This window comes from Haloarcula japonica DSM 6131, assembly GCF_000336635.1.
Classification (GTDB): Archaea; Halobacteriota; Halobacteria; order Halobacteriales; family Haloarculaceae; genus Haloarcula; species Haloarcula japonica.
The window spans coordinates 108,143-332,852 of record NZ_AOLY01000009.1; the positions used below are offsets into that span (position 1 = coordinate 108,143).

A 224,710-nucleotide genomic window follows, 5' to 3' on the forward strand; every position below is an offset into this window, starting at 1 on the left:
TGGTTGGTTCGATCGTCGCCGCCGCTGTGTTGGCGGTGTATGCCCCGGTAATCTCAAATCTCACAATAGATAGGCCGGAGTTCATCGGTGTTTTGCGCTTATTTGCGATCATCACCGTCTTTGACACGCTCGCACGAATAATACACAGCAGCTTTCGGGGGCTTGAACGACTGGAGTACGAGGTACTGTCCAGCAAGATATCTCGTCCGATTCTCCGACTTATTGGGGTTGTCGGAGCACTTTCGCTTGGCTATTCTCTTACTGGTGTGATGGTTGCACTCGTCGTTGCGAGTGGCCTCGTGCTTGGGATCGCCTCATACCTTCTACTTAGTCGGTTCGAATTGCGGCCGTGGATATCTTCAGACCAAGTCACAAGAAGTAGCGTCTTCGAGTACTACAATTTCTCGATTCCGCTTACGATGAAGAATGCTGCGGATATTCTGATCCGACGAGTCGATATTTTCATGGTGGGATTGTTTTTTTCGTCTACAGTTGTCGGCTATTACAATATCTCATTACTCATTGCTGGATTCCTGACGATTCCTCTGATGGGATTTAATCAACTCTTTCCGCCGATTGCGTCACGACTCTACATGAACGGCGAAATCCCCAAGCTCAATTCGCTGTATAATACTGTCACTCGATGGGTTTTCACGATCTCTTTTCTGATGGCTATCGGTGCGTTCGTGTACCGTGCAGAGATTCTGTCCCTATTCGGTGAGGATTTCACAGCTGGGACACCCGTTCTGGCATTGTTTGTCGTTGGCCAGTTGTTCAACTGTCTCGGTGGTCCAAATGGATATCTCCTGATGATGACTGAACGCCAGTACGTGTTGGTCGTGAACCAGTGGGTCTTCGGTATCGTGAACGTCGTTCTCAACTACGTGATGATCACTACGTTCGGGGTTCTCGGGGCCGCTGTTGCGACAGCTGGGGTCTTTGCCATGCTGAACATAGTCCAGACGATCGAACTATGGTACTTTGAGCGTCTGTTTCCCTACTCTCTGAATTTCTTGAAACCACTGTTTGCGGGTGTCATCACGACGATTGTGATGGTTTCCATACGCTACGTCATGAGCGATACCGTTCTGTTGATCATCGGAGGGCTCACTGGTGTAGTGACGTATGGAATTGTGTTACTGGCTATCGGTATTGAGGAAGATGATAAGGAATTCTTCGGGAAAGTCACAGACGGAGTCAAATAATATCACATGTACCCAAGATCCTGTAGTTGGCTTTTGATGTCTTCGGACATTGTGTTATCTGGCATCTCTTGGACATCTATTTCCGTGATATCCATGGCTTCTATTAAATTCTCAATCTTTGATTGAGGAACTGTCTTTTCTGGTTCGCCTTGTTCGATAAACTCTCCTTGTGGAGTCTCGTACCCATAGTAATTCTCTGGCATCGCAATTCCGCGTAGCGGTTGATCGATCATTTCTAAAAATTCAGGATCGATATCGGACTGTTTGAGCGTCTGTAGTTGTGATGTTCTGAGGCCGTGCGATTCGGTAAGGTACTCTCTGCTGGTGGGGTTCTCTATAAGATTCTGTCCGCGAGAGGGTGCGTCTATACCCGCTAAATCAAGGATTGTTTTGTGGACATCTAAAAGACTCACAGTTGCGTCAATTGATTCTGTATCGAGGTCGTCGTGGTAGATGTTTACCGGCACGTGGGTGAGTTCGGGATAGACGCCGTAGTGATGTTTACTTGTGTTGTGTTCTCCAAAGAGCTCTCCATGATCGGAAACTGTAATCACATAATCAAAATTCTGCTGAAGTATTTCGAAGATCAATTTATATATGTCTGATAGATAGTTTACAGCGTTTTTGTATGCTTGTTTCTGGTTTACAAGATTGGATTGTTTGACGTGTATTCCGTCGTCGATTCTTCTCTGAGTGTACTCCGTCGTTCGGTATTTTTCCGGAGGATAGTAAGGTGCATGAGCGTTCATTATATTTATGAATACGAATTCTTCATCACCGAAATTAGTAGCTGAAAGTATATCTAACGTTTCATTGGCTGAGTCAAATCGATTTCCGAACTTTAGCTTCCACCCAATTTTTATCGATTGAATAAATGATGAATCTGACAGAGCACATTGCCCAATCATGTACAATTCTCTAATAGTCTTGGGTAAATTTGAGTTTTGAGCTCGATTTTTCCAAGAAAATACGTTGTCATCGCGTAATTTTGCCCGCCCTGTATGATGAAACTCTTCAAATCCTCTATCAAACGCGTTCATCGGGGAAGCTAGGAGATTCCCACTAATTGCTTGTGTTTTGTAACCGTTGGCATAGAGTGTTTCAGCTAGGGTGGCTTCATTACAGGTCAACTGCTCAGATTTAGCGTGAACGCCGATTTCTGAGGCATACTTTCCAGTAAACATTGATGCATGTGCTGGTACCGTGTAATGTGCAGGTGACCAAGCATTTACATAGTGCACGCCAGGAAGCCAGTCAAAGTAGCTCTCGAAAATATCTTGTCGCACAGTATCGAGAACGACAAGTGCGATATTTGGAGCAGACATATTGTGATGATACCCCCTATTCAGATATATGATTTGTGGAGCAAGTTCGAAGAAGTTATACCTGAGATAATACCATACTTAATAAGCTGATGTACTCGCTTGAGCAGATTACTAAAGGTATTAAAGATCCGCACAAGATCGCCTATGAATTAAATAAAATAGGATACACTCGGGGCGGATATCGTCAGCAGAACCCAAAAGGTGTGAACTTTTTGAAGGAAGATTGGGATAATCTGATAATACTCGACGCCTGTAGATATGACTATTTCAAACGATGCACTGATTTCTCTGGTCATCTTGAGTATCGCCACTCACTTGGAAGTGCAACAAGACAGTTCGTAAGAGAGAATTTTAAAAATAAAACACTGCATGATACGGTATATATCGGAGCAAACACTTGGTTTCTGAAACTTCAAGAGGAGATCAATGCTGAAGTCATTCGTCTTTAGCTAACACCAGTAGTAATTCTTGGAAATGAAATTATAACTGTGGATGTTAGGAGAACCAATTCCGTCGGTCGAGGTGNTTTCGTCGTTTTGGTGTGGTGTATGGGCGAAATTCGACCGAAAATCACGGTCTAACAGTATTACTGTGAGTATTAGCTAAAGACGAATGATGCTGAAGTGCATCACTTTGTTGATCTTCAGAATGGAGATTATGACGTCGAATGGGTTAACGAGGATCTAAAAGTAGTAACGCCGGAAACGGTTACTCGTCATGCGAAGCGTATAATTAACGAATTCCCGCATAAACGACTCATAATTCACTATCTTCAGCCACACCATCCCTTTATTGGTCCGACAGGTAGTGAACACCTCTCTCACCAATCGAACTCGCTTCGAGAAGTGGTCAAGTTGAGTGAGAAAGATGTTAACCGCAAGCTAGTACGAGAGGCCTACGCCGAAAACGTTGAGCAAGTGGCTGCTGCAGTCGATAATCTCTTACCGGAGTTGACTGGCAAGACTGTTATTACAGCAGACCATGGTGAAATGCTGGGAGAGCGCTTCCGGTATGTGCCGATCCGTGGATACGGGCACCCGTTTGGGGTCTACAATGAGTACACGACAAAAGTACCGTGGAACGTTATCGAGACTGGTGAACGAAAAGATATCATCGACGAAAAGCCGACTCAAGATATAAATGTAGATCTGGATGCTGTTGATGATCAACTCCGAAATCTTGGTTATGTTCTGTGAGATATCTGGATTAAGGATGCAATGCTACATTAGTGCTTACGTGCGTAACCATACGTCGTCAACGATATTATGACCGATTTAGAGATTTCTCCCAGTACAGTCAACGAGATCGATGTTTGCATTCCAACTTGGAATAGTGAACAGGTCTTGAGAACATCATTGGATCATCTCGCACAGAGTGAAGATAAGTCTCTTGTCGATATATCTTGCCTATATATCATTGATAATAATAGTGAAGATGGAACGGTAAAAATTGCACAAGAGGCTGCGGAAGAATATGGGTGGGAGATATCCATATTCTGTGAAAAAACTAACCTTTCCGAGGCCCGCAAACTTGCGGTCTCAAAAGCCAGTGCAGACTGGATTCTATTTCTTGACGACGATGTTCGAATTGAGCCAGCATATCTCTCCAATCTTGCTGCCGCTGCTGCCCCCCTTGTTGGAGGGGTACAAGGAATAAAGAAGACAAATACATCAAAACACAACTCTAACTGGGTTAGATGGCGATCTCACCGGTCTGGTACTCATGCCACACTTCTTCGCCGGAAAACAGTAGACGGAATTAATATTCCGAAGGAAATCACGGTATTGGAGGATGAGTATATCCGGAAGTATGTTGAAGAGAATGGGTGGCTATGGGTATACAATCATCAATCTATCTATAGACATGATAATATGGGCCGTCACCCACCGAGCTGGGAACAGGGTTATCTGGCAGGGAAATACGATCTGATGTCCTTTTGTTTAGTTCTCAGATCATCATTAGCAACTGTCAAAAGCGGGAAATATATATTAGAAGGTTTAAAACAAATTTGCGGTTGGCTGGCTGGTAGAATTAAGAGGGAACGGGATAATTAATGAGAAGTGGCAAGCCGTCTGAGCGATCAAAGAGGGAGATAAATGATAACAAGAATATTCCAAATGTTGCCGTGTTTTTCCCACTCGTATTCATTCTTACATATGGAATATTCACTATTATAACCGGGTTGGAAATGTGGATTGGTGCTATTGTGGTTCTTTTTTCAGCGATCGCGCTCCATTTTATAACATACACCAGTTTTACCATCCCAATAGTCTTGTCGGTTATTGTTCTTTCGCTTACTGCCCCGTTTTTTTTGATTTTTCCAAAAGCTGCCATTGTAGCCACTTCCGGCGTGATAGCATACTACATATATAGATTCTACTATACTTCTTCCCCACTGTTTGTTGGTTCGGCTGTTGTATATCTTGTAGGTACCCTCCTGAATTTAGTATTTAATTCTACTCCACTACCTTCTCCCGATGCGGCTCAATATTATGGGCGAGTGAGAAACTTTGGGACAATTAGTGAATATTTAGTGCACCTTATCCAGTTGGCTCAGGAGGATATCTCATTATTAAAGAGTTCTATGCAAACGTTCCCTGCATTTTACCTTCCTCTGTACAAATCGTATGGGTTTGAATCACCAGCCGTATTTGTGGTCATAAATATGGTCTTATGGGTCACTACAGTTCTTCTATTTAAAGAACTCATTAAATATTATCTTACAGAATCTGCTAATGTGTCCCCGGGCATAGTATCGGCTATGTTACTATTAAGTCCAACTGCAATGTACTGGTCAAGTACATTCTTGAAGGATATAACGAGTGTTTTTCTTTGTATGTTAGCTACGTACCTTTTCTTTCGCAAACGAGCTATAATGTTTCTTATCGTAGTGTTAGTTGCTACATCGATACGTCTTTATTCAATAGCAATTATCAGCATCTACATTGCAACGATTATGTGGAGTCCATTACTACTTGGAATCGGACTCTTTGGAAGCGCTATATTTACGCTGATATATACTGGTAATATAGTCACACTATTCAACTCAATTCTAGTCTTTGGATACTTTTTTGTGAGTCCACATCCTGTCCAGATTGAAAATTGGTTGACTCCAAGATTAATTCCGCGATTGATAGAAGCAGTTCTGTATGCAGGTGGCCTATTTATATCAGGGCGATTTGCGGTAACAAGTCGAAAACTCCGAAATCATTATCTTATATTGACCGCTGGAATTTTGATTTATTCATTGGTAATTGTATCTGTTGCATACCGCTATACCGTCTTCCAGCGCGGTTTACCATATGGATTTGGCACAGCTGGAGAGAATATCCTCCGGAAAATGTTGCCAATACTTCCGCTAATAGCAGTTTGGATGAGTATCACCGTTTCAAATATGAAGTATCCGAGGCTGTCTATTTCCTCAAGAAATCAATCTAATGAATCATCATACCGGGAATGAATATTAGAGAGAAATCTCTCATAATCCTCAACATATGCCTTGAGAGAGAACTTATCTTGGATACGTTTATATCCTCTCTCGCTCATCTGCTGTGCAGTCCTCTCGTCAGAGAGAATCTGTATGATACGATCAGCAATCGCTTGCGAATCTTTAGGAGGTATAAGATATCCAGTCTCACCATCGATCACGATATCAGCCGTTCCACCGACATTTGTTGCAATGACTGGAACTTTCATTGCCATTGCCTCCCGGACTGCTCCCGGAATACCCTCGTTCAATGACGGCAACACGAAAACATCAAGAGCGCTTAAGAATTGAGGCATATCGTCGACCCATCCCATAAATTCTACGCATTCTTCGATTCCCAATTCATGTACTTTAGATCGCAGTTCCTGCTTGTGAGCTTTGTGCCCGTCCGGAGCTTCCCCCGCAATCCGAAGTACTACATTTCGTTGTCTTTCAAGTACTGCAGGCAGTGCCTCAATAAGATATCTCAAGCCTTTGCGCGGCGTTAGTGAGGCAGCAGTCCCGATCCGTATTATATCATTCGGAGGCTGGAACCGCGTCGGGTCAAATTTATTAGTGTCAATACCTTTATGGAATATTGTGAATTTGTCTTTGTGGTGTTTGAACCGATTTTCACCAAAGACATGCTTTGCTTGTTCCTTGGATTCAATGAATACGTGATCGACTGTCCGCAATGATATCCACTGAAGCTTTTTTACTATCCCATCGTCTTCTATTCCGAGTCCGATATTCCATATTGCAGGCGTTCGGCTCAAGTTAAGGTATGGGAATAGTGTCAGCACTGCACGCATATTCTGGCACCATATGACATCTGCTCTGTCGAGACAAGGTTTTGCGTCTCGATTAAATTGAGCGATCCGAAATAGTGCTGGGAACTGAAGCAAGGGATTAGATAGCAAAGTGCGATTATATGTATCGAGACTCCCGCGAAATGGGACTACTGCAACCTCAATGTCTCGTTCCCTAGCGCGCTCACACAGTTCGTTTTCGGTCTGTGTGAGTATGGTGGGTTTAAATCGATGTTTGTCGATTGAATCTAACAGACGTAGCAACATTTTTTCACCGCCACCCAACTTTCCACTACCTATATGAAAAAACACAACTCGTATCTGGGAGTCCATCGTTGTGATGTCGGACATAGCCTGTGAAAAGTAAAGTATATTCTGTTCCAATGGATTGGGCCTAACACGACATCCCATATAGCCACAAGTATGCCTGAACACAATATTGTCATATTGATTGCTGATACGCTCCGATATCATGACTTTCCGGTCTCTTCGCATTTTAACGACCATATATTGGGAACACGTGCTACTCAGGCCTTCACATCTGCCCCCTGGACTCTCCCTTCCCACGCGTCTATCTTCACTGGAACCACCCCATCGAAACATGGCGCACACGCAGGTCACAAGCACCTTGACAACAATCTCATCACACTCCCTGAAATTCTCCAAACTCACGACTATGAGACCGTTGCCGTCTCAAACAACACCTGGATCAGCGAGGAATTCGGTTTCGGTCGTGGCTTTGATACCTTCTATAAGAACTGGCAGTATGTCCAAACCACTACCGACCTCGGGAAAATCGCTCAGATGGAAAACGGGCTTGATATGTTCAAAAAAGCAACGAAAGCTGTTTTGGATGGAAATCCGATAGCAAATATATTAAACGCAGTCTATGGCCAGTTCTTCCGTCGTGCAAACGACGATGGCGCTGCTCGCACCAACAAATGGATCAAAGATTGGCTCACGAGTAGAGACGATTCACGTCCGTTCTTTCTATTCGTCAATTATCTCGAACCACATCTTGAGTACCGGCCGCCAGAAGCACATGCAAAACAGTACCTGCCCGAAGGCATTACTTACGAAGACGCAATGGAGACCCCACAGGACGCTTGGGGATACATTGCTGGTACCGTTGAGATGACCGACGAAAACTTCGAGATTCTTCGGGCACTGTACCAAGCCGAGATTTCCTATCTCGAAGAGAAAATCGAAGCGACTATTAATCTGCTTAAAGCTGAGGGAGAGTGGGACGACACACTGTTCATTGTTACGAGCGACCACGGTGAAAACATTGGCGAACACGGTCTGATGGACCACCAATATGCACTTTATGATACACTGTTGCATGTCCCGCTGTACGTGCACGGTGGCCCCTTCGAGGATAATGTCCGGAAAGATCTCGTCCAATTAATCGATATTGCTCCGACGATTCTTGATACAATCAATATCGACGCCCCAGAAGCGCACGACCAATTCCAGGGCATCTCGTTTCATCCCGACACCAACCAATCCCGCGAGTACGTCACTGCCGAGTACATAGCACCACAGCCATCCATGGACGCCTTGGAAACTAAAATCGGCGATCTACCGGAACACATCTATGAATACGATCGCGCTCTCAGAGCGATCCGCACACATCAGTACAAGTACATCCGTGGTTCTGACGGCACCCACGAACTATATGACATCCGGGACGATCCCGACGAGCAGACCAATCTTGTGGACACCAAGCCAGACGTTGTTGAGAAGCTCGATACGACATTAGACGAGTGGCTCAACTCGTTCGAAAAAACAGAACGATCGGAAGACGTTTTGATGGACGATGACACAAGATCTCGGCTGGAAGACCTCGGATACCTCCAATGATGGTCTTTATATATTGGACCATACAAATCTGACTCATCTCAATGTGTGGAATTTCTGGCCTCTATTCGACGAGTAACTCCCCGGACACACGGATTCTAGAACAGATGAACGACTGCCTCAACTATCGGGGCCCGGACGAGTCAGGCTACTTTTTCGATGGGCCGGTTGGACTTGCACATCGCCGCTTGAGCATCGTGGGTCTCGGTACCGGTCGTCAACCGATCTTCAACGAGGACGAAACTATCAGCGTCATCTTCAACGGCGAGATATATAATTATCCTGAGTTGCGAAACAATCTCGAACCGCGACACACCTTTGACACCGACACCGATACTGAGGTTCTGGTCCACCTCTACGAAGAACATGGACTATCGTTCGTCAAATACTTGCGCGGGATGTTTGCCTTTGCCATCTGGGATACCGACAAAGACCGGCTCCTCCTCGCTCGGGACCGCATGGGTATCAAACCGCTCTTGCTTGCTGACGATGGCGATACGACCGCCTTTGCCTCAGAACTCCCGGCGCTCCTCGAATCCAGCATCGATCATGGCGGCCTCAACCAACAAGCTATCTCAGAGTATTTTGCGTTCGGCCAGATTCCCGCACCGCGAACGATATTCAACAACGTCCGGAAGGTCGAGCCCGGCGAACTCGTCATCATCGACGATGGTGATCGGACTCACGAACAGTTCTATACGCCATCTATCGAACGGCGGGAGCCGTCTTTCGAGGACGCTGTCGACACACTCCGAAGTCGAATCGACGACGCCGTCGAACGACGGCTGATGAGTGACGTTCCACTGGGCGCATTTTTGAGTGGCGGTATCGACTCAAGCATCATCGTTGGGACGATGGCCGAGCTGATCGACGAGCAAGTTCGGACGTTCACAGTCGGTTTCGATCAGTCGCTCTTTGATGAGTCGTGGGCCGCCCGTGAAGTCGCTGATTTCCACGGCACCGACCACACTAAGTTCACCGTGACCCCGGACGATGTTCGGGACACGATCCCGACCGTGCTAGACAGGCTTGGAGAACCATTCGCGGATCCGTCGCTCATCCCGACTTACATCGTCTCGCGCGAAACCAGCCAGAACGTCAAAGTCGCACTTTCGGGAGACGGTGCTGATGAACTCTTTGCCGGGTACAGCAAGTACCGCGGGGAGTACTACTCCAAGTATTATCGCAGTCTTCCGAGGTCTCTCCGGGCAAATCTGATTACGCCTGCTATCAACGGGCTGGAAGCCTCTCGATCCGGCCACCGTGGAGAACTCGTTCGCAAAGCGCAGAAATTCATCCGTGGTGATGAGGAGATCGTGTCCGATCGCCACTTCGAGTGGAATCGAATTTGCTCCGAGGACACTGAACGGACGCTGACTACCGGTAGCCCGGTCGTAGCCGGAGAGGAACGCATGCGGGAGGAACACCGACATCATGTAACAACCCTTCCAGAGAACAGGCGCGACGATATGTCCCGGATTCTGGCGGTTGATACGCGGTTCGGGCTCCCGAACCAGATCCTCCAGAAGACCGACCTTGCGAGTATGTATAATTCTCTCGAAGTCCGTGTACCGTTCCTTGATCGAGCTATCGTTGAGTATGCTCTGTCGCTCCCAAGTGAGTACAAGATCACTCGAACTAAACAAAAGCGCGTGCTAAAGCGTGCTTTCGAGGATCGTTTACCGGACTCGATCCTAGAACGAAACAAGCAAGGATTCGATATGCCAATTGGCGAGTGGTTTAAGAACGAGCTTGCCGGGGAGTTTCGTGATACGATCACAGGAATGGATAGCAAACTATTCAACCACAGAGAAGTGCTGGATGTCTGTGACGAACATGTGGATGGCAACCACGACCATAGCAAATTCCTTTGGAGTGCCTATGTCTTCGCCAGATGGCACAATCGGATGGTCGATTCTGGTGTACTCTCATCCTCATCCTGAGGTCTCCCTGAACACTACCTCTCGCCCAGAACGATCCGCACGGACCGTTACAAGTACATTTGCGACGCGGACGGCACGACGGAACTCTACAGCGGTCCGGTCGATTACGACGAAACAACTGACCTATCAGACACACGAAGACATTGTCGCCGAACTCGGCATAACATTAGACGAGTGCCCCGACTCCTTCGAACAGGCCGACCCAGCCGGGATGACGACAATGTCTGCGAATGCGAAGGACAGCTTGGAGGACCTTGGATATCTGCAGGAGTATTCGTCATGTGGGCACCCACTCGACGATCCTCACAGTTCACCACCGTTTCGACGGCACCCGCCATCGCTACACAACCCTTCCAGAACCATCGTCGTCCGCTCGACGGTTTCCGCCCAGTCGAACTGTCCCTCAACCTGCACCCGCGGATCGGCCACACCACCGTCGATTACCGTCTCGAGTCCCTCAACGAACCCAGGGACGTCGCCGACAGGTACGATCACGCCGCCGTCGCCGATAACGGACGCAACCTGCTCCAGATCGCTGACCACGACCGGAACGCCCGAGGCCATCGCCTCCAGCACTGTCCGGGGCAACCCCTCGGCACGACTGGGCAAGATCAGCGCGTCCGCGGCCCGGTACACCGCCGGCATTTCCTCGTAGGGAAGCTGTCCGAGGAACTCGGCATGGTCCTCGTCCCTCCCGGACCGCAGCGGTCCCTCGCCGGCCACGTACAGTTTCGCGTTCCGCTCTTCAGATAGTTGCGAGACCGCCGCCACCGCGTCGCCGGGCCGTTTGCCCTCAACCAACCGCCCGACGAACAGTACTACGGGCCCATCGTGATCGATCCGGTCGCTCTCGGGACCATTGGGCCGGAACCGCTCGGTGTCGATCCCGTTGTGGACGACCTCTATCCGGGAATTGACACCGAACTCCCGCACCCGGTCACGATCCTCGTCAGTGTAACAGAAAACCACATCAGCTCGGTTGAAGGTCCAGCGCCCTATGCTCCGCAGGTACAGGTCGAACAGCCACTTGGGTGCGTTCTGCGAGTAGAGTCCGTGATTCGTAATTGCCAGTGGAATATCGCCCAGTCGTCGCTTCAATGCCGCCAGATTCGTCGAGAAATACAGGTGCGAGTGAGCATGTATCACGTCGAAATCGAAAGTCTCACGAAGGAACCGTGCCACGTTCAGTGAGATAGAATTGCCTATTAATTCGACCGACGGTGATCGACGCACCACCGTGTATCCGTCCCTCTCTTCATACCGTGGCAAACTCTCGTCGTCCGAGACTGTCAGCACCGTTACGTCGTGCCCCATCGCTGCCTGATCGCGACTCATTGCGTGGACATGGTAGGTCCCACCGCCGGGTACCTCGGGATACAGGTTTTGTGCCACGCGAAGAATACGCATTGTCAACCCTCCAGAATCCACGGCTCGTACCACTCTCGATTCAATCGGTACCACTCGACGGATTCCGCGACGCCCTCCCGGATCGCTTGACGTAGCTTGTAGCCGATCAACTCTGAGGGCTTTGAGCTGTCGGCGTCTCGGACGTCGCCTTCAGCGAGGCGATAAGAGCTGTCGCCCTTGCCGGCGCGGTTTTGGCAGAGTTCGACGGTGTATTTTCTCTCTGGTGTACCGTAGAAGGGACCGAAATTGTTCAAGACGACGACGTCGTGATCATCAATGACGAAGAGCCTTGCAGGATGGCCGCCGATGAACCCGGCACCGCTGGTGACAGGAATTTGCATTATCCAATCCGAACTGGGCTATCGTAAAAGGTGTACTGTATTCACGTTATTCGATAGAAGCATCTGCCTCGGCAATACAGACCTCACTAATTCCTTAGCCTCATTCTAATACGGTCTATAATGGACAGAGCAGAGAACGCGAATAAATGTTTATTTTCGCAGCAACGACAAACTTGGGTAGTTTATTGACTTTCCCTCCAGAATGATATTTGATTTTAACAGTCGGCTGGCCTAAAGAAATTGTAGGGCGTGATGAGGAGCTACAGCAGTATATTGCCGCGTTGCAGCCGGTAATCAACGGCGACCAACCATCGAACATTTTTATACGGAAAAGCTGGTGTTGGCAAGACCGCATGCACACGCTATCTTCTTGCCGAACAGAAGTCGGATGCGGCCGAGTACGATATCGACGTGACAACGATTCGGACGAACTGTGAGGACCTGAGCACAAGCTATCAGGTTGCAATCCAGCTGGTGAATGAGCTCCGTACACCTACGAATCAAATAAAGCCGACCGGGTACCCGCGACGACAGGTAAACGAGTGGCTCTGGGACGAACTCGATTCCATCGGTGGGACGATTGTCATCGTTTTTGACGAAGTCGAACATATTGAAGATGACTCAATCTTGTACCAGATCCCCCGTGCGCGAGCGAATGGAAACCTTAGCCAATGCAGAGTTGGCATCATTGGCATTTCAAACGATTTTAAGTACCGCGAACGACTCAGTTCGAAGGTCCAATCGAGCCTCTGTGAAAAGGAACTTCAGTTTCCAGCGTACGACGCGAGTGAACTTCGCGATATCCTTCGCCAGCGTGCTGAGATCGCTTTTTATGATAGCGTCGTCCCACAGGAGGTAATTGCAAAATGTACTGCCTTCGGTGCAAAAGACGCTGGCGACGCCCGCTAGAGCCTTGACCTCTTGATGGAAGCGGGTGACATTGCGGTTGAGGAAAACGCCACGAACCTCACTGAAGCCCATGTGGATGCTGCACGAACCGCGCTTGAACGAAGTCGTATCGCTGAGGGCGTTGCTGGACTTACACAACATGGCCATCTGGTACTGTATGCACTTCTGATGCTCCACGAGGAGGGCGACACGCCAGTTCGGGCGCGAACGATTCAGGATCGATACGAAGTCATCTGTGACCGGGCAGCAACAAATGCACTCGTTCCCCGGCGGATGCGCGACCACCTGAACGAACTCGCCATGCTGGGGATCGCCGATCGCGTTGAGCGGAATAAGGGTGAAGTTGGAGGGCGATATTATGAGTACGCACTTGATGTGAATCCTGATCTCCTTGTTGAGGCGCTTAGCGAAACGATGGATATCGTTGGAGTTACCGATCAAATACAGCAACGTCTTGACCGGAGCTACTGAGTCTTGCTTGAGGCGAGATCGCCTGACTGCCACCGGAGACACTGGACACAGTGGGGTGGGTGGGATAATCTCCCTCCATGATCAGAACACACAGCCGAAGCCATCTCCTCTTCAGAGACACTGGACACAATGGGGTGAGTGCCCACTACACGATGACTGGACCCGGCTTCATTCGGGACAGAGGTGTGGTTCAAATATGTACTCTCTATCCGTTTTGGTGAGGCGCTGTCTGACTCACTCAAACTCCGTCAAATGGCGCCATCATATGCGAATCCAGCCGATTGATTACCCGGTCAGCGCACCTCAGGCAGTCCCCACACGCGAAACACTCGACACGGTTAGGTATTGAGCGCTCACCTCCTCTTGCTCTATTGATCCGCTGGCTCATCTATTATATCCTCGTACTTTTCTGAGGAAGAGGAGGAAAGCATACTAAATGTACTCTCTCTTCAGCGTGTTGGCCTCCGTGCTCGCCTCTGAGCCGACCAGAATGACACCCGGGACTGATTGTCTGACGACAATGTACCGATGGCTCGTTCCACTCTCGAATCCCCTGATATCACTCGACAGACTCTCCAACGCCTGTGGACTGTAGCAGCGGCATCACTGGAAGGTCAGTGCGTCCGGAACAAGTCAGGGGGTGATTCCGTCAAAGCCGCTGTCGAAACTCAACACTCTGTCTCGGGGCATTCGACCGTCGTGACGGTCATTGCGTCGGTGAAACTGAGTTCATGATCAGCTGGGTCTATTAGGTGGACACGGCACAACCGAAGAGAGTTGGAGACGAGTGGAGTAGTTCGATAGCCGAAGGGTACCCTGATCCGCGGATGCGCCGCCCTACTTCGAGACCAGCTTCAACAACTCGTCCACATCTGCGTCAGCGCGACTGTTCCGTCGTGGATGTAGTCACTTGTCACCACCTGACTGTATTCAGCAGACGAAAAGACGGCACTCAGGGTGTCAGTACGACCGTGTGTCGACTGGCGTCGGTGCCGCGATGGGCGTGGAACACGCCAGTGGTGAGAAGACGCTCAGCGGTACAGGATATGATCAATGTCGTCTTTTGTTGTTCCGACATCGGAGAGAATCATTCTTTGGTGGAATTCCTTAATCTCCGCTTCGTTCAGGGTCGTTGTTCCATTTCGGAACGAATCAACGAACTCCGAGCGGGAGTCAACTGCTGACTGAATCAGTGTTGAGAGGATTTCTTGTTGAGTGACTTTGTTGTTTTAAGCCGAATCTCTACTTGTAGCTCTTCGAGCTTGGATTTTTGTCCTCATCTATCTTGACTGCTGTTGATATACATTCGAGTTGTAGGTGTAACCTGGTTAAGATTTTTTACCGAAATCAGAACTGGTCAATCGGAATCACAGATCGAAATACTGGGTTCCAGCGGGGACGTAATTGTCATGTGATTCAGTCAACTGACGTCGATCACGGCTCATATACCATCTCGATTTGGCTTATCAAACTCACTAGATTTTTTATCTCCCTTCAGATCATCTCTGTCGATTGTGTCACTGTCCACCCGCGCTGGTTTGCCACCACAGGTCGTCACCCGTTCGCGACCGACTAGGCGCCAGTGACAGCCAGTCCACGTTTCTTCATACCGATCCCATCCGAGACGATCCGGGCACGGCTCAAACCGCACCCGTCGCTGCGTGCCACTGTAGTCTCTGTACCGAATTTCGAGAGACTTGCCTGTCGGTGGTTGATCAGTTGCTGTACCGTCAGTGCCCGGCTCCGAACAGACATTCGTGTCCAGACATGTTTTGTGGCGCACCGAGAATGCGTTCTATGCGCCACTCCGCCACGCAACTGAATACTTCTCGCATGTACAATGAGCCTGCTGGAAAATCTCATAGCGAGACTCCCTCGCGTCCACGCAGAAGAGGTCAATTCTCAGTCTTTGGTTGGCCTCCCCCATAGACTCATTTTGATGGAATAGATACCGTAGAATGAGGAATGGCGTTTGAGCACATTGAGAACATCGAAGACAGGACAGGCGAGACGATTGTCTGGCGGAGCACCTACCAGACTGACGACCCACGTACCCAAGCGGGTACCGATACGCCCTTGACTACGGCTTTCTTAATGGATGGGGGCCATTCTCCATTACGACAACGAGAATCAGGCTCCCGAGCATCACAAACGTGCCTGATGGCATCGAAAAAATCGAATTCCCTGAAATAGTCGAGATCCGTGGACGATTGTTGAACGAAATTCAGGACCGTCCATGACCACGAACAGACTCAAAATCACGTATGGACAGCGCGAGAAGACCCAGCGAGCGGTTCGCGAACGACTTCGGCGGGCAGACGCTGGAGAAGAATTCGACGAACAGGAGCCAGCGTTTATTCTCAACTTTGAGGAGCTTGACGACGTTGAACGACTTATGCGTCGGTTGAATCTACAGCTCTTGGACGTCACCGCCAGTGAACGCCCCGAAATATTCGTGAGACGGCTCGACTCGTCGAACGCGATTATAAAGAGGTTCACCGGAATCTCAAGGAACTCGAAGCGATCGGTGTCATTGAGTTCGCAACAGACGGCAATAGCAAACGCCCGATCCTCCGTGAGGGGGCCCGAGGCAATCGACCTCTCGATACCTCTCCAATCGACTCCGACACACCAGACTCTACTTCTCCAAGGGACGTCAGCGTGAGAACGAACCAGTGTGGGAGCGATCACAGGTCCGGTGACTCTTGACTTCTTGTAATCTACACATAGTTTGTGACATCAGGTACGTGTGTCAGGTGTTACTGCCGGTGCGCCCGCTATGTGGCCGTCCTGCTCATTCACTGCCTGTGTTTTCTCTCTGATGCACATTTTCAGTGGACACGCAAATGATTTACCGGGTAAGTATGCCCGCTGAATATCTGTTCGCACTCATACCGATATAGACTTGAGGTGAAACCAAGCCTAACTTATGTGCCCGATTGAATTTTCCCACGATTAAATTATCAAGACTGATTTTGGTGACCGAACAGTTAACAAGCGCCTCGCTTGATACTGTTTTGATATCAACTCCGAATGACATCACAGGGAATTACTTTCTCGTTGAACCCTCTGATGATCGTATAGATCCACAAACTGGCGTTGAGGCATGTCGAACACTGAGCCAACTCCAACCAGATAGTGGGTGGCGAAGTCAACTCCCGCTGGCGGCTGAGCCATAGCCTTACACATACGAATGGACGGTGACGGCACATCCACAGGAAAGTGGGACAGCGTTGCAGTATTACGTCGGTACAGACGAAGTGCTTGGCACCGAAACGCTCAAAACACACCTCCGGACGATGTTTCCGAACAGCTACGAACTCAAGCAACAATCAAACTGTGCGCCGTTGTCGCAGTTCCGCTCGCCGGACTGGGCCTACGCCGCGGAGGCAGTCGGCGCGCTACAGTGCTACAGCGATTGGTTCACGCAGCTCCAATCATTTGGCTCACACGACGACACAAGTAGTCGACATCCGATGACAGCCATGCTCGAGGCACTACAAGACAGCGAGACACCTTGTCCGCTACAGATTTGCGCTCAACCCACTGACAAGCTCTCGGCTATACAAAACAGGATATTAAATTCCATCTCGAACGAGACTGCAAGCGGGCAAATGCACCGCTTGTTAGGTCTGTTATATGGTCCCCTCCAGAAAAGAAACCGAGGGAGGAGCTAGATTATGAATCCCGCAACCGACTGTCTCATCTTGAGGCGAAAGAGTCAGATGCGTTTGCGGTGTCGATTCGGGTGCTGATCGGTGACGGTAGTAACGCCCTCTGACCGCCGACAGACTGGCTTCGGTTATGGGGACGATAAGCGGCGAATACTACAAAATCAACGGAAAGTGTCATGAAGAGACCGAACGTGTCCGTGAGGCGATCCAACAACGTCGTATTGTTACCCCGACATACAAGTACGTCCCGGGGCCGATTCCAAGCAACCGAGACATGTCACGTGGGCTCGTTGTTGACTACAAAGAATTGGGGAGCATTATATTCCCTGACAGTGATGACCTGACCGATCCAACTCGACGCGCCCTCAACACTAAATCTGATACGACGGGGTTTACAACGCCACCAGCGCCGGAGATGCTTGATTCGTACCAGCACGGACCGTCGCTTGGATGCGTCCGCAACAGCGAGGGAATCGTCGAAACACAACCGTTTGCCTCCCGCCAAAGCTCCAGCAACTACACACGCTACTCGTCGGCAGCACCGGCAGCGGGAAGGCTGGTATCGCGGAAAACGCCATATTGGACAACAGCGAATCGACTAATGGTGCGGATATCGCTCTCATCCCAAAAGGTGATGAGATGGCTACAGAGTTGCTCCGATCACACTATGCCCGTCATGGCTCCTTAGATAACGTGTACTATTTCGAGTGCTCGGAAACGCTACCAGCACTCTCTGTACTTGATATCCGACCGGAACTCGAGGCCGGCATTCCGCGTTCCAGTGCGGTCGCAAACACCATTGACCAGTACATCAGCCTACTGCGGGCACCCATGCCTGAGAACAGCTATGATGCAGCCGTCCGTTCGCCGGATGTAATCCGGTTCTTGTTGCAAGCGCAGTTCGATGTACGGCATGGCAGCGATGCCTTCACACATGCTGATCTGAAGGCTGCGGCGATGCGACTCCAAAATGACCGGACAATGCCGACCGTCGACGATGAGACACTCGAGCGAAATCTCACGACTCTCCTCAACACCAGTGACCGGACGTTTCAGAAGCTCATGGGCGGGGTGATGACACGACTAGATACGGTCTCCCAAGACGCCCGACTCCGTGCACCATTCAATCATCTCCCTGAGGATGAAGCCGAGCGGTTTGATCTCGTGGACCTGCTCGACGAAGGCGCCCTGATAATCTTGGATATGGGTGAGTTCGATTCACAGGAGACGAAACAGGCAATTACGCAGGTGGTGCTGTCGAACCTCTGGAGCGCGCTCAAGCGTCGAGTCAGATATACCAATGATACCGAAACCGACCTGCCGCTGGTCAACCTGTATCTCGAGGAAGCTGCTACCTTCGAGGAGCTCGACCTCCTCGGGGAGTTGCTTGATCAAAGCCGGAGTTTCGGCATCGATCTCACCCTGATCACTCAGTTCCCTGCGCAATTCAAGCATACATCTCCCGGCACGTACGAGCGGCTGCTCAACAACGTTGGCACGGTCGTTGCCTCTCAGGTTGAGTGCGATCGGCCACTGGCAGAGGCGCTTGCAACTGAGAAGTATACTGCCGACGAAATCGAGAACAAACTGGGATCAGTCCCGCGAGGGGAGTGGCTAGTGTCTCTTCCCGGCGCATATGGTGCCTCAAAGCCTGACCCGTTCCAGATAACCGCTCCATCACTGCCCGCTGGCCATCCGGAGTCTGAGACCTTCGATGACCTCCCACATGTGGAGGTTACGACCGCTATCGCTGACTGGGTCGACACCGTTAGCTCTCGGTATATGGAGCACGCATACGTCAACGACCTCGAGTCACCAGTTGTTGAGGTGGTTCGCTACTATGAACCCGGGCAGGGCAAGTCACCACACATCCCAGTCGAGACGGCCATGGACGGGACGGACGATCCAGAGCAGGCTGCCGACCGGACCGATCAGCGTCGATTCGATGTCGTTGGGCTTGACGCTGAGGGTGAGATTGTCATTGTCGGGGAAGCCGAGCATCTGAACAACGATGTCGCCGAGGCAGTCGCCGCGGATTTCGATAAGATGACTGCCTGTGGCCCTGTGGAGGTAATTTGGGTTGTCCCGTCACGCTCTGCTGTGACTCTCATTGTCGAGGCGCTCAACGATCCTCCCGAAGGATCCTCTCGAGTCGAAAAAAAAAACGTACAGTTCTGGAACACCCCCCAAGCAGTATTGTATTGACGAATCGGGGCTATCACAGATGATGACATTCAGCACGCTCCGCGATCGGCTGCCCGAGCGATCACAATCCGAATCACCCTCATCATAGCCACATACCGGCTATTGTCGGCTATCTATCTAGTTCACACTCCGCAGATACTCCACAATAAAGAGAGTGATATTGGAAGTGTGAGTGAATGATATAGGCTTCGCCAGTTGAGAGATATCCCATCACAGAAGTGGGTGGTCGGACATGCCAGTAGTGCGAATGGGCCAAGCGCGCCCGTAACCGTGCTTGCTAGTTAGGGGGTAATCAGCAGTACTATTGGTAAATTGTGCTATAGAGTTGCCAGACTATCATTTGATGAAGTGTCCACATTCCCAGATATATGTGTATTAACGGTCGTTTTTCGAAGTATGAAAACCGAATAGATAGCTTGAGTCATTCACACTATCACGACTTTGACGGTAGCAGAAGTGTGAAGCGACGTCAGGACGAGTTGTCTTTGGTAGACTCCGACTCATCATCCCCAGTGCGCGTTTCTTCTGGTGGCTCCGGCGGTGTCAACACAGCGACTGCGAGTTCATAGCCCTGCGTCTCCGAAAGTGGGTCGAACACGTCCGATGCAACCCGCTCGAATACACGTCTTGTGACCGGCCCCACTTTCGAGTGGCGCCACGCGTCCTTGATATGTGGAATGAGTCTGTCCATCAGTGCGATAAAGGGCCCAACAGCATACGTCTCTCGAAGGTCGATGATGATGACTTCCGGGTCAGGTTCCTTCGTGAGCCAGCGATAGCAATACGACTTCCGAACAAACTCACCTGTACGTGCACTGACCGCCCGCCCGGCACTGATGACCTTTGACCCGTCACTAATCGCACTGACTTTCTTCCCGACCGCTTCAATAGGGCTCAATGACCCGGATTCCCCTGACATCCGATATACACTGGTTTGGGTGATCCAACATACCGTTTGTGATGTGGTTCAGAGCCCGATACTCACGACCGTCGCTTCGATAGTGATCGTCCCCAAATTGATGACCACTGTCGAGCCCTGCTGAATGGATTCGCCTTTGAACTGGACACCGCTTGTCGTTTCACGGACTCGGAGTTCGGTCGTGATGGTAATATCGCGTAGGTACGGGTGGTCGGCAACGGTGACGGAGCCGTTTTCGCCCGTTGTGATGATAACGGACGGTTCAGTACTGACGCGACTCACGCGAGCGACCGTCTGGCCGCCACTGGTTTCGGTCATCCCGGGCCTAATCGCATCGGCCATGTCCGCGCGCATGTCGGTCATCCGCAGGGTGACCGTCCGATTGGTGAGCGTCCCGCGCGGTTCGAGTGTACCGACGCGGTCGATGGTGCCGGAGAGGTCGTAGCTCTCAGTCGAGACAGTGATGTTGTTCCCGCGCTGGACTATGGCGTTCCCGAACTGCTGGCGACCGTTGCTTTCGATGGTTGCCAGCGAGAGACCGACGAGCGCGCGCTTGCGGTCGGGATTCCGTGTTGCATACGTAGTAACGGTCTGTACTTCGGCTGCCTCATACCCGGCAACGGTGGCGACGTCGCCCGTAGCGATACGATCAGCTGTCTCGGCATCGACAGTCGTCTCAAATAGCACGTCAGTAGTCGCCGGCTGGAGACCGCTTCCGACCTGTTTTATACGGCCATCAAGCGTGTAGTCCTCGGCCGGGAGTGTGACTGTCTGGCCACGTCGGACCTGGGTACCGCCGAACCGGCGGTCGGATTGCTGCGTGTGGGTGTCGAGATCAGCTTCGACAAAGACGGTCTGTTCAGTTGTGTTTCCAGCTGTGTATGCAGCCACGTCTTCGATGGTTGCAACGGTGCGGCCAGCGAGTCGGATCTCGTCACCGGGGGTAACGTCCTGGGCTTCGGCGGTGGCCATGGTGTCCCTGAGAACCACAGTCGTGTCCTCTTGGGCGAGGCTATTGTCACCACCCACAGCACGAATCTGGCCGCTTACTTCGTACCGACTTGTCGCGATAGTCAGTGCCCGGCCGAGGCGAGGGGGCGCATCCGTGTATGTGAGGCTGTCACCATCGGGTGACCCCTGCAGTGTGGCTCGCAGGATGACGCGTGTTTGATCGTCCTGCGGTGTCAGGTGAACGTCTGTAATCGTAAGTTCCGAATCGCCGCCGGGACTGTACGTATCACCTTCAGTGATCTCAGAAACGATGTACGACGGTTGTGTCCCGAGATCGAGGGTGACATTGGTTGTATTCGGTTCCGGTGACTCTGACTCCGGCTGGAGAACGAGCGCAACGCCTGCCGTGACGACCGCAACGACGAGCAGGACGGCTAGCGCATCGACGACGTTGACGAGGCCGAAAAGGTTCCCATTCTCGTCAAGGAGGGTCGACGAACGACTATCTGCCATGCTGTAGGGATTTCTTCCGAGTGGTTTGGGTGTTTCGTTGTCTTCCTCCCTGTTTGAGTGTGACTGTTCTCGATTCCGGACTGCACCCAACCACCCACGCTCAGAAAGTGGAAATGTACCATACCGATATAATCTAAGCAGTGATACAGCTGCTTGTGCGGGACTATCGACGTTCTCTGAGCCATACTACCGGTAGAGCCTCCCAAAATTGGTCTGTGGAGATTTTTTATCAAAAGAAATCAGTCTATATCGACAGGTGAGTAAGCAAGCGATTCCACCAAGTGACTATTAATATAGCCTCTCGATTTTTAGACACTATCTGTATAGTGGCAATGTCCTTGTGCCCGATTCGTCTGGTGTCCACATGCGCAACACCGGCGACCAGGGGTCGGCAACCGAGGCAAACCAGCCAGTCGATGGGGCTGGATACGGGCCGGCAAGCCCATCGGAGACGGATGGGACACCACGGGAGAAAAGTCTCTGCGTCGACCTGTGCCTGAGTCACCCGGAACTGATTTTGGCGGATGCAATCGAGAGCAGTCCGGACGTGACAGTCCGTCCGGAGCAGATGGTTAGCGACGGCACGTCGAGTTTTCTGGTGATAGAGGTAACGGGTGAACACCTAGACCAGTTCGAAACAGAACTGGCGAGGGATAGCACGGTATGCGATCCCGTCGTGTTAGACTGGACGGAAACGAACCGCGTCTATCGTGTCGAGGTGGCCGACAGCGCCATCCGGGTCACGCCTTCACTCGTCCGTGCTGGTGGGCGTGCGCTTGACATCGAAGGGACAGGTGGACAGTGGCTGGTACACGCACAGTTTCGGTCGCGGGCAGCACTGTCGCAGTTCCGATCCGAGTGCTCTGAACGGGATATCTCATTTAGACTTGACCGACTGTACTGGACCTCCGAAGAGGCAAACGCCGGTGCATGCGGGCTGACCGCAGATCAGCAAGTCGCACTGGAGACGGCACACAGAGAGGGGTACTTCGACGTGCCCCGTGGCATCTCACAGGCAGAACTGGCGGACAAACTCGACATTTCGCCATCGGCGATGTCACAGCGGATTCGGCGCGGGATGGATCAGGTCGTTGGCTCGGAGCTCGGACTATCCGATGAGTAAGCAGTCGGGACATAGCAACAACTATCACTGAATCATCAAGTGTGTCTAGAAGTGACAAGGAGGCTATGTGCCAAAAAGGATATTGCCCCGCTGTGACACTCGTACTGTATGAGACACCGGATCGTGAGCGGGATCTGCGCTTTACTCCTCCTCTTGACAGTCGCGTCTGTCTCCGTAGGTGTCGCTGCCGCAACGGACGCCGGGCAGTATGCTGAATACACAGCGACGGGCAACGAAACAGTGCCAGCGATACAGTCGGCCGAGCCCACACAGGCTGTTGCGGACGGGCCGAACGGAACCGCGTTCGTCTGGGAGCAGATAGACAGCGAGCAGGTCAGCGAGTATCGGATTGCAGTGACCGTTAGTTCGCCGCAAGAAAACCTCTCGGTCTGTGCGCGTGCGAACGGGTCGTTGAACTGTACGTCGGTCGGCCCGAACGGAACTGCGACCCTCACGACTCCTGGGGCGGCGGGACTCGATGATCTCTCTATCGCTCTTTACAATACGAGCGCTGACACCACGCTAGATCGGCAGTCGGTGTCTCTGCAGCCGATTCAGCGAGCCGGTGATATTGACGACGACGGGCTCAACAACAGCAACGAGGTGGTCCAAGAGACGAATCTCACTGATGCTGACACTGACGACGACGGGCTGACGGATGGTGCGGAGGTCCACCAGCACGGGACAGTCCCAACAGCCGCAGATACTGACGAAGACGGTGTCGGTGACAGGGCTGAGATTCAACAGGGAACCGACCCGCGACAGGGCGACACGGACGGCGACGGGCTGTCGGACGAACGCGAACTGTCACTCGGGACGAATCCGACCGTCGCCGATACTGACGGCGATGGACTGTCCGACCAGCGAGAGGCGTCCGGAAAGACCGACCCGACCGACGCAGACACGGACGACGACGGCGTCGCCGACGGCCGGGAGCTGGAGATCGGCACGAACCCGGTACAGGCTGACACGGACGATGACGAAGTCGCCGATGGGCGAGAGCTAGCCATAGGCACGGACCCGACAGTCGCAGACACCGACGGAGATGGGGTAACAGACGGGGCAGAACTCGAAGCGGGAACTGCACCGACCAAGAGCGATACGGACGGTGACGGCCTCAACGACGGAAAGGAACTGGCGGCTGGCACGTCCCCGACCACCGTCGATACGGACGGCGATGGTCTCAGCGACGGACGCGAGATTTCAGGCCTTGGAACGGACCCGCTCGCAGCCGACTCGGACGGTGACTTCCTGACCGACCAGCAGGAAATCGTCTGGGGAACGAACCCGAACAGCGTGCTGACGCCGGCCTGGGTGACGAGTTCGCTTCTTGGGTTCCTCATTGGAATCGGGCTGACAGTCGTATCAATCAGGCGTGGCTGGGTCACGGAGCTGTCCGTGGCAGCCAGACTGTTCATCTATCGCCACCTCGAACTGGACCGGGAGATAATCGCGGTCAACCGTGAAATCGAAGCGACGGACAGGGTTGCCGAAGCTGACCGTCCAGATGTCGACGCGGACACCGCGGCTGAAGCCTTCGAGCAAGCCGACCGGGAACTCACCCCCGACGCGCGGCTCGTGAAACTGATGCTGCAAGTCGAGAACGGCCGTCTGCACCAGACTGATATCGTCGAGGCGACGGACTGGTCGAAAGCGAAGGTCAGCCGCCTCCTGTCGCGGATGGTCGACGACGACGAGGTCGTAAAGATCCGTCTCGGCAGGGAGAACCTCATCTGTCTGGAACGGGCAAAGCCTGCAGCGGCGAACTCGCCACACGCGGGCGATATCAAGCCACCGACGCCCGGCGGATAAACCGGTTCACGTCCCGGATAGCCGGTCGGTAGTGGCATCACTGTTCACTACCGGCGTTTTTCGGATGTGTCTCCGTCATCTGCAACTGTCACAACAGTTGTCACTGAAGCCACACCGATAGCCGGTAGACGCATGGAAACGATAATTTCCGTCTGTTGGCCCTTCTATAACCAACAAACGGCGGAATCCGTCCGAGATACAATGCCTACCGCAACTGCCCGTATGCCCATTTGTAGATCTTATTTGCCGCTGTAGTGGTGAAACAATTTAGTATGCTGTGTGAAACAGCGGTGGAACGGAGCTCTTAACCCGAAACCCCCGGAAAATAGGTTTATAGCCTTCAGAACGCTGTTTTATCGTGCGCTGGTCCCTGGTAAGTCGGCCATTATCGACCCGTTAAATCGGTGAAACAGTCGCAATCGGCGGAACAGTCGACCCGGTATATGTCGATTGCTGAAAAAGCAGAGGGCACATGTCCATAGCTGAAACGACTTCCGAACCCACGACAACTGAGGCCGAGGAGTCCGCGACGGAGGAATCGTCATCTGCGGAGTCCACATCGGACGACGAGCTCACCCGCGACGACCTTTTCCACGTCCTCCAGTGTCGTCGCCGCCGTCTGGTCCTCAAATACCTCCACGAACACCCCGGTGGTGAGCCGGCCGATATGAGCGACATCGCAGAACACATCGCAGCGCTGGAACACGACACGACGGTCGACTCGCTCCGCTCGAAACAGCGCCAGCGCGTCTACATCGCGCTGTACCAGTCTCATCTCCCAAAGATGGACGATGCGGGCGTCATCAACTACAACCAGGACCGGGGACTCGTCGAAGCGACCGCACTCGCGAACTCCTTCCACAAATATCTCGACGAGGAACCATCACTTCTGTCGACGTCGGCTGCGGAGTCGACGCCGTCGACCCAGCCCATCACCGAGCATGATCGGATAGATGCTCGCGCGTCGGCCGACAAGCGATGGTCAAGTCGGTATCTCGGGACTGCGTGTGCGACACTGATTACGGTCGGTGGACTCGCACTTAGCGGGATCACAGTGCCGGGCGTCGCAGTCGCACTCGTCGTGAGCGTAGTGTTCGTAGCGCTGGCGGTGAGTCATCGACTCTCACTGTCGGCACCACAGTCGCTTGCTGACCGTCTACGGGCCGGTTTCGATACGGAGAGCTGAGCTACGTACAGATGTGTGCACACAGCGCGACATCTGGGAGGTAAGAAACAGATGCGACTGACAGCGGGACTTGACGCCGTCCGTGATGCCGGAAAAACGACTGAGCCTCCAGATCAGCCCGGCCTTGTTGACGCGACGATATTCGATATTCTCGGTAACGAGCGCCGTCGCGCCTGCTTGCACTGCCTTGCTGAACACGAGGGAGCGCTATCTGTTAGTGCGCTGGGAAAACAGGTGGCGCGCGCCGTCGCCGATGCAGAGGCCGATAGTGACGAGCTTTACGACAGTGTGTACATTTCACTCTGTCAGACACACCTGCCAAAGCTTGACGCTGTCGGGCTGGTAGAATACGAGCAAAACCGAAAACGAGTCCGTCAGGGTCCCAGATTCGATGCTATCAGAGACCAGTTCGAAGCGGCCCGCACAACAGAGAAACAGTCAAGCGATGGTATTCGAGCCGAGATCATCGTGCCTATTCTGACGGTGGCGATAGGCGCAGCCGCAATCCTGAGTCCACCGGCAGCCAGAACCGTACTGCTTTTCGGACTCGTTGCGATTCACGTTCTCGTCCTCATATTTGCGTCCACGTCTCCGTTCACAATCAGTCATTGAGCCCGTCCGCATGTTCAGAAGTGAGACATTCACTGACCAGCGATGGGAAAGTAGTCACCTGCTACTATAGTGAACGTTCAGCCAGACGGTTGCTGCGTGTTAGACAGGGCCTCGATCAGAGACCTGTGGATATACTGTGGCACAGCTTTTGAGAGCGGTCCCCTGAACTGACCAGTAGAAGTACGCGTCTACCGGGGAGGCAGCGGGCGTAAAGAAGCATATAATCAAACGGTGGGGAGACAGAGACAGCGTGTATGACCGACTACGCAAATATGCGAAAGGCGATTGAAGAGACGAAAGAGTCGTTTGATGCGGTCGAACGGTTCCAACGTCGGTCAGCCCTCTGTCCTTGGTTGAATGTGCCGCTTCGGGATGAGTCGTAAGCAGGCCGTAGGCTACGTCTTGATCGATACATCGGATCTCGTACACGGCCGGTGGTGATAGCTCGTCCGTTCCGGGAACGGTGGCTCGCCGGCCGGATGAAAATACACTTCACCCATCGGTGGAAAGCTGGTGCATATGTATCAGGCGGAGGCACAGTCGTGTATATCGTAATCGTCGGCGCGGGCGAGGTCGGCTCGAATATCGCTGAGAGCCTCGCAGAAAGCCACGAGGTTGCCGTCGTAGATATTGATCCTGATCGTGTGGAGAGCCTGATGTACGAAGCCGATGTGCTCGGTGTCGAAGGGGATGGTGCGGAACTCGACACCCTCTCGGAGGCCGGTATCGAGAAAGCCGACGTTCTCATCGCCAGTACCGACGATGACGAGACGAACATCGTCACCTGTGGGACGGCGGTAACGGCAGCTGACCCGTTCACCATTTCCCGCGTCAAAAGCGCGAAATTCCTCCGGACGTGGGAGAAGTCCGGGGGCGCTTTCGGCGTGGACCACATGGTCGCGACGAACCTGCTCACTGCGGAGAACATCGCCCGCGTCATCGGGCTTCCCGGCGCGCGTGACGTGGAAACGTTCGTCGACGGGCAGGTCCAGATGGGGGAGTTTGGAGTTCGCGAGTCCAGTCCAATCGCGGACCAAACCGTCGCGGAGGCTGACCGCTACGAATCCCTGACCTTCGCCGCCGTATTGCGCGACGACGAGGTTATCATCCCGCGCGGGGAGACGGTAATCAAAGCAGGCGACGACATCGTCGTCATCGGAAGTCGTGAGAGCGTTCGCCAGTTCGCGACCGAAATCGCGCCGGAGTCAGAGGCGACCCAGAACGTCCTCATCGTCGGGGGAAGTGATGTCGGGTATCACACTGCACGACTGCTCCAGGATCGTGGCATCAAGCCACGGCTCATCGAACAAGACCACGACAGGGCGCGCGAACTCGCGGAGGACCTGCAGGGAACCACCGTGCTGGAGAGTGATGCAACGGATAGCGAATTCCTCGAACGCGAACACGTCTCAGACGCCGATGCCGTGGTTGCGACGCTCGACAGCGACGAAAAGAACCTCCTAGTGACGCTGCTGGCCAAGCGACTTGGTGCGGAGCGAACCGTTGCCGTCGTCAACTCCGGCGAGTACGTCGACCTGTTCGAAGCCGTCGGCGTCGACGTGGCTGTCAATCCCCGAGAGACGACCGCCGAAGAGATCACGCGGTTCACCCGGGAATACGACGCGACGAAGGTGGCTATCATCGAATCCGACCGCGCCGAGGTGCTGGAAATCGAGGTATCCGCCGACAGCGTCCTCGCTGGGCGGCCGATTCAAGAGTCTGTACAGGAACTGCCGACTGGCGTGGTCATCGGGGCTATCAGCCGCGGCGGCGAACTGGTCATTCCCCGCGGTGACACCGTCATCGAACCCGGCGATCACGTCGTAGTGTTCGTCGACGCCGACTGCCTGAAAGCGGTCAACGACAAATTGTAGCCGCGCTGAGGGAGTCGCTCCCAAGGGACTAAACCCATCTCCCGCCTCAGCTAGTGTATGTCTCCCGTTGCGGACCGTATCGTGCTCTCATTTGCCCCCAGCACCGCCGATGGAGACCCGTGGTCCGGCATCGATACCGAGTGGATCGCCGACGAACTCCGCGGGGACACCTATCGACAGTACCTCCGACGCGCCCGCGGCGGGCCGGTGGCCGTCGGCGAGGAGTGGGACGAATTCGTGAGCTGTGGCTGTGCAACGCCACAGGACGTGGTGTTGCGCGTCGAGCGCGTCGAGGGCGGAACGGTACTCGGCGACGCGACGACGCTGGACGTTCATCCCCGTGACGACGCCGAGGCAGTGTCACAGTAGTCGGTTCTCGCTGTCGAGCATGCCTGTCCCTGCATAGCACGCCCGTTGCCACGGTCATCCCGGACGGTATCGGGAGATATTGGGAGAAGGGAAAGGCTGATGCATGCCACCAGCACATTCCGGACTATGCCACGCGATTCCTATCAGGAGGGACTGAACTCGCTCCGCGAGGATGTCCTTTATATGTCAGAGATCGTCCTCGAGCGGCTCCGGCTCGGTCTGGACGCACTCGAACAAAAAGACGAGGAGATGGCTCGGGAAGTCATCGAGGGTGACCACGAGATCAATCAGCTGTATCTCGACCTCGAACAGGACTGTATCGACCTGCTGGCGCTGCAACAGCCGGTCGCGTCCGACCTCCGCTTTATCGCCGCGTCGTTCAAGATCATCACCGACCTCGAACGGATCGGTGACCTCGCAACGAACCTCGGCGAGTACTCGCTCACTGCTGAACGCGACGTGTTCCCCGAGGTCGACATTCAGGATGTCGCCGACGTCACCATCGAGATGGTCGAAAACGCCATGGAAGCCTACAGCGATCAGGATGCCGACCAGTGCTATACCATCGCTGACATCGACGACGAGGTCGACGAACGGTGTGAGGCGGCCTCCGAGACGGTCGTGCGCGACCTCATCGAGCGCGAGATCGACGCCGACTCCAGTGAAGCCGAGATCGAGCAACTGATGGCCGACGTGTCGCGGCTCCTGCTGACGATTCGTGACATCGAGCGCGTTGGGGACCACGCTGTCAACATCGCCGCGCGGACGTTGTACATGGTCGAGAACGACGACGACCTCATCTACTGAACCTTTTTCCTCGTTGGGTTCGCGCTACGCGCGAACCGCGCCTCGAAAAACGTTCATGAAAAAGGCCGAGCACGGCACGCCGTGCTCGGTGAAACCGCGCTCGCTCCGCTTGCGCGGTATGCATCAACTGCGAACCATAGCAGCACAAAACCGCGACAACCACTCGCCTCCCCAGCCGACTGCGTTGCTCGGCTCGTTTCGCTCGCCTGTGCGACTCGTCCCTCGCGCTTGCGACGCGGCCGTCGCCGCGACGGCGCGCGCCCAACAGCGGACCCTCTCAACCAAAATCTTACTGCGGCGTTTCGGGCGTGTCGTCGCCCACAAGGCCCGAGTCGGTGATGCGGAACTGGGCCGTATCACCGGCCGGTTTGGCGCGGTGTTTCTCCAAGGTCGCGCGCCGGTTGCCGCCGCGGAACCGGTCCAACCGGACGATAGCGCCCGACCAGTGGTTCAGGGTGTGGCCGCCAAGCGCCGTCGAGCGGTCGCTGTCCGGGTCGGTAAACACCTGATTCGTGTATAGGACGGCGATGTCGTGTTTGCGGGCCAGCGAGAGCAGGTGGGTTATCTGGCGGGCCACGTCCCGCAGCGTCTCGCCGCCGTCCTCGTCGTCCCGGCGGAGCCGGTAGAACCCGGTTGCACTGTCGAGGACGATGAGTTCGACCTCGGCGGCGAACTCGGCGGCGTCCTGAACGGCCTCGGCCTGCTCATCGTAGTCAAGTGCCTCGGTGATGATGAGCCGGCCGGCGAGGTCGTCCACGGTCTGGGCGGTCCCGCGTGCACGGCCGCTGGCGACTTGTTCCATGCGGTCGGCCGAGAGGCCCTCGGTGTCGATGTACAGCGCCGCGTCGCCGGCAGCGGCGACTTCCATCACTGCCGACAGCGCGAAATTGGTCTTCCCGGCCGCTGGCGGGCCGTACACCTGCGTGACCGCGCCGCGTTCCAGCCCACCACCCAGAAGATCGTCGATTGCGTCACACCCGGTCGGGACGTACTCGCTCACGACGGGGGGTTAGTCAGGTTCGGATAAAAACGCTCGCACCTACGCCGCCGAGAGATAGCGGGCCAGAGCGGCCGCAACCACGTCGGGGTCGTCCAAGTCGTCGAGCGCGAACCGATCATCGAACCACCATGACCGGTGGACGACCAGCGCGTCCGTAGTGCGGGTATAGCCCGTATATCGCTCCCACGGGAGCAGGCGTCTGGCGACGGGCAGTCGCTGTTCTAGCCCCTCGGCGGTGACGGCGTACTCTCTGGGCTGGGTCTGCATGAATATCCCTATCCCTACCGGAAACAGTATCTGTGCGAACGTCAGTGGCCAGAGCTCCGGTGTGACGTACACCGAGGCGAACCCGGCGACACCGACCGCCCACAGCGGCAGTACCAGGGCCAACAGGCGGTTCCGTGCCGCCTCGGGCCAGCCGGCGGTGAACACACAGTGGCGCTCGCTATCCGCGAGGTGGGTGTCGGTGTATCGCGTACGAGCCATCACACCTAACACGCTCCCGAGAGCCATCGCGCCCATCCCCGAGAACATGGCGAGTACGCCGACAACACCGGCCCAGTCGAGTGAGAGCAGGCCTGTGAAGGCATACCCCAGACTGACAAGTCCCGGAACCCAGCGAGTCCGTGTCGCTCCAAGACGACGAGGGAGGCTCCCGAACCGCTCAGTCGTCCACCAGCCGACCCCAGTTGCGACAGCGACCATCGCGATCACCGTTCCGTATAATACGGCTGCGTCCCCGGAGACGAGACGGGCGACGGCGAAGACAGTCGGCGCTATCGCCAGCAGCGCGACGTAGAGACCGATGACGAGAGCGAAAAGCGGTCCCCCGATGGCTCCGCGGTGGTCTCGACGGTGGAGGGCGGCATATCGCCACAATGTCCACGCTCGGACAAAACTCTCCGGGGCCGGAGGCCACAACGGTAAGTAGACACCGGACCAAGCGCCGGCCAGTGATAGTCGTCGCTACCGAGGACTTCGAAGTGTACCACGGCGTCGTCAACGAGCTACGCGACCGTGGCGTGGCGTTCACGACTATCGAACCGGGCGACGAATGGCCCGAGGAGGCGGATGTCGCGGTCATCGCGGCCGGGGAATCGGTCGAAATCCCCGATGGCGTAGATCTCGTGCAGGCGGACCCGGACGCGCCGCGTCGAGCCGTCGAAACTGTCATCTCGACACTCCGGGGTGGTGACGGTCGCACCGTCATCGGTATCGACCCCGGTGAGCGACCGGGCGTCGCGATTCTCCACGGCGACATGGTTGTCGCGGCGTTTCAGGTGCCCGCGGCGGAAATCACCGAAATCGTCCGCGAGGAAGTCGAGGACGCTGTCGACCCGGTCGTTCGCATCGGCGACGGCGCGCGACTCGTCGGCGCGCGCATCATCGACGAGATCCAGTCTGTGCCGGTAGAACTGGTCGACGAAACGGGGACGACGCCGTACCTCGGCTCCGGCGCGCGCGGGATGGGTGACGTACTGGCCGCGGTCAACATTGCCCGGCTCGACGGCGAGGAAATCGAGAGCCGAACCATCGAGCCCACGGCCGGCGAACTCCAGAAAATCAAGGACCGCTCGCGGGAGGCAAGCGAGACGAACCGGGCGATCAGCGAGGATCTCGCCCGACAAGTCGCGACCGGTGCGCTCACCGTCGAGGAAGCGCTGGCGGAACACGACAGGGACAGTCCGACCGACGACGAGGGCGAACCCGACACCGGATAGCGCTACTCTCGGACCATCCGTTCGGCCCGCCGCTGGATTTCGCGAACGGGGAGATCAGTGGCGTCCGCGACCGCCGCGGCGTCGTCGTACTCCGTGCTCACGTCGAACACCGTGCCGTCGGTGTCGCTTGCAATCTTGACCGTTACCTCGAACTGTTCGCCGTCAACGGAGAGCACAACTGTCTCGTACTCCCGGTCGGCAACCCAGCGGTGGCCGGCCCCGGACTCGCGCACGCCGAGTGTGCCGGTCGCTTCGGCGAGGCGGCGCGCGACCCGCTCAGCCTCTTCCGGCTTACAGATGACCTTCACGATGTGGCCGGGCCGGGACTTCTTCATCGTCGTCGGCACTATCGATACGTCGCGAGCGCCGACGTCCGGGAGCGTGCGCTGGAGGTCGCCCAGCACCTCCGGCGAAACGTCGTCGACGTTCGTTTCGAGGACCGTGATTTCGTCGCGGCGGAGCTGCCCCGCGCCGTCGCCGACCAGCGCCCGCAGGACGTTAGGGCGGTCGTCGAGATCCCAGCCGCCAGCACCGTAGCCCGACGCCTCGACATCGAGCGACGGCAGCGATTCGGTCCCCTCCGCGATGTGGGCGAGAATCGCCGCACCGGTCGGCGTCACCAGTTCCCTGTCGATGGGACCGCCCTGCAGAGACCAGTCGGCTTGCTCCGCGATTTCGACCACTGCGGGGGTCGGGACCGGATAGGTGCCGTGGCTCATCTCGACGGTGCCGCCACCGGTCGACAGCGGCGTCGTCACGACCCGGTCGACGTCGAGGTCGTCCAGCAGGAGGCAGGCCCCGACGATGTCAGCGATGGCGTCGTCGGCCCCGACCTCGTGGAAGTGCGTGCCGTCGAGGTCCGTCCCGTGGACCGACGCCTCGGCCTCGCCGAGTATCTCAAAGATCGCCAGTGCGTCCGCGCTGACGGCCTTCGGGAGGTCCATCCCTTCAACGAGCTCGACGACCTCGGCGTATGTTCGGCTCGGCCCGTGGCCCTCGGCGTGGGTGTGGTCATGGTCGCCGTGGGCGTGGGAATGTGCGTCGTCGTCCTTGGTGTGGCCGTGCCCCTCGTCATGGTCGTGGGAGTGAGAACCCGAGTGATCGTCGTGAGCGTGGTCGTGAGATCCATCGGCGTCGCTAGCAGCGTCGGTCAGCAGTACGTCGACGCGTGTTGCAGCAATCCCGCAGCGGTCAACCTCGGAAGCGGCGTACTCGATGTCCAGCGCGTCCTCGACCGGCGACAGGGCCTCGCGGTCGGCCCCGGCGGCCAGTAGTGCCCCCAACAGCATGTCGCCGGCGGCACCCATCCGGCCGTCAAAAGCGAGTGTTCGCATACACGGGGCGTCGCGCCCCGCGAGTAAAAGCCCTCATACTACGGTTCCATCCGGGCGTCGCGACGACCGACGGATCAGGTCTGGCGGACGATATGGATATCGTAGGACTCGCCGTCCGTGACTTCGCCGATGGGGACCACGATGTCTTCGGTGTCGTCGCTGCCGAGGAACACGACGCTGGCGTCAACATCGCGGGCGGTCTGTCTGATCGTCGTCGACAGTTCGCTGGTGGAGTGGGCGCTCACGTCGTCGTAGCGGAGTTCGGAGTCGTCGGTCGCCTCCTCGATCTTGCGTCGGAGGTCGTCCGCGGCGGTTTCGGCGGCGAAGTCTTCGGTCGGGTCGACGCGGCGGCGGCGCTCGGCGTAGTCGGCCCCGGTCGGGATGAACGCGACGGCGACGACATCCTCGTCGAGGGCCGCGGCGTAGGAAACGGCACGGTCGAGCGCGGCGTCCGCGAGCGGTGATCCGTCGAAGGGAACGAGAAATACCATATCGGCGCTATCGCGTCCAGCCTTATGAAACGCGGCGATGGCGGCAGCCTGTGTTACCGCCACCCCGGCCGGAGGATATTAGCCCCTGATATGCGGTGTGTTATTAGGTGTCATATAAACCCGTCGCCGTGCGTCTTGCCCGCCGGTAGCATAAAGCATATCTCCGGGGCTACCCGAGTTCGTTGTAAGCAGGCTCTACTATGAACGAAGTCCAATTGGAAGTGGCGAAAGCGTACCCGAACGACTCGGGGCGCGGTATCGCCAGACTCGATCCCGACACGTTGTTGCACCTCAAGCTCTCTCCCGGCGACATCATCGAGATCGAAGGGAGCGACACGACCGCGGCCAAGGTGTGGCGGGCCGACCGGCAGGACTGGAACACTGACACCGTCCGCATCGACGGCTTCACGCGACAGAACGCCGACGTGGGCATCGGCGAGCGCGTCACCATCCGGAAGGCTGAGGCCGAGAAAGCCGACAAGCTCGTCCTCGCGCCGCCGGAGGAAGCGTCCGTCCAGTTCGGCTCCGACGCCGCCGGCATGGTCAAACGACAGATACTGAAGCGGCCGGTCGTCGAGCGCGACATCGTTCCGGTGATGTCCTCGACGAACCACCCGTTCATGCGCTCGCCTGGACAGGCTATCCCGCTCATCGCCGTCGAGACCGAGCCCGAGGGTGTCTGTCTCATCACCGAGGACACCGAGGTGGAACTCCGCGAGGAACCGATCTCCGGCTTCGAGAAGACCGGCGGCGGTATCACCTACGAGGACATCGGCGGCCTTCAGAACGAAATCCAGCGGGTGCGAGAGATGGTCGAGCTGCCGATGAAACACCCCCAGATCTTCAAGAAGCTCGGCATCGAGCCGCCACAGGGGGTGTTGCTCCACGGGCCACCCGGCACCGGGAAGACGCTGCTTGCGAAGGCTGTCGCCAACGAGACATCCGCTAGCTTCTTCTCTATTGCCGGCCCCGAGATCATCTCGAAATACTACGGTGAGTCCGAACAGCAGTTACGCGAGATTTTCGAGGACGCGAGCGAGGAATCGCCCTCGATCATCTTCATCGACGAGCTGGACTCCATCGCGCCCAAGCGCGAGGACGTGACCGGCGAGGTCGAGCGCCGCGTCGTCGCCCAACTACTGACGATGATGGACGGCCTCGAATCACGGGGCCAGGTCATTGTCATCGCCGCGACGAACCGCGTCGATAGCGTGGACCCGGCGCTCCGTCGTCCAGGCCGCTTCGACCGCGAAATCGAGATCGGCGTTCCGGACGAGGTCGGTCGGGAGGAAATCCTCCAGATCCATACCCGCGGGATGCCGCTGTCCGACGACGTGAACCTCGCCAAGCTGGCGACGGACACGCACGGCTTCGTCGGGGCCGACATCGAGAGCCTGACCAAGGAAGCCGCGATGAAGGCGCTCCGGCGCTACCTCCCCGAAATCGACCTCGACGAAGAGGACATCCCGCCGAGCCTCATCGACCGGATGATAATCAAGCGGGACGACTTCAAGGGTGCACTCAACGAGGTGAGTCCATCGGCGATGCGGGAGGTGCTGGTCGAACTCCCGAAGATGTCCTGGGACAACGTCGGCGGCCTCAGCGGACCCAAAGAACAGGTCCAGGAGGCCGTCGAGTGGCCGATGAACTCCCCGGAGAAGTTCGAGCGCATGGGCGTGACGCCGCCGTCGGGGGTGTTGCTCTACGGCCCGCCCGGCACCGGGAAGACGCTCATGGCGAAGGCCGTCGCCAACGAGACCGACGCGAACTTCATCTCGGTCCGTGGCCCGCAGCTGCTGAGCAAGTGGGTCGGCGAGAGCGAGAAGGCCATCCGGCAGACGTTCCGGAAGGCCCGCCAGGTCGCCCCGACCATCATCTTCTTCGACGAACTCGACTCGCTGGCACCGGGTCGGGGCGGCGAGATGGGGTCGAACGTCTCCGAACGTGTCGTCAATCAGCTCCTGACCGAACTCGACGGGCTCGAAGAGATGGAGGACGTGATGGTCATCGGCGCGACCAACCGGCCGGACATGATCGACCCGGCGCTGATCCGTTCGGGTCGATTCGACCGGCTGGTGATGATCGGCGAGCCCGATATCGAGGGCCGCGAGCAGATCCTGAAGATCCACACGGACGACACGCCGCTGTCGCCCGATGTGAGCCTGCGCGAACTGGCCGAGGTCAGCGACGGGTTCGTCGGCTCGGACCTCGAATCCATCGCACGGGAGGCCGCCATCGAGGCGCTCCGCGAGGACGACGACGCGGAGGAAGTCGAGATGCGCCACTTCCGGCAGGCGATGGACAGCGTGCGTCCGACCATCACCGACGACATCCGCGACTACTACGAGCAGATGGAAGAAGAGTTCAGAGGCGGCTCCAGCCCGCAGCGTCAGGCTGGAACCGGCGGCCGGATCGGCTTCCAGTAACTCCGGCGTCCTCGGTTCCTGTTGCCCGCTGCGGTTCGAACACGGTTTTCATTGTCGTCGCGCTTCGGTAGCGGTGCATCTCCCGTAGCTGCACAATACCCGTGTATAATTATTAGATAAATTATAAAACCGGTGTTTGTTTCTCCTTTCGAAGCCCCCTTTCGGATGCCAAGTGTATGAGGGGTGATGTCGAACACAAACCGCGTTTACCGGCTAGCGAAGCGCCCCGAAGGGACCCCCGACCACGATACGTTCGAGCTTTCCGAGGAAGAAATCCCGGAGCCGGGGCCCGGTGAGGTGCTCATCAAGACGCTGTACCTCTCCGTCGATCCGTACATGCGCGACCGGATGCGCGACAGCGAATCGTATGCGGACCCGTGGGACGTGGGCGATGCGCTCAAGGGTGCCGTCGTCGGTGAGGTCGTCGAATCTAATGGCGCACGCTTCGACGAAGGCGATGTCGTCACCGGTGAGCTAGAGTGGGCGGAGTACGCCACAGCACCCGGACCGGTACTTACGGAGGTCAATCCGGAACTCGCACCGATTTCGACGGCACTCGGCGTTCTAGGGATGCCAGGCCTGACAGCGTACTTCGGCACGCGTGAAGTCGCACAGCCCTCGGCCGGGGACACCTTCGTCGTCACTGGAGCTGCCGGGGCCGTCGGCTCCGTGGCAGGACAACTCGCCAAGCTTCAGGGCGCACGCGTCGTCGGCTTCGCCGGCTCCGACGAGAAGGTCTCGTTCCTCGAAGATGACCTCGGCTTCGACGCGGGCATCAACTACAAGACGACCGACGACTACCGGGCCGCGCTGGACGAGGCCGCGCCGGACGGTGTCGACGCTTACTTCGACAACGTCGGCGGACCGATCACCGACGCGGTGTTCACCCGACTCAACACCGATGCACGCGTCGCCGTCTGCGGACAGATTTCACTGTACAACAGCGAGGACGTTCCGATGGGGCCGCGCAAGCTGACACAGGTCATCCAGTCCCGTGCGACCGTCGAGGGCCTCCTCGTCTCCGACTTCGAGCCGCGGTTCGAGGAAGCGACGAAGCAGCTCGGTCAGTGGGTCGCCTCAGGCGACATCTCCTACCGAGAAACCGTCACTGAAGGCATCGAGAACGCGCCCGACGCGTTCCTCGGGCTGTTCGAGGGTGAGAACATTGGCAAGCAACTCGTACAGGTCGCCGAGCGGTAGAAAAGAGCGACTATCCGGTTATAGTTCGCCGAGTTTGCGGAGGAGTTGGCCGCGGTACTCCTCGTCGGCCTGGACGCCTTTCAGTTCGAGAACGTTACGCTCTAGCTTATCGAGCGCGACGTTGAACGCGGTCTCGGCCCCGTAGCCCTCACCGGAGCCGGCCGCCTGGCCCTTGTTGGTCCGGAGCCGGATCTGGCACTGGATGAGCGGCGTGCCACGGAGCTTCTCCTTGTGCTCGTGGAACCGGACGTGGGCGTGCTGGACCTGCATCGCTCCGTACTTGTCCGCGACTGCCTCGATGTCGGACCGGATATCCGCACGGGAGATGGTATCCAGCAGTTTGATGTTCGTAATCTGGACGTCCATGTGTTCCTCCTCGGTGTAGGTCAGCGCGCGGAGCACGTCGGTTTTCGTGAGGATGCCGGCGACGTGGGTGTCGTCGTCTTCCGGCGTGACGACGAGTCCGGCGAAGTCGTTTTCGAGCATCCGCGCAACGGCGTCCTCGACAGAGTCGCCAAGTTTCGCCGTCTCCACCGGGCTGCTCATCACGTCGTAGACGGGCATATCGAGCACGCGCTCAATCTCGCCAGAGCGGTCGCCCCGCGTCGTTTTGTTCATGTCTCGGACGACGACGTCGACGATATCGTGGCGCGTGACCATCCCGGTCAGGCCGTCGTCGTCACCGAGTACCGGAAGCCGGGAGATGCCGTGTTTCCGGAGGAGATTGACGACTTGTCCGACGTTGGTGTCTTCCGACACCGTGATGACATCCCGCGTGTAGATGTCCTCGACGCGCAGCGCGTCGAGATTGTCGAGAACCGCATCGAGGATATCGTCCTCGGTGACGATACCCCAGAGCTCGCCCGCCTCGAACACCGGCGCGAGCTTGACACCACCCTCGACGAGGACGCGCGCGACTTCGCGCACGTCATCGGTGCGCTCGACTTTCGGTGCCGAGCGCGTCATCGCCCCCGCTTTCGCGTTGTCCTCGACATGGGACTGGACCAGCTGTTTCTGCGTGATAACGCCAGCGTAGTCACCGTCTTCCGTGACGATGATGCCCTTGGGATTCTCGCGTTCGAAGATAGACCGGACTTTCCCCAGGCGCTTGCTGGCGTCAACCTCGACAAACTCTCTGGTGGCGATATCAGCAATATCCATCGTTCTTCACAGTTCGTAGATTCGACGTGTGGGGTTATCAAGGTTGGTTTAGTCCCAGGGAACCAAGAGACGAACTAAGCTTTAGGCCCTTGGATCTAAGGTCCGTGTATGCTGCCCGACATCGGCGTCTTTGGCCCCTACACCTATCTGGTCACAGAGGTGGTCTGGGGGACTGTTGCGCTCGCGTTGCTCTGGCGTGCGAACGCCCTCCGGATGGCAGCCAAAACAATCGTTGTGCTCTATCCGATTGCCTACGTCTGGGACTGGTACACCCTCACCGTCGGTGTCTTCGCGATCAAACTCCGAACTGGTGTCGACTTGCTCGGAATTCCAATCGAAGAACATATCTTCATGATTGTCGTTCCCGCACTCATCCTCGGTATCCATGAGAACCTCCACGGTCTTTCGTCCGAGTCAAACAGCGAATAGTTAGAAAACGTATATCGTTTTCAGCTGTTAACCACTCTTGGAACAGCGTTACAACTGGAAGAACACCATCCACAGAAACTGCTGATTTCACCCGTACTCAGTCTTGAGGAAGCCATCTGTACTGTGCAGACATCTCTCACAGTATCTATATGTGTCAGCCGAGAGTGCTGTCTGATAGCTATGAGTGATACTATCCCGACACCTCACATCGAGTTATATGTCCGGTCGATGCTGCCCGACGGCGCACACGAACGACAGGAAGCGGTCATCGACCGACTCCAGATGCTCAACGAGAACGACCACATCGACGGGCTCAACGTCATCGTCTGGGGCAAACAGATCGCACCGCAGTCGGCTGCCGCACGGACAGAGGAAGGCAAGTATATTCTGAACCGCGTCGCCGAGTTCAAGCAGTGGGCACTGACCAACAACGTCTCGCTGGAATCCTTCTATCAGGACACGACCGTTGACTCAGAGGTGGCGGAGTCGGCGTACGACGCCATGGCGCTGCCCGTCATGGGGCTGGCTGAGTACGACGGCAGCGAACTCGTCCACGTCGCACCCTGTACGAAAGACGACGTCGTCCACACGATCATGGACCGTCTCGATCGCCTCGAAGCGGGCCAGCCACCCGCCCTCGATCAGGAGCGCGGCGACGTGAGCGTCGTCTAACGGGGCCAGCAGTTACGAGGACCGGACCGTTTCGATATACGATTCGAACTCGTCTGTCGCCGACAGCACGTCGAGCACTTCTTCTGGGTCTCCAGTCAGTTCGTATCCTGGTCGCCCTTTCCCCGTCGGCGACTCCGTCTTTTGGTCGCTCAGCAGTCCCTCATCCGCCAGCTGGCTCAGCGCAGAGATGACCCGCTGGCGCTCGACGCCGCCGAACGGCTGTCGGTCGATGTCCGCGAGATGTGCTTTCGCCGTCTGAGTCACATGATAGGAGTGGGCTGGCGTTTCGCCGGCCGTTTCGAGTTCTGCAACCGCCAGTAGGACGAACTGTTCGAACGCGTCCGCCGACTGGACCAGATCTCTCATATAGATGACTCTAACGCGGTTGGGGCAAGAAACTATGGGACGACGCTGTCGGCCCGCCGGTCTTATTTCGACCCTGACGGCCTGGTGGTCTTATCTTGGCTCTATCGAAACGCACCAGGTCGGAACCACTGTCCCGACGGCGATAGAACTGATTCGGGAGGATTGTGATCCACGTTGGGACGTATCACTTGTACACGACTCGTCTGGTTCGACTCCACCGGTCGCTGCCGACTCGCTCCGCTCGGGAGGAAGCGACAGTAGAAATGGGTTCGGGCGGATTTGAACCGCCGGCCTCCTCCATGTCAAGGAGGTGTCATAACCGACCTAGACCACGAACCCTCACTCCGAGGTACACCACATTGTTTCCGGTGGGTATAATTGAAGGTTTCGAATTCCGTATCGCCACGTTGTCTGTTGATTGCCCACACATACACGTCAGTAAGTAGGGGTCCCGATAGGCTTAAGTCAATGTACGGATTTGTACATCACAACACGAAAGAGTTCATTGGTGAATACAATGCAAGAGTATATTGAACGCGTCACTGACGGTGATGACCTGACACAGGACGAGGCTCGGGCCGTTGCGACGACTGTCTTCGAGGATGCGACCGAGGCACAGATCGGTGCGCTCCTGACGGCGCTACGGGCAAAGGGGGAGACGGAGGCCGAGATCGCCGGCTTTGCCGAGGGGATGCGCGACGCCGCACGGACCATCCGACCGGACCGCGAAGGACTTGTCGACACCTGCGGGACCGGTGGCGACGACTACAACACGATCAACGTCTCGACGACGAGTGCTATCGTCGCGGCCGGGGCTGGCGTCCCCATCGCCAAACACGGGAACTACTCTGTCTCGTCATCTTCGGGGAGCGCCGACGTGCTCGAAGAGGTCGGCGTCGACATCGAGGCCGAGCCGCCGGAGGTAGAGGAGACGATTGAACGAGACGGTATCGGCTTCATGCTCGCGCCCGTGTTCCACCCGGCGATGAAGGCCGTTATCGGCCCGCGCAAGGAACTCGGGATGCGGACTGTGTTCAACATACTCGGCCCGCTGACGAACCCCGCCGACGCGGACGCACAGGTGCTGGGCGTCTACGACCCGGCCCTCGTGCCCGTGATGGCAGAGGCACTGGCCCGACTGGATGTCGAGCGGGCGCTGGTCGTCCACGGTGACGGCCTCGACGAGATCGCGGTCCACGGCGAGACGGTTGTCGCGGAAGTCACCGGCGACCGGATCGAGGAGTACACCATCACTCCGGAGGACATGGGGCTTGAAACACGCGATATCGAGGCTATCTCCGGGGGATCGCCAGAAGAGAATGCTGCCGACCTCCGTGGCATCGTCACTGGTGAAGTGACCGGTGCAAAGCAGGACATCATCCTCGCCAACGCCGGCGCAGCCATCTACGTCGCCGGCGTCGCCGACACGCACGAAGAAGGGGTCGAGCAAGCCCGACAGGCCATCGAGTCGGGTGCGGCGGCCGACAAACTCGACGACCTGATCGGGGCATGACGCGCGTGAAAATCTGTGGCGTGACGGACGAGAAGGACCGCGACGCCGTCGTCGCGGCCGGCGCTGACGCGGTCGGCGTGATCCACGGCGTCCCGGTCGACACACCGCGGGAGGTCAACGAAGCTACTGCCGAGCGACTCGCTGACGGCATCCCGCCGTTCGTGACGAGCGTGCTGGTGACGATGCCGACAACGGTCCAGGAGGCCGTCAGGCGTATCGACGGCATCGAACCCGACGCGGTACAGGTCCACGACGGCCTTTCGCCGGCGGAACTCGGGGCTCTCGACAGCCGGATTACCCAGAACATCGTCGCTGTGGTTGAGGCAGGCGAGCCAGCCATCAAGGACTACGCTGCCCACGCTGACGCCCTGCTCGTCGATTCGGTCGACGCCGACGGCGGCGGCGGCACGGGCGAGACACACGACTGGGAGCGCACGCACGACCTCGTCGACTCGCTGGACGTGCCGGTCGTGCTGGCCGGCGGCCTGACCCCTGAGAACGTGGCCGAGGCCGTCGAGGCGGTCGAGCCGTTCGCCGTCGACGTGGCGAGCGGCGTGGAATCCTCGGGTGGGAAGAAAGACCACGACGCTGTCCGGCGGTTCGTCCGGAACGCAAAGCGGGCATCGGAGGGCGCGGTATGACCCTCGACATCTCTCGCGAGGAGTTCGTCGAACACGCCAAGGCTGACCGACCGGTCGTCGTCAGGGCGGCCGCAGAACTAACCGTCGACGTGGAGCCGCTGACCGCGTACGCGGCCCTGACCGGCCGCACGAGTGACGTGGCCGCGAACGACTACACGTTCCTGCTGGAAAGCGCCGAGAAGGTCGCCTCCAGCGATCCCGACGGCGCGTTCGCGCCGGAGACGGACGACCGCCACGCCCGCTTCTCCTTCGTCGGCTACGACCCGCGTGCCGTCGTCACTGTGACCGGCGACGAGAGCGAGGTCGAGGCGTTCGACGACCGCTACGCCGACCTCGTGACGACCGACGGCGGCGATGTGGTTGATGACCTCCGGGCGGCGATGCCCGACGTGGCGCTGCGGAATTTCCCGGAGATGGACCGCCAGCACCTCGAAGGCGGTCTCGTCGGTTTCCTCTCCTATGACGCCGTCTACGACCTCTGGCTCGACGAGGTCGGCCTGGACCGGCCCGACTCGCGGTTCCCGGACGCCCAGTTCGTCCTCACCACGTCGACGGTCCGCTTCGACCACGTCGAGGAGACCGTCTCGCTCGTGTTCACGCCGGTCGTCCGCCAGGGCGAGGACGCGGGCGAGCGATACGACGAACTGGTCGCCGAGGCCGAGCGCGTCGAAGCTGTCCTCTCGGACCTTTCTCCCCTGGAGACTGGCGGCTTCCGCCGCGAGGACGAGGTCGCCGGCCCGCAGGACGAGTACGAGGACGCCGTCGAGCGTGCCAAGGAGTACGTCCTCTCGGGCGACATCTACCAGGGCGTCATCTCGCGGACCCGCGAACTGTACGGCGAGGTCGACCCGCTGGGGTTCTACGAGGCGCTCCGGGCAGTGAACCCGTCGCCGTACATGTACCTGCTGGGCTACGACGACCTGACCATCGTCGGCGCGAGCCCGGAGACACTGGTCTCCGTCGCCGGCGACCACGTCGTCTCGAACCCCATCGCGGGGACGTGCTCGCGCGGGAACTCCCCCGTCGAGGACCGCCGCCTCGCCGGCGAGATGCTTGCCGACGGGAAAGAGCGGGCCGAACACACGATGCTCGTCGACCTCGCGCGCAACGACGTGCGCCGGGTCGCCGAGGCCGGCAGCGTCCGCGTCCCGGAGTTCATGAACGTCCTCAAGTACAGCCACGTCCAGCACATTGAGTCGACGGTGACAGGGCGACTCGCCGCGGACAAGGACGCCTTCGACGCCGCCCGTGCGACGTTCCCGGCAGGGACCCTCTCCGGTGCGCCGAAGATCCGCGCCATGGAGATCATCGATGAGCTCGAACGCTCGCCGCGCGGTCCCTACGGCGGCGGCGTCGGTTACTTCGACTGGGACGGTGACACCGACTTCGCCATCGTCATCCGCTCGGCGACGGTCGAAGACGAGGGCGACCGGGACCGCATCACCGTGCAGGCCGGGGCCGGCATCGTCGCGGATTCCGACCCCGAAAGCGAATACGTCGAGACCGAGCAGAAGATGGACGGCGTGCTGACAGCGCTTGAGGAAATCGAAGCGACAGGCGACCACTCATCCGCTGACACCCCCGAAGAGGTGACCCGATGAGCGCATCACAACCCGCTGGTGAAGACGCCGTCAGGGACAACCTCCGGGTGCTGTTCGTGGACAACTTCGACTCCTTTACGTACAACCTCGTCGAGTACGTTTCCGAACACGCCGAGACCGAGGTCGTCCGAAACACCGCAACGCTCGACGACGTTGAGGCGTTCGACCCTGACGCAATCATCCTCTCGCCGGGTCCGGGCCACCCGAAGAACGAACGGGACGTCGGTGTCACGCTCGACGTCCTCCGGGAGGTCAGCCCCGATGTGCCGACGCTGGGCGTCTGTCTCGGCCTCGAATCGGCGGTGTACGCCTACGGCGGCACCATCGGCCGCGCGCCGGAGCCGGTTCACGGCAAGGCGTTTCCCATCGACCACGACGAGCAGGGTGTCTTCGAGGGACTGGAACAGGGGTTCCAGGGCGGGCGCTACCACTCGCTCATCGCTGAGGACGTTCCCGAGGAGTTCGTCGTCAGCGCGACGACGGAGACCGAGGACGGCACAGAACTGGTGATGGGCGTCCGCCACCGCGAGTACCCCATCGAAGCCGTACAGTTCCATCCCGAGTCAGTCCTGACCGCGGTCGGCCACGACGTGATCCGGAATTTCCTTTCCGGGCTTTAGATCACCTGAAAGCCGAGGATTCCGAGCACCCAGAGGACAGCAACAGCGATGATAGCGATGATGACGAGCCGCCACGCCACTTTCATGACGAGTCGGCCGACCAGCAGTACTACGGCGATAGCCAGCAAGCCGACGAGTAACGCTGGCAGCGACGGAAGCGCTCCAAGCTGGAGGAGTGGCAACATAGTATAGTGAGGAATGCCCACGGGGAAATACTTCGTGGCTGTCTCGGGGTTTTCGGCTATCTGTGTTCGTCTTGCCAGACTAACTATCGCAGTCACGCCGCCAAAGATTCAAACCAACAGCTATGCTACTTGCTATCATGAGCGTAGCCGGACTGTGTGAACTCTGTGAGCGTCCCGACGTGGACCACACCTGCGACAGGTGCGGGCGTCTCGTCTGTGACCGTCACTGGGACGGGGACATCGGGATGTGCGTCGAGTGTGGTGCGGAGGTCGGCCAGCCGGGCGACCGGGTATCGCCAGAGAATATGCCCGATGGCGTGGACACGTACCGCTTCTGAGTTAGCGGAACTGGTTCAGTCGCTGTTTGAGTTGTTTTGCGGACTGGCCGGCGGCCTTGAAGAACGCGTCGCCGGAGTCATCGCGCCGCGTGTCGGCGTCCTCGCCGGCGAAGATGATGCCCCGCGAGGAGTTGACGAGGCCGACGCCGTCCGCGAGGCCGTGTTCGACAGCCGCTTCGGCGTCACCGCCCTGTGCGCCGACGCCGGGAACGAGGAACGGGATGTCCGGGACCAGTTCGCGGATTGCTTCGAGTTCGTCGGGGTTGGTCGCGCCGACGACGAGGCCGACGTTCCCGTTGCCGTTCCAGAGGTCCGCGAGGTGGACCACGCGCTCGTACAGCTTTTCGCCGGAGGCCAGTTCGAGGTCCTGGAGGTCCTCACCACCGGGGTTGGAGGTGCGCCCGAGGACGAACACGCCCTTCTCGGCCCGCTGGAGGAACGGCTCCAGCGAGTCCCGCCCGAGGAAGGGATTAACGGTGATAGCGTCGGCTGCAGGCCCCTCCTCGTCGTCGAGAACCTGGGCGTACTGCCGTGCGGTGTTGCCGATATCTCCCCGCTTGGCGTCTAACAGGACCGGGACGTCCTTCCCGTGTGCGTAGGCGATTGTCTCTTCGAGGGCACGCCAGCCGTCGGGGTCCTCGTAGAAGGCGGCGTTCGGCTTGTAGCAGGCGGCGTGTTCGTGGGTCGCGTCGATAATCCGGCGGTTGAACTGCCAGCGCGGGAGGGCAGCGTCCAGCACGCTGTCGGGGAGACGGTCGGGGTCCGGGTCAAGCCCGACCGACACCACGCTGTCGGCGGCCGCGATGCGGTCCGCGAGACGATCGAAGAAGTGCATAGATACCGCGGCGGCTGGCAGCGATACAAGCGTTTCCTTCTCGTGTCGTAGGCCGCGCCCTCGGAATCAGATTTGATATTTTTGCCCCGGTCTATTTTACACCGCAGGTAGAAGCCCGCTCATGGACCATTTCATGGATGTCGGCCATGTGGCCGAGACCCTCCCGGACCTGAGCGAAGCCCTGGAAGACCCGCGGCTACGGCAGTTCGGGCTTGTCGGCGGCGTCGGACTCGTCGGCGTCGGCGCGCTGCTGTCGCTCGCGCCCGCGTCTGGGCAGTGGCTGTTCTGGTCGTACGCCGTCGCCGCGACGCTGGTGTTCATTGGCGTCCCGCTGCTGTGTCTCGGCCTCGCCGCTCCCGACCCGGAGCCAGGGTCGCTGTTCCATCTCGGTATCGAACTGACGACGACACAGCGTCGGGCCGTCGCGCTGGGCTCGCTCTGTATCACCATAACACCGATTGTCATCGCCGTCGGAACGCCGCTCGGCCTCCCGACGCTAGTGCTTGCTATCGCTGCCGCGACAGCGGTACTCGGTTCCGTGCTCGTCCTCACCGGCTTCATCGCGTGGACGTCCGCGGCTATCGCTGAGCCGAGCCGCCACTGATATCTGGTATCTGAGTCCGAAACCGCAGTCTCGGTTCCTTCGTTCGAAAAAGCCGTCTTACCCCGAGAGAGTCTCCTCCAGCACGTCGACCGCGGCTTTCACCGCCGCGCCGCTGTGAACAACAATGGTTGTCCCGTCGGTTGTGATATCGTCACGTTCCGGTACGGTTGCGGGCTCCTCGTTCAGCACCAGGCGGGCCGTTTCCGGGGTTACCTCGACGACTGCCACTTCGGTGTCGTCAGCCGCCACGCGGTAGGCGAAGGCCCCCGCCGGCGTCGGGTCGACGTCCCTGTCCGCATCGACGACGGAAACGTCGGCAAGCGGCCCACGCTGGAGACCGGTCAGTTCCGAGGCGAGCAACTGCCCGATCCGTCGACCGTCAGAAATGCTGTCTTTGACCATTAGAGGTCCTCCCGAACGTCCACAGCGATGGCTTCGACGTCGATACCCTCGCTGCGCGCGTACACGACGGCCGCGGCCTCAAGCGTGACACCGATGTCGGACTGGAGCGTATTGATGCCGGCGACGGCAGTCTGTTTCTCGATGCCGGCCTCGACGACGGCGTCGAGCACCCGTTCGAATGTCGACCGCGACTGCAGGATTTCCTCGCCAGGCGTGAACCCATCCGGGATATCGGTGTGAGTGGCGTCGAAGGCGACGACGAGGTCGTCGTCGTCCCGTTCGACCAACCCCTCGCTTGCGGCCACGTCGACCAGCGTCTTGGCCTGGTCGGGCGAGAACCAGTTCCGGTCCAGCGAGAGCGCGACGACGAACTCACTTTCCGCCATCCGGTCGGTTCCACGCTGGCGGAACGGCGCGGCGACGGCCGTCTTCAGACTCATCGTCAGAGCAACCGGTCGGCGCGGAGGTAACGATTACGATGGCGAGTCGGCATCGAACGGTTCAAGTAGCCGCTGGGTCTTCCTTCCCGTATGAAAGACCAGGGACGCTCCCCTCGCAAGCGGACAGGCGGCCGCCGACGACCGAACCACAAGAAGAAGAAACACGAGCTCGGCAAGGACACCGTCGAGACGCAGGTCGGCGAGCAGCGACTGAAAACTGTCGACTCCCGCGGTAACACCCAGAAGGTCCGTGCGGTCAAGACCAACGTTGCGAGCATCGCCGACGGCGCGGAAACCATCGAAGCGACCATCGAGAACGTCGTCGAGAACCCGTCGAACCCGAACTACGCCCGGCGAAACATCATCACGAAAGGCGCAATCCTCGAAACTTCCGAGGGACGTGCCCGCGTGACCTCCCGCCCTGGGCAGCAGGGTCAGGTCAACGCCGTGCTGGTCGAGTAATCCGGCACGCAAGCAGCTTTTGCAGCTGTCCACGGACTCGGAGCGTCAGCTATGGCCGCGGGGCTGCCTTCTGGAGCGCGCTCTCGGCGATGTTGCCACCGTAGTCGGCAGTTCGGGACAGCGAGTCGACGACGCGGCCAAGTAGCTGTGCGCTCTGTGGGTCTAGCTCTCTGACTTTTCCGTCGACCTCGCGGGCGGTTTCGTCGACCTCGGGGATACGAGAGCGAGCCTCGTTTGCCAGTTCGACGGCCTCGTCGTTGTCGTCAGCTAACAGCGCATCCATCGCGGTTTCGGGAACGGCGATAGCCTCGGTCTCCAGCTGGTCGAGAAGGTCGGCGGTTTCACCGGTGATTTCGTTGATTTCCTGTGAGAGGCTGGCGATCTTGGTCGCGTGGTCGGCGATACGTTCGAGTTGCCGGGCGCTGGACTGGTAATCGAACACTGTCTCGCGTGGGAAGCCGATCTCGTTGGCAGCCGTCGGATTGCGAAGGACGGTGCGAAACACACGCGAAACCATGTACCAGAGGCGGTCGACGTCGTCGTCGCGTTGCATCACGTCTTCGGCGAGGTCGTTGTCATCCTCGATGAGCGCCTCGACAGCATCGGAGAGCATCGTTAGCGACACCAGCCGCATACGCGTAATGGCGTTGAGAACGGAGAGTTCCGAGGAGTCCAGCAGGTCCTGTAGAACGACCCGGTCAGCTGTCTCCTCGATCATCTCCAGACCGACCAGTCCCTGCGTCGCATCACGGATGATGCGTCGCTGCTCGGCCGTTATCCGAGCGGCTTCCAATCGGATGATATCGAAGCCGCTGACGTACATCGTCATCACTGCCCGCGTGAGTTCGTGCCTGTTTTCGAGGCCAGTCACGTCCAGCGTTCCCTCGACGTGGTCGTCGCCGTGCTGCGGCGAGACCAGTAGCAGGTCGTCTTCAGCGTAAAACTCGACGATACTGCCGCTCTCGACACCATTCTCCGTCGCCCACTCCTTCGGTAGTGAGACAGTGTACGTGGACCCGCCCGTCAACTGTACTTTGCGCGTCTCCATAGTACTCTGAATACGCGCCGAGGATTTATAAAATATACTGCGACTATATATCAACGGTCGGAAATCTGGCTTGCGCTGTCATGGAATCACGACACACGATGCGGGCGCTCAGCCAAGTGGTCCGCTAGCAACAGTACACCCAATGAATTGTTGCCATTATTGGGTTGCAATCGGCTTCAGACACCTGTTACGCGGGATTCGGGGTGTAATACAGTAGCGCCACATAATAATATATAGTGGTATATAGCGTTTATATCTGGATATAGGGCTAATAGTAGGGTACTTATCCGCTCTGTAACTTCCATCAGGTGATGACAGATTCACCGAGCTGTGGTCTCTCTCGCCGTCGTTTTTTAACAAGTTCTGGTGCAATCGGGACACTGGCGCTGGCTGGTTGTGTCCAGAATACGAGCCGTGGCGACGGCAGTGGCTCCGATGGCAGTGGGTCTGACGGGGACTCTGACGGGCTTTCGGGGCAGGTCATTATCAAGGGCAGCAGTACCGTGTTCCCAATCTCCGACGCGATGGCTGAGGAGTTCATGGAGGAACACGGAAACGTCAACGTCACCGTCGACTCCACGGGGAGCGGTGGCGGTTTCGAGAACTGGTTCTGTCCCGGCGACTCCGATATCAACGGGGCTTCCCGCCCCATCAGCGACGCCGAGATCGAGCAGTGTTCGGGCAACGACGTCGAGCCTGTCGAGTTCGAGATCGCGGGCGATGCCCTGACCGTCGCGGTCAACAACGACGCCGACTGGGTCGACTGCATAACCTTCGACGAGCTGCGCCAGATCTGGAGCGACGAAGCGGGCGTCACGAACTGGTCGGACGTACGCGACGAGTGGCCTGACCTGGAGATCGAACGCTACGGCCCGGCGTCGACGTCCGGGACGTTCGACTACTTCAACGAGAACGTCGTCGGTGAAGACACTGAACACACGACCGAGTACCAGCCGACCGAGGAGGACGAGACTATCGTCAAAGGGATCCGTGACAACGAGGGTGGGATGGGGTATTTCGGCTTCGCATACTACAACTCCAACTCCGAGGCGGTGAAAGCCGTCGAAGTCAAGGCGGAAGACGGCGGCGAATGTACACCTCCGAGCCTGGCAAACGCCAAGGACGGTTCCTATCCGCTAGCCCGACCGCTGTTCATTTACGCGGCCGAGTCAGCGCTTCAGCGAGAGGAAGTGTACGAATTCATCGAGTTCTACCTCGAACAAGCTGAAACCGATATGGTCCAGGATATCGGGTACGTGCCGTCGAGCGCCGAGCAGCGCGACGAGAACCTCGAAAAGCTGGACGAGGTCGCTGGCTAACACAGTATAGAATCGGCTTACTCACATGGATACATTATTGGAGACAACACAATGAGCACCGAGACGCCCGGGCCGGATATTACGTCCAGACCGACCGGACGTGCAGCACGCGAGCGTATGTACCGATATGTCTTGCTCCTGTGTGCTGCCGCGTCGATTCTCGTCACCGTCAGCATCGTCGTGTTGCTCGCACGCGACGCGATTACGTTCTTTACGCTGGTGAACCCAGTCGACTTCTTCACCGGAACAGAGTTCCTCATCAGTCGGAACGTATACGGGTTGCTCCCGTTGTTGAGCGGCACGCTGTTGGTCACGGTGATATCCGCCGTCATCGCACTCCCGACGGGTGTCGCGGCCGCGGTCTATCTCAGCGAGTACGCCAGCGACCAGATGCGCTCAGTTCTGAAACCGGGTCTGGAAATTCTGGCCGGTATCCCGACAGTCGTCTACGGTATCTTCGCGCTCGTGTACGTGACACCGTTCCTCCAGACCATCGGGCTCCCGGTCAACACGTTCAACATCCTCAGCGCTTCCATCATGGTCGGTATCATGATTATCCCGATGGTCTCCAGTCTAAGCGAGGACGCGATGAGTTCTGTCCCGGACTCGCTACGACAGGCCGGCTACGGGATGGGTGCGACGAAGTTCGAGGTGACTACCGGCGTCGTTGTCCCCGCGGCGGCCTCGGGCATCTTCTCCTCGTTCATTCTCGCCCTGTCGCGGGCTATCGGCGAGACGATGATTGTCGTCGTCGCGGCCGGCAGCCGGCCACGGATGCTGAACTTCTCGGACCCGCTCGCGAACCTCTTCCAGGGGTACCAGCCGATGACGGCGGCGATGGTTCAGATCAACAGCGCCGATAGCGTCAGTCAGCTGGGCTTTACCAGTCTCTTCGCTATCGGCCTGACGCTGTTCGTCATTACGTTCCTGTTGAACCTGCTGAGCAACCGAATCGCGGCGCGCTACCGGGAGGAGTACGAATGAACACTGGGGGACTGAACTGATGGCAACACGAGAACCTGAAACAGGCTGGCACGGGGAGAACAGCGATGTCAACCACCTGCGTGGGCGTGCCTTCGAGGCGACCTGTCTCGCGGCGACCGCGTTCGGACTCGTGTCCGTCATGCTTCTCCTGCTGTTCGTCGCCAACGACGCGTTTCGGCCCTTTTCGGCCGACGCGGGCTGGCTGGCGACCTACGCCGCTACCGTGGTGGTCCCGCTGGCCGCACTGGCCGTCTACTACTATCGACTCGACGAACCGGCCGGTGAGGTCGCATACGTCACCAGCGGACTCCCGGTTGTCGGACTCCTACTTACGGGCGGGTTTGCAGTGCTGTTCATCGAATTGCTCTCCGTGCTCGAATGGTTCGCGCTCCTCATCTCGCTGGTCGTGGCCGGCGGCCTGATCGTCGCCCACGGCCGACTGCGGCCGAAGGCGGCGCTCGAACGTCTTGGTGTCGTGTTCCTCTCTCCAGTCATCACCGTCTTCGGTCTGCCACCCACCAGATTCAACTGGTTCGTCACCGACGCCGCCGCGGCGCTCGGCCTCGATTTCGGGCTGTACTACCGCGTGATCAGCCTCCGGGAAGCGATCATGCTGCTCCCGTTCGTACCCACGGATTGGGCCATGCTGCTCCTGACGCTCGTGCTCCCGGTCGCCGGCGCCGCTGGCTGGTTCGTCAAACAGCGACGCGAGTCGCGGCGTGACGGCCTGGCCGTCGTCGGGATGACGACGGCAGTTGCGGTGCTGGGCGTCGTCGCTGGGCCACTACTCGGGATTGGGACTGACGTGTGGCTGCTTATAGTCACGTTCGCCGTACTCCCGCTTGGTGTCTACGTCGAAGGCGTGATCCGTCGTGGCGAGGGCGTCTGCGGCCTCGCCTTCCCGGTCGTCGCCGTGCTGGGCGTGGTCGTCGGCGGCGTCGTCACCGGCGCGCTTGGGTTCGCCGGACCGGACCCCTGGCTCGACTGGGGGTTCCTGACGAGCGCGACCTCGCGGACCGCCGCTGATGCCGGTATCTACCCTGCGATGGTCGGTTCAGTAATGATGATTATCGTGATCGTGCTCACTACCTTCCCAGTCGGCGTCGGGGCGGCGATTTACCTCGAGGAGTACGCCCCCTCACAAGGATTGATGGGCAAGTTCGTCACGCTCATCGAGATCAACATCGGGAACCTCGCCGGTGTCCCATCGGTCGTGTACGGCCTGCTCGGACTGGCGCTTTTCATCCGGGTGCTCCAGTGGCCCCAGGGGTCCATCATCGTCGCCGGCCTCGCCGTCGGCCTGCTGATACTCCCGATTGTAATCATCTCAGCCCAGGAGGCGATCCGATCCGTTCCCGACTCGTTCCGACAGGCGTCCTACGGAATGGGAGCGACCCGCTGGCAGACGATCCGCCAGGTCGTTCTCCCCGAAGCACTCCCGGGGATTCTGACCGGAACGATACTGGCGCTGGGTCGGGCTATCGGCGAGACGGCCCCGCTGCTGATGATTGGGGCGGCAGCGTCGGTCCGGCTCGCGCCGAACAGCTTCTTCGACGTAGCGAGTATGATGCCCCGCCAGATTTTCTCGTGGTCGTCGGAGCTGGATCCGTCGTTCCGCCACGGCGTGCTGGCGGCCGGCGTGATTACACTGCTTGCGGTGTTGCTGGTGATGAACGCGACAGCGATTGTCATCCGGAACCGGTATCAGCGAACAGGATAATTCATGACAGAGAACGAGATGACGAGCAACGACAGTACCGAGCCCACACCGACTACTGAAACGGCCGCGTCGTCACCGGACCCGTCTGGCGACCCCCTCATCGAACAGTCGATTGACGTAGAGGGAACCGGCGACACCGCGGGCGAGACGGGAGAGCCAGTCATCGAGTCCCGCGACCTGAACGTGTTCTACGGCGAGACGCAGGCGCTACAGGGTATCGACTTGGCCATCCCGGAAAAACAGGTGACGGCCATGATCGGTCCCTCCGGCTGTGGCAAGTCCACGTTCCTGCGGTGTATCAACCGCATGAACGATCTCATCGACGCGGCGCGGGTTGAGGGAGACCTCTACTTCGAGGGGAAAAACGTCTACGATGCCGACGTGGACCCGGTGGCGCTGCGGCGACGCATCGGAATGGTGTTCCAGCACCCGAACCCCTTCCCCAAGAGCATCTACGACAACGTCGCTTACGGCCTCCGTATTCAGGACCAGACGGAGGACATAGACGAGAAAGTCGAGACGGCACTCAAGCGGGCCGCGCTGTGGGACGAAGTCAAAGACCAACTGGACAAGAGCGCGCTCGACCTCTCAGGTGGTCAGCAACAGCGGCTCTGCATCGCTCGCGCTATCGCCGTCGACCCGGATGTCATTCTGATGGACGAACCGGCGTCGGCGCTTGACCCAATCGCCACCTCGAAGATCGAGGACCTCATCGAGGAACTGGCCGAAGAGTTCACTGTCGTTATCGTTACTCACAACATGCAGCAGGCGGCTCGCATCTCCGACAAAACCGCGGTCTTCCTCACCGGTGGTGAACTCGTCGAGTTCGATGATACGGACAAGATCTTCGAGAACCCCGAGAGCCAGCGCGTCGAGGACTACATCACCGGCAAGTTCGGATAGTCGTCTCTCGCGGCCGTTTTTGTCACCGCTTACCGCCCCAGCGTCGCTTCCGTGTCGATGCCGTACACCGCCTTCGGTGTCTCGACGTGTGCTGTTCTGACCGCGTCTTCGTGCCCGTTTTCGAGTAGCCAGCGGACGCGCCGCGGCACGGTCTTCGGTCCAAGCACCGCGCCGGGGCGGTCCGGATCGTCGATGTAGTCGGTCTCCATCAGGAACGGTTCGTCAGTCTCGACTGCGGTTTCCAGTTCGTCTTTGTCTGCAAGTACTGATTTGACCGGGCCACGGAGTCGGCCCCCGGAGTAGTGTTTGACGACCTGCATGCGGTCGAGGCCACGGTCTTCGGCCCAGCGAGCAACGTCTTCGAAGTCTTCGCCGCCTTCTGTATGGAGTTGTATCGCACAACCAACGTCGGCGGCGCGTTCGAACCCGTGACACATCACTTCGTTCGCGGCTTCCCAGACAGCGTCGTCTACGTCGTAGTGTGGACGGCCGGACTTCATCGCGAGCGCATCACCGCTATCGACGTACTCCGCCGCCACATCGAGGCCAGTCTGCATGATATCTCGCGCTTCCGGCGGCGTGTAGCCGTCGCCGACGAGTTTCGAAATCAGCGCCGGGTGGACACCGAGGACGGGCCAGGCGCGACCGTCCAGCACCTCGGTCGCTGCGGCGGCGGCCTCCACGGTGAGGTCGAACACCTCGCGGAAGATTGCCTCGTCGGTGCCCTTCTCGACGAGGTGCCACGACGGCTTGTTGAGCACCAGCAGGTGTGTTCCGCCCTGAGACGCGAACTCCTCGGCTGCCGCGACGTTCCGTCCGTTGACCGGATCGAGGTGGAGATGGTTGTCCAGTACCGGCGTGTCGTCGATGTCCATAGATGCTCAATGGCACTGGCCGAAAAAACAGTTGGCGTCACGGACTTCGGATCTAAAGTGTCACTGCGTCTTCAGCCGCGTTGCGTAACGCGTCGGAGCGGCCGTACTCACCCGGCGCGATGGCGACCGTTCTGACCCCCTCCCGGGCGGCTACTTCCAGCGCTGGCTTGAAATCCGTGTCCCGCGAGGCGACGGCTAGTACGTTGATTTGTCCCGAGGCGACGGCATCAGTCGCGTCAACGGCGAGTCGGACATCAACGTCACCGCTGGTGGTCCGAACCTCGAAACCCCTGGCCTCGGCGGCCTGAATCAGTCCCGGCGAGGCGTTCTGGTCAACGTAGAGGCGAGTGACCGACAACGGGCCGTACTCGGCCGCGGTATCCCGGACCTCGTCGAGGTCGACATCGAACTCAGATCTGAGCACGTTCGGCCCGTCGACGAACAGTCCAACGCGCTGTTTCGGGTCTTTCTCCTCGAATATCCGACGGAACAGCTTCATGCGCCCCTTTCGCCGCCCGGCCCGCTTATGCGTGCCGCTTCGCTCTGTAAACTGCTCCCCGCTATATAGAATAATATGGTAACACTTAGGACGATACCTACCAGACGTTACGGACGTATTTCCGTGCGGAGTTGGCCAGCAGCAAGTGTAATTTGACATATGAGCAACGAACCTCTTCACGACCGAGACGTGCTAAACGGACTCTGTGAGATAATTTCCGATCCGGCTATCGTACTAAACGCTGACGGCTCTTTTGTCGATGTCATCCACAACGCCCACAACGGGGCATTATTTTTCAAAGATCCGGAAACACTGCTGGGAACAGATCTCTGGGACGTGTTCTCTACAGCACAGGCTGACCAGTTTTACGCGATTATCGAGGACGTTTTAGAAACAGGTGAACAGCGGCACATCGAGTATCAGCTATCACTCGACCACAGAGAGCGACACTTCGAGGCGCGCGTCACGCCGGTCGGCGGTAACGACGCCGAACGCGTGCTATGGCTGGCGGAAGATATCACACAGCGTAAGCAGCGGCGAGAAAAGCAAGCCCTCATTGAGCGGGTGTTCGAGGTCAGCCCCGTCGGTATCGTCGTCGTAGAACGGTCCGGCAGAATTTCGCTGGCTAACGACCGCGCCGAGGAGCTACTCGGTCTCGAACGCGAGAAAATCCCTCAGCGGCGATATAACCAACCGGAGTGGAATATCTTCTACGAAGACGGGACCCCGATCCCTGAATCGGACCATCTGGTTACGCAGGTGTTCGAATCGGGCGAACCGGTGTTCGGATTCGAGCACTGGATAAAACTCGACAACGGGAGCGAGCGGTGGCTTTCGAGCAATGCCGCGCCGATATTCGGTGATGACGGAACCATCGAGCGGGTCGTCGTTGGTCTTGACGACGCAACGGGATTGAAACAGCGGGAGGAACAACTGGAGTGGCTCGTCGGGACCGAGACCTTGGCTGACGTTGGCGGGTGGGAGCTCGATCTGGAGACGGATATGATAGCGGGAACTGCCGGGATGAAGCGCCTCTATGGAACACCGGAGTACAATCCGACGCTTGAAGAGGCCCTTGAGCAGTATCACCCCAACGATAGAGCGGCCGTTCGCGACGCTATCGAGACCTGTCGTGAAACCGGCGAACCGATGGAGTTGGAGGCACGCCGCCAGACCGCTGACGGAACCGAGCGGTGGTTCCGACTCCGGGCGGAAAAAACGGTCCGGGACGGGACACCGAAACTACGAGGCATCGTTCGCGACATCACGCAGGATAAAGAGCGAGAGCAGCGGCTCATGGTCATGAGTCGGATTCTCCGGCACAACATCCGAAACAAGCTGACCGTGATACGGGGTAATTCGAGACTCCTCAAAGAAGAACTCGGCTCGCCTGATTTTTCCGTTGGCGCTGCCAGCGGACACATCGACAGAATCGAAAAGGCCTCGAAAGAACTTGACTCGTTGGCCGAGCGAGCACGGACGTTCGACCGGGTCATCGAACGGGATCTCCGGAGTGGGACACTTCACCTCCAGCAGGCCCTCACCGATATCCGGGACGAATTCACACCGCAGTATCCCGAAGCTACCATTGAAGTTGTGCCGACCGACGCGGAAGTATCGGGCGACAGGATGGCTATCGACCTGATACTTGAGATCCTTGTCGAAAACGCCATCGAATACAGCGATCTGCCCGATCCGACGGTCAAGCTTACGACCGAAGAGACCCCGTCGGGCCAAGTGACAGTCAGCGTCGATACCGACGGGTCCGGTATCCCAGATATGGAACGCAATGTCCTGGCCTCGGAAACCGAGGGGCCAGTGGCACACAGCCGTGGACTCGGACTGTGGGCGGTTACGTGGCTTGTCCGACGCCTCGGTGGGTCCGTGACAATCGATGAGGACCATGACGGAACGCGGGTCGAACTCGTGTTCCCGCTGGCGCGAAGCGAGTAACGAAGACGACGGCTTATTTTCTGTCCCGGTCTTGTCGTCCTGTCTGGCGCAATCCCCAATTTGATATCGTGGTATCTGGTTTATCAGCGGCCCACAGGCGGTGAAGGGCCAAACGGTAAGACCACTCGGTTCGACAAGCCGGGTATGACACTGCGGGCACCACCGCTCTCTGCGGTTCACCGGCGATCTGACGCTTCGTTCACTGATTTCGGCGGGTGGGAGATGCCGGTCGAGTTCGAATCGATCCGCATCGAACACGAGGCAGTCCGAAACGAGGCCGGGAAGTTCGACGTTTCGCACATGGGACAGATAACCGTGGCCGGTCCGGACGCGGCGACGCTGACACAGCGGCTGACTACAAACGACGTGACCGTGTTGGACCCGGGCGAGGCCCACTACGCGGCCATCACAGACGAGGACGGAATCATGCTGGACGACACCGTCGTCTACCGGCTGCCGGAAGGCGCAGCCGATGAGTTCCTATTCATCCCGAACGCCGGGCACGACGGAGAGATGACCGAACGGTGGCTCTCTGAGCGGGACGGGCGGGGGCTCGACGCGACGGTGACGAACCGGACCGAGGAGTACGCGATGCTCGCCGTTCAGGGGCCTGACGCGCCGGACCTGCTGGCGGCCGAGACGGATGTCTCCCTCGCTGCCCTGTCGCGGTTCGAGGTGGCTGACGGGACTGTCGCCGGCATCGACTCGCTGATCGCTCGGACGGGCTACACCGGCGAACGCGGCTTCGAAATCCTCTGTCCGCCCGACGGTGCCGAGGTGGTCTGGGACGCGTTGGAGTGCCAGCCCTGCGGGCTCGGCGCGCGCGACACCCTCCGCCTAGAAATGGGCTTTCTGCTCTCCGGTCAGGAGTTCCATCCGGTCGATGAGCCCAGAACACCATACGAGGCCGGCATCGGCTGGACGGTCGCGCTCGATACGGAGTTCGTCGGTCGGGACGCACTGGAGGGCGTCGCCGCGGAGGGCCCCGAAGAGAAGCTCATCGGCATCGAACTCATCGACCGCGGCGTCCCGCGCCACGGGTACGACGTGACGACTCCTGACGGAGAGCCCATCGGGCACGTTACCAGCGGAACGATGAGTCCGACGCTCGGAGCACCGATTGCTCTCGCCTACGTCCCGGCGGCGTACGCCGAACCAGACGAGTCCGTCCGCGTCGTCGTCCGCGGCGAACCGAAGAAAGCACGTACCAGGAGCACACCATTCCTCGATAGATGAGTTTCGACGTTCCCGACGACCTGCGATATCTGGAGTCACACGAATGGGTACGCGTCGCCGGCGACACTGCCGAGATCGGAATCACGGCGTTCGCACAGGACGAACTCGGCGACGTGGTGTTCGTCGAGCTGCCCGAGGAAGGGGCGGAGCTGACAGCTGGCGAGGACTTCGGCGTCGTGGAGTCCATCAAGGCTGTGTCCGACGTGTACGCCCCCGTCTCCGGCACCGTCACAGCAGTCAACGACCGACTCCGCGACGAACCGGAGCTGCTGAACGAGGACCCGTTCGGTGACGGCTGGATGCTCGAGGTCGAGGTAGCCGACGAGAGCGAAACCGCCGACCTGCTCTCACCCGACGCGTACCGCGACCAGATCGAGTAACCCCCGGTGGCAGCGGTCCCTACGGGGGTGAAAGGAGTAACCTAATGTGGACACGGTCGTTAGCTGCCGATATCATGTCACCCCGGCGCTACTGGGTGGTTCTCCAATGAGCGATAGTGATTCACATGCGACAGGCAGTCCGTACGCACCGCAGACGGCCGCAGAGACCGCGGCGATGCTCGATGCAGTCGGGGCCGACGACCTCGAATCCCTGTTCGACGTTCCCGAGTCCGTCGCCTTCGACGGGGAGTTCGGCATCGACACCCGGAGCGAACGGGCGACGCGTCGGGAAGTCGCTCGCCTCCTGGGTCGTAACGCCGACCTCTCCGAGTTTCTCGGCCGTGGCCACTACGACCATTACGTCCCGAGCGTCGTCGACGACCTCGCCAGCCGCTCGGAGTTCCTGACCTCATATACGCAGTATCAGCCCGAGGTCGCACAGGGCTTTCTCCAAGCGTTGTTCGAGTTCCAGTCGATGCTGGTCGAGCTCACGGGCCTTGACGTCGCCAACTGCTCGATGTACGACGACGCGACGGCACTGGGCGAGGCTGCGACGCTCTCCCAGCGCGTCCGCTCGGTGTCCGGTGACCGGATTCTGGTTCCCGAACACCTCCGGGAGGGCAAACGCGCCGTCCTGTCGAACTACACTGAAGGGCCGGACCTCACGGTCGAACCCTACCCGATGACTGACGGCGTCGTCGACGTGCCGGCACTGTCCGACCAGATCGGCGACGACACCGCGATGGTGTACGCCGAGTCGCCGACGGTCCGGGGCGTTATCGAGGAGCGCCTCGACGCTATCGGCGACCTTGCCCACGAACATGAGGCGCTGTTCTGCATCGGCTCGGACCCAATAGCTTTGTGCCTGCTGGAGCGGCCGGCCGATGTCGGAGCCGACGTGGTCGTCGGCGACGCCGCGTCGCTGGGGACCGGCACGGCATACGGATTCGGCCTCGGAATGTTCGTCACCCGCGAGGAGTATCTGCGGCAGGTCCCCGGCCGGCTCGTCGGGGCCAGCGAAGACGCCGCCGACCGCCGCGCGTACACGCTAACACTCCAGACCCGGGAGCAGCACATCCGCAAGGAGCGGGCTACCTCAAACATCTGCACGAACCAGGCGTGGGTCGCGCTCCGGACCGCGATGCACGCCGCGTGGCTCGGCCCGGACGGGCTGGTCGAACTCGCCGAGGACTGCGTGACCCGCGCCCGTGACCTGGCCGGCCGCCTCGACGACATCGTCGGCGTGAAAGCGCCGGTTCACGGCCGTCACCACTTCCGGGAGTTCCTCGCCCGCACGGACCAGCCCGCAAGCGCAATCGTTGCCGACCTCGCGGCCGAGGGCTTCGCGGTCCACGCGGTCGACGACCATCTGGTACAGGTATGTGTGACCGAAACCACTGCCGATGCCACAGACGAGTTCGTCGCGGCGTTCCGGGAGGTGGCGAAATGACACTCGCCGCACTGCGTTCGGCGAAACACCGTGGGACAAACCGCGTCCCACGAGCTTCACGCTCGACTCGGGGGTGTCTCTTCGCCTCGTGCTACTCGGCGAAACACCGTGGGACAAACCGCGTCCCACGAGCTTCACGCTCGACACGGGGGTGTCTCGCGTGAAATACGACCAGGCACGCTGGACCGACGACAGCGACGACCTGTACGAACCGCTGCTCTCGGAGAAGGCGAGCAAAACGGTCGACATCGAGGACTCGCCACTGCCCGATGACCTGACGCGGGACAGCCTCTCACTGCCGGACCCGGCCGAGCCCGAACTGGCCCGCCACTACACGCGCCTCTCACAGATGAACTACGGCGTCGAGAGCGGGCCGTTCCCACTTGGCTCCTGTACGATGAAGTACAACCCCTCCTTCACCGAAGACGTGGCCGCACGGGCAGACGCCGCGATCCACCCGGACCGGCCCGATTCGACGGTTCAGGGGACGCTGGCGCTGTGTCACCGGCTTCAGGACTATCTGGGTCGTATCGGCGGGATGGACGCTGTGACGCTACAGCCACCAGCCGGCGCGGCCGGTGAGTTCACCGGAATCCAGATTGCGAAGGCCTACCACGATCACAACGACGACGAGCGCTCGGAGGTCGTCATCCCGGACTCGGCACACGGCACGAACTTCGCGACGGCGGCGATGGCCGGCTACGAGGTCGTGGAGCTACCGAGCGGCGACGACGGTCGCGTCGACATCGAGGCACTGGAGGCGGCCGTCGGCGACGACACCGCCGCGCTGATGCTCACAAACCCCAACACGCTGGGGCTGTTCGAGCGCGATATCGAACACATCGCCGACATCGTCCACGACGCCGGCGGTCTGCTGTACTACGACGGCGCGAACCTCAATGCCCTGCTCGGGCGCGCTCGCCCCGGCGATATGGGCTTCGACGTGATGCACTACAACGTCCACAAGACGTTCGCGACGCCCCACGGCGGCGGCGGTCCCGGGGCCGGCCCGGTCGGCGTCCGCGAGGAACTGGCCCAGTTCCTCCCGAACCCACACGTCAGGGAGCGCGGCGGCAACTACGAACACTACGAACCGGACCACTCGATTGGGAAGATCCACGGCTTCTACGGCAACTGGCCGGTACTGCTCAAGACCTTCGCGTACATCGCCAGGCTGGGCGACGAGGGCCTGCGAGACGCCAGCGCGAAGGCCGTCCTGAATGCGAACTACCTCGCCGAGCAGATTGAGTACGAGGTGCCCTTTGGTCCGTTCCATCACGAGTTCGTGGCCAGCGCGGGCGAGCAGGACGCCGCCGATGCGGCCAAGCGGATGCTCGACTACGGCGTCCACCCGCCGACGACGAAATGGCCCGAGATCGTCGACGAGGCGCTGATGACAGAGCCCACGGAAGGAGAAACCAAGCGCTCGCTTGACCAGCTCGCGGCCGCGTTCAACGCTGTGGCCGGCGATTCCGATGCCGAGTTGGCCGACGCGCCGTCGCGTCCAGCGGCGAAACGCATCGACCAGGCGACTGCGGCCCGGAACCCGCGGCTTTCCTGGCAGGCGCTTGACGACACGTAGCTGCTCGTTTCGATAATTGATACTTCCGCCCGAGCGTATATGCCACCCCACCGAATAGCATCGACAACACTACGCTATGTCCGATACGCCGAGCCTGTTGTCTGTTGGCCTTGCGAACGGGGATGCGGACACAGCACTCCATGACGGGTCATTCACAGTAACACAGGTCGACACCGCGGCCGCCACTCTGGCGGAACTGGCCGACCGGACCTATGACGCTGTGGTCTGTGAACAGGATTTGCCGGGCGAGGAAACCGGCTTGGACGTGCTGACGGCGATACGCAAGGAAGATGACATGCTCCCGGTCGTCCTCACCACGGCTGCCCCCGACGGCGTCGTCGCCGCGCGCGCGACGCAGTTGAATGCCACCGAGTACGTCCCGCGGAGCGACGTGGACCTGGCCGACCGGGTGTTCGACGTGATAGCCCAACAGCGGTCGGGCAGGGCTGCGACCGGCTCAGATGAGCTAACGACCACCAGTGATGACTCGTCCTCAGACTTGCCCGCGGAACTGGCCGACTCCTTCGACGCGATCGCTGGCAGCATCTCTGATGCTGTCGTCACGATCGACGCCGAGAGCGAAATCGTCTACGCCAACGCGGGACTCGCTGACCTGACGGGATACGCCCGCGACGACCTGGTCGGCGACGATTTCACGCGGCTCATTCCCGAACACTTGCGCAGCGCCCACCGAGAGGGCCTGAACCGATACCTGCAAACCGACGAGCAAAACGTCGACTGGGAGTACCTCGAACTCCCACTCGTAACCGCCGACGGGGAGGAACTGACCGTTGCCGTCTCCTTCGGTGACTTCGAGCGTGACGGCCGCTGGTACTGTACCGGCGTGCTCCGAGACATCTCCGACCGGAAGGAGCGCGAGCGCGAGCTCGAAGAGACGAACCAGCGACTCGACTTGGTCCTTAACGGAACGAACACCGGCGTTTACGAGTGGAACCTCGGAACCGACGCGGTGACACTGGACGATTCGACTGCGGAACTGCTTGGCACGACGACAGCGGCGTTCGACGGTGATCTTGAGGCGCTGGAAGCGCTCGTTCACCCCGACGATGTGGCGTCGCTCCACACGGCGTTCGAGCAGGTCCGTGGCCCCGCCGACCAGTTCGAGACGGCGGTCCGGACCGTCGCCGACGGTGAGACACGGTGGATTCTCACCCGCGGTATCGTCCAGGAGCGGGACGCACAGGCACCTCGAATCGTGGCTATCGCCACGGACATCACCGACCGGAAGAAGCGCGAGCGCGCGCTCGAAACCAACAACGATGCGCTCCGGGCGCTGACAGAGCTCACGACGGTGAGCGGGCTCTCCGAGTCTGAAACCGTCGAACGAGCGCTCGAAATCGGGCTGGAACGACTGGGGCTCTCGTTTGGTTACCTGAGCTGTGTTTCGGATGATGTCCACGAGATAGTGACGACAGCCGGCGAGCACCCCGAACTTGAACCGGGCCTGCAAACTGACCTCGAAGACACCTACTGCCGGCGGGTTCTGGAGACGGGCGACCTACTCACTATTGCTGACGCCGAGGACGAGGGGTGGGCTGCTCTCCACGAGCAAAGCGGTATCGCCTGCTACGTGGGCGGGCGCATCACTGTCGGTGGCGAGCCCTACGGGACGCTGTGTTTCGGTGCCGAAACACCCCGAGCAACGCCGTACTCCGAGAACGAAACGGCGTTCATCGAACTGCTGGTCGAGTGGGTGAATCGCGAACTCGAACGCCGCCACCGCGAGGACGAACTCGAACGGTACGAGAACATCATCGAAGCGGTCGACGACGGCGTGTACGCGCTCGACTCCGAGGGCCATTTCGAGTTCGTCAACCAGGCGATGACGGCGCTGACGGGCTACTCCAAGTCGGAGCTCCTCGGCTCGTACACCGGCTTCATCAAGAACGACGCCGTCGTCGAGCGCGCCGAATCAATCGTTCAGGAGATGATCTTCGAGGACCGCGACGACGAGGAGTCGTTCGAACTGGCGATCCAGCAGGCGTCGGGTAGCGAGTTCCCCGCTGAGGACCATATGACGCTGCTGTACGATGACGACGGACGGTTCGACGGCACCGCGGGCGTCATTCGAGATATCACGGAACAGAAACGGCGTGACAAGGCGCTATCCGGACTCTTGGGTACGACCCGGTCGCTCATGCAGGCCCAGACACCCGAGGCGGTCGCCGAGACGGTCATCGAGGCGACCGAGTCGGACCTCGGGTTCGACCACTCGCTCGTCAGGCTGTACGACGAGGAATCGGACACGCTCCGACCAGTCGCTGCCAGCGACGAAGTGCCGGAGCGGCCGGTGTACGACGCCGATGAGGGGTTCCCCGGGGAGGCGTTCCAGGGCGGCAAATCGCTAGTCATCGACGAGTTCGAGCGGGTCGACAACTACGACACCGACGCCCTTGCGGCGACGATGTACCTCCCGATAGGCGACCACGGGGTCGTGAGCATCGGTGCGAGACGGGGCCACGAGTTCACTGATTCGGACGTCTCCGTCGCGGAGATCCTCGCCTCCAACGCGGCCGCGGCGTTCGACCGTGTCGAGCGCGAGCGGAGCCTGTTGCGGTACGAGTCAGTGGTCGAGAACGTCCGTGATATGATGTACGTCCTCGACGACGACGGTCGGTTCCAACTGGTCACCGAACCGCTCGCGGAGTGGCTCGGCTACGAGCGAGCGGCGCTTCTGGGCCAACACCCGCGAATTGTCCTCGATCAGGACGCGATTGACGAGTTTACGTGTCGTATTGGCGATCTCTGTCAGCAGGGCGGAACCGGGGCGGTCAAGCTCGAAACGGCGCTGGAAACGGCACACGGAGAGACGCGTCCGGCAGAGATCGAGGTGTCGCTGCTCGATGCGGACCAGTTCCGCGGAACCGTCGGCGTCGTCCGGGACCTGACCGAACTCAAGCAGGCACGAGCGGAGCTGGAGGACGAGCGCGACCGGTTCTCGTACCTGTTCAACACGCTTCCCGACGCCGTCATCGAGACGGAGACGGTTGCGGGCGAGTCGGTCGTCAGATCAGTCAACCCCGCGTTCTCCGACGTGTTCGGGTACGGGCAGGACACGGCTGTCGACAGCCCCCTCTCCGACCTTCTCCGCCCACCGGACACCACGCACGACGAACTGCCTCGGTTCGATGACAAGCAGACGAACGGCGACCCCTTCCAGACCGAACTCCGACTAATGACCGAGACGGGGTTCCGTGACTTCCTCTTCCGGGGCGTGCCGTACAGCCGGGACGGCGACAGCGTCCGCGGGTTCGGTATCTACACCGATATCACCGACCAGCGGGAGCGCGAGCGCCGGTTGAAACTGCTCAACCGCGTCCTCCGGCACAACCTCCGGAACGACCTGACTGTCGTCCTCGGGATGGCTGACGCGCTAGAGGAGCGAATCGGCGACGAGGACCGCCTCGCCATTCTTCACAGGCTCCAGCGGAAGGCCGAGGAGATGGCGTCGCTGAGCGAGCGCGCACGCGATATGGAGCGCTCCGTTCGTCGCGACCAGTACGGCACGGACCCAGTCGACGTGCACGCCGCTGTCTCGGATATCGTGTCTTCGTATCGTGACGAGCACGCTGGCCGAATCGAGACAGACCTCCCGGATGCGACGGTTGCAGCGGGCGACGGGCGACTCCATCGAATCCTCAGCGAACTCCTCGAAAACAGCCTCGAACACGCTGGCGACGACCCGTCAGTCCGCATCGATGTCCAGGCGGACCCGCGCACCGTCTCGATCACAGTCGCCGACGACGGCCCGGGGATTCCACAGCACGAACTCGACGTCGTGACCGGCGACGAACCGATCACGCAACTGCACCACGGGACCGGACTCGGCCTGTGGCTGGTCGTCTGGGTGACCGAGACCTACGGCGGCACAGTTGACTTTGGTAGCAGTTCGGACGGCGGAACGGTCGTCACGCTGGAACTGCCTCGGATAGACGCCTAGATGGTGTCGCGAATCCGGTCGGCGAGGACGCTGTACTGCTCCGTGCCCGTTCCTTTCTGGACCACGGCAGTGACGCCGTGTTCTGCGGCGGCATCTGCGACGTCATCGTGTTCGCGGGCCGTAAACAGCAGAAACGGGATGTCGACGTCGTTATCCCGGAGCGCGCGACACAACTCCATTCCGTCGAGCCGGGGCATCTTGTAGTCACTGACGACGGCATCGAAGTCACCGTCAGTTGCCAGGTCCAGTGCCGCTTCTGGGTCGGCCTCCGTCGTTATCTCGAACCCGTCTTCCTGTCCCAGAAACGTCCCGACGATCTCCAGAACGTCTACGTCTTCGTCTACCAGTAGGACCTCGATACTCATCGGTTCTATGTCCGTGGTTCCCCGGTAAAAACTCTCGGTCACCGCATCGCATCTAGGTCGACGACGATTTCCTTGTCCACAGTAATCCACGTCGACAGCTTGGCAATGCCGGAGAGCCCCCGCGGCGACACGGTACAGCGGTCCGGTTCACCGGTGTACTCAACCACGGTCATCGACAGGTCGTGTGGGGTCTGTGTTCGCTCGGTAGTCGCGTTCCCTGCACCGTGCGGGTCGAGACTCATCGGTAGCAGATATCTCTCGGGGACGGTGTAAAACGGCTGCTAAGAGGTCTCTATACCGCTCCGGAGAGCTATGCTGCCTGTCCGGTGTCGACTTCGCCGTCGATGCGGACGAACCCGTAATCACACTCAGGGCAGTGCCATTTGATCTTGGTCCCCAGGTGCATCGTCGTGCTCGCGACCTTCCAGAAGTCGCGGTACTCTTCGCATTCAGGACAGTAGTGTTCGAGTTCGAGGCCCATACCCAGTTGTTTCCGCGGGGGTACAGTTGAATTTCCCGGTTCCACTCGGGGCGTCGAAGCAGGCAAACCGCTCGAACCCCTGTCTTTCAGTATGACTCCGAGTGCGTACGAGCCGACCCATCCGACCGAACTGGCCGTCGACGCTGAATCGCTGCCGCCATCGGCGACCGAGACGGCGACGTTCGGTATGGGCTGTTTCTGGGGGCCGGACGCCCGCTTCGGCGCGACACCGGGCGTGGTCAGGACGCGAGTCGGCTACGCCGGTGGGACCGATCCGGAGCCCAGTTACTACTCGCTGGGCGACCACACCGAGGTCGTACAGGTCGAGTACGACCCCGACGTGGTAAGCTACGAAGCGCTACTGGACGTATTCTGGGCGAACCACACGCCGTTCTCCGCGCCCCTGAAGCGCCAGTACCGCGGCGTGGTGCTTGCCCACAACGACCGGCAGCAGGAGGCTGCGGAACAGACGCGCGAGGAACTCGAATCGCGGACGGGGAAGTCCGTCGAGACGGCCATCGAAACCCTCGACCGGTTCTATCTGGCGGAAGACTACCACCAGAAGTACGAACTCCGCTCGACGCCAGTCGTTGCCGACGAACTCGAAGACCGCTACGGCGGCGCGTTCGTCGATTCGACGGTCGCCGCCCGGCTCAACGGTTTCGTCGCTGGCCACGGTGAAGACGACGAACGCGAGACGCTGTTTGCAGAGCTGGACCTCTCACCGGCTGCGCTCTCGGAAGTCCGTCGCCGGCTCTGACCGCGGTACTGGCGGTTTCCAGTTGCCACGAGGAGCGGCTGCTCGCGCTCCCCAACGATTCGCCCACGGCTATAAGACGCTGGCAGTGCCAGATTCAGCTATGACTATCTATACCGGTCGCGGCGACCAGGGCCAGACTGACCTCCGGAACATGGAGCGAGTCTCTAAGGACAGCCGCCGTATCGAGGCCTACGGAACCGTCGACGAGGTGAACGCGCTGGTCGGCGTCGTCAGGCCGACCGGTCACGACGACATCGACGAGAAGCTCCGGGTCATCCAGAACCACCTCCACATCGTCCAGGCCGACTTCGCCAACCCCAGCCCGGACGAGGACGACCCGCGGATACAGGAGTCCCACGTCGAGACGCTTGAAGACCTCATCGACGAGGCCGATTCGGAGCTGGACCCGCTCGAATCGTTCATCCTCCCATCGGGGTCGGAGCCGGGGGCGAAACTGCACCACGCTCGTGCCGTTTGTCGCCGCGCCGAGCGCCGCTGTGTCTCCTTCGCCGCCGAGGAGGCCGGTGTCAACGAGACGGCTATCATCTACCTGAACCGGCTCTCGGACGCCCTGTTCACGCTCGCCCGCCTCGTCAACAAGCGCGAGGGCATCCGCGAGGAAAACCCCGATTACTGATGCTTCGGGGCTTTTTTCGGCAGGAGCCATCGGAAGCTCGACGCCACGCTAGCGACGGCGGTTCGCAATAGCAAAGTGACCGGCCCGGAAGGGTGAGGTATGAAAGCGACCGCGAAGGCCCACCCGATTCAGGGGTTGGTCAAGTACCACGGGATGCGTGACGAGGAACTGCGACTGCCGTACCACGACAGCATCTCTGTCTGTACCGCACCGAGCCACTCGAAGACGACGGCCGCCTTCGACCCCGACCGCGAGGAAGACGTGTACGTCATCGACGGCGAGGAGGTCACCGGCCGCGGGGCCGAGCGTATCGACGCCGTCGTGGACCACGTCCGCGACCTCGCCGGCATCGACCACGGCGTCCGCTTCGAGTCGGCGAACAACTTCCCGACGAACATCGGCTTTGGCTCCTCCTCGTCGGGCTTTGCCGCCGCGGCGATGGCGCTGGTTGAAGCAGCCGGTCTCGACATGACACGACCCGAGATTTCGACGGTCGCCCGCCGCGGGTCCTCTTCGGCCGCCCGCGCCGTCACTGGGGCGTTCTCGCATCTGCGGACCGGGATGAATGACAAGGACTGCCGGAGCGAGCGCATCGAGACGGACCTCGAAGACGACCTGCGAATCGTCGCCGGCATGGTCCCATCCTACAAAGAAACCGAGGAAGCTCACAAGGAGGCCGCCGAGAGCCATATGTTCGAATCGCGGATGGCCCACATCCACGGCCAGATTTCAGACATGCGTGACGCGCTGTACGACAGCGATTTCGACGCCGTCTTCGACCTCGCCGAGAAGGACTCGCTCTCGCTGGCCGCCGCGACGATGACCGGCCCCGCCGGCTGGGTGTACTGGCAGCCACGTACCATCGAGATATTCAACGCCGTCCGAGAGCTCCGGAACGCCGAAGACGTGCCGGTGTACTTCTCCGTCGACACCGGCGCGAGCGTCTACATCAATACGACCGAGGCGTACGTCGGCCGCGTCGAGGAGACGGTCGCCGACTGCGGCGTCGACACCCGCGTCTGGGATGTCGGTGGCCCCGCGCAGGTCCTTGACGAGGACAAGGCGCTGTTCTGAACCCACTGTCGAAACGCTTCGGACACATTCGGGCTGTCGCCCCCGCTCCGGGCGGAAGTTATTTTGTGCTGTCACAAACAACGGTCAGCTGTGACGCCTGCACGTCGGCTCATCGCCTTCCACTTCGCTATTGGGTTCGGCAATCTTCTCTTGGTTCATGATACAGCAGTGACGCTTGTGACGGCGTCTCCACTGGACTGGGCAGTTATCGCTGTTGCAGGGCTGGCAATTGCGGGATTCGGGTATCTCTCCGAACGCCAGAGATTCCCAGAGTCGGCGTACAGTGCGTGGAATGCACTGCCACAGAAGGAACTAACACTGTTGGTGCTTCTTTGTATTGTCTTGCTGGGAGCTGGCGGGCTGAGTCTGTTGTACGATTCGGGTATTTGGTGGCTTGACGACGTAGTCGTCGGGGCATGCGTCGGTCTCATCGGCTACCGCATCGTGTACGGGCTCGTGTTCCCGGTCCCTGAAGCGGCACTCGGTCGCATTTGAGCGCGGCCCGCGAGCACAGAGTTAACCCGGTCTCACACCAAAAGTCGGACACAATGCGCGTCGCCGTTCTCGGAGCCGGGTACGCCGGGCTCACGCTCGCCAGAAAGATTCAACAGACACTTCCCGATAGCGTCTCGCTGGTCATCGTCGACGAACAGACGGAACACCTCGTCCAGCACGAACTCCACCGGGTCGTCCGGCGGCCGTCACTGGCCGACGAGATCACCGTCGACCTCAATGAGGTACTCGACTGTGAGATTCGACGGGCAACAGTCACGGACGTCAACCCCGACGCGGGGACGGCGACCCTGGACGGGTCGGAAACCCTGTCCTACGACGTGGGCGCGGTGTGTCTTGGCGCGCAGACGGCGTTCTACGATCTCTCGGGGGTGCGCGAGCATGCAACGCCATTGAAGCGCCTCGACGACGCTCACGAGATCCGCGAGCGGTTCCTCGAACTCGGTGACGGCGACCGCGTGGTCGTCGGCGGTGCTGGCCTGTCCGGTGTGCAGGTGGCCGGCGAACTGGCCGAGATGCGCGAGGACAGTGATATCGAGGTCCTCCTGCTTGAACAGGAAGACACTGTGGCACCGTCGTTCCCGGCGTCGTTCCAGTCGGCGGTCCACGACGCGCTGGTCGACGCCGGCGTGACAGTCAGGACCGGAACCGGGGTGGCCGAAGCCGATGCCGACGCCATTACGCTTGAGGACGGCTCGGACCTGGCGATGGACCAGTTCGTCTGGACCGGCGGTATCGAGGGGTCGCCGGCGCTCGACGCCGAACGACCTGTCGTCCGGGCGGACCTCCGACTCGGCGAGTCGACGTTCGCCGTCGGCGACGCCGCTCGGGTCGTCGACAGCGACGGCGAGGCCGTGCCGGCGAGCGCGGCGGCGGCCATCCGTGAGGCCCGCGTGGCCGCGGACAACATCGGGACACTCGTCGAGCGGTCACAGGGTAGCTCCGGCGAGTTCCAGCCCCGACTGACCCAGTATCAGTTCAATGTACCAGGGTGGCTCGTCTCGGTCGGCGACGACGCCGTGGCGAAGGTCGGCCCCTCCGTTCTCACCGGGCGGGCCGCGCTGGCGCTCAAGACGACTGTCGGCGCGGGCTATCTGGGAACGGTGGGTGCCGTCCAGAACGCGGTCGATCTCGTCAGCGAGGAGTTGGACCTCGACACGGACGAGACGGAACGCGAGTAGAAATACCGGAAACACGAAGTTGGTGAAACTCGCAACCGATGAGCGGTTTTCGCGGCCGTGCTGTATAGCGGGCGTGAGTCGATTACGGATGGACTAGAATAATCGTGGTACAAACAGAATCACGCTACAACTCTGCGAGGGCGGCTACGTATGCACTACCGGTCCCGACAGTAACGACGACGCTGAGAAAGACCATCCACTGGGCCAGCACAGACCGCCTTGTGGCTGTTCCGGTCCACGCCGACGAGTATCGATGGACCCCGTAGGCGAACAGCGTGCTCGCCAAGACGAACACCGCCGGCAGGAGCGCGAGTGACAGAGTCGGCTCGCCACGGCCCGGGAACAGCCCCAGCCTTATGAGCGGGCCAAGAAGCGCGACAAATGTTAACCCGTACAAAATACCGAACACGAACGACAGGAGTAGGTATCGGGGTCTAAGGACCACTCGCCAAGACGGGGTCCCGTCGTCCGGGCGGCCACCGGAAGCCTGGACGAGAAAGCGGCGGACATCCGGGAGCACGGACAACACCGGAACGGACAGTACGCCCCCGGCCAGTCCGATACCGCCAGTTATCGCCACCATCACCCCAAGCTGTAGCATGAAAAACAAAAGAAGCTGCAAAATCAACGTAAGGAGGGTTACCAGAGAATCAAGTATTTGCATAGATATGTAATTCCACTATAACGTAATAAAGCACTGCGTGATGGTTGTCGGGGGTTTGGGGGCCTCACCGATTGTGGTCGTTCGATCAGACTGTGACAATTAACACAGTACTGGTAGCAACTATTTTACGCTCTATTCAGCAGGATGGATGAAACAATCTCTGAAAACGAACATCAATAGATTTCCCCATTCGTTCTGGTAAATCACAGCGGAAAGTGAAACGCCATCATCCGTTGCCGAATATTCTGCCTGTATGCAGCACGGCATTTGTATCAGTTACTAAGGATTTCAACTGAGCCGGAAAACAGACAACGGCGCGTCAGTCGTCGCCGTCTTCGGTCGCGTTCCCGAGCACGTCGTCAGGTTCGATCCAGATGACGAACTCGTCCTCGTCGTCACGGTCGACGACGCCGTTGATGTACTCGCCGTCGACCGGGGCGGTGTTCACTTCGGATTCGGCGACGGGAACGACCTGCCGGACCTCGTCGACGATCCAGCCCATCGCGCCCTGTTCCTCGAACACGTCCGCGTCGAAGACGACGATGAGGTTCTGCGTGCCCTCGCTGTCGATGTCCATCATCGCCTTGGGGTTGAGAATCGTCGTAATCTGCCCCCTGAGGTCGACGACGCCCTCGACGTAGTCGTCGGTGTTGGGCACGCGGGTGACCGTCTCGCGTTTGACGATTTCCTCGACGTAGTCGATGTCGAGGCAGTAGTACTCGTCGCCGAGTGCGAATTCGAGCACCCGGACCAGTTCTTCTGTCTGGGTCGTGTCGTCGTCGATAGCCGCGGCGCGAGCGCCACCCTCAGTCGTAGCGGTGTTGTCCGACGCCATCGCCTCCTCGATGAGTTCTTGGTCCGGCAACTCGACGCCGGTCGGCCCCTGCATCGGGCTGGCCGACGCCGAAAGGTCGTCCGTCGGCTGGTCAGCAACGCCAGTGTCGGTGTCGTCGGCTGCTACCTGTGCGGAGGCCTCGGCCGCTCGCTGTGCGGCAGCCATCGCGTCCGTATCGCTCTGATCGGTCGCTACGCTGTCGGAGTCAGTATCGCTACCGCCGTCATTGTCGGCCTGTTCATCGGCAGCAGCCGCGCCATCGCTGGTGGCGGCGGCTGAGCCCGTGGCGGCTGCCTCGGTTGCCGTCTCCTCGTTTTCGCCCTCGTCGTCGGGCTGCTCACCGGACCCGTCCGCGGAGGCGTTGTCTGTCTCCTCGGTATCCTCGGTAGTTTCCGCCTTGTTCCCCTCGCGCATCTGCCGGATGCGCTCCGCCCTGTCCATACGTTCGTCGTCACTCATGCTGGTACCTCTGTGTCGGTAAAGCCGAACTGCTCGTCGAGTTCCGCGGCGATATCCTCGAAGACAGCCGCCATGTCACACGATTCCTCGGTTGCGAAGATAGACTGGCCAGCGCTGAACGCGCGCTGGAGCGCGACCCGCTTGCGGACCTCCCAGACGGGACTGTCCGGGAACGCCATATTGAACCATTCGAGCATCGTCTCGTCCTCGGACGTGGTCTCGACGCGGTTGGCGACGACGCCGAGCGTATTGATCGACGCGTCGGTCTGGCGCTCCATTGCGGCCATCTGGTCCATCAGCAGTTCGATGGCCCGCTCGGAGGTCGCCTCAGTCAGTGCGGGAATGAGGACGTTCTGTGCGGCGTACATACCGGTGTCAGTCAGCTTCCCGTAGAACGGCGGACAGTCGATGATAACGTAGTCGTACTCGGTATCGAGCGTCGACAGCGCCCGGTCGAGCGTGTCGAGTGCGTGTGACCCCGTAACCATCTCCGGCGTGATGTTGATCGCGAACGAGGCCAGCGCGGCCTGATCGATATTCCCACCCTGGGTGTTGACCCGGGCGATAAGGTCGGCGATGGTCAGTTCGTGTTCGGCTTGGAGCATATCGATGCTGGAGGGGATCACGTCCATCTCCTCACCCTCGCAAATAAGTTCTCCCAGTGCCGATGGGTCGCCGGTCAGTGCGTCGAACAGCGTCGGCGGGTCGGCGTCGTACGCCTCGACGAGGCCGACGCCTTCCGTAGCGTTGCCCTGGGGGTCGAGGTCGATAAAGAGGACGTCCCGTCCGCGGTCGTTCAGTGCACCGGCTACGTTGATAGCAACTGTCGTCTTTCCGGTCCCACCTTTCGCGTTGGTCACACAGAAGCGGGCTGGACCGGTTTCTGATTGCCGGTTCATCATCCAAGTATCCACAGGTCGACTCCGAGTCACTATAAAAATGTGGTCCCGATTATCAACGTCGCAACTGGGGGACGGAACGCGGATGAAACAAAAACGCCCGCGAGCGTGTGCATGACGGCCGTCTGACGGTGTGCAAGATTTATGATTGTGTAGATTGAAGGGTCAGTATCATGACCATCAACCCGCGCGACTACGACCTCGACGAGCTGCGGAAGATGGCTCGTCAGCGGGGCAACGGGATGGGCGACGAGGACGTCCCAGATCCGACGGACCTCGACATGGGGCTGGACGACTCCGAGGAAGAAGTGCTCGCGGGGAGTTCCTTTCGCTCCGGACTGTACCGCGAACTGCTGCCGTTCCTCGGTGGTGACGCCCAGGAGAAACCCTATCTCGAAACACTGCCCGAGACCTACGCCGCGGAGTTCGTTGTCTTCGAGTGGCTTGAGTTCCTACTGATGCACTCCGGGTATCAGGGGGCCGACGAAGCGCTCGATTACTACCGCTCCATCGACTGGATCACCGAGGATGTACAGGACGACCTTTCGGACTATCTGCTTGGCATCGACGAGTCGGCGACCAACGACGACAACGAGCTGAGCGTCGACGACCACATGCTGAGTCTCGTCTACGTCGCGAAGCTCACTGCGATGACGTAACCTTCGTTCTCAGCACCAATTCTGTCCATCGAATCCCAGACATTGAGGGGGATGCAGTATCAGTCACCCGAGGGGACAGCTATCAGTCCTGAATACTAGGGAGAGGATATATATCGGGCGGTCGACAAGGACGACCGTATATGAGTGACGAGGATGCGGACGACAGCACCGGGTCCGAATCGGACGCCGGTGTGTCGTCGGACGGCGCTGCCGCTGTTCCGGTCGGGGTCAAGCTCGGGAGCACCCGGACTGTCATTGCCCTGCCGGGTGAACACGGCACAGAGAACCGTATTATAAAGACACTGACGTGCATGGCGACGTACGAGGATGCCCTGACCGGCGAGGAGAAGGTCCTCTACGGCGAGGAAGCGGCCCGCGAGTATCCGGACCGCGTCGAGTACATGCTTCGTTCGGGGCTCCCCGAGGACGCCGACCGGGCCGAGATGACCAAGACGTTCTTCGAGGCGATCATCGAGGAACACGACATTCCGGCAAACAGCGGCGTCGTGTACGCCATCCCGACCATCGACAATCCGACCGGGCTTGAGAACCTGCAGAACGTCATCGAGAACTCCTCTATCGGGCTGGAACTCGTCGAGAGCTATCCGGAGTCGCTGTGTGGCTCCATTCCGGCCTTCGGCGACGACCTCGAAGCCATCGACGAGATATTCGTCGCAGTCAACATGGGGTCGACGAACCTCGAAGCCTCCGCATACCGACGGGGCGAGCAGCTCTCTCCGTTCACGACGGGTGCGGTAACTGGGAACGAAGTCGACCGGATGATCGCCAACTACGTCGAAGAAGAAACGCAGGGCCGTGTCAACATCGATAATCAGACTGCCCGCGAATACAAGGAAGAACACGCCGACTTCGTCGACTTCGAGCCGTTCACGGACATCATCCAGCAGCCCGGCGGGGGCTCACACGAGTTCACCATCGAGCGCTCAGTGATGGACGCGGTCAACGAGTACCTCGACGACGCCGTCGACGAGCTGGCGAACACGTTCCTGCCGGAGCTGGCGAACGACTACATGAAGGTGTACCAGCTAGCACTGGATCGGCCGATCGCCATCACTGGCGGCATGGCTTGTATCCCCGGCATCGTCGACGAGTTCGAGGAACGACTCAGTGCGGAGCTGAACCGCGACATCGATGTCATCGCTGCCGACGAACCGGACATCGCCCCGACCATCGGCGCACAGCGGATCGCAGCACGTCTCGTCGAGACCAACTAGGGATTCCGCCAGCAGTTCAGCCACCGTTCGATTCTGGGCTCGGACTGTGCCATTTTGTGGACGTGATCGGTCGAAAGCAGTTCGAATACGTCGGTATCAATTCCGAGGCGGGTCACGTCGGTCGGGAGAGCACCACCCTGTCGCTTCCGAGACGACCCCCCTCCGAGACGGGTCCGTGGCATATCCACGGCTACAGGAGCCTGATACCTAAAGCCAAGTCAGACACCCGTCTGCCGGCTGACGGACGGCACGACGAGATGCGTGGGATATCGACGGCCGTGGTCCTGACGGGGACGCGACGGTGCAATTCACTTGCGTATCGTATTAATTTACTGACTCGGTATCAGAATACATAAGTCAAACTCAAGACTTCAGGCGTATTCTGACCCGATAATGGGAAAAATTATCAAATTAAATAATTTGGAGACAGATCCACCCGATGTTCTCACCAGTACCGGTTCGGGCGGTCTCTTCTCGACCGGCTATCTTCGCGACGAGCCGGCGCTGGCAGCCGTCGAGGACGACGAAACCCCACAGTTTGCTCTCACCAGCCGCAAGCACGGCATCGAAATCGGTACGTCGGAGTCCGGCAAGACGGTGCGACCAGGAAGTAACTACCGTATGATCGGGATCGTGACTGACAAGCGGTTCCTGTTGCTGGTGGGTGACGACGACGGCGACACGCGGTTCGCCATCCCACATGTCGATATCGACCGGATTTCGGGCGACCATTCGCTGGGACACGGCCAGATCACGTTCCGGCGGTGCGGCGGGACGGAGTGGCAGGTCCACTGTGGCAAGCAGGGAATCGTCGACCTGACCGCGTATCTCTCACACGCGTCTCAGGCGTGGGTCCGTGTCGAGAATATCCTGGACGAGGTCAAGCGGATGCTCGTGACGGCGACCGAACAGCATGACCGAGAGGACCACGAGCAGGCACTGGAGACAGTGCTGGAATCCGGGGACCGCCTCGATGCGGCCGGCGGGACGGCCACCGAGTTCGGGTCGCCCGGAGATGTGAACGCGCTGGCAGGGCGTGTTACGACGGTGCGGGAGCGCTACATTGCGACGCTCACGGAAGTCCGTCGCAGCCGCGCCCGCAGAGCAGTCGACACCGGTGAGCAACACTGGCGGAGCAACGACTTCGAGATGGCGTACGACGCCTACGAGGCGGCGCGAGCGGAGTACGACGAGATCTTTTCGCTCCCGACGGCGGACATCCCCGAACTCGCCGACATCCGTACCGAGCGAGACCGGCTCGATACTGTTATCGAGGATCTCAAACAGTCGCCGCTGCGCACTGCGGTCGCGGCCGACAACGAGGCTGTCGCGGCGGAGGACCCCGCTGTCGCCGCCGACCACTGGGCCAAGGCGCTCGAAGCCTATCGAGACGTCCTCGAACTCGACTGGGGTGCGGACGAGCGGCGGTTCGCCGGCGACCCCGAAAAGGTCCGGGACCGGCTGGGGACCGTTGCGGAGAACCTCGTCGCCGCGCGGCGGACGGTCGCGACGGACGCGATGGAGGCAGGGGACTGGTACGCCGACGCCAGCCAGCCCGACGCCGCGCTAGAGAAGTACGAGACGGCACAGACGGCGTTCGAAGCTGCGCTGGCGGACGCCAGAGACTGTTATCCGGACGCCACCGACCATCTGGAAACAGAACTGGATGCCGTTGAACAGCGGCTCTCGCGGACGAAGGCCAGACTCAATGGCGACCCTGTCGACGTGGACGACCGTTTCGACGAGACTGGAATAACGCCGGATCTGGACATCACAACTGCCGACGAACGCTCGCCGTCACCGACTGACACGACCGACCTCTCGGATATCGAGACCGGTATCGACGGCACTGATCCGAAAATCGACCCGACGGGACACGGCGGGTCGTAGCCCTCCCAGCCGTCCGTTTTCGGTTGTTCGTCCACTGTCTATGACCGTCCGCGCTTTGGAGAAACTGTGTAGCGGTGGCACTCTCGTCTGAGAAGGGGTTCTGAGCGGAACCATGCGATGAGATAGCATAATTCAGCCGTGTCAGGCTGTCTCCCGCCCGAACCGACTATGGTCAGGAGAAAATTTATATCCTTTAGTGAGATATATACAATTATAATGGATTGCACCAACTGTGGCACGCGGATGTCATACAACGACCAGACGACAAAACTCACCGAGTTCGTCTGTCCCAGTTGTCACGAAACCGTCATCGACTGGAAGGCCGAGGCCCGCAACGCCCGCGTTCACTGACCGGTCACGCCCACCTTTTCATCGATAGTTCGCTGTCAGCCACTGCTCTGGCTATTGATATCGGCCTCGTTGTCTCTCCACATCGTTGTAACTGGGGTGAGCTACGCTGTAGACAGCCACTCATTGCCGGGCGCTTTGCTGCCCACAGCAACGCTGCAATCCACAAGAGTGTGCATATTCGTTCAGAAACGATTGCCGAATATTTTTATATTTCAGGAGGAGATAACGGGGCAATGAGAAATTCGCCACGCATCGGCTGTCTTTATGCCGACGTCTGCACGGACGAGCAGGCGGCGGCGTACGACTGGTGTCAGGAGACAGTCGACGATGCCGAGCGATGCACACTCTCCTCGGTCGAGCCGACCGAGTACGATGTCCTCTGGTGGCACCGGGACGAACTGTTCGACGAGCGAACCCTTGCCGACGCGCCGGCCATGGCCGCATACGTCCGTGACGGCGGCTCGCTGCTGCTGACGCTGAGTGCGCTCTCGGCCGTTGAACCGCTCGGGTTCGAGGAGGTCGCACCCGACGCCACCGGCTGGGAAGAGATCCCCGAGCCGACTGGCCACCTCTGGCAGGCGCTGTACGAGGACCACCCGATCCACGCGGACTACGACACCCTTCGCGTTCACACCCGCGGTGCCGGTGTCACGATTCCCTACGCGAGATACGAGTCCATCGCACCACAGTCGGGAGACGTGCTCGCGAGCACGGTCCGGGGCGACACCGACGTAGTCAAGCAGATGTCGATTCTCTCCTGGGAGCCCGGTGATGGGCAGGTACTCGGCATCGGGTCCTCGGTGGCGTTCGCCCAACCGACCCACGACGTGTGTCGGGGCAACCGCGAGACGCTCATCGAGAACACGCTGGAATTTCTGGCGTCGGACAAACGGCACCCGCTGACCGGCCGCCCGAAGGATGTCGACACGTTCAAGCGGTTACGCGAGCGGCTCGGTGACGACCCGTGTCGTCCGTCCTATCACGTCACCCCACCCGCGAACTGGCTCAACGACCCGAACGGCCTCATCCACTGGAACGGTCGCTATCACCTGTTTTACCAGTACAACCCGGCCGGCCCGTTCCACAACACGATCCACTGGGGCCACGCGGTCAGCGACGACCTCGTCCACTGGGAGGACCGTCCGGTCGCGCTCACGCCCTCGCCCGACGGTCCGGACCGGGACGGCTGCTGGTCGGGCTGTGCGGTCGACGACGATGGTATCCCGACGGTGCTGTACACGGGCGGTCGCGACAAGCGCCAGCTCCCCTGTATCGCCACCGCCGCGGACGACGACCTCACAGCCTGGGACAAGGATCCTGATAACCCCATCATCGAGGAGCTGCCGGCCGAACCGGAGGTGCTCCGGACCGAGGACTGGGAGGGGGAGTTCCGGGACCACTGCGTCTGGCGCGAGAACGAAACCTGGTACCAGCTCATCGGGGCCGGGATCGAGGGCGGCGGCGGGGCGGCGCTGCTGTACGAGTCCACAGATCTCCGGAACTGGGAGTATCAGGGTCCGATCCTCACCGGCGACCGCGACACCGCCGGGACCGTCTGGGAGTGCCCGGAACTGCTCGATTTCGGGGACCGCCAGCTCCTCCACATCTCGAATTACGAGGACGTGGTGTACTTCCTCGGGACCTACGACGACGGCGAGTTCGAGGTCGACCGACGTGACAAACTCGACCACGGTGACTTCTACGCCCCGCAGTCGATGTGGACCGACGACGGCCGTATTCTGACTTGGGGGTGGCTCCCCGAGGCCCGCGACGTGAGCGGGCAGTGGGACGCCGGCTGGTCCGGTGCGATGTCACTTCCCCGGGAGCTGTCGCTGGCCGACGACGGCGGCCTGTGTCAGCGGCCGGCCCCCGAACTCACCGAGCTACGGGGCGACAACACCAGTTACGACGTGGTTCGCCTTGATGCGGGCGACACCGAACGGTTGCCGGTCGAGAGCCGGTCGTTCGAGCTCCGCGCTACCGTTCGCCTGGAGGACGCCGAAGCCGTCGAGCTGTCCGTCCTCGAATCGCCGGACGGCGAGGAACGGACACCCATCCGATACACCTACGAGAGCGAAGTCGCTGTCGACCGGTCGGCCTCAAGCACCGACCCGCAGGCGACCGGCGATACCCAGTCGATGCGGGTCCAGCCGTACGACGCGCCGCTGTCGCTGTGCGTCTTCGTCGACGGCTCCGTCGTCGAGGTGTTCGCCAACGAACGCCACTGCCTGACCAGCCGCGTCTACCCGACCCGCGAGGACGCGACCGGCATCTCGCTGTCGGCTGAGGGCGGTCGCGCGACTATCGCGTCGCTGGATGTCTGGGAACTGGTCCGGATCTGGTGAGCTGTTCCTCCAGCTACACAGTACTGGAAAAAGCCGCTTCGGCGGCTGTTACTGCGATTCAGCCTCGCTCTGTGTGTGGTAGCTGCCTGACTCGGCGTCGCGTTTCCCGCGCCGAATCAGTTCCCGGTCCGTCGGCGGCAGTTCCTCGCCGTCTAGCGGGATGTGCCAGTGCCCGAGCGTCCCGATGATGCGCGTCCGGCTGCCTTCAACATTGAGCCGGAGCGTTGGGCCCAGCGACCCGCCGAACCGGCGCATCTGCTCGGACTCTGGCATGTGGGCGATCTCGTCCAGCGTGTCGCCGTCGAAGTCGTAGTAGTTGAAGAAGCTCTGGACCAGCACCTCGTCGCCGTGGGGAAACGCCATCCACGAGTAGGACTGGAACGGCGCGTTCTCGGGGTTTGTAGCAACGAGGCCGGACTCGTTCAGCGGGACGTACTCGCCCTGGAGGTCCTCGGCGACGAGGCCGTACAGCGCGTCGAACCCCTCCAGGCCCGGCGCGAACGTGTGGAGGTGACTGGAGATAAACAGGTAGTACAGGCCGTCTCGGTACACGATGTGGGGCCGTTCGAGTTCCTGATTGACGCCCACGGCGTCCAGCAGCGGGTCTTCGAGGTCCCACGCCAGCGGGTCGCCCGTCGGCGAGCGAGCGACGCCCACGCTCCCGTTGAACTCTTGTAGCGCGGCGTCGCCACCGCAGGCGTCGCTGCCCTCCGGAACCGGCGTGTTCGCCTCGAACAGGAGCCAGGTCTCGCCCGTCGCGGGGTCCTCGAAGAACCACGGGTCGCGGAAGGTGTATATCATCCCGCGGGACTGGTCCTCCCGCTCGTAGCGGTCTCCGTCGGGCTGGAGCAGTTCGTGGTGGGTCCAGGGCCCCGAGAGGTCGAACCCATCGGTTGTGTCGATGCTGCCCCCGCCTGCGCCGACGATCCGCTGTGCGTAGGTCAGGTCGTCGGCCCCTTCCTCGCCGGCCGCGGTATAGAAGAGATAGACACTGCCGTCATCGTCGTGCAGTGCGGACCCGGCCCACTGGCGCTGGCCCAGCGCGTCCTCGAACACCGGACCGGCGTTGTTCCAGTTGCGGCCGTCGTCGGAGTAGAAGCAGCGGATGGTCGCCACGTCGTGGCGCTTACCGGGCAGCAGATCCGACGGGGCGGTCAGCGAGAAACAGACTCGGTAGCCGTCGACTGTCGCCAACGTGCCGTCGCGGTTGCGGAGGAACCAGGTGTCCCAGATGTGAACCTCCGGGATCTGATCGGTTTCCGGCGGGTAGACGATGGGGGCAACGGTGTCGTCGGTCCGCTTGATCCGGCTCGCTTGCTCGCGTGTCCACCCGGCGTGTCCCTTCGTTCCGGGACGACTCTCGCCGAGCGCCTCGTTTGTCATATCTCACGTTGGGCCGACTACGGGTATAAATGTTGCCGGCTGGGTACTACGGGTGTTGTATGAAAGATATACAATACGTATGTTCTTGCAACAGGGCTGGCCGAGAAAACTGATAGCTGGTCGTCAAGGGAGGCCGAGCAGCGTGTTACTCGCCGGAGTCCTCGCTGTGGCTGATGCCCTTGGGACCGGTGATATCGAGCGGCCGGACCCACTCGTACCAGATGAAGACGACGCCGAGGCCGTACCCCAGCGCCCAGGTAGCGCTCCCGATCCAGGGGTAGCCGAGCGTACTGAACCCCCAGTTCGCCAGGCCCGGGATGATGATCGCTGCGACGACCGTCAGCGCCAGTACTACTGCGTCCTGGCTGTTCACGGCCGCGTCCTCCCTGTCGCTCGCGCGTTCATACTCCTTCTTCGACGCGGACACTCCTGAGTCTGTCGAAACACCGAACCGGGACCGGCCAGGAACTGACGCCGTAGCCGTCCCATTTTTATCATCGTATGCCCTACCCCGGATGTCGGGAATGTCTCAGAACCACACAGACCGGTCGTCTTCGGAAGACATCGAGTGGTGCTACGATGCCGTCCATCGTGTGTCGCGGACGTTTAGTCTCACGATCTCGGAACTCAACGAACCGATGGCCCGGGACATCTGTCTGGGCTACCTTCTCTGTCGTGTGGCTGATACGATTGAGGACGCCGGTCATCTCCCTCCAGCGGTGCAGACCGAACTCCTGCAGACGTACAGTCGCTCGCTCGAACCGTCGAGTGGGACAACTGTGTCGTCGTTCCACGATGCTGTCGAGGAGTGGATCCCCACGACGACGAACGCCGACTGGGAAGTCGTCGAGAATGCGGGCCGTATCGTCGACGTGTTTCACACGCTCGACGACCACTCCACACAGAGCATCCGCGGGCCGGTCCGGGAACTCGTCGACGGGATGGCGATGTTCGTCGACCGCTACGCCGACGCGGGCGGACTGCGAATCAAGACGCTCGATGAACTCGAAGAGTACTGCTGGTACGCTGCCGGGACAGTCGGTACGCTGGTGACCGGGCTGGTCTCCCACGAAGCCACCGACGAGCAGATCGCTCAGATGGAGGAAAACGCCCGGTCGTTCGCCCTGCTGCTCCAACTCGTCAACGTCGCCAAGGACGCCGCGACGGACATGGAGGAGGAAAACAACGTCTACCTTCCGCTTGAACTGCTCCACGAACAGGGACTCGACCATAGCGACGTGAGCGACACCGACAACGTCGACTCGCTGGTCCCCGTCATCGAGCAGGTCACCGAGCGGGCGGAGGGGTACCTCGACGACGCGCAGGCGTGGCTCGAAGCCATGCCCGAAACCCGCGGCAACACCCTCTCAGCGTGGGCCATTCCGTTCCTGCTCGCGGTCGGGACGATCCGTGAACTCCGCGAACGACCCGCCGACGTCATCGAACAGGGCAATGTCAAGATCTCCCGCGAGGAAGTTCACTCCGTGACACAGCAGTTCGGCGGCGACGGCGACCCCTCTATCGGGGAACTACGGGCCAAAATCCGCCAACAGCCGCTTCATCAGTACTGACGACCAGCAGAGACATTCCTCTTTTTCGGTCGCATCCGTTGGACCGGCCTTCGTTGTACGCGCACACAGACAGCACCTCGCCTTACCTGTGACTGCTGGTCCCTTCCTCACGCGCGTCGTACTTCTGAACGATTTCGCGGAGCCACCAGAGCTTCAACCCGCCCATCACAATGGTTGCGATTGCTGCGCTGACCGGTCGACGACGCCAGGCAGCGTACAGGGCGACGACCGATGCCAGCGCGCCGCCGGTGTTACAGACGTTTGGGTACCCGAGGCCCATGGTCCCGTTGGCCTCTTCCGTGAGCCACCACCGCTCTGCCAGGACAGCACGGGTCATCCAGGCGTCCTCAGTCTCGGGCGGGACGAACAGGACTGGATTGACCAGCGTCCACAGGCAGGCCGCGGTCAAGAGTCGCCAGTCCCGTTGGTACACAGCGTACACGATGACAGCGCCGGTCGGCACACGCGACCAACCGCTCTTCGGATTCGCATGGCGGGCCCAGAACCAGTCCCACGCGCTGTCTGGTAGCGGTGTTGTCATGTCCGCCTATCGCTCGCCCCAGCCGATAACACTGCCGCCGGATGGTGTGTGGCATAACAGCGACCCGATCCGATTGTCCGGGGACAGAACACTCATGTCTGCCCTGTGTGAACGCCGTCTATGGCCACAGCGGCGTCGGGACTCTCCGAGCCACAGGTACTCGCCCGGACGAAAGACCGGCTGTTTTCGGACCGCGAGGACGCCTACGTCGTCGCGGACACGCAGTTCGCACAGCGGCGCTGGCTGGACGAGACGCCCATCGAGGCGTCCGTACAGGCGACGCTCGCGCCGTTCAACCACGTCCGTGTCGGAACAGGCTATCCCGATCTCGTCGGCGTGCAGGCGCTCTCGACGGACCTGCTGTCTGTCGACCGGCTCGGTGACCGGCCGCCATTGATCGCTGTCGAGGCGAAGGGGTACACGGGCAACGGTGGCGTCGATGCCGAGCGCGGCGTCGTCCAGGCCCATGACCGGCTGAACGAGGCCAACGTGGCTTTCCTGACCGCGCCCCTGAGTGGTATCTCCACCGCCGCCCGGACGATGGCCCGCGAGCTAAACGTCGGCGTACTGGGCGTCGAATCCGACGGCTCAGTCGCGGTTCTGGAACGGCCACGGGTAGTTGGCCACGGGTCGATGGACGCCGCATCGGCCATCCGGTTTCAGGCCAGCGCCCAGGGCGTCGCTGACCAGAATTTCGGGCTCAATCACCCGAAGAACTACATCGCAGTGCCGTTAGCTGTCCACCACGACGGCGACGCACGGGACCTGCTTGCGTCCCACGTCGTCGGAGCCGTCGACGGAGCTCTTGCCGGCGCTACGTTCCTGAACCTGATTGACACTGGGCAGGGATCGCTCACGCTGACGCCGCTGGGCCGGGAAGTCGTCCGGTTCGCGCTTCGGACGGTCGGCGACGTTGGCACTGCCCTCCGGCGGTTCGAGGACTGGCAGCGCTCTCGCAGGCGATTTATCGACATCGCACCACAGTGGGGTCAGCTCGTCCGTCGCGTCGTCTCCGACTACCCGGCCACGGAACTGCTCGTTGACGGGCTCTACGCCTGCCACCGGGATGGATTCGAATCCCCGTCGCTCGTTGAGTTCGTCGAATACCTCCACGCGCTACACCCCGAGTTCACGGTCGAACTGTTCCTGCGTGGCGACGAGGCGGTTCGCCAGCGGGTACTGACCGGTGAGGGGGAGCTCCGTCACTCGGAACTCACCGACGGCAGCGTCTACCACTCCCCGACCGTGTTCCAGCTAAAGGCGATCTACTACCACGCCGGTATCGTGACTGAACGGGGCGCAGAACCCTCGAACCTCGACCCCGAGACCGACGAGTGGGCGCTGTGTGACCCGCTTGCGTAGCGGCGAGCGTCCAGCCGCTCCAGTAGCTCTACCGACACATAACCCTGAAACGTGGGTAGCCCCTACAGTGATACAATGTCCCAAACCCTGGAGCTCCCCAACGGTGATGTCGTCTCACCGGACGACGTGTTTTGCTACAACGACTATCCGTACCGGCTCGTCTGGCTCGACGGCGACACCCACGAGTTCGCGCTCTCCCCACTGTACTGGGGCGACAGCGGCATGGACATCCCGTTCCACGACCGTGAGGCGCTGGTCGACCAGTGGGAGGTCGATTCACAGGGCCGAATGACGGCTGAGGAGTGGTCGGACTGGCTCGACGACGCGATGGAGGACCACCGCTACAGCGACGACGAGGTCGCGTCGCTCGCGGCAGAACTACCGACGGAGTGGGACGCCGACGGCGGGGACTCGGACTCCGGCGGCAGCATTCGGGACCGCCTCGGACTGTAAGCGCTGTCGCCCGAGTCTGAAAGGTATTAATCCGTTCGTCCTGCAACCCCTTTCATGGAACCACTCTGGCTCGTCGCTGGCGGGGCCGCTCTCGCCGTGGGCCTCACACTGGCGTTTGCGATTACCCGCCGCTCCGGAAGCAGTGCATCGAAGCGCGCTCATGAAGCCGCACAGGAGCGAGAACCGCCAGTCGAAATCGGTGAGACCTACGAGTTCGGCATCACCGAATTCAGCGACCACCACTCCGGAGACCGCGTCGCCGTCGGGAAAGTGGAGGGGTTCGTCCTGTTCACCGAGGACGTGCCGTCGTCGGTGTCGGCCGGTGACGTGATCCGGGCGAAGGTGCTGTCGTTCAACCGGGATCACACCTCCGCCGACGCTCGGTTCGTCGAACGCGCGTGAGCGAAGGGAACAGGTAGGCGTTTCGGCGAGGCGCGTTCCAGTCGACGCCGACTAGCTCGTCCCGACGGAGGGAGAAACGGATATGTGCCTACCACAATAAATTAGCCCATGAGCGAATCGGACGGGCAGAACACGCCACAGGACACCCGCGAGGTCATTATGGAGGCCACCTTTCGGGCGCTGAGCAAGCACGGCTACAAGGACTTGCGGGTCCGGGACATCGGCGATGAGATGGATATGTCCCGGCAAGTGATCCACTATCATTTCGACGGCAAGTACGACCTGATCTCTTCGTTTTTGGAGTACGTCATCGATCAGTACGAGGGCAGCGTCGAAGTTGACGACGAAACCGACCCCCGCACAGAACTCGATGTCCGGATCGACCGGTGCCTGTTCGGCCCGGAGTTCGACGGCTTCTCGCACTGGGACCGGATGAAGGTGTACCACGAACTGTACGCCTATGCACAAAACGACGACGACCACAGGGCGCTGTTCAACGAGCACTACGACCGCCTTCGAGAGAGCATCGCCAGGGTCATTGAGGACGGGATCGAACAGGGCGCGTTTCGCGACGTCGACGCCGAACTGATGGGCCAGCTCATCACGGACGTGATTCACGCGGCCCGCGGCCGGCGGATCGCCCTCGGCCACGAGGACGCACCCGACGAAGCCAAGCGCGCTATCAACGAGTTCATCCTCGACTCGCTGTACCCGCCGCAGTAGACGGGGACGGAAAAGACAGCGTTAGACGGGACTGATACCGACGCTGAGCGCCCACGTTCCGGTTGCGGACGCCGCGACGACGAGCGCCCCGCCGGCGAGGGTCACGTTCTTCAGGAAGCTGTTCAGCTCGTCCTGCCGGTCCTCGTCCGGGACGGCCCAGAAGTCGTGCATCGCAACCGCTGAGACGATCAGGAACGCCGCGAGAGCGACCGCCGCGACGACCGGGAAGACGCCCACGGTCACGCCGAGCCCGCCGAGAATGAGGAGGGCACCGGACGCGAGGACGGAGAATTTCGGTGCCGGGAGGCCCTTGTACTCGGCGTAGCCGGCCATCTGTTCGGTCTGCGTGAAGTGGCTCAGTCCGGTGTACGCGAGCACGCCACCGAAGAGGACGCGGCCGACGACGAGCAACACGACATTGAGTTCGGGTGCCATCAGTTGCTCACCACCGGGAGCGCGCGAACGTTTCCAACAGTCCAGTTCGAGAGAGTAGCGGAGTTCATTGTAGGAGAGTCTGACTGCATCGTTAGAGTTCCGGTACGTCTGACGGCATATCGAAGTCGTGGTAGTACTCGCCTTTCTCCTTCGAGAGAATGTCGAGGACGGCGGCCGCGCCATCACCGGCGGCGATGACCGCTTGCCACTTCTCCGCTCGACCCATCGCCCCGGTCGCGTACACGTTCTCGACGGACGTTTCCATGTCGACAGTCACGTCGACGACATCCTCATCGGTAAATGCACAGCCGAGGTCCTCGGCGAGGCTTCGGTCGCCACCAGTCGCAAGGACGACGTATTCCGCGGTGTACTCGTCCTCGTCCGTTGTGAGGACGAATCCGTCGTCGGTCTGTTCGATGGCCGTGACTGCTGTCTCGTACAGCGTCGCGCCGCGGTCACGGGCCTGCCCCCGAGCGATTGTGAGGAACTCTTCGCCGCTAATGGAGCGCACTGCGGGGTAGTTGAACAGGTGCGCCTTGTGCATCCACGATTCGTCCGTATCGAAGGTGATTGTTTCGAGGTCGTTCTTCGCAGCATATTGTGCCGCACTCAGGCCGGCGGGGCCGCCGCCGACAACTGCTACATCTGCCATGCCTCACAGTACGGACCGCCCACAGAAGAGTTTTACCATCTGGTAAAATATAGTCGAAGCCGCACGTCTGGCCCTGAGATAGCCCGCACCGCCTACCTACAGGACGTACGGGCCGCGCTGTCGGATCGGCTCGCCGTGCGGGCGGCCCGAGACGGCGACGACACGAAGCGACTCATCGCTTTGGAGCGTCACCGACCGCGAGTCAGTTGCTGGCAGGAAATCACCGTCAGTGAACGACTGTCCTGCGACCGTTCCGCTACCGGAGACACCATAGAGAAATCCGGACCACTCCGCCGGGACCGACCATGTCCACGCGTCGGCCACAGATACATCCAGATACTCCATCGGCGTGTGGAGGCTGATCGGCGAACCCTCGCCGATAACCGTCGTGATCGTCGCGCCACCCTGTTCCGCTGTCGGCAGCGCGTCGGCCGTTGCATCGCCGTAGTCCGGCTCGGTGTCCTTCTTGGCCTGCGGCAGATTCACCCAGAGCTGTAGTCCCGTACAGGCCTGCCCGTCGGCGGGGAATTCGGAGTGACGTATCCCGCTACCGGTCGTGATACGCATCGCATCGTTCTCATATGCGGTGTTTGCGACACCGAGCGAGTCCTCGTGTTCCATTCCACCCTCGATCATGTACGAGACGATCTCGAACCCGCGGTGGGGGTGCATCGGGAACCCCTTGTCGGGGTCGATGTAGAACTGCTCGAACAGAACAAACGGGTCCAGATTGTCCGGATAGCTCTCCGTCGGAAACGCACGGGTCGAATTCACGCCCGTCCCATGCCGGACTCTCTCTCCGGATAGCGGCCCGTCAGTCGACGCCTGCGATTCGCTCTCGGTCATACTTACCGTTGTTTACCGAACGGTAAAAGTTGTCGGGACTGAAGCACAACCAACCGCTATCTGTACACCTGTGGCGCTAAGACAACGGTCACAGCTTCGTGATGCGCTAACTGTGGCTGCTTCTGGATAGGGTTACGGTGTAGCAACTCATCGTTACGAGAGCGGTTCCAGAAACACATACGGTTTCCTTCAAAAGTGTGCAGTGCGCGGATGGGTTGGGGCGGATTCGAACCGCCGACTTCCTCCGTGTGAAGGAGGTATCATAACCGAACTAGATCACCAACCCGATGCACTCCGTTCTATTCGAGCGCATCCCTTAAGAATTGCTTTCCGACTACGCTTCTTGCTCTTCCTTACTGCGGTACTCACTGATCCTTTCGCGAGCGTCAGCGATCGCTTCCTCGGCTTCGCCCTCTGCTTTTCCCTGCAGTTCCTTCAGGTCGGCCTTGACAGCCTCCAGTCGGCTAGGTTCTGGCTCTACTTCCTTCCCGGTGAGTTCCCGGAACCGGTCCTCGACTGGCTCGAGTTCCTCTTTGACGCCCTTGGTGGCGGTTTTGCCGGCGCGCTTCAGGTAGTACCGTGCGTCTTCGAAGTGTTTGTTCATATCTGTCCCTACGCGAAGGACGAATATATCTCTTGTGCCCGGAAAACCATGAGGAACCACAGCTAACCGAGGGACAGCGAGCGGCCACGATGGTAAACGTGCCCTGCGGGTACGAACTGTTTTGCGCCACCACCTGCAACGGGGAGATATGTTCACACGGGTGTCGATTCCGACGCCGTTTCAGGTCGGGCCAGTCAATGCATACATCGCGCGACGGACTATCGTCGATCCGGGACCCGACAGCGAGGAAGCGTGGTCGCGGCTGGTCGAAGCGCTTGAAGCACGCGAGCTGTCTCCGGATGACATCGAGCAGGTGCTGGTCACACACCCGCACCCGGACCATTTCGGCATGGCGAACCGGTTCGCCGAGCGGGGGGCTCGTATCCTGGCCAGCGAACCGGGAGCAGAAATCATGCGCGATTTCGCGGCACAGCTACACACCGAGCAGTCCTATTTTGCGGATTTCTTCGAGCGCTGTGGCGTCTCACGCGAGACTGCTGAAACGGTCACACAGCTACCGGAAGCCTTCCTGCCCTACGCCCAGAGCGTCGACACCGACCGCGCGCTGGCGGCCGGTGATACCGTCACCGTCGACGACACAGAACTCACGGTCGACACCGTCCAGGGACATTCTGCGGGCGAAATCATCTTCTCATATGAGTTTCAGGGCCGCCGTGAAGCGGTCGTCGGCGACAACGTGCTCGGCGATATCACGCCCAATCCGTTCCTCCAGATACCCGACGAGAGCGGGACGCGCCCGAAGGTGTTACCCGCATTTAACGACTCGCTGCGATGGCTCCGCGAGCAGGGTCACGACCGATTTCTCACTGGCCACCGCGAGCCCGTCGAATCACCGCAGGAACGCATCGACGACATACTCGTGGAACACGACCAGCGCACCGCGGAGGTCGCCGACATCGTCTCCGGCGGAACGACAACACCCAGTGACGTGATGACGGCGTTGTTCGGCGATCTGCCTGCCACGGAATACTTTGCCGGGATGAGCGAGGCTGTCGGCCACCTGGATGTACTCGAAGTCACTGACCGAGTCGAGAAGCGCGAGAGCGGCGGCGTGTTCGTCTACGAGTCGGCGTAACCTCGCTACTGTGAGACAGAAAACAGCCAGGCGTCAGACTACAGCAACTGTGCGGCCTGGAACGCGATCTCAGAGACGCGGTTGAAGCCGGGCAGCAGGAGTACCGTTACGATGGCGGCGCCCACCACAGCGGTGTACAGCCCCATCGGGTACGACTCGATGGTCCGGCTGCCGGTCGGTTCCTCGATCCACATCGCCTTGACGACGCGGGAGTAGTAGAACAGGCTGAGCGCGCTGTTGATGATGAGCGCGGCGGCCAGCGACCACGCGCTGACGTTGAGCGTCGCCTGGAACAGGTAGAACTTCGAGAAGAACCCGCCGCCGATCGGCAGGCCGGCGAGGCTGAGCAGGAACACCGTCATCGCCGCGCAGGCGACCGGCGCTTCCTTACCGAGGCCGTTGTAGTCCTCGAAGCGGCGGCCGACGCCCCAGTACTCGGCCAGCGCGATGAACAGGAACGCGCCCGTGTTCATGAAGCCGTAGACGAGCAGGTGGGACATCCCCGCACTCATGCTGAGACTCAGGCCTTCACCGGAGCCAGACACGGCGGCGAGTCCGATGAGGACGTAGCCGGCGTGGCCGACGCTGGAGTAGGCCAACATCCGCTTGACCGTCTCCTGGGTCGCGGCGGCGAAGTTCCCGATGAACATCGTCGCGATGGCGAGGATCTGGAACGCCATCACCCAGTTGATCGCGCCGCCAGCGGCGAGCAGGTCACCGATGGGGAAGGCGACAGCGAAGACGCGGAACGCCAGCACGAAGCCGGCGGCCTTCGACGCCGAGGAGAGGAACGCCGAGATCGGCGCTGGCGCGCCCTCGTATGCCTCGGGTGCCCAGAAGTGGAACGGTACCGAGGCCGTCTTGAATGCGACTCCGCCGATAATCATCAAGATACCGACGCCAAGGATAGCCATCGGGACGGCAGGGTCACCGGACTGGGCCTGAACCGACCCGTCGACGATGGTCTGGACCGTGCCACTGGAAATGGCCGTCGCGACGCCGTCGAATCGAAGCACACCCGTCGCAGCGTACACGAGCGAGATACCGTAGGCCAACACCGCCGAGGACACCGCGCCGATGAGGAAGTACTTCAAGCCCGCCTCGACGCTGCCCTTGTTCTCCTTGAGGAAGGCAACGAGCGCGTAGGACGGTAGGGACACCAGTTCGAGTGCGACGAAGGCCGTCGCCAGGCTGTTGGCCGCGCTCAGGAGGCTCATCCCGGTCGCGGACAGCAGGACCAGCGCGAAGAACTCGGCCTGGTAGCTGTGTTCGGCGACGTAGTCGTAGCTCGCGAGCACGACCAGCGTCGTGACGCTGCCGACGATGGCCATGAAGAACAGGGCCATCTGATCGACGACGAGCTGGTTGTTGAACAGCGCGACGCCAGTGCTATCGGCGATTCCGGTGCCGGCGGAGATAAACCAGCCGGCGAACCCGAAGGAGGCCAGGGAGCCGACCACCGAGATCCCGGCCAGCAGTCCCGTGTTCGTCGTGTCCGGGTTAATCGAGTCCGACAGCAGCAACACTAGGGAGGCGAGGCCCAGCGAAAGTGCCGGGGCGAGCGCCATCCAGTCAGGGAGTGCGACCATCTATGCACCACCTCCGATTTCGAGAACCGGTGAAATCGAGTCCTGTATCATGGCAAAGGAGAGGTCCGGTGCGACACCGAGTGCGATGACCAGCAGGAGCAACACGGCCAGTGGCGCGACGTCGTGGAACGCGGCCGGGCTGACCTCGTAGTCCGTCTCCAGGCTGAAGGCCCCGAACAGCGTGCGCTGCATGGCCCACAGCAGGTAGCCGGCCACGATGACGATGCCGAACATCGCCAGCGAGGTCAGCACGGGCGCGGCCCCGCCGAGCGTCGGCGCGTTGAACGAACCCTGGAAGATGAAGTACTCCCCGGCGAAGCCGGCCATCAGCGGCAGGCCCATGTAGCCGAAGGCGGCGGCGACGAAGATGCCGACCGTCCAGGGCATGCGGTCCGCGAGGCCGGACATGTCGCCGACCATCCGCGTGTGCGTCGTGTTGTAGATGACGCCGACGGCCATGAACATCAGCCCCGAGATGAGGCCGTGGGCGATCATCTGGAAGGTCGCCCCGCCCATGCCGTACGGCGTGAATGCGACCAGGCCCAAGATGACGTAGCCCATCGACGAAATCGAGGAGTAGGCGACGATGCGCTTGAGGTCCCGCTGTGCCAGCGCGAGCATCGCCCCGTAGATGACGCTGACAACGCCGATAATCGCCAGCGGAACCGCAAGCTGGCGTGCCGTGTCAGCGAGCATCGTGAAGTTGAACCGCAGCAGTGCGTAGGTCCCCATCTTCAGGAGGACACCAGCCAGCATGACCGACACCGGCGTCGGGGCCTCGACGTGGGCGTCCGGCAGCCACGTGTGCAGCGGGAAGACGGGCACCTTCACCGCGAACCCGAAGAACATTAGGATGAAGGAGATGGTCATCAGGTTCACGCCGGCGATGGTCGGGAGGCCGCTCGCGGTGCGGAACGCCTCGGCCATCGCGGGCAGGGACAGCGACGTGAGGTCAGTACTGAACACGAGCGCGAACAGGCCCGCGAACATGACCAGCGACGCCACGTTCGTGTAGACGAAGAACTTGATGGCGGCGTACTTCCGGCGCGGGCCGCCCCAGACACCGATGAGCAGGTACATCGGGATGAGGACGCCCTCCCAGAAGACGAACCAGAGGAAGAAATCCAGCGCGGAGAACACGCCGATGAGGCTCACTTCCATGAACAGCATCAGCCCGTAGAACTGGGACTGGCGCTCGTCGATAGGCGTCCACGCCGAGACGATGGCGAGCGTCGTCAGCACCGTCGTCAGCGCGAGCAGCGGCATACTGATGCCGTCGAGGCCGACGTAGTACGACACTTCCAGTTCACCCAGCGTGATCCACGGGATCTGCTGGCCGAACGCGATGTCGGCGGGTGACAGCAGGGCGTTGCCCGTGCCGCCGTACTGCGTGAGGTACACCCAGTACATGTAGATGCTACCGAGCGCCGGAATCGCACTGACGGCCGCGGCGAGCTTTCCGGCGTACCGGTCAGGCGAGAGGAACACGAGCCCGGTTCCCAGCAGGGTCACGAGCAGGAGCGCAGCGACCCACATCTAGAACCACCCTCCCATGATGCCGAAGGCGGCAAGCAAGAGTACGAGTCCAAGCGTCAGCAGCGTCGCGTAGTTGCTGACGACGCCGGACTGGATGCGTCGGATGCGGCTGCCGCCGAACAGGCTGACGCTGGAGATGCCGTTGACGACGCCGTCGACGACACCCTGGTCGAACTTGTTCATCACTCGGGCGAGCGGGTAGGTTACACCCGTCGCGAGCCACACCTGATATTCGTCCTGATAGTAGTTGTGCATGAGTAGCGTCTTCAGACCGCCAAGCTTGTCGGTATGCTCGACCGGGTCGGCACCGGCATAGAGGCTCCGCGCGACGAGCACGCCGGCGAGTGCCAGCCCGAGTGAGACAGCTGCCGAGGCCAGTAGCGTCGTGATCTCACCGCCCAGCGGGTATGCCGGGTCAACGTGGGGCACTTCGTGCAGCAGTTCCTCGTAGTGGTGCAGATCCGTCGAGAGGAGTTCGGGCCAGCCGCCCTCCTCCGGTCCACTTAGCCACGTGTGGAGGAAGTCGATGTGCGCGCCGGTGAGCTTCGCGACCGGAGCCATGTTGATGAATCCGATAGTCGTAGCAAGGATGCCAAGCACCGTCAGCGGGCCCTTGACGTTCCAGCGGACGGGCTCGGGGTCACGAGCGGTGTCCGAGCGCGCGTCGCCGTGGAAGGTCAGGTACACCATCCGGAAGGTGTAGAAGCCGGTGAAGAACACGGCCAGCAGCCCCATGGCGTACGCGGCCAGATAGACCGTCCCGAGGCCGCCCTCAGTACCGAAGCCGTGGATGAGTGCTTCGTACAGCACCTCGTCCTTGGACCAGAAGCCGGCGAAGGGAACGATGCCGGCCAGTGCGAGCGAGCCGGCGAGGAACGTCCAGTAGGTCACCGGCATCCGATCTTTCAGACCGCCCATGTCCCACATGTTCTCGTTGTGGTGCATGGCGATGATGACCGACCCTGCGCCGAGGAACAGCAGCGCCTTGAACACGGCGTGGGTGGTCAGGTGGAAGACAGCGGCGATATAGCCACCCGAGCCCAGCGCGAGCATCATGTACCCGTACTGGGAGATGGTGGAGTACGCGAGCACTTGCTTGATTTCCTGTTTGACCAGGCCCATCGTTGCCGCAAACAGTGCGGTGAAGCCGCCGATGAGGGCAATGACGGCCAGTGCCGTCGGCGAGAGCGCGTAGAAGCCGTACATACGCGCGACGAGGTACACACCAGCCGCGACCATCGTCGCCGCGTGGATCAGCGCCGAGACCGGCGTCGGACCCTCCATCGCGTCGGGCAGCCACGTGTGCAGCGGGAACTGCGCGGACTTGCCGACGACGCCGCCCAGCACGAGGAGGCTGAGCACGGTGAACCACTGCTGTGGCCCCATGCCGACCGTCTCCAGCATCGCGATACCCTCAACCTCGCCGTCAACGATGGCGTGTTCGGCTAGCATCGGGAAGCTCTCGGCGACCACTTCGCCGCCCTGCGTAATGGGGGCGAAGAGGCCGGTCCCGAAGGTGGCGAAGATGCCGACGACGCCGATGAGGAAGAAGTAGTCACCGAAGCGGGTGACCAGGAACGCCTTCTTCGCGGCACTCGGCGGGCCGTCGTCGCGGAACCAGAAGCCGATGAGCAGGTACGAACACAGGCCCACCAGCTCGAAGAACATGAACGCCATCAGGAGGTTGTTGGCGACGACGAACCCGAGCATGCTCGCCGTGAACAGGCCAAGCCCGCCGTAGTAGCGCGGGAGGCCGGTCTCGCCCTCGTCGTTCATGTAGCCAAGCGAGAAGATGTGGACGAGGAACGAGATGAGACAGACGATGAGCAGCATGAGCGCCGACAGCGGGTCGAGCAGGAGTCCGAAGTTGAGCTGGAGCGTCTCGACGCTCGTGGTCCACTGGTACAGTATCTCGTTGTGGACCTCACCGCCGGCCACTGTCAGCGCGACCCAGATCGACAGCAGAAGCGATCCGCCCGTCGCGGTGATGCCTGCGAGCGCGCCGCCTTTCGGCATGCGGTCGCCGGCAAACAGCGCAACGAGGAACGATACGAACGGCAGCAGGACAATCGCCGGAGCGTATGTGAATGCAGCCATCTGTTACCACCTCATCGTCGTCGCCTTCGTCACGTCCACGTCTGTGAAGTTGCGGTACAGGACCAGGACGATACCGATCCCGATGGCGACCTCTGCGGCGGCGAGTGCCATCGTGAACAGGCTGAACACCTGGCCGGTGAGGTTCCCGTGTTGCAGCGAGAACGCGACGAGGTTGATGTTCGCAGCGTTCAGCATCAGCTCGACGGACATCAGGAAGATGAGCGCGTTCCGTCGCGTAAGGATGCCGAACAGGCCGATACAGAATATGGCCGCCGACAGGAGGAGATACGTCTCGGCCGGAATCACGAGTCGTCACCTCCCGGACCACCGTCAGCGGCAACGGCCATGTCGTCGTCGTCCGTGGTTTCGACACCGAGGGTTACTGATTCGCCAGCGACTTCGCGTCGGGCGAGCATGACAGCCCCGACAAGAGCGGCCACCAGCACGATGTCGATCACTTCGAAGGCAACGAGGAACCCTTCGCCGGGAACGGCCGTCTCACCCTCGCCCATAATCGCGCCCGGGGCGATATCGAACATCGCCGCGCCGAGGCTCTTGGTTATCGCCGCTCCCTCGCCGAAGCCCGTTGGCGCGGGAAACGAGACGCCCATAAACACAGCCCCGAGAACGATGAACAGGGCGATTGCAGCCAGTCCAGCGACGAAACTCCCCTCCGTCTGTAGTTCGGGTTTTGTGGTCATGGTGTCACCTCGATCACCGACTCGTCCTCGCGGGTCAGCATCACCGCGAAGGTGATGAGAACGAGGACGCCGCCGACGTACACCAGGATCTGCATCGTTGCGACGAACGCCGCCTGGTTCATTACGTAGAACACTGCGACGCTGACGAGTGACACGCCCAGTAACAGCGCCGAGTGCCAGACGTCCCGGACTAACACGACGCCCGCAGCGCTGCCCACCGTTACCATAGCGAACAGCGCGAACGCAATTGACTCTGCCAGTGCCATCTTACTTGGAGACTCTTTGCGGCGTCCCTTTGAAGATTCCTCTTTCGTCTCGCCAGTAGAGCCACTGTTTGCCGGTATGGCCCCCAGATTTCGGGGCACTTCCGTCCTGCTGGCGAAAATGTACCAATCTACGACCGCCTTTGACGCCACATACTGTCGCTCCACCTCGGGCCGATACCGGAAAGCCAGCCTGAGCGGTTGCGGCTGTTGGGAAAGTCCGCGCGAATCAGAACATGGCAGTCGCTTCGGGGGTAGTAAGCAAAACCCGCTGAAAGTCCGTCGAAGGAGTTACTGGTAGTCGACTTCGCCGTCGCCCTCGCCGATCCACGCGCCCCGGTCGGGTTCGCGTGACTCGAGCGGGTCGATGTCCTTGTACCACGGCACGTTCTTGAGCTGTTCCTTGTCGTAGGCGAACTCGTCTTTCGTGTCCGCGGTGAACTCGAAGTTCTGGGTGAGCAGGATGGCGTCGGTCGGGCACACTTCCTCGCACAGCCGGCAGTAGATACACTGGCCGATGTGGAGGTTGTACTGCTCGCCGTTTCGCTGTTCGTCCATCACAATCTGGATCGTGTTGTTCGGGCAGACGTTCTCACACTGCCGACACCAGATACACCGCTCCTGGCTCCACTTGTGGACGCCGCGGAAACGGGGGCTCACCTCTGGGGCGACGTCAGGGTACTCCACCGTGAACGTCTCCCCGTCGAGGGCGTGTTTCATCGTCGTCGCCATTGATTTCAGGATTCCAATCATGAGTGGTCACCTCCGGTCGCTCGCGGGTCGGTTCGCGTGGCCGCCATCAGACGGTCACCCCGACGATAACCGCGGTCAGCAGTAGGTTCGCCAGCGACAGCACCAGCATTCCCTTCCAGCCGATTTCGATAAGCTGGTCGATCCGGACGCGTGGGACCGCCGAGCGGGCCCACTGCGTGAACAGGAAGACGCCCCAGATCTTGATGAGGAACCAGACGATGCCCGGCAGGACCGGACCGGCCGGTCCGCCGAGGAAGATCGTGGCGATGATCGCCCCGCCGAGGAAGATGTGGATGAACTCCCCGAGGTAGATCAGGACGAAGTACACCGAGGAGTACTCGGTCTGGTAGCCGGCGACAATCTCAGTTGGCGCTTCGGGGATGTCGAACGGGTTCCGGCCGACCTCCGCGAGGTTCGCGATCATGAACAGCACGAACGCGAAGGGGTTCACGAACGCGTACCACGACGGCAGCGGGCCGATCAGCGACTGCTGCTGTGCAGCGACGATCTCGCTCATCTGGAGCGAGCCGGCGAAGATGACCACCGACGCGCCCGTCAGGATGAGCGGGATCTCGTAGGCGAGGTTTTGCGCGACGGCGCGCAGCCCGCCGAGGAACGAGTACTTGTTGTTCGATGCGTAGCCGGCCATCACGAGCCCGATAGACGTGGTCGAGGCCACGGCGAACACGTACGCCAGCCCGACCTCAGGGTCAGCGAGGTGGATGCCGTTCCCCATCGGAATCACCGCGAAGCCAAGCAGCGCGGTACTGGCGATAATCAGCGGCGCGAGGTCCCATGCCGGTCGGTCAGCGCCTTCTGGAACGATGAGTTCCTTCGACAGCAGGCGAACGGCGTCGGCCACGATAATGAACAGCCCGTACGGACCGATACGGTCGACGGCGATACGGTCGGTAAACGCGGCCGTAATCTTTCGCTTCGCCCACGGGCCGGCAAGCGCCGTGTTCGTCATCATGAGCGTCCCGATGAGCCCGGCCCCAACGAGGCTCAGCACGATCATCACGGCCGTGCTGTTGGGATCCAGCCCAAGCAGGTTCGCGAGCGTTTCCGGTAACGGCGCCGACTGCATTACCGGTCCACCTCCCCGAGGACGATGTCGAGGCTCCCGAGCGAGGCGATCATGTCAGGGATGTACTCGCCCTGGGACATCTCCGGCAGCGTCTGCAGGTTCGAGAAGCACGGGCTGCGGATCTTGAACCGGGCCGGCTTGTCCGTCCCATCCGATCGGATATAGATGCCGAGTTCGCCCTTCGCACCCTCGACGGAGCGGTAGATCTCCTTGTCGGGGTCCGGTCGGAGCGTCCGCGGGACGTTGGCCTGGATCTCGCGGTCGTCTTCCGGCCACTGCTCCAGCAGGTCGACACACTGCTCGATGATACGCGCGGACTCCTCGACCTCGCGAAGGCGGACGAGAACGCGACTGAAGTTATCGCCGCCCTGTTCGGTGACGACGTTCCAGTCGAGTTCGTCGTAGTAGCCGTATGGGTCGTCCCGGCGGATGTCGTAGTCGACGCCCGAGCCGCGTGCCACGGGACCGGTCGCGCCGTACTGTTTGACCTGCTCCGGGGAGAGGACGCCGGTGTCGACACACCGCATCTGGAAGATCTCGTTACCGGTGACGAGGTCGTGGATCTCCTCAAGCTTGTGCGGGAGGTCATCGAGGAAGTCGCGGATCTTCTCGAAGTACTCCTCGCGGGGCTCGGGCAGATCCCAGGCGACCCCGCCCAGCCGCAGGTAGTTGAACATCAGCCGCTGGCCAGTCAGGTCTTCCAGCAGGTTCTGGACGATCTCGCGGTCGCGGATCCCGTACTGGAAGACGGCGGTGAAGTCGCCGAAGACGTCCAGTGCGAACGTCGCCAGCGCGAGTTCGTGCGAGGCGATCCGGCACATCTCCGCCGCCATCGTCCGGATGACCTGCGCGTACTCCGGGACTTCGATATCTGCGAGGTCCTCAGCGGCGCGCGCGTACGCCCACTCGTTGAGGATCCCAGCGGAAATGTAGTCCCACCGGTCGGGGTACGGCATGATCTGGTGGCGGTAGGTGCCCTGCTGACACATCTGCTCCTCACAGCGGTGCAGGTAGCCGATGTCGGGTTCGAGATCGGCGATCTGCTCGCCGTCAAGCACCGTTTCGACGTGGAGCACGCCGTGGGTTGCCGGGTGGTGCGGCCCGATGTTGACGAACATCGTGTCCGGGTCGTCCTCGCTGCGCTTGTCGTCTTCCAGCGGGTTCGCGTGCTCGCGTAGTGAGACGATCTGTGGCTGATCCTGATTGTAATCCTGACTCAGGGGGTGGCCCTGCCAGGTCTCGGGTAGGAGGATACGCCGGAGGTCCGGATGGTCGTCGTAGTCGATGCCGACGAGGTCATACGCCTCCCGTTCGTGCCAGTCCGCGGTGTCGTAGACACGAGCGGCCGACTCGTTGTGCGGGTCGTCTTTCGGCGACGGGACGATGATCGACAGTTCCTGTGTCGGGTCATCGAACTTCCGCAGGTGGTAGATGGATTCGTACCGGTCGTCGTACTCCTGTGCCGTAACACAGGCGCAGTGGTCGAACCCAGCTTCCTCTTTCAGCGTCGAGAGGACTTCCTGAACCTCGTCGGGACGGATGACGAACCCCTCGGCGTTGACGTGCTCCTCGCGGTCGAGGACGTGGCCCCCGAGTAGGTCCGCGAGCGCGTCGTAATCGAGGCCGTCCTCCGTAACGCCGACGTCGAGCGCCGTATCGCGTGATGGTTTTTCTAAACTCATGGCAGGTTATGGAGAGTCGTTCCAGTTGTACCGCATGACGAGGTCGTCCTCGTCGATCTCGCTGGCGAGTTTGTCCACGAGCTCGTCCTGTTCGAGGTCGCCGAACTGCTCCAGTTCGTAGGGTTTGACCGTCACCGGCGAGGACTCACCTTCGGCAATGCGCTCTTGCAGCTTGGCGACGCCGTAGATGAGTGCCTCGGGACGGGGCGGACAGCCCGGGACGTGGATGTCGACCGGAATGACCTCTTCTGCGCCCTTGATGACGTTGTACCCTTCCTGGAACGGGCCGCCGGAAATGGTACACGACCCCATCGAGACGACGAACTTCGGCTCGGGCATCTGGTCGTAGACGCGCTTCATCCGCGGCGCGAACTTCGANCACGACCCCATCGAGACGACGAACTTCGGCTCGGGCATCTGGTCGTAGACGCGCTTCATCCGCGGCGCGAACTTCGAGACGATGGTCCCCGGGACAATGATGACGTCCGCCTGTCGCGGGGACGCACGCGGCACCCCTGAACCGAATCGGTCGAGGTCGTGTTTGATCGCGTAGGTGTGTATCATCTCGATGCTACAGCAGGCAATCCCGAACTGCAGCATGAACATCGAGGAGCCCCGGACCCAGTTCATGAACTTGTCGAACTTGGTCAGGATGAACGGCGTCGATCCGAACGCCTCGCGTAGCGTCGAATTGAAGCGGTCGTCGGCCCCGTCACCCATGCGGGCCTCCTGTGTCGATACGTCTTCGACGGCCGGTGGTGTCTGGTCACTACTCATATGTGTCTGCCCCCTTCGTGGCGCGCGGACTGCGCACCCACTGAACTGCGCCGTTACGCCAGGCCCAACCGAGTCCGATGGCGAGAATCGCGATGAATACGACCATCGGTAGCAGTGCCGTGGTCATCTCGACCTCAGCGACAGCGTCGCTGTAGATGACCGTCCACGGGAAGATGAAGACGGTCTCGATGTCGAAGACGACGAACAGCAGCGCGACCATGTAGTACTGGATATTAAACTTGATCTGTCGACTGCTGCCAGTCGGCACTTCACCGGACTCGTAGGTGGTGCGTTTGCCTTGTTCCGGCACGCTGGGCCGCAAGAGGCTCGAAACTGCCATCATCGTCAGTGGGATGGCTAGCGCCACGACCGCGAGCGCGCCGATGGCGATCCATGGATTACTCATTCCGGTATCTCCTATCGTCTGCCGGTTAGAAGTACTCGCATATAAGGGTTCATTGTTCGGTTTTTCGGCCCTGTGGGTCTTTAAGAGCCGACGCGCCCTCGGATGGAAAGTGACCTCAATCCGCCGTATCTCCCGGGCCGTGACGCCGCTCGCCTTTCACTCGTCCCAGTACTTGCGTTTGAATCCGGGGGTCCCGAGTTCGTGGAGGTCGCGCGACGCCTCGCCGACATCGGTCTGGAGCCCCTCGTGATACGTGACGAGTCGATCACGGAGGTCATCGTACTGCCGTGCGAGAATCTGTGCCGCGGAGAGCGCGGCGTTGAACGACTTGCCGGCGTCGACTGCAGTCAGCGGTGCGCCCTGGGGCATCCCAATGACGGAGTCGACGGATTTCTCTTGCACCGGGACGCCGATGACCGGCAACGGGTAGGCGATGCTGGCGGTCATGTTCGGCAGGTCCGCGGACTTGCCGCCAGCGCCGGCGATAATCACGTCGATACCCCGGTCGGCAGCCGTCTCCGCGTACGCGTACATCAAGTCCGGCGTGCGGTGGGCCGAGCAGACGAACGTTTCGAACGTGAATCGGCTCTCGGGCGCGTCGGTGTAGTCCGTCTGTTCCTCGAAGCCGAGTTCGTCGGCGAGCGCTACGTAGGCTCCGGGTCGCTTGCCCTGCCCGCCGGCCATCGTCGGCAGATCAGAATCCGAGCCCATGATGATGCCGACGTCGGGCGTCAGGTCGTTCGGTCGGTCCATCTCGGCTTCGTCGTGTAACTGGTCGATGAGCGACTGGACGTTGTCTGCGGGCATACAGCCGACTGGAACCGGGACCGGCGTAAGTGTAGGCGGTTTCTGCTCAGTCGGCGAGTGCTTGCTCCAGTTCGGCAAGCAGCGTCTGTGGATCCGCGGGGAAGCACCTGAGCGGGTCGGCACGCCCGGTGACCTGTATCCTGAGCGCGTACCGTTTGCGATAGGTGAGCGCGAGGCTGACAGCGCCGGCGGCGGCGAAGGCACCGCCGAGGAGGAGGGACCGGTCAAGTGACAGCAGGCCGAATCCGATCAGCGCGGCGCTCATCACTGCAAGGAACCAGTCGATATCCTGCAGACTCACCTCGACTACATCGTCGAGCTCGACGACCACTGGCTCGTCACCGCGGTCGACCACGAGGCGGTCAGCACCGAGGACGACAGTCCCGCCAGTTCGGAGCGTGCAAGTGTAGCGCTCATCGCTAACAGCTGATGCGATATCTGCGGTCGTGCCGTCGCTATTGTCGTCCACGGTCAGTCATCGCTCACTGCGGGCGGACGGTCGCCGTCGCGGCCACGGATACGGTCTACCGCTGAGACGTATTCATTGTCGTCTTCGGTGAGGGCGGCCCAGGCCGCGAGGCCGCGTTCCTCGCGGGTCCCGGGCACGGTGTTGTCGAGAATGAAAGCGACAATGCCACCGACGACCATCCCGGTACCGCCCATGACGAACAGCGTGGTCGCGACCACATCGGTCCCGAGGACGCTCCCGAGCACCGGCACAGCCGCCAGCCCCTGCTGGAGGGCCGTCGCACCGCCGACGTCCATCCCTTGTCCGACCTGACTCATATACTCGGGGACTGCGAGGCCGGCAAACAGCGCGAAGCCGACGATGAAGACGTTTCGGTTGGCATCGAGGTCGACGTACTTGAGCTGTGAGAGCCCGACAGCGGCGATCTGTCCGAACATGACGATGTAGAGCCCACCGATGATGGGCGACGGGATGGTCGCGAACAGTTGGCCCGCCGGGCCGAAGTAGCCGACCAGAATCATCACGACGGCACCGATCTGGACGACGTAGCGGGAGGCGACGCCGGTAATAGCGATTGCACCGACGTTCTCGGTGTAGGAGGTACAGCCGTTGCCGGTGCCCATGATACCGGCGAACACGTTCCCGACACCCTCCATCCCGATACCGTCATTGATTCGGCTGCTGTTCGGTGCGCCGCGACCGGCGATACGGGCAACGGAGTGATAGTCACCGAAACTCTCGACAACGGAAGCGAGCATCCCGGCGAACATCCCGACGATGAACCCCGGCGTGAACTGCGGGAGCCCCCACTGGAACGGGTAGATCGGTTGGACCAGCGGGACGCTCGTGACAGATCCGAGCGAGACGTAGCTGACCGAGCCCGCGGCGAAGACGCCGGTGACCGAGAGGATAGCTGCAACGGTCCACGCAAACAGAATCCCCAGAAGCACAGGAAAGAGCTTGAACGCGCGGTGCCGTCGGTCGAGATACTGCGAACACGCGATAATCGAGAGCATCGTCAGCCCGAGCAGCCACCAGTTCTGGCCGGTCCCGGGAGCGCCGGAGTTCGGGTTTGCAATCTGTGGGACGTTGAACAGCGACAGTCCGATGAGCGCGATGACCGGCGCGATGACGACCGGACCGACGTACCGCTTCAACTTTCCCATGAGGCCGCTGTAGCCGATAACCACCTCGACGATACCGGCGACGATGACGGCCCCCTGTAGTTCGACGAGCATTGTCTGCCAGTTCGCACCCTGCTGGGCCAGTACGCCGATGATGGCTAGGCCGGGTGCAAGCATTGAGAACGTTCCGCCCTGAACGATCGGGTATCTGTTCCCGAGCGTCGTTTGGGCGAGCGTCGCGATGCCCGAGACGACGAAGAACGTCCCGATGAGGCGGCCGACCTGGTCCGGCGCAGCCTCAAACATCCCCATCGCGCCCGCGAGTCCGAGCGGGATCGCGACGGACGCGCCGATCATCGTCAGGTAGTGCTGGACGCCGAGCAGTATTGCTTGCTTTCGCGGCGGCTTGTCATCGATGCCGTACTCCACGAAGCCGGCGGTTTCCGGTTCCTCCGGTGTGGTTGCGCTCTGGCCGTCATCGGGTGGTGTCGCGTCAGTCATGCTCGCTACCCATGGCACTGCAACTCCCGATACATATTCTTTGCTCGTTGGCCCAGCGCCGACGGGGCTCAGCCGCCTCGAAAGGAAAACGCTCTTGGCCCGCTCCGACACAGTCTTGGACATGAGCAACGGGGACGACGAGGCCGACGCGTCGGACGACGCCGAGGCAGCAGATGAGATCGACGTGACCGCCGAAGAACTGGAATCGCGTCTCACGGAGGCCGGCGACGCGTTAGAAGCCGCGGAGACGGAGGCCGACCTCGACGACGTCGAGTCGTCCCTCGACGACATCGAGAGCGACCTCGAAGCCGCCGACCTGCCCGAACCCGACGAGGACGACGACGAAGCCGAGGACCCCCGCGAGGAACTGGAGTCCCAGCTTTCGGACCTGCGCGACGACCTCGAGGAACAGCGCGGCCCCTACGCCGAAGACGTGGTCACCATCGTTTCCGACGCAGCGGACGCCGTCACCGACAGCGAGTGGACCGACGACGGAGAGGGCGAGGCTCAGGAAGCCGTCGAGACGTTCCTCGACGAAAGCGCCGAGTTCGTCGACCACGACGCCGACACGGGCGGCGATTTCGTCGCTGCCGGGGACGCACTGCGTACAGTCGCCGACGCCATCGAAGCGGCAAACCTCGATCCCGACGAGGACACGGAGACTATCGAGGGACTCCTCGAAGCGGCGGAGGCGCTGGAAGCGGGGCTGGACGAAGCCGAAGTCTGGGACGACCTCACGGCACAAGAGCAACTCGACGCCCGCGGGTTCTACGATATCCTGACCAACGAGAACCGGAAGGACTTCCCGCCGGAGTGGAACGCCGCAAAGCTCCACGCCGAGGAGGGGGACTTCGAGCAGATCCTGTTCGCCTACGACAAACTCGGATCGGAGTTCTTCGACGGGTATATCGTCGACCTCCTGTACAACCTCGGGAGCGACGCCGAGCCGGCCTTTGACGCGATGCACCAGCGCGCACAGAAACGCGACAAGGGACCGATCGAGGTGCTGGGGAAGATCGGTGACGAGCGCGCGACCGAAACGCTACACGACTACATCGACGGCGACGGCGACCCCGCGCTCCAGAAAGTCACGCTCCGAGCGCTGGGCGCTATCGGCAGTGCGGAGTCGGTCCAGCCGGTCGCGAATCGACTCGACGCCGACAGCGAGGAGGTCCGCTCAGTCGCGGCCCGCACCCTCGGCCTGCTCGGTGACACCCGCGCTATCGAGCCGCTTGGCGACATCCTCGAATCCGACGACAGCGACTCCGTGCGCGCCTCCGCCGCGTGGGCGCTCCGACAGATCGGGACCGAAACGGCGCTCGATGAAGCCGCCCGCTACACCGACGACCGCGCGTACCTCGTCCAGGCCGAAGCCGAGAAGGCGTCAAGCGCCTGAAGCAGGGGAGTTTTTTATACGAACGGGCGGCCAGACGCCCCGATGCGGTCGCTCGCTCCACTCGTCTGTTGCGTGCTCGTCCTCGCCGCGATAGGTCCGTATACCGCCACTGGACAGGCGACTTCAGCCGAAACAACATCCAGCTCCGCAGAGCCGTCGATTCACGCGGTGTACCCGGATCCTGTCGCTGGCGGTGACGAGGGAGAGTTCGTTGTCCTCAGCGTCCCCAACGGGACTGACATCGGACAGTATGCTATCACCGACGGCGATGGAACCGCGGGGATTCCGAACACCAGCGCACGCGGGCGCGTCGTTCTCTCGACGGCACCGAACCGGACACGGGAACTTACTGACTGGCCGGTCGTCGGTTTCGATGGTCATCTCGCACTGGCAAACGGCGGCGAACGAATCCGGCTGCAGCGAGGCAACCGGACTGTTGATGCCGTCCGGTACACGGATTCCGTCGAGGGGGAGCTCGGCGTGATTAATGGGTCGGTCATCCGTTGGCGACCGCTGGGGGCGAGCGACCGCCCAGTCGTTAGGGCCGCCGGTGGTGAGGTGCAAGCGTTCACGCTTCCGGACTCGCCCGCCGCCCCGGTTCAACCGATTCGCAACGCTACCGAACGGGTGTACCTGGCGGGCTACACGCTCTCCTCGTCCAGAGTTGCCGACGCCCTCATCGCCGCTCAGCGCCGCGGCGCGACGGTCCGCGTCCTCCTTGAGGGGAATCCGGTCGGTAGTCGCACCGCCACTGAGGCCAGCACCCTCGACCGGCTGACCGACGCCGGCGTCTCGGTTCGGGTAATGACGGGCGCGCGCGCCAGATACCGCTACCACCACGCGAAGTACGCCGTCGCCGACGGGCAGGCCGTCGTGCTGACGGAGAACTGGAAGCCCGCGGGAACCGGTGGCAACAGCAGCCGGGGCTGGGGTATCGTTACGGCACAGCCGCGGGTTGTTGACGGACTGAACCAGACGTTCCAGTCCGATGCCGGGTGGCAGGACAGCGAGCGGTGGGGAGAGTACCGTCAGGGCCGACAGTTCGAGCAGGGCGAGCCAGCGACAGGTTCGTACCCGAGCGAGTTCCGGGCCGAATCGGTGTCCGTCCAGCGGACAGATCTTTTGGTCACCCCAGACAACGCTCAGGGTAAACTCGTCGCGACGATAGACGACGCGGACGACTCTATCGACGTCATCCAGCCGACGGTCGGGGACTGGGACAGCCCGCTTCTCCGGGCGCTCCGGCGGGCCGCGTCGCGCGGTGTCGAGGTCCGCTTACTGTTGAGTGACGCGTGGTACGTCCGCGAAGAGAACAAACAGACAGCACAGCGGTTTCGAGAGTGGGCCGACCGCAACGACGCGCCGCTGACGGCGAAAGTGGCAGACCCCGACGGTCGCTACGAGAAGATCCACGCAAAAGGTGCCGTCGTCGATGACGAACAGGTCATCGTCGGCAGCCTCAACTGGAACGAGGCGGCAGCGACATCGAATCGCGAGGTCGTACTGGTGTTGCACGGCAGCGACGCGGCCGACTATTTCGGCGCTGTCTTCACTGCTGACTGGGACGCCGGCGGCTTCGACACGCCGGTCGGGGCACTCGTGGCCTTGTTCGGACTCATCGTGGTCGCGGGGCTGGCCGCTCGTCGGGTTTCGTTCGAGGCGTAAAAACCGGTATCGCGTGTCGAGCGGCGTTACACTTCTTCGGGCAGCGCCGTTGAACTCCCGAGTTCCTCGTCGATCTCGGCCTCGGCCATCTTCTCGACGAGGGCGTCGATGACCGACTCCCGTCGACCCTTGACGAACTTGATGGAGCCGACGACGAGGTGGCCGCCGCCGGAGACGCCGCCGCCGTCGACTTCCTCGGTGAGTTCGGTGACCATCCGCGGGATGTCCAGTCTGACACCGTCCGAGCGCAGGACGGCGAAGTCCGGGCCGTAGCCGATGGTGATGACGGGGTCGCCCGTCTCGGCGACCTTCCGGTCGTGGATTTCGCCGGTCGTCTTGCCCGGCGCGGGGTAAGTAAAGCGGTGGGCGTGGTTCTCTACGTCAATCGTGTAGAGGTGCGCGCCGTTGTCGAGGCGCTCGTGCTCGACGTGGCTCATGGCGGCGTCTAGCTGGTCCTCGACGTCGCGCTCGGCCCGCTCGGCGAGGAACTCGACGACCTCCGCGTGGCGGTCCCGGTTGTCACAGTCGACGTTCAGCACGTCGGTGATGAGCTGTTCGCCGGAGTTGTAGCGCAGCCAGTGGGTCGCGTAGTCGAGCGCCTCGCCGATGTCGCGAAGGTCGTTCTCGTCGTAGCCCTTCTCGCCCGCGAGGGCGATGTAGTCCCGCATCGCCTCGGCTTCCGAGCGGTCCGAGAGGCCGGCGACGGCGGGGACGTGCGTGAGGTCCTCAGTGAGGTCGGGGTCGATCATCCGGGCGAGTTCGACACACAGCATGCCCGTCGTGATGCGGTAGTCCTCGTCGTGGAGGTACGGGTTGACGTGCTGCTCGATGAGCGGCTCGACGGCCTCCGGGTCCGGGTGGTGGTGGTCGACGACGACCACTGGGATGTCGTAGTGCCGGAGATTACGGTAGGCCGGCGTGTCCTCCTCGGTGGAGCCGTTGTCGAGCATCAGCAGCATCGGGAGCTTCTGGCCGTGACGAGTGCGGTCCTCCAGCGCGAAGTTGAGGTCCCGCGTCACGTCCTCCATCTCGTAGTAGGGGGCCTTGCTCGGGAGGCGCTTGAGGAGGTGCTGGGGCGCACTGGCATCCTCGTACTGGGAGGCGATAAACGACTCCAGTGCGACCTGCAGCGGGACGCTCGCACAGAGCCCGTCACCATCGGCGTGGTGACGCATGCGAATCGGTCGGCCTGACAGCACCGTCTTTCGGAGTTCTGTCGCAACATCACGGAGGTCGTCCCACAGCTTCCCGAAGGCGGGCCACTCGACGAGCGGCTCCACGTCGGCCGGTTCGGCGGCCTCGGCCAGTGCGGCTTCGAGGTCGCTCTCGACGGCGGCTGCCTCCTCGCCGCCGAGGACGGTCAGCGATTCGGCCTCGACCTGCAGGCCGTCATCGCGCTCCTCGGCGCGCCCGGAGACGCGGACGATGTCGTCGATTTCGACCTCGGGGTGGGCACGGACGCCGGCCTCCTCGAAGGCGGCACACGGGACGATGCCGGTCTCGTCACGGACCTGGAAGACGGTCGGGCCGCCGGTCTGTTTGATCTGGACGACCTGCCCCTCGATGACGACCGTGTTACCGGTGGCGTCGCCGAGATCGGCGACGGTGGTCGCGTCGCCGTGGACGACGCGTTGTTCCTCGTAGTCGGCGACCCGTACCTCCTCGAAGCTCAGGTCGCCGTCGGGGCGGATCTCGCCGAGTTCGACGATGAGGTCATCGCCCACACCGTACTGGCCCAGGAGATTAGAGTCGTGAACGAGTCCGGAGACAGCATCGGAGAGATCGACGAACACGCCGTATTCGACGGTGCCGTTGACGGTTGCGTGGTACAGTGCGCCTTCCTCGAGATCGTCGGTCGTGCATTGATCCGCGAGATCGTAGACGATGGTCCCGCCATCGGGGACCGTGGCACCGTCACCGGTGCCAGTTGGCGAAGACATTTGCCAGTTCTTCGGCGCTCCTCGGTTTGTACTCTTCGGAATCCGTGGCGGGGCGAACACAACGTGTAAAAAGCGCCCGACCCGACTGCGTGGTATGGGGTTGTTCCGAACGAGCGGGATACTCGGGATCGCGGAGTCCGCACTCGAATTCGCGCTCGCAGCCTCCGAGGAAGCCCACCCTAACGAATACATGGGCTTTCTCCGGGGCGATGACGCCAGTAAGCTCGGGCTCGACGACGACGGCACGGTACTGACCGACGTGCTGGTCATCCCGGGGACGGAATCGAACCCGGTCAGCGCGACCGTCAAGACGAGCATGGTCCCCAACGACATGCGGGCGGCGGGGTCGATTCACTCCCACCCGAACGGCGTCCTCAAGCCGAGCGACGCCGACCTCGCCACGTTCGGCCGCGGCGACGTCCACATCATCGTCGGCTACCCGTACGGCCGCGACGACTGGAAGGCCTTCGACAGCGACGGCTCGGCCGTCGACCTCCCGGTACTCGACGTGGAGCCGCCGGAGGAGTCCTTTTTCGATTTCGACCAGGCCGACATCGACGCGGAGCTCCGCGAGGAGGAGTTCGATCAGTGACCCGCGTCGTCGCACAGGGGACCTTCGACATCCTGCACCCGGGCCACGTCCACTACCTGCAGGATGCCGCCGACATGGGCGACGAACTACACGTCATCGTCGCCCGCTCGGTCAACGTCACCCACAAGGAGCCGCCGGTCGTCCCGGACGAGCAGCGCCGGGAGATGGTTGCCGCGCTCAAACCGGTCGACCAGGCGCACCTTGGGCATCCGGAGGACATCTTCGTCCCAATCGAGCGAATCGAACCGGACATCATCGCCCTGGGTTACGACCAGCACCACGACGACGAGCAACTGGAAGCAGCGCTGTCCGCCCGCGGCATCGACTGTGATATCCGCCGGGCCAGCCCGCTGGAAGCCGAGGCAGCTGACCGGCTCCTGTCGACAGGCCGGATTATCGACCGGATTGTCGACGAACGTAGCGAGTGATTACCCTTCGACGGTGACCGTCGCCTCCGAGACGGCACGCTCGTCCGAGGCGTCGGTGCCGGCCTCGACCGCCAGCGCGTACTCGCCGGGTGACGCGTCGTCCGGGACGGCGACGGCCAGGCTGCCGGTCACCGAATCGGCGACGGGGTCCCAAACTAGTTCTGGCGGATAAGACTCTCGAACGGCGGTGGGCTCTGGCTCGAAGCCCTCGTGTGTCACCTGCCAGTTCTCGGGAATCTCGGCCAGCTGCCAGGTCATGACGCCGACGGACGAGGCCTGTACCTCGATCCGTGCTGTCTCGCCGGGCGCGGCGGTCGCGTCTGAAGTATCGATACTGAGGCTCCCGCCCGGGCCGCCGCCGGGCGCGCCACAGCCGGCGAGACAGAGCATGCCGGCCGAGAGCGCGAGCATCGTTCTACGGGTTCGCATACCGACTGTTCCGGCGGCCGGGGCAAAACGGTTCCCACGCGGGCTGTTCGAAACAGCGGCTGGCTCAAACGCCGTCACTGTTCAGAAGCCGAGTAGGGTTTTAGCCGAGAACGGTACATTCGTGTTTCTTCTTCACCTACCACCCTAAAAGACGGCCATGAATACCGGGGGTTGGAAGTCATCAGTCAGGTGATTGCCCCTGCCGTCGAACGGGAAACTGCCATGTCAGTCACCGCAAGCGCAGTCGTGTTACAGACCGGCGGTCCCGCGATCTCCGCCGAGGCGGCCAGGTATCTCGCCGGGGGACTCGCGGCCCTTGCCGTCGGGTTGGCGGCGCTGGGCTCCGGGTTCGCCGAGCGCGGTATCGGCGCGGCGGCGGTCGGGGCCGTCGCCGAGGATCCCGATATGTTCGGTCGGGGGCTCATTCTCACGGTCCTGCCCGAGACGCTCGTCATCCTCACGCTGGTGACGGTGTTCGTCGTAACGTAGCAAAACTGCCCGTTTCCGCGGCCGATCCCACTTTTTTGCCGCGACCCAGACGAGTGCGCTATCGAGCGTCGACGGGAGCGAGGACTCTAGTTCGCTTAGATGAGGTCGGCGTCGGCGAGGCGGTCGACGGCTTCCTCCAGTCGCTCCTTGCTGTTGGCGTAGGAGATACGAGCGTAACCGGGCGTCCCGAACGCAGTCCCGGGGACGGTGGCGACCTGTGCCTCGGAGATAGCCTGGTCACACCACTCGGTATCGTCGCCATCCGGCGCGATTTCGGGCATCATGTAGAACGCGCCCTGGGGCTCCGGGACGTGGACACCGTGGTCCTCGAACAGGCCCATGAGGAACTCGCGGCGCTCGGCGAAGGCCTGGCGCATCTCCTCGACAGCGTCGTCGGTGTTCGTGATCGCCTCGACGCCGGCGTGCTGGACGAAGTTCACGGCACACGAGACCGAATGGGAGTGGACCTTGCCGGCCTGTGAGACGAGTTCTTCCGGAGCTGCGAAGTACCCCAGCCGCCAGCCGGTCATCGAGTAGGCCTTCGAGAAGCCGTTGAGCGTGATCGTTCGGTCCTCCATCCCATCGAGAGTTCCGAGCGAGATGGCCTCAGCGCCGTCGTAGGTAATCTCCTTGTAGATCTCGTCGGAGATGACCGTGATGTCGTGCTCGACGGCGAGGTCGCGGACGCCCTCCATCGCGTCGCGGGAGTACACCGCGCCGTGGGGGTTGCCCGGGGAGTTGACGACGAGCAGTTCCGTTTCGTCAGAGACAGCCTCGGCGAGGTCGTCGAGCGCGCCTTCGAGCTGGAAGTCGTGGGCGGCGGTGTCGACGCGGGTCAGCGTTCCGCCGGCGAGTTTCGCCATCGCTTCGTAGGACACCCATGCCGGGTCGAGCAGGGCGACCTCGTCGCCGTCGTCGATGATGGTCTGGAAAATCTCGTACAGCGCCTGCTTGCCGCCGGGGGTGACGATGAGGTTCTCCGGGCCGTACTGGGTGAGGCCGTCGTCGTGTAGCTTGTCGGCGATGGCCTCCTTCAGTTCGGGGATGCCGTTGGAGGACGTGTAGCCGGTGTGGCCGGCGTCCAGAGCGTCCTTGGCGGCGTCTTTGATGTTCTCCGGCGTATCGAAGTCGGGTTCGCCGACGCTCAGGTCAACGACGTCTTTTCCTTCGGCCTCCAGCTCTGCGGCCTTGTTGCTGATCGCGAGGGTCGCGCTCGGTTCTACACGTTCGACGCGGGATGCGAAGTCCATAGTCATTGTTCGAGTTCAGTGGCGAGTTCGATTGCGCTCCGGACGGCCGAGGCCCCCTTGTCGGTTCGGGCCTCGGCCTCGTCTTGGCTCATGCCCGGGCCGATAATGCCCAGCGTGACGGGGGTATCGCGGTCGAGGGACACGTCGGTCAGCCCCTGCGCAGCGGCGTTCCCGATGACCTGGTCATGGTCGGTGTCGCCGCTGATGATCGCGCCGAGTACGGCCACGGCGTCGATGTCCGACCGGCGCGCGAGCCGGTCGGCGGCCAGTGGCGTGTCGTAGGACCCCGGGACATCGACCGACGCGACAATTTCGGCGTCATTGTCGGCAGCGGCCTCGTAAGCCCCGTGCTCCATCTCCTCGATAACGGCCCCGTGTTTGTCGTACTGGGCGACAACCAGCCCGAGCTGCACCATACCTGACACCCGGGCAGGGGCGACTAAAGAACTACCGTTCCGTGCTTGCACGGCCACAGGTCGCTGCGTCGATAACGGCGACGGGCGGGTAGCTTAAAAACCTGTTATAGAAACCAGAAGGATTCTAATGCCCCATGTGCTTGAGCCAGATATGGCTGAGTCGTCCCTGTTGTCTACCCTCTACGATCTCCGGGACCGGAGCCGGTCCTGGTTCGCGGACGACCCCCGCGCTACCGTGAAGCTCGTCGTCGCCGTGACGCTTCTCGGACTCGTCCTCAGGATTGCCGCCCTCGGGAGCCGCGTCGCCCACTTCGACGAGGGCCGGGTCGCCTACTGGGCGCTTAATCTGCGTGATTCCGGCTCGTTCGCGTACCGCTACATAATCCACGGGCCGTTCATCCAGCATGTCGATAGCTGGCTGTTCACAATCGCTGCGCCGACCGATTTCACGATGCGGCTCCCGGTCGCGATTGTCGGCGGCCTGCTTCCGCTGACGGCGCTGCTCTTTCGTGAACACCTCCGGTCCGACGAGACAGTCCTCATGGCCGTCTTTCTCGCGCTCAATCCCGTCCTCCTGTACTTCTCGCGGTTCATGCGTAGCGACGTACTGGTCGCGGCGTTCATGTTCACGGCTTTCGGCCTGCTCGTCCGGTTCGTCGACACCCGGAAGGCGCGCTATCTCTACGGCGTCGGGGCGTTCATGGCACTTGGGTTCGCCTCGAAGGAGAACGCCATCGTCTACGTGCTGACGTGGCTTGGCGCGACCGGCCTCCTGCTGGCGAAGGTGCTTGTCCTCCCGAACGGCTACCGCGACGCCGTCGGCTTCCTCCGGACCGTCCCAAGCATCGGTACAATCTGGGGTCGGCTCCGAGGCCGCTTCTGGGCAGACGTGCATCTGGGCCGCGATATCGTCCGCTCGTTCCGCGACCGCCACGACAGCGCTGCCTCCGTCCTCGCGGCATACGCGAGTCACATCGTCCTCGCCGCGCTGGTGTTTGGCCTCGTTTCGCTGTTCTTCTACGCGCCTCGCGGGGCTGGTGTCGCTGGTATCGAACACCCGCCAGCGCCGGCCGCCAGCGGCGACGTGAACTTCTGGTCCGGCGTGACGAACCCGTCGCTGTTCCCCGAACTCGTCCAGACCACCTGGGAACGTGTCGTCGACCAGTACAGCGAGTGGTTTTCACCGGCCTCGGAGAAGGCTACGACGACGGACACCGGCCTCGTCGGTTCCATCGAGACGTTCTACGAGAGCGTCGACGGCCACTACGAGGTACTGCTGAAAGCGCTTGGCTACACCGCAGCACCGTTGCTTCTGTTCTCGGCGTTCGGGTACGTGCTCGACCGGCTTGGGACCGTCGAGCCGCGCCACCTCGTCCCGTTCGCGGCCTACGGCGGCTACGTCTCGATTCTGGGCTACCCCATCGGGACCGACATCGGCGCGCCGTGGCTCGCCGTCCACGTCGTCGTCCCGCTGTCGATTCCGGCCGCCGTCGGGCTCGCTGCTGTGATCCGGTGGGGGAACGAATCGCTGTCGGCTGACGACGTGACCGGCGCTGCCATCGCCGCCGCCATCGTTCTGCTCGTTACCGCACTCGTCGTCAACACGGCTGCAACGCGGGTGTACACCAATGAGCATTTGGAGGGGAATCCGCTGGTCCAGTACGCCCAGCCACAGGAGTCGCTCCGTTCGGATCTGGCGGAGATGGACCGTATCGCGACGGCCAACCGAAACGGCACCGATGTCGTCATGTACCATGGAGAGCGCGGCGACGCCTACGACGGCGACGACGCGTACGTCAAGGAAGACCGCAGTCAGTGGAACGACTCGTGGTGGAACACCAGACCGACCTGCTTGCAGTGGCACAACTCGCTGCCGCTGCCGTGGTACTACGGGGCCGACGACGTGAACGTCTCGTGTGAGAACCGGCCCGACACGCTCGCCGAACAGGCGCAGGCGGACCAGCCACCGATAGTCGTTACCCAGCAGATCGACGGCACGGTCCCTGCCGAACAGCTCGAAGCCGCCGGGTACGTACCCAAAACACACCGGATGCGGACGAAGTACAGCTCGAACGATATGACGGTGTGGATTCACGAGTCCTACGGCCGAGAACCGAACCGTTAACCCTGCTGCTGTGAAAGCGCGCGGTATGACGCTCACGTCACCAGGGCCGACCGTCGGCGTGGTCGGCGGTGGCCAACTCGGCCGGATGCTGGGCGAGGCGGCCGCGCCGCTCGGCCTCGAACTGCTCGTGACCGACCCGACGCCGGACTGCCCGGCCACGCCGGTCGTCCGCGACCAGCTCGTCGGGGACTTCGACGAGGAGGCGACGCTGCGGGAGCTCGCCGAGCGCGCCGACTACCTCACGTTCGAAATCGAACTGGCCGATCCGGACGTGCTCGAACGGGTCGCCGAGGAAACCGGAACGCCGGTCCATCCGGCACCCGAGACGCTCCGGACGATTCAGGACAAGCTCGTCCAGAAGCGCCGACTAGCCGATGCCGGCGTTCCAGTCCCCGAGTTCCGCGCTGTCGATACTGCCGACGACCTCCGCGAGGCCTGCGAGGAACTGGGCTACCCCGCGATGCTCAAGGCCCGGACCGGCGGCTACGACGGCCGCGGAAACATCCGCGTCGAGGGCCCCGACGATGTCGAGGACGCTGTCGACGAGATCGCCGGCCCAGCGATGGTCGAGGAGATGGTCGACTTCGAGCGGGAACTGGCGGTCATGGGTTGTCGCGGTGCGGACGAGCGGGACACGTTCCCGGTCACCGAGACGATTCACCGGGAGGAGATTCTGCGGGAGTCCGTCGCGCCGGCCAGGGCATCACGAGCCGTCCGCGAACGGGCCCGAGAGGTGGCCCACGACGTGCTCGACGTGATGGACGGCCGCGGCGTGTTCGGCATCGAGCTGTTCGAGACGACCGACGGCGAGATCCTGCTCAACGAGATTGCGCCCCGACCGCACAACTCCGGCCACTGGACTATCGAGGGGTGCCACACCTCGCAGTTCGAGCAACATCTGCGGGCCGTCACCGGCAAGCCGCTGGGGTCGACCGACCAGCGGTTCCCCACTGCCTCGACGAACATCCTTGGGGACGTGGCCGAACGCCAGTCTGCGGAGCTACGGGGCGAAGACGGCGTGCTGGAGACGCCGCGGGCACACCTGCACTGGTACGGCAAGCGCGAGGTGTACGAACTCCGGAAGATGGGGCACGTAACACTGACCGCCGACGACCGTGATGGCCTGCTCGCCGATGCCCGCGAACTCCGTGACGGACTGACTTTCGAGTGACCGCCGCTGGCTGACTCTTGCGATGGGAGCTACGGACCGGTCGCGGTCCGGAACCGAGCGGTCTTTGACGCTGCGGTCCCGAGTCGCCGTATGGACCGACGGGAGTTCCTCCGTGCGGCCGGCCCGGCGGCAGTCGCGGGGCTCGCCGGCTGCCTCGGCGGTGGAAGCGCTGACACCGACTACGACGTGGGGATGTCCGCGAAGGCGTTTCGCCCGGTTCGCATCGCCGTCGAACCGGGGACGACCGTGCGGTGGCTCAATACGAGCAAACAGGGCCACTCGGTCACAGCCTACGAAAACGACATTCCCGACGGGGCCGACTACTTCGCCTCCGGCGGCTTCGACACCGAACAGGCGGCCCGCGACAACTGGGGGAGTTCCTCCGGCGGGACAATGTACGAGGGTGACGATTTCACGCACACCTTCGAGACACTCGGTGAGTATCCCTACTTCTGTATCCCACACGAACGAGCCGGGATGGTCGGGACTGTCGTTGTAACTGAAGATCCCGAAACAGCGACGAGTGGCGAGTAGCAGCGCAGCCGGCGGGAACGGGCGTCTCAGTTCTCTTGGGTGGAATCCGTCATCGAGATACCCACCAACGGCTCGTCGTCTCCGTCCTCGTCTCCGACGCTGACCGTCAGGACCGGCATCGGGGCGACGCGGACAACCTTTTCGGTGACACTCCCGAGGAGGTACCGGTCGTATCCGGTCCGGCCGTGAGTCCCCATGATAATGAGGCTAATATCGTTTTCCGTAGCGTAGGCGACGATCCCCGCTGGCGGGTTGCCCCATCGAACCTCGCGGACCGTGTCGAGCCCGGCATCGAGTGCCCGCTGGGCGATTGCTTTCGTTGCGTCTTCTCCGTCCGCGGTGAGCGTTTCCTCTACGCGCTGTTGTACGTCGTCGGGAATCGATCCGTATGCTCGGTCATCGACGACGTGGAGGGCATGCACGGCAGCCTCGAACCGGTCGGCCAGTGCGATGGCGTGGTCAGCAACCTCGCGCATATCACCGCTCCCGTCGGTCGGAATCAGCACTGACTCGTACATGTGATATGATAACACACACTACAGCATAAACCCATGTCTACCGTCTCGCCAGTAGTGACTTTCTCTTACGACGAAGGAAAATCGAACGTCGGTGCTGGAACGCTTAGGCTTCGACGTCGACGTCTTCTTCGTCCACGTCGACGGCCGTCTCCTCTTCGGCGGCGACTTCTTCCGGCCGCGCTTCGAGCGTGGTCTTCTTGATTTCGACGCGTCGGAGCGGGTAGATGTCCTTGGCCTCGCCGTAGATGGCCGAGGAGAGACGCCCTTCGACGACGCTGTCGACGAGCTCTTCGAAGGTGCGGTCTTTGGCCGTCTCGCGAACGAGGTCGATCATCGTCCGGCGGATAGCCTTCTCCTGAGAGGCGTCGGCCTTCTTCGTCGTCACGGCGACCGGCTGGATCTGGACGCGGTAGTCGTCCGTAGTCAGCACGGTGATGTAGGCCTCGACCTTCGAGGAGCCCCGTCGGACGAGCGAGCGGAGGTAGTCCCGCGTGAGTTCGTGGCGGATGAACTCCGTGTACGCCGTGTCCGAGGCGACCTCGTTGATCTTGAAGGTCAGCTTCGTGTTGTTCTCGCTGGCGTCGTTGGTCAGTTCGCCGAGCGTCGTTTCGATGGTGCGTCCGAGCACCTTGTCCGGTTCGTCTGCCGGTGTCTTACCGAGAACCTCCCGGTCGAACTGCTCGGGAGCCTGCACGGTGTACCACCGTTTCTGTTCTGTGCGCTTGGAAACGCTTCGTTCACTCATGGTTGGATTGTGTGTATTGGTCTGCGAGCTGTGCTGCAACCCGGATGTTGACGACGTAGTCGTCGACGGTCGCCTGCAGGCCGCCGGTCGAGTCGCGTTCGACGGTCGTGACCACGGCATCGCCCTCGACGCGCGTGGTCATCTCGTCGGTGTTGTCCGGCCGCACCGCGCGTGCGACGCGTTCGGGCGAGTCGTGTGTCGTCCGAATCTCGGCCCGTCTCATACTGCCTCCCGGAACGCTTCGATGAAGTCGGCCGTCGACACGTCGAACCGGGCACGTGCCCGGTCGCCCGTCCCGACGGCGTCGCCGCCGACCGTCTCGGCGGCTGCATGCATCGTCTCTGCCATGTCCCGCCCGTCCGTAGCGCGAGCCGCGGCCCGGTCGTCGGTAACGACGAGCGTCACCGGTTCCGGTGCGCGGTAGTCCGCGAACAGTCTGGCGACGGTCCCGGTCGGCATCGCGTCGCCGCGGGCGACGAACAGGCCGTCGTATCGACCCGTGGTCGCCGCCGTAACCGCTTCGTGAGCGCGTGCGGCGTGTGTCCGCCACGCGGCCAGCGCGTCCTCGCGGACGGCCTCGTGGCCGAGCGCGAGCGCGACGGCGGTGCCCGGCTGTTCGCGGGCGACGGCGTCGAGTACGTCGGCGTACCCGCCGACTGTCTCGAAGGGGCCGCCTGTCGTCGGATGGAGCGCGCGCTGGACCTCGTCGGCGGCCCGAGGCGGCGCGTCATCCGTGACGGTCAGCGCGACCAGCGACGCGAGGCGTCGATGGTCGTCGGCCGACGAGGGTCCGTCGGGTGAGATGTCGAGCTTCGCTAGCGTGGCTCGCGCTGCGTCGGTGTCGCCCGAGAAGGGCGCGACGAACAGCGTCGAGTGGGCCAGTCCATCCGCGAGATCCGCCGTCGGCACGGCAACGCCGGGTCGGCGGTCGAACCCCGCCTGCTCGGCGGCTTCGGCGACGGTCCCGTCAACGTTCCCGGCGGCAATCGTGCCAGCCAGGGCGAGCGCGGGGTCGGCCGTGCCGAGTTCGCGGGCGGTCTCGAAGGCGGTCGCGGCGGTGCGGTCGGTCAGCGTCACGTCGGCGGTCGGCTGCGTGCGACCAATGGCGACAGTGATGTCGGTCTCCGTGGTCCGGTCAGGGTCCTCAAAGGGGCGGACGACGCTCGCCTGGAACGGCGTGTCCTCAAGCGCCCGTGCCAGCAGGCCGGTCGCCGCCAGCGCCTCGCCGGTCGCGTCGCTGACGAGGCGCACGAAGGTGGCCTCCCGCAGCGACCCGGCGAGGTCGCCGGGGGACGTGGCTGGCGTCGGTTCCCGACCGGTCGCCGACATCTATTCGAGACCCAGCGCCTCGACGGCGTTGTCGTAGCTGTAGGTGAAGTCCTCGTCGACCTCGTCACCGCGGTAGTAGTCGATGAGGCGTCGGATCTTCGACTGCGTGTTCTGGAGCGCACGCTTGTTCTGGTAGTCACCGGGGTTCTCGTCCATGTGGTCGCGAAGGCGGACGGCCCGTTCGAGCAGGTTCCGAAGGTCTTCCGGAAGCTCCGGTTCGGCTTCGTTCTCCTCGAGGATCTCGGTGACTTTCTTGCCGGTCGCGAGCGAGACGTCAGGGATCGGCGTGCCCTGAACGCCCTCGTCGCGCAGCTTCAGGCCGATCTCGCTGGGCGAGTGGCCCTGTTCGGCCAGTTCGACGACGCGCGCTTCGATTGCGTCTTCGTCGACATCACTCCACTCCGGGGGTTCGTCTGCCGCCGGTTTGTCCGAGTCGGACGAACCGCGACGGCGTGTATGCATTCGTGCCATTGTAATCTGGTTGGAACCGCACGAACCGCTCTCGTTACGAGGCGTATTGGCACTGTACAGTGCCGAACACGGCCGCAATCCCGAGCTGTGAAAGTCCACAGCGAGTCAGATTTGCGGTCGTGCTGTTCCCATCTCCCTGTCTGAGAGGGCGCGACTAAACCGTTCCGTTTCCCGGCCGCGTCTCTAACCGACGACATCGTCGTGGAATCCGTTCCACAGCCGAACCCCTTCACAGTATTACAATTGATAACTTGCCCATCTCTTTTAAGTGATTTGTCGGGATAGATGCGCGTAGTATGGGTAGTACTGGGTGGGGACTCGGAAATCGTGGACAAAGTGCTCCGCTCGGGTTAGCGCTGGTTTTTGCGGTGATGATTATATCGACGACAGCGGTCGTTGCACTGGGTGCTGACGCAATCACGAGTACCCAAACGCAACTCGACGTGGAACGAACTGAGAAATCGCTGACGGAACTCAATTCCAAAACCGCGCTCGTGGCGCTGGGACAGACGGACGTGCAGCAAGTCTCCCTGCCCGCAAGCAGTTCGAGCACCTATCGCATTAACGAGGATGCCGGGTGGATGAACGTCTCCTATCAGAATACAACGTCCGGGAACCGGACGACTGTGTTCAACGAATCGATGGGAGAGGTAGCGTATCACGGCAGTGACGAGACGCGACTCGCGTATCAGGGGGGCGGTGTCTGGCGGTCCACCAGCGACGGAACGTCAGTGATGGTGTCTCCACCCGAGTTCCACTACCGGGACGCGACGCTAACACTCCCCCTCGTGACAGTGAGTGGATCCGGAGCAATCAGAGACGGCGCGTCGATCTCTCACAACCGGACGAAATCGTACTTTCCGAACAGCACGCGCAACGAGAACTTCACGAACCCGCTGGAAGAGAAGCGCGTCAATATCACTGTCCGGAGTGAGTACTATCGAGCATGGGGCCGCTACTTCGAGGAACGGACGGACGGAGAGGTGACTTTCCACGACAGTTCCAACATGGTGTCTATTGTTCTGAAGGTGCCAGCGGGCCCCCGCAAAGTCCGGAACGCCGTCGCGGCCACGTCCGGTTCGGGGTCGATTAAGATGTCCGGGAACGGTGCCTTCACTGACAGCTATTCCTCCGGCGACGGAGACGGATACACCGTAACCGAGGCGGGTAACGGAGGAAACCTCTCTACTGCGGGCGATGTCATCATCACCGGCGGCGCGACGTTGAGCGGGAACATCACGTCGGGCGGGCGTGTTGAATTCAGCAGCAATTCCATGACCTACACTGGAAAGAAGGTGGAATGGGCGGATACGTTCGAGGACTCCAAGGGCAAATGTAACCCGTCGCCACCGGCCTGTTCCGACAAACAGATCGATTCGTTCGACGGACCACAGAACATCAATTCGCACGTGACCACGACCGTCGACGGATTGCAGTCCTCGAACGACAACGCCGGGACCATCGCGGACGACGGCGTCATTGACGGAACCGAAGGGACAACGACGTTGTCCGCAGGCCGGTACCACGTCAACAAGATCGATCTGAGCAACGATGTCGAACTGGATACGACTGGCGGCGACGTCATCATCGGTGTCGAAGATTACGTCGACATCGATGCCCACACCATCGAAGTGTCCGGTCCGAACGAAGTCAAAATATACGTCCGCGGTGCCAACGCTGTTTCGAAAGGTGGGAGCGACTACCATTTCTTCTCGGAGGACGGCGACATACTGACTACCGGCGGCGTTAGCGAAAACTCGTCACAGGTGTGGATATACGGGCAGGACCACATGCAGGCCAGAGTCGAGAAAGGGTCAAGCGACGCAAAGGTGACCGGTGTCATCTACGCACCTGGCGGTGACGCGGGGTCGAGTCGGTTCGAGATACGACAGAGTGATTTCTACGGCGGCGTGGTCACGAGCGAAGTCGAACTCGAGCAACAGGGGAGCGTCCATTTCGACCAGACGCTCCAGCAGCGTCGGACGATCCCCAAAGACACGAGCGTGGTTGCGATCACCTACCTCCACATCTCGACGAACGACGTCAATATTACGTCCAACTGATAGCCGATACACTTACTTCACCACTATCAGAAGTAATAGCACCTCACATCGGTCGGTATTTGCTGTGGCCGGCATAAAGAGCCACCAGTGGCGACAATTCAGAATTTGGCCAGCAATCTTATCAACCGTGATAACTACTGTCGGATAATGCACTTTCCCTGGGGCCAGAAACGCGCGCAATCAGCCCCGCTCGGGTTGCTACTGGTCCTCAGTCTCGTCATCGTCGGTTCCGGTGTGGTTGTCAGCCTGGGAGCGACGGCGCTGGTCGATACTGAGGCTGGGCTCGATGTCTCGCGGGCGGAGACAGGGATGACCCAGTTGGACTCTCAGGCGGCGCTGGTGGCGCTTGGGAACGCCGACAGCCAGCGGGTGTCGCTCGTCGGGACAGACCAATCCACGTACCGAATCGACGACACTGCTGGCCGGATGACAGTCAATATCACCAACCACTCGGCTTCGCCCCCAACCACCGTCACGCTGATGGACAAGCACCTCGGCGCGGTTGTCTACGAAAACGGGAATCAGGAAGTCGCCTATCAGGGCGGCGGGGTATGGCGGCGCTCCGACAGCGGCAGTGTCATGGTTTCACCGCCGGAGTTCTACTACCGCGACGCGACGCTGACGCTCCCGCTCATCACCGTCCGCGGTGACCACTCCCTTGGCTCACGGGCGAGCGTTACCAAGGACAGCACGACACAGGTGTATCCCGACCAGGCGGCCGGGAACGTCAACCCGCTAGATACGGGCACGGTCAACATCACTGTCGAAAGCGACTACTACCGATCCTGGGGGCGCTACTTCGAAGAGCGGACTGACGGCGACGCGTACTACGACCACGAAAACGACAGCGTAACCACGACGCTGGTCGTGCCGACGGGGCCGCGGGAAGTGACGAGCGCTGTTGCGGCCACATCCGCGGGCGGACAGATTACGCTCTCCGGTAGTGGCACCGACCCCGCCCGAACGGACAGCTACAACTCGTCTGTCGGCGATTACTCGACGTCACGGGGGTCGTTCGGAACGATCACCACAGCCGGTGACGTGTACGTGAAAGGGAACAGCGAGGTGGACGGCACTGTTCGGTCCGGTAGCCGGGTCGAGGTCAAAGGCAGTGGCGTCGTCACCCGTGACGTGGAATACTCCACCACGAAGCACATCAAGGGCACTGTCAACGGTGATATCAGACAGATTTCGGGTGTCGAGGGAGCCGGCGCTATCGACGGCCTGGTGAACCGGCGAGTCGCCAACGCAAGTGACACCAATGACAACGGCGCGACCGGCAGCATTTCGGGCGACCAGCTTACCAGCGGTGACCAGACGCTGGACGCTGGCACGTACTATCTGGAAGACCTGACACTGAGCGGCGAGACGCTGACGATTAACACGGGTGGTGACGACGTAACCATCGCCGTCCGGGACTATGTCTACATCGAGAACAACGGGCGGATCAAAATCAACGGTGGCGGAAAAGTCCGCCTCTACGTCAAAGGCGACGCCATGTCTGCCAGCGGTCACCACTTCCACATCTATCGTACCGGGGACATCGACGTCGATACCGCACAGAACTCGACGCAGTTCTGGGTGTACGGCAAGTCGGACTTCGATGCCGTGATCGAGGGGGACACCGATACTCCGCAGTTCGAGGGCGTGATTTACGCACCCGCCGGCGGCGTCGGTGCCAGCAGCGTCTCACTCAAGAAGGCGGAGCTGTACGGCGGCCTCGTCGCCGGGTCAGTCACGGTGGATAACGGCGGGCTGGTCCACTACGACCGGGCGCTCAGAAACAAGCGGGCTGTCCCGAAGAACACGAACATAATCAGGCTGACGTACCTCCACGTCTCGGAGAACCGGATCAACGTGACCAGCGGGTAGTCGACCGGCTACTGGTCGATATCGACTGCAAGATCGTGGTAGACGACGTACGTCCGCTGGATGCCGCCGGAGGACGAGGTGAAGTTACACCAGCCGTCAGCCCCACAGGCGAACCCTTCCTGCTCGAAGTACGACTGCCAGAGTGCCTCACGCTGTGGGGTCGAGTCGACACTGACGTTGACGTGTTCGATGTTGCCACCGGTATCAGCGAACGAGACGTTGCTGTTCCGGTGGTTTGTCCGGACGAGAACCGTCGACCCGCCCAGGCTCTGCTGGTCGCTGGCGGTCGTGCCGACCACGGTGATGAGTACGCGGTCATCTGAGACGAGTATCGGCGGCGTTCGCTTTTGCACCCCACCGTCCCGGTTCGTCCGATACACTGCTCCAGCCTCGTAGACGAGCTCTCGCTCCTGATTGCCGGCATAGATGATCGGTCGTATCTCCCAGGTCCCGACGTCCTTCGGGGCGGTCCCGTCGTGGACTTGCACCGATATCGTCGTGTTTTCGCCCGTTCTGAGCGATGCCTCGCCGAGGCTGACCTCCGTGGCACGGCTCGGTGCGCCCTGCTTGTAGAGGTCCACGATGTTGTCCGAGAGCACGTCGAATGCCCGTTCAGCGTTCTCCATCTGCTCTGCGTCCCGAGCGTTCTGTAGCGCACCTAGGCCGCTCACTGAGACGAGTATGATCGATGCCACGATGAGGCTGAACACCAGGGCAAAGCTCAGTACTTCACTTACGGCGCGATCAGCCATCTTGGACCTCCAGTTGGTCGTCGTAGAACACGGTTATCACGCCGCCGTCAGCGGTGGAGTCCCCCAGGTCTGTCCGGGTTTTGAGTGAAACAGTCACCGACACCTCCGGCGATGTCGATTCGAGCGTGAGTTCATCGGCGGCGGCGTCAATCGAGACCCGGTAGCCGGTTCCACTCACCCGCGCCGGGAACGTGTGATTCAGCCGCGCAGTCGGGTCGTTGTCAGCAGCGACCACCAGCCGGTCGATACGGGCGATGTCGGCAGCGACCTGCTGTCCGATGACCTCGAGTTCATCCCTGATGACCTGTTCCTGCCGATTCTCGACGAAGTTGCCGCCGGCAATGAGGAGGCCAGACACCAGAATCGAGGCGATGGCCAGACTCAGCGTGTAGCTCAGCGTCGTCGAGACGGCGCGGTTACGACGCATCTGGCTCACCCGGGGCCACCCGTATCTTTGCCTCGTACCGTAAATTAGAGGTGTCGTAGCGGTAGCGGACAGTCGCGTTATAGATCGCGATAGTGCTGAACGGCGATTTGGGCGCTGTATCGAGCGGGTTTGCTGGCGTGCTATCGCGGACGACCATTGAGTAGTTCCCCTTGATCTGGTCGCCCCGCTTGTAGGTGATGTTGTACTCGTCGCCGACGCCGTGAGCGAACCGCCCATCGAAGTCCCCGCGTTGGAGTGCGAGACACGGCTTGCCCTGGACCGTCCCGCCGGTCACGTCGATATGGGCATATGGCTCCTCAATAGAGACGCCACACTCCTGCGTACCCGCTGGCGTGTCGACTGTCACGTTGACTGTCCCGCTAGGTCCGACACTGCCCCAGATACGCATCGTCCATTTCGAGTTGCTGCCAGTGTCGTTGGCTGTGACGACGAACTTGTTCCCCGAACTGGGGAGCTCTGTTGCGTTGATGACGAACCGTCTGGTCGCGTTCGTTCCATCACTTGGGCGCTTGATCCGCTCTCCGACCATCCAATCGGTGCTTGGTGTCGCTTCGCTGGAGTTGAACACCGACGTATCGTTCTGGACGATTCGCGTGCCGTAGGTCGGCGAGCCGGTGAGTGTGACGTTTACCAGTGTCCCGCTCGTGACCCGCTGGCGCTCCGTCTGTGTACTGACGGTCTGAATGCTCTCACGCGTACCGGTTTTGAGTGTTGTTTGGTTCGAGTGGTTGTACCTGTTGGCTGCGGTGATTCCCTGTCCGACATTCGACTCTACCATCGCCCGCATCTCCAGTGCGTCGTTGCTCCCGGCAACCTCGCCCCGGCTCGCGAGGTTCTGAGTGTAAATCGCGGAGTTGACGACCAGCGCAAGGCCGATGAACGTCACTGCAAGCGCTAACGCGGCAATGAGGATTATCTGTCCGCCTTCGTCGTCGTTCAGATGCGCCACGCGACCACCTCCACGCTGACCGTATTGTAGACGTTCTTTCCGGTGTCCGAAACCGTATAATCGGTCGCTGGGTCACCGAGCCGCGTGCTGTTGCGCGTCCCGTCTGCATCACGTAGGTGATCGTCGTCCATGAGTGTGATTGTGTGGCTTGCACGCACCGCGTTGTCGCTCGGCTCCCCGCTGTAGACGTAGCGGGTCGTGACGGTCTTTTCCTGCGTGTTCTGGAACCTGAGATAGACGTTGTACGCGATTCCCCGCTGGTCGAACGCGCGTTCTAACAACTCTCCGAACCGATTGTCCGGCGGCCCGTTCGTGTAGTACTCCCGACCACCGGCAGTGTTGTGGAACTGCGCCGTGCTGTTGTCCCAGTAGAGCACAGCCGGTTTCAGTGCGTCCTCTGCCGCCGCCGAGGTGAGGACCCCGTGACCGATTGCCTGCTGCTGGTTCTCGATGTGCTGACTCGATGTGCTCGCGGACAGCGGCGTCACCGCTGTCATCTGCAGCGCGAACACGAGGCTTGCCAGTAACAGCATTCCACTGACGATGGCTTCAAGCGTGTGTGCTTGCGCACGCATACTACCACATCACCACGCGTACTGTGACATCCTGCCCGTTCAGCGAGACCACTCGCAACGCAGTGACCGACGCGTCGTTGTTTGTCGGGGGGTTCCCGCCGGTCGTGAGTATCGTCCCACAGCCAGTTCCGGCTTCAACGAGTTCCTCCCTTCCTCCATCCCAACAGAGCGTTTCATCTGAGGTTGCTGTTGCCGTCGCGTTCCCCCGGATTGTGACGTTCACGTTCTCCAGAGCCGGGTCGAGCCCGACCCGTTCCTCCGGACTCCCGCCGGAGTCGTAGCCACACCCTGACGGTGGTGCGTTCCCAGCGAAGAACTCCCGCGTACAGTGTTCGTCCAGGACATATGGCTGCTGTGGCGACCCAAGCATCCCCATTGTGAGTCCATCGGCGACTCTGTCGGTCGTGACTGTCTCCTCCTGAACCCCTGCAGAAAACGGCGACAACAGACCCGGAATGAACAGGAAGATGAATATCAGAACGCTCAGAAAGAGACTCATACCGATTGCGAAATCCAGCGTCGTCTGCCCACGGCGGCGCTCCTCCATCCGGGGTAACCGGCTGACAAACCAGCTGGTAGACTGTATCTCGTTTCTCCTACGGTTCATAAGCCTGATTCACTAAACTGAGATTACTGTAGGGATGGTATCAGGCGTTATAACCATTGTGGCCGTACTGTAACTCCGATTACTAGATTTCTACGCACCCTGCAAGGTCGATACAATACTGGTCTGACCGGGACCATGGGGCCGGTTCTCTATGCCCCGGTGCTTCGATGGGTTTAAGCAATCCCATCGGAAAGCAGATAACGCATACGAGGGCTCGTAGATCAGGGGTAGATCACTCCCTTGGCATGGGAGAGGCCCCGGGTTCAAATCCCGGCGAGTCCATCCTAATTTTACTGTCGTAAACAGGGAATTTATATCACGGCGAGAGCGCCGTTTCTCCCTGTTTTCGGCACAATCGGGGTTCGAGGACTGTCCCCACAGAAAGAGAGTTCATCGGAAATCCGGATGCACCCCTCGCAGTCACGCGATTATTCCGAGGGAGTCTGTTTCTCTAACAGTTCCCGGAGGTGGTCGGCGTGTCGCCTGACCACGACCTCGCACAGCCCACCGACTGGCCGTTCGCTCGTGATGAGTTCGTCCGTGCGTCTCGCCTCCTGGAGGCGACCGACGACGATGTTCGGCGAGCTATCGAGCGCGTCGAGGACGGTGGTCGGCAATGACGGACTGGTCGAACTACGTCCAGTACCGCTGTCCACTCTGTCAGGACAACTGCATCAACAAGGCCGACCATCCAGCGGCGGAGGCCAATCGCTGTAAGCAGTGCTACAGTGTTCCCTCGGCAGACACCACAAGCGAGGGCGCGGGAGAGCTGGCACGCCCGGAAGCGCAACGCAGTGAGCATCCCGGACCGGAGGGCGAGCGCCAATCGCACTCCGCACCAGCTCGACCAACTGGAAGCGCCCCCACGCGGGGCGACCCGGAAGCCCGAGCGTTCCCCCCGAACCCGGAGGGTGAGGGGAATCCCAACAGCGACACACCGGGTAGCCGACGAGCGGACGCCCGTTCTGATGGTCCCAAATGAGCGTTGTCGAGCCGCCGGGACACCTGGGCGGTCTCGACCTCGCCGATAGATGTAACACTCCCGTCTTAGCAGACCTTCTCGAAGAGCGCGACCTTCTCGGTCACGGCCAATTGCTCGACGGAACTCTCACAGAACGCGACGAAGATCGCGTACGCGTAGCGAAGTTCATCGCGGCGCATCCGGAGGGTACACCGCTGTCACACGTTGTTTCGTACGCCGTCAAAGGTGTCGCGCCCGAGGCCTGCGAGCGCGTCGAAGGCTCCGACCCCGACTACCAGTTTGCATACCGCTTTGTCGACGATCTTGTAGCCCCTGAAAACCCCTACGTGCGGAAATCCGAGTCTGCAGGGGTTCTGATGGTGACCCCGACCCTCCGCCTTCTTGACTTGATTACAGAATGCATTACTCAAACAGCCAATGAAGAGGGCATCAAGTACGACAGAGAGTTTCTGCGGAACTACCTCGCTAAGGTCGATTCTGTAGATGATGACCTCCGGGCGCTGCTGAAGGACGGTTTTACATCCTACCTCAATCGCATCAAAGACTACAAGCTCCTGTTCGATGTCCACTTCGTCGACCGTCGTGGTGGTGAGTCCACCAAGCGGATGACAAAGGACTACAAGACTCGTTTCAACGACCAGGGCCGTGTTTCCAAACAGTTCGCCCGATTCAACGATGCGCTCGAATACGGCTATGAGAATGCTGACAACGCCGTGCTTGTGACGTTGACGACCGACCCGAAGCGCCAAGACTCGCTGCTCGACGGAATCGACTCTATCAACGAGAACTTCAATCGGCTCCTGTCGTACTTCGATTCTGACCCCTCGATGAAAGACAATACCCGACGTTCTGCCGTTCCCGGCTGGCGGCACGATCTCGACAGTAAGGTTACCGGGCGACCGCGTGATCGACCGGACTACATCAAGGCTCTAGAGTTCACGGAGAAAGGCTATCCGCACCTGCATGTCCTGTTCTTCGACGTTCCGACACGCGATAAGGACGGCCTTCCGTGGCTCTGTGATAAACCGGAGGTAGCTGCGAAGTGGGCCGACTACGGCCAAGGTGAGATCGTCGACGTGTACCCGTTGACCTACCGGGACAACCTCGACGACTTGGAACCAGAGTTCCAGAGTAACGAGGGATTCGTCGACTGGTATAGATTTGGCGACCACGATCACGGCGAGCAGTGGGTTCGAGAACGAACACGGTCGCATGAGCTGATTGAGTTCGGTGACGACGGCCACGAGAAGGAATCAACAGCCGGCGCGTATCTTGGGAAGTACCTGAGTTCAACGTTCGGCTCGCTGCTCGACGCCACGGAATCTTTCGATCAAGACGATGATGAGAGGGAGGCCTATGCGGACAAAACAGCTACTTGGAAGCTCGCGCTGTATTGGGCGACGAACCGACGGTTCTGGTCTTGCTCGGAATAGATTACGAAGGGAATCAACCCGAGCGACCACCTGCAAGACCCGGATGTCCGTGAAGCCGTCCGCTGGTGCTCGCTTGACTCAGTACAAGCCGTGAGCGAGAGCGAGATACGCGACGACCTTGCGCGTCGGCAGTGAGACGACCGCGACGATCTCGACGCTGCCGTAGAGCGAGCGATTTCCGATGTTGAACAGCCGCAGGTACGCTCAACGCTGCCGGAAGAGGCCTCATTCAGGTGTATTGTGGATTATATTGGTGCGTCTGCGTACTGGGACCTCCCCAGTAGCGAAGTATCTGGCAGTTCGTGTAATCTCGAAACCACTGAAGGCTGTGTTACTGATGCCGATGGTTTGACCCCGATTGACCGTGAGAACGATCCACCGATAGCTGATGTGTGGTCGTAGCGACGGCCAGTACAGGATAGGTTTGTTAAAGAAGGTACTATCTCATACGAAGAAATCAACCAAATCTTGAAGGCTCGAATAAACGAAGTTCATCCCGAAGCATCACCGGTGGTGATCGCCTCGTAAATATCTATATATCGACATTCGGTCTGCTGCTAAAATCATGCACTGGAAACAGGTGGGAGTCTATCGAAAAGGGCTAAGAAAGGGTCAAACATCAAAAACTGACTTGATGATTAATACTATATACTACTGTCATTATTGAATATTCCATGGGACTCTTTGGTTCCTCTGAGTGCATGTACTGTGAAAAGAGTGTAGAGAATACGAAATATGGCACCTGTGAGAACTGTGAGGAACATTGGCACCTGCCCTGTGCTAAGCAAAATGCGGATTTCCGCCAGGCCCACGATGATGGTATAATCAAAGACGAGCATCATATTCAGTTTAACTGTCCAAATTGTGGCCACATAATGAGAAAAACAGAGAGTTCATACTTTTAGATATGGAACTTATAGTCACTGTGAAATTATTACGATCAAAGATTCAAAGTGAGAATTAATAAATTGGAAATTACAATCTATGACAAAGATGGATTCAGAAAAACAGGATGTGGCCATCATCGGTGGTTCAGTGTCGGGGTTGGGTGCCGCAGAAAAGTTAGTTGACTTAGAGAAAACAAACGAGGTACGTGTCTTTGAACGCCAGGAGTACGATGAGAAACGAGTTGATTGTGGTGAGGCCATCAATGACGCGACACTCGTGCCATTGAAGAAAAATCCCTCAAATGGATTCCTAAATAATGTTACTGGATTCCAACTACGTGTATACACCGGAACTGACCGGAGTCACGATGAGGAACCACTAGGAGTCTCGAACCTCAGGTGTGAAGCAGGTTATATTTGCGACCGTGATACAGTAGAGCAACAGTGGGCACGGCGACTCTCCGATAGAGGAGTCCTTTTCGAGACTGGTAAATCAGTCACGGCAGAGGAATACCATGATATAATTGAAAAATACGATTACGTAGTGGATGCGACAGGTCAACCTTCCCTCACACATAAGGTCAAAGATGAAGTCCCGAACTATACAGGGGACATGGTAGCCCTGAACGCCACAGTGGAAGGGGACTTCTCTGACTATACAAACTATCCACGAATCTTCTTCGAGGGGTATGTCGGGTACTCCTGGTCGTTCCCAAAATCGGAGACACATGCGAACGTTGGAATTGGCTGGGCGGGTGACAAACGCCCAAACGATTACATGAGTGCGTTGGAGGGAGCAGCAGAGCGCAATGGCTTCCCGGTGCCGGATCAGGAGGATGTGAATATTTATACAATCCCACGCGGCCCCAGTCTTGAACCTCATTCTGTTCATATTCCCGAGGACAACATCTTCTTGGTGGGCGATGCGGCTGGGATAGCAAATCGATACCAGGGCGAAGGCATTTGCCAGGGAATAAGGTCAGCCAATCTCCTCGCTGAGTTGATTGCGGAGGGTAGGGAATCGGATTATCCTGAGGAGTTATTTGATAATATGAAATCAGAATATCGCCTCGCTCGGTTGATGCGAGGTGCTTGGGTTGAACATGAAGACCCTCAACTACTCGCCAGTGTTGCTGAAGCTTTGGAAGGGTTGACTATTGATGATATCACCCGTCAACCACAGCGTGTTATTGGACGGGTTATTCAGCATCCAGTTGTTGCTACACAACTCGTTGCAGATCGGCAGATGATCAAACGACTATTTAAAGCCTATACAAATAACTGGGAATATAATTCTGCATAATTAGGGTGATTGGTCACATGCACGAAAAATTTGATTATAACTCTCATTGGGTGAGTGAACAGATTGAGAACGGATTGTTTGGAATTTCTAACCCCGTTGTGGTTAGTATATTGAAGTTCTCTATGCCATGGAATATATTATCGATATGTTACACGGTTCTGTTTTGGAACTCAATTACACTCTCTTTCCTCTATGCTTCTGTATTAGGGTTAATCTGGGTTAATATTGCACCATTCCTAATTTGGTATTACGATGAGCGAGTGCTACCTGCGTTTTTTAACCATCTTTCTGAACTCATTCCTGAAGAACAGGAACGCAATCGATTATCAAAAAAATTTAATAACTTTTTTTCCAAGCATCGGTTGTCAGTTTCGCTATTCTTTACGGTTTTACTCACGAGTATCGTATATGTGAGTGAACCAGCTCTCAGAGCGCAGGGTATGACAGGAACTGGTTCAATATTTATCTGGACCACATATGCATACGCTACCTACATTGGGGCGGTTTTGAGCCATGGTTATGTCGGCCCAGTAACAACTATTCTACTCATTAGGGAAATTACGGAGTACGAATTAGAGATAGATCCCCTGCATCCTGATAATTTAGGTGGACTTAGTACGGTAGGATACGTTTCGATTCGTACTACGCTTCTATTCTCAACTGCCTCATTGTTTTTACCCCTTCTGTTTTATTTTTCATCAGCAGGTGGTGTCTCGGAAGTCATATTTGCTGGTGCAGGAATATTGGTTCTAACCATATTTATCTCATTTATTTATCCGACCGCCATCGTCAATCGGAGAGCACAAGAATATCGTGATGCTGTACTTGAGGAACTTCGTGAAGAATACCATCAAATAGAACAAGATACAAATGATCCAGATCAAAATGAACTGTCTGAACTAAATAAGCGCCTAGAACTTGAAAGAGTTCAACGAAATTATGACAATTACAATTCTGTGAGCCTATATCCACTCCAAGTGAATATATTGTTTCAACTAATTGGTTCTGTGATACTCCCACTTTTATTTATGTTTATAGAATTTTATTTGCCAAATCTAATCTGAGCTCCCATTATTAAATTTAAAATCAATACGCATATCACTCAATTCGCTGCCGACAGCGTAGCGGGGACCGGACCCAATCCATTCCGCTCCACAATTGGCAAGACGGTCCCTCTGGATTAGAACTATCTTCATTCATAATGTATTCTATTGGATCTCTTGGAATCAGTCTCCCAGATATAGCCTCTTATTTTCCCAACTGGAGCGGAAACTCCGTGCTGTGTCGGTTCTGTCTTGTCATCTAATTCGGGATTCCAATCTTACCATGGGGTCGCCAGCGTCTCACATACAAAACATAGTCCGAAATGTCAGACATTGTCACTGAGTGAATGGTGTTTAGTAGTTGACCACCTATAATCCAAGTTCACCAACCTATGTCTCTGTTTTGTCGAAATAGTGCGAAACAGTACACTTATGTGTAATAGTTGGTATGTAATTGGATATGTTCGAGTGGGGCAGCCGGGGGGCTGGAGACCGGGGTGTATCGCACGTTCTGGGTGTGGTGTTGTTGGCGAGTACAGTCATTATTGGTGCTGTACTGATTGTTCAGGTGGGGCAGCAGACGATCGGAGATGTCAACGACGACGCGAACGTCGAACTCGCTGAGGAGGTTCTGCTGTCGGTTGACCAGAGCTTCCAGCGGTCAGACCTGTCTCTTATACACATCTCTGAGCGGGCTNTCAGAGATGTGTATAAGAGACAGTTACAGACGGTTCGGTATCAAGAGAACGGCCACCAGGTCGGCTACCAGGGAGGGGGTGTCTGGCGGATGACCGAGTCAGGTGCGACGATGTCGTCGCCTCCAGCAGTGAGCTACGACGAAGGGGCGCTGTCGGTCTCGTTCGCGAATATCTCCGGGCAGCAGATCAAAGGGAGTTCGGTCGAGATTCGGTCGAACGCGACGGCCAAGCGGTCACACGAAGCAGCACTGCAGATGGCCCTGTTCACTGATGCGTCCTACGAGGACGCACGAACCGGCTCAATTTCGCCACCCAGTTATGAGTGTCCCCCGTCGCAGGTCGCTAACGCGACGTTGACTATCGAAAATAGTAGTTATGCCCGCGCGTGGGCGGATTGGGCGCGGAGCACTTACGATGACCAGTACGTCACTGTGACACCGGCCTCGGCTGAGCCGGGTGAAACGATTCACATACGCTTTGCACTCGGTGACGTGTCCGATTCGAAGTTCGCAGTAGATAACATTACCGTGCAGTCAGACCCTTCGAATCCCGGCCAGGCGACCGTCTCAGCCACGGTCACCAACACTGGCGGGCTGAAAGACACTCAGACCATTACATTGAAACACAATCGCTCGGGGGCGCCGAGCGAGGCGACACAGACGGTCACGCTCAGCGGCGGGGAATCTATCGCTGTGAGTGACACGGTCGACATCGCAGTCGCGAAGCCACACAACTTCACCGTCGAGTCAGACCACGATACTGCCTTTGAGAGAATCGTGTATACGACTGTGCCCGGTACGCCGTCGTTGGATATCACAGGCAGTTCGATGCCAGCGACGGCGCGGCTGAATCAGGTCCCGTCGGCGACGGTCACGGTCACGAACAACGGGGAAATGACCGCGGATCAAGAGGTCGTGTTTCTGGTGAACGGTTCCGTGAACGCGACGCGGAACGTGATGGTCGATCCGGGACAGAGTCGGACCGTCGACTTCGGCCCGTCGATGCCGACCGACGAGAACGGAACGTACGACCTGGAGGTCAAGACGGAGGATGATACATACTCACAGCCCAGCGATGACGGGAGCTATTTCATTGTTGGCGATTCCGGTGTCTTCGAAGTTGCGTCAGTTTCACCCCCCGGCGGGGTAGAGAGCGGTGAGACGGCGACTATTGGGGCGACAATTAAAAACACTGGGGACATTCGCAGCACCAGCTCCGTCAAGATACATATCAAGGACGAGTCGGGGGCTGAAGTAGACTCAAAAAGCAGGGACCTTACCCTCAATGGAACTAGGAACGGGGCAGAGGAAGAGACAATAACCCTCACCAGTGGCTCACTCACTGCCCCTTCGTACAGCAATTATACCTATCTCGTAGAGACACCGAATGACGCCGTCAACGGGACGTTCACTGTTGGCGCATCGGCCCCACCGGTGTTTGACATCACCAGTGTCAGCGTCGATAATCCAGTCAGACCGGAGAACAAGACGAAGGTTAGTTTCACTGTTAGCAACACTGGTGGAGCGCCAGATACCCAGACGCTTCACATTAGCAGAGACTGGGGTGCTAACAAGTCATCTGAGGTACAGCTTGACCCAGGTAAGGATAAGACGTTCACACAGACGTTTGCGACTCCGTCTGAAGAAGGACTCTATCGTCTGGACTTTACCACCGAAAACCAGACCGCCTGGCGGATGTTGAATGTACAGCAGGATGCGGCTGTCGAACGTGACGGCGAGGGGGGTCTTACCACTACGAAAAGAGTCAACGCATCAATTGAACTCAAAGGGGCCGAGCTTGAAAGCAGTGGCACCGAGTATATTTCTCACAGTCGCGTAGAGATGTCGCTGGTCGTCGAAAACCAGTCTGGAACGTATCAGATGCCACTGTGGCGTGATGCCGGGAACTACTTCGAGAACGGGGACGTGAATGGTCCATACGCCGAACGACGACTCATTAATCGTACGTATGCTAACCCATATGAGTACTCGAAAACCTTCGAAGAGAATTCGACTTTTTCCATTGTCGCCGCGTCGTACTACTGTGATGGTCACACGAAAACCGACGTGACGTTCGAGATAGATCAGAGCGAGTACGATACCTATCGATGCAGCGACCCGGACGGAGTCCGTATCTCGATCAGCGACCCTGAGAACAGTCAGAACGTGGACATCCTGGGTGATGGGGAGCGGATACCCGGATACGGCCAGGCATACCCAGAACAGCGTAACCTTGCGGATATGCTTGGCGAGCAACGACTCAACGAGACTGAAGACAGCGATAACGCAACTCTCTCCCTCGCTGACGGTGAACGCGTGTTCCTCTATGAACTCTCAACGGAGAATGCAAGCCCCGAAAACGCATACAGCAGTAATGACCCGGACTACAACGACGCAATGGCATTATTCAGAGTGAACTCTATCGAGGAGTCTATCTCACAGCCAAAGTTCAGGATTGTCGACGTTGACGCCCCTGCCCGTGTTGATGAGACGAATGCGTACGTGACGGCAACCGTGAAAAACGTCGGTGGCGGGTCCGGTAACGCGACGCTCACAAGTACCTTTGATGGAAACGAATCCGGTGCGGAGACAAAACAAATCGGGCCGAACGGGACAAAACAGTTCACCTTCATCTTCGGGACCGACAGCAAGCCGACAGAACAGTCGTACCCGTACAAGATCTCCCTGTCTGACGAATCCAAGGAGTGGGGCGGAAATATCTACGTCGGCGAGCGGGACGAGCAATTCATGCAGGTCGATTCAGTCAGGGCCCCGAGTGCAATCAACAGTTACGAATCCGCCAACACTACGATTACCATCACAAACGTCGGTGACGAGGCCGGAATTGCCGAAATTAAACTCTACACAAAGAACACCGACGAAGCAAGTCCGACGTTCACAGAATCTGACTCTGCGACAACCGCGTTGCTCACAAACGGAGATACAGAGCAACTAAACCTCAGCATGCCGACCGACCGCGGCAACTACACGTACTACGTGCAGACGCGGAACAGCACGTCAGCAATGCAGTCGTTCTTTGTCGGCCGGTCGAATGTCGTGGTGAACGACACGCAGGGTGTCAATATCGGCGCAGAAAAATACAACACTTCAACGCTCATCGAACGCCGCGGCGATGCACAGCGGATGACCGTCGAAGTGTTTAATAATGGTACGGTCGGTGACGAGCGAGAAGTGAACCTCACTATTAAGAACAAGAGCGACGGGTCGACCGTGTTCACAGGTTCTACAAACGTCACAGCCGGTAGCGGCGACCTGCGAGATGTCGACAAGTACCCGGCCTGGGCAGGTTATGATACTGATCTTGATCCCGGCTACTACACGTACAACGTGACAGTACACAACCACACGGCCAGCAGACCAATTGATACTGCGACGGGTGAAATTTATCTCAAAGAAGTCGACCAAAGTGGCGCAACCACTAACGACTCACCCATCTCGATTGACTCCGATACGATCACAATCGGTAGTTAAGGCCGCAGCAGACCCGTTTTGTGATGCAGTCATGCTCGTGTGTCAGACGGTACACGCTGCACTGACCAGTCATGGCTCAGCATAATCGTACAATAGAGACACAGCTATCGGCAGTGCCAGTATCGATACCTCTCACAGTCGAGCGCACGCAAAGAAAAGCTGAGCTGTATTGAGCCGAGTTAGCCGAAGAGTTCGCCGAGGCCTTCGCCGCTTGCCTCGTCGTCTTCGTCGTCATCGTCGTCGCCGCCGTCGTCGGCAGCCTCTTCTTCGGCTTCCTCGTCGGCCTCATCGGCCTCGTCGGCGTCACCCTCTGCGGGCGCGGCCGCGCCACCGCTGGCCGGCACCGGTGCCGCAGCGGCCTGGTCGACGGCCTCCTCGATGTCGACGTCCTCGAGGGCGGCGACGAGGGCCTTGACGCGGGACTCCTCGACGTCGACGCCTGCGGCGTCAAGCACGTCGGTGAGGTTGTCTTCGTTGATTTCTTCGCCCGATTCGTTCAGGATGAGTGCAGCGTATACGTATTCCATTGTTGTAGTGTGAGTTGTTAGAACATCTCTCCGAGTGCGTCGCCGGCGTCGCCGTCATCGTCGTCCTCGTCGGCCTCGTCAGCCGCGTCGGAATCGGCGTCCGCCTCGTCCTCGGATGCGGTGTCCTCGTCTTGGTCGTCAGTCGGTTCCTCTGTCGCCACGTCGGCCTCGACACCCTGGAGCTCCTCCGGGAGTGCCTCTTCGTCATCAATCTGTGAGGCGAGGGCACGGACCTGTGCGTCAGCCTTGCTCACGAGGTCAGGCACGACCTCGGGGTCCTCGATGGCAGCCTGGAGCGCGAGGCTCTTGGCGTTGCCACGAGCGGACTGGAGCATCGTCGGGGCCGTCGTCGCGGTCGGGTAGTCGGCGTTGACCGAGAGATTGAACGCTCGGCTGGCAGCCGCCTGGATGTCGCTCCGGTACTCGTCGACGTCGAGTTCCAGTTCCGCGGGTTCGAACAGCACACCGTCGGCGAAGACGGCGCGAAGGTCGAGACCGACCTCCTTCGGTTCGATACCGAGTTCGTTCAGAACGTTTGCGAGTTCCTGAGAGACTTCCTCGCCGGTGTCAAGCACCGTCGAGTCGGAAAGGACCTGAATGGAGCCTTCCTGAATGCGTGCGTCAGCACCCACGCTCTGGAGTTCGCCGACGAACGGACCGGGGTCGACGCCAGTGTCGCCTTCCGGGATCACGATGTCGTTCGGGGCCACCTCACCGGCACCGATGGGTGCGGGCGTCTTGGAGGCCTCGAGTTCCTGAAACAGCGAGAACGGGTTATCGTCGGTCCCGATGAGCCCGACCTGTCCGGTGATGTAGCTGTTGAGGTCTTCGAGTCCGTCATCGACTTCGTCGAGTGCACGCTCAAGGAGCGTGTTTCGGGAGACGCGGAGTTCGGCGGTCCCGTGCAGGTCGCGTCGCATGTCCTGCAGCTGCCGGGACGGGATCCCGGCGATGTTGACGACGCCGACGCTCTCGTAGGACTCGATCATGTCCACGATGGCGTCGACCTCTTCCTGCTTCCACTCGGGGATGGTCTCGGTCTTGCGTTCGGATTCGGCGCTCATATCAGGCCACCTCCATCGCAGGCCCCATCGTCGTCTTCACGTAGACAGTGTCGATGTTGAGTGGGCCCTTCTCGAGGTCCGCGTGCAGACGGCGGAGGATGACGTCGATATTGTCTGAGATGTCTTCGGCGGACATGTCCTCCGCGCCGACCCGCGTGTGGAACGTTCGCCGTTCCCCGCTGCGGAGCTGCACGGTGTTTTTCATGCGTTCGATGACCTCGACGACGTCGTCGTCGGGGTCGAGCGGTTCCGGCATCTTCCCACGCGGACCGAGGACGGTCCCGAGGTAGCGACCGATGTCCTGCATCAGATCCTTCTCCGCAATGAAGAAGTCAGTGTCATCGGCGAGATCCTTGGCGGCGTCGTCGTCGCCACCCAGTTCCTCGAGTTCGTCCTCGTCGAGTACGTCGTCTGCGACTTCCTCGGCACGGAGGGCGGTTTCGCCCTCGGCGAAGACCACGATAGTGGTCTCCTGACCGGTGCCAGCAGGAAGCACGACGGACTCGTCGACGCGGTTCGACGGGTCGTTAAGATCTAAGTCGCGCAGGTTCACAGCGAGGTCGACCGTTTCGCGGAAATTCCGCTCAGGTGCGTCCTCGAGTGCGCGCGAGACTGCGTTCTCTATTTCTTGATCTGCCATTGTTCACCTCCGTAGTACGCCAATCGGCTTCTACGGGTCAGTGAAACAGGCGGATGCCTGTCTCGTGCGGGTAGACGCCAATGCGACACTTAAACCCGTCGAACCAGCACAAGGACCGCTGACGGGCGTGTTTCCGGTTCGCAGGGGCCAGCCGTTGACGGGGATCCAGCCGACAGTGCAGTGGCTCAGTAGCGTCGAAAGCAAGGAAAACACACGCCAGTCGCACAGCAGTCCGACTTACGCCTGTGCTTCGGCCGCGAACACGTCGTCGTACTCGCCTGCGTCGATGCGTTCCTTGAACTCGCGTGGGTTCTCGCCTTCGATGGTGACACCGAGAGAGGTACACGTCCCGACGACCTCCTTCGCGGCGTTCTTCAGGTCGTAGGAGAGCAGGTCGGGATGCTTCTGCTCGGCGATCTGCTTGACCTGATCGACGGAGAGGTCAGCGACGAAGTCTTCTTGGGGCTCGCCGCTGCCGGTCTCGAAGCCGGCCTCGTCCTTGATGAGTTCGGCCGTCGGCGGGACACCGACTTCGATCTCGAAGGAGCCGTCGTCGTCGTACTCGACGGTAACGGGGACTTCGGTGCCGTCGAACGCTGCCGTCTGGTCGTTGATCTCCTGTACGACTGCCTGCACGTCCACTGGTGTCGGGCCGAGTTCCGGACCGAGCGGCGGGCCAGGGTTGGCCTCTCCACCGGGAACGAGGACTTCGATAGTTCCAGCCATACATAGTGGAATCCTCGCGGCAGTTTAAAGGATTGCGTTTCACGGATCGCTGCGTGAGGCCTCCACACGCACGAACGCTCACCGTTTAGAACCAACAAACAGGACAGCCAGCGTACCAAAGAATAGGTTCCCCGCCGGCTCAAGCGAACGTCACGCCGTGCCGTGCGAGGAAATCGCTTGCGTCTTTGATTTCGACCGGGGAGCCGATGATCCGAACCTGTTCACCTTCCTGATGAACGCTCACGGTGAACCGCTGTTCCAACTCCTCGCGAATTCCGTCGAGCGCACCAACTGGCAGCAGTATCTGCGTGCTGTCGCGGAACCGACTCGCCGCTCCCATTATCGACACATGACGCAGGATACCCTATAGGTGTGTCGAATTACATGAGTGATGTTTGACTATTTCGAACGGTAGGGCTTCACCGTTCATGCATACCGAAGGGCTGGCCTCGGCGAGGGAAGAAAGCCTTATTCGGTGCGAGGGGCCGACATACATCTAATGGGGCTCGAAGAGGAGATTCAGGAACTCGAAGACGAAATCGCCAGCACTCCCTACAACAAGTCTACAGAGGCCCATATCGGTCGGCTGAAGTCCAAGCTCGCGGAGAAAAAGGAGAAACTCGAACAACAGGCCTCCTCGGGCGGCGGCGGTGGCTACGGCGTCGAGAAACACGGTGACGCGACCGTCGCGCTCGTCGGGTTCCCCAGCGTCGGGAAGTCGACGCTGCTGAACGCCCTCACCAATGCCGAGTCCGAGACCGGCGCGTACGAGTTCACGACGCTCGACGTGTATCCGGGGATGCTCAAGCACAAGGGGGCGAACATCCAGATTCTCGACGTTCCCGGGCTCATCGAAGGGGCGGCTGGCGGCCGCGGTGGCGGCAAGGAAGTGCTGTCCGTCGTCCGGACCGCCGACCTCATCGTCTTCCTCATCTCCGTCTTCGAGATCGACCAGTACGACCGACTCAGCGAAGAACTGTACAAGAACAAGATCCGACTTGACCAGGACCCGCCGTGGGTCAACGTCCGGAAGAAGGGTAAAGACGGGATTTCGGTCAACACGGCCACCGGCGTCGAACTTGACGACGAGACAGTCAAAGCCGTCCTGCGCGAACACGGCTACGTCAACGCCGACGTGACCATCGGCGAGCAGATCGACATCGACCAACTCATCGATGGTGTAATGGACAACCGCGTCTATCTGCCGTCTCTTGTCGCCGTTAACAAGGCCGACCTCATCGAGCCAGATTACCTCCCTAAGGTTGAAGACGAACTCCGAGAGCGGGATATCGACCCCGAAGAAGCGATCTTCATCAGCGCCGAGGAAGAAAAAGGGCTGGATAGCCTCACCGAACGCATCTGGGATGAACTGGGCCTTATCCGAATATACATGGACAAGCCGGGCCGGGGCATCGACCGCGAAGAGCCGCTGATACTCCGCGAGGGCAATACCGTCGACGACGCCTGCGAGAAACTCGGCGGGAGCTTCGACGAGCGCTTCCGGTTCGCTCGTGTAACCGGCCCGAGTGCCAAGCACGACGAACAGCAGGTCGGGCGCGATCACGAACTCGCAGACGAGGATATCCTGCGGATCGTCGCCAATCGTTAGGTTGTCGCGCACCGGCTCACACGCGCACACGAGATTACAGGACAAAAAGTAGATGCGTTCATGCGTGTGGAGCCCTGCGACCAGATATGGACCGCGGTCCCCGACGCCGTCTTATCACCGTCGTCGTTGCTGGCCTCGTCCCCTGGACAGTGGTGCTAATCGGGGCGGAACTGACGCTCGTCTTCTCCTTTGGCCTGTTCAATACGAACCCGCCGGAGCTGCTCTCGGTCTACAGCTACTTCGTCCGGTTCACCGAAACACTCCCGCAGTTCATCGAATCCTGGGGCTCGGGCGTTCTGCTGTACGCGTTTGCCCTGACCAGCGCCATTGGTGGCGTCACCTGGCGCGAGGACGTTCGGCTCACCGCCCTCGCACTCACTGGTGCGGGTCTGACACAGTTTCCCGTGTTTCTGGGATTCAACAGGCGGCTCAACTACGTGGCTGTCCCGGTCGGTTCCTTCGTTCTCCTGACTGTAGTTTGGTGGTACTACCTACCAGCGATCCGCGGCGACTCGACGACGCGATGACTTTGATACCGAATCCGGACGGAACCACCTGTGGCGGTAGCCTTTTCGGCCGCTCGCACTTTGTGCCGTGTATGTGGTCACTCGATCATACGATGATGCGCGTTGAGGATCTGGACGCGTCGCTGGACTGGTACCAGACACATTTCGACTACGAAGAGAAAGGCCGCTGGGAGGCCGACACCTTCACCAACGTCTTCCTCGGTCCGGAGAACGTACACGACGAGGGGGCGCTGCTCGAACTCACCTACAACCACGACGGGCGTTCGTACACGATGGGCGACGCGTGGGGACACATCGCCGTCCGCTGTGACGACGTGTACGAGGCCTACGACGAGCTGATGGACGCCGGTGTCGAGGACTACCGCGACCCGGACTCCTGTGGCGGCTCATACGCCTTCGTCACGGATCCCGACGGCCACGAGATCGAAATCGTCGAGCGGGACCACGGCGCGAAGTGGTCCCTCGACCACACCATGATCCGTGTCGAGGATGCCGAACAGGCTATCGGCTGGTACACCCGGAAGCTCGACTACGACCTGTTCCGACGCGAGGAGTTCGACGACTTCGCGCTGTACTTCCTCAAACCCGAGGACGCCCCCGATGAGGCGATGTCAGTCGAACTCACCTACAACTACGACGGTCGGTCCTACGAACTCGGCGATGCGTGGGGACATCTCGCGGTCCAGACTGATGACCTCCACGACGCGTGGGAGACGCTGATGGGGCGCCACGCCGAGGACTACCGCGACCCCGAGAGCTGTGACGACCGCTATGCGTTCACCAAAGACCCCGACGGCCGCGAAATCGAAATCGTGACGAACTGACGGCACTGGCCGGTAGTGGCCGCTCTCACTCCTCCTCTCTTCTCACGCAGTAGCTATCAGACAGTGATCCTTCCGCGGAGTCGTTCCTGAGACGGCAGTCAGAGTCTGTGAACTTTGGTATCTCAGGCCATTGGAATCAGCTCCAATATGTACAGCTGCGCCGTCAGACGTTCGAATGTTGGTCCTATTCTAGACTACAATTGTCTTATACCACACCTAACCACCACTGACGGCGCTCTGGGCTTGAATATTCATGACAGTCAGATTTTCTTACCACAAAACATTTACAACAGACACCTATCGTTTAGACTGTACCCCTACCCATGGCGCCAGAAGTGAGTACACCGGTCCGGTCTACATGCGATCGCGGTGATTGCGTTCCGACCACGTGGAAAACTGCTGGGGTCGCCCGATAGCAACACAACACAAACTATGACAGGAAATTCAGACAAGATACGTAGCCTGTTCCTCACGGCGCTGATGGTCTTCTCGGTATTCGCCGGGACCATCGCGTTCTCCGGTGGCGCAGCCGCCGCCGCGAACGTGGATATCGATCAGGCCGTAGAGTATAGTTCCGGAACAAATAGTAGCCCCTCTCAGATTGAAGTCGCACTGACCGGCGGGCTGGACAGTGATATAGCCAGTGACGATGTCCAGCTTTACCTAGGTGGTCAGAACCCCGCTCAGACCAGCGATGGGAATGACCTCAAAGCCTCCGTATCTGGTGGTGCTGATGGTCGAATCGTCATTGAGCTGAACGAAGATGTTCAGCCAAGTAGGAACCTCACCGTCAAGCTGACTAGCATCCCTGCTGAGGACGGTGACAACGATGAGACACTCGTCGCAGAAGACATCGACGTGACGTCCAGAACGTTCACCACGACCGGTGAAGAAGACAGTACAAGCGGAGCACCGTACTACAGCGGTGATACGAATGTCTTCCGTGGTGAGACGTTGGCCATTGAGGCAGACAGTGGTCTCAACCCGAACTCACAGGGAATCTCATCTGTCGAAGTTGAGGCAGACGATGGCGGCCTCGTTTCATCTGGCACCTTCGAAGCTAACAGCGAGGTGTACATTGTTGAGACGAGTGATCTCGACACCGGTGAGTCATACAACATTTCTGTTGATAACCGGAAGCAGAACTCGTTCACCGTGAGTGACCTCAACATGCAGGTCAACATTGACGACGACGTTGGTGACGGTGCCAACATTGACGACTCGGATACGCTTGCAGTCAACGTATCCATCAACCGTGGTGGTGAACCCGCGAATGCGACACTGTTCAACGAGGACGACGAGAAGGTCACCGAACTCGACGAGGGTGTCAACAATCCACAGTTCAAAGACCTGCGGAGCAACAGTAATGTCGTCTTCAACTTCGGTAGCGTGAGTGACAGCGACAGTCCGTACTACGTTGAAGTGACGGACCAGCAGACTGGTGTCACAGCCGAATCCGACCTTATCAACGTCTCTGACTCCGGCGACGGTGACGCGAGCTTCGAAGCGTCCTCAGTGCAGGACGAAGCCGGTGATGTTGCTAACATCACGGTCCAGCTCGACAACACCGAAGACGGAATCATCAGCGTCGGTAGTACGAACGACGACAACTACGCTATCGTCGGCCAAATTGAGGACGAAGATGGTGACGGCGAAGTTACTGTCCAGTTCAACAGCTACACCGCTGGGACCTCCAGTGCTAACGAAGAGAGTCTCGGGGATGGTGACAGTAACACGGTCCTCAGCGTGCCTGGTGACGACGATATCGAGGTCCTCACCGAAGAAGGTAGCTTCGATAGGCTCAACGGCGACGATGACGCTGACCTCTCGACCGATGTCCTCGAACCTGGGTCCTACTCGATGAATGTTACCGCCACAACTGATGAAGGTCAGATCGACGATCCTGATTCAGTTGGGACGCTCCGACTTAGCGAGAGCTCCGTCGAAAACATTCAAACCTGGGCCGCACCGAGTGACGCAGATATAGATGACGACGAGGTCGACATCTACGACCGCATTGGTGTGAACCTCACGCAGTCCGATAACATCGCCGCTGAAGACGTTGTTGTCCATCAGATCCAGGCATCCGGTATCGAAGGTGCCCTTGAACATGAGGAAGAGGACAACAGTGCCGGCGATACGACAGCGGCGTTCACTCAGGCTGTCGATACTAACGGAGACACCAGCGATGGTGTCGGTGATGCTGGTCTGACACTCTACCTCAACCGGAGTGACGTCGGTGCCAACGCAGACCCCGACCCGGTTAACTTCAACGCGGGCGACCCGCTCACCGTCGTCGATGACCCGGACAACAACACCTACTTCGTTGCTGTCGATACGAGCGAGGTCGAGTTCACCGAGTCTGAAGACCTCCTCACCGACGAAGAGGATACGCGGCTCAACGCTACCTTCTCGATTAAAGAGGGTGCGCTGTCTGACGATGACAAAAGTGACAGTGCGTTGTATAGGACATCCGAGCGCGATGCCACACTGAATCTTGACGACGACGGTTTCGTCACGGTTTCAGCTGCCACTGGTCAGGAAGTGACCGGTACGACGAACATCGCGCCCGGCTCCGAGCTCGAAGTCGAAATGGAGTCCGAGAGTGAAGCGAACCCGTTCGTCGAACGACCGGAAGCTACTGTCGATCCGAACGGCACGTACGTCGCTACGGAAGACTTCAGTGACTACTCCGCTGGAACGAACTTCACCGTCCAGACGTTGGACGTTGACGGTGATGAGGACTTCAGCGACGAGGAAGACGGTCGCATCGTCGAAGCCGACACGGCCACTGTGAGCATCAGCGAGCAGGAATCTGACGGTAGCGAAGTCGTCGTCGACAGTGCGCAGCTGTCCGACGGTGGCTTCATCGCTATCCACGAGGGTAGCGCATCCGGCGACGTTGTCGGCAACTCTGAGTACCTCGAGGCAGGCAGCCACGAGGACATCACCATCACGCTCGACGAGCCGATGGACGAGGACTTCACCGCGGTTGCGATGCCGCACCTCGACACCAACGGTAACGAAGCGTACGACTTCCCGGACGCTGACGGTCCGTACACCCAGAACGGCTCCGCCGTGACGGACAGTGCGAACGTGACCATCGTTACCGAGGACACGCCTGCAGACACGCCTGAGGACACGCCTGAGGATACGCCTGAGGACACGCCTGAGGACACGCCTGAGGACACGCCTGAGGAATCGACGGACACCGAAACTGAACCTGGGACCACGGAACAGACCGGTCCCGGCTTCACGGCAGCCATCGCGCTCATCGCGCTGGTCGCCGCTGCACTCCTCGCCGTCCGACGCGACAACTAACTGGAACCGCTCCAGTCCCTGAACACCGCTCTTTTCTTTCGTGCGCGCACGTGAAGAGTCCAAATAGAATACAGAGCGATTCGCGACTAGTTGTTTACTCACACATATGCCGGCGACTTCTGAACGGCTAACTGTCCATCGTCAGTCGTGACTGGATCACAGTCGAACGCTGGCACAACACGGCAGTAATCCAGTGCCTGCCGGACGCCCCTCGATGTTCGCCGTTGCGAGGGCGGCTTGACAATCATTTGGGACCCATCCGTAGTCGAGTGATAGAAGAAACTCCGATGGAATCGGGAGGCGTGTTTCCCAGATTAGGTCTCAAGAAGAGTCAGATAAATGTCCAGAATAAGTGTACATACTATTTCAAAATAATTATTACCCAACACAAATATGTAATTTGGATTTAACCTTTACCCATAAAGCATTTACCCCACTTCCGGCAATATATCGATACCCCTACCCATGACGCCAGAAGTGAGTACGCCGGTTCGGTCTATGCGTGGTCGCGGTGACCACGTTCCGACCACGTGGAAAACTGCTGGGGTCGCCCGATAGCAAACGCAAACTATGACAGATACAAACGAAAAAATCAGAAGCCTGTTCCTCACGGCGCTGATGGTCTTCTCGGTATTCGCCGGGACCATCGCGTTCTCCGGTGGCGCAGCCGCCGCCGCAAACGTGGATATTGATCAGGCCACAGAGTATAGCCCAGAGACTAGTACCGATGCAAACCCATCCGATGTTGAAATCGCACTGACCGGCGACCTCGGCTCCGGAAACGGTGTCGGCTCCGAGGAGGTTGTGCTCTACCTTGATGGGAACAAAAATCCGGGCATTGTTGAGTCCGGTGATGTAATTCAAAACAACGGCGAGAACGGTCGGGTTGTTATTAACCTGAACGAAGATATCAAGCCGAGCGAGAACCTCACCGTCAAGCTGACCGATCTTCCAACAGCCAGCGATAGTCAAGATGGAACGCTCGTCGCTGAAGATATCGACGTGACGTCGCAAACGTTCACGACGACGAGTGCGGGTGAAGGTGACCTGGCCTCTGGAGAAACTTACAGCGGCGACACCAACGTCTTCCGCGGCGAGACGATCGCTGTTGAAGAAGCCGGCGGTGTCACTGACGGAAACGTTGAGGTTGAAGAAGACGATGGTGGACTCGTTGCATCCGGCTCGTTCGGAGAGAACAGCGACGTGTACATTGTTGAGACGAGTGACCTCGATACTGGTCAGTCGTACAACATCTCTGTTGACGGTAACAAGCAGAACTCGTTCACCGTGAGTGACCTCAACATGCAGGTCAACATTGATGACAATGTCGGCGACGGTGCCAACATCGACAACACGGACACCCTCGCAGTTAACGTGTCCATCAACCGCGGTGGCGAGGAAGCCAACGCGACCCTGTTCAACGAGGACGATGAAAAGGTCGCCGTAGCCAACCTAGATGAGAACGTCGACAATCCTCAGTTCAAGGACCTGAAAAGCAACAGTAACGTTGTCTTCGACTTCGGTAGCGTGAGCGAGACCGACAGTCCGTACTACGTTGAAGTGACGGACCAGCAGACTGGTGTCTCTGCCGAATCGGACCTCATCAACGTCTCCGACTCCGAAGACGGTGACGCGAGTTTCGAGTCGTCCACGGTTCAGGACGAAGTCGGTGACGTCGCCAACATCACGGTCCAGCTCGACAACACCGAAGATGCTGTGATCAACGTCGGCAGCCAGAACGATGACAACTACGTCATCCAGGGTCAGCTCGAGGACGACGACGGTGACGGCGAAGTCACTGTCCAGTTCAACAGCTACACCGCTGGGACCTCCGACAGTGTGCAAATCGATACGACTGACGGCGATGGCGATAACCCTGACACGACGGTCGGCGGGAACACGGTCCTGTCCGTCCCCGGTGACGACAACATCGACATTGTCTTGGAAAAAGGCAGCTTCGCCAATAACCGAGATCAGCTCTCAGAGGATACGCTTGAAGCTGGGTCCTACTCAATCAACGTGACTGCCGGGACCACAACTTCCAACGACCTCGATGATACTGAGAACTTCGACGCTGACTCGGTTGGACGGCTCCGACTCAACGACAACTCTGTCGAGAACGTCCAGACGTGGGCCGCACCGAGCGATGCAGAAATCGACAACGATGATGTCGATGTCTACGACCGCATTGGTGTGAACCTCACGCAGTCGGATGACATCGCGGCCGAAGACGTTGTCGTCCACCAGGTTCGAGTATCCGGTATCGAAGGTGCGCTCGAATACGAACAGGAAGACGGTACTGCCGGTGACGCGACGACCGCGTTCGAGAATATCGTCGACACTGACGGTGACACTTCGGATACCACCGGGCTTCAGAGCAGTACTGACGCTGGTCTGACGCTCTACGTCAACCGCACTGACGTCGGTGCGAACGCCGATCCGTACGCGATCGACTTCGCCAACAGTGGGGATGCCCTCACTGTTGTTGACGACCCGGACAACAACACCTACTTCGTCGCTGTCGACACGAGCGACGTCGAATTCCTCAACACTGACAAGACGATTGTCAGTGAGGACGATACGCGAATCAACGCAACCTTCGCAATCAAAGAGTCTAGCGCAATCTCTGACGACGGCAAGTCTGCCAGCGCGCTTTACTCGACATCCGAGCGCGACGCCACGCTGGACCTTGACGACGACGACCTCGTCACGGTCTCGGCCGCCGCTGGGCAGGAAGTGACCGGGACGACGAACGTCGCACCCGGCACCGAGCTTGAAGTCGAGATGGAGTCCGAGAGCGATGCGAACCCGTTCGTCCTCCGACCTGAAGTGGACGTCGCCACTGATGGCACGTACACTGCCACGGCTGACTTCAGCGACTACTCCGCTGGAACGAACTTCACCGTCGAGACGCTCGACGTTGACGGGAATGCCGACTTCACCGACGAGGAAGACGGCCGCATCGTCGAAGCAGGTACGGCCACTGTGAGCATCAGCGAACAGGAATCCACCGGTAGCGAAGTCGTTGTCGACAGCGCCCAGCTGTCCGACGGTGGCTTCATCGCTATCCACGCCGGTAACGCATCCGGCGACGTCGTCGGCAACTCCGAGTACCTCGAGGCAGGCAGCCACGAGGACATCACCATCACGCTCGACGAGCCGATGGACGAGGATTTCACCGCAGTCGCGATGCCACACCAGGATACCAACAGTAACGAAGCGTACGACTTCCCGGACGCTGACGGTCCGTACACCTCGAACGGCACGGCTGTCACAGACAGTGCGAACGTGACCATCGTCGAGGAGCAGACCGAAGCGCCGGACACGGAAACCGAAACCGAAGCGCCGGACACGGAAACCGAAACCGAGGAGCAGACTGAGGAGACCACCACCATGGACTCCGGAACTGACGAAGTTGAGACCACGGAACAGACCGGTCCCGGCTTCACGGCAGCCCTCGCGCTCATCGCGCTCGTCGCTGCTGCACTCCTCGCCGTCCGACGCGACAACTAACTGGAATCGCTCCAGTCCCTGAACACCGTTCTTTCTTTTGTGCGCTACGCCGGTAGCAGCGGCGCTACCGCAGGCCGGTCCGATGACGACACCGCACAGTAGCGCAACGACAAAACATATACGCCGGTTTGGCTAACGTACGAGCAATGAGTGAGACAGTCCTGCAGGCAGGTGTCGATATCGCTGGACTGTCGTTCGACCCGGTCGCGGTCTCGGAGCCGCTGATGTGGCTCGTTCTCGCGGCGTTTCTGGGAAGTGTGGCTGTCGCCCAGTATGACGAGCGACTGGCCCGTCCAGTCGCAACGGTCGGCTGGGGGCTGTTCGCAGTGTACTGGCTCGCCCTGGCTCCGCATTTCATTCTGATACAGAAAAGCGTCGTTGAGGGCCTGGGGAGCATCATCGCAGTCCCTCTGTCGCTGTACACCGGCTATTTACTCTGGAACGGGCGAGAGTCACTGCTGGTGTTGACCCGTGCCATCGGTATCATGGGCGTCATCTACGTCCCCTTCCTCACTATCGGGCCGCTCCGCCAGATAATCATCGAGATTGTCACGGATCAGGTCGCGTTCCTCATGACCCTAATCGGGTACGACCCGATGGTAGTCAGCGGGCTCTCGCACAACGGTATCGATATCGCGTCGAAGCAGTACCCCTACGAAAACACGTTCTGGTTCGGCGAACACGAGCGCCCGATAACGTACACTATCATTCTGGCCTGTACAGGTATTGGCAGTATCTCCATCTTCGCTGGCGGAATACTGGCAGTCAGGGCACCGTGGCGACGGAAACTCCGCGTGCTGGTCGTGGCTGTCGGTATCATCTACGTACTGAATCTCCTTCGGAACCTCGGGATCGCGCTGGCTTTTGGCCTCCAGAAGGCGCAGTTCTTCCCGGGAGCGATCATGGCACTGTTCGGCCTCAGCGACGCACAGCTCGTGTCCTACTACATCGTCGACCGGATGCTGGCGCAGTTCGGCTCCGTTATCGTCCTCGTCGGGCTGACGTGGGTGCTGATGCGGGAGCTACCGGAACTCACGGTTATCATCGAGGACCTCCTGTTTCTGGTGACCGGCACGGAGTACGACCTCGGAACGGCGTTCGAAAAGAACCAGTCGGAATCGAGTCCCGCAACGCCCGGTGACGACTGAACTGCGTCGTGGAAACGACGGCTGTTATTCGACTGCTGCTCCAGCAAGTGACTCAAGTACGTCCGCTTCGAGCGGGTGGAGCGAACCGGGGATCACGAGCAGGTGTAGCGGTTCACCGAACGTCTGTGTAGCGAGTTCGTCGAGCGTATCGGCGACCACTAGCGGGTCCGGGCTGCCGGCTCTGGCTACGACGACGCCGAGTGTGTCTGGGAACGGCCCAGATAGCATGGCGGCGGCCTGGCTGGCTGTCATGTACGTGTCGTCACTGTCGTCCCAGTGGGGGTCGTCGACCTTGATATCGAGGTAGACCAGCGTATGCAGATCTCGGTCCTGATTGTCTTCGATAGTAGCGACGACGCTGTCCGGAACGCCGTCACCGCCGTGGGCGTCCTCGAACGGAAGAGTCGTTGCTTTGCCGAAGCGGTAGTTCTGCAGGCCGGTCAGCGAGCCGGCGGCAGTCTGGGCGGTCGTTCCGTGGACGATTCGGGTTTCGATACCACGGTCCTCGGCACGGAGTCGGAGGTCGGTGTGTGTCGTCGAGACCATCGTATCCCCGGCGGTACAGAAGACGACGTTTTCGCGCTCGGCGGCTTCAAGAATCGGTTCCGGGTCCTGTTCGATGCCGGCTCGGTCCCTGACTTCGATACTCGTCCCCAGCGTATCCTCCAGCGTTTCGATATCAGTACCGATCAGCCGGCTTGTGTAGAATTCGGCGAACACCCGGTCGGCATCCCGGATAGCGTCACGTCCCGCAACCGTGACCGAGCGTTCGTCGTAGAGGCCCAGCCCGACGAATGTGAGCATACACAGAGTGGGTCGCCGCCGCGGATAAAGGGCGCGAAGCGTCAGGCTTACCGCCCACCGTCGGGGAGGAAACGTATGGCCGTTCCCTGCGTTCGTGTTTCCCGCGAGGTCGGCGAAGAGACGCGCCAGCGCCTCGCCGAGGCAAACCTCGTCGACGACGGCTACGACATCACAGTCGTCGATGGGCAGCTGTACGTCCCCGTCACCGACCCCACGGCGGTGCCGTCGGACCTCACCGTTGTGGAGGCCGACCCGCCGGTACGCGAGGGTCAGACGATGCCGGCGGACGCCCTCAACTTCGATCCGAGTTACGAGCGCATCGGTAACGTCGCGATTGTCGACGAGGACGACGACGAGCGGGCGCGGGCGATTGCCGACGCGATTATGGATTCGGACCTGCCCGTGCGAGCGGTGTTGAACCGCGCGTCGAAGATTAAGGGAGAGCAGCGGGTCCGAGACTGGGACGTACTCGCTGGTGAAGGGACAGAGGTCACCCACCGGGAGTACGGCTGTACGTTCGACCTTGACCTCGCCGAAGTGTACTTCTCGCCGCGGCTGGCGACAGAACGCCATCGCGTCACCGAGCAGGTCAACGAGGGCGAGCACGCCTTCGACATGTTCGCCGGCGTCGGTCCGTTCGTGATTCCATTTGCCAAACGCGGGACGACCTGCGTCGGGACCGACATCAACGAGACGGCGATCGAGTACCTCCGGACAAACGCACAGCGCAACGGCGTCGCCGACCGTGTGACGGGCATTTGCGGCGATGTTCGCGAGGTCGCCGGCGAGTACGAGGGGTGGGCTGATCGCCTCGTGATGAACCTGCCCCACAGCGCCGACGAGTTTCTGGAGACCGCCGTTCGCCTGGCGTCCGATGAATGCGTTCTTCATTACTACGACATTCAGTACGAGGACGATCTGTTCGGGCCCGGCGAGCGAGCGATCCGGGCGGCCGCGGAGCCGGCCTACGACGTGACAGTCGAAACGCGCCACACCGTTCGATCCTATGCCCCGAAGGAACACAACGTCGTTCTCGATGTCCGACTGACGCGCTGAGCGAACAATTATTGTCACCACCGGCACGGGGACCGAACTGCTTAACGACGAGGAAGTCGGACGCTTGTATCTAGGAGGTAAAACATGTACACGATACTTGTCCCCGTCGACGCCGACGAAGACCGCGCCCGCGGCCAGGCCGCCTTCGTCGCGGAGCTACCGTCTGCTGAGACCGAGATCGAGGCCGTAATCACACACGCACTGACCAAGGAAGAGGCGGAAGCACCCGAGGAGATACGCAACGTCGAGCGGATCTCGACAGTCAGGCTCGTGCGTGACTACCTCGAAGACCACGACGTCGATGTCCAATTAGCCGAGGGCCAGCAGCCGCCGGCCGACGGTATCATCGAACTGGCCGATGAGTTCGATGTCGACCAGATTGTCATGGGGTCACGAAAGCGGTCGCCGACCGGCAAGGCCGTGTTCGGGAGCGTCTCCCAGCAGGTCCTGCTTGAGGCGGACGACCCGGTCACTGTCGTCGGGTCCCGAGCGGAGTGAGAACGTCCCTCTCGGTGGCCCCGATTCGCAATCCTTATTGCGGTTATGCGTCCATTAACTGATGTACACGAGCGACGCGCCGGTGTAGCTCAGACTGGCAGAGCGAATCCTTCGTAAGGATTAGGCCGAGGGTTCAAATCCCTCCACCGGCTTCTTCTTTCTAGGATCGTTCCGACACGTCTTTCTCATACTGAGATTAGTCTACCAGCGGCCGTCGGTCCGGCGTCGCTGGCATAGCGGTCACTCACAAGCCGTGTAAAAACGACCCTCGCCAGTGAGGCGATACGGCAACGGGCTTCTGGATAGAATTTCCGTCTGTAAACGATGATCACACAGTACAGATCGCCGGCGCGTACTGCTGTGTGCCCGGGAGAGTGGTTCGACGGTCACACGTGTGGGCAGTCAGACGGAGTGTGGTTCTGATGGATTTCAGAAACGCCTGGCACCGCGACGCCGACGAAGAGGTCTGTTGCATCGCCTGCGGTGAAACGGTCGCTCGGTCGGATGCCCGGGAATACGACAAGTACGGCAACCGCTGGAACCGTGACGACAAGTCCTTCGAGTATCTGTGCAAGCCCTGCTATCGGGAGTACTGCCACTTCGACCGGGGCGGGCTGGAAGACCGACTCGAAGCGGCCGGCGCTGGGACCGTGAGCCAGGGCGTGTTTCTCAGACGCTATCGCGATCTAGCTGACGAAGCGGAACAGACCCGCACCAACGGGCGGTGAGCCGCAAGCGAGTGCCCTGTCGACGACACCGCAACCCAGGCGGTTCAGGGTGTGATAACCGCGCGCCCGTCTATCTCCCGGTCTTCGAGTTTCTGTGCGACGGTGTTCACCTCGTCGAGGCCGTACTGGGTCGTGTGCAGGTCGACCGCGCCGCGGTCGACGAGCGCGACCAGTTCCTGGAGTTCGGTGTACTGACCGACGATGTTGCCCTGATAGGCGAACTCGCCGTTGACGAGCGCTTGGGCGGGTTCGTGGATGTGGCCGCCGTAGCCGATGATGTGGTGGTCGCCGCCCGCAGCACAGATGTCGGGCGCGAGCGCCGTCGTCTCGTCGGCCCCGACGAAATCGAGCACCTGCGCGGCCCCGACGCCGTCGCTGATGGCTTCGACCTCGCTGGCGACGTCCTCGCTTTCGGGGTCGATGGTGTGGTGTGCGCCGAGATCGTCGGCGAGATCGCGGGCGGACTGCTTGATGTCGACAGCGACGAGGTCGGCGGCACACATGGCGTCGAGGCACTGGAGGCCGATGTGGCCGAGCCCGCCGATACCGATAACGACCGCAGTGTCGCCCGGATTGAGCCCGTCGACGGCCTTCTTCGCTGCGTGGTAGGCCGTGATACCAGCGTCGGCGTGCGGGGCGATGTCGGCAGGGTCGACGCCCTCGGGCAGCGGGATGACCGACCGGTCGCTGGTCAGTAGCTGGTCGGCGAAGCCGCCGTCCGTCGTCAGGCCGTTGAACGCGTCGTTCTCGCAGTACATCGTCTCTCCTTGCCGGCACGGTCGGCAGGTGCCACAGGTCTGGACTGGATGACAGATAACCTGGTCGCCTTCCGAGACGATGTCGACATCATCGCCTGTCTCGACGACTGTGCCGGCGTTCTCGTGCCCCAGCGTCATCGGGAGGTCTTGTTGGACGTATTGCTCCCACATTCCCTCGATGATGTGATTGTCAGTCTGGCACCAGCCTGCCCCTTCGACGTCAACGATGACATCGTCCCCGGACGCGACCTGTGGCGCATTTACTTCATCTATTGAGAGCCCGTTCGACATATCGTGCGTGTATTCATGGAGTCTAGCTGCGCGCATCATCCTGTGTCCGGACGAAACAGCAATAAACACACATTATAAAGTATCGTATATATTGGCGGAATCGCGCGTTCTACTGTCTGAGGAGAGTATCAGCCACCTGGCCAGAGACTGTAGACTCCGATCCGGGAGCAAGGAACAGTGCATGTGATGACGCCTCAGCTACACATACTACCGGCTGTAATCTCGTGGAGAATATTGCTACCCCGAGGTAGTGAGTATCTTCAGGAGTTACAGCCGACAGTATCAGTCCCGGTTGGCCAGCAGTGCGGCCCCGAGCAGCGCCACGACTGCGACGGGAATCCCCATTCCGGGACCGAAGGCTGACGACGGTGCAGGGCTGGTCGCGCGGATCGGTTCGTCGACTGGTTCGTCAGCTTCGTACTCCCAGACAGCAGTTTCGTTCTGAACGATATCAGCGTTCGAAGACGAGACGTCGGCGGGCATCGTCAGCTGGTACTCGACTGCGACGCCATCGCCGAAGGCCACGTCGGTATCCTCGTTCGCAGTGACGAACGTCCGGTCTTCGTACGTGACGTTGCCCCCGCTGGCGTTGACCGACACGTCGCTTTCCGGGCCAGGGTTCCAGTCCGTGAACGTCATCGAGAGCGTGACGTTCTCACCCTCCAGCTCTTGCTCGTACGTGTGGTTCGCCATCCGACTGGTGTTCACGTCGGCAAGTAGATACCCCTCGACCGAATCATAGCCTTCCTGCTGGGCCTGGCTCTGGAGGCCGTCGTACACCGACGGGGACATTTCGAGAGTCAGGTCGTACTCCGAAACTGTGCCGTCGGCGGCCACTGTTGAGTCAACCGTCGCCGTCACACAGCCGGAGAGGACGACGAGGGCAGCGAGACCGAGCGCAGGGACAATCCGATTCATACCTCACCGAATCGGGTCAGGTGGAATAAGCCTTGTTACCGGGGCCGAGACGGCTCAATGTGTCAGGACCAGTAGCTGGTCGTCAGTCCGAACCAGGCAGAAGGGCGACCCGGGGTCTCCGAAAGTGTTCGTCCGCTTTTCGCTTATAAAGAGCGTCTCGAACTCGTTGCCACAGGCCGGACAGGCGAATCCCTGCCGGTTCGACAGCGTCATCGTCCCGCGGTCGTCTTTCAGCAGCTTGAGCCCGTGTCGGTACTCGTGTACGTCGAAGCTCTCGCTGACGTCTAGCTGGTCCATGCGTGTGAAACGAGCGGCGGCTGTCTAAAACTCGTCGGCGACCTACACCAGATTCGCGCCCATGTAGAGCACGACAACGAGGAAGATCCAGACGATGTCGACGAAGTGCCAGTACATCGACGCCGTCGAGACGGAGGTGTGCCGTTCAGCCGAGTACTGACCGTAGTACGAGCGGACGAAAACGATACCGAGAAGCACGGCCCCCATTGTAACGTGGAGCCCGTGGAGTCCCGTCAGCCCGTAGAACGCGGAGCCGTAGATGCCGCCACCGACTGTGAAGCCCTCGTGGACGATGAACTCGTAGTACTCGTACACCTGCCCGCCGATGAAGACGATGCCGAGCAGCAGCGTCACGCCCAGCAACTGCATGAACCGGCTCCGGTTCCCGTTACGGAGTGCGATGTGACTGTAGTGCAGCGTCACCGAACTGGCGACCAGAATCAGCGTGTTGATTATCACCAGCGAGCCGAACACCTCGGGCACTGCCGCCTGTGTCCAGACCTCGCCGCCACGCACGATGAAGTAGTAGACGAAGCCAGCGCCGAAGGTTGCGACTTCGGTCCCCAGAAACAGCAGCATCGCGAACTTCAGCGTCTTATCGGAGTGGTAGTCCGTACCGCGGTCCCAGAAGTCCGAGACGAAGGCGTGGTACAGCCAGCCGTAGATGCCGACGAGGAAGAGGCCGACGCTCCCGGCCATTGCTCCCGCCCCGACCGTCTGGCTGACAAGTGCGTTTTCACCCATCGAGAGCACGAGCAGAGCCGCGCTGACGTAGATGCCCGAACCACCGATCGCCGTCACAAAGGGCCACCAGCTGGCCTCGCCGAATCCGTGGGGCCAGTCCTCCGTCGCCGGGAGGTGGTGTTCCCCGTGCCCGTCGTCCGCGTGTTCATCGGAGACACTCATACTAGGGCCCTTGCGAACGGAATACTAAAAGCCCATCCAATTCCCTGCGGACTGTGCCGCCGCCAGCCCGGTCCGACGGGTGACTCGCCGACATCCCGGAAGCTACACGGGGGCGAAGACCCAACTGCCGACGATGACATCTGGGAGGCGTCGTACGGTCGCGCTGGTGGTGTGTGGGCTGGGCTGGCTGGCCGCGACGGGGACGGCGAGCGCACACGGCGGCAGTCTCGCCGGCGGCGGGCGAGAGTCGCTAACGATACCGACGTGGCTCTTCCTGAGTACTGGTGGTGCGGCCGTCGGCGCGTCGTTCCTGCTGGCCTCGTTCGTCACCGACCGGGCGTTTGTCGAGCGTATCCACGACTGGGGGCGGCCGCTATCAGGCGATTACGAGCACGTTCTGGAGTACGCCGGGCAACTCATCGGGCTCGCCGGACTCGCCGCGGTGTTCGTCGTCGGCTTCCTCGGACCGACGAACGCCCGAACGAACCTCGCGATACTACTCGTCTGGGTCGGCTGGTGGGCCGGGCTGGCGATGACGACGTACCTCGTGGGAAACAGTTGGGCGACGCTCAATCCGTTCAAGACCCTCGCTCGACTCCTCCCGACGCTCGACCGCAGCTACCCGACCCGCGTCGGATCGTGGCCCGCTGTCGGCGGCCTGCTCGTGCTGGTGTGGCTGGAAGTCGTCAGCCCGCTCGCCGACCAGCCGCGGCTGCTTGCGTCGGTCGTCGCCGGATACACCGTGCTGACACTCGCGGGCGCGCTCGTGTTCGGACCCGACGACTGGTTCGGCTACGCCGACCCGGTCGAGCGGGTGTTCGGCTACTACGGTCGCTTTGCGCCTATCGGCCGCGACGAGGACGGACTCCGACTCCGGCTCCCCGGCATGGACCTCTCAACGCCGCGGCTGGTCGACGGACCTGACGAGGTGGCGTTCGTGGTCGCACTGCTGTGGGTCACGACCTACGACGGGCTGGTCACGACGCCGGCCTGGCGCGACCTGACGACGCCAATCGTCGCGGCCGGCGTCCCGCCGCATCTCCTGTATCCGGTCGCGCTCGCCGTCGGTTTCGCCGGCTTCCTCGGCGTGTATCGACTCGCGGTCCGGCTCTCCCGTGATATGTCGGAGACGTATCTGACCCCGGCGGTTCTCGCACAGCGGTTCGCACCGCCGCTCGTCGCCATCGCCGTCGGCTATCATTTCGCACACTACCTCGGGTACTTCCTCGTGCTCGCGCCCTCGCTGGCCGTCGCACTCTCGTCGCCGTTTGCGGACCCGGCAGTAGTGCCGACCGTCGACCTGCCGGCGTGGTTCGGCGCGGTCGCGCTCGCATCGGTCATCGTCGGCCATCTGGTCGCCATCTGGGTGGCCCACGCCGCCGCGTACGATCTGTTTCCCGCGCGGCTGCAGGCGATTCGGTCGCAGTACCCCTTCATCGCGGTCATGGTGTTCTACACGATGACGAGCCTCTGGGTCGTCTCACAGCCGGAGGTGGCACTCCCACATCTATGACTGACACAGCAACCCAGCCAGTGGCCGATACGGCAGCGACAGGTACTGACGACGACGCAGCCTACGATGTCCCGGCCGACGCCACGGCCTACACCTGCTCGTACTGCGGCCGGCCGTTCGCCCGCGAGTCTTGGCTCGCGCTCCACCGCGGCCTGGCCCACCCCAACGAACTCGACGACGAGGAGGTCGATGCCTTCCGGGCAGCCCACGACGAGGAGGAGGAGTCGCTTTCGACGTTCCGACTCCAGGCACTGGGCGCGCTCGTCCTCATCTACTTTGGCTTCCTGATGGTGTACGCGCTGGTGTAGCACACGGGTTTCACGGCCTCACCGACACAGCGGACGGGAAGCGAAGCGTTGATGGGTCGCAGGTGACCAAACTGTGGGTATGGACCTTCGCGTTATCGACAAATCCGACACGGAACTCTCTATCGAAATCGCCGGTGAGGACCACACGTTCATGAACGTCATCAAGGGGGCGCTGCTGGAGACAGAGGGCGTCACGGCGGCGACCTACGACGTGAACCCGGAGCAGTCCGGTGGCCAGACGGACCCGGTACTGACCATCAAAACCGCGGAGGGCGTCGACGCGCTCGAAGCCCTCGAAGACGGGACTGACGCCGTCATCGAGAAGGCGGACAACTTCACTGACGCGTTCGAAGCCGCCGCGTAATTCTAGCAGAGTACGTACGTGACGAACACGCGTTCGTCCGGACCGACGTGGATATCGAGGCCGATCAGTCCGGCATCCGACGTCTGAATCCTGTTGCCCCGCTCGAGGTAGCTGTCGACAAGCGCGGTTGCCAGCGCCGTCTCGTTCTGGAACTGGGCGAGTGACTGCGGCGTCCGGTCGTAGGCCACCTCGTAGCTGACCACGACTGGGCGGTCACAGGGGAGATCAAATCGGGACACCCCCTCTCGCGTGGGCCGCTCCGCGTTGTCGTATCGCACATCGACGCGGCCCTTATTGTAGTAGGCCGCGGCGTCGTCTATGGTCGCGTTTCGTGAGACCGTTCCACCGCCGACGCCCGACCGCCGGACATTGTACACGTCGACGTAGGTGTCCTCGACCTCGGCGAGCGAGAGCGAGTTGACGGTGTCGCCGCTCCCGGCAGGGGACGCAATCGACGGTGGGCCGGTGGGGGTTTCGGCAGCAAAGCCCGGCAGCGTGATACCGCCCACAGCAGCGAGCACGATGAGGCCGAGCAGCAGTGCCACGGCGGCGTAGCCGAGTACGTACTTCGTCTCGAGTACGTCCAGCCACCCGGTCTGTATCTCATCGAGCGGATCGTCCTCCGGCGGCCCCGTCCGCCGCTCGAAGTTACTCCCCCCACAGCGTTTGCACGGCGGGGAGTTCTTCTGGTGCTGGCGACCGCAGTCCAGACAGACCCATCTGGGCCCGCCCTCGACGACCTCCTCGTTGACCTGCGTCACGGCCTCCTCGAAGGAGCCGTGCCCGCAGTTGTCACACGGCGGGTCGTTCTCTTCGTGGGGTTTGCCACACCATTCACACCGCCATTTCATTGTTGATGCTCCGTGTTGGGCGGATAAAACCTGCCCGATGCCGGGCCACAGTGCTGCGGTTCTCCGGCGGTGTTCCTCCACGGTCGCTCGGTCATAAGCTGACTCATCGGAACCGTTCGACTCCGTTGACACCTGCTGCCAGGGGCCGGGATGGGTGTGACTGCTCACAGCGGGAACCGATATCGAACGCCGAGACGCGGGGAAAACCGAGGCATCCGAGGCGACAGAAGAACTGCGTCATACAAATATAATGACAGGTGCGGGTATTTAATATTGCTACCCTAAGTCGGAGATGGCGTTACAGTCGGACCGGAATCCCCTTGCTGTCGAGGTACTCCTTGGTCTCGGCGATGGAGTACTCGCCGAAGTGGAAGATGGAGGCAGCGAGGCCGGCGTCCGCGCCGGCGTCGACGAACACTTCTTCCATATCTTCCGGGCCGCCACAGCCCGAAGAGGCGATAACCGGCGTTGAGACGGTGTCACAGACGGCTTTCATCAGTGGGATGTCGTATCCGTCCTTGGTTCCATCGGCGTCGATGGAGTTGACGAACAGCTCGCCCGCGCCGCGCTCTTCTGCTTCAGTGGCCCACTCGATGACGTCTAGTCCAGTCCCCTCGCGCCCGCCCTTGACCGTGCATTCGAACCAACAGGACTCGCCGTCGACTTCTGCATAGTACTCGCCCTCGTCGTCGAAACGCCGGCGGGCGTCGACGGAGATGACGATACACTGGCTCCCGAACGCCGCCGCGCCCTCGTTGATGAGGTCAGGTTCGGCAATAGCGCCGGAGTTGATCGAGACCTTGTCCGCGCCGGCCCGCAGCGTCTCCTTGATATCGGCGCGGGTGCGGATGCCGCCGCCGACGGTCAGCGGGATGAACACCTCGTCAGCCACGGCCGAAACTGTATCGAGCATCGTCTCTCGCCCCTCAGCGGAGGCTGTGATGTCCAGAAAGACGAACTCGTCGGCCCCGGATTCGTTGTAGGCCTTGGCCATCTCTACCGGGTCCCCGGTGTACTCCAGATCCTCGAAGTTGACTCCCGTGTACACCGCCGCGTCCCCGTTCTCGTCCACGTCGACGTCGATACAGGGGATGATCCGTTTCGTGAGCGTCATTCGATACCTGTGAGTTCGACGCAACGCCGTTTGACCGTTTCGACTGGTGCAAGTGTCTGGCCGAGTACGCAGTGACAATCCGACAGCTACACGTACGACGCCCCAGAATCACCGGCCATGGCAGACGACCACCACGAGGAGGATCGGCCGGATTACGACCCCGAACACGTCGAACTGCCCGCACGAGAACCGCCGCTTCGGTCGACGGCCCCGCAGAGCCCGTTCACCATGTCTCAGGTCGGGACGGGGCTCGGCGTCCTGCTGGTCGGACTGGTGCTTACGTTCGGTATCGCGCTCGCGCTGGCCTGATCGGGACGGTGCGCCCTCGTCGGCCAGTAGTAATATCAGATCTGATATTTCTGGGGCGGAGTATATAGGCTTACACGCCAACAACTGTTGTATTATGCCGTCTCTGTCGGACGCGAGTACGGCGGTCGCGACAGGTACATCGGTAGCGACTGCTGGTCGGCGCGCTGGCCGGGAGGCGACCAGCACTGCCCGTGACCGACTAGACGTGGATCGGGTTGATTTCTGTCAAGTGTTTGCTAGCTCACAGTTCGATGCCGAGGCCGTGCTGGCGGGCGTGAATGCGCTCGTCGACGACGAGACAGCCGTTGTCGGTTGCACGGCTGGCGGCACGTTCACCGAAGAGCGAGCGATGGATGCCGGCGTGGCCGTCACACTCGTTACCAGCGACTCGTTCCGGTTCGATACGGCCCTCTCCGCCGGTCTCAGCGAGAACACCCGCGGGGCTGTCAGAGACGCTGTCCGGTCGCTTCCAGAAAACATCGAGGAACCCTACCAGTCAGCGCTCGTCCTCCACGACGGGCTTGCAGGCGTCGGTGAACAGTTGTCGCTATCAGTCCAGCGACGGCTTGGCCCCTATGTCGAATTCGCAGGTGGGGCCGCGTCTGATGGTCTCCGAATGGAGTCGACACCGGTGTTTTGCGATGAGTCAGTTGTCGACGACGCAGTCGTTATCGTGCTGGTCTCCGGCGAAAAGCGTCCAGTCATTACTGTCAACCACGGACACACCCCCATCTCAGAGCCGTGGGAGGTAACCGACGTCTCCGGAAACGTGGTTCACGAACTCAACGGTGAACCAGCGTTTGAAGTGTGGAAAGACGCTGTTCGAGACCACGTTGCGGAGACAACAGGAATAACGGTCGATGATGTCCCAGTCGGTTCAGCGGAGCTCAGGAAGCTCATGGTCGCATATCTGTTCGGCATCGATCAGGGCGAGAGCTACAAGATCCGCTGGCCCCGGACTGCGATTGAAGAAACCGGCGCACTACAGTTTGCCGTCGATATCCCGGAGGGGACTGTCCTCCGGATAATGCATGGCAACAGAGCGGACCAGATCGCGTCCGCCGAGCAGGCTGCTGCAGACGCTGTTTCGCCGTGTAACGGTAATATCGCTGGCGCGTTCGTCTACGACTGTGCGTGCCGTCAAATTCTCTTCGACGACGCGTTTTCATCGGCTGTCGATGGGATCACATCGACCCTATCAGCCCCAGTTGCTGGGTTCGAGACGTACGGGGAGCTGTGTATGCAGGCTGGACAACTCAGCGGCTTTCACAACACGACAACGGTGCTCTTTGCACTGCCGGAGTGACAGATGAATCGAACAGACCTCGTTTCAAAGTTCGCAGAAACGATTGGTATCGAAAAGGCGTCGGCTATCGTCGACGACGCGATGGCTGACCTCGGTATTGGTGGCGAAACGGAGATAGACGGCACGGATGCACAGGACATCTGTGATATAATTCAACACGACAACGAGGGATATATCGCGCTTGTCGCGAGTGAACTCCGCGTACAGCTGGCAGCACAAGAACGGTTTGACGCGCTCCTGGGGAACATTCCGAACCCGGCTGTCGTCGTCGAGTTTGAGCAGCGAGAACCATACGTCAAGTCGATCAACGAAGCGTTCGCGGACTCGTTCGGATACGACCGGACGGACGCAGTCGGAACGGAGCTTCGGACACTCCTCGCGCCGCCCGGAGCCGATTCCGAAGTCATCAGGACAGACTGGTGGGAACAGACTGGCCAGTCGGAGCAAGAGGTCAGACGGATGACCGCATCAGGCGAGGTCCGGACCTACCTGTTCCGGAGCACCATCGTCACCCGTGACAGCAGCCAGCTGGAAGGGTACGGGATATACACCGACATCACTGAACGGAAGCGCCGCGAACAACAGCTGAAACACCAGAACGAGCGCCTTGACGAGTTTGTCAGTATCGTCAGCCACGATCTGCGGAACCCGTTGAACGTCGCATCCGGCCGCACCCACCTCCTGCTCGATGACATCGAGGACCCGGCTGTGCAGGAAGGGCTACAGGAGGTCGCTTCGGCACACGAGCGGATGGCACAGATCCTCGATGATACGCTGACGCTCGCACGGCAGGGCCGAGTTGTCGGCGAGACCGCGAGCGTCTCCATCGAAACCGTCGCGGCCGACGCATGGCAACAGGTCGAAACCGAGGACGCAGCGCTTACCATCGAAACCGACGCAACCATCGAGGCCGACGCCGAGCGCCTCCAGCAGCTATTCGAGAACCTTTACCGGAACGCCATCGAGCACGCGGGCGCGGAATGCACCGTTGTCGTGTCCGCGCCCGAGGGACACGAGCAAAGCGGGTTCTCCATCGCGGACGACGGCCCAGGCATTCCACCAGACGACCGTGAACTGGTGTTTGAACACGGCTATTCAACGAACTCGGACGGGACAGGGTTCGGCCTATCGATCGTTCAGAGCATCGCTGAAGCGCACGGCTGGTCGGTCACAGTCTCTGAGAGCGAGATGGGTGGGACGCGGTTCGATATCCGCTGGTAATCAGGCCAGTTCGTCTTCGATGACCGAGCGCAGGTCGACGATGTCCGCAGCGTCGTACTGTAATCGCTCGTCGTTGACGGTGATGTCGAGGTGGTTCGAGCCGTTGGCCTCGCCCAGTTCCGTCACCGGCGCGACGCCGTCGAAAGCTTCTCTGACGGCCGCCGGGTCGGTCGTCTCGAACACCACGCGGCCGGGCCGTTCGTTGAACAGGAGCCGCTTCCTGGTCCCGCGGTCGACCGTTTCGATTTCGACCGACGCGCCGGCGTCCTCGTGGACCATCTCGGCCAGCGTCACCGCGAGGCCGCCGTGGCTCACGTCGTGGCTCGCGAGCACGTGGTCGGCGTCGGCGACCTCTGCAATCGTCTCGATGGCCGCCGTCGAATCCGCTGGGAGTGCGGGGAAGCGGTCGGTGCCGCCGAACTGCGCGGTGTACTCGGAGCCGCCGAGTCGCGGATCGGCCTCACCTTCCAGTGCGGTGTCGCCGACGACGACGAGCGTTCCCTCGCCGGACAGCGACAGCGGCGGGGCGTCATAGCCCTCCTTGACGCCGACCAGCGCGAGCGTCGGCGTTGGCGGGATCGGCCCGTCCTGGGAGTCGTTGTACAGCGAGACGTTCCCGCCGACGACCGGCACGTCGAGGTCGCTGCACATGTCCGCCAGCCCGTCGACGATACCCTTGAAGCCACCGTACACGTCGGGCTTCTCGGGGTTGCCGCCGTTGAGGCAGTCCACGGCCGCGTGGGGGGTCGCGCCCTTCGCGGCGACGTTGGTGGCGTTTTCCAGCGCGACGGCGCGTGCGCCCTCGTACGGCGCGGCGTCGGTCCAGTTGGGGTCCGCGCCGGCGGAGAACGCCAGCCCCGTTCCGGCTTCGCGGATGGCGAGCAGGGCGGCGTCGTCGCCGGGCAGGACGCTCGTGCGGACCTGTACCTCGTGGTCGTACTGGCGGTACACCCACCGCTTCGAAGCGCAGTTCGGGCTGCCAATGATCTGCTCGAAGGCCGCGTCGAGCGATACCGTCGGTAGGTCCCGTTCCTGTTTCGGTGGCGCGTTGCTCGGCAGGTCGTTCATCGGCGCGCCGTCGCCGAGGAACTCGGCGTCCACGTCGACGACCGTCTCGCCCTCGAAGGTACAGACGTAGTTCGTTCCGGCTTCGGTGAGCTCGCCGATGACCGAACAGCCCAGGTCGAACCGCTCGGCGAGTTCGGCCACGCGGTCGACGTTTTCGGGCGCGACCTCGTACACCATCCGCTCTTGGCTCTCGGCGAGCAGGTACTCCATGGCGTTCATGTTGGGCTCGCGTTCGTGGACGCGGTCGAGTTCGATTCGCGCGCCGAGACCGCCCTTGGCGACCAGTTCGGAAGACGCGCCGCCCAGGCCGGCGGCCCCGAGGTCACGAGCCGACTCGACGAGCGCTTCGTCCAGTAGCGCCTCGTTGCACTCGATGAGGAGCTTCTCCGAGTACGGGTCGCCGACTTGGACGGCCGGCCGGTCCTCCGTTTCGGCGTCCTCCGCGAGGTCCTCGCTGGCGAAAGACGCGCCGCCGAGGCCGTCCCGTCCCGTCGCGTTGCCGACGAGAACGAGCTTGTTGCCCGGCTCCTGGGCCTCGGCGGTGATGGTCCGCTCGGGCTTCAACAGGCCGATACAGGAAACGTTCACGAGCGGATTGCCCTCGTAATCATCGTGGAAGGCGACGCTGCCGGCCACGGTCGGGACGCCGATACAGTTCCCGTAGTGGGAGATCCCCTCGACGACACCCTCGAAGAGATAGCGGGAGTGTTCCCGCTCGAAATCACCGAAGTACAGGCAGTCGGCCAGGGCGATGGGGTAGGCCCCCATCGACAGCGTGTCCCGGACGATACCGCCGACGCCCGTCGCCGCCCCGTCGAACGGGTCGACGTAGGACGGGTGGTTGTGGGACTCGACGCCCATCGTGATGTACATCTCTCCGCCGTCGCCGTGGGACGGCAGGGAGACGACGGCCGCGTCGTCGCCGGGGCCGATAACGACCTGATCGCCTTCGGAGTCGAACGCCGACAGCAGGGGGCGAGAGGAGCGATACGCACAGTGTTCGCTCCAGAGGTTCTCGAAGAGAGCGGCCTCCGCCCGTGTCGGCTCCCGACCGATCTCCTCGACCACGAGTTCGTGGTCCGCGTCGGACAGGCTCATTACCTCGTCGTGGCCGCCCACAAGATAAGTCCCTTTCCATGCACCCGCGCTGGTCGGTGCTGCCGCCGACCGTGTTCGACCCAGCTACTGACGAGTAGCTGACGTTGCCTCACGGTTCCGAGCCGATGAGGTAGTTTCAAAATTGAATTGGAGAGGAGAACAGCAGTACAAATGCGGATTTGTAAAACCTCTTTAGAGGTCCCAATAACCGTAGAAGTGCGCTAACTGGGAGTCGAATTCAGATCCACTCTCAAAACGACTGGACAGTATCAGAATATATAATCAGGTGTCGGGATATATGTGGCTGCTGGGCATACTATCCGTCGATGACTACCGCCGACATCGACTGGCTGACGCTTGAGGGGAGTTCCTTCTCCGGCCGGTCCTTCTCCAGCGTGTGGGCGGTGGCGCTTGCGACCTACGGGGTTGGCGACGTCGTAACCACAATCGCGATCGTCTACTTCGTCCCGACCTTCACCGAGGCGAACCCGGCGATCCGGTGGGCGATCCAGTCCTTCGGCGGCGGGGGCTTTCTCGGACTCAAGCTGCTCGTCATCTACTGCTGTCTCGGCGTGAGCCTCTGGGGCGGCGTACTCGACGAGGACCCGCTGCTGTACTACGGCCCGCCGGTACTCCTGACGGTGATGGGACTCGGTGTGACAGGGTTCAACCTCAGTCTGCTGTTCTCCTGAAAACTCTCACGAACGCAGTTGTTGCAGGACGATTGGTACGGTGATGTCGACGCGGTCACTCTGGACCTCATTGCCGGTCGACTCGGGCAGCGTTACCTCGATCTCCACCGTCGCCTGTTCTCCACCGGCGACTGCTCGCGTGCCCTGCTCGGAGGCCCCGTCGAGCGTGGCCAGCGTGACACTCGACGTGTCCGAGCCGGCCAGATACTCCGTGGTCCCGTTGGCGTAGGTAACCCACAGTTTGACCTCAAGGTGGTCGGATAGCTCGCCGGTTGCCGCTGTGTCACCCAGCACCCGCTCTGGTTCCCTGAGCCCGTTCTCGTCGTCGCTTACGTTCACGTCGGCAACGCCAAGCGTCCCCGCGTCCGAGCCGCTGTTCTGGACGACAACCGATCCGGATTCCGTATCGCCGGGGGCGAGTTCACCGACCTGCAATAACACTGCGGAACCCTGTGTCTCCAGCGACAGATTGCCGGACGATCCGCTGTCACCCCCGCCGCCAGCGGAGCCCCCACTGCCACCAGAAGACCCGCCGCCGCTACTGGACGATCCGCCACCGCTACCGGACGAGCCGCCGACGTTGTCCGATGGCTCTTCCGTCGTCTCGCTGGTATCGCCGTCGTCGGGCCGGCTGTCAGACAGGATCGGTGTCGGAGTGGGCGTCGGCGTTGCATTCACGAGGTCGCTCGGCGGCGGTGACCCACTGCCACCGCTCTCAGTCGGTGTCTCGGGTTGGGACGGGTCAGTCCCCGCAGGCGTCGGCGTCACCGTCGCCTCTGCCGGCACCGGTGTCATCTCGATGGCGGGCCGTCCGGGTGCCGGGTCGTCGCTAGTGAGGCCGATCGTCCCCACGCCGGCCCCGATAACGACGAACAGGATGAGAAGGAGCAGTCCGACGAGTCGCTTGTTGTAGTTTCCGTCCTCGTCCCGAAAGATGCCGTGTCCCATCCCCAGGTCACCTCACCGTTCCTCGCAGCCGGCCTGTTCCATCGCTCATTGCTCTCTGTCTCCCGTTCCCGAGAGCAGGTCCCGGATTTCGAGGATTACAAGAAGTAGCGCGGGACCGACGACGAGTGTCAGCAGGCCCATACGAGTCTGTGAGAACGTAATGACGTGTCCGATGTAGGGGACGCTGAACGTGACGACGCCGACGACCGCCGCCGAAGAGACGGGTTCCGGATCCAGGTCCTCGTTTGCGTCGCCTTTCGTTCTGAACTGCCGCTGACCGTCCTCCGCGATGACATTGATCACCCGGTGGGTGACCCGCGATGTCGTGCCGCCGGGCGAGCGGTCGTAGGTGATAACGTCGCCCTCGGAGATATCGGCCGGCGGGACGCTGTTGACAAACACGACCGACCCGGCCTCGATAGCAGGCGACATACTCGAGGAAAGAACGACGTAGCTCTCGTCCGCGCCGACCGCCTGCGGCACCGCGGTGGCAACGAACACCCCGACGATGATAAGCAGGACTCCGAGGCCGATCCAGTTGGCGACCCGCCGCCAGTCGACGCCGTCGTCGGTGTTACTGGGAGTCATGCTGGTTTAGATGGAACGTGGCAGTGATCTCGACCCCGTCGCCCTGGAAGCTGTTTCCGACGCTCTTGGCGAGTTCCAGCCCGATGGTAAATTTGGTGCCACTATTGCCGGGGTCATCGAGATCCACCAGGTCGTTCTGTGTTGTCTCATCGGAGCCATGGGCGTTGTCGGCCAGGTCTGCAAGCGTCGGGGACGGATTGTCTGTCGTGATCTGGTCGGTGAGGTCCGTTTCCCCATACGTCAGCGTCACGACGGTGAGGTTCTCGGCTACCGCAGATGCGCTCTCGTCCGAATCGTTCTGTGCACTGTCACTTTCCACGTAGTCGAAATCCACATCCAGTGACCCGGCAATCGTGCCGGCATTGACGAGCCTTACCGTATCCGTTATTTCCGTTCCGGGAGCGAGCGCCGTACTGAAACTGAACGATGCACTCTCAGCAAAGCCGAGGTTCAGCGTCCCGGCCGAAATCCGGTTGCCAGTACTGTTCTCGCTGTCGCTGAAATACGCCATGGTCCCCGCTCCCGTTGCAGCACTGCCGGCACCGACGGTAACGAGGCCGCCGAGTACCTGCCTGCGGGTCACGCCATCGGTCACGCCCGTTCACTCCGCTGGGACAAGTCAGGCACAGTTGCCGTCCATGACGACGGGCGTGTGACCATTAGATTGGGCGTCGTAGTCATTCTAATTGACTGCTCAGTTGTTCCAACACTAAGCCGGGACGTCAGTCAGTTTGATGCCTGCTCTGACACTATTTGGATATCAAAACCGGCGCTGTCGCCCTGAACGACGTTACCGGTCTCCTCTCTCGGAAGCTCGTAATTCAATACGAGATACTTAGTCTCATCGGTGGTTAGCGACTCTGAGAACGCATTGTTTCTCCCGACTGCGTCTGAAAGTTTCGTATCGCTGCTGATTACTCTCGTTACGTCGGTGGCCGAGACAGTCTCTCCAGTTGTTGTTCCGACGGATGCACCGGTCAGGTCACCAGCCTCGATGAACACCCCAATCTCTAGATAATCGTCAAGTTCACCATCGCTGTTAGGGTCCTCGCCATCTGAGTTCGTTGTCAGTGATTCAGTAAGACTACCGTCTTCAGATACATCCCCGATGTTGATGCTTTGGAGGGTCGCATCGATGCTCCCGTCGTTCGTCAGTTCGATAACGAGGTAGCCGGAGTCGCCGGGAGCAATATTACCGAAATCAATTGATGTACTCCCACTGCTGTTCGGATTCAGTTGGAGATCCAGCGTCCCGGCAGTGACGCTGTTCCCGCTGCTTGTTTCCGTATCGCTGAACGCGGCAAACGTCCCGGCACCCACTGCCGCACTTGCTGCACCAATTGTTGCAATACCACCCAGTACTCTGCGTCGCGTCAACTCGATATTATTGTTTGACATGTATCTCTCACCGTGGAGATTGAGAGGCTCCACCAGCCCACCAAGCAACGGATTCCCCCATCCAGTAAACTTGGTCTACTATGAGTAAATAAGCTGTTGGGATAAGTTTTTCCAACTTTTCAGCCGTCAAAGCTGCTGTACAGGATGGGAGCAGCTATCACAATATTACGGAAGGGTGCTCGCTAAAAGAGATAGTAATATATTCTTACCAGGGTATTGTCGCCACTGACCCAGTTTTAATTGTAGTATTCATCTCAGTCTATTACAATACTGTCAGAACGGAACGCTCTCGTCGGACGATTCGTCTGTATCGTCCATCCGGAGTTCACCGGTCTTCCGGTACCGCGTTTCGAGGTGCTGGAGTTTGTCGTTGATACTCGTGCTCTGGTGGTGGCCTGGGCTCACGCGTACACGGACGAGGTCGTACTCGTGGCGGTCCGACAGCCCGTTCCAGGCGCGGAACGCGCCGACAGTCAGCGTGTCACTCTGGGGGCAGAACTCGGTCGTCGGCGTGAACTCGGCTCGCAACACGCTCCTGTCGTCCGTCTCACGGCCGTAGCGGAAGCCCGCATCCGGGTGCCGATGATCGAGGTTCAGCCGTGCGAGGTTGTACCCGAACGTCATGTCGTACACACCACGCTCGTCGAACAGATCCATCGTGAGTCGGTGGAACGCGGCGTGATCGGTGCCAGACAGTACTGCTGTCTCAGACAGGAACGGGCCGGGGTCAGGGTTGTGTTCGGGCACGAACGTCCCGTAGCTATCGAACCCGACGTCTGAGCCGCCGCGGAGGCCGGAGAGAAGGCTCATATTTAATTGGATGGGCGGCATCCATCAGGACCTACTCCCGAACCTGTTCGGGAGAACCCCCTCGACGACGCCCGGCGAACGTTCAGGTGATGCCAGCTACCACACTCGACCTGCGCGAGACGCCGCCGCCCGAGCGACACTCGAAGATACACGACTCCTTCGAGGCGCTGTCCTCAGGGGAAACGCTTCGAATTATCAACGATCACGAGCCAAAGCCGCTGTTCTACGAGATGCAAGCCGAGGTCGAGGCGTTCGACGCGGCGAACTACCAGTGTGAGCAGGACGGCCCACAGAAGTACGTCGCCGACCTTCCGAAACAATGAGCGAATCTACCATCACGGAAACGGAGCGAGCAACGCTTGGCGGCGACGGTGACGGCCGGATGAGGTTGTTCGACGGGGAGCCAAAGACCGTCCGGTTGACGCTCGATGCGGGCGAGTCGATCCCGGCGCACAAGCATCCCGGTCGGGATATCGTGTTCCTTCTCCGTTCGGGTGCCGTGGACCTGACGCTCGGCGACGAGACGGTGTCGCTCTCTCCCGGCGACGTGGTCCGTTTCGACGGTGACCAGGACATCTCCCCCGCCGCAACGGCGGACAGCGAGGCACTACTCGTTCTGGCGTCGTCGGAGTAGGCTCACTCGAACAGGGAGATCGCCGTTTCGATCCGCTCGTCGTCCGCACTCTTCGCCGCGTCCTGTAGACTTGCTCGGGGGACAGCGAGCAATCGGTCGACAAGCCGTTCGCTCAGTTCTTCAACTGCCAGCCGCTGGTCAGCCGTCAGTTCGCCGTCCTGCTGTAGCTGTGACAGCGTCCGTTCGAGTTGTTCCTGCTGAATCTTCGCACCACGGCTGTCGATACGAGCAATCGCTTCTTCGACATCGACAGGCGGCTCCGTGTTCTGATTCATCTGTGCCAGATGACCGTCACTGTCGCGTCCTCGGCCTCAACACTTTCGAAGTCGTAGCCTCTGTCTTCGAGTTTCGGATAGAGATGCTGTGGAGCACGGTCGTTGAACTGGACGAGGACGGTGTCGTCGTCCAGGTCCGCGAGTAACTCCAGCGTCTGCTTGAGCGGCTTTGGCGGCCCCAGCGACTGCACGTCGAGCCGTTTCACCGGTGCGTCATCGGGCGCACCAGTTTCCGAAATCAGGGCTGTGGTTTGCTCTGTTGGCTGGTGGTTCGACGTCATGTGTTCCCGTTCGGTTGTGAGCGGGCCGACCCTTTCCCCGAACATATTCGGCCACATTGCCAGCAGGGACAGGGTCGTACTAAACAACAATGAGCGGAATACCCGCCGACGTGGATGCAGACGCCGCACCGCCGATGACGGTTCCGTTGCGTCATTTCGTCGTCGCGCTGGCGTTTCTAGTCGCCGGTGTCACCGTCGGGGTCGTCGAGGGGCGGGCCGGCCACCTCGCACAGGTCCACCTCCTGCTTGCGGGGTGGGTCTGTCTCACCATCATGGGCGCACTGACGCAGTTCGTCCCGGTCTGGTGTGGAATCGAACTCCATTCGCGCCGCCTCGCTGCTGCGCAGTTACCACTCACTGCGGTCGGGTTCGCGGGTCTGGCCGCTGGCTTCCTGACAGCGACTCCTACCTTGTTGCCAGTCGCCGGAGCGTTCGCGCTGATCGGTGTCTGGACTCTTTGTTACAACATCGGTCGGACGCTACTCGCTGTGGAGCCCGACGTCACAGCGATTCATTTCGGCTGGGCACTGGTGTTTTTCGCCCTCGTGACGGTCGCCGGAATAGTGCTGGCGCTGGACCATGCCGCCGGCGTCCTCCCGTTTCTGGGGATCGGCCGGCAGGGGCTCTTGCTGGCCCACGGGACACTTGCCGTGTTCGGCGCGGTCCTGACGACTGTCGCGGGCGCGCTGGCACAGCTCGCCCCGATGTTCACACAGGCCGACACCGGCAGCATCGACGCAGCGGTTCAGCGGGCTGAAACGGCCGTCTATCCGTTCGGCGTTCTTGCGCTCGCCGGCGGTCGCCTGATTGGGTCACCAGTTCTGGCCCGGTTCGGCGCGGTTATCGTCGCTGCTGGCCTTGGCGTGGTGGCGGTGCTCCTGGCGCGACAGCTCGTCGGGGCGCGCGTTGAGTGGTCATCAATGCTGACCCGCTACAGCGTCGCGGCGCTGTCGCTGTTTCTCTGGGCAGGGCTGACGGTAGTCGCATGGTGGACCGACCCGCTGGCGTACGCTGGGCTGCTCGGTCAGCCGTCGACGGTGCTGCTCGTCGGCGGCATCGGCTTCGTCGTCCTCGGGACGCTGTATCACGTCGTCCCGTTCATCGTCTGGGTCCACCGGTACAGCGACCGCCTCGGCTTCGAGGACGTGCCGATGGTCGATGATCTGTACGACCACCGAATCGCGGCAATAGATGGTGTGACACTGACAATTGCGTACGGCCTCCTCGTGAGCAGTCAGTGGCTTGAGACACCGGATGGCACGACATTGGTCGCCGGAGGGCTCGCGTTTTTCGGGACCGTCCTGTTCGCAGGCAACCTCGTCGCCGTCCTCGTCGAGCACAGCCCGCAATCGCTACCAACACTGCTGACCGGCCGTGAACGTACGCCCGCCGAAGACTCGTAACTCAGTTCGTCGTGGTCGGCTGATCAGTGTACACCGAGTAGGTCAGAATAAAGAACCCCGCAGCGGTGAACAGCTCCTCGACAGTGACGCTCTGTGCCACTGGCATCCCGACGAACTGGTGGAGGCTGCCGCCGAGTATTGCGCCCAGTGTGACGAACCCGATACCGAGACAGAGCGCTCGCATCGCCGGTGCCTGAGTGCGGCGGTATGCGCGGTAAGTCAACGTCGTCAGTATCACACCGCAAAACAGCGTGACTGTCTTCATCCCGATTAACAACACTGCGTTCGCTCCAAGCATGGCTCTGATTGACACGTCCGCATAAATATACCGTCCGTAGCGTTTCCAGTCGATGGGAATACCAGTGTCGCGACGCGATACGGACCGGTTGCCGCTCCGGTCGAAATCGAGATATGAGATGCGAAAAATCGCCGTATAGGTGCGCTACAGACCCACTACCGAACGTACAGCGAGTACAGGATGATACCCAGGCCGATGGCCGTCAGCGAACTCGACGTGAACACGCTCACAGCGAGCAGTTGCTGGCCGAGATACCTGCCGACAAGGATGTCGAGGACACCGCCGGCAAACGCACCGAGGGTCACTACCCCAAACCCGTAGGTGAGCCACTTGTGCTGGGGGCTTTTCGTCCGGCTGTACGCCTGATACGAGTAATACGTAATCAGTCCGCCAAGAATGAGAATCAGTGTCTTCGAGACGACGATGCCGACCTGTGAGCTTGGGATGTGTACCATGATTATGTCTCCTTTCGCACCTCAGACCAGAGGTTTTCGAGCCGTTGGTCCGGCGTCCGAGCGCGGTGTGAGATGTCGACGGTGAGCGACAGTTCCTCGTCGAGACTGATGACGACCTCCTCGAAGTCGATTGCGTACCGGCTGGCGTGTTGGCCGTCCGACCTGACTTCGACGCCCTCGTACAGCAACGAGGACTCCGTCAGTAGTTCGAGTTTGCGGTAAGTCGTCGATAGCGGTACGCCGCTCCGGTCGGATATCTCGCTCGCCGTCAACGGTTCCTCCAGTACGCTGACAATGGCGCGACAGTCCTCGTCGTCGAGTGCGTCGAGGACCGTCTGTAACTCCGGCGTCTCCTCGTCAGCGAAGGGGTCCCGGACCATCCTTGATCGATACTGCCCGCCCAAGACGTTTAATGTAACCGACTTGGAAGCGCTTATCGCCGGACACAGCCACCGTTTTCGCCACATAGCACGCCATATATGGGGCACTTATCCGTAGCCGTTCGTTCGTTCCCAGTAACTGAGAACGCTTCTGTCGGTCTGAGAACTCCCTTCGGGGGTTTATACTGTGGTGTCTTATCCCCACTTGCTTATGGAAGACCAGATTGGCGCACCCGGATCGGGCATCTCTCGTCGTGACTTCGTGAAAGCCTCCGGCCTCGGTGGCACGGTCGCGCTTGCGGGCTGTACCGCCCCGGGTGAGGTTCCGACCGAAGAGTCAGTCGACACTAGCACAACCCCAGCACAATCCGACAGCGACCTCCCAACCACGTCGCCGCCTGAGATCGTCAACGTCGACGAGCAGGGTGGCGAAGTGACGCTTTCCTCGGTGCCAGCTAAACACGAGGCCCATCCCGGGAAATCGATGGGCGGCCCCGTCGAGCTCCCGCAGGTATGGGCGTTCAAGGCCGACGACGGCGAACCGAGCGTCCCGGGTCCGATCCTCCGGACGACGGAGGGCGAAGACATGGAGGTTACCTTCGACAACACCGACGGTATGCGCCCGCACACGGTCCACTTCCACGCCGTCCAGAAGCAGTGGGAAGACGACGGCGTCCCGACGACGACGGGTATCCGTATCGACCCCGGTAAGAAACACACCTACACCATCCCCGCGAACGTGACGGGTACCCACCTCTATCACTGCCACTACCAGACCCATCGTCACATCGACATGGGGATGTACGGCATTTTCCGTGTCGACCCGAAGGGGTACGAACCGGCCGACAAGGAGTACTTCATGACGCTGAAGGAGTGGGACTCCCGGCTCAACCGTCAGATGGCCGGCATGGATGCCAGCTACGATCCGCGGAACCGCCGCCCCGATACGTTCACGGTCAACGGCAAGTCGGCACCCCGGACACTGCATCCCGAAGACGGCTCGCCTATCATCGTCGAGCAGGGCGATACGGTCCGCATCCACATGTGCAACAACGGGTACATGGATCACCCGATGCACATCCACAACCACCGCTTCCAGGTGACTCACAAGGACGGCGGGAAGATTCCGGAAGCCGCCCGCCACGACCAGGACATCACCAGTGTCCCGCCCGCCGGTCGGCACACGATAGAGTTCGAGGCTGACGCCGATCCCGGCATCTATCTCGCGCACTGTCACAAGGTCAGCCACGCGATGAACGGGACCGCTTACCCCGGCGGGATGATCACCGGCGTCGTCTACAAGGAGGCGATGGACACCGACATCTTCAAACAGCTGATGGACTACGCTGGCTACGAAGCGTAAGACAACATTCCGATAGGCTGCATGACTTGACTGGTCTTTTTCGCAGTGCATCTCGGCTGAATCCAAGGACTGCACTCCATCCAATACACACAGGCGTGGTTCGTCAATAAATCAGATACTGCTATACTGAATCACTCCATAGGAAGTTGAGACTACAGCGGGTTTAGCGGGGCTGTGATGGGTGGTCTCGGCCGATCCAGTGAATGGAAACTGACTCAGATTGCTCTCCAAACGGCCAATCTTGTTGAATCACCAACCATACATGCGAATTTCGACGACTTCCGGCAGCGTAGCCACTCAAAGTCGCTCAATTACAGTGAGAGTCCCTTCTCTATCCGATTCCAGTTTTCTTCTTCAACAGCGTTAGCGTATTATCCGCTGTCACCATCGGTGAGTGTTCATACTCACCAGTCAACTCGACTTGCACGAGCAGATCCACCGCTCGCCAAATCGAGTACAGCAGACATGCGAACGCGAAGTAGAAGAATCGAAGCCCGAAATGCTTCGCCGTCGTCGCGGCCATGAATCTCTTGATCGATCTGTATCCGCTCTCGATCTCCCACCGATACCCGTACTCAGTGAGGAAGCCACTACCGCGATTGGACATGAACACCGATGGCGGTGATCATCACGCTCGGAGTCCGCCTTCCGTCGGTAGATCAGCGTCGTCTCGTGCCATTCGTTCTTCCCGAGGTGAAGTTTCCTGTCGGTCTCGTACCTATCCTGGCCTCGCTGAAGCAAACGCTTTGCTTGGGCTTTCTCACTGGTTTGCATCCGTTTTGGGACTACATACGATAGTCCACGCTGGCTGAGTATCTCCAGAATGTGCTGGCTGTCGAACTCACGATCCATCAGTACGTTATCGACGTGAACGGCATCTTGGGCTGAATCCAGCAGATCCTCAACGATCTCTTTCCGTGATTCGCCTCTTCGCACAGGACGGGCATCCAGCACAATCGGAACCGCATTGCTAACCAGTTGAACAGTGGCCCACTGATGGGCGTACTCATCAGTCTGCTCTTTTGTCCCGATAATTTCGTCCTCGTGACCAGTCCGATCCCCAGTAAACGGGTCGGCTTCCGTAATATCGATAGCGACGATCCCAGCCCGGAAGAACTCCCCCGTCTCTGCGACTTCATCCAGTAATCGATTCACGGCTCGTCGATACATCTCTCGAATCTGCTCGATAGAGAGACCACGAATCTGCTCACGATGGGCGTGTCCCAACGGCGTCCGCTCCCGGGTCGATTCGTAGACGAAACTGCGGGCTCCTTCGTTAGCAGCCAATCTCTCCCGAAGTCCGAGATGCGTTTGTAAGTCCCAGTAGGCGTTCTCATGGATTTCACAACCAACCACCTCGTCTAACGAGAAGGCTGGGAAGATGATGTGGCTGACGTGGTCTGTAATCGATGCCGCTTCGTCGAGAAGAGCTTGATCGTCTGGGCTTGATCCGGTTGCTTCGTCATCGTGAGATGGAAAGTTCCGGTCTGGTTCGCGCGGAACAGCAACACCCGCATCCTGGGCTTTAATTAGAATCGTCCGTGCCACTGCCTCAATTGTCTCACGAAGCTCTGTAGCGAATCGTTTGTGCCAGCTGCGCCACAGCGTCGACTGATCTGGGACCATCTCTAAGCCTAGTTGCTCACGGAGGTCAGGATGGTGGGTAAGGTACGTGAGGAGTGCCGTTTCGTGGGCCCAGCCGTGTAGTTCCTTGAGCAGAAACAGTCGGAACAGTTGGTCCATTTCGTACTGGGTTGCTCTAGAATACTGGTCGTGTGATCGAAATTGGAAATACGTTACTGGGTAGTGAGACACAAACTCGTCGACGGAGTTGTGGTCCTCGTGGTCGAACCATGCGAGGCAACAGTTCGAATGTCTTTTTTGAAGGCGGCGAGCGACCTCCGATCGTAGAGCGGCTTCTAATCATATGCTGGCCATTCAGCGAATGATTGCTTGGCGATTCGTCGAAAGCCAGTGTGTTGAGAATCACAACTCGCAACCACTGCAAGATGCTGGTCACGACACGCCCAAAAATTCGTCTAACTGGTAATAGAGAAAACACATTCAGCTCTCAATATCGCTAAGTAGTATCATTGCGTGTAACTGGTCAATCCCGATGTGGTTGGTAGCCTCGTACTTATCCACCCTCAGTCACATTAGTTAAGATATAAATTAATGGATATTACATCGCAGCCGTTAACCGAACAGCACCTCTGGTGGGCCACGGTCGCATCAACATTGTTCGTCGCTGCAGCTGCGACCATCGTCGTTCCACTGTTCGGCTGGCCATCCCTATCAACTTCGGGTGGGGCGTTTGCAGTCGCTATCGGCCTGGCGGTAGCACTGGTCGGGTGGGTGAGCTGGCTCGGGGTCGAACGGTATAGTAGTGAGCATCCAGTGCTGGGCGGCGTGGTCGCTGGTGTTGTCACCGGGATTGTGTCACACCCAGTCGCATGGTTTTTGGGGCCAGTAATTGCTCGCTCGGATCTCGGCGGTGGCTCGGTTTTCTTGCTCCCGTTCATGTCGGTCTTCAGTCTCCTGCTGTTGGTTTGGTTCACTGTGCCGCTTGGGATCATCGCTGGCGTGACGACTGGCCTGCTGCGTGTGGCTACGCATCGGAGGAACTTACAGAACGGTCTGGGTTCGGAACGGGAGAAATAGTGACCTCTCTCTACTCACCGACTTCGGTGACTGCTGGAGCAGGAACTCCCTGCTTCGCCCGATACGCCTCGGCGAATAAATGCTGGCCTGCTCGTGAGCGAACGGAATCCGTTGACTTTCTTGCTGACTGACCTGGTTTCGGCTTTGTTGAACTCATCAGAACCTGATATTTTTCACTTCCTCAATCGCTCAGTACAGAGAGTATATCGACCAACCCACTGGTACCAGATGTCAATACCATTCAGATCAAACAAGGGAAGCAACTAACTTGCCCAGAATGAGGACGACGACAAAAACACCGACCCAGATTGCCGCGGCCAGAAGAAAGTCTATCGGGTTTCCCGACCCCTCAAGCCCAATTTGTAGAATGGAATACATGCTGGAGGATACGTATGTGCTATCCTGATATAAGGGCTGGGGGGATGATGCATACGCAATCTCGATTGTGCGGTCAATTCAGGCCACAGTGTCTGAAATCAATACCTTGTGAAGAGTTGTATGACACCCTGCAGTGGGACTTATTTTGCGGTTTTACATAAGATATGATTGAAATCTGTGAATTGGCCACATTAAAGAATCTATTACCGAGACGCCTACTGAAATCAACAGAAGGGTACAGATCATCATGATGAAGCCCACGATTATGCGTGGGAACCGGTTCTCTATTAGAAAATTAAATCGTCCCCAATCTGCCCCATATAGATATCTCCGAATCCACCACACACTCGCAACCCACAGCCCGAAACCAACGATAGTCACAATAATAGCATACACCGAACGGAAAGCTACTATCATATGTGAGGTAATGTCAAGGTATATTATAATAACGACGGAACCGTTGGAGACGAAAACTGACTTTCTAAGATTTGTGCGCTGAGTTTGCTGCCGTCCCACGATCCACCATCCCCCGATGTGGTCCTTTTCTGTCATCGACTGTGTTCTTGTATCTGAGCGGGGCGAACGGGCGGAAGGAGGTCCGATCCGGTGAAAGCCCGTCAGCGGTGAAGTGGTCGAACGCCGTATTCTTGCTGTCACCCTGCCACTCAGTCTCCTCACGGAACGGCGGCTTGTCGACTTGCGAACTCCTCGAATACGGCGCGTGTGCTGGATAGACACTCGCGTCCCAGACTCGGATGTCAGAGATAGCAGAAAGGAAGTCGGTATCGGAAACTTTGATGTCAAATGGGTGTAACCTCAAATATCATATGAATATCGATTTACGGGACGTTGTGGTGATAGTTACTGGGTTTCTCGGGTCAGTACTGGGAGTCATCGTGGGGCGGGCGGTCGAGATAGGAGCGGTCGCTGTTTGGTCGTTTGCGTTTCTGCTAGTTTCTGTCGGGCTTGCAGTGGCAGTTACGTCTCGAATCTGACCCACGGTCAGTCCTTAGAGGTTGATGATATCGTGAGTAAGCACAATACTAAACAGTTGATCCGCCCTAATCTCTTTGATATCACCCTGACCTACTCACGCCATATGCATTGAGAGGGTCAGCCTCAACTGCTGACTCCCCAGCATGAACCTGTGTTACGTGTGGTCATCGGACCTATTTGTTGTAATGAGACGACACTGTCAGAGGCAGTCAGAGAGTACTCCCTGGTGTGTCGAGAGAGTGTCTTACCATCAAATGTCGGTCATTGAGAATACTCCGTAGGTACCGTCAGACTACCGAGTTCATCTCTGATTCGGGCGACGTATTCGATGAACTCCTGTGCTGTTCGGTGGCGTGGACGATCGATATCGACAGTGATCGTAGATTGGACAGTTCCGGAGTCGGCTTCCATGATGACCACGCGATCGGCCAGGGTCACTGCTTCGTCAATGTCATGGGTGACAAACACGACAGTCTGTTCAGTCTGGCTCCAGATATCGAGCAGTTCGCCGTGTAGGTGGTCGCGCGTCCGGGCGTCGACACTGGCGAACGGTTCGTCCATCAACAGAATCTCCGGATCGACAGCGAGGGCGCGAGCGATCCCGACACGCTGTTTCATTCCGCCGGACAGCTCCTTCGGATACGCGTTCTCGAAGCCTTTGAGGCCGACGAGGTCGATCAACTCCCGGACTCGTGCCTCGCAGTCCGGGCAGTTACAGGCAGGGCGGTCAAGGCCGAACCGGATGTTCCCACGGACGGTTCGCCAGGGAAACAGTGCGTACTCCTGAAAGACCATGCCACGGTTTAGACCTGGATCGGTGACCGGGTTTCCGTCAACGAGCACTGAACCGCTATCCGGGGTTTCCAGGCCCGCGATTGCCCGCAACAGTGTGGTCTTCCCGCACCCGGAGGGGCCGACTACACAACAGAATTCGCCCTCCGTGACCGAGACAGAGACATCATCGAGCGCCTGGGTCGACTCGTATGCTCTGCTGAGATTCCGAACGCTGATCTTCTCGCTGGATGCCTGATCGGTGGACCGACTCCCACTCAGCGCCATGCGAGGACCCTCCGTTCGACTACTCGGAATCCAACGTCCATACAGAGAAACGCCAGGCTGATCAGGAACATATACGCGACGCTGGTTGCCATCGCGAGGTTGTTCGAGGCATTGATGATCTCGTAGCCGACGCCGGGCGCGCCAAACAGTTCGGCCCCGACGACGATCATCCAGCACCGACCGATGCTCGTCCGAAACCCCGTCAACAACTGGGGAGCAGCACTCGGTAGTGCAACGAGTTTCAGCATCGAACGGTCGCATTCCACGCCGAGCGTCGAGGCAGCATCGGTCAGATCACTCGAAACTCCGTTGACACCACCGTATGCGCCGTAGAAGTTGATCCAGAACGCACCGACGAAGACGATAAACGCCGCACCGGTATGGTGGATGCCGAACCAGACAATCGCAAAGACCACCCACGCCAGTGGGGGAATCGGTCGAAGCGCCCGGACGAGCGGCTGTAACCAGTCGTCGAATTCGCTGTTCCAGCCCATCGCTAGCCCGAGACTGACACCACACCCGGCACCGAGGAGGAGGCCAGGAACATAGTGGAACAACGTCTGTGCGAGGTGTGCGAGCCCAGTCGGCAGCAATAGGCGGGTACCCAAGATGGGGACGGCAATCGTAGTCGAAGTCACAAACAGGTCGACAAATGCGCGTGCTGAATCGAGCGGTTTCGGCACCAGATAAGACGGCTGAGTCGTCACCGCGCCGAGCCACCAGACGAAGAGGAACACGAGGAGACCGCCCAGTCCGCGCAGATACCGCTGTAGATCACTCTCGAAACTGTTGGCGAACACCGTGTCGGAACTGGTGTATATTTGGAGGGTCATTCTTGAATGGCGTCGTACGGGTCGAACGCGAAAAGGTCATCAGCCCGGACCGGTCCCTCAATGTTTCCGGCGGCTGCGACGAACTCCCCCATCGTCTCGGTCTGATCAGTGATCGCATGGGGATCCGAAACGAATGCAGACGCTCTGGAGTCCATGGCCGCTGTGGCGAGGTCCTCGCTTACCCCCGATCCGATCACCGATGCAGCGTGGGACGCTGCTGTATCCGGTTCAGCCGCCGTGAACTCGGTCGCCGCAGTGTGCTGTTCGACCAGCGACTGCGCGACCTCGCTGTCGTTGATCACTCGCTGATTCGCGAACAGCACTGTAACCGGGTGGCTTTCGAGTATATTTCCGGACCAGGCGAGTTCGCTGAACGCCTCGTCCTGACCGATGATTGTCGCGAACGGCTCCTGAATGATCGTCGCGTCGATGTCGCCCGACTGGATCGTCTGGACTGCCTTCGTTGGCGGGACAGTCGACTTGGCGATGACGGTGTCCATCGCACCGATATCGAGGTGCGCTTCGATCCAGTACCGAAGTACGGTGTCGGGGACGCTCCCGTCCGGCGGGGCACCGAACCGTACCTTACGGCCATACTCCTGCTCGAAGCGCTCGAATGTGGCCGCCCCCACCTGCTCGTAGCGGTCGACCAGCTCGGTCGTCGCCATGATTTTGAAGCCGTTTTTTGAATTTGCCGCAAGGATACCGGCGTCGGTGCCTCTGTCCACGAGAACCATTGCAGGGGTAATTCCGAAGAGCGAAACGTCGACATCTCCGCTGGCAAACGCCTTGACGACGCTGGGGCCAGAACTGAACCGTTCTATTGTGATGTCCGCCGGGATGTCCTGATAGTAGCCCGCCTGCTCCATCACGTAGTGCTGCATATTCGGATAGATTGGAACGTATCCGACAGTCAGCGAATCGGGTGACCCGCCGCCTTGACCGAGACAGCCCGCCACTCCCGTCACACCAATCGTGGTCGTCCCTGCTCTCTGGAGTAGTCTTCGGCGTGAAATCTGATCCATCAGTGTTACTAATCTAATCAGCTATTATAATAATTCCTGTGATTTCAGAGTAAGAAGTTAATAATAGGTGCATGGTGCAGACATCGCCTTGTTCAGTCCGGCTCAACGCGAAACAGACACAGTCGATGACGGCTTGCGATCCGAGATATCCACCACTGCCGAAACAGGAGAACAGTGCACGGGAGTGGGATATCACGGTCAAGACGTGCGAGAGCCGTTTCTGCTGCAGTCGGACGGCCAATATGATGCCGCACCGTCGTCCCGGTCGACATCGCTATCGTGGCCGGGGCGTACGGGAAGTACCCGTTGTTCCCTGATGCGACAACGAGCATCGTGACGGTGTCTTGCCCCGTCGCAGCAGTTCCACATCTGTCGCAGTTACTCGTATTGCTGAGTGCCGACGCCACCGACAAGGAGATGCTCCATCCCTGGATGAGTCGGCAGTATCGCCCCCTGCAGAACGGTCGTGGCCTCGTGGCTGCTGCCGCCTCCTTGCCAGCGTTCGCCTCGTTTCAGCGTTTGGCGACTGAGTAGTTCCCAGTAGCTGAGAACGCGCTAGCCCCGTTTTTTTGGGGGAGTCTAACAGAGGGGTATGGAAGAGTTCGACCACGAGGTAGACGCCCCGCGCGGCGCAACGAGTCGCGAGTGGGAGGTGTTCGTCCGTGAGGATACGGCGGACCCACTCACCCATGTCGGCAGTGTCAGCGCGCCGTCCGCCGACATCGCCAGAGAGCAGGCAGCGGCGCTGTTCGCACGGACTGCCGTCACAATGTGGGTGTGTCCCGCCGACGAAACCCACCGTTATCAGTCGGATGCTGCGACGCTTGGATCGGGGAAAGCGGGAGATGACGCAACCATGAGCGTCGACGAGATGGAGTCGGAGACGCTCCGGGGTGAGAACCGATGATCTCGGTCTCGAAACTGCTCTGTGACCTCGACGCCGAAGGGGACGGACTCCGGTACGACGCGGCCAACGAGTCGACCAAACGCCAGATCCGCGACGAGAAGCAGCGCCGGCCCGTCGTCGTCTGGAACGTCACCAAGCAGTGCAACCTCTACTGTGACCACTGTTACGCCGCCGCTGACACCGAAATCGCCGACGGCGAACTCTCGACTGCGGAGGGGAAATCGTTGCTCGATGACTTGGCCGACTACGGCGCACCGGTGGTGCTGTTCTCCGGCGGCGAGCCGCTCGTCCGGCAGGACCTCGAAGAGCTGGTCACCTACGCGAACGAGGTCGGCGTCCGCCCGGTGCTTTCGACTAACGGGACGCTCATCACCGAGGAGCGCGCCCAGTCGCTCAAGGACGCCGGGCTGAAATACGCCGGCGTCTCCGTCGACGGCCTGCCGGAGCGAAACGACGATTTCCGCGGGGTCGACGGTGCGTTCGAGGGTGCGGTTCAAGGGATCGAGAACTGCCTCGACGCGGGATTAAAGACTGGCCTCCGGTACACGATCACCGAGCGCAACGCCGCGGACCTGGAGGGGGTCGTGGACCTGCTGACCGACGTAGGCGTGGACCGCTTCTGTTTCTACCACCTCGACTACGGCGGCCGCGGGACTGAAATTGTCGACGCCGACCTCACACCCGAGGACCGCCGGCAGGCAGTGAAGCGAGTCTGTGACATGACCCGCGAGTACCACGACCGCGGGGAGGAAATCGAGACGCTGCTGGTCGGGAACTACGCCGACGCGGCCTACCTCGTCGAGTACGCCCGCGAGCACATGAGCGACGCACAGGCCCAGCGGGTGTACGAATACCTGCGAGTCAACGGCGGCGATCCGACCGGCGAACGCGTCGCCGACGTGGACTACCAGGGCAACGTCCACCTCACGCAGTTCTGGCAGGGGTACTCGCTGGGGAACGTCCGTGACCGCTCGTTCGGCGATATCTGGGAGGACGAGTCGAACCCGCTCCTGACGGCGCTTCGCAACCGCGAAGAACACCTTACCGGCAAATGTGCCGACTGCCGCTACGCCGAGGTCTGCCGCGGGGCGTCCCGGCTCCGGGCGCTTACCGTCGAAGACGATCTGTTCGCTCCGGACCCGCAGTGTTACCTGGAGGAAGAGGAGGTCCACGGGCCACCGCCGTTCGATACCGGTGAGAACTCGATGGCGGGCGAAAGCTCGGCCGACTGAGCCGGGGCGGCCCACCCCACTTTAATCCCCATCAAGCTGAGGGGGACTACTCATTCCTGCGTACCGGTAATTGCTACATGCGACCGTTGATTGACGGTCGTATCGTCGGGAAGTGCACGCTCAGTCTCGTGGGACAGATGGGCGTTCCTTCGGGCATTCGGCCGCCATGGACACGGCGGCCGGTTTGTTCTCTGTGAGCACGGGGGCGGACCGGGGCGTTTTTGCCCTGCCCCCCGTTATCGACACCTGTGCAGTCGGTTGAGCTACACACGCATTCGTCGCTGTCGTACGACGGCCGGGACCCGGTCGAGCTCCTCTTAGAGCAAGCCAGCGGCGTCGGTCTGGACGCGCTGGCCGTGACTGACCACGACGAAATAGACGCCAGCCTCCGGGCGGCCGAACTCGCCCCGGAGTACGGTCTCGTCGGTATTCCTGGGATGGAGGTCACGTGTGCTGCTGGACACGTCCTCGCCCTAGGGATTCAGGAGGCGATTCCACCACACCTCCCGTTTGACGAGACGCTCGACCGCATTCGCGACCAGGGCGGGCTCGCGGTCGTTCCCCATCCGTTCCAAGAGTCCCGCCACGGCGTGTTAGAACACATCTCGAAGGACGAACTCGCCACCGCCGACGCCATCGAAGTGTACAACTCGCGGCTGCTGACCGGGCGGTCGAACCGACAGGCAGAACGGTTCGCTCGCCGAAAGGGGCTGCCGATGACCGCCGGCAGCGACGCCCACATCGCGGAGATGGTCGGGCAGGCGGTCACCAACGTTGGTACGGACGAGCAAACGGTCGAGGCAATCCTCGACGCCATCCGTGAAGGCAAGACGACCGTCGAGGGTAAGCGGACGCCGTGGCGCATCAGCTTCCGGCAGGCCGCCGGCGGGGCGAAGCGGCGCGTCAAGAACGGCATCGCGGAGCTCCTACAGTGATGCAGGGAGCCGATCCGGACACCGTCGCCGACGCCCTCGCGAGCGGCGACGCGCTCCCAGGTACTGGCGGGTTCGCGGGCGAACTGGACGGGACGCTCGTCCGTGACGTTCTCGGGCGGTACCCACTGTTCGTGGAGCGTGCTGTTTCTGACGGGGAGCGGCTCGACCCCGAGCAGTGGAGCCACGACCCGACGGCACTGGCCGACCCGCAGTCGTTTCCCGCTGGGTACGTCCGCGACGAGGGGGGCCACGGACGCCGCTTTTCGCTCCCGTCGCCGGACCCGTTCGATACCCACGAAACGGCAGTCGAGCGGGTCCGTGCTGCTGTCGAGACGAGCATCGACGCCGTCGACACCGAGAACCTCGCAATCGCGTTCTCCGGCGGCGTGGACTCGGCGCTGCTCGCGGCACGACTCGACGCGCCGCTGTACGTCGCCGGCTTCCCGGACAGCCACGACGTCGAAGCGGCGCAGTCGGCCGCCGATCTGCTGGGAACCGAGGTCCGCGTGGTCGAACTCACCCACGACGCCATCGAGCGGGCGGTCCCCGAGATCGCCCGCGCGACGAACCGGGTGAACGCGATGGACGTGCAGATAGCGCTCCCGCTGTACCTCGCTGCCGAACGGGTCGCGGCGGATGGCTTTGACCGGCTCGCGCTCGGACAGGGGGCCGACGAGCTGTTCGGCGGCTACGCGAAAGTCGCCAAGGCTCCCGAAGACCCTCGCGTCGAGGCCAACACCGTCCGCGGAGCCCAGCGAGAGGTCGTCGCTTCGCTCCCCGACCAGTTAGAGCGGGACGTGCTTGCACTGCGGGCCGCCGGCGTCGAGCCTGTGACGCCGCTGTTGCACGACCGCGTCGTCGACGCTGCGCTTCGACTGGACGGCGACCTGCTCGTCGACGGCGAGACGCGCAAGGTCGCGCTCCGGGCGGCGGCCCGGGACTCGCTCCCGGACGAGATTGCGGACCGGGACAAGAAGGCCGCCCAGTACGGCTCGCTGGCCGCTCGGGAACTCGACCGTCTAGCCCGACAGGCCGGCTACAAGCGCCGGATGGACGATCACGTCACGCAGTACGTCGAATCGCTCGTGGACTGACCCAGACGCCGTCACCGAAGTCGTTGCCGAGAAGTAATGATATGTAATTATACTTTAGTGGCTGGCCCAGATAGTTAATCTTGAATGACAAGTATGCGGGTTGGACGCCACTCTATCGAATCTCCGCCAGTACAGTGGGGTGAACGATAATGACGCAACACCGGCGGTCAGTCGCCAAAGCCGTGAGCTACCGACTGTTCGCGACCAGCGTCGTGTTCGGTATCGCCTTCCTGTTTACCGGTGAACTCGGTTCGTCTGCGAAAATCGGGCTTTCGGCGGCCATCGCTAAGACGGCCCTGTACTACGTGTGGGAACGGCTCTGGGCCAACATCGACTGGGGCGTCGCTGAGGCGTAAGTCACTCTTCGACAGCATCGATTGCTTGCTGGCCGACCTCGACGACATCTGCCAGAAGTTCCTCGCTCCGGTCCTGTAAGTCGTCAGCGGAGAACCACTCCCAGTCGTCGGCCGGCTGTTCGCCCGGTCCCGGCGTGATGTCGCGGCTCTCTGCCCGGCCGTAGAAAATGAAATCGATGTGCTGGTGGCCGACTTCGCCCTCCGCGTTGACGTTGATATCCTCAAGCAGGAAATGCTGTGGCTGTGGGATGGAACGGACCGTCTCGCTCTCGATGTCCTGCTGTGGAGCGATCAGGTCAACGTCGAGCCCCAGTTCTTCGCGCGTCTCGCGAAGCGCGGCCTCGTGAGGCAGCTCGTCGCGGTCGATGTGCCCGCCGGCGGGCAGCCACATATCGAGTTTACTGTGTTCGTGCAACGCGACGCGACCGTCGCTGACGGCGTAGACAGTTGCGACAAAATGGCGAGTCGTCTCCATACCGACCGAACGGCACAGCCGGCCGTTTAGGTTACGATACCAGTTACGGGTGGATGTTGTCTTCCGCTTCCAGCAGTTCGTGGTAGCGGTTACGGATGGTGACTTCGGAGATGTTGGCGACCTCGCTGACCTGACTCTGGGTCACCTTCTCGTTGGTGAGCAGCGAGGCGGCGTAGACGGCTGCGGCGGCGAGGCCGACCGGCGATTTCCCGGAGTGGACACCCTCTTGCTTGGCGTTCTGGAGAAGTTGGCGGGCGCGCCGTTCGACCTCCTCGGAGAGGTCGAGATCCGACGCGAACCGCGGAACGTAGCTCTCGGGGTCGGCCGGCTGGATTTCGAGGCTGAGTTCGCGGACGACGTAGCGATAGGTTCGTGCGATCTCGTCTTTCTCGACGCGGGAGACGCCCGCGATCTCGTCGAGCGACCGGGGTGTGCCGGCCTGCCGTGCGGCGGCGTACAGCGACGCCGTCGAGACACCCTCGATGGAACGGCCGGGCAGGAGGTCCTCGTCCAGTGCGCGGCGGTAGATGACACTGGCCGTCTCCCGGACGTTCTCGGGGAGTCCGAGCGCGGAAGCCATGCGGTCGATTTCGCCCAGGGCCTGCTTGAGGTTGCGCTCCTTGGAGTCGCGAGTCCGGAACCGCTCGTTCCAGGTCCGGAGCCGCTGCATCTTCTCGCGCTGGCGTGAGGACAGGGAGTTGCCGTAGGCGTCCTTGTCCTGCCAGCCGATGTTCGTCGAGAGGCCCTTGTCGTGCATCATGTTCGTCGTCGGCGCACCGACGCGCGACTTCTCGTCTTTCTCCTTCGAATCGAACGCGCGCCACTCGGGACCGGGGTCGATCTCGTCCTCCTCGACGACCAGCCCACAGTCTTCACACACCGTTTCACCGCGCTCGCTGTCGGAGAGTAACGCCCCGCTGCACTCCGGACAGACGAGTGACTCCGACTCCTCTTCCTCCGTCTGCTCTGTCTCCGTTTCGCGCTCGTTCGAGTATCGGCGGATGCTGGTATCGGTCATTTGTTGGGGGGTGGGACAACCGGGTATCGTACCCGAAAAACGTGTTGTACTATACTGTTGTGTCCACGGCGGCTTAAAACTTTTGTCCGTTTCAGAAGTCCAATTTTCGGAACGGGAAACAAGAGTTGGCAAATCTTGTGTATTGCCTTGCATAAGTATTAATTTTCCTATACATCTGCCCGGTGTTTCGAAACGCTTACCGCGCATCCAGCACTCCGGCCCGACATGAGCGACCCCGCCGTCGATCCCGAGGAGGTCAAGCACGTCGCCGACCTCGCCCGTGTCGACCTCGCAGACGACGAGATCGAACGGTTCACTGAGCAATTTGTGGACATCCTCGACGCGTTCGAAGCGCTCGACGACGTCCCAGAGACAGAACGGGAAGCCGAACTCTCGAACGTGATGCGTCCCGACGAGACGCGTCAAAGCCTCTCGCAGGAGGAAGCGCTCCAGAACGCAAGCGATACCGAAGAGGGGCAGTTCAAGGGACCGAAGGTGTCGTAGATGACGGAGTACAACGGTTACGTCTCCGACGAGACTATCGAGGGCGCGGACAGCGGCCTGCTGGCGGGCCGGACCGTCGCGGTCAAAGATAACATCTCCACCGAGGGTGTCCCGACAACCTGTGGCTCGGCGATGCTTGAAGACTACGTCCCGCCGTACGACGCGACGGTCGTCGAACGGCTGAAAGACGCTGGCGCGACCATCCCCGGCAAGACGAACATGGACGAGTTCGGGATGGGGACGACCACCGAAACGTCGGCGTTCGGGGCCGTCGAGAACCCCGCCGCTGAGGGCCGCGTGCCGGGCGGTTCCTCCGGCGGATCGGCCGCTGTCGTCGCTGCCGGCGATGCCGACCTCGCTCTCGGAAGCGACACCGGCGGTTCCATCCGCTGTCCCGCCGCCTTCTGTGGCGTCGTCGGCATCAAACCGACTTACGGGCTGGTCTCCCGATACGGCCTCATCGCTTACGCCAACAGCCTCGAACAGATCGGGCCCATCGCGCCGTCCGTCGAAAGCGCCGCGGAACTGCTCGACGTCATCGCTGGGCCGGACGAACACGACGCGACGACACAGGAAGCGCCCGGAGCCGACGGCAGCTACGCGGCGGCCGCTGACGGCGACGTCGATGGGCTCTCTATCGGCGTTCCGACGGAACTGCTCGACGGGGCTGACGAGGCGGTCGTCGAGACGTTCTGGGATGCGATGGACGACCTCGAAGCGCAGGGTGCGAGCTACCACGAGGTCGACCTCCCGTCGGTGGAACACGCTGTCGAGGCGTACTACGTCATCGCCATGTCCGAGGCGTCCTCGAACCTCGCGCGGTTCGACGGTGTTCGCTACGGACAGTCCGGCGGCTACGACGGCAACTGGAACGAGTCCTTCGCCAACGCCCGCGAGGAGGGCTTCGGCGAGGAGGTCAAGCGCCGGATTCTCCTCGGAACGTACGCCCTCTCGGCGGGCTACCACGACAAGTACTACAAGAAGGCCCAGGACGCCCGTGCGTGGGTCAAGCAAGACTTCGACGAGGCGCTGGAGGACGCCGACGTACTCGCGTCGCCAACGATGCCAGTACCGCCGATGAAACGCGGTGAGAGCCTCGACGACCCGCTCACGATGTATCTGGCCGACGCCAACACGACGCCGGTGAACCTCGCGAACCTCCCGGCTATCTCTGTCCCCGCTGGCGAAACCGACGACGGCCTGCCCGTGGGGCTCCAGTTGGTCGGGCCGGCATTCGGCGAGCACGAGATCATCCGGGCCGGCAGCGCGCTGGCCTGAGATCGGGCCCGAGCCCCCGTACACTTTTTGTTCACTCCGACGAATAATCGGACATGGCAGCCCTCCAATCCACGACGTGGTCCCTCCGCGCCCGTCTCATCGCGCTCGTAGTGGTGCTTGTTGCCTTCGACGCCGTCGCTGTCGCCGTGGCGTACGTGCTCGGCCATGTCGCGTTCGGCCTCCTGCCGCTGGTCGGGTACGACACCGGGACGCTGTTCTGGGCGATGGGGTTCGATATCGTCCCGCTGTGGCCGGTCCTCCTCGTCGGGACGCCGCTCGTCCTCGCCGTCCAGTCCATCTACGGCTACCGGATGACGCTCCGGGGTTCCGGAACAACTGCAACGGAATCCAGAGCATCCGATCCCGAGTCCGTCGATGAGATGCGAGCAGAGATACGGCGTAGTGAAACTGCTGACCGTCTCCGAGAGCGAGTAGCTCGACTGGCGCAGACAGCAGATATGGCGATACCGGACGTGACAGTTATCGACGCCGAATCGCCAAACAGCTACGTCGCCAGCCGGCCCGGCGAACAGACGCTGGTCGTGACCACAGCGCTCGTCGACCAGCTCGACGACGCGGAACTCGACGCCGTCATCGCCCACGAACTGGCCCATCTCAAGAACGGCGACGCGTTCGTCATGACTGCGGCCGCGTTCCTCCCGACCGTTAGCGCGCTGTTTACTCGTACGCTCGGAAAGACATTGCAGTATTCGATGTTCTTCCACTGGTTTCTCGGCGGTGATGACCGGGACGGGACGCTGGTCGCCGGCGGGAACATGCACCTCGTGCTGTTGCTCTTTGCTGTCATTGCGATGCCGGTCACGGCCGCGCTGTATCTCGCCAGCACGGCCTGCTACCGGCTCCTCTCACGGATTCGGGAGTATGCAGCGGACGCAGGGGGCGTTGCCATCTGTGGTTCCCCAGCAGCACTCGCCAGTGCACTGGAGACGCTGACAGACGACCAGCGCCCGGACACGGACATCCGAACCGCCGAGACCGGTGTTCGAGAACTCTGTGTGGTTCCACACACCATTGCGCCCGACGAGCAAACCCCGCCGGAGGGGCGGGCCGAACGGCTCGCTCACCGCTGGCGGAGCGTCTCCGAGCAGCTGCTGCCCGGGTCACATCCAGACGTCGACGACCGCATCGCCGCCCTGCAAGAGCGACAGTCTACTCTCGACCAGCACGAACAGCCGTGACGAAGGGGTACAGTTTACTCGCCGGCAGCCCGATAGAACGTATGAGCGGCGACACTGAGGGGCGACTCAGCTGGCTCCACTGGCCGACGGTCCTGAAGGGGTTGGCACTGGGAATCGGAGCCGGCCTGATACTGGCCGTGTCACTGGGGGATTTCTATCTCGGGATACTGCTTGGAACACTCAACGGGCTCGCGTTCGGTATCGGCTGGTCGCACTCGCGGGCCTGAGTTGCGCGCTGCAACCGTTGCGCGGATGACGGCTACAGCACACTGTCGTACACGTCGGCCAGTTTGTCGATGGCGTGCTCGACGCTGATACCCTCTCGCCGGGCAAGACAGCGCTCTCGAAGGTACGCCCGTTCGTCGAGGACGCGCTCGATAGCCCGGCGGAAGCCGTCGATGTCGCCCTCGTCGTAGGAGTAGCCCGTTTCACCGTCCTCGATAGTGTCGCTGAGTGCGCCGGCGTCGACACCGGCGACGGGCGTCCCACAGCAGTTGGCCTCAAGAGCGACCAGCCCCTGCGTTTCGACGGGGCTGGGGAACGCGAACACGTCGAGCGTCGAGTACAGTTCGGGGAGCTCTGCCCGGTCCAGAAAGCCGAGGAAGCGTACGTCGACGTCACTGTGCTCGGCTGTCGCTTCGAGGGATTCACGGGCCGGGCCGTCGCCGCCGAGTACGACAGTCACGTCCAACTCCTCGCAGGCGGTGATGATGTCTTCGAGACACTTCTCGTAGCCGTGACGGCCGGTGTAGCCGACGATTGGACCGTCGGGGAGGTCATAGCGCTCACGGAACGCAGCTGTGTCGACCGGTTCGAACGCGGTCGTGTCGACCCCGTTCGGGACGACCGTCACCGGTGTATCGAGACCAATAGACTCCCGGAGATGGGTCGCTGCGCGCTCGCTTGGCGCGATGACGGTGTCAGCGCGGCCGAGGAACCAGCGTTCGTAGCTCTCGGCGCTGGAGCGGACCGCTGACTCGACAGCGCCGTTGAAGGAGACGTACTCGGCGTATTCGCTCGTGGGCGTGTGATACGACGCGACGAACGGGATGTCGAGTTTTCCCGCGAGTCGCTGGCCCGCCATCCCGAGGCTGAACGGCGTGTGAGCGTGGACCAGTTCGGCGTCCCGGACGCCCTTCGGTATCTGTGGCATCCCCAGGCGAAACCCCTCGTAGAACGGGAACGGAAGGCTCCGGACCGGATACTCGTTCTCGGACGGGTCGTGGTCGCTTTTCGGATAGACCACACCCATGCGACCGCCGCGGTCGCGCCAGCGATCCCGCCACGTCTGGACCGTATAGGTCACCCCATTGACGGTCGGCAAGTACGTGTCGGTGAACGTCGCGACGTGCGGCAGTGTCATCGCCGCGGCGTAACAGGACCAGGGCTTAAACCGTTGCCATTGGCAAGCCACTAGTCAGGCAGTTGTTACCTCCCGACAGGTGCCAGAGTTCTTTTCAGGGACCGTTGTGGATTGTAGGTAATGAACCGGGACGGCTGGCTGTACGCCTGGGCACTCGCATCGGTCGCGCTGGGCGCGGGCTCGTTGCTCGTGCCGCTATATTTCGTCGCTATCGGCGGCGAAACGTTCATGCTGGGTGTTCTCGCTGGCGTGGCTGCCGCCGCGGGTGCGCCGGGGGCACTCATTTTCGGCCGTGTCGCCGACAAAACGGGGAAGCGCCGCGCGCTCGTCCTGCTCGCGCTGGGGTTGGCGACCCTCGCGCTGGTGCTCGTCTCGCTCACTGAGGAGCCGTGGCTAGTCATCGTCGGCAACGGCCTCCTGTGGTTCGCGGCGGGCGCTGCCGCCCCAGTGCTGACACTGCTTGTCACCGCTGGAACCGTCGAGCGGGACTGGCCGGCGCGGTTCGCCATCCTGAACCGCTATCAGGGCTGGGGCTGGGCTGGCGGGTTAGTCCTCGGCCTCGTGTGGACAGCCTTGCTCTCTAGACCACTCGGAGAGATTGCCGCACAACAGTCGCTGCTGTGGGTGTGTGCGGCCGCTGTCGGCCTGTCGGCGTTCCTCGGAGCGAAGTGGCTGCCGTCCGATCCTGACGAACTCGACCGTCCGCGGGACAGTCGGATGGCCCGGGCTATCGCCCGGTCGCGCCGGCTGCCGGTCCGGAGCGCGACATTCCCGGGCGGTCCGGGCCGGCTGTACTGGCTCACGCGGTCGATACACCCCCGAGAGGTCGCGGCCCGGTTCTCTCCGTCGCTAACGATCTACTTCGGCGCGGTCATCGCTTTCTTTGTCGGCTTCGGCGTGTTCTGGGGGCCGCTGCCGCTGTATCTCTCGCGGACGCTCGGCTACGAATCGGGACTCGTCTTCGCGCTGTATCTCATCTCAAGCGTCGGGTCGGCGCTGTGGTACGGCCGCGCCGGTGCGCTTTCCGAGCGGTACGACCCGAGCGGGCTCCAAGTCGGGAGTCTGCTCGCCCGCGCGGCGCTCCATCCGGCCGTCGCCGTCGTGGGACTCCTGCTGTCGGCGACGCTCGTCGGGACGGTTGTCAACGGTATCGTGTTCGCTCTCATCGGCGTCGCCTGGGCCGTCATCGCCGTTACCGCGGCCAGCGTCGTCACCCAGCTCGCACCGTCGGCGATTCGCGGCGAGGCGCTCGGGCTGTACACCGCTATCTCCGGGCTCGCGAGCGGCGTCGGGTCGATACTCGGTGGCTGGCTCGGCGGCTACGACTTCCTGCTCGCGTTCGGTGTCGCTGGTGCGCTGGTGCTAATCGGTGCGGCACTGGTCGCAGTCGTCTGGCAGCGCTCACCGTCGGTGTCTGTCGACAGCGAACCGGTCTCGGCGTAACAACCGCACTCTCGAACGCCCCTCAGGCTAGTTCTTCGTACGTCTCGACCAGCCGCCGGCCGACCCGGTCTAAGCTGTGCTCTCTGGCCGTCTCCTTGGCATTCTCGCCAAGCCGCTCACGAAGGTCGGGGTTCTCGGCGAGTCGCTCCAGCGCCTCGCGGAACTCGGACTCGTCGGCGCAGATGAGACAGTCGTGGCCGTCCTCGTAGTACTCCCGAAACACCGGAATGTCCGAAAGGACGACCGCCTTCCCGCAGGCCATCGCCTCCAGCACTGCGATACCCTGGTTCTCGGCCTTCGTCGGGAACAGGTACACGTCGCCGGCACCGAACGCGCCGCGGATATCCTCTATCCATCCGGTAAATGTCACGTTCTCTGGCGGGTCGTTGACCCACCGTGAGACAGCCTTGGAGGCCTGTGGCCCGGCGTCGTAGGGCCCGAACCATGCGAAGTCGTGTTCCGTCTCCTGTGCGAGTTCACAGAACGTCGTCAGCCCCTTGCGCTCGAAGACGTTTCCGACTGCGAAGACGACCATCCCGGCCAGGTCGTAGCGCCGCCGGTAGTCCTCGCGCAGGTCCTCGTGGCCCGCCAGCGCGTCGACGTCGACGCCGTTTGTCATCGGCCGTATCGGCGCATCGACGGGGTAGGATTCGAGGATATCTTTCGTGTACTCAGAGGGACAGAGCACGAGGTCGGCCTGCGAGTAGAACCACCGGAGGTAGCGGCCCAGCGCCGGCGCGACGAGGTTCGACCCGCGGAAACTGTCCCGGAAATCCTCGCGGGTGACGTGGGCGTGGAGAACGAGCGGGATATCCGCCTGCGCCGCGTACCGGGCCACAGCGACGGAGCCCGGCCCGATCATGTTGCAGTGGGCGATATCGAACTCACGGAACATCGGGTCGTTGAACGCGATATTGCCACCCAGCGCCCACGCCGGATGGCCCTCCTGCCAGGGCGTCGTCTCCACCTCGATGTCGGTCTCGGACAGCGCCGCCCGCTGGTGGTCCACGGCGGTGCCGATGCCCGACCGGTCGAGATGGTCGGCCAGTTCGAGATAGTTCAGGACGCGCACGTCTCGGGCAACTCCGCCGGGGCCGAAAATCCTATCGACTTTCCCTGTGAGGGGATGTGATTTGCAGTGTTTGCGTCCCAGACAAAAGTTCACAAAGTACCCAGAGCGTGATATCGCAGTTGCTAGCTCGTTCGGAAGGCATTTTCCCGCCGCCGACACAGTACCGGCAATGACGGACGAGGCGACTATCGCCCGCGAGCGGATCGAGCGCCTCCAGTCGCTCGCTCGTGAGGCCGTCCAGGCCGGCAACGAGGAGCGCGCTCGGTCGTACGTCCGGCGCGCTCGACGCGTCGCCGAGCGCCACCGCTTGCGGCTGCCGCGGTCGTTCGAGCGGTCGACGTGTGACGCCTGCGATACGTACTTGTTGCACGGCCACAACGCCCGGTCCCGAACCCAGTCCGGCCACGTCGTCATCACGTGCGACTGTGGGGCACAGTCCCGCTATCCGTACGACTGAGGATTCTTTACGACTACTGGTTTTAAGGGGCTGTCCTCGCTAAACGGTGTACATGAGTGATTCTTCTCGACAGTCGCGGATACACGACCTCGACGCGACGCTCCGCGTCGGCAAACACGGCATCGAATCCGTCGCGGACGAACTCGACGACCAACTGGAAAACACGGACCTCGTGAAAGTGAAGTTCCTCCGGTCGTCCCGGGGCGGCACGACGGCCGAGGAACTCGCTGATGACCTGGCTGAGATGGTCAATGCCGACGTGATTCAGGTGCGGGGCCACACCGCGGTGTTCGAGAAATGATGCAGGTGCAACCGCTCGCAGAACTACTCGACGGGTTCGGCGTGCCGGCGGCCGGCTCCATCGCGTCGGCGGCGGTCTTCGTCCTCGTCTTCGTCCTCGTCTACATCCTTGGGAAGGCGATCATTCTACCCATCGTCGACCGCTCGCTCAAGTCACGCGACCTCGATACCCACGCGCGGCGACCGCTGAAGAAGGTTGTCAGTATCGGTATCGTGTTCGTCGCCATCTCCGTTGCCTTCGGGATGGCCGAGTACGGGAACTTCCTGCAATCGCTGGCGACCATCGCCGCGGCGGCGACGCTGGCCATCGGCTTCGCGATGCAGGATGTCCTCCAGAACTTCGTCGCCGGCGTGTTCATTTACACCGACAAGCCGTTCCGGATCGGCGACTGGATCGAGTGGGACGGCAATTCCGGCGTTGTCGAGGACATTAGCCTCCGTGTTACCCGCGTCCGGACCTTCGACAACGAACTGCTGACCGTGCCGAACTCGAATCTAACTGATGGCGTCATCAAGAACCCTGTCGCTAAGGAACAGCTTCGACTGAAGTTCCTGTTCGGCATCGGGTACGACGACGACATCGATAAGGCGACGGAGATAATTCTTGAGGAGGCCCGAGACCACCCCGAGATTATGGACGACCCCGAACCGTCGGTTCGGCTGGTCGAACTCGGCGACTCCTCCGTCGGCCTCCAGTCACGCATCTGGATTGAGGACCCGAACCGGGCGGACTTCGTCAAGACCCGCGCCGAATACGTCAAGACGGTCAAGGAACGGTTCGATGCGGAAGACATCAACATCCCGTACCCGAACCGTACCATCGGCGGCGGTCTGGAGATGGCTGGACTCGAAAGCGTCGTCGAACCGGCCGACGACTGATCCACCGCTGACGCAATTTCGTCACGAGAGACCACACACACCGACGTTTTGCGGCCTGTGCGACGCTACGTGTGGTTCGGAATCTCCGTACCGGTCTTCTCGCATTCACTTCCCGCAAAGCAGGACGGCCACCTCACAGTCATTCGCGTAGAAATGACTTCTCCAGATGGCACCCTTGCTGCTGACGAATCGCTCGCAACAAGATGCTACGGCAGCCGGGGGATTTGAGCCACGGTCGAAGCAAGCTCCTCCCTGATTCAAATCTCTCAGCCGACACTTCTCAGTACTCCTGTCGTTCGCACAAAGGTTACGGGCGCTGAGGGATTTGAACCCCCGACGGTTTGGTCCGAAGCCAAGCACTCTGTCCAAGCTGAGCTAAGCGCCCTACGTACAATGGTATGATGACGTTATGATTTAAACCAACCGGTTCCGCCGCGTCGATGGTACCGCGGTCGGGGGATTACTCTGAAACCGCTTTAGCTGTGTCGCTATCAGTGTCAGCGGTGACTTCGGCCACGACTGCCTCCGTGTCGACACCTCGTTCTTCGGCGAGTGCTTCGATGAGCGCGCGCTGTTCGGCCAGTTCCTGCTCCATTCCGTCGACGCGGGTGTTTGTCTCGTCGACAGTACTTCGCAGGTCCTCAAGTTGTGTCTTCAGCTCGTTGACCTTCTTGTAGAGGTCCTCGGCGATGTCGGCGACCTTCTGTATCTTTTTGGCGGTGGAACCCAGTCCCATGGCCCCGGATACGGAGAGCCGACATTTCCTCGTTTCGCTCGAACGTCGCTGTTAAGACGCCGCCGGACTGAGCGACGATATGGACGACTTGCGGCTCGCTCCGACTGTCGGCATCGTCGGGTGCGTTCTGTATCTCCTTGCACTCGCTGTCCCGTACTTCCTCGTCGAAACAACGAGTGCTGTTGGGGCATACTACAGTTCGGGGGCGCTATCTCCACTACTACCCGGGGTATTTGCACTGGTCTGCATCATCGTGTTGGCGGCTGGCCGCGAAGGGCGGTCGGACCCAAGTATCGCGGCGGGCGCGAGCATCGGCATGGGCGTGTTCATCGTTGCTCTCAGTGTCCTCTGGGCGATCACTGTCCCCGAGAGCCTCGTGCTGGGGCTGACTGAGTCGACGTTGATGGAGTACCACCGCTGGGGTGTCGTCCTCTCGGGCATACTCATCCCGGTTGGTGGGACATGGTTCGCACGGGCGCTGGACCTGCTGTAGGCCGGTCTGCTCACCGGCGCGTCGTCCAGCGGTCTGTGGGCGCATCCGAAAGGCCCTTATGGGGCGGCGGCGGACCTTCAGATGGACTAGGTCGGGGGGCTAGGCCCCCCTCCTCGCCCGCACTGTGGTCTTGAGCGGGGACCGAACACCGGGGGCGTCCGGTCTGACGGACGTGGACCCCGTAAGCTAACGTGGAAGCCTCGTCCCACGGGGACGGCGGTCCGCGTGGTCGCACCTGCAGGGGTGTGCCCACGTGGTTAAACGATGGCACTCCGCCAGGCACGGAAGTGAGCAGCGGACCATCGAACACCCGTCGCTCGTGGGGTCGCGGGGTGGAGGAGGCAAACGGGATTACCCGCGTCCGAACGCCGGGCCATCCTGGCTGTCCGTTCCATTCATACCTACATTCACTATCCGCTAACAGTCGTATTGCTGGTGTTTTTGTGGCGACCTATCAACCTGGTCTGCACGTAGCCCGGCGGCTGGCCTGTATAGCTGGTGACTGAAACAGACCAATCATCAGCTAGATTGTCTCGGTTATGAGTCCATACTGCGAAAAAGACGAAATATTTGCGTATATAGTGGTACTTTACCAAAATTGAATGATATATGTGTATATAGATCCAAATATTATATATTTGTATCTTTATTCTGCCCACAGCGTTGCATAAATGCCGGTTTTTATAATTGTCTCCATCAAATCTGGAATTACTAGCCGATATTGGACATTCTATGGCTATAGATGGAAACACCGGAGACTACGGTGACCCGCCGGCGCTGTCGTCAGCGTTCCACTTCTGCAGTTCCTTCCGCCGGATTTTCCCACTGGTCGTCTGTGGTAACGCATCGGCGAACTCGATCTCGCGAGGGTACTCGTACTCGGCGAGGGACTCTCTGACGACGGACCGGATTTCTGTCCGAAGCGTCTCGTGGTCCGGTGCGTCCTTGGCTGCCTCGACGTAGGCTTTGATAATCTCGCCACGTGTGTCGTCTGGCACGCCGATGACGCCGGCCTGAACCACGTCGGGGTGTTCGAGGATTGCGCTCTCGACCTCCATCGGCCCGACGCGGTAGCCACTGGTGATGATGACGTCGTCCTTGCGCGATTTGAACCAGACGTAGCCGTCGCCATCCCGGCGGGCCAGGTCGCCAGTGACGAACCAGCCCTCAACTTCCTTGGCTGCGGTTTTGTCTGGCATATTCCAGTACTCGTCGAAGAACACCGAACGGTCGTGGGGTCGGAGCGCTATCTCACCGAGTTCGCCGGCCGAGAGCGGCTCAGCAGCGCCGCTGTCGGCGGCTTCGGGGTCCAGTATCGCCACGTCGTACCCCGGTAACGGCTTCCCCATGCTGCCGGGCTGGGTATCGAACCAGTTCGAGTTGTTGGCGACGACGAGGTTCAGTTCCGTCTGGCCGTAGAACTCGTTGATGGTGACGGAGTCGAACGTCTCCGCCACCCAGTCGACGATTTCGGGCGTCAGCGATTCGCCGCCGACGGCGAACGTCTCAATGGCGAGGTCGTACGCCGCCGTCGGGTCCTCGACGTCCATCAGCATTCGGAGTGCAGTGGCCGGCAGGAACGACCGAGTAACGCCGAACTCAGAAAGCAGGCTGAACGCCTCCTCGGCTTCGAACCCCGAAGCGGGGTAGCCGACGATAGTTCCGCCGTGGTGCCACGTCGCGAAGAGCGTCCCCCCGAGCGCCGCGCCCCAGGCCCAGTCTGCGGGCGTCCAGACCGTCGCATCCGGTCCCAGTCCTTGATCGAAGAAGTTGTATGCGGCTGCGGCTCGGCCGAGCCAGAGCGCGTGTGAGTGCCGGACGCCCTTTGGCGGCCCCGTCGACCCGCTCGTGTACAGTATCGCCGTGTCGGTGTCCGGCGTGGAGTCGTAGGCTTCGATATCGGTGTTTTCCGGCGCGGCGAGCACGTTCTCGAAGGCGCGAACGTCCCCCGCTGGCGCGTCGGTTTCGATCTCGACGACGTGTTCCAGCGCTGGACAGTCGCCCCGGACTGCATCGATATCGTCGCGCACGGCCGGGTCGATAACGGCGACGGTCGCGCCAGCGTCGTCCAGCCGATACCGGAGCGCGTCCGTCCCAAAGAGGACCGTCAGCGGAACCGAGACGGCACCGAGCTTCCAGTTCGCTAGGTGTGTGATCGGATTCTGTGGCTTCTGTGGCACGACGACGCCGACCCGGTCGCCGGCCTCGACCCCGAGATCGGCCAACCCCGCCGCGAGCCTGTCCGATAGCTCGTCCAGTTCGCGGAACGTGTACTGTTCGCGCCGCCCGTCGGGGTACGCCTGTTCGAGCGCCACCCTGTCGAGATCGTCGTGTTTTTGCAGAAAATCGACCGCCGGATTGTACGACGACGGGAGGTCCCAGGTGAACTGCTCGCAGGCCTCGTCGTACCCCTCGAAGTCCGGCATCACTTTCCAGACCATGGCATATCAGTCGTCTGGGTGGCTGTTGCGTCTTTCGGTCGAACCACCACTGCTGCGACCGAGCCGGCAGAACTTTCCGTCTTCCCCTCCCGACTTGACCGTGGACTCTACCGACATTCGCGAGGAGTGGGCCGACCGGTCCGGCGAATACTCCCCCGCGTATTATGCCTACTATGGAGCCGACGAGACGAGTGAGCTAGTGCAGTCGATACTTGCAGAGCATGTCGAGCAGGACGCAGCTATTCTTGAGGTCGGGTGCAGTTCCGGGCGGCATCTCGCCGCATTGTCTGAAGCCGGCTACTCGGATCTGACCGGAGTCGATATCAACGCTGATGCGTTAGACGTCCTCGCTGAGACATACCCCGACCTCGCAGCCACCGGCTCGTTCCACGCGATGGCTATCGAGGAGTTCGTCACAGATGTCGCGGACGACACGTACGATGTCGTCTTTTCCGTCGAGACGCTGCAGCATCTCCACCCGGACGTCGACTGGGCGTTCGAGGAACTGGCACGGATTGTCGATGACCTGTTGATTACCGTCGAGAACGAAGGCGGCGACCCGGGTGAAGTAAACTACGTCGACGACAACGTCCCGCTGTACTATCGGGACTGGAACGCGGTGTTCACAGACTGTGGGCTTACCGAAGCAGATTCGATGGATGGAAAGCGGGACACTGTTCGCATATTCCAGGTTCCTGAGTGAGTTGTTGTACAAGTAGGCCTATGTTAGAGAATATAGAGCTAGAAATTGATTAAGGCTGATTGTATATGCGCTACTGGGTAAGAAAGCCGAATATAGTTATGAAAATAGGTAGTACTTAGGGAACTCAAGTCAAATTTAGATGTGATTTGTGGTTCGTTAGATCCATCTCGAACAGAAAGTGACAGATCGGGACCCTAATTAATAATTTTCTAACAATTGTATATCAAATAGCGGCTGAACTGCGGAATGGTGGCCCTATACGGAACCGGACCACTAACATCACTTTCCGTTACAGAACTGGACCAGGAGTAATGTGTACATTTCTCACGACTGGCTCACCGGGTCACCAGAATAACGTATGTACGTCTGTCATTCAAACTGTTCCGTATTACTGAACGCTAATTCGCCTGAGTGGAAATGGATTACTGACCGACGGAAGGTTCCCTTGTGCGTCTGTGAAAGTGCCGTTTGTACCGACTATGTGTCTACCGCAGGCTAGCTGATGCTCACCACAACTAATGTCAGTGTCCCCTTGCGACAGGCGGGAAGTAAACCGTTGGCAGCGCAAGATTAATGTATTGTTGCAGTTTGCTACTCTGTATGAGGTACTACCAGCTACGCGACGGTAACTCACAGCGGTTAGTGGTCGAAACTAATGACGATGTGTACGATTTAACCAGCGTCAAACCGCAACTCAGTACGTTCCGTGACCTCCTCAAGTCGGCCTCGATTGCGGATACCGCACCGGACGAACTCAGTGCCCGGCATCTCGATGCCGCTGAAACGGTGTCCGAACAGCGACTCGAAGCCGATGCTGCCGATCCCGTCACTGCCGACGAGATCTGGGCCGCTGGCGTTACGTACCAGATCAGCGAAGAAGCACGGACAGAGGAAAGCGACACGCCAGAGATGTATCTGTACGTTCACGACGCGGAGCGACCGGAGATCTTCTTCAAGTCGACGCCCAATCGGACTGTCGGCCCCGACGAAGCGGTCGGTATCCGAGCCGACTCAGACTGGGACGTGCCCGAGCCAGAGCTCGCAATCGTTCTCTACGAGGGAGAAATCGTCGGCTACACCATCGGCAACGACATGAGCAGTCGGTCTATCGAGGGGGAGAACCCGCTGTACCTCCCCCAGGCCAAGGTGTACGACCGCTGTTGCTCGGTCGGCCCGGCCGTCGTCACGGACATCGAAGACCCGCACTCACTGACGCTCTCGATGTCGATTCACCGGGACGGCGAACGCGTCTACCGCGGGGAAACCAACACCAGCGAGATGAAACGAACCTGCGAGGAACTCGTCTCGTACTACACCGCGCACAACGCGGTCCCAGAACTGTCGGTGCTACTTACCGGGACCTCGCTCGTTCCCGACGACGACTTTACGCTGCAAGAAGGGGACGAAGTTACCATCGACATCGAGTCCATCGGGAGGCTGAAAAATCCCGTCACGGTCGTCTGAGCGGCTAGTGAACCGGGAGCAGGACTGCAGTCTCGCTGGGAACCGCCGCACGGGTTTCACAGCGTGATACCCACCCAGCCCACGACTGGTTCCGATTACGTGCCCATGTGCCGGTCTGCTGTGGGAATTTGTGCCGACGGAGCTTTGTCAACCTTCGCTTGACTACACGCTCCGTCCCAGATGTTTGAACAACTGTTTAATACTAGGGCGTACCATAACCTGGTATGGCAAAGACCGCTCAAAACCCAGTCAAATCCGCCGAGACGACGTTCGAGGTACTTGACGCACTGAAAGATCTCGACGGAGCCGGTGTCACCGAACTGGCCCAGCATCTCGACATCCCGAAGAGCACGGTTCACAACTATCTGAGCACGCTGGAACAGGAGGAGTACGTTGTCAACAGGGACGGTGTGTACGAGGTAGGGCTCCGGTTTCTGGAACTGGGAGCATACGCCCGCTACCGGGAGAAACTATTCGAGATTGCGAAGCCAGAGGTCGACCGACTGGCCGAAGAAACCGGTGAACTCGCGAATATTCTCGTCGAAGAACACGGCCGCGGGTCGTACCTGTACCGCGCCCGGGGAGACAAAGCCGTGCGGGTCAAAGCCCACGTCGGAACACGCGTTCCGCTTCATACGACAGCGCTGGGCAAAGCGATTCTCGCACACATGTCGACCGAACGGGTCGATGCGATCGTCGACCGCCATGGACTCGGCGGGGAGGCCAGCAAGTCGATCAGTAGTAGAGCGGAACTGGAGCAGGAGCTAGCGGACATCCGGGACCGCGGCGTCGCTTTCGACGACGAAGAGCGTCTCGAAGGGCTCCGCTGTGTCGCTGCCCCAGTGCTCAACCACGACAACGAAGTTATCGGTGCGATCAGCGTTTCAGGACCGACAAATCGGTTCCGTGGCGATCGGTTCCGCGAGGAACTCCCACAGAAAGTACTGGAGGTCGCCAACGTTATCGAACTGAACGTTACCTATTCGTGACGGCAGCGTTCGGAAAAGGTGAACGGTAGTACAGTCTTGTGGAGGCGATAATTAAACAACGTATGTCGGCAATAGCGCCGTTTTCGGCCAGTGATTGCAGGACAGACCAGTCAAGAAGTTACTCGAAGTCTATCTTGAAAGCGTTCGAACCTGTGTTTCCGTCCCACGACACGAACGAGTAGGCACGAGTTCCTGCTTCCAACTCATATATAATAGTTTTTGATTTTGTTTGACAAAATTCCCCATGCGTATCATTCATGATAAGTGAACGGCATTCCACCGCTATCTTACACCATGTGGGACTAGATACTACCAGGGCCCTGATGCAGTCCCTATTCCAATAATGGATGTACGACTGTTACTCTAAACGAAGCACATCGACTATCGGCTTCTTATAACTGAATGCGTTCTAAGTAGTAGCCAAAATCACCAGATTTCGAAGTAGTACATTCAAATTCTGTATTTCTATACAAGTCTCCGATATATAGTATCATTCCAGTACTTAGAAACTAGATCGGGAGAAAATATACCCATAAAACTGGGTAGAAGTAATTATATTTGGCTGGTGCTGAGTTAGAGTCCGAACTATCCGTCTGTAGATATTGCTTGGCAGACACACAACGGCAGCTATCGCTCCGGCAGTGTCTCCCGGCAATCGGGGTTATACGGTTACGCGAGGAACTGGACGCCCAGGGCCAGCAGGAACAGTACCACGACCCCGATCGATGACAGTTCGAGCCACCGGGACCGCACGTCGGCGGACCTGATACTTGCGACGAACAGCGTTCCGACGACGCCGACGACTACGACCAGTGCTAGATACACCGCGTTGAGCGCTGATGCCATATGATACCATTCCACACCAGTACAGTAAACACTAGTGGTTGAGCGGCCCCCGCCACAACGGTAATGAGACCCAGTCACATAGTCAGGGGCATGCGTCTCGAACTGCGAATCTGTAAACACTGCTACGAGGGGGATCACGGGAACGAGCAAAAGACGGCTGTGACACAGGACATGGTCGCCTGTGCCGAACAGGTCCGGGAGTACAAGGACCTCATTGGGCTCGATGCGCTCTACATTACGAAGGTGACGGAAGGCGACCCCGGCGGCGCGGAGGCACTGGATGTCATCGTCGCCAGCATAGAGGGCGATCAGGTCGCTCTCTCCGATACACAGCTGGTCATGGAGGACGGCGACGGCAACATGCTCGTCTACCCAGAGCCGAAAGACATCCTTCAGGTCTTGACTCGGAACCTGAACCAGATTCAAGAGCAGACCCGGCAGGACGTCGACGTTGAACTATCTCCTGAAGGACAGGCACTGATCGCGTAGTCACACAGCAAAAAACGGCGCGCGGGCGATTTAGTTCTCGGACTCAGCGTCGTCCGCTTCGGGTTGGCCGCCGTCAGTCTGGGGTTCGCCCCCGTCGGCCGCGGCTGGCGGTTCCCGCTCCTCCTCTAGCTGCTGTTCCCAACGGATGCGCAGGACGTTCCCGTACATCGACAGCACGAGCCCGACACCGAGAACGACCATTCCGAGGTTGATACCGATGGTCAGCAGGATGCTCGACGGCCCGCCGCCGATAGCGAGTTCCCGGGGCACCGGATACCCCTCGTCGAAGATGCTCCCGATGAGCACGGAGACAATGCCGATGACGGTCATCGCGCCGAAGATGGTCGAGACGGTTCGCCAAGACGGGGACAGCGAGAGGCGTTCGATCCCCGTGGTGTCCGGTTCCTCGTCGTCATCGCCGTGGTGTTCGGGCACCATGCTTCGGGGAATGAACGCCTTCGTTTCGACGGGGTAGAAGGCTGGGTGCATCCCGTGCTCGAAGACGTGGAACATGACCCCCATCAGCATGATGACGCCCAGCAGGCCGTGGAACGTGACGAATGCCATCGCGGCCGCCTTGGTCTGGAACATCGCCGCGAGGCCGGTCTTGCTCCAGATGAGCAGCCCCGAAATCGCAAGCAGGGTCAGCTCGATGGAGAAGATTGCCACGACGCCCTTCCCGATGTAGGACAGCAGCGGCACCTCGTCGGCCTTGTCGCCGGCGAACTGGCGCGCGCTCGGGTGGCGTTCGTCGGCCCGGCCCAGGACGAACTGGATGTCCTGTATGAACGCGTCGATGTCGTCTTTCGCCGGAAGGATCTTCGAGAAGTTGCTCCGACCGGTTGAGGAGATCAGCTGCAGGGTGATCCAGAAGACGACGAGCGCGACCAGCCCAATGCCGGTGATTCGGTGGATCGCCGTCACGCCGGACGCCCCGCCCATCAGCGTCAGCATCCACCACAGTTCGTCGTTGAACATGATGGCGTAGCCGGTGAAAAACAGCAGGAACACGTCCAGCCCCAGCAGCGAGTGGAACAGGGTCGTCACGCGCGTGAACTTCCCGTGGTCGAGATTGCTCACGCGCCGTCACCTCCCTGGTCGCCGCCGGCCGGCGAGCCGCCGTCGGCCGCGACGGCCTCGCTGACGTCCTCGCCCGGTTCGCGCATCTGGTCGGCCAGCCGCTGGAACGCCGCCCAGTGGACGAACACCATCACGAGGATGAACGCGCCCATGATGACGTCGGCCGCGTGGATGAGCGCGATGAGGAAATCGAGTGCCGGGATGGTGTTCCCGAACACCCAGTCCGAGCCGATGCCGCCCCCTTCGACGCTTGGATTGACCCGGTACAGCGACTCGTAGCCGACTCGAAAGCCCTGTGCCCAGAACAGCGACAGCCCCGCGACCACGAGGCCGACGACCGTGCTGACGAGCACCGAGGCGCGGCTGTAGCCGTTTACCTCCGGTAAGTCGTCCCTGTCTGTCATTGGAACTCACTGGCGTCCTCGCCAAAGATGATGTCCATGGCCACGTCGTTGAAGAACGTGCCGCTGTCCCGGTTGTCCAGTTCGTCCGATATCTGGGCCGGCGTCCCGACCAGGATGGCGTCGGTGGCACACTCCTCGGCGCAGGCCGGTCCTTTGCCGACGTCCTGGCGCTCCTCGCACATGGTACACTTGTCCATGTTGCCACCGCTGCCGACGAGGTTGGCGACCCCGCTATCCTCGTTCGGGAACTGCGGCGCGCCGAAGGGACACGCCGACAGGCAGTACTGACAGCCGATACAGAGGTCGTCACGGACCCGGACGAACCCGTTCTCCTTCGAGATGAGCGAGTCGGTCGGACACACCGAGACACACGGCGCGTTCGAGCAGTGATAACACTGCATCGGCACCGCCGTTTCGCCAGGTGATTCGCCCTGGCCCATCGCCTGGCCGCTGCTGGCATTGAGCCCTGATGCGGCCTCCTGGCCTTCGAGCATCGTCGCGATGCTGATTCGCTGTTCGTCACGGGGAACGTCCCACGTTCGTTTACAGGAGACGACACAGCCGCCACAGTCGATGCACGCTTCGACATCCGGGAAGATACGCGCGTCCTCGCCGGTACTCATCACGCCGTCGTGCATCACTTCATTGCCTGTTGACATACTAGCTCACCTCATTGCACCGTCGAGTTGTCACGGACGTCGAAGTCCTTCTGTGTCCCGACGTCGTTCACGTCCTGCGGGAAGTCGAAGTCGAGGTCCACGTCGATGTTGTACCGGTCCAGTACCTCCGGTGTCGCCGGATTGACCGCGACCATCGATACTTTCGTCTCCTGCATCTGGGTCTCCACGTCGTAGCCGCGAGACGTGATGGCGTTCGCTGAGTCCCCGATCGCGTAGGGGACGTGGCCATCGGGATACTTGTCCTCTAAGCTCTCGCCCTTGAACACGCCGCCCCAGTGGTACGGCAGGAAGATTTCCTGGTCGTTGGGCCGGTCCGTCACCCGGGCTTTCACCAGCACAGAGCCGCGGTCCGTCGAGGAGATGACGACGAGGTCGCCGCCGTCGACACCGAGTTCCTCTGCCTTGTTCGGCGTTATCTCCGCGTACATGTGTGGCTGAAGGTCCGCGGTGTGGATGTTGTTCCGCGTCTCCGCACCGCCGCCCTGATGTTCGACCTGTCGCCCACTGGTCATTATCGTGTCCAGATCCGGGCCGTCGTCCTGATTGTGGATGATGTCCGTGGCCCGTTCCTGCTCGACAAGGTTGTTCTGGTCGAGCCGGTAGAAGTTCCGCTGCTGGCCGTTGGCCGGCCACTCCGACAGCAGTTCCGTGTCCGGCCCCTCGATGGGCTCGCGGTGGACCGGTACCTTGTCGAGGAAGCTCCAGACCACGGCTCGCGCCCGGCCCCGTCCCGTCGGGGCATCTGGCTGGGCGTAGTCGTACTCCTCGTAGAACTCGGGGTCGACCCCCTCGCCGATCATCGTTTCGAGATAATTATCGAATACCGCGCTCCCGGTGTCGGGGTTATTCAGCGCCTGTGCGGCCGTGTACACCGACTCCTGGTTGTCGAGCGCGTACTGCTGTGGGATGGTGAGCTCGTCCGGCTGGACCTCCTGGTTCGGGTCGATGAGGCTCTGTGGCGGCGTCACCTTCCAACCCGGATACTCCGGGATGCCGTGAATCATCCCGTCCGAGGCCGTGTCGTCGTCGTCGGCCCATTCGGGATCGTACGGCGCACGCGTCAGGTCCAGGGCCTCTTCCTGGCTCTCGTAGCGATCGCCGACGGCGTTCAGCGTCTCCTGCATCGGGTACTCGTCGTCGGTCGGCATACCGTCCCAGTCCTCCGGGGTGGGTGCCGAGACGCCCCAGCGGGTCCGGAAGTCCTGACCCCCGTTGTTGGGGTCTAAGTCGTCGTTCCAGATAATCGGAGTCCCCGGATGGTCCTCGCCCCAGCACGGCCAGGGGAGCATCCAGTACTCGCCGGCGACAGGTGTTCCTTCGGCACCTTTGAGATCCTCGTTGGAGAACGCGTAGTCGTACTCCAGGTGTTGCTGGAGCCGTTCGGGCGTCTGCCGGTAGCCGATGGTGTTCGTCCCGAGGTTGAACTCGCGGACGACACCTTCGTACGAGGACTTGCCGTTGTACAGATCCGAGCCCGCGCCCCAGTCGAAGTGCTCGCCGAAACCCAGATAGCCGGCCAGCTCCTGCATGATCTGGAGATCCGGCTTGGAGTTATGTGCCGGCGAGCGAACCGGTTCGGACCACTGCACCGACCGGTTCGTGTTGGTCAGCGACCGGTAGTGTTCGTACTGGCTGGACGCCGGCAACAGCAGCACCGGCGGGCCGTCCTCGTAATCCGGCAGCACGCTCGCAACTGAGGGGAACACATCGATGACGACCAGCAGGTCGAGGTTCTCCATGCCCTCTTTCATCTGCTCCATCTCGCTGATGGAGTTCGCCGAGTGCCCCCAGAAGAACGCGATTTTCGTCTGGTCGGGCTGGTATATCGGCGTCTCCTGGTACCGGTCCCCTTGGTCGAGCGCCGATTCGAACCAGCGGGCCACCGTGAGCCCGTTCTGGAACATCATCGAGTTCTCGGCCGGGTTCTCCGGGCCGTGGTCGGTGTTGGGCGGCAGCGAGTCCGCGTCCTCGTTGCCCTCATACACCGGACTCTGGCGGACGTACTTGTCCGGCGGCATCAGCTCGAACCGGTCGTACATATCCGCAAAGGACGTTGAGCCGCTAGTCTCCGGGGTGTGGTCCCAGATTTCGGCCCACCACGACCACCCGCCGGCCGTGAGGCCGTAGTAGCCGGGCAGGATGTGGCTCGCGACGGCCAGGTCGGTCGCCCCCTGGACGTTCGCGTGCCCCCGCATGACCTGCAGGCCGCCACCGCTCCGGGCCGCGCTCCCGGAGGCCAGGCTCGTCATCGCGTACGAGCGGATGTTCTGGGTCCCGTTGTTGTGCTGGGTCCCGCCCATCGCCCACTCGATCTGGACGTGTGGCCGGGCCTCGTCGATCATGTCGGCGATGCGCTCGATGTCCTCGGCGGAGACCCAGGTGATCTCCTCGACGGTTTCCTTGTCGTACTCGTCGAGCTCAGCGTCGACGTCCTCCCACCCCTGTACGCGGTCAGTGAGCATATTCTGCCCAGTTTCGTCCGCGTCGGGGTCCGTCGCGAGCCCGTGCTTGTCGCGGAGCTCTTTGATGATGCCCATCATCAGGGCCACGTCGGTCCCCGGCCGGAACCGCATGAACTCGTCGGCGTGGGCCGACGTCTTCGTGAACCGCGGGTCCAGATTGAGGATGGTCCCGCCGCGTTTCTGTCCTTCGAGGATGTGCTGCATCGCAATGGGGTGTGCCTCGGCGGGGTTCTGGCCGATGATGATGTTCAGGTCGAAGTTCCGGTAGTCCTGAACGGTGTTTGTCATCGCGCCATAGCCCCAGGTGTTTGCCAGCCCCGTGACCGTCGTGGAGTGACAGATACGCGCCTGGTGGTCGATGTTGTTCGTGCCCATGAACGCCGCCAATTTCCGGATGGCGTAGGACTCCTCGTTGGAGTGGTGGGCGCTGCCGAGCAACATCACGCTCTCGCGGCTGTGCTCCGCGTCGACGTCGACGGCCTCGTCCGGCGAGGTGTCGTCATCGGGCCACAGTGCCCGGATGTCGGTCGACAGACGGTCGTAGGCCTCGTTCCAGCCGAGCTTGCGCCACTCCCCGTCCTCCTGAATCATCGGGTGTTTGAGGCGCTTCTCGGAGTGTTCGGTCTCGTAGATGCCGGCCCCTTTCGAGCACAGCGACCCCGAGTTTATCGGGTGTTCGTGCCACGGCTCCATGCCGACGAAGGAGTTACCCTCCTTCTCGCCACGGAAGCCACAGCCCACCGAGCAGTAGTTGCAGATCGTCTTGGTCAGTTCGGTGTCCGTGTCTGTTCCGTCCGTTTCCTCGCCGTCCTCCTGAAGTGCTCGACCAGCGCCGCTGACGCCGAGAGCGACCCCGCCTGCGAGGGCGCTCGCCTTCATGAACGAGCGCCGGTCGAGATCCAGTGAGACTGGTTCCTGTTGTGTACTCATGGTGAATGGTGCCCACCCATTACCGATGCTGTCCGTGTTTGCCACGAAATTTGGTTTGTCATTGTCTCTCTAGACGTGCCACAAGTTCGATGTCATCCATGATAAAATGTGTCATAGTTAGCCATAATAATTCATGAAATTTTCTACCCGGCCAAATATTTGGGGTTATATTCATGAATAGATGTGTGAACACTCCGCAAGGTCTATTACCGGGACAGGGTTTTGCATGATTAATGAACACGGGCGCTTTTGTGTGTTCCTGTGGGGGATCGTGTGATATCGACCTCGAAGCGGTACGGGACGGTGTCGACGATGTCGACGTCGTAGCCAGTTCCGAACTGCTCTGTCAGGACGGCCTGGCCGGGATGTCACAAGTCATCGAGGAGTACGACCTCGATCAGGTCATCGCGACGACGCCGGAACCGTCGTGTCAGGACCGCATCCGCGGGCTTGCCGACGAACACGGCCTTCATCCCGAGGCATCGGTGTTCGTCGACCACCGGGAGACCAACGCTTGGGTCCACGACGGGGTAGCGGCCACCGACAAGACGGCCCGTCTCATCAATGCAAAGCGGGCCGGCCTCCGCGAAGAAGCGCCATCGCGGACGGTGTCGAAAGACGCAGGCAACCGCGTTGCTGTCGTGGGTGACCCCGGCGCGGCGCGGTCGCTGACCGACGACGCCAACGTGACGTTCATCGCGGATGGGCGGGAGTTCGCCGACGTGGAAGGCCTCGGTGACGTGACGATGGAGCGCGGGCGCGTCGTCGATATCGAGGGCTCGTACGGCGAGTACGAACTCACGTTGGAAGCCCGCGTCACCGACGACTGTATCGACTGCATGGACTGCGTTCGAGAGGGGCCGGACGGAATGGTGACGGAGTTCCCCGTCGACATCCACCCGGACGCGCCCGACGGCGAGTGGACGGACACCTGTCCGACCGACGCTATCGACCTGGACGGCGTCACCCATACTGTCGAGGTCGACCAGGTCATCTACCCCGGCGGCCGCGACGACGCCCGCGGCGGCCGGCTGGGCTTCTACACCGGGCCGGTCGACGCCGGCACCGTCGCCGCCGTCGAATCCCAACTCGGCGGCATCGAGAAGCCGCAGTTCCTCGACCTGGAGATGGACGTCTGTGCCGCCGGCGCGTCCAGCCAGGAGGGGTGTACGGCCTGCGTGGACGCCTGCCCACATGGCGCGGTCGACCGGCCGACCATCGACTCCGTGGAGTTCGACGAGACCGCCTGCGAGAACTGCGGAGCCTGTACGAGTGCCTGTCCGACGGGCGCGACACAGCTCCGCGAGCCTTCGAACCGACGGCTCGCGCGCGAAGTCGAGGCACTGCTGGAGGACGATTCGGATGAGGGCTTGTTTTCGCGTGGCGACAGCGAAGGTATCGACACCCAGGTCGTTGCGTTTGTCTGCTCGGAGTACGCGATGGAACGCCTGCGAGCCCACGGGCGCAAGGCCGTGCAGTCGGGCGACCTCGACTACCCACCCATCCTCCCGGTCTCTGTCAACTGCACGGACACGGTCGGCGAGGCCCACGTCATGCACGCGCTCGCGGCCGGTGCGGACGGCGTGGCTATTGTCGGCTGTGGCGGCTCCTGTTTGCACTCCGGTCCGGACCCCAAGCAAGAGCTTGTCGACCGGCTCAATCAGGCGACGACCGACCTCGGGCTGGGTGACCGAGTGGGCTTCTTCGCGCCCGAGGCCGGCAACCCCGAGGCCTTCGTCGAATCGCTGTCCGGTTTTGTCGAGTTCGGGCTGGACGAGACGCCGATTCCCGCCGGCGACTACGAGGCGACGGGCCGCAGCGACACCGACCGCGAGGAGCCACGCCCCAATCCGGACTTCGACAGCCATGGCTGGACCCTAGAGAGCGTGCGGACCATCCTCGATCACGTCGAACCCGAACGCGAGGTGATTCGCGGGCTGAAGGACTTCGGCGTCATGGACGTCAACGACGCGTGTACGCTGACGCCGACCTGTACGAACCTCTGTCCGACCGACGCCATCCAGCGGACCGGCGAGGGCGAGCTGGCGTTCAACCACACGGACTGCGTTAACTGCGGTCTCTGTGAGGAGGGCTGTCCGGAGACGGCGATTACGATGCACGACGGGCTGGACCTCTCCCTGCTCCCCGAAAACAGGGGCGGCGAGACCTGGGTGACCGTCCACGAGGGCGATATGCTTGAATGCGTCCGCTGTGGGAAACCCTTTACCAGCGTCGCATCCGCCGACAAAATCGAGGAAGAGGTCGGCGACCAGGTCGAGGGGCTGGCCCCCGACGCCGACCACAGCGTCTTCGAGTACTGTAGCGACTGTCGGAGTCGCCTGCTGTTCGATCAGGGGGAGAAACGATGAACGACGCGGCCGTCTATGAAGCCCGCCTCGAACTGGTTGATTTCGTCATCGACGTGTTCTGGGACGTGCCCGAGGAAGCGTTCGTCGAGCGGCTGTTGAGTGGCGACGTACAACTGCCCCAGGACTCTATCAACGACCAGCTCGACGAAGGTTTCGAGCTGTTGCAGGCGTGGATAGACGAGAACGCCGACCGGTCAGTCTCGGTGGTGCAGGACGACCTCGAACGGGAGTACACGAACCTGCTCGTCGGCCCGCGGCCGCCGGTGTTACCCCACGAGACGAACTACCGCGAGGACACGGAGTTCATCGGCGAGGGACTCGCCGAGGTCGATGCCAGCTACGCCGCGGCGGGATGGGCACCCCCGGAGGACTACCCCGAAGAGGACGACTTCGTCGCTGTCGAACTGGCGTTCCTGCGGTACCTCATCGAACGCCAGCGCGAGGGCGACGAGGAGACCGTCGGCTACGAGCGGGTGTTCATCGAGCAACACCTCAGCGAGTGGGTCGTCGACTTCGCCGACGAGATGCGCGAAGAGGCCGACGAGGGGCTGTTCCTCGCAGCGGCACTCATTTGCGAGGGGCTCGTCCGCTTCGAAGACGAGATCATCGCTCAGATCGGGTAGCAGGGCGGCTACCGGATTCGGAGCACGAGCCCCATGCTGGCGACGATCCCGACGACCAGCAGGACCTTCACCGTGGGCAGCAGGAACGCCATGGTCTGTTCCATCAAAAAGAGCGACCGCCAGGAGTTGACCGACCGTGCGATGACCGCGACGGCCCCCGCGCCCGCGACCAGCACGCAAAGGAGCGTGACCGAGGCCGCCGCGACGACGCCGAAGGGGTTCGCGCGCAGCCGCTCACGCATCCGGGATCACCCGCCGACCGACGACGAGGACCACGTAGAGCGGGACGAGGGCGACCAGTAGACGGCTGACGAACAGACCGATGTAGCTGATAGTCGATTCGAGGTGAATCTGCCAGTGCCAGCTTCCCTTGAGTTCGGCGATGAGGCCGATTGTACCGACGACAAGCAGTGACAGCGCCAGCAGCGTAGCGAGGGTGTAAACCAGAATTCGGAGATATCCGAGGAGTGAAACGGCGGTCAACCGGGAGTTCGATCGTTCGGTGGCCATCAGGTTCCTTCTCCGGTCCAGTGCTGCTGATAGATATCGTACGTGATGACGGCGAGGACGACCAGCCCGACACCGAGGACCGCCGCGCCCATGTCGGGTGGAAACGGGAGGTCCAGTCCCGATTCCGTATGCATGAGGATATTTAGCATGGAGTGTGGTACGGACTGACAAGTAAAAAACCGTTATGACCTGTTCTCCTGCGACAAAGTTTTTCTCTGCGTACCCCTTCCCTTGTAATACCATACCATGACTTCGCGCCGCGGGCTGCTGCTTCGGCTCTCCGCACTCACCGGAGCGGCCGGTCTCAGCGGCTGTTCGTCCCTGCTGGCCAGGCAAGCGGAGTCGCCGACGGGCGACCTCGCCCCGAACCCGCGGGCCGACGAACTCCCGATACGCCAACACGCCTGGAATGAGCATCTCCGGAGCGACGACACCGGCAACGATCTGCTTCCCCGTCACTTCCGACTGTTCATGCTCGACCTCGACACCGAGCCATCGGACGCGGCCGCGGAAACCGTCGAACTGGCGATGCGGACACTGGAAGACGCCTACGAGTTCAACAGCGGGGGACTCCTGCACATGCTCGCCTGGGGGACGAGCTACTTCGACACCTACGGGTCGCTTGGCTCCTCGCCGATACGCAGCCCACAGGTCCTCTCCCGGACGGACGACCCCGACCTGCAGTCTTTCGACGCCATGCTCGTCCTTGCGAGCGACGTTCCGTCAACCCTCACAGCCGCCGAGTCAGCGATGTTTGATACGCGGCCAACGCTCGCGGACGCGGAGATTCAGGGCCGACTCGGCGATGTATTCTCCATCGCCGACCGTCGCGGCGGTTTCATCGGTGCGGGACTCCCGTCAGCCCACGCCGACGCGGAAGGCGTCCCCGCCGATATTCCCGAGGAGTCGTATATGTTCTCTGGCTTTTTCGCCGGCCGGTCCGGTACGCAGGCCAGCGAGGACCGCGTCACCATTGACGACGGCCCCTACGCCGGCGGGACGACGATACACCTCTCGCGAATCAACGAGGCCTTCGACAACTGGTGGGAGCTCGCCCAGTCCGACCGCGTCAAGCGACTGTTCTCGGCGGAGTTCTCTCCGGAGGACATCGACAGGGGCGACCTCCCCTTCGCCGACATGGTCCGGGAGCACGCGAGCAGCGAGGGAGCGGTCGGCCACTTCGAGAAGGTCGCCCGCGCCCGCAAGGACGGGGAGCCGATTATTCTCCGCCGGGATTTCAACACGATTGACGGCGGCCAGGCCGGGATTCACTTCCTCTCGCTCCAGGAACGCCCGCGGGACTTCGAGGAAGTCCGCGACGCCATGAACGGCTGGTGGCTCCGGGAAGAACACGAGGAACTCCGGGACCGGCAGAACAACGGGCTGCTGGAATTCATCGAGGTTGCGTCACGCTCGAACTTCTACGTCCCGCCGCGTGACAAACGGGCCTTCCCGGCCCCATAGCTGTCGTTTACGTGTAGAATGGGGCAACGAAAACCATGCGCCTGACGCCGACAGTAGTTCACTCCTCGTCGTCTGTTGTCGTGTCGTTCTGATTCACGTCACCCGGCCAGACGCCGTGGTCCCAGACCTCGAAACCGTTGAACGTCTCTGTCGCACCTTCCGGTTTCCACTCGCTTGATTCGTGTGCCATTGTATATCACCTGTCGTAGTGGCTGGACTTAACTGTTGGTGCCGTCATTCAGAGGGCGTTCCCGGCGGTTTCTGCTCGTCCGTTACTTCGTCGAGGAACGTGTTGGCGTAGAGGTCGACGTGCATCTTCAGGACCGTACTCTCGTCGAGGCCACTCTCTTCGGCCTGTCGACGGAGCAACGCAGCCAGTTCCGCTGTCGGGTCGTACCGTATCTCGCGACCATCGACCTCGAATGCCACGTCGTGGGACTGCGAGACGAGGTGTTCGATCTCCAGCAGCGCCTGCTCGACCTTGGTCTCCATCGCCTCGTCGATCTCCTCTAATCGCCGGTCAGCCCACTCCTGTGCGGCCTCGTACAGGCGGTCGCTCACTTCGAAGGTAAGCGTCAAAACGACACCCCCTCACCCTCGAATTCAGGCGTCCACAGCGTCGTCTCCTCACACACCGGACAGTTCTGACGGCGCGGCTGCCCCTCGAACGCCGAGAGGTCTATCATCTGCCCACATTCCTCACAGCTGTAGTACGTCATTCTTCTGATGGGGGCCACGACTGTGGAGCCGGGTTTGTCTCGGTAATCTCGGAGTACAGAACCACAAGCGCCCCGAGTACGATGGTCAACACAAGCACCCCGGCGACCCCACCCAGTGCGTTCTGGCCGACGAATGAGGTTGTGCCGGTCCCGAGGTCGATGGTCGACGCGACTTCGAACAGTGTCAGTAACAGCCAGACGAAGGCCCCCAGTACCACGAATGTGAGTATCTTCGACTGTTGGATCGCGGTTCGGAGTGTCATTGTCGTTCGTGTATGACAATGACCAGCAAGCATTATAAATATACGGCGTTACTCCTCCGCGAGGTCCCAGTCCGCTTTTTCGGCGGCGTCGGTGAGTGGGATGAACTCCCAGCCAGTCCGCTCGGCGATAGGCTCGTCGTCCGGGCGGCCGACGAGGACCATCCGCTCGGCGTAGAACATCGAGCGTTCGTCGATGTCAGCAAGCCGCTCGGCCGGTTCCTGGCCCGCGCCGCTGAAGAAGTCAGCGTCGATACCGTGGTCGCGCTGGAACTTGTTGATGACGAACGCATCCACGTCGCCGACGATGCCGACCCAGTCGGCCCATCCCCGCGCCTCGCGGAACACCAGTTGCGGGTCGGCAAACTGTCGGGCCGCGTCGTATGTCACGGCCATCGTCATGTCGTCGATGCCGCCGCCGTGAGGGCCGCTCGCCTCGACGGACTCCTCACCAGCGGCGGGGTCTTCGGCGACGTTCGAGGCCGGGTCAGTGTCGGTCGCGGCTGCGCCGCCCGCGCCGCCGCTATCTGTCGGGATACCGACCGGCTTGTCCTTGTTCTCCCGCGGGACATGGGGTACCGGCTGGCCACCGGGGTCCGCGCTGGCGGCATCGCTGCCGTTCTCCTCGATACCGGTGTCCGCATCAGTACCCGCACTTGTGGCCGCGCCGGGACTCTCAGTCTCGGTATCGCTGTCGGGCCGTACCGATTCGGTCCCGGTCGCTCCGGGGTCGGGTTCGTCCTCGGGGTTGCCCTCCCCGCTCCAGAACCAGTCGCCCCGGTTCGGCGTCTCCTCGTCGTCCTGTACGTCGAGTTCGTCGAGATCGATTTCGTCTGTCATTCTCCCAGTGTCGTGTCCGCTGGTCGTGTCGCCGCGTCGACGGCGTCCGAAAGGCCGAGTCGTTCGATTGTCTCGCTCGTGGGCCGGCCGTCGGCGTCCCAGCCACGCTGGCTGTAGTAGGCGTCGAGCATCGCGTCGAAGGACTCGGCGTCGAGTGCCGCGCCGGCATTCGGCCCCGAGTCGAGGGGTTCCCGGAGCTTCGCCGGGAGTTCGTCGTCGGCCCGCGAGACGCCCTCGCGGACGTTGAACAGCCGTGTCAGCGTCCACACCCGCTCGCCGACCGTCGCAAGATCGCCTTCGGTGTCCAGACCGACGGCGTCCAGCCACTCAGCGCCGAGGTCGTCGAAGACGTCGCCAACGAAGTCATCGACGACGAGACACCACAGCACCGAGCGCTGGTCCTGCTCGCGGATGACGGCCGCGGCCGCTCGCTCCGGATCCCAGTCGTCGTCGAAGGCCTCCCGCTCGATTGTGAGGGCGCGCCGGTGGCAGGCCCCGCGGTCGCTGGTCGCGTACGCCAGCGCCATGCTCCGAGCGCCGCGGGGGTCGTACGCGGGCAGTTCCATGGCCTTGACCGTCGGTAGGAGGTCGTCACCGCCCAGGCGGGCCGAGGCCGCGTCGACGCCGTCGGCCAGGGCGTCCCCGAGCATCGTCTCCCGTGCAACGATTTCTTTGAGGAGCGTCCGCGCGTCCTCGGGGCTCCCGTACTCGAAGGATTTGTCGAGCAGGCCGGCGTCGCTGGCCTTGATGGCCCACGCGACGGCGCTCCCGGCGCTGATGAGGTCGAGGCCGAGCCGGTTGCACGTCTCGCCCAGCGCCGCCACGGCGTCGAAGTCGTCGATGCCGAGCCCGGCCCCGAGGCTCATCGCCGTCGCTCCACGCGGCACAGTCTCGCCGTCCTCCGTCTCCACGCGGAAGCCGCCGGGGCTGCCCTCGTCGTCGTACTCCCGGCCAGCAGCGAGTTCTTGGACGGCCTCGATGCCGACGCCGTCGGCCCCCTCGAACTGGCCGTCCTCCCACCCCCGTGTCGAGAGCGCGCCGACCTCGTTGGCGAAATCGACTGTTTCGACGGTCCCGCTGGCGTGGAGCCACTGCCCGGTGTCGCCCTCGCGGTACCGCTTTGCGTACTGCTCCCGTAGCTCCGCGAGATCCGTCGGCGGCTCGCCACGGACGACGACGGCTTTCAGCCGCTTTGCGCCCATCACTGTTCCGGCACCGCCCCGTCCCGCGTGGTGTTCGCCGCCGTCGGAGGCGATTGTCGCGAACGCGACACCCTGCTCGCCCGCCGGACCGATACACGCAACCGCGGCCTCGGGGAACGCCGCCGCCGTCTCGGCCGTGTCCTGTCCCCACGTCTTGGTGGGCTCGACCGTCGCGCCGTCGTCCTCCACGACGAGTCTGACCGGCTCCGGGGCGCGCCCGGTGACCAGAATCCCGATGTGGTCCTGCAGCGCGCCGGCCAGCGTGTCCGGGAACGTCCCGCCCGCGTAGGAGTCGAGGAAGCCGCCGGTCAGCGGCGACTTCGTGACCGCGGCGTAGCGCGTCTCACCGGGCAGGAGACCGGAGACCGGTCCGAGCATGAACAACAGGACGTTTTCAGGGCCTAACGGATCGGTGCCGGCGTCGAGTTCGTCGTACAGGTACCGGGCTCCGAGTCCTTTGCCGCCCACGAACTGGCGACGCCAAGCCTCCGGGACAGGACGGCTCTCGGCTGACGCCGACGATAGATCGACGTGAAGCATCCGGTCCCGGTTGGCTACTGTCATCATACCTCATTCCGCCGTCTGTCGACTAAAGGATTATCCCCACCAATTATGCACGAAGCGCCTTTCCGCCAGACCCGAGAAGGCAGGGTATGCGCGCAGGCACTATCGTCGCTGGCGGCCGGTCGACGCGGTTCGGCGACAGCGACAAAGCTACCGCCGGCCTCGCTGGGACGCCGATGATTCGTCGCGTCGCCGACCGCCTCGCCGAAGCCGTCGACGAACTCGTCGTGAACTGCCGTGAGGACCAGGTCGAGGCAATCGAGGCGGCGCTGTCGGACCACAACCTCGATCCAACGTTCGCGCTCGATGAGGACCCCGACCAAGGGCCGATGGCGGGCATCGCGACCGGGCTGGGGGCCGTCGACAGCGAATACGCCGCCGTGGTGGCCTGCGATATGCCGTTTGTCGATCCGACGTTCGTCGACTACCTGTTCGAGCGAGCGGCGTCCCACGAGGCAGCAGTTCCACGCCCGGACGAGTGGTTCCAGACGACACAGGCGGTGTACCACGCCGAGGCGATGCGGACGGCCTGCCGGCGAGCGCTGGAACGCGGCGAGCACAAGGTCGTCGAGCCGCTGTTCGACCTCGATTACGTCGTCGTCGAGCGCGAGGACGTGCTCGAACACACCTCACTGGATACGTTCAAGAACCTCAACACCCGCGAGGAGTTCGAGGCCGCAACCGAACGGTTTTGAACGAGCGGGCCGGTGTCGGCTCGTACTCAGACGACTGCCACCAGCGGGTCGTCGGCCCGCATTTCCGCCAGCACCACGCGCGGTACGTCGGTCCGGTCGTGTATTGCCTCGGCGACCGCTCGCGCGCTCGTTTCGAGGTCAGCGTCATCGACCATATTGAGCAGCGGAATTGCGGTCGCGTCGGCGGGCACGTCTTTCAGCCCGCCGCGGTCGCTGGCGAGCACCGCGGCGACATCCCGCGGTCGAATCTCGTCGCCGGGGTCGAGCCCAGTGATCGCGGCCACTTCGTCGACTCGGTGGACAATATCATCTGTCAGCGGTTCGCCGACGACGTGGGCGCTGGCGATGGGGACGACAGTCGACGCTGTCGACGGTAGCTGTGGCTCGCGGTCGCTCGGCGCTTTGAACTCCCGCATCCGCGCGCCGTCGGCTTTCACCAGAATCGGGTGGTCGATGTCGGCCAGATCGGCGACGGTTTCCGGATCGTAGCCGCGGTAGCGGTCCGGCCGCTCCTGTACCGGGACGACACCCAGCGGCCACGCTGTCGCCGTGTCGATGGCTGTCCGCGGGGTCTCCGTCACGACAACATCCGCGACCCAGCCGTCGAAAATCGGAATCCGGACCGTCGCGGTGACGACTGCCTGCTCCAGTCGCGCTGCGAGCGCCGCCATCGTTGTCTTCTTTCCTCCAGCACCGACGAAGCAGGTGGTCCCGTGCTGCGCGTCCAGCGCGTCGACGATGTCCATACGCAGTGCAGGGCGGTGGTCTGGTTAATCGTTACCCCGTTCCGACGCCGGAACCGGAGCAGTCACGCCATTTAAGAGGCTGTGCTGTGAATAGTTAGCAAGGATATGCTCGAAGACGACTTCGGTCGCGAGGTCTCCGGTGTCCGCGTCTCCCTCACCGACCGGTGTAACTTCGACTGCGTCTACTGCCACAACGAGGGCCTGGGCGACACACGGGGCCCGATGGAGGCACAGGATGATGAACTCACTGCCGACACCATCGTGGCCTTCCTCGAAGTCGCCGCCGAATTCGGTGTTGACTCGGTGAAGTTCACTGGCGGGGAGCCGATGCTCCGGGAGGACCTAGAGGAGATCGTCCGGCGCGCCCCCGACGAGATGGAGGTGTCGATGACGACCAACGGCACCTTCCTCCCCGGCCGCGCCCCGGACCTCGTCGACGCGGGTCTCGAGCGGGTCAACGTCTCGCAGGACGCCCTCGACAGCGAGGCCTTCGCCGAACTGACCCAGAGCGGGGCCTACGACCGCGTCCTTGAGGGCGTCGAAGCGGCGCTGGACGCCGGTCTCGAACCGGTGAAGCTCAACATGGTCGTGTTCGAGCCGACCGCGGGCTACGTTCCGAAGATGGTCGATCACGTGGCCGAGAACCCCGGCCTCCAGCTTCAACTCATCGAGTACATGCCGGAACTGGCCGGCCACCCGGAGTGGGCCATCGACATCGACCGCGTCCACGACTGGCTGGAGGACCGCGCCGACACGGTCGAACATCGGGAGATGCACGACCGCAAGCGCTACTGGATACACAGCGACGACGCGGCGGTCGAAGGCAGCGGCACTACCACCTCGCTGGCCGCATCGGACGGCGGGATGCGGACGGAGCCAATCAACAATCAAAATAGCGGGATGGTCGAAATCGTCGACCCCGTCGGCAACGAGAACTTCTGTGCGAACTGCCACCGCGTGCGGCTCACTCACGACGGCTATCTCAAGGGCTGTCTGAACCGAAACGACGACCTGCGCGACATCGGCACGACCAAGGAGTCGATGCGCGCTGCGTTCCGCGAGACGGTCGACACCCGTGTCCCCTACTACGGCGAATACATGGTCGAAACCGAGGACGGCGAGTGGGAGATAAACGAGGAGTACATCGACACCGACGGGGACCGTGCGCCCTACGAGTACTCGGAGTAGCGGCCGCCGCGGACGGGCACGCTCACTGTTTCGCCGTCGACCCCGACTGTCATGAGTTTCCCGTTCCGCGAGCAGACGACAGTTTCGCTGTCGTGGAACGAACTGACCGGCGCAATCGGGGACTCGGCGACGGTGCTTCCGGTCGTCGTGGCTGTCGCCGTGCTGACGGAGCTGTCGCTCCCGGTCATGCTCGTCTGGTTCGGCGTGTTTCAGGTCGTCTGGGGGCTGTACTACGGGGCTCCCATATCGGTCGAGCCGATGAAGGCCTTCGCCGCACTGGTCATCGCTGGGACCATCTCCACCGGCGAACTCGTCGTCGCGGGGCTCTTGCTGGCCGGCATCCTGCTCGCGCTCGGAACCACGCGGTCGCTCGAAACGGTCAATCGGTACGTCGATGACACCGTCGTTCGTGGAGTACAACTCGGCGTCGCGCTGGTCCTGCTGGAGACGGGCGTCGGCCTTGGGGTTAGTGACCCGAGACTCGTGGCCGTCGCCGTCGGCGTGGTGGCCGTCCTTGCATTCCTGGGCTACAGCGGCCAGAGCGCCTTCGCCGTCTTCGTCCTGGGTGCTGGCATTGCTCTCGCAGAGACCGGAGTTCCGACGCCGGCCATTCCAGCGGTTGACGCCATGTTTATGCTCCCAAGCATGACGCTGTCGGCACAGACAGCGGAGGCAGTCCTCGCCCAGATTGCGGTCACGGTCGGCAACGCCGCCCTCGCCACGTCAGTCCTGCTCGGCGATTATTTCGACCGGGACGTATCCGCGGATCAGCTTTCGAACAGCATGGGGCTGATGAATCTGGTCGCGGTTCCGTTCGGTGCGTTTCCGATGTGTCACGGGAGTGGCGGCGTCGCCGGGAAGTACGCCTTCGGGGCCAGAACGCCTGGGGCGAATCTGATACTCGGCGCAGGCTACGTGCTGACCGCGTTCCTCGCCGTCGGCGTCATCACGGCCTACCCGACAGCGCTCCTCGGAGTCATTCTGGTACTGATCGCCCTCCAGTTGGGCTGGACCGGCGTCTCCAAAGCGGACGACGTAGCGGTCGTCGCTGCAATCGGCGGCCTCGGCGTCCTCGTCAACCTCGGCCTCGCGTTCGTCCTCGGTATCGTCGTCCAGCAGCTTCGCGCCCGGTTGTGACGGCGGGGCCGCCCACAGACGCTTGTATCAGGAGGCCGAAGCGACGACCGATAGATGCGTCCCGCAACGGAACTGGAGAACCTGCTCGGAGAGGCGGCGTCACTCACCATTGTCTGTCACAACAACCCCGACCCCGACTGTCTGGCCAGCGCACTCGCGCTCGGTCGCATTGCGGCCGCCGTCGGCATCGATGAACGTCGAATCCTCTACAGCGGCGAGATCTCACACCAGCAGAACCGCTCGTTCGTCAATCTGCTGGAGATGGACATCCAGGAGTTCGACGTGGCCGACGTGACCGACCGGGAATCCTCGGAACTGCTCGCCTTCGTCGATCACTCGATTCCGGGGTCGAACAATCGGGTCTCCGAAGACGTCTCCGTCGATATCGTCATTGACCACCATCCCGCCGAGGATATCAGCGCCCGGTTCGTCGACCACCGCGTGGAGATCGGGGCGACGGCGACGATACTGACCGAGTACCTGCGTGACCTCGAAATCGAACTCGACGACCGGTTGGCAACTGCGTTGCTGTTTGCGATCCGGCGAGAGACGCTGGGTTTTCTTCGTGGTGTGACGCCAGACGAGTACGGGGCAGCCGGCTTTCTGACGGAGACGGCCGACTCTGACCTGTTGCGACAGCTCTCCTCGCCGTCGATCAGCGGCGCAACTGTCGACGCTATCGCGGATGCAATCGGGAACCGGACGGTCCGCGGCTCGGTGCTGATCTCACACGTCGGACGAACGCCAGAGCGGGACGCCCTGCCGCAGGCGGCCGACTATCTGGCGACGCTCGAGGGCGTCGATACGGCCATCGTTTTCGGCATCGTCGAGGACACAATCCAGCTCAGCGCTCGCTCGACGGACTCCCGGGTCAACATCGGTGATGTTCTGGACGAGTCCCTGGGTGACGTGGGGAGCGCAGGGGGACACCGTGAGATGGCCGGCGGCGAAGTGCCACTCGGCATCTTCGCCGATTACACGAGCGATGACACCGTGCTGGTCGATATCGTTGAGCAGGTGATTTCGGCGCGGCTGTTTGCCGGATTGAATCTCTCCGAGGAGAGCTAAACCGCCGGTCAGGACAGCCGGAACGTTTCGAGGTTCTTGGGGTTGTGGGTCCGCATGTTGAACTTCTGGTACAGCGCCGAGGAGAGCTGGTTCGTCGTGGACGCGTCGCCGTGGACACAGAGGATCTTCTCGGGCCGCGGGTGCATCGTCTCGACGAACGACTCAAGTCCCTGCCGGTCGGCGTGGCCGGAGAAGCCATCGACCGTCTCCACGTTGAGTCTGAGACTTACCCGCTCGGCGCGCGGTCCGCTCGTGTCGCCGAGGGTAATCTCGTCCTGGCCGCGCTGGATCTGGCGGCCGAGAGTTCCTTCTGCCTGGTAGCCGACGAAGGCCATCGTGTTGTCTGGCTCGCTACCCAGCAGTCGGAGCCA

The 224,710-nt window shown here is 60.7% G+C and carries 226 protein-coding genes, 5 tRNA genes, 1 other RNA gene and 2 pseudogenes (2 of these 234 cut by a window edge); 121 read left to right on the forward strand and 113 right to left on the reverse strand.

The annotated features are described in order from the left end of the window. Positions 1-1,205, forward strand: partial view of a flippase gene (locus C444_RS05895; RefSeq protein ID WP_049909165.1) — the 3' portion only. The gene continues 295 nt to the left of window position 1, outside the view; 1,205 of the gene's 1,500 nt are visible here — the last part of the coding sequence; the start codon falls outside the window, past its left edge; it ends in the stop codon at positions 1,203-1,205. 2 nt (positions 1,206-1,207) lie between these two features. Here C444_RS05895 and C444_RS20995 read toward each other — a convergent pair whose 3' ends face one another. Next, positions 1,208-2,530 (reverse strand): sulfatase-like hydrolase/transferase, encoded by a 1,323-nt coding sequence (locus C444_RS20995; RefSeq protein WP_080509675.1) that lies wholly within the window; start codon positions 2,528-2,530, stop codon positions 1,208-1,210. An 89-nt stretch (positions 2,531-2,619) separates the two neighbouring features. Between C444_RS20995 and C444_RS05905 the strand changes: the two genes are divergently transcribed. The 4 genes from C444_RS05905 to C444_RS21685 all read left to right on the forward strand — a co-directional run bounded on the left by C444_RS05905 (position 2,620) and on the right by C444_RS21685 (position 5,990). Further along, positions 2,620-2,979 carry a hypothetical protein gene (locus C444_RS05905; RefSeq protein ID WP_049909168.1) on the forward strand — a complete coding sequence of 120 codons (360 nt, stop codon included), beginning with the start codon at positions 2,620-2,622 and terminating at the stop codon, positions 2,977-2,979. 405 nt (positions 2,980-3,384) lie between these two features. Continuing rightward, positions 3,385-3,726: a hypothetical protein gene (locus C444_RS05910; RefSeq protein ID WP_152420768.1), complete on the forward strand. Its 342-nt coding sequence runs from the start codon at positions 3,385-3,387 to the stop codon at positions 3,724-3,726. Positions 3,727-3,795: 69 nt separating this feature from the next. Further along, entirely contained in the window at positions 3,796-4,584 is a 789-nt protein-coding gene (locus C444_RS21000; protein ID WP_080509676.1) for a glycosyltransferase family 2 protein, read from the forward strand. After that, positions 4,584-5,990 carry a hypothetical protein gene (locus C444_RS21685; protein ID WP_152420769.1) on the forward strand — a complete coding sequence of 469 codons (1,407 nt, stop codon included), beginning with the start codon at positions 4,584-4,586 and terminating at the stop codon, positions 5,988-5,990. Before C444_RS21000 ends, C444_RS21685 begins: the two co-directional genes overlap by 1 nt. Here C444_RS21685 and C444_RS05915 read toward each other — a convergent pair. After that, the gene (locus tag C444_RS05915; protein ID WP_004591576.1) at positions 5,960-6,808 is read right to left on the reverse strand and encodes a glycosyltransferase family 4 protein; all 849 of its coding nucleotides are present in this window, start codon (positions 6,806-6,808) and stop codon (positions 5,960-5,962) included. The genes C444_RS21685 and C444_RS05915 overlap by 31 nt on opposite strands. A gap of 420 nt (positions 6,809-7,228) precedes the next feature. Between C444_RS05915 and C444_RS05920 the strand changes: the two genes are divergently transcribed. Both C444_RS05920 and asnB read left to right on the forward strand, forming a co-directional pair. Next, positions 7,229-8,668, forward strand: a complete 1,440-nt coding sequence (locus C444_RS05920; RefSeq protein WP_004591577.1) for a sulfatase — start codon at positions 7,229-7,231, stop codon at positions 8,666-8,668. 41 nt (positions 8,669-8,709) lie between these two features. Then, on the forward strand, positions 8,710-10,608 hold the full coding sequence (asnB, locus tag C444_RS05925; RefSeq protein WP_080509677.1) for an asparagine synthase (glutamine-hydrolyzing): 1,899 nt from the start codon (positions 8,710-8,712) through the stop codon (positions 10,606-10,608). Between the two features lie 303 nt (positions 10,609-10,911). Here asnB and C444_RS05930 read toward each other — a convergent pair whose 3' ends face one another. Together C444_RS05930 and C444_RS05935 are read right to left on the reverse strand one after the other, a co-directional pair. After that, positions 10,912-12,015, reverse strand: coding sequence for a glycosyltransferase family 4 protein (locus C444_RS05930; RefSeq protein WP_004591579.1), 1,104 nt, complete (start codon positions 12,013-12,015; stop codon positions 10,912-10,914). A gap of 2 nt (positions 12,016-12,017) precedes the next feature. Further along, positions 12,018-12,356 (reverse strand): Rossmann-fold NAD(P)-binding domain-containing protein, encoded by a 339-nt coding sequence (locus tag C444_RS05935; RefSeq protein ID WP_004591580.1) that lies wholly within the window; start codon positions 12,354-12,356, stop codon positions 12,018-12,020. 209 nt (positions 12,357-12,565) lie between these two features. Here C444_RS05935 and C444_RS23030 point away from each other — a divergent pair. The 3 genes and pseudogenes from C444_RS23030 (at position 12,566) to C444_RS05955 (ending at position 19,615) form a co-directional block, all read left to right on the forward strand. Next, positions 12,566-13,736: pseudogene (locus C444_RS23030) on the forward strand (orc1/cdc6 family replication initiation protein). A gap of 2,451 nt (positions 13,737-16,187) precedes the next feature. Next, positions 16,188-16,445 carry an HVO_A0114 family putative DNA-binding protein gene (locus C444_RS23230; RefSeq protein WP_455549916.1) on the forward strand — a complete coding sequence of 86 codons (258 nt, stop codon included), beginning with the start codon at positions 16,188-16,190 and terminating at the stop codon, positions 16,443-16,445. Positions 16,446-18,241: 1,796 nt separating this feature from the next. Continuing rightward, positions 18,242-19,615, forward strand: coding sequence for a type IV secretory system conjugative DNA transfer family protein (locus tag C444_RS05955; RefSeq protein ID WP_152420771.1), 1,374 nt, complete (start codon positions 18,242-18,244; stop codon positions 19,613-19,615). Positions 19,616-20,084: 469 nt separating this feature from the next. Here the strand turns inward: C444_RS05955 and C444_RS05960 are convergent, their stop codons facing one another. Further along, positions 20,085-20,534 carry a hypothetical protein gene (locus tag C444_RS05960; RefSeq protein ID WP_049909174.1) on the reverse strand — a complete coding sequence of 150 codons (450 nt, stop codon included), beginning with the start codon at positions 20,532-20,534 and terminating at the stop codon, positions 20,085-20,087. Positions 20,535-20,582: 48 nt separating this feature from the next. Then, positions 20,583-21,998, reverse strand: a complete 1,416-nt coding sequence (locus C444_RS05965) for a DUF4330 family protein (RefSeq protein ID WP_004591586.1) — start codon at positions 21,996-21,998, stop codon at positions 20,583-20,585. 364 nt (positions 21,999-22,362) lie between these two features. Here C444_RS05965 and C444_RS05970 point away from each other — a divergent pair, with 364 nt between their 5' ends. The 8 genes from C444_RS05970 (at position 22,363) to phoU (ending at position 29,781) form a co-directional block, all read left to right on the forward strand. Continuing rightward, positions 22,363-23,121: a helix-turn-helix domain-containing protein gene (locus C444_RS05970; RefSeq protein WP_004591587.1), complete on the forward strand. Its 759-nt coding sequence runs from the start codon at positions 22,363-22,365 to the stop codon at positions 23,119-23,121. Between the two features lie 108 nt (positions 23,122-23,229). Further along, entirely contained in the window at positions 23,230-24,933 is a 1,704-nt protein-coding gene (locus C444_RS05975) for a helix-turn-helix transcriptional regulator (RefSeq protein ID WP_004591588.1), read from the forward strand. Positions 24,934-25,405: 472 nt separating this feature from the next. After that, entirely contained in the window at positions 25,406-26,119 is a 714-nt protein-coding gene (locus tag C444_RS05980; protein ID WP_004591589.1) for a DUF7344 domain-containing protein, read from the forward strand. A 51-nt stretch (positions 26,120-26,170) separates the two neighbouring features. Beyond that, entirely contained in the window at positions 26,171-26,731 is a 561-nt protein-coding gene (locus C444_RS05985; protein WP_004591590.1) for a DUF7344 domain-containing protein, read from the forward strand. Between the two features lie 254 nt (positions 26,732-26,985). After that, the gene (locus C444_RS22915; RefSeq protein WP_275039446.1) at positions 26,986-27,114 is read left to right on the forward strand and encodes a hypothetical protein; all 129 of its coding nucleotides are present in this window, start codon (positions 26,986-26,988) and stop codon (positions 27,112-27,114) included. A 159-nt stretch (positions 27,115-27,273) separates the two neighbouring features. Continuing rightward, positions 27,274-28,605, forward strand: coding sequence for a Trk system potassium transporter TrkA (gene trkA, locus C444_RS05990; RefSeq protein WP_004591591.1), 1,332 nt, complete (start codon positions 27,274-27,276; stop codon positions 28,603-28,605). Positions 28,606-28,662: 57 nt separating this feature from the next. Continuing rightward, a complete protein-coding gene (locus C444_RS05995; RefSeq protein ID WP_004591592.1) occupies positions 28,663-28,974 on the forward strand; it encodes a hypothetical protein in 312 nt (103 codons plus the stop codon). 126 nt (positions 28,975-29,100) lie between these two features. Then, positions 29,101-29,781 (forward strand): phosphate signaling complex protein PhoU, encoded by a 681-nt coding sequence (phoU, locus tag C444_RS06000; protein ID WP_004591593.1) that lies wholly within the window; start codon positions 29,101-29,103, stop codon positions 29,779-29,781. Positions 29,782-30,070: 289 nt separating this feature from the next. Here the strand turns inward: phoU and radB are convergent, their stop codons facing one another. Continuing rightward, positions 30,071-30,781, reverse strand: coding sequence for a DNA repair and recombination protein RadB (radB, locus tag C444_RS06005; protein ID WP_004591594.1), 711 nt, complete (start codon positions 30,779-30,781; stop codon positions 30,071-30,073). A gap of 39 nt (positions 30,782-30,820) precedes the next feature. After that, positions 30,821-31,660, reverse strand: coding sequence for a hypothetical protein (locus C444_RS06010; RefSeq protein ID WP_004591595.1), 840 nt, complete (start codon positions 31,658-31,660; stop codon positions 30,821-30,823). Positions 31,661-31,734: 74 nt separating this feature from the next. On the opposite strand from C444_RS06010, the gene C444_RS06015 reads away from it, so the two are divergent. Beyond that, positions 31,735-32,502 (forward strand): hypothetical protein, encoded by a 768-nt coding sequence (locus tag C444_RS06015; RefSeq protein WP_004591596.1) that lies wholly within the window; start codon positions 31,735-31,737, stop codon positions 32,500-32,502. A gap of 2 nt (positions 32,503-32,504) precedes the next feature. On the opposite strand, the gene larC is transcribed toward C444_RS06015, so the two are convergent. Then, positions 32,505-33,836 (reverse strand): nickel pincer cofactor biosynthesis protein LarC, encoded by a 1,332-nt coding sequence (gene larC, locus C444_RS06020; RefSeq protein ID WP_049909176.1) that lies wholly within the window; start codon positions 33,834-33,836, stop codon positions 32,505-32,507. 74 nt (positions 33,837-33,910) lie between these two features. After that, positions 33,911-34,327, reverse strand: a complete 417-nt coding sequence (locus C444_RS06025; protein ID WP_004591598.1) for a universal stress protein — start codon at positions 34,325-34,327, stop codon at positions 33,911-33,913. Positions 34,328-34,527: 200 nt separating this feature from the next. Here C444_RS06025 and C444_RS06030 point away from each other — a divergent pair, with 200 nt between their 5' ends. Together C444_RS06030 and C444_RS06035 are read left to right on the forward strand one after the other, a co-directional pair. Beyond that, positions 34,528-36,753 (forward strand): CDC48 family AAA ATPase, encoded by a 2,226-nt coding sequence (locus C444_RS06030; RefSeq protein WP_004591599.1) that lies wholly within the window; start codon positions 34,528-34,530, stop codon positions 36,751-36,753. Positions 36,754-36,939: 186 nt separating this feature from the next. Beyond that, entirely contained in the window at positions 36,940-37,953 is a 1,014-nt protein-coding gene (locus tag C444_RS06035) for an NADP-dependent oxidoreductase (RefSeq protein ID WP_004591600.1), read from the forward strand. Positions 37,954-37,971: 18 nt separating this feature from the next. Here C444_RS06035 and C444_RS06040 read toward each other — a convergent pair whose 3' ends face one another. Beyond that, a complete protein-coding gene (locus tag C444_RS06040; RefSeq protein ID WP_004591601.1) occupies positions 37,972-39,114 on the reverse strand; it encodes a CBS domain-containing protein in 1,143 nt (380 codons plus the stop codon). Positions 39,115-39,222: 108 nt separating this feature from the next. Here C444_RS06040 and C444_RS06045 point away from each other — a divergent pair, with 108 nt between their 5' ends. Continuing rightward, a complete protein-coding gene (locus C444_RS06045) occupies positions 39,223-39,543 on the forward strand; it encodes a lycopene cyclase domain-containing protein (protein WP_004591602.1) in 321 nt (106 codons plus the stop codon). A gap of 180 nt (positions 39,544-39,723) precedes the next feature. Further along, positions 39,724-40,215, forward strand: coding sequence for an HTH domain-containing protein (locus C444_RS06050; RefSeq protein WP_004591603.1), 492 nt, complete (start codon positions 39,724-39,726; stop codon positions 40,213-40,215). A gap of 12 nt (positions 40,216-40,227) precedes the next feature. On the opposite strand, the gene C444_RS06055 is transcribed toward C444_RS06050, so the two are convergent. Together C444_RS06055 and C444_RS06060 are read right to left on the reverse strand one after the other, a co-directional pair. Continuing rightward, positions 40,228-40,581: a Cdc6/Cdc18 family protein gene (locus tag C444_RS06055; RefSeq protein ID WP_004591604.1), complete on the reverse strand. Its 354-nt coding sequence runs from the start codon at positions 40,579-40,581 to the stop codon at positions 40,228-40,230. 264 nt (positions 40,582-40,845) lie between these two features. Beyond that, positions 40,846-40,920 (reverse strand) — tRNA-Val (locus C444_RS06060). A gap of 178 nt (positions 40,921-41,098) precedes the next feature. On the opposite strand from C444_RS06060, the gene trpD reads away from it, so the two are divergent. The 4 genes from trpD to trpG are packed head-to-tail and all read left to right on the forward strand — an operon-like array spanning position 41,099 to position 44,956. Further along, complete coding sequence (gene trpD, locus C444_RS06065; protein ID WP_004591605.1) at positions 41,099-42,094, forward strand: anthranilate phosphoribosyltransferase; 996 nt, start codon at positions 41,099-41,101, stop codon at positions 42,092-42,094. Continuing rightward, positions 42,091-42,735, forward strand: a complete 645-nt coding sequence (locus C444_RS06070) for a phosphoribosylanthranilate isomerase (RefSeq protein ID WP_004591606.1) — start codon at positions 42,091-42,093, stop codon at positions 42,733-42,735. The genes trpD and C444_RS06070 overlap by 4 nt, the downstream gene beginning before the upstream one ends. Next, a complete protein-coding gene (trpE, locus tag C444_RS06075; protein ID WP_004591607.1) occupies positions 42,732-44,336 on the forward strand; it encodes an anthranilate synthase component I in 1,605 nt (534 codons plus the stop codon). The genes C444_RS06070 and trpE overlap by 4 nt, the downstream gene beginning before the upstream one ends. Beyond that, positions 44,333-44,956: an anthranilate synthase component II gene (gene trpG, locus C444_RS06080; protein WP_004591608.1), complete on the forward strand. Its 624-nt coding sequence runs from the start codon at positions 44,333-44,335 to the stop codon at positions 44,954-44,956. The genes trpE and trpG overlap by 4 nt, the downstream gene beginning before the upstream one ends. On the opposite strand, the gene C444_RS06085 is transcribed toward trpG, so the two are convergent. After that, positions 44,953-45,141 (reverse strand): hypothetical protein, encoded by a 189-nt coding sequence (locus C444_RS06085; protein WP_004591609.1) that lies wholly within the window; start codon positions 45,139-45,141, stop codon positions 44,953-44,955. The two genes, trpG and C444_RS06085, sit on opposite strands and share 4 nt — an antisense overlap. 137 nt (positions 45,142-45,278) lie before the next feature. Here C444_RS06085 and C444_RS06090 point away from each other — a divergent pair, with 137 nt between their 5' ends. After that, the gene (locus C444_RS06090; protein ID WP_049909178.1) at positions 45,279-45,479 is read left to right on the forward strand and encodes a hypothetical protein; all 201 of its coding nucleotides are present in this window, start codon (positions 45,279-45,281) and stop codon (positions 45,477-45,479) included. Position 45,480: 1 nt separating this feature from the next. Here C444_RS06090 and pyrF read toward each other — a convergent pair whose 3' ends face one another. Beyond that, positions 45,481-46,314, reverse strand: coding sequence for an orotidine-5'-phosphate decarboxylase (gene pyrF, locus C444_RS06095; protein ID WP_004591613.1), 834 nt, complete (start codon positions 46,312-46,314; stop codon positions 45,481-45,483). 121 nt (positions 46,315-46,435) lie between these two features. Here pyrF and C444_RS06100 point away from each other — a divergent pair, with 121 nt between their 5' ends. Continuing rightward, positions 46,436-46,918, forward strand: coding sequence for a hypothetical protein (locus C444_RS06100; protein WP_004591615.1), 483 nt, complete (start codon positions 46,436-46,438; stop codon positions 46,916-46,918). Positions 46,919-46,975: 57 nt separating this feature from the next. On the opposite strand, the gene C444_RS06105 is transcribed toward C444_RS06100, so the two are convergent. Continuing rightward, positions 46,976-47,320, reverse strand: a complete 345-nt coding sequence (locus C444_RS06105) for a hypothetical protein (RefSeq protein WP_004591617.1) — start codon at positions 47,318-47,320, stop codon at positions 46,976-46,978. Further along, on the reverse strand, positions 47,320-47,760 hold the full coding sequence (locus tag C444_RS06110; protein WP_004591619.1) for a DUF2240 family protein: 441 nt from the start codon (positions 47,758-47,760) through the stop codon (positions 47,320-47,322). The genes C444_RS06105 and C444_RS06110 overlap by 1 nt, the downstream gene beginning before the upstream one ends. 90 nt (positions 47,761-47,850) lie before the next feature. On the opposite strand from C444_RS06110, the gene C444_RS06115 reads away from it, so the two are divergent. After that, the gene (locus tag C444_RS06115) at positions 47,851-48,222 is read left to right on the forward strand and encodes a 30S ribosomal protein S8e (protein ID WP_004591620.1); all 372 of its coding nucleotides are present in this window, start codon (positions 47,851-47,853) and stop codon (positions 48,220-48,222) included. A gap of 49 nt (positions 48,223-48,271) precedes the next feature. Here C444_RS06115 and C444_RS06120 read toward each other — a convergent pair whose 3' ends face one another. Next, on the reverse strand, positions 48,272-49,270 hold the full coding sequence (locus C444_RS06120) for a phosphate signaling complex PhoU family protein (protein WP_004591622.1): 999 nt from the start codon (positions 49,268-49,270) through the stop codon (positions 48,272-48,274). A gap of 311 nt (positions 49,271-49,581) precedes the next feature. Here C444_RS06120 and C444_RS06125 point away from each other — a divergent pair, with 311 nt between their 5' ends. The 4 genes from C444_RS06125 to pstB are packed head-to-tail and all read left to right on the forward strand — an operon-like array spanning position 49,582 to position 54,196. Further along, complete coding sequence (locus C444_RS06125; RefSeq protein ID WP_049909181.1) at positions 49,582-50,589, forward strand: PstS family phosphate ABC transporter substrate-binding protein; 1,008 nt, start codon at positions 49,582-49,584, stop codon at positions 50,587-50,589. Between the two features lie 51 nt (positions 50,590-50,640). After that, positions 50,641-51,573, forward strand: a complete 933-nt coding sequence (pstC, locus tag C444_RS06130; protein WP_049909183.1) for a phosphate ABC transporter permease subunit PstC — start codon at positions 50,641-50,643, stop codon at positions 51,571-51,573. 19 nt (positions 51,574-51,592) lie between these two features. After that, positions 51,593-53,293: a phosphate ABC transporter permease PstA gene (gene pstA, locus C444_RS06135; protein WP_004591627.1), complete on the forward strand. Its 1,701-nt coding sequence runs from the start codon at positions 51,593-51,595 to the stop codon at positions 53,291-53,293. 3 nt (positions 53,294-53,296) lie between these two features. Then, the gene (pstB, locus tag C444_RS06140) at positions 53,297-54,196 is read left to right on the forward strand and encodes a phosphate ABC transporter ATP-binding protein PstB (protein ID WP_004591629.1); all 900 of its coding nucleotides are present in this window, start codon (positions 53,297-53,299) and stop codon (positions 54,194-54,196) included. A gap of 29 nt (positions 54,197-54,225) precedes the next feature. Here pstB and C444_RS06145 read toward each other — a convergent pair whose 3' ends face one another. Together C444_RS06145 and C444_RS06150 are read right to left on the reverse strand one after the other, a co-directional pair. Beyond that, the gene (locus tag C444_RS06145) at positions 54,226-55,071 is read right to left on the reverse strand and encodes a TatD family hydrolase (RefSeq protein ID WP_004591631.1); all 846 of its coding nucleotides are present in this window, start codon (positions 55,069-55,071) and stop codon (positions 54,226-54,228) included. Positions 55,072-55,123: 52 nt separating this feature from the next. After that, positions 55,124-55,570, reverse strand: coding sequence for an NYN domain-containing protein (locus C444_RS06150; RefSeq protein WP_004591633.1), 447 nt, complete (start codon positions 55,568-55,570; stop codon positions 55,124-55,126). Positions 55,571-55,729: 159 nt separating this feature from the next. On the opposite strand from C444_RS06150, the gene C444_RS06155 reads away from it, so the two are divergent. The 6 genes from C444_RS06155 to C444_RS06180 all read left to right on the forward strand — a co-directional run bounded on the left by C444_RS06155 (position 55,730) and on the right by C444_RS06180 (position 66,132). Then, positions 55,730-57,523 (forward strand): PAS domain-containing sensor histidine kinase, encoded by a 1,794-nt coding sequence (locus C444_RS06155; RefSeq protein ID WP_004591634.1) that lies wholly within the window; start codon positions 55,730-55,732, stop codon positions 57,521-57,523. Between the two features lie 144 nt (positions 57,524-57,667). Further along, entirely contained in the window at positions 57,668-58,759 is a 1,092-nt protein-coding gene (gcvT, locus tag C444_RS06160; protein WP_004591636.1) for a glycine cleavage system aminomethyltransferase GcvT, read from the forward strand. Beyond that, complete coding sequence (gcvH, locus tag C444_RS06165) at positions 58,756-59,139, forward strand: glycine cleavage system protein GcvH (RefSeq protein ID WP_004591638.1); 384 nt, start codon at positions 58,756-58,758, stop codon at positions 59,137-59,139. The genes gcvT and gcvH overlap by 4 nt, the downstream gene beginning before the upstream one ends. A gap of 106 nt (positions 59,140-59,245) precedes the next feature. Then, positions 59,246-60,589 (forward strand): aminomethyl-transferring glycine dehydrogenase subunit GcvPA, encoded by a 1,344-nt coding sequence (gcvPA, locus tag C444_RS06170; RefSeq protein WP_004591640.1) that lies wholly within the window; start codon positions 59,246-59,248, stop codon positions 60,587-60,589. A 160-nt stretch (positions 60,590-60,749) separates the two neighbouring features. Next, complete coding sequence (gcvPB, locus tag C444_RS06175) at positions 60,750-62,171, forward strand: aminomethyl-transferring glycine dehydrogenase subunit GcvPB (protein WP_049909232.1); 1,422 nt, start codon at positions 60,750-60,752, stop codon at positions 62,169-62,171. 76 nt (positions 62,172-62,247) lie between these two features. After that, positions 62,248-66,132, forward strand: a complete 3,885-nt coding sequence (locus C444_RS06180) for a PAS domain S-box protein (protein WP_004591643.1) — start codon at positions 62,248-62,250, stop codon at positions 66,130-66,132. Here C444_RS06180 and C444_RS06185 read toward each other — a convergent pair. The 3 genes from C444_RS06185 to C444_RS22210 all read right to left on the reverse strand — a co-directional run bounded on the left by C444_RS06185 (position 66,129) and on the right by C444_RS22210 (position 66,978). Then, positions 66,129-66,497: a response regulator gene (locus C444_RS06185; RefSeq protein WP_004591644.1), complete on the reverse strand. Its 369-nt coding sequence runs from the start codon at positions 66,495-66,497 to the stop codon at positions 66,129-66,131. The genes C444_RS06180 and C444_RS06185 overlap by 4 nt on opposite strands. Positions 66,498-66,535: 38 nt before the next feature. Continuing rightward, the gene (locus tag C444_RS06190) at positions 66,536-66,739 is read right to left on the reverse strand and encodes a DUF7511 domain-containing protein (RefSeq protein ID WP_004591645.1); all 204 of its coding nucleotides are present in this window, start codon (positions 66,737-66,739) and stop codon (positions 66,536-66,538) included. Between the two features lie 68 nt (positions 66,740-66,807). Then, positions 66,808-66,978, reverse strand: coding sequence for a DUF7838 family putative zinc beta-ribbon protein (locus C444_RS22210; RefSeq protein WP_004591646.1), 171 nt, complete (start codon positions 66,976-66,978; stop codon positions 66,808-66,810). Between the two features lie 91 nt (positions 66,979-67,069). Between C444_RS22210 and msrA the strand changes: the two genes are divergently transcribed. From msrA to C444_RS06215, 5 genes are all read left to right on the forward strand, one after another. Then, positions 67,070-67,738: a peptide-methionine (S)-S-oxide reductase MsrA gene (gene msrA / locus C444_RS06195; RefSeq protein ID WP_004591647.1), complete on the forward strand. Its 669-nt coding sequence runs from the start codon at positions 67,070-67,072 to the stop codon at positions 67,736-67,738. Positions 67,739-67,838: 100 nt separating this feature from the next. Beyond that, positions 67,839-68,375 carry a cob(I)yrinic acid a,c-diamide adenosyltransferase gene (locus tag C444_RS06200; RefSeq protein ID WP_004591648.1) on the forward strand — a complete coding sequence of 179 codons (537 nt, stop codon included), beginning with the start codon at positions 67,839-67,841 and terminating at the stop codon, positions 68,373-68,375. A 99-nt stretch (positions 68,376-68,474) separates the two neighbouring features. Continuing rightward, complete coding sequence (mvaD, locus tag C444_RS06205) at positions 68,475-69,449, forward strand: phosphomevalonate decarboxylase MvaD (RefSeq protein ID WP_004591649.1); 975 nt, start codon at positions 68,475-68,477, stop codon at positions 69,447-69,449. A 90-nt stretch (positions 69,450-69,539) separates the two neighbouring features. Next, a complete protein-coding gene (locus C444_RS06210) occupies positions 69,540-69,944 on the forward strand; it encodes a hypothetical protein (protein WP_004591650.1) in 405 nt (134 codons plus the stop codon). Positions 69,945-69,997: 53 nt separating this feature from the next. After that, positions 69,998-71,143, forward strand: coding sequence for an NAD(P)/FAD-dependent oxidoreductase (locus tag C444_RS06215; protein WP_004591651.1), 1,146 nt, complete (start codon positions 69,998-70,000; stop codon positions 71,141-71,143). Positions 71,144-71,267: 124 nt separating this feature from the next. On the opposite strand, the gene C444_RS06220 is transcribed toward C444_RS06215, so the two are convergent. The 3 genes from C444_RS06220 to C444_RS06230 all read right to left on the reverse strand — a co-directional run bounded on the left by C444_RS06220 (position 71,268) and on the right by C444_RS06230 (position 74,003). Then, positions 71,268-71,744 (reverse strand): hypothetical protein, encoded by a 477-nt coding sequence (locus C444_RS06220; RefSeq protein WP_152420772.1) that lies wholly within the window; start codon positions 71,742-71,744, stop codon positions 71,268-71,270. 382 nt (positions 71,745-72,126) lie between these two features. Continuing rightward, entirely contained in the window at positions 72,127-73,101 is a 975-nt protein-coding gene (locus C444_RS06225) for a chemotaxis protein CheW (protein WP_004591653.1), read from the reverse strand. Next, positions 73,098-74,003, reverse strand: coding sequence for a ParA family protein (locus C444_RS06230; protein WP_004591654.1), 906 nt, complete (start codon positions 74,001-74,003; stop codon positions 73,098-73,100). Before C444_RS06230 ends, C444_RS06225 begins: the two co-directional genes overlap by 4 nt. A gap of 170 nt (positions 74,004-74,173) precedes the next feature. Here C444_RS06230 and C444_RS06235 point away from each other — a divergent pair, with 170 nt between their 5' ends. After that, entirely contained in the window at positions 74,174-74,659 is a 486-nt protein-coding gene (locus C444_RS06235) for a FlaD/FlaE family flagellar protein (RefSeq protein WP_004591655.1), read from the forward strand. Between the two features lie 140 nt (positions 74,660-74,799). Continuing rightward, positions 74,800-75,894: a rod shape-determining protein gene (locus C444_RS06240; RefSeq protein WP_004591656.1), complete on the forward strand. Its 1,095-nt coding sequence runs from the start codon at positions 74,800-74,802 to the stop codon at positions 75,892-75,894. Here C444_RS06240 and C444_RS06245 read toward each other — a convergent pair. After that, positions 75,891-76,076 (reverse strand): hypothetical protein, encoded by a 186-nt coding sequence (locus C444_RS06245; RefSeq protein ID WP_049909187.1) that lies wholly within the window; start codon positions 76,074-76,076, stop codon positions 75,891-75,893. The genes C444_RS06240 and C444_RS06245 overlap by 4 nt on opposite strands. A gap of 238 nt (positions 76,077-76,314) precedes the next feature. Between C444_RS06245 and C444_RS06250 the strand changes: the two genes are divergently transcribed. The 3 genes from C444_RS06250 to C444_RS06255 all read left to right on the forward strand — a co-directional run bounded on the left by C444_RS06250 (position 76,315) and on the right by C444_RS06255 (position 80,480). Continuing rightward, positions 76,315-77,784 carry a hypothetical protein gene (locus C444_RS06250; protein ID WP_004591658.1) on the forward strand — a complete coding sequence of 490 codons (1,470 nt, stop codon included), beginning with the start codon at positions 76,315-76,317 and terminating at the stop codon, positions 77,782-77,784. 216 nt (positions 77,785-78,000) lie between these two features. Then, a complete protein-coding gene (locus C444_RS22920) occupies positions 78,001-78,135 on the forward strand; it encodes a hypothetical protein (RefSeq protein WP_023843340.1) in 135 nt (44 codons plus the stop codon). A gap of 233 nt (positions 78,136-78,368) precedes the next feature. After that, positions 78,369-80,480 carry a GH32 C-terminal domain-containing protein gene (locus C444_RS06255; RefSeq protein ID WP_004591659.1) on the forward strand — a complete coding sequence of 704 codons (2,112 nt, stop codon included), beginning with the start codon at positions 78,369-78,371 and terminating at the stop codon, positions 80,478-80,480. A gap of 48 nt (positions 80,481-80,528) precedes the next feature. Here the strand turns inward: C444_RS06255 and C444_RS06260 are convergent, their stop codons facing one another. After that, a complete protein-coding gene (locus C444_RS06260; RefSeq protein WP_004591660.1) occupies positions 80,529-81,863 on the reverse strand; it encodes a glycoside hydrolase family 68 protein in 1,335 nt (444 codons plus the stop codon). A gap of 145 nt (positions 81,864-82,008) precedes the next feature. Then, a complete protein-coding gene (locus C444_RS06265; RefSeq protein WP_004591661.1) occupies positions 82,009-82,290 on the reverse strand; it encodes a hypothetical protein in 282 nt (93 codons plus the stop codon). A 97-nt stretch (positions 82,291-82,387) separates the two neighbouring features. Here C444_RS06265 and C444_RS06270 point away from each other — a divergent pair, with 97 nt between their 5' ends. Further along, positions 82,388-83,434, forward strand: coding sequence for a phytoene/squalene synthase family protein (locus C444_RS06270; protein ID WP_004591662.1), 1,047 nt, complete (start codon positions 82,388-82,390; stop codon positions 83,432-83,434). Between the two features lie 82 nt (positions 83,435-83,516). On the opposite strand, the gene C444_RS06275 is transcribed toward C444_RS06270, so the two are convergent. Next, positions 83,517-83,975, reverse strand: a complete 459-nt coding sequence (locus tag C444_RS06275; protein ID WP_049909191.1) for a DUF6653 family protein — start codon at positions 83,973-83,975, stop codon at positions 83,517-83,519. A gap of 120 nt (positions 83,976-84,095) precedes the next feature. On the opposite strand from C444_RS06275, the gene C444_RS06280 reads away from it, so the two are divergent. The 4 genes from C444_RS06280 (at position 84,096) to C444_RS06295 (ending at position 86,915) form a co-directional block, all read left to right on the forward strand. Beyond that, complete coding sequence (locus C444_RS06280; RefSeq protein ID WP_004591664.1) at positions 84,096-85,337, forward strand: hypothetical protein; 1,242 nt, start codon at positions 84,096-84,098, stop codon at positions 85,335-85,337. A gap of 75 nt (positions 85,338-85,412) precedes the next feature. Next, a complete protein-coding gene (locus C444_RS06285; RefSeq protein ID WP_004591665.1) occupies positions 85,413-85,790 on the forward strand; it encodes a hypothetical protein in 378 nt (125 codons plus the stop codon). Between the two features lie 54 nt (positions 85,791-85,844). Further along, on the forward strand, positions 85,845-86,192 hold the full coding sequence (locus C444_RS06290) for a TRAM domain-containing protein (RefSeq protein WP_004591666.1): 348 nt from the start codon (positions 85,845-85,847) through the stop codon (positions 86,190-86,192). A gap of 108 nt (positions 86,193-86,300) precedes the next feature. After that, positions 86,301-86,915, forward strand: coding sequence for a TetR/AcrR family transcriptional regulator (locus C444_RS06295; protein WP_004591667.1), 615 nt, complete (start codon positions 86,301-86,303; stop codon positions 86,913-86,915). Between the two features lie 21 nt (positions 86,916-86,936). Here the strand turns inward: C444_RS06295 and C444_RS06300 are convergent, their stop codons facing one another. The 5 genes from C444_RS06300 to C444_RS06320 form a co-directional block, all read right to left on the reverse strand. Next, entirely contained in the window at positions 86,937-87,350 is a 414-nt protein-coding gene (locus C444_RS06300; protein WP_004591668.1) for a DoxX family membrane protein, read from the reverse strand. A 91-nt stretch (positions 87,351-87,441) separates the two neighbouring features. Further along, positions 87,442-88,002 (reverse strand): NAD(P)/FAD-dependent oxidoreductase, encoded by a 561-nt coding sequence (locus C444_RS06305; protein WP_004591669.1) that lies wholly within the window; start codon positions 88,000-88,002, stop codon positions 87,442-87,444. A 96-nt stretch (positions 88,003-88,098) separates the two neighbouring features. Further along, on the reverse strand, positions 88,099-88,848 hold the full coding sequence (locus tag C444_RS06310; protein ID WP_004591670.1) for a pirin family protein: 750 nt from the start codon (positions 88,846-88,848) through the stop codon (positions 88,099-88,101). Positions 88,849-89,059: 211 nt separating this feature from the next. Then, positions 89,060-89,134, reverse strand: a tRNA-Val gene (locus C444_RS06315). A 48-nt stretch (positions 89,135-89,182) separates the two neighbouring features. Continuing rightward, a complete protein-coding gene (locus tag C444_RS06320) occupies positions 89,183-89,452 on the reverse strand; it encodes a DUF7553 family protein (protein ID WP_004591671.1) in 270 nt (89 codons plus the stop codon). A gap of 148 nt (positions 89,453-89,600) precedes the next feature. On the opposite strand from C444_RS06320, the gene C444_RS06325 reads away from it, so the two are divergent. Beyond that, a complete protein-coding gene (locus tag C444_RS06325; RefSeq protein WP_004591672.1) occupies positions 89,601-90,548 on the forward strand; it encodes an MBL fold metallo-hydrolase in 948 nt (315 codons plus the stop codon). 38 nt (positions 90,549-90,586) lie between these two features. Here the strand turns inward: C444_RS06325 and C444_RS06330 are convergent, their stop codons facing one another. From C444_RS06330 to C444_RS06395, 14 genes are all read right to left on the reverse strand, one after another. Next, positions 90,587-92,137 carry an NADH-quinone oxidoreductase subunit N gene (locus C444_RS06330; RefSeq protein ID WP_004591673.1) on the reverse strand — a complete coding sequence of 517 codons (1,551 nt, stop codon included), beginning with the start codon at positions 92,135-92,137 and terminating at the stop codon, positions 90,587-90,589. Then, positions 92,138-93,673, reverse strand: coding sequence for a complex I subunit 4 family protein (locus C444_RS06335; protein WP_004591674.1), 1,536 nt, complete (start codon positions 93,671-93,673; stop codon positions 92,138-92,140). It lies immediately after the preceding gene. Continuing rightward, a complete protein-coding gene (gene nuoL, locus C444_RS06340; RefSeq protein WP_004591675.1) occupies positions 93,674-95,770 on the reverse strand; it encodes an NADH-quinone oxidoreductase subunit L in 2,097 nt (698 codons plus the stop codon). 3 nt (positions 95,771-95,773) lie between these two features. Continuing rightward, complete coding sequence (gene nuoK / locus C444_RS06345; RefSeq protein WP_004591676.1) at positions 95,774-96,076, reverse strand: NADH-quinone oxidoreductase subunit NuoK; 303 nt, start codon at positions 96,074-96,076, stop codon at positions 95,774-95,776. After that, positions 96,073-96,471 (reverse strand): NADH dehydrogenase subunit 6, encoded by a 399-nt coding sequence (locus tag C444_RS06350; RefSeq protein WP_004591677.1) that lies wholly within the window; start codon positions 96,469-96,471, stop codon positions 96,073-96,075. The genes nuoK and C444_RS06350 overlap by 4 nt, the downstream gene beginning before the upstream one ends. After that, on the reverse strand, positions 96,468-96,737 hold the full coding sequence (locus tag C444_RS06355; protein WP_004591678.1) for an NADH-quinone oxidoreductase subunit J: 270 nt from the start codon (positions 96,735-96,737) through the stop codon (positions 96,468-96,470). Before C444_RS06355 ends, C444_RS06350 begins: the two co-directional genes overlap by 4 nt. Positions 96,738-97,025: 288 nt before the next feature. Further along, complete coding sequence (locus C444_RS06360) at positions 97,026-97,487, reverse strand: NuoI/complex I 23 kDa subunit family protein (protein ID WP_004518194.1); 462 nt, start codon at positions 97,485-97,487, stop codon at positions 97,026-97,028. Positions 97,488-97,533: 46 nt separating this feature from the next. Further along, entirely contained in the window at positions 97,534-98,574 is a 1,041-nt protein-coding gene (locus tag C444_RS06365) for a complex I subunit 1/NuoH family protein (protein ID WP_004591679.1), read from the reverse strand. Then, positions 98,574-100,256, reverse strand: a complete 1,683-nt coding sequence (locus C444_RS06370; RefSeq protein ID WP_004591680.1) for an NADH-quinone oxidoreductase subunit D — start codon at positions 100,254-100,256, stop codon at positions 98,574-98,576. The genes C444_RS06365 and C444_RS06370 overlap by 1 nt, the downstream gene beginning before the upstream one ends. A gap of 6 nt (positions 100,257-100,262) precedes the next feature. Continuing rightward, positions 100,263-101,033 carry an NADH-quinone oxidoreductase subunit NuoB gene (gene nuoB, locus C444_RS06375; protein WP_004591681.1) on the reverse strand — a complete coding sequence of 257 codons (771 nt, stop codon included), beginning with the start codon at positions 101,031-101,033 and terminating at the stop codon, positions 100,263-100,265. Then, positions 101,026-101,439 carry an NADH-quinone oxidoreductase subunit A gene (locus C444_RS06380; RefSeq protein ID WP_004591682.1) on the reverse strand — a complete coding sequence of 138 codons (414 nt, stop codon included), beginning with the start codon at positions 101,437-101,439 and terminating at the stop codon, positions 101,026-101,028. Before C444_RS06380 ends, nuoB begins: the two co-directional genes overlap by 8 nt. A 156-nt stretch (positions 101,440-101,595) precedes the next feature. Then, on the reverse strand, positions 101,596-102,246 hold the full coding sequence (locus C444_RS06385) for an AIR carboxylase family protein (RefSeq protein WP_004591683.1): 651 nt from the start codon (positions 102,244-102,246) through the stop codon (positions 101,596-101,598). Between the two features lie 46 nt (positions 102,247-102,292). Beyond that, the gene (locus C444_RS06390) at positions 102,293-102,715 is read right to left on the reverse strand and encodes a hypothetical protein (protein ID WP_004591684.1); all 423 of its coding nucleotides are present in this window, start codon (positions 102,713-102,715) and stop codon (positions 102,293-102,295) included. Positions 102,716-102,717: 2 nt separating this feature from the next. Next, positions 102,718-104,340, reverse strand: a complete 1,623-nt coding sequence (locus C444_RS06395) for a uracil-xanthine permease family protein (RefSeq protein ID WP_004591685.1) — start codon at positions 104,338-104,340, stop codon at positions 102,718-102,720. A 121-nt stretch (positions 104,341-104,461) separates the two neighbouring features. Here C444_RS06395 and C444_RS06400 point away from each other — a divergent pair, with 121 nt between their 5' ends. Further along, the gene (locus C444_RS06400) at positions 104,462-105,736 is read left to right on the forward strand and encodes a HEAT repeat domain-containing protein (protein WP_004591686.1); all 1,275 of its coding nucleotides are present in this window, start codon (positions 104,462-104,464) and stop codon (positions 105,734-105,736) included. 42 nt (positions 105,737-105,778) lie between these two features. After that, a complete protein-coding gene (locus tag C444_RS06405; RefSeq protein WP_004591687.1) occupies positions 105,779-107,401 on the forward strand; it encodes a phospholipase D-like domain-containing protein in 1,623 nt (540 codons plus the stop codon). Positions 107,402-107,427: 26 nt separating this feature from the next. Here the strand turns inward: C444_RS06405 and C444_RS06410 are convergent, their stop codons facing one another. Beyond that, on the reverse strand, positions 107,428-109,341 hold the full coding sequence (locus C444_RS06410) for a DHH family phosphoesterase (protein WP_004591688.1): 1,914 nt from the start codon (positions 109,339-109,341) through the stop codon (positions 107,428-107,430). Between the two features lie 94 nt (positions 109,342-109,435). On the opposite strand from C444_RS06410, the gene C444_RS06415 reads away from it, so the two are divergent. Then, positions 109,436-109,933, forward strand: coding sequence for a Mov34/MPN/PAD-1 family protein (locus tag C444_RS06415; RefSeq protein WP_004591689.1), 498 nt, complete (start codon positions 109,436-109,438; stop codon positions 109,931-109,933). Then, on the forward strand, positions 109,930-110,361 hold the full coding sequence (locus C444_RS06420) for an adenylyltransferase/cytidyltransferase family protein (protein WP_004591690.1): 432 nt from the start codon (positions 109,930-109,932) through the stop codon (positions 110,359-110,361). The genes C444_RS06415 and C444_RS06420 overlap by 4 nt, the downstream gene beginning before the upstream one ends. Here the strand turns inward: C444_RS06420 and C444_RS06425 are convergent, their stop codons facing one another. Further along, the gene (locus C444_RS06425; RefSeq protein ID WP_049909194.1) at positions 110,362-110,790 is read right to left on the reverse strand and encodes a COG1361 family protein; all 429 of its coding nucleotides are present in this window, start codon (positions 110,788-110,790) and stop codon (positions 110,362-110,364) included. A gap of 222 nt (positions 110,791-111,012) precedes the next feature. On the opposite strand from C444_RS06425, the gene C444_RS06430 reads away from it, so the two are divergent. Next, complete coding sequence (locus tag C444_RS06430; RefSeq protein WP_080509679.1) at positions 111,013-111,279, forward strand: ATP synthase subunit C; 267 nt, start codon at positions 111,013-111,015, stop codon at positions 111,277-111,279. A 95-nt stretch (positions 111,280-111,374) separates the two neighbouring features. Here C444_RS06430 and C444_RS06435 read toward each other — a convergent pair whose 3' ends face one another. Together C444_RS06435 and ribH are read right to left on the reverse strand one after the other, a co-directional pair. Further along, entirely contained in the window at positions 111,375-112,535 is a 1,161-nt protein-coding gene (locus C444_RS06435; protein WP_004591693.1) for a pyridoxal phosphate-dependent aminotransferase, read from the reverse strand. Continuing rightward, entirely contained in the window at positions 112,532-112,945 is a 414-nt protein-coding gene (gene ribH, locus C444_RS06440; protein ID WP_004591694.1) for a 6,7-dimethyl-8-ribityllumazine synthase, read from the reverse strand. Before ribH ends, C444_RS06435 begins: the two co-directional genes overlap by 4 nt. A gap of 151 nt (positions 112,946-113,096) precedes the next feature. On the opposite strand from ribH, the gene C444_RS06445 reads away from it, so the two are divergent. The 3 genes from C444_RS06445 to C444_RS23090 all read left to right on the forward strand — a co-directional run bounded on the left by C444_RS06445 (position 113,097) and on the right by C444_RS23090 (position 116,775). Further along, positions 113,097-115,070: a flippase activity-associated protein Agl23 gene (locus C444_RS06445; protein ID WP_004591695.1), complete on the forward strand. Its 1,974-nt coding sequence runs from the start codon at positions 113,097-113,099 to the stop codon at positions 115,068-115,070. A 25-nt stretch (positions 115,071-115,095) separates the two neighbouring features. Further along, positions 115,096-116,241, forward strand: a complete 1,146-nt coding sequence (locus C444_RS06450; protein ID WP_004591696.1) for a 5-(carboxyamino)imidazole ribonucleotide synthase — start codon at positions 115,096-115,098, stop codon at positions 116,239-116,241. 246 nt (positions 116,242-116,487) lie between these two features. Further along, entirely contained in the window at positions 116,488-116,775 is a 288-nt protein-coding gene (locus tag C444_RS23090; protein WP_394324807.1) for a plastocyanin/azurin family copper-binding protein, read from the forward strand. A gap of 26 nt (positions 116,776-116,801) precedes the next feature. On the opposite strand, the gene C444_RS06460 is transcribed toward C444_RS23090, so the two are convergent. The 5 genes from C444_RS06460 to C444_RS06480 form a co-directional block, all read right to left on the reverse strand. Next, complete coding sequence (locus C444_RS06460; protein ID WP_004591698.1) at positions 116,802-117,293, reverse strand: universal stress protein; 492 nt, start codon at positions 117,291-117,293, stop codon at positions 116,802-116,804. 103 nt (positions 117,294-117,396) lie between these two features. Beyond that, positions 117,397-118,038 (reverse strand): 30S ribosomal protein S3ae, encoded by a 642-nt coding sequence (locus tag C444_RS06465; RefSeq protein WP_004591699.1) that lies wholly within the window; start codon positions 118,036-118,038, stop codon positions 117,397-117,399. Beyond that, complete coding sequence (locus C444_RS06470) at positions 118,031-118,261, reverse strand: KEOPS complex subunit Pcc1 (RefSeq protein WP_004591700.1); 231 nt, start codon at positions 118,259-118,261, stop codon at positions 118,031-118,033. The genes C444_RS06465 and C444_RS06470 overlap by 8 nt, the downstream gene beginning before the upstream one ends. Continuing rightward, positions 118,258-119,367 carry a hypothetical protein gene (locus C444_RS06475; RefSeq protein WP_004591701.1) on the reverse strand — a complete coding sequence of 370 codons (1,110 nt, stop codon included), beginning with the start codon at positions 119,365-119,367 and terminating at the stop codon, positions 118,258-118,260. Before C444_RS06475 ends, C444_RS06470 begins: the two co-directional genes overlap by 4 nt. Further along, positions 119,368-119,838, reverse strand: coding sequence for a 30S ribosomal protein S15 (locus C444_RS06480; RefSeq protein WP_004591702.1), 471 nt, complete (start codon positions 119,836-119,838; stop codon positions 119,368-119,370). It abuts the gene before it with no gap. A 296-nt stretch (positions 119,839-120,134) separates the two neighbouring features. On the opposite strand from C444_RS06480, the gene C444_RS06485 reads away from it, so the two are divergent. Then, entirely contained in the window at positions 120,135-121,901 is a 1,767-nt protein-coding gene (locus C444_RS06485) for a DUF7289 family protein (protein ID WP_425557088.1), read from the forward strand. A 147-nt stretch (positions 121,902-122,048) separates the two neighbouring features. After that, positions 122,049-123,773 carry a polymer-forming cytoskeletal protein gene (locus C444_RS06490; protein WP_004591704.1) on the forward strand — a complete coding sequence of 575 codons (1,725 nt, stop codon included), beginning with the start codon at positions 122,049-122,051 and terminating at the stop codon, positions 123,771-123,773. An 8-nt stretch (positions 123,774-123,781) separates the two neighbouring features. On the opposite strand, the gene C444_RS06495 is transcribed toward C444_RS06490, so the two are convergent. Genes C444_RS06495 through C444_RS06515 form a run of 5 tightly spaced genes read right to left on the reverse strand, consistent with a single transcriptional unit; the run spans position 123,782 to position 127,044 of the window. Then, positions 123,782-124,525, reverse strand: coding sequence for a DUF7289 family protein (locus C444_RS06495; RefSeq protein ID WP_004591705.1), 744 nt, complete (start codon positions 124,523-124,525; stop codon positions 123,782-123,784). After that, positions 124,518-124,952: a DUF7266 family protein gene (locus C444_RS06500; RefSeq protein ID WP_004591706.1), complete on the reverse strand. Its 435-nt coding sequence runs from the start codon at positions 124,950-124,952 to the stop codon at positions 124,518-124,520. Before C444_RS06500 ends, C444_RS06495 begins: the two co-directional genes overlap by 8 nt. After that, positions 124,942-125,922, reverse strand: coding sequence for a DUF7261 family protein (locus C444_RS06505; RefSeq protein WP_004591707.1), 981 nt, complete (start codon positions 125,920-125,922; stop codon positions 124,942-124,944). Before C444_RS06505 ends, C444_RS06500 begins: the two co-directional genes overlap by 11 nt. Beyond that, complete coding sequence (locus C444_RS06510) at positions 125,910-126,497, reverse strand: DUF7288 family protein (protein ID WP_004591710.1); 588 nt, start codon at positions 126,495-126,497, stop codon at positions 125,910-125,912. The genes C444_RS06505 and C444_RS06510 overlap by 13 nt, the downstream gene beginning before the upstream one ends. Before the next feature lies 1 nt (position 126,498). Next, the gene (locus tag C444_RS06515; protein ID WP_004591713.1) at positions 126,499-127,044 is read right to left on the reverse strand and encodes a DUF7287 family protein; all 546 of its coding nucleotides are present in this window, start codon (positions 127,042-127,044) and stop codon (positions 126,499-126,501) included. Positions 127,045-127,314: 270 nt separating this feature from the next. Between C444_RS06515 and C444_RS06520 the strand changes: the two genes are divergently transcribed. The 7 genes from C444_RS06520 to C444_RS06545 all read left to right on the forward strand — a co-directional run bounded on the left by C444_RS06520 (position 127,315) and on the right by C444_RS06545 (position 136,941). Then, positions 127,315-127,386, forward strand: a tRNA-Ala gene (locus tag C444_RS06520). A 194-nt stretch (positions 127,387-127,580) separates the two neighbouring features. Further along, positions 127,581-127,724 (forward strand): hypothetical protein, encoded by a 144-nt coding sequence (locus C444_RS21990; protein ID WP_161607593.1) that lies wholly within the window; start codon positions 127,581-127,583, stop codon positions 127,722-127,724. Then, complete coding sequence (locus C444_RS21695) at positions 127,721-128,086, forward strand: hypothetical protein (protein WP_152420773.1); 366 nt, start codon at positions 127,721-127,723, stop codon at positions 128,084-128,086. Before C444_RS21990 ends, C444_RS21695 begins: the two co-directional genes overlap by 4 nt. Then, positions 128,083-129,519, forward strand: coding sequence for a hypothetical protein (locus tag C444_RS06530; protein ID WP_004591717.1), 1,437 nt, complete (start codon positions 128,083-128,085; stop codon positions 129,517-129,519). The genes C444_RS21695 and C444_RS06530 overlap by 4 nt, the downstream gene beginning before the upstream one ends. A gap of 993 nt (positions 129,520-130,512) precedes the next feature. Continuing rightward, positions 130,513-131,709 carry an NAD(P)/FAD-dependent oxidoreductase gene (locus C444_RS06540; RefSeq protein WP_049909200.1) on the forward strand — a complete coding sequence of 399 codons (1,197 nt, stop codon included), beginning with the start codon at positions 130,513-130,515 and terminating at the stop codon, positions 131,707-131,709. A gap of 17 nt (positions 131,710-131,726) precedes the next feature. Then, positions 131,727-132,773 carry a peptide chain release factor 1 gene (locus tag C444_RS21700; protein ID WP_152420774.1) on the forward strand — a complete coding sequence of 349 codons (1,047 nt, stop codon included), beginning with the start codon at positions 131,727-131,729 and terminating at the stop codon, positions 132,771-132,773. Positions 132,774-133,212: 439 nt separating this feature from the next. Further along, positions 133,213-136,941 carry a DUF7289 family protein gene (locus C444_RS06545; protein WP_004591723.1) on the forward strand — a complete coding sequence of 1,243 codons (3,729 nt, stop codon included), beginning with the start codon at positions 133,213-133,215 and terminating at the stop codon, positions 136,939-136,941. 179 nt (positions 136,942-137,120) lie between these two features. Here C444_RS06545 and rpl12p read toward each other — a convergent pair whose 3' ends face one another. The 5 genes from rpl12p to C444_RS06570 form a co-directional block, all read right to left on the reverse strand. After that, positions 137,121-137,468: a 50S ribosomal protein P1 gene (rpl12p, locus tag C444_RS06550; protein WP_004591725.1), complete on the reverse strand. Its 348-nt coding sequence runs from the start codon at positions 137,466-137,468 to the stop codon at positions 137,121-137,123. A gap of 17 nt (positions 137,469-137,485) precedes the next feature. Further along, on the reverse strand, positions 137,486-138,532 hold the full coding sequence (locus C444_RS06555; RefSeq protein ID WP_004591727.1) for a 50S ribosomal protein L10: 1,047 nt from the start codon (positions 138,530-138,532) through the stop codon (positions 137,486-137,488). 1 nt (position 138,533) lies between these two features. Next, entirely contained in the window at positions 138,534-139,172 is a 639-nt protein-coding gene (locus C444_RS06560) for a 50S ribosomal protein L1 (protein WP_004591729.1), read from the reverse strand. 237 nt (positions 139,173-139,409) lie between these two features. Beyond that, positions 139,410-139,898: a 50S ribosomal protein L11 gene (locus C444_RS06565; RefSeq protein ID WP_004591731.1), complete on the reverse strand. Its 489-nt coding sequence runs from the start codon at positions 139,896-139,898 to the stop codon at positions 139,410-139,412. A gap of 139 nt (positions 139,899-140,037) precedes the next feature. Next, positions 140,038-140,238: a VNG_1110C family protein gene (locus C444_RS06570; protein WP_004591733.1), complete on the reverse strand. Its 201-nt coding sequence runs from the start codon at positions 140,236-140,238 to the stop codon at positions 140,038-140,040. A gap of 159 nt (positions 140,239-140,397) precedes the next feature. Between C444_RS06570 and C444_RS06575 the strand changes: the two genes are divergently transcribed. The 6 genes from C444_RS06575 to artA all read left to right on the forward strand — a co-directional run bounded on the left by C444_RS06575 (position 140,398) and on the right by artA (position 150,840). Beyond that, the gene (locus C444_RS06575) at positions 140,398-141,507 is read left to right on the forward strand and encodes an OBG GTPase family GTP-binding protein (protein WP_004591735.1); all 1,110 of its coding nucleotides are present in this window, start codon (positions 140,398-140,400) and stop codon (positions 141,505-141,507) included. Positions 141,508-141,593: 86 nt separating this feature from the next. Then, positions 141,594-142,034, forward strand: coding sequence for a TIGR04206 family protein (locus tag C444_RS06580; RefSeq protein WP_004591737.1), 441 nt, complete (start codon positions 141,594-141,596; stop codon positions 142,032-142,034). Positions 142,035-142,105: 71 nt separating this feature from the next. Next, complete coding sequence (locus C444_RS06585; RefSeq protein ID WP_004591739.1) at positions 142,106-142,858, forward strand: VOC family protein; 753 nt, start codon at positions 142,106-142,108, stop codon at positions 142,856-142,858. A gap of 432 nt (positions 142,859-143,290) precedes the next feature. Next, on the forward strand, positions 143,291-146,179 hold the full coding sequence (locus C444_RS06590; RefSeq protein ID WP_049909202.1) for a DUF7282 domain-containing protein: 2,889 nt from the start codon (positions 143,291-143,293) through the stop codon (positions 146,177-146,179). Between the two features lie 570 nt (positions 146,180-146,749). Continuing rightward, positions 146,750-149,692 (forward strand): DUF7282 domain-containing protein, encoded by a 2,943-nt coding sequence (locus C444_RS06595; RefSeq protein ID WP_004591743.1) that lies wholly within the window; start codon positions 146,750-146,752, stop codon positions 149,690-149,692. 146 nt (positions 149,693-149,838) lie between these two features. Then, positions 149,839-150,840: an archaeosortase A gene (artA, locus tag C444_RS06600; RefSeq protein ID WP_004591745.1), complete on the forward strand. Its 1,002-nt coding sequence runs from the start codon at positions 149,839-149,841 to the stop codon at positions 150,838-150,840. A 24-nt stretch (positions 150,841-150,864) separates the two neighbouring features. Here artA and dph5 read toward each other — a convergent pair whose 3' ends face one another. Then, complete coding sequence (gene dph5 / locus C444_RS06605) at positions 150,865-151,644, reverse strand: diphthine synthase (RefSeq protein WP_004591747.1); 780 nt, start codon at positions 151,642-151,644, stop codon at positions 150,865-150,867. A 75-nt stretch (positions 151,645-151,719) separates the two neighbouring features. Between dph5 and C444_RS06610 the strand changes: the two genes are divergently transcribed. From C444_RS06610 to C444_RS06625, 4 genes are all read left to right on the forward strand, one after another. Continuing rightward, positions 151,720-152,700 (forward strand): class I SAM-dependent methyltransferase, encoded by a 981-nt coding sequence (locus C444_RS06610; RefSeq protein WP_004591749.1) that lies wholly within the window; start codon positions 151,720-151,722, stop codon positions 152,698-152,700. Positions 152,701-152,784: 84 nt separating this feature from the next. Continuing rightward, complete coding sequence (locus C444_RS06615) at positions 152,785-153,198, forward strand: universal stress protein (protein WP_004591751.1); 414 nt, start codon at positions 152,785-152,787, stop codon at positions 153,196-153,198. 78 nt (positions 153,199-153,276) lie between these two features. After that, positions 153,277-153,350 (forward strand) — tRNA-Thr (locus C444_RS06620). 270 nt (positions 153,351-153,620) lie between these two features. Beyond that, the gene (locus C444_RS06625) at positions 153,621-153,926 is read left to right on the forward strand and encodes a DUF7562 family protein (protein WP_004591753.1); all 306 of its coding nucleotides are present in this window, start codon (positions 153,621-153,623) and stop codon (positions 153,924-153,926) included. Positions 153,927-153,970: 44 nt separating this feature from the next. On the opposite strand, the gene C444_RS06630 is transcribed toward C444_RS06625, so the two are convergent. From C444_RS06630 to C444_RS06645, 4 genes are all read right to left on the reverse strand, one after another. Beyond that, on the reverse strand, positions 153,971-155,011 hold the full coding sequence (locus tag C444_RS06630; RefSeq protein ID WP_004591755.1) for an NAD(P)-dependent alcohol dehydrogenase: 1,041 nt from the start codon (positions 155,009-155,011) through the stop codon (positions 153,971-153,973). Positions 155,012-155,257: 246 nt separating this feature from the next. Next, positions 155,258-155,893: a PGF-CTERM sorting domain-containing protein gene (locus C444_RS06635; protein ID WP_004591757.1), complete on the reverse strand. Its 636-nt coding sequence runs from the start codon at positions 155,891-155,893 to the stop codon at positions 155,258-155,260. A gap of 54 nt (positions 155,894-155,947) precedes the next feature. Continuing rightward, positions 155,948-156,190 (reverse strand): DUF7385 family protein, encoded by a 243-nt coding sequence (locus C444_RS06640; protein ID WP_004591759.1) that lies wholly within the window; start codon positions 156,188-156,190, stop codon positions 155,948-155,950. Between the two features lie 42 nt (positions 156,191-156,232). After that, positions 156,233-157,096, reverse strand: coding sequence for a cytochrome c oxidase subunit 3 (locus tag C444_RS06645; RefSeq protein WP_004591760.1), 864 nt, complete (start codon positions 157,094-157,096; stop codon positions 156,233-156,235). Between the two features lie 166 nt (positions 157,097-157,262). Here C444_RS06645 and C444_RS06650 point away from each other — a divergent pair, with 166 nt between their 5' ends. The 3 genes from C444_RS06650 (at position 157,263) to C444_RS06660 (ending at position 159,281) form a co-directional block, all read left to right on the forward strand. Next, entirely contained in the window at positions 157,263-158,609 is a 1,347-nt protein-coding gene (locus C444_RS06650) for a hypothetical protein (protein ID WP_004591762.1), read from the forward strand. Continuing rightward, positions 158,606-158,917, forward strand: coding sequence for a C2H2-type zinc finger protein (locus C444_RS06655; RefSeq protein WP_004591763.1), 312 nt, complete (start codon positions 158,606-158,608; stop codon positions 158,915-158,917). The genes C444_RS06650 and C444_RS06655 overlap by 4 nt, the downstream gene beginning before the upstream one ends. A gap of 79 nt (positions 158,918-158,996) precedes the next feature. Then, positions 158,997-159,281 (forward strand): DNA-directed RNA polymerase subunit L, encoded by a 285-nt coding sequence (locus C444_RS06660; protein WP_004591765.1) that lies wholly within the window; start codon positions 158,997-158,999, stop codon positions 159,279-159,281. Between the two features lie 2 nt (positions 159,282-159,283). Here C444_RS06660 and C444_RS06665 read toward each other — a convergent pair whose 3' ends face one another. Continuing rightward, positions 159,284-160,132: a toprim domain-containing protein gene (locus C444_RS06665; RefSeq protein WP_004591767.1), complete on the reverse strand. Its 849-nt coding sequence runs from the start codon at positions 160,130-160,132 to the stop codon at positions 159,284-159,286. Between the two features lie 298 nt (positions 160,133-160,430). Continuing rightward, on the reverse strand, positions 160,431-161,246 hold the full coding sequence (gene hisF / locus C444_RS06670) for an imidazole glycerol phosphate synthase subunit HisF (RefSeq protein ID WP_004591769.1): 816 nt from the start codon (positions 161,244-161,246) through the stop codon (positions 160,431-160,433). A 117-nt stretch (positions 161,247-161,363) separates the two neighbouring features. Here hisF and C444_RS06675 point away from each other — a divergent pair, with 117 nt between their 5' ends. The 3 genes from C444_RS06675 (at position 161,364) to C444_RS06685 (ending at position 164,082) form a co-directional block, all read left to right on the forward strand. After that, positions 161,364-161,555 (forward strand): DUF7550 family protein, encoded by a 192-nt coding sequence (locus tag C444_RS06675; RefSeq protein WP_004591771.1) that lies wholly within the window; start codon positions 161,364-161,366, stop codon positions 161,553-161,555. 94 nt (positions 161,556-161,649) lie between these two features. Further along, positions 161,650-162,861 carry an FIST signal transduction protein gene (locus tag C444_RS06680; RefSeq protein WP_004591773.1) on the forward strand — a complete coding sequence of 404 codons (1,212 nt, stop codon included), beginning with the start codon at positions 161,650-161,652 and terminating at the stop codon, positions 162,859-162,861. A gap of 3 nt (positions 162,862-162,864) precedes the next feature. Then, complete coding sequence (locus C444_RS06685; RefSeq protein WP_004591775.1) at positions 162,865-164,082, forward strand: sensor histidine kinase; 1,218 nt, start codon at positions 162,865-162,867, stop codon at positions 164,080-164,082. Here C444_RS06685 and purL read toward each other — a convergent pair whose 3' ends face one another. Beyond that, the gene (purL, locus tag C444_RS06690; protein WP_004591777.1) at positions 164,083-166,248 is read right to left on the reverse strand and encodes a phosphoribosylformylglycinamidine synthase subunit PurL; all 2,166 of its coding nucleotides are present in this window, start codon (positions 166,246-166,248) and stop codon (positions 164,083-164,085) included. 326 nt (positions 166,249-166,574) lie between these two features. Between purL and C444_RS06695 the strand changes: the two genes are divergently transcribed. After that, positions 166,575-166,940 carry a hypothetical protein gene (locus C444_RS06695; protein WP_004591779.1) on the forward strand — a complete coding sequence of 122 codons (366 nt, stop codon included), beginning with the start codon at positions 166,575-166,577 and terminating at the stop codon, positions 166,938-166,940. A gap of 6 nt (positions 166,941-166,946) precedes the next feature. Here the strand turns inward: C444_RS06695 and C444_RS22640 are convergent, their stop codons facing one another. The 5 genes from C444_RS22640 to C444_RS06720 form a co-directional block, all read right to left on the reverse strand. Continuing rightward, on the reverse strand, positions 166,947-167,888 hold the full coding sequence (locus tag C444_RS22640) for a hypothetical protein (protein WP_004591782.1): 942 nt from the start codon (positions 167,886-167,888) through the stop codon (positions 166,947-166,949). A gap of 45 nt (positions 167,889-167,933) precedes the next feature. After that, positions 167,934-168,476, reverse strand: a complete 543-nt coding sequence (locus C444_RS06705; RefSeq protein WP_004591784.1) for a signal peptidase I — start codon at positions 168,474-168,476, stop codon at positions 167,934-167,936. Then, positions 168,463-169,071, reverse strand: a complete 609-nt coding sequence (locus C444_RS06710; RefSeq protein ID WP_080509680.1) for a TasA family protein — start codon at positions 169,069-169,071, stop codon at positions 168,463-168,465. Before C444_RS06710 ends, C444_RS06705 begins: the two co-directional genes overlap by 14 nt. A 131-nt stretch (positions 169,072-169,202) precedes the next feature. Further along, a complete protein-coding gene (locus tag C444_RS06715) occupies positions 169,203-169,907 on the reverse strand; it encodes a TasA family protein (RefSeq protein ID WP_152420775.1) in 705 nt (234 codons plus the stop codon). Positions 169,908-170,147: 240 nt separating this feature from the next. Beyond that, a complete protein-coding gene (locus C444_RS06720) occupies positions 170,148-170,684 on the reverse strand; it encodes a hypothetical protein (RefSeq protein ID WP_004591789.1) in 537 nt (178 codons plus the stop codon). Between the two features lie 89 nt (positions 170,685-170,773). Between C444_RS06720 and C444_RS06725 the strand changes: the two genes are divergently transcribed. Both C444_RS06725 and C444_RS06730 read left to right on the forward strand, forming a co-directional pair. Then, positions 170,774-171,007 (forward strand): DUF2249 domain-containing protein, encoded by a 234-nt coding sequence (locus C444_RS06725; protein WP_004591790.1) that lies wholly within the window; start codon positions 170,774-170,776, stop codon positions 171,005-171,007. Next, positions 171,004-171,318 carry a cupin domain-containing protein gene (locus tag C444_RS06730; RefSeq protein WP_004591791.1) on the forward strand — a complete coding sequence of 105 codons (315 nt, stop codon included), beginning with the start codon at positions 171,004-171,006 and terminating at the stop codon, positions 171,316-171,318. The genes C444_RS06725 and C444_RS06730 overlap by 4 nt, the downstream gene beginning before the upstream one ends. Positions 171,319-171,320: 2 nt before the next feature. On the opposite strand, the gene C444_RS06735 is transcribed toward C444_RS06730, so the two are convergent. Further along, positions 171,321-171,593: a glutamyl-tRNAGlu reductase gene (locus tag C444_RS06735; RefSeq protein WP_004591793.1), complete on the reverse strand. Its 273-nt coding sequence runs from the start codon at positions 171,591-171,593 to the stop codon at positions 171,321-171,323. Continuing rightward, on the reverse strand, positions 171,590-171,874 hold the full coding sequence (locus C444_RS06740; protein ID WP_049909240.1) for a DUF2249 domain-containing protein: 285 nt from the start codon (positions 171,872-171,874) through the stop codon (positions 171,590-171,592). The genes C444_RS06735 and C444_RS06740 overlap by 4 nt, the downstream gene beginning before the upstream one ends. 89 nt (positions 171,875-171,963) lie before the next feature. Between C444_RS06740 and C444_RS06745 the strand changes: the two genes are divergently transcribed. Continuing rightward, positions 171,964-173,277 (forward strand): hypothetical protein, encoded by a 1,314-nt coding sequence (locus C444_RS06745; protein WP_004591797.1) that lies wholly within the window; start codon positions 171,964-171,966, stop codon positions 173,275-173,277. A gap of 1 nt (position 173,278) precedes the next feature. On the opposite strand, the gene C444_RS06750 is transcribed toward C444_RS06745, so the two are convergent. From C444_RS06750 to C444_RS06760, 3 genes are all read right to left on the reverse strand, one after another. After that, positions 173,279-173,575 carry a DUF7521 family protein gene (locus C444_RS06750; RefSeq protein ID WP_004591799.1) on the reverse strand — a complete coding sequence of 99 codons (297 nt, stop codon included), beginning with the start codon at positions 173,573-173,575 and terminating at the stop codon, positions 173,279-173,281. Between the two features lie 155 nt (positions 173,576-173,730). Beyond that, entirely contained in the window at positions 173,731-174,030 is a 300-nt protein-coding gene (locus tag C444_RS06755) for a DUF7521 family protein (protein ID WP_004591801.1), read from the reverse strand. Between the two features lie 2 nt (positions 174,031-174,032). After that, on the reverse strand, positions 174,033-174,410 hold the full coding sequence (locus tag C444_RS06760) for a helix-turn-helix domain-containing protein (RefSeq protein WP_004591803.1): 378 nt from the start codon (positions 174,408-174,410) through the stop codon (positions 174,033-174,035). 211 nt (positions 174,411-174,621) lie between these two features. On the opposite strand from C444_RS06760, the gene C444_RS06765 reads away from it, so the two are divergent. Next, positions 174,622-175,773: a multicopper oxidase domain-containing protein gene (locus tag C444_RS06765; protein WP_004591805.1), complete on the forward strand. Its 1,152-nt coding sequence runs from the start codon at positions 174,622-174,624 to the stop codon at positions 175,771-175,773. 331 nt (positions 175,774-176,104) lie between these two features. On the opposite strand, the pseudogene C444_RS06770 reads toward C444_RS06765, so the two are convergent. Beyond that, a pseudogene (locus C444_RS06770) lies at positions 176,105-177,776 on the reverse strand (transposase). A gap of 172 nt (positions 177,777-177,948) precedes the next feature. Between C444_RS06770 and C444_RS06775 the strand changes: the two are divergent. Then, a complete protein-coding gene (locus tag C444_RS06775; RefSeq protein WP_004591809.1) occupies positions 177,949-178,434 on the forward strand; it encodes a hypothetical protein in 486 nt (161 codons plus the stop codon). Between the two features lie 1,635 nt (positions 178,435-180,069). On the opposite strand, the gene C444_RS06785 is transcribed toward C444_RS06775, so the two are convergent. The 3 genes from C444_RS06785 to C444_RS06795 are packed head-to-tail and all read right to left on the reverse strand — an operon-like array spanning position 180,070 to position 182,725. Beyond that, a complete protein-coding gene (locus C444_RS06785; protein WP_004591813.1) occupies positions 180,070-180,867 on the reverse strand; it encodes an ABC transporter ATP-binding protein in 798 nt (265 codons plus the stop codon). Next, complete coding sequence (locus C444_RS06790) at positions 180,858-181,700, reverse strand: ABC transporter permease (protein ID WP_004591815.1); 843 nt, start codon at positions 181,698-181,700, stop codon at positions 180,858-180,860. The genes C444_RS06785 and C444_RS06790 overlap by 10 nt, the downstream gene beginning before the upstream one ends. Then, positions 181,697-182,725 (reverse strand): ABC transporter substrate-binding protein, encoded by a 1,029-nt coding sequence (locus tag C444_RS06795; protein WP_193363351.1) that lies wholly within the window; start codon positions 182,723-182,725, stop codon positions 181,697-181,699. The genes C444_RS06790 and C444_RS06795 overlap by 4 nt, the downstream gene beginning before the upstream one ends. A gap of 592 nt (positions 182,726-183,317) precedes the next feature. On the opposite strand from C444_RS06795, the gene C444_RS06805 reads away from it, so the two are divergent. The 5 genes from C444_RS06805 (at position 183,318) to C444_RS06825 (ending at position 187,249) form a co-directional block, all read left to right on the forward strand. Continuing rightward, positions 183,318-183,632: an Htur_1727 family rSAM-partnered candidate RiPP gene (locus C444_RS06805; protein ID WP_004591820.1), complete on the forward strand. Its 315-nt coding sequence runs from the start codon at positions 183,318-183,320 to the stop codon at positions 183,630-183,632. Next, positions 183,629-184,864: a TIGR04347 family pseudo-SAM/SPASM protein gene (locus C444_RS06810; protein WP_004591822.1), complete on the forward strand. Its 1,236-nt coding sequence runs from the start codon at positions 183,629-183,631 to the stop codon at positions 184,862-184,864. Before C444_RS06805 ends, C444_RS06810 begins: the two co-directional genes overlap by 4 nt. Before the next feature lie 248 nt (positions 184,865-185,112). Further along, the gene (locus C444_RS06815; RefSeq protein ID WP_004591824.1) at positions 185,113-185,799 is read left to right on the forward strand and encodes a PHP domain-containing protein; all 687 of its coding nucleotides are present in this window, start codon (positions 185,113-185,115) and stop codon (positions 185,797-185,799) included. Next, complete coding sequence (locus tag C444_RS06820) at positions 185,799-186,893, forward strand: asparagine synthase C-terminal domain-containing protein (protein WP_004591826.1); 1,095 nt, start codon at positions 185,799-185,801, stop codon at positions 186,891-186,893. The genes C444_RS06815 and C444_RS06820 overlap by 1 nt, the downstream gene beginning before the upstream one ends. 149 nt (positions 186,894-187,042) lie before the next feature. Continuing rightward, a complete protein-coding gene (locus C444_RS06825) occupies positions 187,043-187,249 on the forward strand; it encodes a DUF2061 domain-containing protein (protein WP_004591827.1) in 207 nt (68 codons plus the stop codon). A gap of 1 nt (position 187,250) precedes the next feature. Here C444_RS06825 and C444_RS06830 read toward each other — a convergent pair whose 3' ends face one another. Continuing rightward, complete coding sequence (locus C444_RS06830) at positions 187,251-187,724, reverse strand: NUDIX hydrolase (RefSeq protein WP_004591829.1); 474 nt, start codon at positions 187,722-187,724, stop codon at positions 187,251-187,253. A gap of 43 nt (positions 187,725-187,767) precedes the next feature. Then, positions 187,768-188,742 (reverse strand): transcription initiation factor IIB, encoded by a 975-nt coding sequence (locus C444_RS06835; protein ID WP_004591831.1) that lies wholly within the window; start codon positions 188,740-188,742, stop codon positions 187,768-187,770. A 225-nt stretch (positions 188,743-188,967) separates the two neighbouring features. On the opposite strand from C444_RS06835, the gene gatC reads away from it, so the two are divergent. The 4 genes from gatC to C444_RS06855 are packed head-to-tail and all read left to right on the forward strand — an operon-like array spanning position 188,968 to position 191,950. After that, positions 188,968-189,246, forward strand: a complete 279-nt coding sequence (gene gatC / locus C444_RS06840) for an Asp-tRNA(Asn)/Glu-tRNA(Gln) amidotransferase subunit GatC (RefSeq protein WP_004591833.1) — start codon at positions 188,968-188,970, stop codon at positions 189,244-189,246. Further along, complete coding sequence (gene gatA, locus C444_RS06845) at positions 189,247-190,524, forward strand: Asp-tRNA(Asn)/Glu-tRNA(Gln) amidotransferase subunit GatA (protein WP_004591835.1); 1,278 nt, start codon at positions 189,247-189,249, stop codon at positions 190,522-190,524. Between the two features lie 53 nt (positions 190,525-190,577). Next, the gene (locus C444_RS06850) at positions 190,578-191,723 is read left to right on the forward strand and encodes a M48 family metallopeptidase (RefSeq protein ID WP_004591837.1); all 1,146 of its coding nucleotides are present in this window, start codon (positions 190,578-190,580) and stop codon (positions 191,721-191,723) included. 41 nt (positions 191,724-191,764) lie between these two features. Next, complete coding sequence (locus C444_RS06855; RefSeq protein ID WP_004591839.1) at positions 191,765-191,950, forward strand: hypothetical protein; 186 nt, start codon at positions 191,765-191,767, stop codon at positions 191,948-191,950. Between the two features lie 32 nt (positions 191,951-191,982). On the opposite strand, the gene C444_RS06860 is transcribed toward C444_RS06855, so the two are convergent. Then, positions 191,983-193,086, reverse strand: a complete 1,104-nt coding sequence (locus C444_RS06860; protein ID WP_004591841.1) for a glycosyltransferase — start codon at positions 193,084-193,086, stop codon at positions 191,983-191,985. 120 nt (positions 193,087-193,206) lie between these two features. Here C444_RS06860 and C444_RS06865 point away from each other — a divergent pair, with 120 nt between their 5' ends. Then, positions 193,207-194,529: an MFS transporter gene (locus C444_RS06865; RefSeq protein ID WP_004591843.1), complete on the forward strand. Its 1,323-nt coding sequence runs from the start codon at positions 193,207-193,209 to the stop codon at positions 194,527-194,529. Positions 194,530-194,551: 22 nt separating this feature from the next. Here the strand turns inward: C444_RS06865 and C444_RS06870 are convergent, their stop codons facing one another. Further along, positions 194,552-195,601, reverse strand: a complete 1,050-nt coding sequence (locus C444_RS06870; protein ID WP_004591845.1) for a glycosyltransferase family 4 protein — start codon at positions 195,599-195,601, stop codon at positions 194,552-194,554. A gap of 169 nt (positions 195,602-195,770) precedes the next feature. Here C444_RS06870 and C444_RS06875 point away from each other — a divergent pair, with 169 nt between their 5' ends. Genes C444_RS06875 through C444_RS06885 form a run of 3 tightly spaced genes read left to right on the forward strand, consistent with a single transcriptional unit; the run spans position 195,771 to position 197,237 of the window. After that, positions 195,771-196,058: a ribonuclease P protein component 4 gene (locus C444_RS06875; RefSeq protein WP_004591847.1), complete on the forward strand. Its 288-nt coding sequence runs from the start codon at positions 195,771-195,773 to the stop codon at positions 196,056-196,058. Positions 196,059-196,110: 52 nt separating this feature from the next. Further along, positions 196,111-196,359, forward strand: a complete 249-nt coding sequence (locus C444_RS06880) for a YhbY family RNA-binding protein (RefSeq protein ID WP_004591849.1) — start codon at positions 196,111-196,113, stop codon at positions 196,357-196,359. After that, positions 196,359-197,237: a mechanosensitive ion channel family protein gene (locus C444_RS06885; RefSeq protein ID WP_004591851.1), complete on the forward strand. Its 879-nt coding sequence runs from the start codon at positions 196,359-196,361 to the stop codon at positions 197,235-197,237. Before C444_RS06880 ends, C444_RS06885 begins: the two co-directional genes overlap by 1 nt. Before the next feature lie 310 nt (positions 197,238-197,547). On the opposite strand, the gene C444_RS06890 is transcribed toward C444_RS06885, so the two are convergent. Together C444_RS06890 and C444_RS06895 are read right to left on the reverse strand one after the other, a co-directional pair. Beyond that, positions 197,548-197,622: transfer RNA gene (locus C444_RS06890), tRNA-Arg, on the reverse strand. Between the two features lie 75 nt (positions 197,623-197,697). Continuing rightward, entirely contained in the window at positions 197,698-197,973 is a 276-nt protein-coding gene (locus tag C444_RS06895) for a DUF5798 family protein (RefSeq protein WP_004591853.1), read from the reverse strand. A 79-nt stretch (positions 197,974-198,052) separates the two neighbouring features. On the opposite strand from C444_RS06895, the gene C444_RS06900 reads away from it, so the two are divergent. Continuing rightward, entirely contained in the window at positions 198,053-198,466 is a 414-nt protein-coding gene (locus C444_RS06900; RefSeq protein WP_004591855.1) for a DUF7548 family protein, read from the forward strand. 79 nt (positions 198,467-198,545) lie between these two features. Then, an RNA gene (gene ffs / locus C444_RS21025) (signal recognition particle sRNA) lies at positions 198,546-198,858 on the forward strand. A gap of 366 nt (positions 198,859-199,224) precedes the next feature. Here ffs and C444_RS06905 read toward each other — a convergent pair. Next, positions 199,225-200,907 (reverse strand): acyl-CoA synthetase, encoded by a 1,683-nt coding sequence (locus C444_RS06905; RefSeq protein ID WP_004591856.1) that lies wholly within the window; start codon positions 200,905-200,907, stop codon positions 199,225-199,227. A 100-nt stretch (positions 200,908-201,007) separates the two neighbouring features. Here C444_RS06905 and C444_RS06910 point away from each other — a divergent pair, with 100 nt between their 5' ends. The 3 genes from C444_RS06910 to C444_RS06920 all read left to right on the forward strand — a co-directional run bounded on the left by C444_RS06910 (position 201,008) and on the right by C444_RS06920 (position 204,063). After that, entirely contained in the window at positions 201,008-201,610 is a 603-nt protein-coding gene (locus C444_RS06910) for a class I SAM-dependent methyltransferase (protein WP_004591857.1), read from the forward strand. 600 nt (positions 201,611-202,210) lie between these two features. After that, on the forward strand, positions 202,211-203,074 hold the full coding sequence (locus C444_RS06915; RefSeq protein ID WP_049909208.1) for a fumarylacetoacetate hydrolase family protein: 864 nt from the start codon (positions 202,211-202,213) through the stop codon (positions 203,072-203,074). A gap of 224 nt (positions 203,075-203,298) precedes the next feature. Continuing rightward, positions 203,299-204,063, forward strand: coding sequence for an IclR family transcriptional regulator (locus tag C444_RS06920; protein WP_004591859.1), 765 nt, complete (start codon positions 203,299-203,301; stop codon positions 204,061-204,063). A 669-nt stretch (positions 204,064-204,732) separates the two neighbouring features. Here C444_RS06920 and C444_RS22215 read toward each other — a convergent pair. After that, entirely contained in the window at positions 204,733-204,909 is a 177-nt protein-coding gene (locus C444_RS22215) for a hypothetical protein (protein WP_004591860.1), read from the reverse strand. 90 nt (positions 204,910-204,999) lie between these two features. Between C444_RS22215 and C444_RS06925 the strand changes: the two genes are divergently transcribed. Next, positions 205,000-205,398, forward strand: a complete 399-nt coding sequence (locus C444_RS06925) for a hypothetical protein (protein ID WP_004591861.1) — start codon at positions 205,000-205,002, stop codon at positions 205,396-205,398. Between the two features lie 30 nt (positions 205,399-205,428). Here C444_RS06925 and C444_RS06930 read toward each other — a convergent pair whose 3' ends face one another. Genes C444_RS06930 through C444_RS06945 form a run of 4 tightly spaced genes read right to left on the reverse strand, consistent with a single transcriptional unit; the run spans position 205,429 to position 210,954 of the window. Then, on the reverse strand, positions 205,429-206,478 hold the full coding sequence (locus tag C444_RS06930) for a cytochrome b/b6 domain-containing protein (RefSeq protein ID WP_004591862.1): 1,050 nt from the start codon (positions 206,476-206,478) through the stop codon (positions 205,429-205,431). Next, the gene (locus C444_RS06935) at positions 206,475-206,882 is read right to left on the reverse strand and encodes a hypothetical protein (protein WP_004591863.1); all 408 of its coding nucleotides are present in this window, start codon (positions 206,880-206,882) and stop codon (positions 206,475-206,477) included. The genes C444_RS06930 and C444_RS06935 overlap by 4 nt, the downstream gene beginning before the upstream one ends. After that, the gene (locus tag C444_RS06940; protein ID WP_004591864.1) at positions 206,879-207,541 is read right to left on the reverse strand and encodes a 4Fe-4S dicluster domain-containing protein; all 663 of its coding nucleotides are present in this window, start codon (positions 207,539-207,541) and stop codon (positions 206,879-206,881) included. Before C444_RS06940 ends, C444_RS06935 begins: the two co-directional genes overlap by 4 nt. Positions 207,542-207,552: 11 nt before the next feature. Continuing rightward, positions 207,553-210,954, reverse strand: a complete 3,402-nt coding sequence (locus C444_RS06945; RefSeq protein ID WP_004591865.1) for a formate dehydrogenase subunit alpha — start codon at positions 210,952-210,954, stop codon at positions 207,553-207,555. Positions 210,955-211,187: 233 nt separating this feature from the next. Here C444_RS06945 and C444_RS06950 point away from each other — a divergent pair, with 233 nt between their 5' ends. Then, a complete protein-coding gene (locus C444_RS06950; protein WP_004591866.1) occupies positions 211,188-213,323 on the forward strand; it encodes a 4Fe-4S dicluster domain-containing protein in 2,136 nt (711 codons plus the stop codon). Continuing rightward, positions 213,320-213,946: a TorD/DmsD family molecular chaperone gene (locus C444_RS06955; RefSeq protein WP_004591867.1), complete on the forward strand. Its 627-nt coding sequence runs from the start codon at positions 213,320-213,322 to the stop codon at positions 213,944-213,946. Before C444_RS06950 ends, C444_RS06955 begins: the two co-directional genes overlap by 4 nt. An 8-nt stretch (positions 213,947-213,954) precedes the next feature. Here C444_RS06955 and C444_RS06960 read toward each other — a convergent pair whose 3' ends face one another. The 3 genes from C444_RS06960 to C444_RS22220 are packed head-to-tail and all read right to left on the reverse strand — an operon-like array spanning position 213,955 to position 214,605. Further along, on the reverse strand, positions 213,955-214,188 hold the full coding sequence (locus tag C444_RS06960; protein ID WP_004591868.1) for a hypothetical protein: 234 nt from the start codon (positions 214,186-214,188) through the stop codon (positions 213,955-213,957). Next, the gene (locus C444_RS06965) at positions 214,181-214,456 is read right to left on the reverse strand and encodes a hypothetical protein (RefSeq protein WP_004591870.1); all 276 of its coding nucleotides are present in this window, start codon (positions 214,454-214,456) and stop codon (positions 214,181-214,183) included. Before C444_RS06965 ends, C444_RS06960 begins: the two co-directional genes overlap by 8 nt. Continuing rightward, positions 214,456-214,605 carry a hypothetical protein gene (locus C444_RS22220; protein WP_004591871.1) on the reverse strand — a complete coding sequence of 50 codons (150 nt, stop codon included), beginning with the start codon at positions 214,603-214,605 and terminating at the stop codon, positions 214,456-214,458. The genes C444_RS06965 and C444_RS22220 overlap by 1 nt, the downstream gene beginning before the upstream one ends. Before the next feature lie 97 nt (positions 214,606-214,702). On the opposite strand from C444_RS22220, the gene C444_RS06970 reads away from it, so the two are divergent. Continuing rightward, positions 214,703-215,920 carry a DUF7405 family protein gene (locus C444_RS06970; RefSeq protein ID WP_004591872.1) on the forward strand — a complete coding sequence of 406 codons (1,218 nt, stop codon included), beginning with the start codon at positions 214,703-214,705 and terminating at the stop codon, positions 215,918-215,920. A 58-nt stretch (positions 215,921-215,978) separates the two neighbouring features. On the opposite strand, the gene C444_RS22925 is transcribed toward C444_RS06970, so the two are convergent. Genes C444_RS22925 through C444_RS06990 form a run of 6 tightly spaced genes read right to left on the reverse strand, consistent with a single transcriptional unit; the run spans position 215,979 to position 219,508 of the window. Beyond that, entirely contained in the window at positions 215,979-216,110 is a 132-nt protein-coding gene (locus C444_RS22925; RefSeq protein ID WP_004591873.1) for a hypothetical protein, read from the reverse strand. 44 nt (positions 216,111-216,154) lie between these two features. Beyond that, positions 216,155-216,499 carry a hypothetical protein gene (locus C444_RS06975; RefSeq protein WP_004591874.1) on the reverse strand — a complete coding sequence of 115 codons (345 nt, stop codon included), beginning with the start codon at positions 216,497-216,499 and terminating at the stop codon, positions 216,155-216,157. Beyond that, positions 216,496-216,639 (reverse strand): hypothetical protein, encoded by a 144-nt coding sequence (locus C444_RS22225; protein WP_004591875.1) that lies wholly within the window; start codon positions 216,637-216,639, stop codon positions 216,496-216,498. The genes C444_RS06975 and C444_RS22225 overlap by 4 nt, the downstream gene beginning before the upstream one ends. Further along, entirely contained in the window at positions 216,636-216,902 is a 267-nt protein-coding gene (locus tag C444_RS06980; RefSeq protein ID WP_004591876.1) for a hypothetical protein, read from the reverse strand. Before C444_RS06980 ends, C444_RS22225 begins: the two co-directional genes overlap by 4 nt. A gap of 48 nt (positions 216,903-216,950) precedes the next feature. Continuing rightward, positions 216,951-217,739, reverse strand: a complete 789-nt coding sequence (locus C444_RS06985; protein WP_004591877.1) for a DUF7124 domain-containing protein — start codon at positions 217,737-217,739, stop codon at positions 216,951-216,953. Further along, positions 217,736-219,508: an aldehyde ferredoxin oxidoreductase family protein gene (locus C444_RS06990; protein WP_004591878.1), complete on the reverse strand. Its 1,773-nt coding sequence runs from the start codon at positions 219,506-219,508 to the stop codon at positions 217,736-217,738. The genes C444_RS06985 and C444_RS06990 overlap by 4 nt, the downstream gene beginning before the upstream one ends. Before the next feature lie 86 nt (positions 219,509-219,594). On the opposite strand from C444_RS06990, the gene C444_RS06995 reads away from it, so the two are divergent. Next, on the forward strand, positions 219,595-220,200 hold the full coding sequence (locus tag C444_RS06995) for a molybdenum cofactor guanylyltransferase (protein ID WP_004591879.1): 606 nt from the start codon (positions 219,595-219,597) through the stop codon (positions 220,198-220,200). Positions 220,201-220,226: 26 nt separating this feature from the next. Here the strand turns inward: C444_RS06995 and yqeC are convergent, their stop codons facing one another. Beyond that, on the reverse strand, positions 220,227-220,946 hold the full coding sequence (gene yqeC, locus C444_RS07000) for a selenium cofactor biosynthesis protein YqeC (RefSeq protein WP_004591880.1): 720 nt from the start codon (positions 220,944-220,946) through the stop codon (positions 220,227-220,229). A 105-nt stretch (positions 220,947-221,051) separates the two neighbouring features. Here yqeC and moaA point away from each other — a divergent pair, with 105 nt between their 5' ends. The 3 genes from moaA to C444_RS07015 are packed head-to-tail and all read left to right on the forward strand — an operon-like array spanning position 221,052 to position 224,339. Then, complete coding sequence (gene moaA / locus C444_RS07005) at positions 221,052-222,134, forward strand: GTP 3',8-cyclase MoaA (RefSeq protein ID WP_004591881.1); 1,083 nt, start codon at positions 221,052-221,054, stop codon at positions 222,132-222,134. Positions 222,135-222,185: 51 nt separating this feature from the next. Next, a complete protein-coding gene (locus tag C444_RS07010; protein ID WP_004591882.1) occupies positions 222,186-223,271 on the forward strand; it encodes a putative sulfate/molybdate transporter in 1,086 nt (361 codons plus the stop codon). Between the two features lie 54 nt (positions 223,272-223,325). Next, positions 223,326-224,339 carry a DHH family phosphoesterase gene (locus tag C444_RS07015; protein WP_004591883.1) on the forward strand — a complete coding sequence of 338 codons (1,014 nt, stop codon included), beginning with the start codon at positions 223,326-223,328 and terminating at the stop codon, positions 224,337-224,339. Positions 224,340-224,347: 8 nt separating this feature from the next. On the opposite strand, the gene C444_RS07020 is transcribed toward C444_RS07015, so the two are convergent. After that, a protein-coding gene (locus C444_RS07020) for a beta-CASP ribonuclease aCPSF1 (RefSeq protein WP_004591884.1) crosses the window boundary here: on the reverse strand, positions 224,348-224,710 show its 3' portion. It continues 1,560 nt past the right edge of the window; the window shows 363 of its 1,923 coding nt (coding positions 1,561-1,923); its start codon lies off the right edge, out of view; the stop codon is at positions 224,348-224,350.

Excerpts from the sequence above, each read along its gene's own strand:
- C444_RS06825 (WP_004591827.1), top strand. The coding sequence starts at position 187,043 with ATGACGCAACACCGGCGGTCAGTCGCCAAAGCCGTGAGCTACCGACTG.
- gcvH (WP_004591638.1), top strand. The coding sequence starts at position 58,756 with ATGAGTTTCGACGTTCCCGACGACCTGCGATATCTGGAGTCACACGAA.
- C444_RS06680 (WP_004591773.1), top strand. The coding sequence starts at position 161,650 with ATGCCGTCTCTGTCGGACGCGAGTACGGCGGTCGCGACAGGTACATCG.
- C444_RS06585 (WP_004591739.1), top strand. The coding sequence starts at position 142,106 with ATGTGGTCACTCGATCATACGATGATGCGCGTTGAGGATCTGGACGCG.
- C444_RS06965 (WP_004591870.1), bottom strand. The coding sequence starts at position 214,456 with ATGGCCACCGAACGATCGAACTCCCGGTTGACCGCCGTTTCACTCCTC.
- C444_RS06900 (WP_004591855.1), top strand. The coding sequence starts at position 198,053 with ATGGACGACTTGCGGCTCGCTCCGACTGTCGGCATCGTCGGGTGCGTT.
- C444_RS06865 (WP_004591843.1), top strand. The coding sequence starts at position 193,207 with ATGAACCGGGACGGCTGGCTGTACGCCTGGGCACTCGCATCGGTCGCG.
- C444_RS06070 (WP_004591606.1), top strand. The coding sequence starts at position 42,091 with ATGACGCGCGTGAAAATCTGTGGCGTGACGGACGAGAAGGACCGCGAC.
- C444_RS06705 (WP_004591784.1), bottom strand. The coding sequence starts at position 168,476 with ATGACTCCCAGTAACACCGACGACGGCGTCGACTGGCGGCGGGTCGCC.
- C444_RS06810 (WP_004591822.1), top strand. The coding sequence starts at position 183,629 with ATGATCTCGGTCTCGAAACTGCTCTGTGACCTCGACGCCGAAGGGGAC.
- C444_RS06615 (WP_004591751.1), top strand. The coding sequence starts at position 152,785 with ATGTACACGATACTTGTCCCCGTCGACGCCGACGAAGACCGCGCCCGC.
- C444_RS06580 (WP_004591737.1), top strand. The coding sequence starts at position 141,594 with ATGGACCGCGGTCCCCGACGCCGTCTTATCACCGTCGTCGTTGCTGGC.
- C444_RS06330 (WP_004591673.1), bottom strand. The coding sequence starts at position 92,137 with ATGGTCGCACTCCCTGACTGGATGGCGCTCGCCCCGGCACTTTCGCTG.
- larC (WP_049909176.1), bottom strand. The coding sequence starts at position 33,836 with ATGCGAACACTCGCTTTTGACGGCCGGATGGGTGCCGCCGGCGACATG.
- moaA (WP_004591881.1), top strand. The coding sequence starts at position 221,052 with ATGCTCGAAGACGACTTCGGTCGCGAGGTCTCCGGTGTCCGCGTCTCC.
- C444_RS06970 (WP_004591872.1), top strand. The coding sequence starts at position 214,703 with ATGACTTCGCGCCGCGGGCTGCTGCTTCGGCTCTCCGCACTCACCGGA.
- C444_RS06665 (WP_004591767.1), bottom strand. The coding sequence starts at position 160,132 with ATGAAATGGCGGTGTGAATGGTGTGGCAAACCCCACGAAGAGAACGAC.
- C444_RS06720 (WP_004591789.1), bottom strand. The coding sequence starts at position 170,684 with ATGAGCCTTCTCTCCGGCCTCCGCGGCGGCTCAGACGTCGGGTTCGAT.
- C444_RS06110 (WP_004591619.1), bottom strand. The coding sequence starts at position 47,760 with ATGAGTCTGAAGACGGCCGTCGCCGCGCCGTTCCGCCAGCGTGGAACC.
- C444_RS21700 (WP_152420774.1), top strand. The coding sequence starts at position 131,727 with ATGCACGAAAAATTTGATTATAACTCTCATTGGGTGAGTGAACAGATT.
- C444_RS20995 (WP_080509675.1), bottom strand. The coding sequence starts at position 2,530 with ATGTCTGCTCCAAATATCGCACTTGTCGTTCTCGATACTGTGCGACAA.
- C444_RS06465 (WP_004591699.1), bottom strand. The coding sequence starts at position 118,038 with ATGAGTGAACGAAGCGTTTCCAAGCGCACAGAACAGAAACGGTGGTAC.
- C444_RS06180 (WP_004591643.1), top strand. The coding sequence starts at position 62,248 with ATGTCCGATACGCCGAGCCTGTTGTCTGTTGGCCTTGCGAACGGGGAT.
- C444_RS06025 (WP_004591598.1), bottom strand. The coding sequence starts at position 34,327 with ATGGTATTTCTCGTTCCCTTCGACGGATCACCGCTCGCGGACGCCGCG.
- C444_RS06335 (WP_004591674.1), bottom strand. The coding sequence starts at position 93,673 with ATGTGGGTCGCTGCGCTCCTGCTCGTGACCCTGCTGGGAACCGGGCTC.
- artA (WP_004591745.1), top strand. The coding sequence starts at position 149,839 with ATGAGTGAGACAGTCCTGCAGGCAGGTGTCGATATCGCTGGACTGTCG.
- C444_RS06790 (WP_004591815.1), bottom strand. The coding sequence starts at position 181,700 with ATGACCCTCCAAATATACACCAGTTCCGACACGGTGTTCGCCAACAGT.
- C444_RS06445 (WP_004591695.1), top strand. The coding sequence starts at position 113,097 with ATGGCTGAGTCGTCCCTGTTGTCTACCCTCTACGATCTCCGGGACCGG.
- C444_RS06530 (WP_004591717.1), top strand. The coding sequence starts at position 128,083 with ATGAGCGTTGTCGAGCCGCCGGGACACCTGGGCGGTCTCGACCTCGCC.
- C444_RS06385 (WP_004591683.1), bottom strand. The coding sequence starts at position 102,246 with ATGCCCGCAGACAACGTCCAGTCGCTCATCGACCAGTTACACGACGAA.
- C444_RS06215 (WP_004591651.1), top strand. The coding sequence starts at position 69,998 with ATGCGCGTCGCCGTTCTCGGAGCCGGGTACGCCGGGCTCACGCTCGCC.
- C444_RS06115 (WP_004591620.1), top strand. The coding sequence starts at position 47,851 with ATGAAAGACCAGGGACGCTCCCCTCGCAAGCGGACAGGCGGCCGCCGA.
- C444_RS06260 (WP_004591660.1), bottom strand. The coding sequence starts at position 81,863 with ATGACAAACGAGGCGCTCGGCGAGAGTCGTCCCGGAACGAAGGGACAC.
- C444_RS06560 (WP_004591729.1), bottom strand. The coding sequence starts at position 139,172 with ATGGCAGATCAAGAAATAGAGAACGCAGTCTCGCGCGCACTCGAGGAC.
- C444_RS06235 (WP_004591655.1), top strand. The coding sequence starts at position 74,174 with ATGACCATCAACCCGCGCGACTACGACCTCGACGAGCTGCGGAAGATG.
- gatA (WP_004591835.1), top strand. The coding sequence starts at position 189,247 with ATGACGGAGTACAACGGTTACGTCTCCGACGAGACTATCGAGGGCGCG.
- C444_RS06225 (WP_004591653.1), bottom strand. The coding sequence starts at position 73,101 with ATGAGTGACGACGAACGTATGGACAGGGCGGAGCGCATCCGGCAGATG.
- C444_RS06655 (WP_004591763.1), top strand. The coding sequence starts at position 158,606 with ATGACTGACACAGCAACCCAGCCAGTGGCCGATACGGCAGCGACAGGT.
- C444_RS06220 (WP_152420772.1), bottom strand. The coding sequence starts at position 71,744 with ATGCTACAGCTTGGGGTGATGGTGGCGATAACTGGCGGTATCGGACTG.
- C444_RS06400 (WP_004591686.1), top strand. The coding sequence starts at position 104,462 with ATGAGCAACGGGGACGACGAGGCCGACGCGTCGGACGACGCCGAGGCA.
- C444_RS06270 (WP_004591662.1), top strand. The coding sequence starts at position 82,388 with ATGTCTCAGAACCACACAGACCGGTCGTCTTCGGAAGACATCGAGTGG.
- phoU (WP_004591593.1), top strand. The coding sequence starts at position 29,101 with ATGCCACGCGATTCCTATCAGGAGGGACTGAACTCGCTCCGCGAGGAT.
- C444_RS06285 (WP_004591665.1), top strand. The coding sequence starts at position 85,413 with ATGTCCCAAACCCTGGAGCTCCCCAACGGTGATGTCGTCTCACCGGAC.
- C444_RS06050 (WP_004591603.1), top strand. The coding sequence starts at position 39,724 with ATGAGTGATACTATCCCGACACCTCACATCGAGTTATATGTCCGGTCG.
- C444_RS06295 (WP_004591667.1), top strand. The coding sequence starts at position 86,301 with ATGAGCGAATCGGACGGGCAGAACACGCCACAGGACACCCGCGAGGTC.
- C444_RS06355 (WP_004591678.1), bottom strand. The coding sequence starts at position 96,737 with ATGGCACTGGCAGAGTCAATTGCGTTCGCGCTGTTCGCTATGGTAACG.
- trpE (WP_004591607.1), top strand. The coding sequence starts at position 42,732 with ATGACCCTCGACATCTCTCGCGAGGAGTTCGTCGAACACGCCAAGGCT.
- C444_RS06325 (WP_004591672.1), top strand. The coding sequence starts at position 89,601 with ATGTTCACACGGGTGTCGATTCCGACGCCGTTTCAGGTCGGGCCAGTC.
- C444_RS05935 (WP_004591580.1), bottom strand. The coding sequence starts at position 12,356 with ATGCAAATTCCTGTCACCAGCGGTGCCGGGTTCATCGGCGGCCATCCT.
- C444_RS22920 (WP_023843340.1), top strand. The coding sequence starts at position 78,001 with ATGGATTGCACCAACTGTGGCACGCGGATGTCATACAACGACCAGACG.
- C444_RS22915 (WP_275039446.1), top strand. The coding sequence starts at position 26,986 with ATGACCGACTACGCAAATATGCGAAAGGCGATTGAAGAGACGAAAGAG.
- C444_RS06775 (WP_004591809.1), top strand. The coding sequence starts at position 177,949 with ATGGATATTACATCGCAGCCGTTAACCGAACAGCACCTCTGGTGGGCC.
- C444_RS06540 (WP_049909200.1), top strand. The coding sequence starts at position 130,513 with ATGGATTCAGAAAAACAGGATGTGGCCATCATCGGTGGTTCAGTGTCG.
- C444_RS22210 (WP_004591646.1), bottom strand. The coding sequence starts at position 66,978 with ATGGGCCTCGAACTCGAACACTACTGTCCTGAATGCGAAGAGTACCGC.
- gcvPA (WP_004591640.1), top strand. The coding sequence starts at position 59,246 with ATGAGCGATAGTGATTCACATGCGACAGGCAGTCCGTACGCACCGCAG.
- C444_RS06835 (WP_004591831.1), bottom strand. The coding sequence starts at position 188,742 with ATGACCGATACCAGCATCCGCCGATACTCGAACGAGCGCGAAACGGAG.
- C444_RS06660 (WP_004591765.1), top strand. The coding sequence starts at position 158,997 with ATGGACCTTCGCGTTATCGACAAATCCGACACGGAACTCTCTATCGAA.
- C444_RS06410 (WP_004591688.1), bottom strand. The coding sequence starts at position 109,341 with ATGTCTTCGCCAACTGGCACCGGTGACGGTGCCACGGTCCCCGATGGC.
- C444_RS06950 (WP_004591866.1), top strand. The coding sequence starts at position 211,188 with ATGAACACGGGCGCTTTTGTGTGTTCCTGTGGGGGATCGTGTGATATC.
- C444_RS06500 (WP_004591706.1), bottom strand. The coding sequence starts at position 124,952 with ATGCGTCGTAACCGCGCCGTCTCGACGACGCTGAGCTACACGCTGAGT.
- yqeC (WP_004591880.1), bottom strand. The coding sequence starts at position 220,946 with ATGGACATCGTCGACGCGCTGGACGCGCAGCACGGGACCACCTGCTTC.
- pstA (WP_004591627.1), top strand. The coding sequence starts at position 51,593 with ATGGCAACACGAGAACCTGAAACAGGCTGGCACGGGGAGAACAGCGAT.
- C444_RS06725 (WP_004591790.1), top strand. The coding sequence starts at position 170,774 with ATGCCAGCTACCACACTCGACCTGCGCGAGACGCCGCCGCCCGAGCGA.
- C444_RS05960 (WP_049909174.1), bottom strand. The coding sequence starts at position 20,534 with ATGTCAGGGGAATCCGGGTCATTGAGCCCTATTGAAGCGGTCGGGAAG.
- C444_RS06795 (WP_193363351.1), bottom strand. The coding sequence starts at position 182,725 with ATGGATCAGATTTCACGCCGAAGACTACTCCAGAGAGCAGGGACGACC.
- C444_RS06830 (WP_004591829.1), bottom strand. The coding sequence starts at position 187,724 with ATGGAGACGACTCGCCATTTTGTCGCAACTGTCTACGCCGTCAGCGAC.
- dph5 (WP_004591747.1), bottom strand. The coding sequence starts at position 151,644 with ATGCTCACATTCGTCGGGCTGGGCCTCTACGACGAACGCTCGGTCACG.
- C444_RS06640 (WP_004591759.1), bottom strand. The coding sequence starts at position 156,190 with ATGGACCAGCTAGACGTCAGCGAGAGCTTCGACGTACACGAGTACCGA.
- C444_RS06415 (WP_004591689.1), top strand. The coding sequence starts at position 109,436 with ATGGGGTTGTTCCGAACGAGCGGGATACTCGGGATCGCGGAGTCCGCA.
- C444_RS21000 (WP_080509676.1), top strand. The coding sequence starts at position 3,796 with ATGACCGATTTAGAGATTTCTCCCAGTACAGTCAACGAGATCGATGTT.
- C444_RS05905 (WP_049909168.1), top strand. The coding sequence starts at position 2,620 with ATGTACTCGCTTGAGCAGATTACTAAAGGTATTAAAGATCCGCACAAG.
- pstB (WP_004591629.1), top strand. The coding sequence starts at position 53,297 with ATGACAGAGAACGAGATGACGAGCAACGACAGTACCGAGCCCACACCG.
- C444_RS06645 (WP_004591760.1), bottom strand. The coding sequence starts at position 157,096 with ATGAGTGTCTCCGATGAACACGCGGACGACGGGCACGGGGAACACCAC.
- C444_RS22925 (WP_004591873.1), bottom strand. The coding sequence starts at position 216,110 with ATGGCACACGAATCAAGCGAGTGGAAACCGGAAGGTGCGACAGAGACG.
- C444_RS06320 (WP_004591671.1), bottom strand. The coding sequence starts at position 89,452 with ATGAACAAACACTTCGAAGACGCACGGTACTACCTGAAGCGCGCCGGC.
- C444_RS06045 (WP_004591602.1), top strand. The coding sequence starts at position 39,223 with ATGCTGCCCGACATCGGCGTCTTTGGCCCCTACACCTATCTGGTCACA.
- C444_RS06630 (WP_004591755.1), bottom strand. The coding sequence starts at position 155,011 with ATGCGCGCAGCTAGACTCCATGAATACACGCACGATATGTCGAACGGG.
- C444_RS06490 (WP_004591704.1), top strand. The coding sequence starts at position 122,049 with ATGCACTTTCCCTGGGGCCAGAAACGCGCGCAATCAGCCCCGCTCGGG.
- pstC (WP_049909183.1), top strand. The coding sequence starts at position 50,641 with ATGAGCACCGAGACGCCCGGGCCGGATATTACGTCCAGACCGACCGGA.
- C444_RS06905 (WP_004591856.1), bottom strand. The coding sequence starts at position 200,907 with ATGGTCTGGAAAGTGATGCCGGACTTCGAGGGGTACGACGAGGCCTGC.
- C444_RS22220 (WP_004591871.1), bottom strand. The coding sequence starts at position 214,605 with ATGCTAAATATCCTCATGCATACGGAATCGGGACTGGACCTCCCGTTT.
- C444_RS06380 (WP_004591682.1), bottom strand. The coding sequence starts at position 101,439 with ATGAGTAATCCATGGATCGCCATCGGCGCGCTCGCGGTCGTGGCGCTA.
- C444_RS06805 (WP_004591820.1), top strand. The coding sequence starts at position 183,318 with ATGGAAGAGTTCGACCACGAGGTAGACGCCCCGCGCGGCGCAACGAGT.
- C444_RS06850 (WP_004591837.1), top strand. The coding sequence starts at position 190,578 with ATGGCAGCCCTCCAATCCACGACGTGGTCCCTCCGCGCCCGTCTCATC.
- C444_RS06305 (WP_004591669.1), bottom strand. The coding sequence starts at position 88,002 with ATGGCAGATGTAGCAGTTGTCGGCGGCGGCCCCGCCGGCCTGAGTGCG.
- C444_RS06555 (WP_004591727.1), bottom strand. The coding sequence starts at position 138,532 with ATGAGCGCCGAATCCGAACGCAAGACCGAGACCATCCCCGAGTGGAAG.
- C444_RS06125 (WP_049909181.1), top strand. The coding sequence starts at position 49,582 with ATGACAGATTCACCGAGCTGTGGTCTCTCTCGCCGTCGTTTTTTAACA.
- purL (WP_004591777.1), bottom strand. The coding sequence starts at position 166,248 with ATGAGCCTGTCCGACGCGGACCACGAACTCGTGGTCGAGGAGATCGGT.
- C444_RS06875 (WP_004591847.1), top strand. The coding sequence starts at position 195,771 with ATGACGGACGAGGCGACTATCGCCCGCGAGCGGATCGAGCGCCTCCAG.
- C444_RS06980 (WP_004591876.1), bottom strand. The coding sequence starts at position 216,902 with ATGACACTCCGAACCGCGATCCAACAGTCGAAGATACTCACATTCGTG.
- C444_RS06230 (WP_004591654.1), bottom strand. The coding sequence starts at position 74,003 with ATGATGAACCGGCAATCAGAAACCGGTCCAGCCCGCTTCTGTGTGACC.
- C444_RS06985 (WP_004591877.1), bottom strand. The coding sequence starts at position 217,739 with ATGACAGACGAAATCGATCTCGACGAACTCGACGTACAGGACGACGAG.
- C444_RS05980 (WP_004591589.1), top strand. The coding sequence starts at position 25,406 with ATGTCCATAGCTGAAACGACTTCCGAACCCACGACAACTGAGGCCGAG.
- C444_RS06925 (WP_004591861.1), top strand. The coding sequence starts at position 205,000 with ATGCGTCTCGAACTGCGAATCTGTAAACACTGCTACGAGGGGGATCAC.
- C444_RS06915 (WP_049909208.1), top strand. The coding sequence starts at position 202,211 with ATGAGGTACTACCAGCTACGCGACGGTAACTCACAGCGGTTAGTGGTC.
- C444_RS06105 (WP_004591617.1), bottom strand. The coding sequence starts at position 47,320 with ATGGTCAAAGACAGCATTTCTGACGGTCGACGGATCGGGCAGTTGCTC.
- rpl12p (WP_004591725.1), bottom strand. The coding sequence starts at position 137,468 with ATGGAATACGTATACGCTGCACTCATCCTGAACGAATCGGGCGAAGAA.
- trpD (WP_004591605.1), top strand. The coding sequence starts at position 41,099 with ATGCAAGAGTATATTGAACGCGTCACTGACGGTGATGACCTGACACAG.
- C444_RS22640 (WP_004591782.1), bottom strand. The coding sequence starts at position 167,888 with ATGGGACACGGCATCTTTCGGGACGAGGACGGAAACTACAACAAGCGA.
- C444_RS06310 (WP_004591670.1), bottom strand. The coding sequence starts at position 88,848 with ATGACCGAGAGCGAATCGCAGGCGTCGACTGACGGGCCGCTATCCGGA.
- C444_RS05930 (WP_004591579.1), bottom strand. The coding sequence starts at position 12,015 with ATGCGTATTCTTCGCGTGGCACAAAACCTGTATCCCGAGGTACCCGGC.
- C444_RS06280 (WP_004591664.1), top strand. The coding sequence starts at position 84,096 with ATGGCCACAGCGGCGTCGGGACTCTCCGAGCCACAGGTACTCGCCCGG.
- C444_RS06750 (WP_004591799.1), bottom strand. The coding sequence starts at position 173,575 with ATGCTTGGAGCGAACGCAGTGTTGTTAATCGGGATGAAGACAGTCACG.
- C444_RS22225 (WP_004591875.1), bottom strand. The coding sequence starts at position 216,639 with ATGACGTACTACAGCTGTGAGGAATGTGGGCAGATGATAGACCTCTCG.
- C444_RS06145 (WP_004591631.1), bottom strand. The coding sequence starts at position 55,071 with ATGGACATCGACGACACGCCGGTACTGGACAACCATCTCCACCTCGAT.
- C444_RS06035 (WP_004591600.1), top strand. The coding sequence starts at position 36,940 with ATGTCGAACACAAACCGCGTTTACCGGCTAGCGAAGCGCCCCGAAGGG.
- C444_RS06565 (WP_004591731.1), bottom strand. The coding sequence starts at position 139,898 with ATGGCTGGAACTATCGAAGTCCTCGTTCCCGGTGGAGAGGCCAACCCT.
- C444_RS06085 (WP_004591609.1), bottom strand. The coding sequence starts at position 45,141 with ATGTTGCCACTCCTCCAGCTTGGAGCGCTTCCGTCGCTGCCAGCGTTA.
- C444_RS06200 (WP_004591648.1), top strand. The coding sequence starts at position 67,839 with ATGACTATCTATACCGGTCGCGGCGACCAGGGCCAGACTGACCTCCGG.
- C444_RS06190 (WP_004591645.1), bottom strand. The coding sequence starts at position 66,739 with ATGAGTCTCGACCCGCACGGTGCAGGGAACGCGACTACCGAGCGAACA.
- C444_RS06480 (WP_004591702.1), bottom strand. The coding sequence starts at position 119,838 with ATGGCACGAATGCATACACGCCGTCGCGGTTCGTCCGACTCGGACAAA.
- gatC (WP_004591833.1), top strand. The coding sequence starts at position 188,968 with ATGAGCGACCCCGCCGTCGATCCCGAGGAGGTCAAGCACGTCGCCGAC.
- C444_RS06990 (WP_004591878.1), bottom strand. The coding sequence starts at position 219,508 with ATGATGACAGTAGCCAACCGGGACCGGATGCTTCACGTCGATCTATCG.
- C444_RS06755 (WP_004591801.1), bottom strand. The coding sequence starts at position 174,030 with ATGGTACACATCCCAAGCTCACAGGTCGGCATCGTCGTCTCGAAGACA.
- C444_RS06425 (WP_049909194.1), bottom strand. The coding sequence starts at position 110,790 with ATGCGAACCCGTAGAACGATGCTCGCGCTCTCGGCCGGCATGCTCTGT.
- pyrF (WP_004591613.1), bottom strand. The coding sequence starts at position 46,314 with ATGCACTTCTTCGATCGTCTCGCGGACCGCATCGCGGCCGCCGACAGC.
- C444_RS06960 (WP_004591868.1), bottom strand. The coding sequence starts at position 214,188 with ATGCGTGAGCGGCTGCGCGCGAACCCCTTCGGCGTCGTCGCGGCGGCC.
- C444_RS06290 (WP_004591666.1), top strand. The coding sequence starts at position 85,845 with ATGGAACCACTCTGGCTCGTCGCTGGCGGGGCCGCTCTCGCCGTGGGC.
- C444_RS05965 (WP_004591586.1), bottom strand. The coding sequence starts at position 21,998 with ATGGCAGATAGTCGTTCGTCGACCCTCCTTGACGAGAATGGGAACCTT.
- C444_RS06475 (WP_004591701.1), bottom strand. The coding sequence starts at position 119,367 with ATGTCGGCGACCGGTCGGGAACCGACGCCAGCCACGTCCCCCGGCGAC.
- C444_RS21685 (WP_152420769.1), top strand. The coding sequence starts at position 4,584 with ATGAGAAGTGGCAAGCCGTCTGAGCGATCAAAGAGGGAGATAAATGAT.
- C444_RS06595 (WP_004591743.1), top strand. The coding sequence starts at position 146,750 with ATGACAGATACAAACGAAAAAATCAGAAGCCTGTTCCTCACGGCGCTG.
- C444_RS05955 (WP_152420771.1), top strand. The coding sequence starts at position 18,242 with ATGCCTGAGAACAGCTATGATGCAGCCGTCCGTTCGCCGGATGTAATC.
- C444_RS06765 (WP_004591805.1), top strand. The coding sequence starts at position 174,622 with ATGGAAGACCAGATTGGCGCACCCGGATCGGGCATCTCTCGTCGTGAC.
- C444_RS06740 (WP_049909240.1), bottom strand. The coding sequence starts at position 171,874 with ATGACGTCGAACCACCAGCCAACAGAGCAAACCACAGCCCTGATTTCG.
- C444_RS06895 (WP_004591853.1), bottom strand. The coding sequence starts at position 197,973 with ATGGGACTGGGTTCCACCGCCAAAAAGATACAGAAGGTCGCCGACATC.
- C444_RS06365 (WP_004591679.1), bottom strand. The coding sequence starts at position 98,574 with ATGCAGTCGGCGCCGTTACCGGAAACGCTCGCGAACCTGCTTGGGCTG.
- C444_RS21695 (WP_152420773.1), top strand. The coding sequence starts at position 127,721 with ATGACGGACTGGTCGAACTACGTCCAGTACCGCTGTCCACTCTGTCAG.
- C444_RS07010 (WP_004591882.1), top strand. The coding sequence starts at position 222,186 with ATGAGTTTCCCGTTCCGCGAGCAGACGACAGTTTCGCTGTCGTGGAAC.
- C444_RS06370 (WP_004591680.1), bottom strand. The coding sequence starts at position 100,256 with ATGAGTTTAGAAAAACCATCACGCGATACGGCGCTCGACGTCGGCGTT.
- C444_RS06855 (WP_004591839.1), top strand. The coding sequence starts at position 191,765 with ATGAGCGGCGACACTGAGGGGCGACTCAGCTGGCTCCACTGGCCGACG.
- C444_RS06300 (WP_004591668.1), bottom strand. The coding sequence starts at position 87,350 with ATGGCACCCGAACTCAATGTCGTGTTGCTCGTCGTCGGCCGCGTCCTC.
- C444_RS06255 (WP_004591659.1), top strand. The coding sequence starts at position 78,369 with ATGAGAAATTCGCCACGCATCGGCTGTCTTTATGCCGACGTCTGCACG.
- C444_RS05975 (WP_004591588.1), top strand. The coding sequence starts at position 23,230 with ATGAGACACCGGATCGTGAGCGGGATCTGCGCTTTACTCCTCCTCTTG.
- C444_RS06495 (WP_004591705.1), bottom strand. The coding sequence starts at position 124,525 with ATGGCTGATCGCGCCGTAAGTGAAGTACTGAGCTTTGCCCTGGTGTTC.
- C444_RS06760 (WP_004591803.1), bottom strand. The coding sequence starts at position 174,410 with ATGGTCCGGGACCCCTTCGCTGACGAGGAGACGCCGGAGTTACAGACG.
- C444_RS05970 (WP_004591587.1), top strand. The coding sequence starts at position 22,363 with ATGCGCAACACCGGCGACCAGGGGTCGGCAACCGAGGCAAACCAGCCA.
- C444_RS06820 (WP_004591826.1), top strand. The coding sequence starts at position 185,799 with ATGCAGGGAGCCGATCCGGACACCGTCGCCGACGCCCTCGCGAGCGGC.
- msrA (WP_004591647.1), top strand. The coding sequence starts at position 67,070 with ATGACTCCGAGTGCGTACGAGCCGACCCATCCGACCGAACTGGCCGTC.
- C444_RS06155 (WP_004591634.1), top strand. The coding sequence starts at position 55,730 with ATGAGCAACGAACCTCTTCACGACCGAGACGTGCTAAACGGACTCTGT.
- C444_RS06360 (WP_004518194.1), bottom strand. The coding sequence starts at position 97,487 with ATGATTGGAATCCTGAAATCAATGGCGACGACGATGAAACACGCCCTC.
- C444_RS06435 (WP_004591693.1), bottom strand. The coding sequence starts at position 112,535 with ATGACTATGGACTTCGCATCCCGCGTCGAACGTGTAGAACCGAGCGCG.
- C444_RS06695 (WP_004591779.1), top strand. The coding sequence starts at position 166,575 with ATGACTACCGCCGACATCGACTGGCTGACGCTTGAGGGGAGTTCCTTC.
- ribH (WP_004591694.1), bottom strand. The coding sequence starts at position 112,945 with ATGGTGCAGCTCGGGCTGGTTGTCGCCCAGTACGACAAACACGGGGCC.
- C444_RS06570 (WP_004591733.1), bottom strand. The coding sequence starts at position 140,238 with ATGGGAGCGGCGAGTCGGTTCCGCGACAGCACGCAGATACTGCTGCCA.
- C444_RS06575 (WP_004591735.1), top strand. The coding sequence starts at position 140,398 with ATGGGGCTCGAAGAGGAGATTCAGGAACTCGAAGACGAAATCGCCAGC.
- C444_RS22215 (WP_004591860.1), bottom strand. The coding sequence starts at position 204,909 with ATGGCATCAGCGCTCAACGCGGTGTATCTAGCACTGGTCGTAGTCGTC.
- trpG (WP_004591608.1), top strand. The coding sequence starts at position 44,333 with ATGAGCGCATCACAACCCGCTGGTGAAGACGCCGTCAGGGACAACCTC.
- C444_RS06395 (WP_004591685.1), bottom strand. The coding sequence starts at position 104,340 with ATGACTGACGCGACACCACCCGATGACGGCCAGAGCGCAACCACACCG.
- C444_RS06460 (WP_004591698.1), bottom strand. The coding sequence starts at position 117,293 with ATGTACGAGTCAGTGCTGATTCCGACCGACGGGAGCGGTGATATGCGC.
- C444_RS06150 (WP_004591633.1), bottom strand. The coding sequence starts at position 55,570 with ATGAAGCTGTTCCGTCGGATATTCGAGGAGAAAGACCCGAAACAGCGC.
- C444_RS06745 (WP_004591797.1), top strand. The coding sequence starts at position 171,964 with ATGAGCGGAATACCCGCCGACGTGGATGCAGACGCCGCACCGCCGATG.
- C444_RS06685 (WP_004591775.1), top strand. The coding sequence starts at position 162,865 with ATGAATCGAACAGACCTCGTTTCAAAGTTCGCAGAAACGATTGGTATC.
- C444_RS06040 (WP_004591601.1), bottom strand. The coding sequence starts at position 39,114 with ATGGATATTGCTGATATCGCCACCAGAGAGTTTGTCGAGGTTGACGCC.
- C444_RS06945 (WP_004591865.1), bottom strand. The coding sequence starts at position 210,954 with ATGAGTACACAACAGGAACCAGTCTCACTGGATCTCGACCGGCGCTCG.
- C444_RS06450 (WP_004591696.1), top strand. The coding sequence starts at position 115,096 with ATGACGCTCACGTCACCAGGGCCGACCGTCGGCGTGGTCGGCGGTGGC.
- C444_RS06185 (WP_004591644.1), bottom strand. The coding sequence starts at position 66,497 with ATGAGTATCGAGGTCCTACTGGTAGACGAAGACGTAGACGTTCTGGAG.
- C444_RS05915 (WP_004591576.1), bottom strand. The coding sequence starts at position 6,808 with ATGCGTGCAGTGCTGACACTATTCCCATACCTTAACTTGAGCCGAACG.
- C444_RS06120 (WP_004591622.1), bottom strand. The coding sequence starts at position 49,270 with ATGGAGACGCGCAAAGTACAGTTGACGGGCGGGTCCACGTACACTGTC.
- C444_RS06485 (WP_425557088.1), top strand. The coding sequence starts at position 120,135 with ATGGGTAGTACTGGGTGGGGACTCGGAAATCGTGGACAAAGTGCTCCG.
- C444_RS06510 (WP_004591710.1), bottom strand. The coding sequence starts at position 126,497 with ATGCGTGCGCAAGCACACACGCTTGAAGCCATCGTCAGTGGAATGCTG.
- hisF (WP_004591769.1), bottom strand. The coding sequence starts at position 161,246 with ATGACGCTCACGAAACGGATCATCCCCTGTATCGACGTCGACGTGGAC.
- C444_RS05920 (WP_004591577.1), top strand. The coding sequence starts at position 7,229 with ATGCCTGAACACAATATTGTCATATTGATTGCTGATACGCTCCGATAT.
- C444_RS06860 (WP_004591841.1), bottom strand. The coding sequence starts at position 193,086 with ATGACACTGCCGCACGTCGCGACGTTCACCGACACGTACTTGCCGACC.
- C444_RS06590 (WP_049909202.1), top strand. The coding sequence starts at position 143,291 with ATGACAGGAAATTCAGACAAGATACGTAGCCTGTTCCTCACGGCGCTG.
- C444_RS06735 (WP_004591793.1), bottom strand. The coding sequence starts at position 171,593 with ATGAATCAGAACACGGAGCCGCCTGTCGATGTCGAAGAAGCGATTGCT.
- C444_RS06090 (WP_049909178.1), top strand. The coding sequence starts at position 45,279 with ATGAGCGTAGCCGGACTGTGTGAACTCTGTGAGCGTCCCGACGTGGAC.
- C444_RS06730 (WP_004591791.1), top strand. The coding sequence starts at position 171,004 with ATGAGCGAATCTACCATCACGGAAACGGAGCGAGCAACGCTTGGCGGC.
- C444_RS06030 (WP_004591599.1), top strand. The coding sequence starts at position 34,528 with ATGAACGAAGTCCAATTGGAAGTGGCGAAAGCGTACCCGAACGACTCG.
- C444_RS06055 (WP_004591604.1), bottom strand. The coding sequence starts at position 40,581 with ATGAGAGATCTGGTCCAGTCGGCGGACGCGTTCGAACAGTTCGTCCTA.
- C444_RS06785 (WP_004591813.1), bottom strand. The coding sequence starts at position 180,867 with ATGGCGCTGAGTGGGAGTCGGTCCACCGATCAGGCATCCAGCGAGAAG.
- C444_RS06245 (WP_049909187.1), bottom strand. The coding sequence starts at position 76,076 with ATGCCACGGACCCGTCTCGGAGGGGGGTCGTCTCGGAAGCGACAGGGT.
- C444_RS07015 (WP_004591883.1), top strand. The coding sequence starts at position 223,326 with ATGCGTCCCGCAACGGAACTGGAGAACCTGCTCGGAGAGGCGGCGTCA.
- C444_RS06885 (WP_004591851.1), top strand. The coding sequence starts at position 196,359 with ATGCAGGTGCAACCGCTCGCAGAACTACTCGACGGGTTCGGCGTGCCG.
- C444_RS05995 (WP_004591592.1), top strand. The coding sequence starts at position 28,663 with ATGTCTCCCGTTGCGGACCGTATCGTGCTCTCATTTGCCCCCAGCACC.
- C444_RS06995 (WP_004591879.1), top strand. The coding sequence starts at position 219,595 with ATGCGCGCAGGCACTATCGTCGCTGGCGGCCGGTCGACGCGGTTCGGC.
- C444_RS06940 (WP_004591864.1), bottom strand. The coding sequence starts at position 207,541 with ATGTCAACAGGCAATGAAGTGATGCACGACGGCGTGATGAGTACCGGC.
- C444_RS06920 (WP_004591859.1), top strand. The coding sequence starts at position 203,299 with ATGGCAAAGACCGCTCAAAACCCAGTCAAATCCGCCGAGACGACGTTC.
- C444_RS06100 (WP_004591615.1), top strand. The coding sequence starts at position 46,436 with ATGGACCATTTCATGGATGTCGGCCATGTGGCCGAGACCCTCCCGGAC.
- C444_RS06675 (WP_004591771.1), top strand. The coding sequence starts at position 161,364 with ATGGCAGACGACCACCACGAGGAGGATCGGCCGGATTACGACCCCGAA.
- mvaD (WP_004591649.1), top strand. The coding sequence starts at position 68,475 with ATGAAAGCGACCGCGAAGGCCCACCCGATTCAGGGGTTGGTCAAGTAC.
- C444_RS06240 (WP_004591656.1), top strand. The coding sequence starts at position 74,800 with ATGAGTGACGAGGATGCGGACGACAGCACCGGGTCCGAATCGGACGCC.
- C444_RS06635 (WP_004591757.1), bottom strand. The coding sequence starts at position 155,893 with ATGAATCGGATTGTCCCTGCGCTCGGTCTCGCTGCCCTCGTCGTCCTC.
- C444_RS06610 (WP_004591749.1), top strand. The coding sequence starts at position 151,720 with ATGGCCGTTCCCTGCGTTCGTGTTTCCCGCGAGGTCGGCGAAGAGACG.
- C444_RS06625 (WP_004591753.1), top strand. The coding sequence starts at position 153,621 with ATGGATTTCAGAAACGCCTGGCACCGCGACGCCGACGAAGAGGTCTGT.
- C444_RS06880 (WP_004591849.1), top strand. The coding sequence starts at position 196,111 with ATGAGTGATTCTTCTCGACAGTCGCGGATACACGACCTCGACGCGACG.
- C444_RS06955 (WP_004591867.1), top strand. The coding sequence starts at position 213,320 with ATGAACGACGCGGCCGTCTATGAAGCCCGCCTCGAACTGGTTGATTTC.
- C444_RS05985 (WP_004591590.1), top strand. The coding sequence starts at position 26,171 with ATGCGACTGACAGCGGGACTTGACGCCGTCCGTGATGCCGGAAAAACG.
- C444_RS06470 (WP_004591700.1), bottom strand. The coding sequence starts at position 118,261 with ATGAGACGGGCCGAGATTCGGACGACACACGACTCGCCCGAACGCGTC.
- C444_RS06935 (WP_004591863.1), bottom strand. The coding sequence starts at position 206,882 with ATGACAGACAGGGACGACTTACCGGAGGTAAACGGCTACAGCCGCGCC.
- C444_RS06350 (WP_004591677.1), bottom strand. The coding sequence starts at position 96,471 with ATGACCACAAAACCCGAACTACAGACGGAGGGGAGTTTCGTCGCTGGA.
- C444_RS06430 (WP_080509679.1), top strand. The coding sequence starts at position 111,013 with ATGTCAGTCACCGCAAGCGCAGTCGTGTTACAGACCGGCGGTCCCGCG.
- C444_RS06405 (WP_004591687.1), top strand. The coding sequence starts at position 105,779 with ATGCGGTCGCTCGCTCCACTCGTCTGTTGCGTGCTCGTCCTCGCCGCG.
- gcvT (WP_004591636.1), top strand. The coding sequence starts at position 57,668 with ATGACACTGCGGGCACCACCGCTCTCTGCGGTTCACCGGCGATCTGAC.
- asnB (WP_080509677.1), top strand. The coding sequence starts at position 8,710 with ATGTGTGGAATTTCTGGCCTCTATTCGACGAGTAACTCCCCGGACACA.
- C444_RS06275 (WP_049909191.1), bottom strand. The coding sequence starts at position 83,975 with ATGACAACACCGCTACCAGACAGCGCGTGGGACTGGTTCTGGGCCCGC.
- nuoL (WP_004591675.1), bottom strand. The coding sequence starts at position 95,770 with ATGGCTGCATTCACATACGCTCCGGCGATTGTCCTGCTGCCGTTCGTA.
- C444_RS06515 (WP_004591713.1), bottom strand. The coding sequence starts at position 127,044 with ATGGAGGAGCGCCGCCGTGGGCAGACGACGCTGGATTTCGCAATCGGT.